Source organism: Alcanivorax sp. VBW004, assembly GCF_009718865.1.
Classification (GTDB): domain Bacteria; phylum Pseudomonadota; class Gammaproteobacteria; order Pseudomonadales; family Alcanivoracaceae; genus Alcanivorax.
Genome location: NZ_WNHC01000001.1, coordinates 2402176 through 2632861, shown reverse-complemented (window position 1 = coordinate 2632861; position 230686 = coordinate 2402176). Strand labels below are relative to the sequence as shown.

General features: G+C 57.8%; 203 protein-coding genes (2 of these 203 running past the window's edge). 69 read left to right on the top strand and 134 right to left on the bottom strand.

Features of this window, described 5'->3' with window-relative positions:
• The 28 genes from F1529_RS11925 to rpsB form a co-directional block, all read right to left on the bottom strand.
• Positions 1-614: the 5' portion of a DUF368 domain-containing protein gene (locus F1529_RS11925; protein WP_155135002.1), read on the bottom strand. The gene continues 301 nt to the left of window position 1, outside the view; the window shows 614 of its 915 coding nt (coding positions 1-614); it begins with the start codon at positions 612-614; its stop codon lies off the left edge, out of view.
• 260 nt (positions 615-874) lie between these two features.
• Positions 875-1537 (bottom strand): protein-L-isoaspartate(D-aspartate) O-methyltransferase, encoded by a 663-nt coding sequence (locus tag F1529_RS11920; RefSeq protein WP_007149852.1) that lies wholly within the window; start codon positions 1535-1537, stop codon positions 875-877.
• 25 nt (positions 1538-1562) lie between these two features.
• Positions 1563-2618: a tRNA pseudouridine(13) synthase TruD gene (gene truD, locus F1529_RS11915; RefSeq protein WP_232211661.1), complete on the bottom strand. Its 1056-nt coding sequence runs from the start codon at positions 2616-2618 to the stop codon at positions 1563-1565.
• Entirely contained in the window at positions 2615-3097 is a 483-nt protein-coding gene (gene ispF, locus F1529_RS11910) for a 2-C-methyl-D-erythritol 2,4-cyclodiphosphate synthase (protein WP_370457012.1), read from the bottom strand. The genes truD and ispF overlap by 4 nt, the downstream gene beginning before the upstream one ends.
• A complete protein-coding gene (ispD, locus tag F1529_RS11905; protein ID WP_370457011.1) occupies positions 3091-3813 on the bottom strand; it encodes a 2-C-methyl-D-erythritol 4-phosphate cytidylyltransferase in 723 nt (240 codons plus the stop codon). Before ispD ends, ispF begins: the two co-directional genes overlap by 7 nt.
• Positions 3810-4178: a septum formation initiator family protein gene (locus F1529_RS11900; RefSeq protein ID WP_007148986.1), complete on the bottom strand. Its 369-nt coding sequence runs from the start codon at positions 4176-4178 to the stop codon at positions 3810-3812. The genes ispD and F1529_RS11900 overlap by 4 nt, the downstream gene beginning before the upstream one ends.
• A gap of 3 nt (positions 4179-4181) precedes the next feature.
• Positions 4182-5474, bottom strand: a complete 1293-nt coding sequence (gene eno / locus F1529_RS11895) for a phosphopyruvate hydratase (protein ID WP_155135000.1) — start codon at positions 5472-5474, stop codon at positions 4182-4184.
• A gap of 23 nt (positions 5475-5497) precedes the next feature.
• Positions 5498-6346: a 3-deoxy-8-phosphooctulonate synthase gene (gene kdsA, locus F1529_RS11890; protein ID WP_296028828.1), complete on the bottom strand. Its 849-nt coding sequence runs from the start codon at positions 6344-6346 to the stop codon at positions 5498-5500.
• Positions 6339-7985: a CTP synthase gene (locus F1529_RS11885; protein ID WP_155134997.1), complete on the bottom strand. Its 1647-nt coding sequence runs from the start codon at positions 7983-7985 to the stop codon at positions 6339-6341. Before F1529_RS11885 ends, kdsA begins: the two co-directional genes overlap by 8 nt.
• Before the next feature lie 385 nt (positions 7986-8370).
• Positions 8371-10272: an ATP-dependent DNA helicase RecQ gene (locus F1529_RS11880; protein ID WP_155134992.1), complete on the bottom strand. Its 1902-nt coding sequence runs from the start codon at positions 10270-10272 to the stop codon at positions 8371-8373.
• Positions 10273-10436: 164 nt separating this feature from the next.
• Complete coding sequence (gene tilS, locus F1529_RS11875) at positions 10437-11738, bottom strand: tRNA lysidine(34) synthetase TilS (protein ID WP_155134988.1); 1302 nt, start codon at positions 11736-11738, stop codon at positions 10437-10439.
• 2 nt (positions 11739-11740) lie between these two features.
• Positions 11741-12712 (bottom strand): acetyl-CoA carboxylase carboxyltransferase subunit alpha, encoded by a 972-nt coding sequence (locus F1529_RS11870; protein WP_007148665.1) that lies wholly within the window; start codon positions 12710-12712, stop codon positions 11741-11743.
• Between the two features lie 357 nt (positions 12713-13069).
• On the bottom strand, positions 13070-16570 hold the full coding sequence (dnaE, locus tag F1529_RS11865) for a DNA polymerase III subunit alpha (RefSeq protein ID WP_155134985.1): 3501 nt from the start codon (positions 16568-16570) through the stop codon (positions 13070-13072).
• On the bottom strand, positions 16567-17229 hold the full coding sequence (gene rnhB / locus F1529_RS11860; protein ID WP_007151478.1) for a ribonuclease HII: 663 nt from the start codon (positions 17227-17229) through the stop codon (positions 16567-16569). The genes dnaE and rnhB overlap by 4 nt, the downstream gene beginning before the upstream one ends.
• Positions 17229-18380 (bottom strand): lipid-A-disaccharide synthase, encoded by a 1152-nt coding sequence (lpxB, locus tag F1529_RS11855; protein WP_155134982.1) that lies wholly within the window; start codon positions 18378-18380, stop codon positions 17229-17231. The genes rnhB and lpxB overlap by 1 nt, the downstream gene beginning before the upstream one ends.
• Before the next feature lies 1 nt (position 18381).
• Positions 18382-19149, bottom strand: a complete 768-nt coding sequence (lpxA, locus tag F1529_RS11850; protein ID WP_155134979.1) for an acyl-ACP--UDP-N-acetylglucosamine O-acyltransferase — start codon at positions 19147-19149, stop codon at positions 18382-18384.
• Positions 19150-19222: 73 nt separating this feature from the next.
• The gene (gene fabZ / locus F1529_RS11845; RefSeq protein WP_007151339.1) at positions 19223-19663 is read right to left on the bottom strand and encodes a 3-hydroxyacyl-ACP dehydratase FabZ; all 441 of its coding nucleotides are present in this window, start codon (positions 19661-19663) and stop codon (positions 19223-19225) included.
• Positions 19664-19699: 36 nt separating this feature from the next.
• Positions 19700-20710 (bottom strand): UDP-3-O-(3-hydroxymyristoyl)glucosamine N-acyltransferase, encoded by a 1011-nt coding sequence (lpxD, locus tag F1529_RS11840; protein ID WP_155134976.1) that lies wholly within the window; start codon positions 20708-20710, stop codon positions 19700-19702.
• A complete protein-coding gene (locus tag F1529_RS11835; protein WP_155134973.1) occupies positions 20710-21207 on the bottom strand; it encodes an OmpH family outer membrane protein in 498 nt (165 codons plus the stop codon). Before F1529_RS11835 ends, lpxD begins: the two co-directional genes overlap by 1 nt.
• Positions 21208-21217: 10 nt before the next feature.
• The gene (gene bamA, locus F1529_RS11830) at positions 21218-23581 is read right to left on the bottom strand and encodes an outer membrane protein assembly factor BamA (RefSeq protein ID WP_007150474.1); all 2364 of its coding nucleotides are present in this window, start codon (positions 23579-23581) and stop codon (positions 21218-21220) included.
• The gene (gene rseP / locus F1529_RS11825) at positions 23578-24885 is read right to left on the bottom strand and encodes an RIP metalloprotease RseP (protein WP_155134970.1); all 1308 of its coding nucleotides are present in this window, start codon (positions 24883-24885) and stop codon (positions 23578-23580) included. The genes bamA and rseP overlap by 4 nt, the downstream gene beginning before the upstream one ends.
• The gene (ispC, locus tag F1529_RS11820; protein WP_370457010.1) at positions 24879-26093 is read right to left on the bottom strand and encodes a 1-deoxy-D-xylulose-5-phosphate reductoisomerase; all 1215 of its coding nucleotides are present in this window, start codon (positions 26091-26093) and stop codon (positions 24879-24881) included. The genes rseP and ispC overlap by 7 nt, the downstream gene beginning before the upstream one ends.
• Positions 26090-26914 carry a phosphatidate cytidylyltransferase gene (locus F1529_RS11815; protein ID WP_155134967.1) on the bottom strand — a complete coding sequence of 275 codons (825 nt, stop codon included), beginning with the start codon at positions 26912-26914 and terminating at the stop codon, positions 26090-26092. Before F1529_RS11815 ends, ispC begins: the two co-directional genes overlap by 4 nt.
• Positions 26914-27696 carry a polyprenyl diphosphate synthase gene (gene uppS / locus F1529_RS11810; RefSeq protein ID WP_155134963.1) on the bottom strand — a complete coding sequence of 261 codons (783 nt, stop codon included), beginning with the start codon at positions 27694-27696 and terminating at the stop codon, positions 26914-26916. Before uppS ends, F1529_RS11815 begins: the two co-directional genes overlap by 1 nt.
• A 77-nt stretch (positions 27697-27773) precedes the next feature.
• Positions 27774-28331, bottom strand: coding sequence for a ribosome recycling factor (gene frr, locus F1529_RS11805; protein WP_007148710.1), 558 nt, complete (start codon positions 28329-28331; stop codon positions 27774-27776).
• A gap of 37 nt (positions 28332-28368) precedes the next feature.
• On the bottom strand, positions 28369-29106 hold the full coding sequence (gene pyrH / locus F1529_RS11800) for a UMP kinase (protein WP_039925879.1): 738 nt from the start codon (positions 29104-29106) through the stop codon (positions 28369-28371).
• A 241-nt stretch (positions 29107-29347) separates the two neighbouring features.
• Entirely contained in the window at positions 29348-30226 is an 879-nt protein-coding gene (gene tsf, locus F1529_RS11795) for a translation elongation factor Ts (RefSeq protein ID WP_155134957.1), read from the bottom strand.
• 66 nt (positions 30227-30292) lie between these two features.
• The gene (gene rpsB, locus F1529_RS11790; protein ID WP_039925878.1) at positions 30293-31051 is read right to left on the bottom strand and encodes a 30S ribosomal protein S2; all 759 of its coding nucleotides are present in this window, start codon (positions 31049-31051) and stop codon (positions 30293-30295) included.
• 298 nt (positions 31052-31349) lie between these two features.
• On the opposite strand from rpsB, the gene map reads away from it, so the two are divergent.
• The 11 genes from map to ccoM all read left to right on the top strand — a co-directional run bounded on the left by map (position 31350) and on the right by ccoM (position 44183).
• Positions 31350-32144, top strand: a complete 795-nt coding sequence (map, locus tag F1529_RS11785) for a type I methionyl aminopeptidase (protein ID WP_063520657.1) — start codon at positions 31350-31352, stop codon at positions 32142-32144.
• Positions 32145-34817 (top strand): [protein-PII] uridylyltransferase, encoded by a 2673-nt coding sequence (locus F1529_RS11780; protein ID WP_339343996.1) that lies wholly within the window; start codon positions 32145-32147, stop codon positions 34815-34817.
• 4 nt (positions 34818-34821) lie between these two features.
• Complete coding sequence (gene dapC, locus F1529_RS11775) at positions 34822-36003, top strand: succinyldiaminopimelate transaminase (protein WP_155134955.1); 1182 nt, start codon at positions 34822-34824, stop codon at positions 36001-36003.
• Between the two features lie 96 nt (positions 36004-36099).
• Positions 36100-36447, top strand: coding sequence for an ArsC family reductase (locus F1529_RS11770; protein ID WP_155134952.1), 348 nt, complete (start codon positions 36100-36102; stop codon positions 36445-36447).
• Positions 36448-36537: 90 nt separating this feature from the next.
• A complete protein-coding gene (dapD, locus tag F1529_RS11765; RefSeq protein ID WP_007150597.1) occupies positions 36538-37572 on the top strand; it encodes a 2,3,4,5-tetrahydropyridine-2,6-dicarboxylate N-succinyltransferase in 1035 nt (344 codons plus the stop codon).
• Positions 37573-37733: 161 nt separating this feature from the next.
• Positions 37734-38867 carry a succinyl-diaminopimelate desuccinylase gene (gene dapE, locus F1529_RS11760; protein WP_155134950.1) on the top strand — a complete coding sequence of 378 codons (1134 nt, stop codon included), beginning with the start codon at positions 37734-37736 and terminating at the stop codon, positions 38865-38867.
• A 145-nt stretch (positions 38868-39012) separates the two neighbouring features.
• Complete coding sequence (locus F1529_RS11755; RefSeq protein WP_155134947.1) at positions 39013-39213, top strand: DUF1656 domain-containing protein; 201 nt, start codon at positions 39013-39015, stop codon at positions 39211-39213.
• 18 nt (positions 39214-39231) lie between these two features.
• Positions 39232-40110 (top strand): HlyD family secretion protein, encoded by an 879-nt coding sequence (locus tag F1529_RS11750; protein WP_155134944.1) that lies wholly within the window; start codon positions 39232-39234, stop codon positions 40108-40110.
• Positions 40111-40120: 10 nt separating this feature from the next.
• Positions 40121-42217 carry an FUSC family protein gene (locus F1529_RS11745; protein WP_155134941.1) on the top strand — a complete coding sequence of 699 codons (2097 nt, stop codon included), beginning with the start codon at positions 40121-40123 and terminating at the stop codon, positions 42215-42217.
• Between the two features lie 133 nt (positions 42218-42350).
• Positions 42351-43952 carry an aldehyde dehydrogenase family protein gene (locus F1529_RS11740; RefSeq protein ID WP_007150917.1) on the top strand — a complete coding sequence of 534 codons (1602 nt, stop codon included), beginning with the start codon at positions 42351-42353 and terminating at the stop codon, positions 43950-43952.
• Positions 43953-44054: 102 nt separating this feature from the next.
• Entirely contained in the window at positions 44055-44183 is a 129-nt protein-coding gene (gene ccoM / locus F1529_RS17710; protein WP_255342850.1) for a cytochrome c oxidase subunit CcoM, read from the top strand.
• 53 nt (positions 44184-44236) lie between these two features.
• Here ccoM and F1529_RS11735 read toward each other — a convergent pair whose 3' ends face one another.
• Together F1529_RS11735 and F1529_RS11730 are read right to left on the bottom strand one after the other, a co-directional pair.
• A complete protein-coding gene (locus F1529_RS11735; RefSeq protein WP_007148588.1) occupies positions 44237-44554 on the bottom strand; it encodes a hypothetical protein in 318 nt (105 codons plus the stop codon).
• Between the two features lie 24 nt (positions 44555-44578).
• Entirely contained in the window at positions 44579-45445 is an 867-nt protein-coding gene (locus F1529_RS11730) for a Dyp-type peroxidase (protein ID WP_370457009.1), read from the bottom strand.
• Positions 45446-45638: 193 nt separating this feature from the next.
• Here F1529_RS11730 and plsB point away from each other — a divergent pair, with 193 nt between their 5' ends.
• Positions 45639-48140, top strand: a complete 2502-nt coding sequence (gene plsB, locus F1529_RS11725) for a glycerol-3-phosphate 1-O-acyltransferase PlsB (RefSeq protein ID WP_155134936.1) — start codon at positions 45639-45641, stop codon at positions 48138-48140.
• Positions 48141-48216: 76 nt separating this feature from the next.
• On the opposite strand, the gene F1529_RS11720 is transcribed toward plsB, so the two are convergent.
• The 5 genes from F1529_RS11720 to F1529_RS11700 form a co-directional block, all read right to left on the bottom strand.
• Positions 48217-48960 carry a class I SAM-dependent methyltransferase gene (locus F1529_RS11720; protein ID WP_155134933.1) on the bottom strand — a complete coding sequence of 248 codons (744 nt, stop codon included), beginning with the start codon at positions 48958-48960 and terminating at the stop codon, positions 48217-48219.
• Positions 48957-49754: an undecaprenyl-diphosphate phosphatase gene (locus tag F1529_RS11715; protein ID WP_155134930.1), complete on the bottom strand. Its 798-nt coding sequence runs from the start codon at positions 49752-49754 to the stop codon at positions 48957-48959. Before F1529_RS11715 ends, F1529_RS11720 begins: the two co-directional genes overlap by 4 nt.
• A 117-nt stretch (positions 49755-49871) precedes the next feature.
• Positions 49872-50306, bottom strand: coding sequence for a thioesterase family protein (locus tag F1529_RS11710; RefSeq protein WP_082872234.1), 435 nt, complete (start codon positions 50304-50306; stop codon positions 49872-49874).
• The gene (gene tsaB, locus F1529_RS11705; RefSeq protein WP_155134927.1) at positions 50303-50977 is read right to left on the bottom strand and encodes a tRNA (adenosine(37)-N6)-threonylcarbamoyltransferase complex dimerization subunit type 1 TsaB; all 675 of its coding nucleotides are present in this window, start codon (positions 50975-50977) and stop codon (positions 50303-50305) included. Before tsaB ends, F1529_RS11710 begins: the two co-directional genes overlap by 4 nt.
• Positions 50974-52923 carry an ATP-dependent DNA helicase gene (locus tag F1529_RS11700; protein WP_290516777.1) on the bottom strand — a complete coding sequence of 650 codons (1950 nt, stop codon included), beginning with the start codon at positions 52921-52923 and terminating at the stop codon, positions 50974-50976. The genes tsaB and F1529_RS11700 overlap by 4 nt, the downstream gene beginning before the upstream one ends.
• A 129-nt stretch (positions 52924-53052) precedes the next feature.
• On the opposite strand from F1529_RS11700, the gene F1529_RS11695 reads away from it, so the two are divergent.
• Positions 53053-53598, top strand: coding sequence for a molybdenum cofactor guanylyltransferase (locus F1529_RS11695; RefSeq protein ID WP_155134921.1), 546 nt, complete (start codon positions 53053-53055; stop codon positions 53596-53598).
• 118 nt (positions 53599-53716) lie between these two features.
• Here F1529_RS11695 and F1529_RS11690 read toward each other — a convergent pair whose 3' ends face one another.
• From F1529_RS11690 to F1529_RS11675, 4 genes are all read right to left on the bottom strand, one after another.
• Positions 53717-54103 (bottom strand): SCP2 sterol-binding domain-containing protein, encoded by a 387-nt coding sequence (locus F1529_RS11690; RefSeq protein ID WP_007150082.1) that lies wholly within the window; start codon positions 54101-54103, stop codon positions 53717-53719.
• Positions 54104-54328: 225 nt separating this feature from the next.
• Entirely contained in the window at positions 54329-55615 is a 1287-nt protein-coding gene (locus F1529_RS11685) for an ammonium transporter (protein ID WP_007149892.1), read from the bottom strand.
• 11 nt (positions 55616-55626) lie between these two features.
• A complete protein-coding gene (locus tag F1529_RS11680; protein WP_007149270.1) occupies positions 55627-55965 on the bottom strand; it encodes a P-II family nitrogen regulator in 339 nt (112 codons plus the stop codon).
• A gap of 358 nt (positions 55966-56323) precedes the next feature.
• Entirely contained in the window at positions 56324-57193 is an 870-nt protein-coding gene (locus F1529_RS11675) for a tetratricopeptide repeat protein (RefSeq protein WP_155134918.1), read from the bottom strand.
• A 209-nt stretch (positions 57194-57402) separates the two neighbouring features.
• On the opposite strand from F1529_RS11675, the gene F1529_RS11670 reads away from it, so the two are divergent.
• The 4 genes from F1529_RS11670 to minE all read left to right on the top strand — a co-directional run bounded on the left by F1529_RS11670 (position 57403) and on the right by minE (position 62033).
• Positions 57403-59859: an acyl-CoA dehydrogenase gene (locus F1529_RS11670; protein WP_155134915.1), complete on the top strand. Its 2457-nt coding sequence runs from the start codon at positions 57403-57405 to the stop codon at positions 59857-59859.
• Between the two features lie 338 nt (positions 59860-60197).
• Entirely contained in the window at positions 60198-60929 is a 732-nt protein-coding gene (gene minC, locus F1529_RS11665) for a septum site-determining protein MinC (RefSeq protein ID WP_155134912.1), read from the top strand.
• 33 nt (positions 60930-60962) lie between these two features.
• Positions 60963-61778 carry a septum site-determining protein MinD gene (minD, locus tag F1529_RS11660; RefSeq protein WP_039925873.1) on the top strand — a complete coding sequence of 272 codons (816 nt, stop codon included), beginning with the start codon at positions 60963-60965 and terminating at the stop codon, positions 61776-61778.
• Positions 61779-61781: 3 nt separating this feature from the next.
• Positions 61782-62033, top strand: coding sequence for a cell division topological specificity factor MinE (gene minE, locus F1529_RS11655; RefSeq protein WP_007150134.1), 252 nt, complete (start codon positions 61782-61784; stop codon positions 62031-62033).
• 101 nt (positions 62034-62134) lie between these two features.
• Here the strand turns inward: minE and F1529_RS11650 are convergent, their stop codons facing one another.
• Entirely contained in the window at positions 62135-62443 is a 309-nt protein-coding gene (locus tag F1529_RS11650) for an antibiotic biosynthesis monooxygenase (RefSeq protein WP_155134909.1), read from the bottom strand.
• Positions 62443-63204, bottom strand: a complete 762-nt coding sequence (locus tag F1529_RS11645) for a zinc-dependent peptidase (RefSeq protein ID WP_007151037.1) — start codon at positions 63202-63204, stop codon at positions 62443-62445. Before F1529_RS11645 ends, F1529_RS11650 begins: the two co-directional genes overlap by 1 nt.
• 140 nt (positions 63205-63344) lie before the next feature.
• Between F1529_RS11645 and F1529_RS11640 the strand changes: the two genes are divergently transcribed.
• The 3 genes from F1529_RS11640 to F1529_RS11630 all read left to right on the top strand — a co-directional run bounded on the left by F1529_RS11640 (position 63345) and on the right by F1529_RS11630 (position 66289).
• Complete coding sequence (locus tag F1529_RS11640; RefSeq protein ID WP_370457008.1) at positions 63345-64310, top strand: DMT family transporter; 966 nt, start codon at positions 63345-63347, stop codon at positions 64308-64310.
• Between the two features lie 11 nt (positions 64311-64321).
• Positions 64322-64936, top strand: coding sequence for a hypothetical protein (locus F1529_RS11635; protein WP_007148775.1), 615 nt, complete (start codon positions 64322-64324; stop codon positions 64934-64936).
• Between the two features lie 171 nt (positions 64937-65107).
• Positions 65108-66289, top strand: a complete 1182-nt coding sequence (locus F1529_RS11630) for a tol-pal system YbgF family protein (protein WP_155134906.1) — start codon at positions 65108-65110, stop codon at positions 66287-66289.
• Between the two features lie 61 nt (positions 66290-66350).
• Here the strand turns inward: F1529_RS11630 and F1529_RS11625 are convergent, their stop codons facing one another.
• Complete coding sequence (locus F1529_RS11625; protein ID WP_007149309.1) at positions 66351-66617, bottom strand: acyl-CoA-binding protein; 267 nt, start codon at positions 66615-66617, stop codon at positions 66351-66353.
• A gap of 130 nt (positions 66618-66747) precedes the next feature.
• Between F1529_RS11625 and F1529_RS11620 the strand changes: the two genes are divergently transcribed.
• Positions 66748-67974, top strand: a complete 1227-nt coding sequence (locus F1529_RS11620) for a GAF domain-containing protein (protein WP_155134903.1) — start codon at positions 66748-66750, stop codon at positions 67972-67974.
• Positions 67975-67991: 17 nt separating this feature from the next.
• On the opposite strand, the gene F1529_RS11615 is transcribed toward F1529_RS11620, so the two are convergent.
• Complete coding sequence (locus F1529_RS11615; RefSeq protein WP_155134900.1) at positions 67992-68636, bottom strand: 1-acyl-sn-glycerol-3-phosphate acyltransferase; 645 nt, start codon at positions 68634-68636, stop codon at positions 67992-67994.
• Positions 68633-69418, bottom strand: coding sequence for an acyl-CoA thioesterase II (locus F1529_RS11610; RefSeq protein WP_007150412.1), 786 nt, complete (start codon positions 69416-69418; stop codon positions 68633-68635). The genes F1529_RS11615 and F1529_RS11610 overlap by 4 nt, the downstream gene beginning before the upstream one ends.
• Before the next feature lie 208 nt (positions 69419-69626).
• On the opposite strand from F1529_RS11610, the gene F1529_RS11605 reads away from it, so the two are divergent.
• Entirely contained in the window at positions 69627-71684 is a 2058-nt protein-coding gene (locus F1529_RS11605; RefSeq protein WP_155134897.1) for an LTA synthase family protein, read from the top strand.
• A gap of 93 nt (positions 71685-71777) precedes the next feature.
• Here the strand turns inward: F1529_RS11605 and F1529_RS11600 are convergent, their stop codons facing one another.
• The 3 genes from F1529_RS11600 to F1529_RS11590 form a co-directional block, all read right to left on the bottom strand.
• Positions 71778-72554 carry an SDR family oxidoreductase gene (locus F1529_RS11600; RefSeq protein ID WP_155134893.1) on the bottom strand — a complete coding sequence of 259 codons (777 nt, stop codon included), beginning with the start codon at positions 72552-72554 and terminating at the stop codon, positions 71778-71780.
• Positions 72555-72943: 389 nt separating this feature from the next.
• Positions 72944-73873, bottom strand: a complete 930-nt coding sequence (locus F1529_RS11595; protein WP_007148550.1) for an electron transfer flavoprotein subunit alpha/FixB family protein — start codon at positions 73871-73873, stop codon at positions 72944-72946.
• Positions 73873-74622 (bottom strand): electron transfer flavoprotein subunit beta/FixA family protein, encoded by a 750-nt coding sequence (locus F1529_RS11590; RefSeq protein ID WP_007149354.1) that lies wholly within the window; start codon positions 74620-74622, stop codon positions 73873-73875. Before F1529_RS11590 ends, F1529_RS11595 begins: the two co-directional genes overlap by 1 nt.
• Positions 74623-75086: 464 nt before the next feature.
• Between F1529_RS11590 and F1529_RS11585 the strand changes: the two genes are divergently transcribed.
• Both F1529_RS11585 and ltrA read left to right on the top strand, forming a co-directional pair.
• A complete protein-coding gene (locus F1529_RS11585) occupies positions 75087-76742 on the top strand; it encodes an electron transfer flavoprotein-ubiquinone oxidoreductase (protein WP_039925869.1) in 1656 nt (551 codons plus the stop codon).
• A gap of 1405 nt (positions 76743-78147) precedes the next feature.
• On the top strand, positions 78148-79860 hold the full coding sequence (gene ltrA / locus F1529_RS11580) for a group II intron reverse transcriptase/maturase (RefSeq protein WP_155134890.1): 1713 nt from the start codon (positions 78148-78150) through the stop codon (positions 79858-79860).
• A 185-nt stretch (positions 79861-80045) separates the two neighbouring features.
• Here ltrA and F1529_RS11575 read toward each other — a convergent pair whose 3' ends face one another.
• The gene (locus F1529_RS11575; RefSeq protein WP_063521714.1) at positions 80046-80249 is read right to left on the bottom strand and encodes a hypothetical protein; all 204 of its coding nucleotides are present in this window, start codon (positions 80247-80249) and stop codon (positions 80046-80048) included.
• Positions 80250-80378: 129 nt separating this feature from the next.
• On the opposite strand from F1529_RS11575, the gene F1529_RS11570 reads away from it, so the two are divergent.
• Positions 80379-81263 carry a LysR substrate-binding domain-containing protein gene (locus tag F1529_RS11570; protein WP_007149636.1) on the top strand — a complete coding sequence of 295 codons (885 nt, stop codon included), beginning with the start codon at positions 80379-80381 and terminating at the stop codon, positions 81261-81263.
• Positions 81264-81397: 134 nt separating this feature from the next.
• Positions 81398-82282, top strand: a complete 885-nt coding sequence (locus F1529_RS11565; RefSeq protein ID WP_155134887.1) for an oxygenase MpaB family protein — start codon at positions 81398-81400, stop codon at positions 82280-82282.
• A 63-nt stretch (positions 82283-82345) separates the two neighbouring features.
• On the opposite strand, the gene F1529_RS11560 is transcribed toward F1529_RS11565, so the two are convergent.
• Positions 82346-83071, bottom strand: coding sequence for a pseudouridine synthase (locus F1529_RS11560; protein WP_155137350.1), 726 nt, complete (start codon positions 83069-83071; stop codon positions 82346-82348).
• A 201-nt stretch (positions 83072-83272) separates the two neighbouring features.
• Here F1529_RS11560 and F1529_RS11555 point away from each other — a divergent pair, with 201 nt between their 5' ends.
• From F1529_RS11555 to F1529_RS17540, 3 genes are read left to right on the top strand one after another with little or no spacing between them, the layout of a single operon-like run.
• Entirely contained in the window at positions 83273-85420 is a 2148-nt protein-coding gene (locus tag F1529_RS11555; protein ID WP_155134884.1) for a TonB-dependent siderophore receptor, read from the top strand.
• Positions 85421-85460: 40 nt separating this feature from the next.
• Positions 85461-86570: a PepSY domain-containing protein gene (locus F1529_RS11550; protein ID WP_155134881.1), complete on the top strand. Its 1110-nt coding sequence runs from the start codon at positions 85461-85463 to the stop codon at positions 86568-86570.
• The gene (locus F1529_RS17540; protein WP_196220449.1) at positions 86570-86728 is read left to right on the top strand and encodes a hypothetical protein; all 159 of its coding nucleotides are present in this window, start codon (positions 86570-86572) and stop codon (positions 86726-86728) included. Before F1529_RS11550 ends, F1529_RS17540 begins: the two co-directional genes overlap by 1 nt.
• A 210-nt stretch (positions 86729-86938) precedes the next feature.
• Here F1529_RS17540 and F1529_RS11545 read toward each other — a convergent pair whose 3' ends face one another.
• The 13 genes from F1529_RS11545 to F1529_RS11485 all read right to left on the bottom strand — a co-directional run bounded on the left by F1529_RS11545 (position 86939) and on the right by F1529_RS11485 (position 98392).
• Entirely contained in the window at positions 86939-88402 is a 1464-nt protein-coding gene (locus F1529_RS11545; protein ID WP_155134878.1) for a hypothetical protein, read from the bottom strand.
• Positions 88403-88772: 370 nt separating this feature from the next.
• Positions 88773-89861, bottom strand: coding sequence for a DUF1214 domain-containing protein (locus F1529_RS11540; protein ID WP_155134874.1), 1089 nt, complete (start codon positions 89859-89861; stop codon positions 88773-88775).
• Between the two features lie 127 nt (positions 89862-89988).
• Entirely contained in the window at positions 89989-90399 is a 411-nt protein-coding gene (locus F1529_RS11535; protein WP_155134871.1) for a GFA family protein, read from the bottom strand.
• Between the two features lie 15 nt (positions 90400-90414).
• Positions 90415-91026 (bottom strand): DUF1287 domain-containing protein, encoded by a 612-nt coding sequence (locus F1529_RS11530; protein WP_039925864.1) that lies wholly within the window; start codon positions 91024-91026, stop codon positions 90415-90417.
• A 51-nt stretch (positions 91027-91077) separates the two neighbouring features.
• A complete protein-coding gene (locus F1529_RS11525) occupies positions 91078-91689 on the bottom strand; it encodes a hypothetical protein (RefSeq protein ID WP_155134867.1) in 612 nt (203 codons plus the stop codon).
• Between the two features lie 114 nt (positions 91690-91803).
• Entirely contained in the window at positions 91804-92418 is a 615-nt protein-coding gene (locus F1529_RS11520) for a trans-aconitate 2-methyltransferase (RefSeq protein WP_155134864.1), read from the bottom strand.
• Positions 92419-92424: 6 nt separating this feature from the next.
• Positions 92425-92823, bottom strand: coding sequence for a hypothetical protein (locus F1529_RS11515; RefSeq protein ID WP_155134861.1), 399 nt, complete (start codon positions 92821-92823; stop codon positions 92425-92427).
• Between the two features lie 73 nt (positions 92824-92896).
• Positions 92897-93679, bottom strand: a complete 783-nt coding sequence (locus F1529_RS11510) for a hypothetical protein (RefSeq protein ID WP_155134858.1) — start codon at positions 93677-93679, stop codon at positions 92897-92899.
• Between the two features lie 75 nt (positions 93680-93754).
• On the bottom strand, positions 93755-94630 hold the full coding sequence (locus F1529_RS11505; protein ID WP_155134855.1) for a toll/interleukin-1 receptor domain-containing protein: 876 nt from the start codon (positions 94628-94630) through the stop codon (positions 93755-93757).
• 99 nt (positions 94631-94729) lie between these two features.
• Positions 94730-95347: a hypothetical protein gene (locus F1529_RS11500; protein WP_155134853.1), complete on the bottom strand. Its 618-nt coding sequence runs from the start codon at positions 95345-95347 to the stop codon at positions 94730-94732.
• 85 nt (positions 95348-95432) lie between these two features.
• Positions 95433-95924: a hypothetical protein gene (locus F1529_RS11495; RefSeq protein ID WP_155134851.1), complete on the bottom strand. Its 492-nt coding sequence runs from the start codon at positions 95922-95924 to the stop codon at positions 95433-95435.
• Positions 95925-96332: 408 nt separating this feature from the next.
• Positions 96333-97865 (bottom strand): bifunctional GNAT family N-acetyltransferase/carbon-nitrogen hydrolase family protein, encoded by a 1533-nt coding sequence (locus tag F1529_RS11490; protein WP_007149923.1) that lies wholly within the window; start codon positions 97863-97865, stop codon positions 96333-96335.
• Positions 97866-98017: 152 nt separating this feature from the next.
• A complete protein-coding gene (locus F1529_RS11485) occupies positions 98018-98392 on the bottom strand; it encodes a hypothetical protein (protein ID WP_155134848.1) in 375 nt (124 codons plus the stop codon).
• Between the two features lie 34 nt (positions 98393-98426).
• Here F1529_RS11485 and cobB point away from each other — a divergent pair, with 34 nt between their 5' ends.
• The gene (gene cobB / locus F1529_RS11480; RefSeq protein ID WP_155134845.1) at positions 98427-99143 is read left to right on the top strand and encodes a Sir2 family NAD+-dependent deacetylase; all 717 of its coding nucleotides are present in this window, start codon (positions 98427-98429) and stop codon (positions 99141-99143) included.
• Between the two features lie 309 nt (positions 99144-99452).
• A complete protein-coding gene (locus F1529_RS11475; protein ID WP_155134842.1) occupies positions 99453-100526 on the top strand; it encodes a 3-deoxy-7-phosphoheptulonate synthase in 1074 nt (357 codons plus the stop codon).
• Between the two features lie 190 nt (positions 100527-100716).
• On the opposite strand, the gene F1529_RS11470 is transcribed toward F1529_RS11475, so the two are convergent.
• Both F1529_RS11470 and F1529_RS11465 read right to left on the bottom strand, forming a co-directional pair.
• Positions 100717-104004 (bottom strand): hypothetical protein, encoded by a 3288-nt coding sequence (locus tag F1529_RS11470; protein ID WP_230457777.1) that lies wholly within the window; start codon positions 104002-104004, stop codon positions 100717-100719.
• Positions 104005-104192: 188 nt separating this feature from the next.
• Positions 104193-105212 carry an alpha/beta hydrolase gene (locus F1529_RS11465; protein WP_007150954.1) on the bottom strand — a complete coding sequence of 340 codons (1020 nt, stop codon included), beginning with the start codon at positions 105210-105212 and terminating at the stop codon, positions 104193-104195.
• A gap of 109 nt (positions 105213-105321) precedes the next feature.
• Between F1529_RS11465 and F1529_RS11460 the strand changes: the two genes are divergently transcribed.
• Positions 105322-106152, top strand: a complete 831-nt coding sequence (locus tag F1529_RS11460; protein WP_155134836.1) for an ion transporter — start codon at positions 105322-105324, stop codon at positions 106150-106152.
• Between the two features lie 364 nt (positions 106153-106516).
• Here F1529_RS11460 and F1529_RS11455 read toward each other — a convergent pair whose 3' ends face one another.
• From F1529_RS11455 to nirB, 5 genes are all read right to left on the bottom strand, one after another.
• On the bottom strand, positions 106517-107368 hold the full coding sequence (locus F1529_RS11455; RefSeq protein ID WP_155134833.1) for a peroxiredoxin: 852 nt from the start codon (positions 107366-107368) through the stop codon (positions 106517-106519).
• Between the two features lie 78 nt (positions 107369-107446).
• On the bottom strand, positions 107447-110107 hold the full coding sequence (locus F1529_RS11450; RefSeq protein ID WP_370457007.1) for a molybdopterin-dependent oxidoreductase: 2661 nt from the start codon (positions 110105-110107) through the stop codon (positions 107447-107449).
• Complete coding sequence (locus tag F1529_RS11445) at positions 110104-111357, bottom strand: NAD(P)/FAD-dependent oxidoreductase (RefSeq protein ID WP_155134830.1); 1254 nt, start codon at positions 111355-111357, stop codon at positions 110104-110106. Before F1529_RS11445 ends, F1529_RS11450 begins: the two co-directional genes overlap by 4 nt.
• A gap of 25 nt (positions 111358-111382) precedes the next feature.
• On the bottom strand, positions 111383-111727 hold the full coding sequence (gene nirD, locus F1529_RS11440) for a nitrite reductase small subunit NirD (protein ID WP_063519742.1): 345 nt from the start codon (positions 111725-111727) through the stop codon (positions 111383-111385).
• A gap of 3 nt (positions 111728-111730) precedes the next feature.
• On the bottom strand, positions 111731-114262 hold the full coding sequence (gene nirB, locus F1529_RS11435; RefSeq protein WP_155134827.1) for a nitrite reductase large subunit NirB: 2532 nt from the start codon (positions 114260-114262) through the stop codon (positions 111731-111733).
• Between the two features lie 323 nt (positions 114263-114585).
• Here nirB and F1529_RS11430 point away from each other — a divergent pair, with 323 nt between their 5' ends.
• The 3 genes from F1529_RS11430 (at position 114586) to F1529_RS11420 (ending at position 119605) form a co-directional block, all read left to right on the top strand.
• Positions 114586-116058, top strand: a complete 1473-nt coding sequence (locus tag F1529_RS11430; RefSeq protein ID WP_155134824.1) for a NarK family nitrate/nitrite MFS transporter — start codon at positions 114586-114588, stop codon at positions 116056-116058.
• A gap of 274 nt (positions 116059-116332) precedes the next feature.
• Positions 116333-117802: a NarK family nitrate/nitrite MFS transporter gene (locus tag F1529_RS11425; RefSeq protein WP_155134821.1), complete on the top strand. Its 1470-nt coding sequence runs from the start codon at positions 116333-116335 to the stop codon at positions 117800-117802.
• A 96-nt stretch (positions 117803-117898) separates the two neighbouring features.
• Positions 117899-119605: a bifunctional protein-serine/threonine kinase/phosphatase gene (locus F1529_RS11420; protein WP_155134818.1), complete on the top strand. Its 1707-nt coding sequence runs from the start codon at positions 117899-117901 to the stop codon at positions 119603-119605.
• 67 nt (positions 119606-119672) lie between these two features.
• Here the strand turns inward: F1529_RS11420 and F1529_RS11415 are convergent, their stop codons facing one another.
• On the bottom strand, positions 119673-120227 hold the full coding sequence (locus tag F1529_RS11415) for a DUF1285 domain-containing protein (RefSeq protein ID WP_155134815.1): 555 nt from the start codon (positions 120225-120227) through the stop codon (positions 119673-119675).
• Positions 120224-120859 (bottom strand): TetR/AcrR family transcriptional regulator, encoded by a 636-nt coding sequence (locus F1529_RS11410; protein ID WP_007149564.1) that lies wholly within the window; start codon positions 120857-120859, stop codon positions 120224-120226. Before F1529_RS11410 ends, F1529_RS11415 begins: the two co-directional genes overlap by 4 nt.
• Before the next feature lie 216 nt (positions 120860-121075).
• Between F1529_RS11410 and F1529_RS11405 the strand changes: the two genes are divergently transcribed.
• Positions 121076-122209 (top strand): aminotransferase class V-fold PLP-dependent enzyme, encoded by a 1134-nt coding sequence (locus tag F1529_RS11405; protein WP_155134812.1) that lies wholly within the window; start codon positions 121076-121078, stop codon positions 122207-122209.
• A gap of 48 nt (positions 122210-122257) precedes the next feature.
• Positions 122258-123100: a hypothetical protein gene (locus F1529_RS11400; RefSeq protein WP_039925853.1), complete on the top strand. Its 843-nt coding sequence runs from the start codon at positions 122258-122260 to the stop codon at positions 123098-123100.
• On the opposite strand, the gene F1529_RS11395 is transcribed toward F1529_RS11400, so the two are convergent.
• The 15 genes from F1529_RS11395 to F1529_RS11325 form a co-directional block, all read right to left on the bottom strand.
• The gene (locus tag F1529_RS11395; RefSeq protein WP_155134809.1) at positions 123065-124717 is read right to left on the bottom strand and encodes a trypsin-like serine protease; all 1653 of its coding nucleotides are present in this window, start codon (positions 124715-124717) and stop codon (positions 123065-123067) included. The genes F1529_RS11400 and F1529_RS11395 overlap by 36 nt on opposite strands.
• A gap of 259 nt (positions 124718-124976) precedes the next feature.
• Entirely contained in the window at positions 124977-126323 is a 1347-nt protein-coding gene (locus F1529_RS11390; protein WP_155134806.1) for a DNA recombination protein RmuC, read from the bottom strand.
• Positions 126320-127111 (bottom strand): TatD family hydrolase, encoded by a 792-nt coding sequence (locus F1529_RS11385; RefSeq protein WP_370457006.1) that lies wholly within the window; start codon positions 127109-127111, stop codon positions 126320-126322. Before F1529_RS11385 ends, F1529_RS11390 begins: the two co-directional genes overlap by 4 nt.
• A 243-nt stretch (positions 127112-127354) precedes the next feature.
• Positions 127355-127702: a PilZ domain-containing protein gene (locus F1529_RS11380; RefSeq protein WP_007148593.1), complete on the bottom strand. Its 348-nt coding sequence runs from the start codon at positions 127700-127702 to the stop codon at positions 127355-127357.
• 42 nt (positions 127703-127744) lie between these two features.
• Complete coding sequence (locus F1529_RS11375) at positions 127745-128752, bottom strand: DNA polymerase III subunit delta' (RefSeq protein WP_155134800.1); 1008 nt, start codon at positions 128750-128752, stop codon at positions 127745-127747.
• Positions 128743-129369 carry a dTMP kinase gene (gene tmk / locus F1529_RS11370; RefSeq protein WP_007150121.1) on the bottom strand — a complete coding sequence of 209 codons (627 nt, stop codon included), beginning with the start codon at positions 129367-129369 and terminating at the stop codon, positions 128743-128745. The genes F1529_RS11375 and tmk overlap by 10 nt, the downstream gene beginning before the upstream one ends.
• Positions 129366-130424 (bottom strand): endolytic transglycosylase MltG, encoded by a 1059-nt coding sequence (gene mltG, locus F1529_RS11365; protein WP_155134796.1) that lies wholly within the window; start codon positions 130422-130424, stop codon positions 129366-129368. The genes tmk and mltG overlap by 4 nt, the downstream gene beginning before the upstream one ends.
• A gap of 10 nt (positions 130425-130434) precedes the next feature.
• Positions 130435-131247, bottom strand: a complete 813-nt coding sequence (gene pabC, locus F1529_RS11360; RefSeq protein WP_155134793.1) for an aminodeoxychorismate lyase — start codon at positions 131245-131247, stop codon at positions 130435-130437.
• Complete coding sequence (gene fabF / locus F1529_RS11355; protein ID WP_083787436.1) at positions 131247-132485, bottom strand: beta-ketoacyl-ACP synthase II; 1239 nt, start codon at positions 132483-132485, stop codon at positions 131247-131249. Before fabF ends, pabC begins: the two co-directional genes overlap by 1 nt.
• Positions 132486-132672: 187 nt before the next feature.
• A complete protein-coding gene (gene acpP / locus F1529_RS11350) occupies positions 132673-132906 on the bottom strand; it encodes an acyl carrier protein (RefSeq protein WP_007149764.1) in 234 nt (77 codons plus the stop codon).
• A 186-nt stretch (positions 132907-133092) separates the two neighbouring features.
• Entirely contained in the window at positions 133093-133824 is a 732-nt protein-coding gene (gene fabG / locus F1529_RS11345; RefSeq protein WP_039925844.1) for a 3-oxoacyl-ACP reductase FabG, read from the bottom strand.
• Positions 133825-133826: 2 nt separating this feature from the next.
• Positions 133827-134756 (bottom strand): ACP S-malonyltransferase, encoded by a 930-nt coding sequence (gene fabD / locus F1529_RS11340; RefSeq protein ID WP_155134790.1) that lies wholly within the window; start codon positions 134754-134756, stop codon positions 133827-133829.
• Positions 134757-134872: 116 nt separating this feature from the next.
• Positions 134873-135889, bottom strand: coding sequence for a phosphate acyltransferase PlsX (plsX, locus tag F1529_RS11335; RefSeq protein WP_155134787.1), 1017 nt, complete (start codon positions 135887-135889; stop codon positions 134873-134875).
• Positions 135890-136100: 211 nt separating this feature from the next.
• The gene (gene rpmF, locus F1529_RS11330) at positions 136101-136289 is read right to left on the bottom strand and encodes a 50S ribosomal protein L32 (RefSeq protein WP_007151009.1); all 189 of its coding nucleotides are present in this window, start codon (positions 136287-136289) and stop codon (positions 136101-136103) included.
• A gap of 33 nt (positions 136290-136322) precedes the next feature.
• Complete coding sequence (locus F1529_RS11325) at positions 136323-136838, bottom strand: DUF177 domain-containing protein (RefSeq protein WP_007150431.1); 516 nt, start codon at positions 136836-136838, stop codon at positions 136323-136325.
• A 136-nt stretch (positions 136839-136974) separates the two neighbouring features.
• Here F1529_RS11325 and F1529_RS11320 point away from each other — a divergent pair, with 136 nt between their 5' ends.
• Positions 136975-137568 (top strand): nucleoside triphosphate pyrophosphatase, encoded by a 594-nt coding sequence (locus F1529_RS11320; protein WP_155134784.1) that lies wholly within the window; start codon positions 136975-136977, stop codon positions 137566-137568.
• A 110-nt stretch (positions 137569-137678) separates the two neighbouring features.
• Here F1529_RS11320 and sppA read toward each other — a convergent pair whose 3' ends face one another.
• The 3 genes from sppA to F1529_RS11305 are packed head-to-tail and all read right to left on the bottom strand — an operon-like array spanning position 137679 to position 140295.
• Positions 137679-138653, bottom strand: coding sequence for a signal peptide peptidase SppA (gene sppA, locus F1529_RS11315; protein WP_007150095.1), 975 nt, complete (start codon positions 138651-138653; stop codon positions 137679-137681).
• 2 nt (positions 138654-138655) lie between these two features.
• Complete coding sequence (locus F1529_RS11310) at positions 138656-139345, bottom strand: HAD-IA family hydrolase (protein WP_155134781.1); 690 nt, start codon at positions 139343-139345, stop codon at positions 138656-138658.
• Complete coding sequence (locus F1529_RS11305) at positions 139342-140295, bottom strand: RluA family pseudouridine synthase (RefSeq protein WP_007150845.1); 954 nt, start codon at positions 140293-140295, stop codon at positions 139342-139344. Before F1529_RS11305 ends, F1529_RS11310 begins: the two co-directional genes overlap by 4 nt.
• A gap of 618 nt (positions 140296-140913) precedes the next feature.
• Between F1529_RS11305 and rne the strand changes: the two genes are divergently transcribed.
• Positions 140914-144171: a ribonuclease E gene (gene rne / locus F1529_RS11300; protein ID WP_155134778.1), complete on the top strand. Its 3258-nt coding sequence runs from the start codon at positions 140914-140916 to the stop codon at positions 144169-144171.
• Positions 144172-144519: 348 nt separating this feature from the next.
• On the opposite strand, the gene murB is transcribed toward rne, so the two are convergent.
• From murB to F1529_RS11260, 8 genes are all read right to left on the bottom strand, one after another.
• A complete protein-coding gene (gene murB / locus F1529_RS11295) occupies positions 144520-145563 on the bottom strand; it encodes a UDP-N-acetylmuramate dehydrogenase (protein ID WP_370457005.1) in 1044 nt (347 codons plus the stop codon).
• Positions 145560-146033 (bottom strand): low molecular weight protein-tyrosine-phosphatase, encoded by a 474-nt coding sequence (locus F1529_RS11290; RefSeq protein WP_083787435.1) that lies wholly within the window; start codon positions 146031-146033, stop codon positions 145560-145562. Before F1529_RS11290 ends, murB begins: the two co-directional genes overlap by 4 nt.
• Positions 146033-146788 (bottom strand): 3-deoxy-manno-octulosonate cytidylyltransferase, encoded by a 756-nt coding sequence (gene kdsB, locus F1529_RS11285; RefSeq protein ID WP_155134775.1) that lies wholly within the window; start codon positions 146786-146788, stop codon positions 146033-146035. The genes F1529_RS11290 and kdsB overlap by 1 nt, the downstream gene beginning before the upstream one ends.
• A 175-nt stretch (positions 146789-146963) precedes the next feature.
• Complete coding sequence (gene lpxK, locus F1529_RS11280) at positions 146964-147959, bottom strand: tetraacyldisaccharide 4'-kinase (protein WP_007150611.1); 996 nt, start codon at positions 147957-147959, stop codon at positions 146964-146966.
• A 9-nt stretch (positions 147960-147968) separates the two neighbouring features.
• Positions 147969-149717, bottom strand: coding sequence for a lipid A export permease/ATP-binding protein MsbA (gene msbA / locus F1529_RS11275; RefSeq protein WP_155134771.1), 1749 nt, complete (start codon positions 149715-149717; stop codon positions 147969-147971).
• On the bottom strand, positions 149714-150139 hold the full coding sequence (locus tag F1529_RS11270; protein ID WP_007150916.1) for a biopolymer transporter ExbD: 426 nt from the start codon (positions 150137-150139) through the stop codon (positions 149714-149716). Before F1529_RS11270 ends, msbA begins: the two co-directional genes overlap by 4 nt.
• On the bottom strand, positions 150136-150765 hold the full coding sequence (locus tag F1529_RS11265; RefSeq protein WP_039925832.1) for a MotA/TolQ/ExbB proton channel family protein: 630 nt from the start codon (positions 150763-150765) through the stop codon (positions 150136-150138). The genes F1529_RS11270 and F1529_RS11265 overlap by 4 nt, the downstream gene beginning before the upstream one ends.
• Before the next feature lie 30 nt (positions 150766-150795).
• Entirely contained in the window at positions 150796-153024 is a 2229-nt protein-coding gene (locus F1529_RS11260; protein WP_230457775.1) for a DNA internalization-related competence protein ComEC/Rec2, read from the bottom strand.
• A 332-nt stretch (positions 153025-153356) separates the two neighbouring features.
• Between F1529_RS11260 and F1529_RS11255 the strand changes: the two genes are divergently transcribed.
• Positions 153357-153959: a DUF2062 domain-containing protein gene (locus F1529_RS11255; RefSeq protein WP_039925826.1), complete on the top strand. Its 603-nt coding sequence runs from the start codon at positions 153357-153359 to the stop codon at positions 153957-153959.
• On the opposite strand, the gene lolD is transcribed toward F1529_RS11255, so the two are convergent.
• Together lolD and F1529_RS11245 are read right to left on the bottom strand one after the other, a co-directional pair.
• Positions 153942-154628 carry a lipoprotein-releasing ABC transporter ATP-binding protein LolD gene (lolD, locus tag F1529_RS11250; protein ID WP_007149563.1) on the bottom strand — a complete coding sequence of 229 codons (687 nt, stop codon included), beginning with the start codon at positions 154626-154628 and terminating at the stop codon, positions 153942-153944. The two genes, F1529_RS11255 and lolD, sit on opposite strands and share 18 nt — an antisense overlap.
• A complete protein-coding gene (locus tag F1529_RS11245; RefSeq protein ID WP_155134769.1) occupies positions 154621-155856 on the bottom strand; it encodes a lipoprotein-releasing ABC transporter permease subunit in 1236 nt (411 codons plus the stop codon). The genes lolD and F1529_RS11245 overlap by 8 nt, the downstream gene beginning before the upstream one ends.
• 181 nt (positions 155857-156037) lie before the next feature.
• On the opposite strand from F1529_RS11245, the gene F1529_RS11240 reads away from it, so the two are divergent.
• From F1529_RS11240 to F1529_RS11230, 3 genes are read left to right on the top strand one after another with little or no spacing between them, the layout of a single operon-like run.
• The gene (locus F1529_RS11240; protein WP_155134767.1) at positions 156038-157051 is read left to right on the top strand and encodes a hypothetical protein; all 1014 of its coding nucleotides are present in this window, start codon (positions 156038-156040) and stop codon (positions 157049-157051) included.
• Between the two features lie 41 nt (positions 157052-157092).
• Positions 157093-158100 carry an agmatine deiminase family protein gene (locus F1529_RS11235; protein ID WP_155134764.1) on the top strand — a complete coding sequence of 336 codons (1008 nt, stop codon included), beginning with the start codon at positions 157093-157095 and terminating at the stop codon, positions 158098-158100.
• A 59-nt stretch (positions 158101-158159) separates the two neighbouring features.
• Positions 158160-159053 carry a carbon-nitrogen hydrolase gene (locus F1529_RS11230; protein WP_155134761.1) on the top strand — a complete coding sequence of 298 codons (894 nt, stop codon included), beginning with the start codon at positions 158160-158162 and terminating at the stop codon, positions 159051-159053.
• A 338-nt stretch (positions 159054-159391) separates the two neighbouring features.
• On the opposite strand, the gene F1529_RS11225 is transcribed toward F1529_RS11230, so the two are convergent.
• Positions 159392-160303: a LysR family transcriptional regulator gene (locus F1529_RS11225; protein ID WP_155134759.1), complete on the bottom strand. Its 912-nt coding sequence runs from the start codon at positions 160301-160303 to the stop codon at positions 159392-159394.
• 158 nt (positions 160304-160461) lie between these two features.
• On the opposite strand from F1529_RS11225, the gene F1529_RS11220 reads away from it, so the two are divergent.
• Entirely contained in the window at positions 160462-161802 is a 1341-nt protein-coding gene (locus F1529_RS11220; RefSeq protein ID WP_155134756.1) for an OmpP1/FadL family transporter, read from the top strand.
• A 12-nt stretch (positions 161803-161814) separates the two neighbouring features.
• A complete protein-coding gene (locus tag F1529_RS11215; protein WP_155134753.1) occupies positions 161815-165126 on the top strand; it encodes an Ig-like domain-containing protein in 3312 nt (1103 codons plus the stop codon).
• A 358-nt stretch (positions 165127-165484) separates the two neighbouring features.
• Here F1529_RS11215 and F1529_RS11210 read toward each other — a convergent pair whose 3' ends face one another.
• From F1529_RS11210 to F1529_RS11195, 4 genes are all read right to left on the bottom strand, one after another.
• Positions 165485-166072, bottom strand: coding sequence for a hypothetical protein (locus F1529_RS11210; RefSeq protein ID WP_155134750.1), 588 nt, complete (start codon positions 166070-166072; stop codon positions 165485-165487).
• A gap of 408 nt (positions 166073-166480) precedes the next feature.
• The gene (locus tag F1529_RS11205) at positions 166481-167281 is read right to left on the bottom strand and encodes a polysaccharide deacetylase family protein (protein WP_155134748.1); all 801 of its coding nucleotides are present in this window, start codon (positions 167279-167281) and stop codon (positions 166481-166483) included.
• On the bottom strand, positions 167271-168449 hold the full coding sequence (locus tag F1529_RS11200) for a glycosyltransferase (protein ID WP_155134745.1): 1179 nt from the start codon (positions 168447-168449) through the stop codon (positions 167271-167273). Before F1529_RS11200 ends, F1529_RS11205 begins: the two co-directional genes overlap by 11 nt.
• Before the next feature lie 303 nt (positions 168450-168752).
• On the bottom strand, positions 168753-169922 hold the full coding sequence (locus F1529_RS11195; RefSeq protein ID WP_155134742.1) for a sulfotransferase: 1170 nt from the start codon (positions 169920-169922) through the stop codon (positions 168753-168755).
• 120 nt (positions 169923-170042) lie between these two features.
• Between F1529_RS11195 and F1529_RS11190 the strand changes: the two genes are divergently transcribed.
• Positions 170043-170846 carry a glycerophosphodiester phosphodiesterase gene (locus tag F1529_RS11190; protein ID WP_155134739.1) on the top strand — a complete coding sequence of 268 codons (804 nt, stop codon included), beginning with the start codon at positions 170043-170045 and terminating at the stop codon, positions 170844-170846.
• Here the strand turns inward: F1529_RS11190 and F1529_RS11185 are convergent.
• Positions 170810-171979: a patatin-like phospholipase family protein gene (locus tag F1529_RS11185; protein ID WP_155134736.1), complete on the bottom strand. Its 1170-nt coding sequence runs from the start codon at positions 171977-171979 to the stop codon at positions 170810-170812. The genes F1529_RS11190 and F1529_RS11185 overlap by 37 nt on opposite strands.
• A 130-nt stretch (positions 171980-172109) precedes the next feature.
• Between F1529_RS11185 and F1529_RS11180 the strand changes: the two genes are divergently transcribed.
• Entirely contained in the window at positions 172110-173234 is a 1125-nt protein-coding gene (locus F1529_RS11180; protein ID WP_155134733.1) for a GNAT family N-acetyltransferase/peptidase C39 family protein, read from the top strand.
• A 198-nt stretch (positions 173235-173432) separates the two neighbouring features.
• Here F1529_RS11180 and nqrM read toward each other — a convergent pair whose 3' ends face one another.
• The 11 genes from nqrM to F1529_RS11125 all read right to left on the bottom strand — a co-directional run bounded on the left by nqrM (position 173433) and on the right by F1529_RS11125 (position 184235).
• Entirely contained in the window at positions 173433-173669 is a 237-nt protein-coding gene (gene nqrM / locus F1529_RS11175; protein WP_007151334.1) for a (Na+)-NQR maturation NqrM, read from the bottom strand.
• Between the two features lies 1 nt (position 173670).
• Positions 173671-174681 (bottom strand): FAD:protein FMN transferase, encoded by a 1011-nt coding sequence (locus F1529_RS11170; RefSeq protein ID WP_155134730.1) that lies wholly within the window; start codon positions 174679-174681, stop codon positions 173671-173673.
• A 199-nt stretch (positions 174682-174880) separates the two neighbouring features.
• Positions 174881-176110: an NADH:ubiquinone reductase (Na(+)-transporting) subunit F gene (gene nqrF, locus F1529_RS11165; protein WP_007150714.1), complete on the bottom strand. Its 1230-nt coding sequence runs from the start codon at positions 176108-176110 to the stop codon at positions 174881-174883.
• 15 nt (positions 176111-176125) lie between these two features.
• Positions 176126-176746, bottom strand: a complete 621-nt coding sequence (gene nqrE / locus F1529_RS11160; protein ID WP_007150757.1) for an NADH:ubiquinone reductase (Na(+)-transporting) subunit E — start codon at positions 176744-176746, stop codon at positions 176126-176128.
• A 12-nt stretch (positions 176747-176758) separates the two neighbouring features.
• Positions 176759-177424, bottom strand: coding sequence for an NADH:ubiquinone reductase (Na(+)-transporting) subunit D (locus F1529_RS11155; RefSeq protein WP_007148629.1), 666 nt, complete (start codon positions 177422-177424; stop codon positions 176759-176761).
• Complete coding sequence (locus F1529_RS11150; protein WP_155134727.1) at positions 177424-178254, bottom strand: Na(+)-translocating NADH-quinone reductase subunit C; 831 nt, start codon at positions 178252-178254, stop codon at positions 177424-177426. The genes F1529_RS11155 and F1529_RS11150 overlap by 1 nt, the downstream gene beginning before the upstream one ends.
• Complete coding sequence (locus F1529_RS11145) at positions 178254-179513, bottom strand: NADH:ubiquinone reductase (Na(+)-transporting) subunit B (RefSeq protein ID WP_155134725.1); 1260 nt, start codon at positions 179511-179513, stop codon at positions 178254-178256. The genes F1529_RS11150 and F1529_RS11145 overlap by 1 nt, the downstream gene beginning before the upstream one ends.
• Positions 179514-179515: 2 nt before the next feature.
• Positions 179516-180862 (bottom strand): Na(+)-translocating NADH-quinone reductase subunit A, encoded by a 1347-nt coding sequence (locus tag F1529_RS11140; RefSeq protein WP_155134723.1) that lies wholly within the window; start codon positions 180860-180862, stop codon positions 179516-179518.
• Between the two features lie 267 nt (positions 180863-181129).
• Complete coding sequence (locus F1529_RS11135) at positions 181130-182569, bottom strand: glyceraldehyde-3-phosphate dehydrogenase (protein WP_370457004.1); 1440 nt, start codon at positions 182567-182569, stop codon at positions 181130-181132.
• A 194-nt stretch (positions 182570-182763) separates the two neighbouring features.
• Positions 182764-183360, bottom strand: a complete 597-nt coding sequence (locus F1529_RS11130; RefSeq protein WP_155134720.1) for a uracil-DNA glycosylase family protein — start codon at positions 183358-183360, stop codon at positions 182764-182766.
• Positions 183357-184235, bottom strand: a complete 879-nt coding sequence (locus F1529_RS11125; RefSeq protein WP_007149630.1) for an acyl-CoA thioesterase II — start codon at positions 184233-184235, stop codon at positions 183357-183359. Before F1529_RS11125 ends, F1529_RS11130 begins: the two co-directional genes overlap by 4 nt.
• A 195-nt stretch (positions 184236-184430) precedes the next feature.
• Here F1529_RS11125 and F1529_RS17730 point away from each other — a divergent pair, with 195 nt between their 5' ends.
• From F1529_RS17730 to F1529_RS11095, 6 genes are read left to right on the top strand one after another with little or no spacing between them, the layout of a single operon-like run.
• Positions 184431-185702 (top strand): collagen-like protein, encoded by a 1272-nt coding sequence (locus F1529_RS17730; protein ID WP_155134717.1) that lies wholly within the window; start codon positions 184431-184433, stop codon positions 185700-185702.
• Positions 185702-186475, top strand: coding sequence for a PQQ-binding-like beta-propeller repeat protein (locus F1529_RS11115; RefSeq protein ID WP_155134714.1), 774 nt, complete (start codon positions 185702-185704; stop codon positions 186473-186475). The genes F1529_RS17730 and F1529_RS11115 overlap by 1 nt, the downstream gene beginning before the upstream one ends.
• A 7-nt stretch (positions 186476-186482) precedes the next feature.
• The gene (locus tag F1529_RS11110) at positions 186483-186902 is read left to right on the top strand and encodes a phage tail protein (protein WP_155134711.1); all 420 of its coding nucleotides are present in this window, start codon (positions 186483-186485) and stop codon (positions 186900-186902) included.
• A 12-nt stretch (positions 186903-186914) separates the two neighbouring features.
• A complete protein-coding gene (locus F1529_RS11105; protein ID WP_155134708.1) occupies positions 186915-187319 on the top strand; it encodes a phage tail protein in 405 nt (134 codons plus the stop codon).
• 8 nt (positions 187320-187327) lie between these two features.
• Entirely contained in the window at positions 187328-187744 is a 417-nt protein-coding gene (locus F1529_RS11100) for a phage tail protein (protein WP_155134705.1), read from the top strand.
• The gene (locus F1529_RS11095) at positions 187744-188217 is read left to right on the top strand and encodes a GNAT family N-acetyltransferase (RefSeq protein ID WP_155134701.1); all 474 of its coding nucleotides are present in this window, start codon (positions 187744-187746) and stop codon (positions 188215-188217) included. The genes F1529_RS11100 and F1529_RS11095 overlap by 1 nt, the downstream gene beginning before the upstream one ends.
• Here the strand turns inward: F1529_RS11095 and F1529_RS11090 are convergent.
• The gene (locus F1529_RS11090; protein WP_155134698.1) at positions 188192-188479 is read right to left on the bottom strand and encodes a hypothetical protein; all 288 of its coding nucleotides are present in this window, start codon (positions 188477-188479) and stop codon (positions 188192-188194) included. The two genes, F1529_RS11095 and F1529_RS11090, sit on opposite strands and share 26 nt — an antisense overlap.
• Positions 188480-188587: 108 nt before the next feature.
• Between F1529_RS11090 and mfd the strand changes: the two genes are divergently transcribed.
• Together mfd and F1529_RS11080 are read left to right on the top strand one after the other, a co-directional pair.
• A complete protein-coding gene (gene mfd / locus F1529_RS11085; protein ID WP_155134695.1) occupies positions 188588-192067 on the top strand; it encodes a transcription-repair coupling factor in 3480 nt (1159 codons plus the stop codon).
• A 158-nt stretch (positions 192068-192225) separates the two neighbouring features.
• Positions 192226-192822, top strand: coding sequence for a peptidoglycan binding protein CsiV (locus tag F1529_RS11080; RefSeq protein WP_155134692.1), 597 nt, complete (start codon positions 192226-192228; stop codon positions 192820-192822).
• A 5-nt stretch (positions 192823-192827) separates the two neighbouring features.
• On the opposite strand, the gene F1529_RS11075 is transcribed toward F1529_RS11080, so the two are convergent.
• The 4 genes from F1529_RS11075 to F1529_RS11060 form a co-directional block, all read right to left on the bottom strand.
• Complete coding sequence (locus F1529_RS11075; RefSeq protein ID WP_007148798.1) at positions 192828-194549, bottom strand: alpha/beta hydrolase; 1722 nt, start codon at positions 194547-194549, stop codon at positions 192828-192830.
• 150 nt (positions 194550-194699) lie between these two features.
• The gene (locus F1529_RS11070; RefSeq protein ID WP_155134690.1) at positions 194700-195440 is read right to left on the bottom strand and encodes an enhanced serine sensitivity protein SseB C-terminal domain-containing protein; all 741 of its coding nucleotides are present in this window, start codon (positions 195438-195440) and stop codon (positions 194700-194702) included.
• Positions 195441-195542: 102 nt separating this feature from the next.
• On the bottom strand, positions 195543-196970 hold the full coding sequence (locus F1529_RS11065) for a PDZ domain-containing protein (RefSeq protein WP_155134686.1): 1428 nt from the start codon (positions 196968-196970) through the stop codon (positions 195543-195545).
• A gap of 81 nt (positions 196971-197051) precedes the next feature.
• A complete protein-coding gene (locus F1529_RS11060) occupies positions 197052-197969 on the bottom strand; it encodes an oxidoreductase (protein WP_155134684.1) in 918 nt (305 codons plus the stop codon).
• Between the two features lie 199 nt (positions 197970-198168).
• Here F1529_RS11060 and F1529_RS11055 point away from each other — a divergent pair, with 199 nt between their 5' ends.
• On the top strand, positions 198169-198585 hold the full coding sequence (locus tag F1529_RS11055) for a thioesterase family protein (protein ID WP_007148830.1): 417 nt from the start codon (positions 198169-198171) through the stop codon (positions 198583-198585).
• Positions 198586-198609: 24 nt separating this feature from the next.
• On the opposite strand, the gene F1529_RS11050 is transcribed toward F1529_RS11055, so the two are convergent.
• Positions 198610-199587: an alpha/beta fold hydrolase gene (locus F1529_RS11050; RefSeq protein ID WP_230457774.1), complete on the bottom strand. Its 978-nt coding sequence runs from the start codon at positions 199585-199587 to the stop codon at positions 198610-198612.
• 371 nt (positions 199588-199958) lie between these two features.
• On the opposite strand from F1529_RS11050, the gene F1529_RS11045 reads away from it, so the two are divergent.
• A complete protein-coding gene (locus F1529_RS11045) occupies positions 199959-201176 on the top strand; it encodes a site-specific integrase (RefSeq protein WP_155134681.1) in 1218 nt (405 codons plus the stop codon).
• A 185-nt stretch (positions 201177-201361) separates the two neighbouring features.
• On the opposite strand, the gene F1529_RS11040 is transcribed toward F1529_RS11045, so the two are convergent.
• From F1529_RS11040 to F1529_RS11025, 4 genes are all read right to left on the bottom strand, one after another.
• On the bottom strand, positions 201362-202594 hold the full coding sequence (locus F1529_RS11040) for an NAD(P)/FAD-dependent oxidoreductase (RefSeq protein ID WP_007149013.1): 1233 nt from the start codon (positions 202592-202594) through the stop codon (positions 201362-201364).
• A gap of 102 nt (positions 202595-202696) precedes the next feature.
• Positions 202697-204352: a GMC family oxidoreductase gene (locus F1529_RS11035; RefSeq protein ID WP_007149730.1), complete on the bottom strand. Its 1656-nt coding sequence runs from the start codon at positions 204350-204352 to the stop codon at positions 202697-202699.
• Positions 204352-205764, bottom strand: coding sequence for a cytochrome P450 (locus F1529_RS11030; RefSeq protein WP_039926512.1), 1413 nt, complete (start codon positions 205762-205764; stop codon positions 204352-204354). The genes F1529_RS11035 and F1529_RS11030 overlap by 1 nt, the downstream gene beginning before the upstream one ends.
• A gap of 14 nt (positions 205765-205778) precedes the next feature.
• Positions 205779-206099 (bottom strand): 2Fe-2S iron-sulfur cluster-binding protein, encoded by a 321-nt coding sequence (locus tag F1529_RS11025; protein WP_007151505.1) that lies wholly within the window; start codon positions 206097-206099, stop codon positions 205779-205781.
• Positions 206100-206221: 122 nt separating this feature from the next.
• On the opposite strand from F1529_RS11025, the gene F1529_RS11020 reads away from it, so the two are divergent.
• Positions 206222-207265 (top strand): AraC family transcriptional regulator, encoded by a 1044-nt coding sequence (locus F1529_RS11020; protein WP_007150482.1) that lies wholly within the window; start codon positions 206222-206224, stop codon positions 207263-207265.
• A 69-nt stretch (positions 207266-207334) separates the two neighbouring features.
• Here F1529_RS11020 and F1529_RS11015 read toward each other — a convergent pair whose 3' ends face one another.
• Positions 207335-207940 carry a TetR/AcrR family transcriptional regulator gene (locus F1529_RS11015; RefSeq protein WP_007151233.1) on the bottom strand — a complete coding sequence of 202 codons (606 nt, stop codon included), beginning with the start codon at positions 207938-207940 and terminating at the stop codon, positions 207335-207337.
• A 181-nt stretch (positions 207941-208121) separates the two neighbouring features.
• Between F1529_RS11015 and F1529_RS11010 the strand changes: the two genes are divergently transcribed.
• The 10 genes from F1529_RS11010 (at position 208122) to F1529_RS10965 (ending at position 221780) form a co-directional block, all read left to right on the top strand.
• Positions 208122-209066 (top strand): metal-dependent hydrolase, encoded by a 945-nt coding sequence (locus F1529_RS11010; RefSeq protein ID WP_008930237.1) that lies wholly within the window; start codon positions 208122-208124, stop codon positions 209064-209066.
• Positions 209063-209890, top strand: a complete 828-nt coding sequence (locus F1529_RS11005; protein ID WP_008930238.1) for an SDR family oxidoreductase — start codon at positions 209063-209065, stop codon at positions 209888-209890. Before F1529_RS11010 ends, F1529_RS11005 begins: the two co-directional genes overlap by 4 nt.
• Before the next feature lie 86 nt (positions 209891-209976).
• Complete coding sequence (locus tag F1529_RS11000; protein WP_230457773.1) at positions 209977-210888, top strand: alpha/beta hydrolase; 912 nt, start codon at positions 209977-209979, stop codon at positions 210886-210888.
• On the top strand, positions 210885-212528 hold the full coding sequence (locus F1529_RS10995) for an NAD(P)/FAD-dependent oxidoreductase (protein ID WP_007149384.1): 1644 nt from the start codon (positions 210885-210887) through the stop codon (positions 212526-212528). The genes F1529_RS11000 and F1529_RS10995 overlap by 4 nt, the downstream gene beginning before the upstream one ends.
• Before the next feature lie 334 nt (positions 212529-212862).
• Positions 212863-214224 carry an OmpP1/FadL family transporter gene (locus F1529_RS10990; protein ID WP_063509526.1) on the top strand — a complete coding sequence of 454 codons (1362 nt, stop codon included), beginning with the start codon at positions 212863-212865 and terminating at the stop codon, positions 214222-214224.
• A 34-nt stretch (positions 214225-214258) separates the two neighbouring features.
• Positions 214259-217339: an Ig-like domain-containing protein gene (locus F1529_RS10985; RefSeq protein WP_008930242.1), complete on the top strand. Its 3081-nt coding sequence runs from the start codon at positions 214259-214261 to the stop codon at positions 217337-217339.
• A gap of 161 nt (positions 217340-217500) precedes the next feature.
• Positions 217501-218469, top strand: coding sequence for an alpha/beta hydrolase (locus F1529_RS10980; protein ID WP_363969278.1), 969 nt, complete (start codon positions 217501-217503; stop codon positions 218467-218469).
• Entirely contained in the window at positions 218466-219977 is a 1512-nt protein-coding gene (locus F1529_RS10975) for an NAD(P)/FAD-dependent oxidoreductase (protein ID WP_008930244.1), read from the top strand. Before F1529_RS10980 ends, F1529_RS10975 begins: the two co-directional genes overlap by 4 nt.
• 10 nt (positions 219978-219987) lie before the next feature.
• Complete coding sequence (locus F1529_RS10970; RefSeq protein ID WP_007150445.1) at positions 219988-220854, top strand: SDR family oxidoreductase; 867 nt, start codon at positions 219988-219990, stop codon at positions 220852-220854.
• Positions 220855-220895: 41 nt separating this feature from the next.
• Entirely contained in the window at positions 220896-221780 is an 885-nt protein-coding gene (locus F1529_RS10965; RefSeq protein ID WP_007149555.1) for a metal-dependent hydrolase, read from the top strand.
• Positions 221781-221926: 146 nt separating this feature from the next.
• Here F1529_RS10965 and F1529_RS10960 read toward each other — a convergent pair whose 3' ends face one another.
• The 7 genes from F1529_RS10960 to F1529_RS10930 are packed head-to-tail and all read right to left on the bottom strand — an operon-like array spanning position 221927 to position 230281.
• Complete coding sequence (locus F1529_RS10960; RefSeq protein ID WP_007150726.1) at positions 221927-223528, bottom strand: GMC family oxidoreductase; 1602 nt, start codon at positions 223526-223528, stop codon at positions 221927-221929.
• A complete protein-coding gene (locus F1529_RS10955; RefSeq protein WP_008930247.1) occupies positions 223515-224630 on the bottom strand; it encodes an acyl-CoA dehydrogenase family protein in 1116 nt (371 codons plus the stop codon). Before F1529_RS10955 ends, F1529_RS10960 begins: the two co-directional genes overlap by 14 nt.
• Before the next feature lie 8 nt (positions 224631-224638).
• Positions 224639-225799, bottom strand: coding sequence for an acyl-CoA dehydrogenase family protein (locus F1529_RS10950; RefSeq protein WP_007150215.1), 1161 nt, complete (start codon positions 225797-225799; stop codon positions 224639-224641).
• Positions 225800-225846: 47 nt separating this feature from the next.
• The gene (locus F1529_RS10945) at positions 225847-227397 is read right to left on the bottom strand and encodes a long-chain-fatty-acid--CoA ligase (protein WP_008930249.1); all 1551 of its coding nucleotides are present in this window, start codon (positions 227395-227397) and stop codon (positions 225847-225849) included.
• Between the two features lie 58 nt (positions 227398-227455).
• Positions 227456-228436 carry a PaaI family thioesterase gene (locus F1529_RS10940; RefSeq protein ID WP_230457772.1) on the bottom strand — a complete coding sequence of 327 codons (981 nt, stop codon included), beginning with the start codon at positions 228434-228436 and terminating at the stop codon, positions 227456-227458.
• A complete protein-coding gene (locus F1529_RS10935) occupies positions 228411-229412 on the bottom strand; it encodes a BtrH N-terminal domain-containing protein (RefSeq protein WP_007150864.1) in 1002 nt (333 codons plus the stop codon). Before F1529_RS10935 ends, F1529_RS10940 begins: the two co-directional genes overlap by 26 nt.
• Positions 229412-230281, bottom strand: a complete 870-nt coding sequence (locus F1529_RS10930) for a metal-dependent hydrolase (protein WP_155134678.1) — start codon at positions 230279-230281, stop codon at positions 229412-229414. Before F1529_RS10930 ends, F1529_RS10935 begins: the two co-directional genes overlap by 1 nt.
• Positions 230282-230578: 297 nt before the next feature.
• Between F1529_RS10930 and F1529_RS10925 the strand changes: the two genes are divergently transcribed.
• A protein-coding gene (locus F1529_RS10925; protein WP_007150199.1) for a TRAP transporter large permease subunit crosses the window boundary here: on the top strand, positions 230579-230686 show its start. 2220 nt of this gene lie beyond the right edge of the window; the window shows 108 of its 2328 coding nt (coding positions 1-108); its start codon is at positions 230579-230581; its stop codon lies off the right edge, out of view.

The following is a 230686-nucleotide window of genomic DNA, read 5'->3' as shown; positions in this document are numbered from 1 at the left end:
GCGCATCCCGACAGAAATGCCAGCAGCAAGCCAAACTCAGCCTGCTTCACAGCTTCCAGCACAGGCTGGTACATGCCCAGTAAAAGAAGGATAAAACTGCCGGAGATGCCCGGCAGGATCATTGCGCAGATGGCCAGCATGCCACTGAAGAAAAACACCAATGCACCGCTACCGGCTGCCGACAGTGCCGGGGCCAGGCCGATGGCCACGGCCACGCCGGTGCCCAACAAAAAGGCACCTACCTGCACCGGGCCTCGCTGCTGCAAGGGTTTCAAGATCAGAATAATGCTGGCGAGAATCAAGCCACTAAAAAAGGCCCATACCGGCACCGGATGGGTATCCAGTAACCAGGTGATTAGCCGTGCCAGCACGGCAATGCTGGTGAAGATGCCGGCCAGCAAGGTGAACAGAAACGTGAGGTTGGCCTGTTGCCAGGCGGCAACGAATCCCTGTTGACGCCATACAGTGAGTAGTCGCGGGGTAATGCCGCCCAGGGTGTTGATCAGTTCTTCATAGATACCGGTGATCAGGGCCAGGGTGCCACCGGAAACGCCGGGCACCACATCAGCGGCTCCCATGGCCATGCCGCGAAAAAAAATACCGGGTCGAATCATGTTTGCGCCTCAGGCATCGCGCTGCACGCAACAACGCGATTTCGGGATGAGTGTTTGTGCACGCTGGAGTACGCGCTTCTCTAATCAGCAGAACCATTTAGACCGGGAAGCAAGCTACCACTTTCACGTTGCAACACGAGCTTGGGATTGTCTTGCCCCACTACCGAATTTCGCCCTTCAAACTGTTGTGGTGCGCGGGCAGAGCTTATTCGCTAGAACCAATTCTGATCGCGCCTTGTAGCTTGTAGCTTGAAGCTGCCTTATCGCAGCACCCCACGCTGGAACGGTACGAAACGTACCGGGTCCAGGGTCTGGGTATGAAATTGATCACCCTCACGGTCGACCACGGTGAGAATCTGCTGGCGATCACCGCCAACCGGCATCACCAGGCGGCCGCCGTCTGCCAGTTGAGACAACAAATCGTCAGGAATATCCGCACGGGCGCACGCCGCGAGAATACCATCGAACGGCGCTTCAGCCTTCCAGCCAAAACCGCCATCCGCATGCTTGAGCTGCACCTTGGCCAGCCCCAGCTGCAACAGGCGCTTGCGGGCCTGATCCTGCAGGGGACGAATGCGTTCCACCGAATACAGCTCATCACAAAATGGCGCCAACACCGAGGTTTGATAACCGCAACCAGTGCCAATTTCCAGCACCTTGCGTGGCTTCCCGTTGGCAATCAGCAGCTCGGTCATGCGGGCAACCACCCAGGGCTGGGAAATGGTTTGCCCATGACCGATCGGCAAGGCGGTATCATCATAGGCCTGATGCGCCAGGGCTTCTTCGATAAACAGGTGTCGTGGTGTATTGCGGATAGCGTCCAGTACGCGCTCGTCCTGAATACCGGCGTCACGCAGACGCTGCACTAACCGATCCCGGGTTCGCGCAGACGTCATGCCGATGCCGCTGAGTTGGATATCCATCTGTGTTCGTTTGCCTCAATGCGAGTCAATCAGCCGGTGAACTGATCAACTCTGCCATTACTGTCGTGGCAAAAGCGCCTGTGGGTAGCGTAAACGCCAGCTCCAGGCAGTCTTCCCCTTCCCGTTCCGGGTCTGTATGCCAGACCCACTGCAAGTCCCGTACCGGCAGCCTCGTGCTACGGCGGGCTTCTTCTACCTTGATCTGGCGCAGGCCCTCAATCACCGGGGCATGGGGCGCCAGTATCTGCTGCTCCAGTTTATTACAGGGGCCAGATGATGCCATGCCGGGCAGGCCGGGCAAAGGGGCGGTGGGGTGCACTTCCCCGCTCGCAACCCGTTCCACCGCATCGCAATCATCATCGGCCATAAATAATCCGCGGCTGCCTTCCGGTTGCAAAATATCGCCGGCCAGCACTCTGTTCCAGCAATCGCGACGTACCCGTTCAGCCAATACCTGATTGAACAGATTGCTGCGCACGGCGGACAACCACATGCCCCGCAGCGCTTTCTTGCGTGGTGCTTCCCCGCCCAGTAACCATTCGGTGCCACGCACCAGATTCCCGGCCCCCCGACCAAAACGCTGTTCGCCAAAATAATTCGGCACGCCTTCCGCCATGATGGTGTGCAGCTGGGTCTCCAGTGCTTCCCGGTCGCCCTGAAAAGCCGTGACGCGCAACCGAAAGTCATTGGCACGGTGGGTACCACGGTTGAGTTTGCGACGGTGACGACCGGCTTGCAGCACCGTCAGCCCTTCGGGCCAATCGAACTCCGGATCGTCCTTGCCCGGCAAATGCAGGCTGAACCATTGCCGGGTCACCGCGTGTTTATCTTTCAGGCCACTGTAGCCCACCGACAAGCGATGAACGCGAGCCTGCTTGGCAAGGAGCATGGCCACGTCTTCGGTATTCCAGCCGGTTTTTTCAATTTCCAGCCAGAGGTGTTCACCCTGGCCTTCCGGTGTCACGTGCATCTGTTCTGCGACGTAAAAATCGTCTGGCCGGGCCTTCAATACGCCCTGACACACCGGACCACCGTGGGCGCAGGGCAAGCCTTGATGAGTCATTTCGGACACGGCACTCACTGGCTCTCCAGCAACACCACGGCCTGCACCGCTATGCCTTCCTTGCGACCGGTAAAACCCAGTTTTTCCGTGGTCGTCGCCTTGACTGATACCTGGCCCGGATCACACTGCAGCAATTCGGCGATGCGCTCACGCATGCCGGCAATGTGCGGCGCCAGCTTGGGTGCCTGACAGATCACCGTCAGGTCCGCGTTGCCCAGCCGCCATCCCGCATCCAGAATCGACCCATAGATGGCACTCAGCAACTGGCCGGAATCAGCACCTTGCCATTGCGGGTCGGTGTCTGGGAAATAGTGGCCAATGTCCCCCAGCGCCAAGGCGCCAAGCAAGGCATCGGATAATGCATGCAACGCCACATCGCCATCGGAATGCGCCTTGAGCCCGTGGCTGTGGGGAATGGCAATACCGCCGAGCATGACATGATCGCCCTCATCGAAGGCATGAACGTCAAACCCCTGACCAATACGCACGCTCACCACGGTTCTCCTTCGCTGCTGTCATCACCCTGCTGCCGGCTCAGATAAAAGCGGGCCAGTGGCAGATCGTCGGGGACGGTTATCTTGATATTGTCGCTGTGACCGGCGACCAGCCCAGGCTGCCACCCGTCACGCTCCATGGCAGAGGCTTCATCGGTAATGGTGGCCAGGTCACCCTGTAGTGCAGCCAGCAGCGCCTGCGCCGGGAAGAGCTGGGGAGTCAGGGCCCGCCAGATATGCGCCCGGTCCAGCGTGGCCGCAATGTGCGTTTCCTCTACGGCCTGCTTGATGGTATCCACCACCGGCAAGGCGAGAATGGCACCCTGGGGGCCGGTTTGGTCCAGCAGACTCTGAATATCCGAGAGCCGGATCAGCGGGCGGGCCATGTCGTGCACCAGCACCCAGGCGTCGGCACCGCCCTCGTCCCGCACTGCCGCAACACCGTTGCGTACCGAATCAGCCCGGGTGTCGCCGCCGGGCACCGTCTGGATGCGCGGGTGCCGGGATACCGCCAACGTGGGCCACCAGGGGTCGTCAGCGGACACCGCCACCACCACTTTGTGGATCGGCGCGAACGAGAGCAATCGATTCAGGGTGTGTTCGGCCAGGGTTTGGCCGGCCAGGGAAAGATACTGCTTGGGAAAACCCGCGCCCATCCTGCTCCCCACCCCGGCAGCGGGAACCACGGCATACAGCGGGCCGGAAATAACAGGATTCACTCGGTGCCCCGGGGCTGTTCAAGAATCAGGAAAAACGTTTCCCCCTTGCGAACCATACCCAGGTCCTTGCGTGCGATTTCTTCCACGGCTTCCGTGCCTTGCTTCAGGTCATTCACATCGGCGGCCATCAGGCGATTGCGTTCTGCCAGCTTGGCATTGCTTTCCTTCAGCACGGCCACGTCCTTTTTCAGCGCGGCCACATGCCGAAGGCTGCCTTCACCAAACCACAACCGGACCTGCAGGCCCAAAAACAGCAGCGCCAGCAACGCCAGGGCGACTTGCCGGGCGGGTGACAGTTTCAGTGTCATCCGCTCGGCATTGCCCTTGCTGTTGCCGGCGCTGGATTTTGCCTTGGGGGCTGGCATCGCTTAGCCGAGCAGCTTGAACTCTTTACGGCCATGGTAAGCCGCACGGCCCAGTTCCTGCTCGATGCGAATCAAACGGTTGTACTTGGCAACACGGTCGGAGCGGCACAGGGAGCCGGTTTTGATCTGGCCCGCCGCCGTCGCCACGGCCAGATCAGCAATGGTGGTGTCCGCCGTTTCACCACTACGGTGGGAAATGACCGCAGTGTAACCGGCATCCTTGGCCATCTTGATGGCGTCCAGCGTCTCGGTGAGAGAACCGATCTGGTTGAACTTGATCAGAATGGAGTTGGCCACGTTCTCGTCGATACCGCGCTGAAGAATCTTGGTGTTGGTCACAAACAGATCATCGCCTACCAACTGGATTTTCTTGCCCAGTTTTTCGGTGAGGATTTTCCAGCCATCCCAGTCGGATTCGTCCATGCCATCTTCAATGGAAATGATCGGGTAACGGTCGCACAGCTCTGCCAGGTAGTCGGCAAATTCTTCGGAGCTCATGCTGCGGTCTTCACCGGCCAGCACGTACTTGCCATCCTTGTAGAATTCGCTGGCGGCGCAATCCAGCGCCAGGGTCACATCATCACCGGCCTTGTAACCGGCAATCTCGATGGCTTCCATGATGGCTTCCAGTGCCGCTTCATTGCTGGGCAGGTTCGGCGCAAAGCCGCCCTCATCACCAACCGCGGTGTTCAGGCCACGTTTCTTCAGCACCCCTTTCAACGCATGGAAGATTTCCGCCCCGTAGCGAATGGCTTCCGCCACAGTGGGCGCGCCCACCGGCTGGATCATGAATTCCTGAATATCCACGTTGTTATCGGCGTGCTCACCACCGTTGATGATGTTCATCATCGGCACGGGCAGGGAGTATTCGTTATCGTCGTCCTGCAGGTCGGAAATATACTCGTACAGGGGTTTACCCTGATCCACCGCCGCCGCCTTGGCCGCCGCCAGGGACACAGCCAGAATCGCATTGGCCCCCAGGTTCGCCTTGTTCTCGGTGCCATCGGCATCCAGCATGGCCTGGTCCAGCGCCTTCTGGTCGGAAGCGTCTTTGCCCACCAGCAATTCACGGATAGCGGAATTCACATTGCCTACCGCCTTGGTGACGCCTTTACCCAGGTAACGGGACTTGTCACCGTCACGCAGTTCCAGCGCTTCGCGGGAACCGGTGGAGGCGCCGCTGGGCGCACAGGCACTGCCACTGGCACCGGATTCGAGAACCACATCGGCTTCGATGGTCGGGTTGCCACGGGAATCCAGAATTTCGCGGGCCTTGATATCAACGATCTTGGACATGTCGATCAATCTCCAAACTCTAATCAGTTATTTTCGAAGGCAGGCAGTGCCTTGATGGTATTATCCAGGGTTTGCATCTGTGCTAGGAATGGCTCCAGACGATCCAGTCTCAGGGCGCAGGGGCCATCGCATTTAGCATTATCCGGGTCCGGGTGAGCTTCCAGGAACAGCCCGGCGATGCCTTGGCTGATGCCGGCGCGACCCAATTCTGCCACCTGGGCACGACGGCCGTCAGCGCTATCGGCCCGGCCACCGGGTTTCTGCAAGGCATGGGTCACGTCGAAAAACACCGGGTAGTTGAATTGCTTCATGATGCCGAAGCCAAGCATGTCCACCACCAGGTTGTTGTAACCAAAGCTGGAACCGCGCTCGCAAAGAATCAGCTGATCGTTACCGGCATCCTCACATTTGTGCAGAATGTGCGACATTTCGTGGGGCGCCAGAAACTGGGGCTTCTTGATATTGATGATGGCCCCGGTTTTTGCCATGGCCACCACCAGGTCCGTCTGCCGTGCCAGAAAGGCGGGCAGCTGGATGATATCCGCCACTTCCGCCACCGGAGCCGCCTGGTAAGGCTCGTGCACGTCGGTGATCACCGGGCAGTTGAAGGTCTTCTTCACTTCTTCAAAGATTTTCAGGCCTTCGTCCAGACCCGGTCCCCGGTAGGAGCTCAATGAAGACCGGTTTGCCTTGTCGAAACTGGCCTTGAATACCCAGGGCATGTTCAGCTTGCTGGTCACTTCCGCATAGGCTTCCGCCACCTGCATAGCCATGTCCCGGGATTCCAGCACATTCATGCCGCCGAACAAGGCCATGGGCTTGTCGTTGGCGAATTCCAGCCCGTTCAGGGCAATGGTCTTCTGGTTACTCACGGATCACGCCTCCTTGTGCCTGCTGTTCCGCCAAAGCGGCTTCCACATAGCCTTTGAACAAACCGTGACCGTCACGGGGGGTGGAGGTGAATTCCGGGTGGAACTGGCAGGCCACAAACCACGGATGGTCGCCCACTTCGATCACTTCCACCAATTCACCGTCCACGGAACGGCCGACGATCTTCAAGCCTGCCGCTTCCAGCTGCGGCAGGTAGTTGTTGTTTACCTCATAGCGGTGGCGATGGCGCTCCACGATACGTGTGCTGCCATAGCACTGGGCCGCGCGGCTGCCGTCTTCAAGCACACACTCCTGGCCACCCAGGCGCATGGTACCACCCAGGTCGGAGTCCGCAGAGCGTTGCTCTTTCTGACCATCTTCGGTGATCCATTCGGTGATCAGCCCCACCACCGGGTCCGGCGTGTTCGGGTTCAGCTCCGAGGAATGGGCTTGTTCGATGCCTGCCACGTGGCGGGCATACTCGATCACCGCCAGCTGCATACCCAGACAGATACCCAGATACGGCACCTTGTTCTCGCGGGCATAACGGATCGCAGCGATCTTGCCTTCGGTACCCCGGTCACCAAAACCACCGGGCACCAGAATGGCATCCAGGCTTTCCAGCACACCGGTGCCGTCACGCTCGATATCTTCCGCATCCAGATAGAGGATATTGACCTTGGCGCGGTTGCTGATACCCGCATGGATCAGAGCTTCGTTAAGTGACTTGTAGGCATCGACCAGTTCGATGTACTTGCCCACCATACCGATGGTCACTTCGTTTTCCGGGTTCAGCTGTGCTTCGACCACACGATCCCATTCGCCAAGGTCCGGTTCGGGCAGATCCAGGCCAAACTTTTCCACCACGATGGCGTCCAGGCCCTGCTCGTGCATGCCACGGGGCACCTGGTAAATGGTCTTGCAGTCCGGGGAGGAAATCACCGCCCGGGCTTCCACATTGGTAAATAGGGCAATTTTTTCCCGGGCGCTCTGCGGAATCGGGTCATCCGCACGGCACACCAGAATATCCGGCTGCAAGCCGATGGAACGCAGCTCTTTCACGGAGTGCTGGGTCGGCTTGGTTTTGATTTCCCCGGCGGTGGCGATGTACGGCACCAGCGTCAGGTGCACCAGCAGGGACTGGCTGGAGCCCAGTTCCACGCGCATCTGTCGGGCCGCTTCCAGGAAAGGCAGCGATTCGATATCACCCGCAGTACCACCAATTTCCACGATGGCCACATCCGCATCGCCCGCCCCTTCGCGGATCTTCAGCTTGATCTCATCGGTGATATGGGGGATCACCTGGACGGTGGCGCCCAGGTATTCGCCGCGGCGCTCTTTATCCAGCACATGCTGATAGACACGGCCGGTGGTAAAGCTGTTCCGGCGGTTCAGGCGGGTGCGAATAAAACGCTCGTAATGACCCAGATCCAGGTCGGTTTCGGCGCCATCGTCGGTCACAAACACCTCACCGTGCTGGTAAGGGCTCATGGTGCCAGGATCCACATTAATGTAGGGATCCATTTTAATCAGGGTGACGTTGAGGCCGCGGGCTTCCAACAGAGTGGCCAGGGACGCGGAGGTAATCCCCTTCCCCAGAGACGACACCACACCGCCGGTGACAAAGATGAAACGAGACATGCACTCACCAGATCGCTAGTGGGTTGATAGCACCATCGTCAGTGTGTACTGGCCCCCATAAAAAAAACACCCTGCACGTTACAGACGGGCAAGGAGCTTTCGTGAATCGGGTTGGCCAGCTTCGCAAGAGACGATTGAACACCTGAAAATTCAGGAGCTTGCGCTACATCAGGACGGGAGAAAATGTTAACAGAAGCCGCCCCGCGCCTCAATCGGAATCGCTCCCGAGAGCGTAAAAAGGTGGTGATACCCACATCGGCTACGCCGAATTACGCACTGCCTGTTTAAATGGCTGGCCAAGCGACTGAGAGAGCAACAGGGTTCAGGGGCCGACTCACTTCTTGCGCCCCGCCGAGCGCAGGAGGCAGGAAGCCCGAGGCCAGCCTCAGGGCTTCTCGCATGCCGCCAGCACATCGGCAAAAGGCGCGTCGATCAGCGATGCAAACGCGGAATGCCGGCCAAGACGGGCACGGCTGGCTCGGGGGCTGCTGATACCACAAAGAAAGCGCGCCAGTTGCCGGGGCGTGGCCAGCGCCCCATGCCCTTCCTGTCTCACTGCCTGAATCACCGCCGCATCAGGTACACGGCGATGGCGTGCCGTCATGGGCCAATGTTCGCCCTTGCAATGACTGCACTGCCCACAGGGTTCAGGCAAGCGTTCGCCAAAATAGCTCACCAGGGCCTGCTGATAACAGCCCTTGCCCTCGGCCCAGTCACAGACTTGCTGCAACCGCTGGATATCCCGTTGTTCGCGCACGCGAAACTGTTCTGCCATTCTGGCGGTCAACGCCTGTGGTTCCTGGGGGCGCTGCAACATCCGGTATCCCTGGCGCACCCCGGCCACACGCAGCTCAATCATTCCCTGTTGTTCCAGATAGCCCAGCGCCTTGAGGATGCGAAGCCGGTCAACCTGCAGCTCTGCGGCAGCATCAATGGGCTTCAGGGTTACCCAGATGCGCCCTTGTTTCCCGGTCGCGAAAACCCGCTGCAGGAAATCCGCCCGGTCGTCATTGAATTGACTGATCACGTCATCTTGGGACGTCAGGAAAGCCAGCTTGTACTCCGTATAAAATGGCGCCGTGGCGCGAACCACCCCTTCCAGCTCCAGATAGGTCAGCAGTGTATTGATCACCAGAGGACGAACATCGAATTGTCCGGACAACTCATGCACCGACAGGTCGAACTGCTCGGGCTGGGCCACCAGCCAGTCGATCAATCCGGCCAGCGACGTATTGTCCGGGGTGTCCCCGTAACTGAAATTCTCCAGTACGGTCAGATCGTCCGAACCGGCCAGCAATACACACTCGGAGGGTTTGCCATCCCGCCCTGCCCGGCCGATTTCCTGCATGTAATTTTCCAGGGACTTGGGCAGGTTATAGTGATAAATAGCGCGAATATCGGCCTTGTCGATGCCCATGCCAAACGCGATGGTGGCAACGACAATATTCCCCTGCCCGGCCATGAAGGTTTCCTGCACCCGGTGGCGCTCCTCATCCTTGAGCCCCGCATGGTATGCCTGTGCCGGCAGCCCCTGCGCCTGCAGGAACCCGGCTACCTGTTCGGCGGTTTTCTGCAAAGTGACATAAACGATGGCCGGCTCTGACGGTCGGGACTGCAATGCCGCCAGCAATGCCTGATCCCGTTCGGAGGCATTGTGGGGCCGGATACTCAGCGCCAGATTGGGGCGGAAAAAGCCGGTCTGAACATGATCTTCCCGGGCAATGGAAAAACTGTCGCGGATCTGCTCTGCCACCTGGGGCGTGGCCGTCGCGGTCAGTGCCAACACCCTGCCCACATTGAGATCGCTGGCAAGCTGCGCCAGCTTCAGATAATCCGGGCGAAAGTTATGCCCCCACTCAGAAACACAGTGCGCTTCATCCACCGCCATCATGCTGATCGACAGCCGCTTCAAACGCGCCAGAAACCGCTCATTGGCCAGGCGCTCCGGCGCCACGTACAGCAGCTTGATACTGCCGTCATCCAGCCCCCGGTAGATACCCTGCAATTGCTCTGCATCCACGCTGGAATCCAGCCGCGCGGCAGCAATACCCAGCCGGTGAAGCTGATCCACCTGGTCTTTCATCAATGCAATCAGCGGCGACACCACCAGGGTCACACCACTGAACATCAACGCCGGCAATTGGTAACACAGGCTTTTACCGCCGCCAGTGGGAAACACCGCCAGCGCCGAACGCCCAGCCAGCAATGCGTCGATAACCGCCTGCTGCCCGGGGCGAAAGGCCTGAAGCTGAAAGGTCTGCTGCAAGTGTTGCTGAAGGGCCTGCATGGCACTCCCTTTTTTCGGCTGTAGGGTTGAATACGCAAGGGGTTCGGGATCAGTCAGCGCAAGTTTGGCAGAGGCGGAATACTGAAACGAGCAGGTGCGTCGTATTTTACTGTGCGCCAGAACGGACAGCCGCCCGGTGTCTGTAGCTCATGCGGGAGTGCTTGCTAGCGAGGTGCTTCGTTTGAAGGCAGCAAATACCAGCGCTCACTGTTGTCGCCCTCTTCACCATCAGCCAACCCCACCAGCGGCACACTCACCACCTCCCCATCACGGAGCAACAACGGCCACTGACGCCGCTGCCAGGGCGGCACGCCCGCCGCGCGCCAGAGTTCCTTGATCTGTTGATGCAATCCATTGCGGCGCACGACCAGAGAGCCGGACAATGCCCTGAGCTGCAGATTGCCCGGTGGACGAAGCACCCAAATATCTCCCTCAGCACCTTGCTTTGACCAATGCCAGTGGGGCAAGGCCGGCGGCGGCGCCCCTTCCGGCCAGAGCACATCGCCCTGCCAGGGCTGAAAGGCCTCACGTGAAGCCAGATACAATGCCCCACGGTACAAGCGTGCCGCGTATCCACCCCACTCCACCCGCGCCTGGCTATCCCCCGCAGCCAGGTGCAGCACCCGCAACTGTTCAAGCACCGCGGCACTGGGCGCGGTGGCCCGGTTTTGCTGCAGCCACCAGCGCAGCACATTGCGCTGCCGCGCCAGGGACAAATCGGCCAAATCGGTCAGAGGAAAAGACGCCCCGGCCACGCCAAGTCTGTCTGCATCCTGTACCGCGATTTCATGGAGCAGCTCACCGGCTTCCGCCATATGATCCGCCGCCCGGGCAAGCGTGCCATCGGCACCGGGCCAGCGATCGCGTAGTGCCGGAAAAATAGTGTGGCGCAGATAATTACGGCGCAGGGACTGATCCTGATTGCTGGGATCTTCGCGCCAGTTCAGCGATAACGCCGCCCCCCAGCTCTCCAGCGTATGCCGGCCAACCCCCAACAACGGCCGCCACAGGGCCACACCTTGTTGCCGACTGTGCTCACGCATGGCCGACAGCCCCTGCACACCCGCTCCACGCAGCAGCCGGAACAGCAGGGTTTCCGCCTGGTCATTGCGATGGTGGGCCATCACCAGCGTCGCGCCCTGGGCGCGGGCCAGCGGCAATAGCACACTATAACGGGCATCACGGGCGCCAGCTTCCAGCCCGTTGGCCATGTCGACAGCCACCTTTTCGATGGCTAGCGGGATACCTTGCTGATCCGCCAGCGCCTGGCAAAAGCGTGCCCAGCCCTGGCTATCGGCCTGCAATTGATGGTCAATATGAACAGCGGAGAGGCGCGGGCCCAGACCCGCTTTTACCAAGAGGTGAAGCAACAGGCAGGAGTCCAGACCGCCACTGAGGGCCAGCAGCAGAGGCCCGTCGGGGGCCTGTTCAGCCAGCGACTGGCTGAACCCGGCAGCATCGGACATGGTTATTCGTCAGCGGGATCGCTGACCACGTTGCCGTAACTCATCAGGCGCTCGTAACGGCGGTCGATCAGCGCATCCATTTCCATGGCACGCAGCGATTCCAGCTGGGTTTCCAGCGCCTTGCGAACGGCATCCGCGGCCTGGTCGTGATCGCGGTGAGCGCCGCCCAGCGGCTCCTTGATCACCTGGTCCACGATGCCGAGCTCGTGCAGGCGGCCGGCGGTCAGGCCCATGGCTTCTGCCGCTTCCGGCGCCTTGTCGGCACTGCGCCAGAGAATCGAGGCGCAGCCTTCCGGGGAAATCACCGAATAGGTAGAGAATTCCAGCATCTGCAAATGATCGCAGACGCCGATGGCCAGTGCCCCACCGGAACCACCCTCGCCAATGACCGTGGCGATAATCGGCGTCTTCAGCTGGGACATGACACGCAGGTTGCGGGCGATGGCTTCCGACTGACCACGCTCTTCCGCATCAATACCCGGGAAAGCACCCGGGGTATCGATAAAGGTGAGTACCGGCAGCTTGAAGCGCTCGGCCATTTCCATCAGGCGCAGCGCCTTGCGGTAGCCCTCCGGTTTCGGCATACCGAAGTTACGGCGCACCTTCTCTTTCACTTCACGGCCTTTCTGGTGGCCAATCACCATTACAGGCTGGCCCGCCAGGCGCGTCATGCCGCCGATAATGGCCGGGTCGTCGGCAAAGGCACGGTCCCCATGCAGCTCATCGAAATCGGTAAAGATCCGCTTGATGTAGTCCAGCATGTAGGGACGCTTGGGATGCCGGGACAGCTGGGAGATTTGCCAGGAGCTGAGGCCGCGAAAGATGCTTTCGGTGAGCGTAATGCTTTTTTCCTGCAGCTTGGCCACTTCCTCGGAAATGTTCACCTCGCTGCCACTGCCCACCAAACGCAATTCCTCGATTTTCGCTTCCAGGTCGGCAATCGGTTGTTCAAATTCGAGGAAATTGGGATTCATATTCTGAGCCTGTTCAAGGTGTTATCAGCATGCGCCCGGACCAGAATGGCCGTTCCCTGGCGCCAATACGGCAGAAACGCTACGCCGGCGACCCCCGAACGCAACCTGCCCATAAAAGAATGCAACAAGTGTAGCCGCAACCCAATGACAACGTCGAGACATGGCCGACATGGCTAGGTTGCAAACTGTTTCAAAGGGAGACGCTGCACGCATCACGCTTCACGCGACAACGCGGGAGAGCATCGAGCGCAAAGAGTGGCCCTGCCGCCGCGTCCAGGCGTTTGAATCGCGGAACCCGGCACCTCGGTCACAACGCACCTTTCTCGTGTTGAAGCGTGCTGCGTGTTGCCTGCAGCGCTAGTACTCCATCCGCACTGCGTTTTCACCAAAGCGTACCCGCAGCTCCTCCACCAGTGACTCGTGGGGGCTGATTTTCCATTCATCGCCCAGCCAGAAACTGGCCGCGGCAATGTTGTGGTCCAGATCCAGCAGCACCGGCGTGTTGCCCCCCTGGTACGGCGACAGCATCTGCTGGAGCTGCTGGGGCAAGTCATCCGCCACTGGCACCGCCACCCGCAAACGGCGGGCAAAGGTTTCCCGGGCCTGGCGCATATCCATGATTTCATCGGCGACTAGATTAAAGCCGCCGGTGTATTCGTCGTTGCGGACCCCGCCCTTGAAGATCAGCAGGGTATCCTTCTGCACCAACTCGCCGTATTCGGCAAAGGTCTTGCCGAAGACAGACACTTCCACCCGACCGGTCTTGTCATCCAGCGTGATGAACGCCATACGATCGCCACTGCGTTTGCTGCGGGTGATGCGCAGCGCCACCACCAGCCCGGCGATGGTGGCGGCCTCCCCTTTGCCGGTGGGCTGCAGGGAATTGATTCGGGCGGTCACGAACTGCCGCACTTCTTTTTCATACTGGTCGATGGGGTGGCCGGTCAAAAACAGGCCCAGGGTGTCACGCTCGCCATTAAGACGGGTTTCGTCGTTCCAGGCGCGGGCCGGCTTCCATTCCACCGCCGTGGCCGGACTGTCATCCACGGCCCCGAACATATCCATGATGCCGGCCGCTTCGTTGCGGGCATCCTGATCTGCAGCAGCAATGGCGTCCGGCAAAGTGGCCAGCAACTGCGCGCGGTCGTGGAAACTGCTTTTCGGCCCCAGCTTGTCCAGCACCCCGGCGCGCACCATGGCTTCCAGGGAACGACGGTTGATTTTTTTCAGGTCAATGCGACGACAGAAATCAAACAGGTCCTTGAACTCACCGCCATCTGCCCGCGCCGATACGATGGCATCGATGGGGCCTTCACCCAGCCCCTTGATGGCACCCAACCCATAGACGATGTCGCCCTCCGGGTTCACCGTAAAGCGATAACCACAGGAATTCACATCCGGCGGCAGTACCTGCAACCCCATGGTTTTGCATTCATCAATGAAGGTCACCACCTTGTCGGTGTTCTGCATATCCGCAGAAATGGTGGCGGCCATGAATTCCGCCGGGTAGTGAACCTTGAGCCAGGCGGTCTGGTAGGCAACCAGTGCATAGGCAGCGGAGTGAGATTTGTTGAACCCGTAGCCCGCGAACTTTTCCACCAGGTCGAAGATCTTCATGGCCAGGTCCGGGTCCACACCCTTACCTTTAGCCCCTTCTTCGAAGATCGCCCGCTGCTTGGCCATTTCTTCAGGCTTTTTCTTGCCCATGGCCCGGCGCAGCATGTCAGCGCCGCCCAGCGTGTAACCGGCCAGCTCCTGGGCAATCTGCATCACCTGCTCCTGATACAGGATAACCCCGTAGGAGGGTTTCAGGATCGGCTCCAGCCACTCGTGCTGGTATTGCGGATCCGGGTAGGCCAGCGGTTCGCGACCGTGCTTACGGTTCACGAAGTTATCAACCATGCCGGATTCCAGCGGCCCCGGACGATACAGGGCCACCAGCGCGATAATGTCTTCGAATACGTCGGGCTGGAGCTTTTTGATCAGCTCCTTCATGCCCTGACTTTCCAGCTGGAACACCGCCGTGGTATCGCCCCGCTTGAGCAGGTCGAAACTGGGGCCGTCGTCCAGCGGAATGTGGTCAATAACCAGATCGTCCAGCCCTTCACGGCCGCGCTTCACGTTGGCGGCTTTTACGGCCCAATCAATGATGGTCAGGGTTTTCAGGCCGAGAAAGTCAAACTTCACCAGGCCGGCGGATTCCACATCGTCCTTGTCGTACTGCGTTACCAGGTTGGTACCGTCTTCTTCACAGTACAGCGGCGCGAAGTCCGTCAGCTTGCCCGGGGCGATCACCACGCCCCCGGCGTGCTTGCCCACGTTCCGGGTCAGGCCTTCCAGTTTGAAGGCCATCTCCATGATTTCGTTGGCAGCGTCCTTGTCGGAATTTTCATCGCTTTCCAGGAATTCACGCAGGGTTTCTTCCTGCTCCAGCGCCTTGGTCAGCGTCATGCCCGGAATACCTGGGATCATCTTGGACAACCGATCGGCGAGACCGTAGGGCTTGCCCTGCACCCGCGCCACGTCGCGCACCACCGCCTTGGCGGCCATGGTGCCGAACGTAATGATCTGGCTCACCGCATCACGGCCGTACTTGTCTGCCACGTAGTTGATCACGCGGTCGCGTTTTTCCATGCAGAAGTCGACGTCAAAGTCGGGCATGGAGACCCGTTCCGGGTTAAGGAAACGTTCGAACAGCAGATCGTAGCCGATGGGATCCAGGTCGGTAATCTTCATGGCGTAGGCCACCAGGGAACCGGCACCGGAGCCCCGACCCGGGCCCACGGGAACTTCGTTGTCCTTGCCCCACTGAATAAAGTCGGCAACGATCAGGAAGTAACCGGGAAAGCCCATCTGGTTGATGATATCCAGCTCGAACCGCAGCCGGTCATCGTAATCCTTACGCTTTATGGCGTACTCGGGATCATCCTTATCCAGCAACACCTTGAGACGCTCTTCGAGACCGTCACTGGAGACTTTTTCAAAGTATTGCTCGATGGTCATGCCGTCCGGAATCGGGAAATCCGGCAGGAAGTTTTCCCCCAGGCGAATGTCCAGCGTACAGCGGCGGGCGATCTCCACCGTATTTTCAAGCGCTTCGGGCAAGTCGGCAAACAGCTCCGCCATTTCTTCGGCGGACTTCAGGTATTGCTCTTCGGAGTACTTCTTCGGACGACGCGGATCGTCCAGGGTGTTGCCGTCGTGGATACACACCCGTGATTCGTGAGCTTCGAAATCTTCCCGGCGCAGAAAGCGTACATCGTTGGTTGCCACCACAGGCAGCCCCAGCTGCCCCGCCAGCGCAACACTGGCATGCAAGCAATCTTCGTCGCCCGGGCGCGAGGTACGTTGCACTTCCAGATAGAAACGGTCGCCGTACACAGAGGCCAGCCAGCTCGCATATTGCTGCGCCAGCTCGTACTTTTCTGCCAGTAGCAGTTGTCCCACTTCGCCCTGGGAGGCCGCAGAAAGCACGATCAGGCCTTCGTTAAGTTCTGCTACCCATTCCGGCTTCACCAGCGCCCGGCCACGATCCTGGTTGGTCTGCCAGGCACGGCTAATCAGCAACGTCAGGTTCTGATAGCCCGCTTCGTTGAGCACCAGAAACGACAGGCAAGCGGGCTCCTCTATGTGTGTGCCCTGCACCCACAGGTCGGCGCCCATCAGCGGCTTGATACCCGCATTCATGGCATTTTGATAAAACTTGATCAGCGCAAACAGGTTTGAATCGTCGGTAACGGCCACCGCCGGAATCTGCTGGTTTACACAGGTCTTGATCAGTTCCTTGACCCGCACCACTCCATCGACCAGTGAATAGTCGGTATGCAAGCGCAGGTGGACAAAACGGGGATCACTCAAAACAGGTTCCCTTGTGCAATTGCTGCGGCGACCGGGCCAAAGGAGCGGCGATGCTCGGCCAGGGCGCCATGTTGTTCCAGGGCCGCCATGTGCACCGCTGTCGGGTAGCCTTTGTGGCGGTCGAAGCCATATTGGGGGTAACGGGCATGCAAGGCATGCATTTCGCGATCCCGGGCCACTTTGGCAAGGATCGACGCGGCGGAAATGGCCGGCACCCTGCCGTCACCCTTTACCACCGCTTGCGACGGGCACGGCAACGCTGGCACCCGATTGCCATCAACAAGCACGGCTTGCGCCGCCATGGGTAAACCGGCGACCGCCCGCTGCATGGCCAGCATGGTGGCATGCAGGATATTCAACTCATCGATTTCCGCCGGTTCGGCCCGCCCCAGCGCCCAGCCCAGAGCATGAGACTTGATCTCAGCTTCTAGCGCCAACCGTTTCTTTTCACTGATTTTTTTGGAATCAGCCAAGCCAGCAATGGGGTGTTGAGGGTCGAGAACAACGGCGGCTGTTACTACCGCGCCCACCAACGGCCCGCGGCCCACTTCGTCCACCCCCGCCACAAGCATGCCAGGCTGCCAGGCAAAGGCGGACGGAATGAAAGGGTCAGCCAGGGCATATTCCGCAAAGGGATCGCATGATTGCGATGGTGCCATCAGGCCTCCAGCAGTTTAGCAACGGCGGCTGCCGCTTTCTCGCTGGCGCCACCACGAAGCTGTTGATGTACGTCCTGGAACCGGGCTTTCAGGGCCTGGGCCTGCTCAGGTTGATCGAACCAGCGACGCACGGCGGCAACGATCGCATCCGTGGTCAGTCCTTCCTGAATCAGTTCGGGGACCATTTCCTGCCGACATAACAGATTCGGCAGTGAGACAAATTCGCTCTTTATCAAACCGCTGACGATGGCATAGGTCACCGCGCCAACCCGATAGCCTACCACCATGGGTTTGGTCAGCAACAAGCCTTCCAGCGTAGCGGTGCCGGATGCCATAAGCACCACATCAGCGGCGGCCATTACCGTACGGCTCTGGCCATCCACCAGCGATACGGGTAAATCAGGCTGGGCGTCCAGCAGTGCCTGGATTTGCTCACGGCGAGCATTGTTGGCCGCAGGAATCACGAAATGCAGCGCCGGATCCTGCTGATTCAACACCACCATGGCCTCCAGAAAGGCGGGCATCAACTGCCCCACTTCTCCACCGCGGCTACCCGGCAGCACAGCCAGAATACGCGCCTGCGCATCCAGGCCCAATGCCTTGCGGGCACCCGGCACATCCGTCTCCAGAGGAATTCGGTCGGCAAGCGGGTGCCCCACAAAGGCCACCGGCACCTGGTGCTGCTCATAGAACCGGGCTTCGAACGGCAACAGGGTCAGCATCAGATCAATGCTTTTCTTGATGCCCTTGATGCGCCCCTGCCGCCAGGCCCAGACCGACGGACTCACATAGTGCACGGTTTTCAGGCCGCGATCGTGGAGCCGCCGGGCGATGGGCAAAGTGAAATCCGGGGAATCAATCCCGATGACCACATCCGGTTTCTGTTCCAGCAGGAAGCGGACCAGGGATTTACGCAGACGCAGCAATTCGGGCAGATGGGAAAGCACTTCGGTGATTCCCATCACCGACAGTTTTTCCATGGGGAACAAGCTGGTGAGCCCCGCCTCGGCCATCTCTTCGCCCCCGACACCGATAAACCGGGCTCCGGGATAACGGGCGACAAGGGCCTGCATCAGGCCCGCGCCGAGAATATCCCCGGAAGCTTCCCCGGCAATCAGCGCGACCAGCGGTGCGTCCTTGCGCTGTGCCATGTCAGCGGGTGATACCGCGCTCGGACGCTTTCAGGGAATCGATGAAGATTTGCAGCGCATCCGACGGTTCCATGGCTTCCAGTTCGGCCAGAGCCTGTTCCAGCGTGAGCCCCTGGCGGTAGACCACCTTATAGGCCTGACGCAGGCTGCTGACTACCTCCTTGGACCAGCCACGACGGCGCATGCCTTCAAAGTTCATGCTGCGCGCGCTGGCCGGGTTGCCGGACACCATCACGTAAGCCGGAATATCTTTCAGCACCAGCGAACAACCGGAGGTCATGGCGTAGGAGCCAATCTTGCAGAACTGGTGCACACCGGTCATGCCGCCGAGAATCACGCCATTGCCCACATGGGCATGGCCCGCCACCGAGGCATTGTTGGCAAAAATACAGTCATCGCCAATCATGCAGTCGTGCGCCACATGCACATAAGCCATCAGCAAGTTACGACTACCGATTTTAGTCAGGGAGTTATCCTGAATGGTACCGCGATGAATGGTGACCGATTCACGGATAACATTGTCGTCGCCAATTTCCAGACGAGTCGGTTCCCCGTTGTACTTCTTGTCCTGGCAGTCCTCGCCGACGGACGCGAACTGGAAGATGTGGTTATTGCGACCAATGGTTGTCGGCCCTTTGATGACCACATGGGACGCCACTACGGTGCCCGCACCGATTTTCACGTCGGGGCCAATAATGGAGTACGGGCCCACCTGCACATCCTCTGCAAGCTCCGCGGCCGGATCAATAAGGGCGGTCGGATGAATCATGGACTTGTCACTTTTATTTTGATGATGAAGGCAGGCAGTATACGCCAGCTAATCACTGGCGTACGGGCGGGGATCAGACTTTTTGCTCAGCCACGAGCATCTCTGCACTCGCAACGGTTTTCCCGTCTACCTGCGCCTCACAGGTGAATTTCAGAATATTGCGCTTTACCACCACATACTCGGCGAACAGGTGCAGAGTATCCCCCGGGATCACCCGGCGTTTGAAACGCGCCTTGTCTGTCCCTACCAGCAGGTAAATATAGCCGTCAGAGGGTTTCTTTTTTTCCGTCACAAAACCCAGAATGCCTGCAGCCTGCGCCATCGCTTCTACGATCAGCACGCCGGGCATGATGGGCTCATCAGGAAAATGGCCGTTGAAGAACGGCTCGTTGATCGTCACATTTTTCAACGCTTCGATCCGTTTTCCGGGCTCAATATTCAGCACCCGGTCAATCAGCAAAAAAGGGTAACGATGGGGCAGGTATTCCCTGACCTCTTGGATATCCATCATCATGTGTTCCACACAGGCAAGTACCGCAAATCGCGGAAATTAGTCGCTTAAACGCTCAAGCTTGCGCACACGGCGGGCCAGATCATCCAGATTCCGGAAACGCGCCACGTTCCTACGATAGCGGGATTGGCTATCCACAGGCAACGCAGAGCCATAGGTACCCGGTTCCTTGATAGAGCTGGAGACCAGTGACATGGCCAGGATTTGCACCTTGTCACACACCTCGATGTGGCCAGCAATACCGGCGGCTCCGCCAATCAGGCAGAAAGAGCCGATTTTGGCTGAACCCGCGATGCCAGCCTTCCCGGCGATAGCAGTATGATCACCAATGACAACGTTGTGAGCGACCTGGATCTGATTATCCAGAATCACGCCATTGCCAATAATGGTATCGTCGATTGCACCACGGTCCACTGTGGTACCGGCGCCAATTTCTACATCGGCACCAATGGTGACACCGCCGACCTGATGAAGCTTGGTCCAGCCCGCGCCATTAAAGGCGAACCCGAAACCATCGCCACCGATCACGCAATTGGCGTGTATGATAGTGCGCGGACCCAGTGTGACACCATGGTAAATTGTAACATTTGGCCAAATTCGGCACTGATCACCGATAACGGAACCGGCGCCGACCACGCTGTTGGCCATGATCACGGCACCCTCTCCCACCGTCACATTCGCTTCCACCACCGCATTTGGACCAATGGAAGCTGAATCGGCAATCCGGGCTGTCGCATCAATCACCGCAGCAGGATGCACACCCGCTTGCGGTTGCGGCGCAACCTCAAAAAAGGCACTGGCCTTGGCAAAGGCAAGGTACGGGTCTTTAACGATCAGGGCCGCCACCGGACAGTATGCCCGCTGGGATTCAGGGATCAGCACCGCCCCCGCACCGGTCTGTTCCAGAAACGACCGATAGCGAGGATTGGCAAGAAAGGTAAGCTGGCTGGATGACGCGGACTGGATCGTACCCAGACCGTCCACCACGTGGCTGGCCTCTCCGACCAGCTCCGCATCCAGCTTTTCTGCAAGCGCTCCGAGAGTCAGCATTATTTCATGCTGTTCAGTTGTTTGCCCACAGCCTCGGTAATGTCCAGATCAGGCTTGGCGTACATCACCGCCTGGGCATTGAGTACCACATCCAGCTTTTCACGCTTGGCCACGGCTTCCATGGCGGTTTTCAGTTTCGGCTGCATTTCTTCCAGAATCTCACGCTGCGCTTCATTGGCACGCTTTTGCAGCTTGCGCTGCAGGCTCTGGATTTCAATCATCTTCTGCTGACCTTGCGTCTTCAGCGTGTCCTGTTGATCCGCTGACATGGTCATGGCTTCTTTCTGCAGTTTTTGCTGCAGCTTCTGCACATCATTCTGCAGAGAGTTGAGCTTTTGCTCATCGGCAGACAGCTCATTTTCCAGTGATGACATTTTTGCCTTCACGTTATCCGACGATTGCAGTGCAGCAATCGGATCGAGAACCCCAATGGTGCCATCGGCCATCGCCAGAGCCGGAAGAAGAAGAGTCAGTGCTACCAGTGTTTTTTTCATCATTATTAAACTCCTAAAAAGTCTGTCCCAGAGAAAATTGGAATACTTCCGTGTCATCGCCAGGCTGGTCGTTCAGTGCCTTGGCGAGGTTGAAGCTGAGCGGCCCGATGGCCGTCAACCAGGTCAGCCCGATACCGGCAGAGGTGCGAATATCCTGCGGCTCAAAGTCCGCAAAAATATCATCCCGCTCGGTTTCAAACACGTTCCCCGCATCCACGAACAGGAAGGTTCTCACGCTTCGCGACTCCGGCGCAAAGGGCGTCGGGAAAATCAGCTCCATACTCGCTTCTGTCAGGAAGTTGCCGCCGATGGGATCCGGGCTTGGATCCGTGGTGCCATTGAGGAAATAGCTCAGGCCTTCAGAGCGTGGTCCCAGGGAACGGGACTCGTAGCCACGCACAGAGCCGATACCGCCTGAATAATAGTTTTCGAAGAACGGCAGCACCGTGTCGTCACCATAGCCATCACCGTAGGCCACATCAGCACGGGTGCGCAGCGTCCAGCGTTGGGTAATGGGGAAATACTTCTGCCCGGTCCAGTTCAGCTTGTAGAAGCCGTAATCGGACCCCGGCACCGCCACTTCAAATCCAAGGGTACTCGACCAACCGCGATCAGGCAGAATGCCCCGGTTCAGGGTGCTGGTCTGCAGGGACGCATTGGCCTTGTATTCATTGAACTTGGTGCCTTCTTGGATCAGGAAGTTGGCAATATCCACGGCCACGAAATCACCGGTGGTAATGTCGGTTTTCTCGTAGGTGGCACCGAAGCTCAGGCGAGAATATTCCGAGATGGGATAACCAAACGTCACCGAGCCACCCAGACGATCCGCCGCGTAGGACGCTACTGTAGTTTCATCGAAATCAATTTCAGAATAAAACAGGCTGAAGCCCCGGCTTACCCCGTCCAGGGTGTAATACGGGTTGTAATGCGAAAAGCTGTAGGAGTCGCGGATATCAGACCGGCTCAGCGCAAAGGACACCCGGTTACCACTACCGCGCCAGTTATTCTGGGTCACGTTGGCACCGAAGATGAAACCGGAGGCATCGGAGAAACCCACGTTGGCACCGATGGAACCGGAAGGCTGCTCTTCAACCTTGTAATTCACATCCACCAGGTCATCCGCATTGGGTACTCGCGGGGTGTCCGCCTCTACCACGCTGAAGTAACCGAGCCGCTGCAGACGCTGGCGAGACAAGTCCACCAATGAGGTGTTTGCCGGGGCCTGTTCGAACTGACGCAATTCACGGCGCAGCACTTCGTCATCAGTCTTGGCATTGCCGCTGAAGTTGATCCGGCGAACATAGACCTTGCGGCCCGGGTCCACGTAGAAAGTCACATCGACGGTGTTGTCTTCATCATTGGCATTATGCTCACGGCCATTCACTTCCGCGAAAGTGTAACCTTCATTGCCAAGACGGCGTTTGATCAAATCGTTGGTATAGGTCACCAGTTGCTGACTGAACACCTGGCCTTTTTTCACGATCAGCAAAGGCCGCAATTGATCCTCTTTTACCACCAGGTCACCGGCCAGGTTTACTTCATTCACGGTGTACTGTTCGCCTTCGGCCACATTCACCGTGATAAATACACTGCGCCGGTCCGGTGTCACGGATACCTGAGTGGACTCGATGGAAAAGTTGATATAACCGCGATCCAGGTAATAGGAACGCAACCGCTCCAGGTCACCGCCCAGTTTTTCCCGGGAATACTTGTCATCACCTTTGATGAACGACCAGAAACCGGAAGAATGCAGTTCGAAATCTTCCAGCAAGGCTTCATCGTCAAACAACTGGTTGCCAACGATGTTGATGTTGCGAATTCTGGCGGCTTTGCCTTCATAGATTTCGATTTTCAGGGCCACCCGGTTACGCGGCAGCGCCACCGATTCGGTCTTGATGTCTGCCCCGTAGCGGCCCTGGCTGACGTACTGACGCTCCAGCTCGCCGGCAATCGCCTGCAAGGTAGAGCGCTGGAACACTTCGCCTTCAGCCAACCCGGCTTCGGTCAGGCCCTTGCGCAGATTTTCTTCATCAATAGATTTGTTACCGGACAAGTCGATGCGCGCGATGCTTGGTCGCTCGGCAACGATAACCACCAGGTCATCACCGTCACGGCCCAGCTGCACATCCTCGAAATTGCCGGTGGCAAACAGGCGCTGCACCGCATCGACTACCTGATCACGGTTAACCGTGTCACCGGCCTGAATCGGCAGGGAGGCATAGACCCGTTCCACTGGCAGACGCTGGAGCCCTTCTACGCGAATATCGTGGACCTTGAACGGTAGCTGTGTGTCCGCATTTAGCAGCGGCGCTGCCAACAGGCAAAAAACCGCTAGCAGGCCCTTCAGGGGGCTGCTCAGAATGTCCCCAAATCTCATGAAAACTGCTTCACCAAGTCGTTGTAAATGGCCAATAACATGAAGCTGACCACGAGCGTCAGCCCAACACCTTGTGCGGCCATCAAGAACCGCTCAGGTAAACTGCGACCGCGAATCATTTCAATGATTCCAAAGAAAATCCAGCCGCCGTCAAGCATTGGTACGGGAAGAAGGTTAATCACCCCCAGCGTGATGCTGAGGTAAGCCAGCAATGCCAGGAAGCTGGCAATGCCTATGGACGCACTTTCACCGGCCACCTGGGCAATGGTGATAGGGCCGCCCAGGTTATCGAGAGAGAGCTTGCCGGTCACCAGTTTCACCAGGCTCGCGCCCACCACGTTGACCTGCTCGGCAAAGCGGCTGCCGGCCGCACCGACAGCGCCCAGCACACCAAATTCCTGCTGGTAAACGCCCCCCAGCCCCACGCCGATACGGCCAAAGGACTCACCGTTTTCGGTCACCGTGGCAGGCTCCACCTGGAGCGTCTCGATGCGCGTTCCGCGGAGTACGCCGACAGTCAGGGCCTCACCCGGTGCTACCATGATACTTTCTTGCCACTGGGACCAACTGAATACCGGCTCAGCGTTCAGGGTAAGCACCTGATCACCACCGGTCAGGCCGGCCTGCTCTGCCGGACTGTCCGCCTGGACCTCACCAATAACCACGGCCTGATTGAGCCCCAGAGCTTCCAGGGGCGGCTTGTCCAGATCTGCGGACCAGGGCGAGGTATCCAGCTCACGAACCGTGGTGCCACCCCCTGCCTGCTCTACGGTGATCGCCAGGGTATCCGGCTCGCCCAGATGCAGGATCAATTCGTTATAGAAGGCGCGCCAGCCTTTGAGCTCGGTGCTGCCCACCGCAACGATGCGGTCCCCAGGCACAAAACCTGCCTGCTCGGCGACCGAATCCGGCGTCACCGGGCCCACCACTGCCTCCAGGCCGCGTTGGCCATAGCCAAACATCAATACCCAGTAAATCAGCATGGCGAGAATAAAGTTGAATACCGGGCCCGCCGCATAGGTAATCACACGCTGCCAGGCCGGCTTGCCGGAAAATTCGCCCGGCGCACCGTCCGCCGTCTCATCTTCACGGACATCCAGTGGTTTCACGTAGCCACCCAGAGGGATCGCGCTGATCACCCACTCAGTGCCTTTCTTGTCAGTGAAACGCAGGATTTTCGGGCCAAAGCCCACAGAAAAGGTCAGAACACGGACGCCAAAGGCGCGCATGGCAAGAAAGTGGCCCCATTCATGGAAAGCCACAATGATCACAATCGTGACGACGAATGCCAGCAACGTCAGCATCCACGCTCCTTAATCCAGCGGCAGGCAACCTGCCGCGCCTGGCGATCAATCTCCATGACCGCATCCACATCCCGGCAGGCTGGCGCATCCTGTTGCTCCAGGGTTCGCGCCACCACATCCGCAATGCCCATAAAATCGAGCTGACCGCTTAGAAAAGCCGCCACAGCCTCTTCATTGGCCGCATTGAGCACCGCCGTTGCGGTCCCGCCGGCGGCCATGGCATCACGCGCCAGGCCCAGGCAGGGAAACCGTTTCAGATCCGGCAATTCAAAATCCAACCCGGCCAACGCCGCAAAATCCAGCCGCTTGGCCCCGGATTCCACCCGCTCCGGCCATGACAGACCGCAGGCGATGGGGGTACGCATATCCGGCGTTCCCATCTGCGCCAGTACCGAGCCATCCCGATAAGCGACCATGGAGTGAATCACACTCTGGGGGTGCACCACCACATCCACCATGGCGGGCGGCACATCGAACAACCAGCAAGCCTCGATAAACTCCAGCCCCTTGTTCATCAAGGTGGCGGAGTCCACAGAAATCTTCGGCCCCATATCCCAGTTGGGATGTTTAATGGCCTGTTCCGGGGTGACCGCTTGTAACTGTTCTGCGCTGAACTCCCGGAAAGGGCCACCCGATGCGGTCAACAACAGACGCTCCACGCCAGCGTTGACCCCTTCGGTGGGCAGGCATTGAAAAATGGCGTTGTGCTCTGAATCCAGCGGCAACAAGGTTGCCCCGTGACGCTTTACCGCATCCATAAACAAGGAACCGGTCACCACCAGCGCTTCCTTGTTAGCCAGCAGCACTCGCTTGCCCGCTTCCACCGCCGCCAGAGTTGGACGCACTCCCGCCGCGCCGACAATACCCGCCACCACGGTATCGGCATCCGGGTGAGCAGCCAGTTCACAGAGGGATTCAGGGCCAGCCAGAACCTCTACCTGTGACCCGACCTTACCAAGATGGTTCCGGAGCGCCGTGGCGGCGGCAGGGTCCGCCATGGCGGCATAACGTGGATGTACCGTTTCGCAGAGTCGCGCCATGGCCTGCCACTGGGTACCAGCGGTAACCGCAAACACCTCGTAGCGCTCCGGGTGACGCACCACCACATCCAGGGTTTGCTGGCCGATGCTGCCCGTGGCACCCAGCAGCGTCAGACGCTGCCTGCCAGCACGAGCAGCACGCAGGGAATCACTTGCAGAGGGTGTCACAAACTGCCTCCCGGCAGGGCAAACCAGTTGAACCCGGCCAGAGCGATGGGCATGGCAGCGGTAACACTGTCGATGCGGTCCAGCATGCCGCCGTGACCAGGCAAGATGGTGCCACTATCCTTGAAGCCGCGCTCACGCTTCACCATGCTTTCAAACAGATCGCCCAGGGCAGACGCCAGCACAGTGAACAAGGCCACCAGCATCAGCGGCCACAACTGGGCGTCCAGCAGGCCGGCAGCGTACACGCCTGCCACCACCGCCAACGCCAGAGCCACCCCGCCCAACAGCCCTTCGATAGTCTTGCCCGGGCTCACCAGCGGGGCCAGCTTGTGTTTGCCAAAGGTACGGCCGGCAAAATACGCACCGGTATCCGCCGCCCACACCCACAGAAGGATAAACATCAGCGCCCAGGGGCCCGCCAGGCCCAGGGCTCCATTGCTCTGTAATTGCACAATGGCCGCCCAGGACGGCACCAGCAACAACAGCCCCACCAGCGCCATCAGCGCAGGGCGGTACCAGGCGCGAGCATTGCCCGGGTAGCCCACCACCAACACCAACGCCAACAACCACCACACGGGAATGGCATTCAATAGCCAGGCGGGCTGGAAATACTCCGCTGCGGCCATCACCACAGCCAGTGCCGCCACCCAGGCCAATCGCACAGTCAGGCTGACCTTGCCCATCATTGCCGCCCATTCCCAGCCGGCGAGGATAAAGAACACCCCGGCCACGATGGCAAACGGCAGGCGATCCAGCCCGAAAACGGCGCCCAGCACGATTGGCAGCAGCACCAGCGCGGTAATCACGCGCAGCTTTAACATTATTGTTCTCCACTCAAGCTGGTCACTTCCTCACCGGAGCGACCAAAGCGTCGCTGGCGGCCAGCAAAATCCTGTAACGCTGCATCAAAGGCGTCAGCGTCAAAATCTGGCCACAACAACGGTGAGAAATACAGTTCACTGTAAGCCAGTTGCCACAACAAAAAGTTGCTTATTCTTTGATCACCACCGGTACGGATCAGCAAATCCGGCGGCGGCAAATCCGCCATGGACAGATGCGGCGCCATGGACTCCGCGCTGATCTGCTCCGGCTGTATCTCACCGGCGACCACTTTTTCCGCCATTATCCGGGCGGCGTGGGCAATATCCCACTGCCCGCCATAATTCACCGCGATCACCACAGTCATGCGGTTATTGGCACCGGTTAACGACTCCGCCTCGGCCATACCGTCCTGCAAGTCCGCAGCGAACGCGGAGCGGTCACCAATAAAAAGGATGCGTACACCGTGCCCGTGCAGTTCTTCAACCCGGCCACCCAATGCCTTCAGGAACAAGGCCATCAGGTGATCTACCTCAGCCTGGGGCCGGCGCCAGTTTTCCGAGCTGAACGCAAAAAGCGTCAACGCCTCAATGCCCTGGTGGGCGGCCTGGCGAATGATCGCCTGCACCGTTGCCTCACCGGCACGATGCCCTTCCTCTCCCGGCAAGCCCTGCTTACGGGCCCAACGGTTGTTACCGTCCATGATGATCGCCACATGGCGGGGCACACTGCCCTGATGGGAATCGAGATCGGGGGCGCTGGAATGCGGTTGATTGTCGGCCATACTGCATCCGCCAATAATAAAAACGGGCTGACGCGCAGCCCGAAATGTCAGTCAGATCACCGTTTCGCCAGCAGCGATTAAACGGTCATCAATTCCTCTTCTTTCTCTTTCAGAACACTCTCCACTTGCGCCACCATCTTGTCGGTAAGCTGCTGGATCTGTTCTTCGCCGCGGCGCTGCTCATCTTCGGAAATTTCTTTTTCCTTGAGCAGTTCTTTCAAGTCGCCATTGGCATCACGACGCACGTTGCGCACGGACACGCGGGCTTTCTCTGCCTCTGCCCGCACCACCTTGACCAGGTCCCGACGGGTTTCTTCAGTCAGCGGCGGCAGCGGCAAACGAATCAGGGTGCCGGAGGTGGACGGGTTAAGGCCCAGATCAGACATCATGATGGCGCGTTCAATCTGCGGAATCAGCGACTTGTCGAACGGCGAAATCGTCAGCGTTCTGCCCTCTTCCACCGAGATATTGCCCATCTGGTTGAGCGGCGTTTCTGCGCCGTAATACTCGATGGTAATATTGTCCAGCAGGCTCGGATGCGCCCGACCGGTACGCACCCGTTTCATGGCTGTATCCAGCGCCTCAAGACTCTTTTTCATGCGACTTTGCGCATCATTGCGAATATCGTCAATCACCGTTATTCCTCGCTCTATCAGCGGCTATCGCCAACGCTTACTGCGCGGCTTCCACCAGGGTACCTTCACTACCGCCCAACATCAGGTTGAGCAGGGCACCCTTCTTGTTCATATCAAAAACACGCAACGGCATGGCATGGTCACGGCACAGACAAATGGCCGTCAGATCCATGACACCCAGTTTTTTATCCAGCACTTCATCATAGGTCAAGGTGTCATACTTGACCGCATCCGGATTTTTCACCGGATCGTCATTATAGACCCCATCCACCTTGGTCGCCTTCAATACCACATCGGCACTGATTTCAATGCCGCGCAAGCAGGCGGCAGAATCGGTGGTAAAGAAGGGGTTGCCGGTACCGGCACAGAAGATCACCACTTCACCGTTTTTCAGGTGGCGGTTGGCATTGCGATGGTCATAGTGCTCGACCACGCCGCTCATGGGGATCGCCGACATCAAGCGGGTGCGGATATTGGAACGCTCCAGGGCATCGCGCAGGGCCAGGCCGTTCATTACTGTCGCCAGCATGCCCATATGGTCCCCGGCGACCCGGTCCAGGCCCGCGCTCTGCAACGCGGCACCACGGAACAGATTACCACCGCCAACAACCAGGCCGACCTGAACACCGATGCCAACCAGTTGGCCGATTTCCAGGGAAATGGCATCCAGTACCTTCGGGTCAATACCGAACCCCTCTTCACCCGCCAGCGCCTCACCACTCAGCTTGAGCAGAATACGGTTATAGCGCGGTGAGCGCTCCTTGTTCGTCGGCATGTCTTTCTCTCCACCACTCATACGAAACCGCCACCCATGAATAACCCGCCATCGTCATCATTTTTACCGGCCCAGGCCGGCCTTTCACTGCATTCAAACGCACGAGCCTGTGCTGCATAGCACAGTACCGCCCCGCACGATGGTTGCAAGCGCTTTTCACTTTCTGCCGTTCAACAGGCGAAAAAAACGCCCTGCTAGTCAAGCCAGCAAGGCGCCCTTTTACACATCGAACTCGCGAGCCTTAGCCTTTAGCCGCAGCTTCCACTTCGGCAGCGAAATCGACTTCTTCTTTCTCGATACCTTCGCCGACAACCAGACGCTCGAAAGCGACGACTTCAGCACCGGCCGCTTTAACCAGCGCACCGACAGTGGTATTCGGATCTTTCACGAACGGCTGGTCCAGCAAGCTCACTTCTTTCAGGAACTTGTTGATACGGCCGCCGAGCATTTTCTCAACGATCTCAGCCGGCTTGCCTTCCATATCAGGCTGGGCACGGATGATCTCTTTCTCTTTTTCCAGCACTTCAGCAGGAACCTGATCGCCACTGATGACCATCGGGTTAACCGCAGCCACGTGCATGGCAACATCTTTACCCAGCTCGGCATCGCCACCTTTCAGGGCAACGAGAACACCGATACGGCCGCCGTGAACGTAAGCGCCAATGGCACCTTCCGCTTCCAGCTTGGCAGCACGACGGATCTGGATGTTTTCACCGATTTTCTGAACCAGTGCCTGACGGGCCTGTTCAACGGTCGCACCGTCGTCCAGAGTCAGCTCGCCAATCTTGGCGGCGTCGGTTTCACCTGCAGCCAAAGCAGCGCCAGCCACTTTGTCGCAGAAGCCCAGGAAGTTTTCATCGCGGGCAACGAAATCGGTTTCGGAGTTGATTTCTACCATCACGCTAACGGTGTTTGCGTCGTTGGTAGCAATCACCACACCGCCTTCAGCAGCGGTGCGGCCGGCTTTCTTGGCCGCTTTGGCCTGGCCGGATTTACGCATATCGTCGATGGCTTTTTCGATATCGCCATCTGCTTCAACCAGCGCCTTCTTGCACTCCATCATGCCAAGACCGGTACGCTCACGAAGCTCTTTAACCATTGCAGCAGTAACAGCAGCCATGATTATCCTCTTAACTTTGGTATGTTTCGGTAAAGCGGGCGAGCCAGCGGCTCGCCCACCGATAGATTAACCTTCGGCTTTTTCGCCCTGGGCTTCATCTGCTACCTCGACGAACTCGCTCTCGCCACCGGTCTGGTTCTGGGCGTACTGCTTGCCTTCCAGAATCACGTCAGCTGCGGCTTTCACATACAGCTGAATGGCGCGGATTGCGTCGTCGTTGCCGGGAATGACGTAATCAACGCCGTCCGGGTTGGAGTTGGTATCAACCACTGCAACAACCGGGATCCCCAGCTTGCGAGCTTCCTGCAGCGCAATGTCTTCGTGATCTACGTCGATCACGAACAGTGCGTCAGGCAGGCCGCCCATGTCCTTGATACCACCGATGGAACGCTCGAGCTTGTCCATCTCGCGCTTACGCATCAGGGCTTCTTTCTTGGTCAGCTTGTCAAAAGTGCCATCCTGGAACTGGGCTTCCAGCTCACGATAACGCTTGATGGACTGACGAATGGTTTTCCAGTTGGTGAGCATGCCGCCCAACCAACGGTGATCCACATAGGGCATACCGCAACGCTGAGCTTCTTCGCTCACCGCTTTCTGCGCCGCACGCTTGGTACCAACAAACAGGATCTTGTTGTTGCTGGCAGCCAGCTTGTTCAGGAACGCCATGGCGTCGTTGAACAGGGGCAGGGTCTGCTCCAGGTTGATGATGTGAATCTTGTTGCGGGCGCCGAAGATGTAAGCATTCATCTTCGGGTTCCAGTAACGGGTTTGGTGACCGAAGTGCACGCCCGCTTTCAGCATATCGCGCATAGTTACGCTAGACATTGTTAGTACTCCACTTTGGGTTAGGCCTCCACGCCCCCGCATAAACCCAACCAGATCGGTCCAACTTACAGACCAGAAGGCACCCAGGGCTATGTGACGGGGCATGTGTGATTTCCTTCCCCACTCATCGGCGGTTACAATGCGACACCGTCGTCTGTTGACCGACGCAGAGCGGGAAAGCGCGCGCTTTATACCACAGCCGCCCCTCACAGGCAACGCAAAGGTGCCTACCCGGCCCAAAATGCTTTGCCCAAGCCCCGCCCAACTCACTGAAAAAGCAGGAGTTTCCCCAAGTCCCATGAATGTCGTCATTAAAACCCCCGAGCAAATCGAGCAAATGCGTGAAGCGGGCAAGCTGGCCGCCGAAGTCCTGGAAATGATCGGCGAGTACGTCAAGCCGGGGGTCACCACTGAGGAACTGGACCGCATCTGCCACGACCATATCGTCAACAAGCAGCAAGCGATTCCTGCCCCTCTGGGCTATGGCGGCGCCCCCGGTCGCATGCCCTTCCCCAAATCGGTATGCACCTCGGTGAACCATGTGGTCTGCCACGGCATCCCCAGCGACCGCAAGGCCCTGAAAACCGGCGATATCGTCAACATCGATGTCACCGTCATCAAGAACGGCTGGCATGGCGACACCTCGAAGATGTTTTACGTGGGCGAGCCCTCTGTGTTGGCCCGCCGACTGGTGGAAACCACCCGTGAATGCATGTTGGCCGGTATCCGCATGGTCCGGCCCGGCATACAGCTTGGCGACATTGGTCATCGAATTCAGAAAATGGCCGAGGGCGAACGCTTCTCTGTGGTGCGGGAATACTGCGGCCACGGTATCGGCGAAGGCTTCCACGAAGAGCCCCAGGTGGTGCACTACGGCAAACCTGGCACAGGTCTTGAATTGCAGGAAGGCATGGTGTTCACCATCGAGCCCATGATCAACGCCGGCAAAGCCGCCAATAAACTGCTGCCCGACGCCTGGACCGTGGTCACTAAAGACCGCAAGTTGTCCGCCCAGTGGGAACACACCATCGCCGTCACTGCCGATGGTTACGAAGTCCTCACTGCCCGCAGCGAAGAAACGGACCTTTATTAAGTGTCATTGCTACCCGCAATATCTCAGGACTCCCTGCTCGACGCTCTGCAGGAAAGCGCCCAACCCGGCCAATACGCCCGACAATATCTGGCTCAGGGGCAAGAACGCCTGAACCAGGCGTTTGAAGCCACCAACATTACCGAGCTGGTCCAGGCCCGGGCGACCATGGTGGATCAGGTGATGATTGCCGCCTGGTCCCTGTTTGGCCTGGCCGAACGGGATGATGTAGCGCTGGTTGCCGTGGGCGGCTACGGCCGCGGGGAATTGCATCCCTGCTCCGATGTGGATCTGCTGGTGCTGCTCGCCGACACCCCGGAACAGGCGTTGTGCGACAGCCTTGAGCGATTCGTGGCCTTTTTGTGGGATATGGGCCTGGAAATCGGCCATGCGGTGCGCACCCTGGACGAGTGCGTGGAGCTGGCGCGGGAAGACATCACCGTGGCCACCAACATCATGGAAGCGCGCACCCTGGCGGGAAACGACATCCTGCGCGGGCAGCTGGAAGACCGCACCGGCCCGGAACACATGTGGGACTCCGCCGCCTTTTTCGCCGCCAAGTGGGAAGAACAAACCGCTCGCCACAAGCGTTTCAATGACACCGAATACAATCTCGAACCCGACCTGAAAAACGCCCCGGGTGGCCTGCGCGATGTGCAGATGATCGCCTGGGTCGCCAAACGCCACTTCAATGCCGACAGCCTGGAAGCCCTGGTCAACGACGGTTTCCTTACCCCGGAAGAATACGGCGTGCTGCGCAAGTGCCTGGACTACCTCTGGGAAGTGCGCTGGCAGCTGCATGTGCAGACCGAACGTAACGAAAACCGTCTGCTATTCGATCACCAACGGCAATTGGCTAGCCGGCTGGGCCACGAAGACACCAGTGCCAACCTGGGGGTCGAGCACTTCATGAAGGGCTTCTACCGAGTCGCCCTTGCCCTGTCCGTGCTCAACGAAATGCTGCTGCAGCTATTTGATGAAGTCATTCTGCGCAGCGACACCCAGGAGCAAGTGCGGCCACTCAACCGCCGCTTCCAGGTACGCAACGATTACCTGGAAATCAGCAGCCCGGATGTCTTTGAGCAACACCCCAGCGCCCTGCTGGAAGCCTTTGTGCTGATGGCCCAGAACCCGGACCTGAAAGGCATTCGCGCCTCCACCGTCCGTGCGCTGATCTACAATCGCCGCCAGATCGACGACGCCTTCCGCAATAATCCGGTCAACACAGACCTGTTCATGCAGCTGCTGCGCAGCCCCCATGCCCTGTTCTCCCAGCTGCGCCGCATGAAACGCTACGGCATCCTTGGCAAGTACCTGCCGGAATTCGGCGGCATCATCGGCATGATGCAGTACGACCTCTTCCATATTTACACTGTAGACGCCCACACCCTGCTGGTGATCAAGAACATGCGCCGGCTGCGCTACGAAGACCTGCGCGAAGAATTCCCGTTGGCCAGCGAAGTGTTCTATCGTCTGCCCAAGCCCGAGTTGCTGTACGCCTCCGGCCTCTATCACGATATCGCCAAAGGCCGTGGTGGCGACCATTCCGAACTCGGCGCGGACGATGCCATCGCCTTCTGCCAACGCCACGGACTCACCGCCTGGGATGGCAAGCTGGTGGCCTGGCTGGTGCGCAATCACCTGACCATGAGCGTGACGGCCCAGCGCAAGGATATTTCCGACCCGGACGTGGTCTACGATTTTGCCCGCAAGGTGGGCGATCTGGTGCACCTGGATTATCTCTACGTGCTCACCGTGGCGGATATCAATGCCACCAACCCTACCCTGTGGAATTCCTGGCGCGCCTCCCTGTTACGCCAGCTATACACCGAAACCAAGCGCGCCCTGCGTCGCGGCCTCAACAACCCGGTGGAAAAACAGGACTGGATCGACGAAACCCGCGACGCCGCCCTGCGCCTCCTCACGGACCGGGACCACGATGGCCCCGAAATCGAAGCCCTGTGGGCCAACATCGGCGATGAATACTTCCTGCGCGAAACCCCGCGGGACATCTCCTGGCACACCGAAGCCCTGCTCGACCGGGAAGACCCGGACGATCCACTGGTACTGATTCGTGAATCCAGCCAGAGCGTACTGGCCGGAGGGTCGCAGATCTTCATCTACACCCCGGACACCCGCAATCTGTTCAGCGCCACCGTGAACGCCCTGGACAGCCTCGGGCTGACCATTATGGACGCGCGCATTATTACCAGCGTGGACGGCTTCAGCCTGGATACCTACATCGTGCTGGACGAACACGGCACGCCCATCGGCGAGGACTGGGCGCGCATCGAGCAAATCCGCAAGACGCTCACCGAAACCCTGAAATACCCGGACCGTTACGCCACCACCGTGAGCCGCCGCATGCCCCGGCGCAACAAGCACTTTGATGTACCCACCCAGGTGGTGATCAGCAACGACATCGTCAACGATCGTACTGCGGTGGACATTCAAACCCTGGACCGCCCCGGTCTGTTGGCTCATATCGGGCGTATCTTCATGCGCTTCGAGATCCTGGTGCAAAATGCCCGTATTGCCACCCTGGGCGAACGCGCCGAAGACGTATTCTTCATTACCGACCTTGATGGCGAACCGGTTTCCGACCCGACTTTGTGCCAGGAACTGCAGCAAACCCTCAAGCAAGAACTCGACGACAAGAACAACGGAAACACCTGACCCTATGAACCCAGATCTGGAACGGTTGCATCCCTACCCGTTTGAAAAACTGAAGACCCTGTTCAGCGGCTTGCCCCAATCGGACAAGTCGCCCATTGCCCTGTCCATCGGCGAACCCAAACACCCGTCGCCGGATTTTGTGCAGCAGGTATTAAAAGACAGCACCGCGCGGCTATCCAACTACCCGACCACCGCCGGCATCCCAGAATTGAGTGAGGCCATCGGCCAGTGGCTCAAGCGCCGCTTTCACCTGCAAAGCATCGACCCGGCCAGCCAGGTCTTACCGGTAAACGGCACCCGGGAAGCCCTGTTTTCCTTTACCCAGGCAGTGGTGGACCGTCAGCGCCAGCCGCTGGTGCTGATGCCCAACCCTTTCTACCAGATTTACGAAGGCGCCACGCTGTTGGCCGGTGGCGAGCCCATGTACCTGCCTTGCACCGATGCCACAGGCTTGCAGCCGGACTTCGATGCGGTCAGTGAAGACACCTGGACTCGTACCCAGCTGCTGTTCATCTGCACCCCCGGCAACCCCACCGGGGCCACGCTCAGCAAGGCCCAGCTCAAGGCCCTGATTCAGCTGGCGGATAAGTACGACTTTGTCATCGCCTCGGACGAGTGCTATTCGGAAATCTACCGCGACAAACCTCCCGCCGGGCTGCTGGAAGCCTGCGCCGAGATGGGCCGTCACGACTACCGCCGTTGCGTAGTCTTCCACTCCCTGTCCAAGCGCTCCAATCTGCCCGGCCTGCGCTCCGGTTTTGCCGCCGGCGACAGCGAAGTGCTGCAACGGTTTCTGCGTTACCGCACCTATCACGGTTGTGCCATGCCCGTTCATCACCAGCTGGCCAGCATCGCCGCCTGGAATGACGAAAAGCATGTACAAACCAACCGGGCACTGTATCGGGAAAAATTCGACGCGGTACTGGACATTCTTGGCGGCCCCCTTAAGGTATCCGCCCCGGCAGCGGGCTTCTATCTGTGGCCTAAAACGCCCATCAGTGACGAAGCCTTCGCCCAGCGTTTGCAGGCCGAGCACAACGTCACCGTGTTACCCGGCCGCTATTTATCACGCACCATCAATGGTAAAAATCCGGGGGAAAACCGGATACGCATGGCACTGGTGGCCCCGCTGGAGGAATGTATTGAAGGTGCCCAGCGGATCAAGGCACTGCTGGATGCCCTCTAACACATTCGCAGGAGCGTCGCTGGCGGCGCGATAGCCTGGATCAGGTAATCGCGCCGCCAGCGACGCTCCTACGGAAAAGTTTTAACAGGAACAGACATGGAACTGACCCTCTTCGGTATCAAGAACTGCGATACCATGAAGAAAGCCATGAAATGGCTGGATGACAATGGCGTGGCTTACCACTTTCACGATTACAAGAAAGAGGGTGTGCCGGAACAGCGGTTACGTCAGTGGCTGGAAGCGCTGGGCTGGGAAACCGTGATCAACAAACGCGGCACCACCTGGCGCAAACTGGACGACGTGGTCAAGGAGTCCATGAACACGGAGAAATCCGTCAATCTGGCCATGGAAAATTCGTCCGTTATCAAGCGCCCGATTTTGCAAAGCAACGATTTCATTCTCGCCGGCTTCAAGGCCGACGAGTGGGAAAATACATTGAAATAACGCCGGACGCCCAACGCCGGATGCCCGACATTACCCGATCAACGTCCGGCTTCTGGTAGCAAGGCCTCCAGCTCGACGTCAGGAGACAACATGAGCAATTTTTTCGCCATCGCACTGGGTTGCGGCACCAAGAACCGTAACGATAACTGGCTCGAAGTCTTTTACCCGGACCCGGCTCTTAACCCGGACGACAAGCTGATCGAGGTGATTCGCGACGAGCTGGATTACCAGGGTGGCAACGCAGCCATGGAGCTGACCCATCGCCAGGTTCAGCATATTGCCCGCGAGTGGCGTGAAGCCGGTTTCGAGCACGAAGCCAGCTATGCCGTAGCGTTTCAGGAGTCCGATCGCCCGGTGGTGCTGACCGTTCTGGAAACGGACGCCGAGCCTGCCACCACCCCGGAAGCCTATCTCAAGCTGCACCTGATCTCGCACCGTCTGGTGAAACCCCACGGCGTTAACCTGTCCGGCATGTTCCCGCTGCTGCCCAACGTGGCCTGGACCAACGAAGGTGCCGTGGACCTGGAAGAGCTGCCCGAGCGTCAACTGCTGGCCCGCCTGAACGGCAAGGTGCTGGAAGTGAACAGCGTGGACAAGTTCCCCAAGATGACCGACTACGTGGTACCCGCCGGTGTGCGGATCGCCGATACGTCACGGGTTCGCCTGGGCGCTTATGTGGGTGAAGGCACCACCATCATGCACGAAGGCTTCATCAACTTTAACGCCGGCACTGAAGGCCCGGGCATGATCGAAGGCCGCATCTCCGCTGGCGTGTTTGTGGGCAAAGGCTCCGACATCGGCGGTGGCGCGTCCACCATGGGCACCCTGTCTGGCGGCGGCAACATCATCATTTCCCTGGGCGAAGGCTGTCTGCTGGGCGCCAATGCCGGCACCGGCATTCCGCTGGGCGATCGCTGCACCATCGAAGCCGGCCTGTACATCACCTCCGGCTCCAAGGTGCAACTGCTGGACGACAAGGGCGAAATCGCCAACACCGTAAAAGCTCGCGACCTGGCTGGCCAGTCCGACCTGCTGTTCCGTCGTGACACCCTCAGCGGTGCCGTGCAGTGCCTCACCAACAAGAGCGCCATTGCCCTGAACGAAGAGCTGCATAAGCATAACTAACGCAACACGCGGCACGCTTCACGCAACACGCCGGCGTGTCCGCATAATCTCTGTAGGAGCACCTCTCGAGGTGCGAACCAGCCACCGGGGTTCTCCCAAACCGGTTCGCACCTCGAGAGGTGCTCCTACAGCGGCTTCGAATCACCGATACTGGAATACCCATGTCCCGCACTCTCGATTACACCAAGGAACTCATCCGCCGCGCTTCCGTTACTCCGGAAGATGAAGGCTGTCAGGACTGGATGATCGAAAAGCTCGAAGCGCTGGGATTCGAATGTGAAACCCTGTGGTTCGAAGAAGTGCGAAACCTGTGGGCCCGTCGCGGCAAGCAGGGGCCGGTATTCGCTTTCGCCGGCCATACCGATGTGGTGCCCACCGGCGACGTCGCCGCCTGGAAATACGATCCGTTCACCCCCACCGAGGAAGGTGACCTGCTGTACGGGCGCGGGACCGCCGACATGAAAGGCTCCATCGCCGCCATGATGGTGGCAATGGAAGACTTTATCGCCGCCCACCCGGACCATAACGGCAGCCTGGCTTTTCTGATCACCGCCGATGAAGAGGGGCCATCCGTCAACGGCACCGTCAAGGTGGTGGAGCACCTGCAGGCTCGCCAGGAACACATGGATTACTGCCTGGTGGGCGAACCGTCATCCACCAACACTGTCGGTGACGTTATCAAGAATGGTCGCCGGGGTTCGCTGGGCGCCAGGCTCACCGTAAAAGGCATCCAGGGCCACGTGGCCTACCCGCACCTGGCCCGCAACCCGGTGCACGATGTGGCCCCTGCACTGGCGGAACTGGCAACCACCGAGTGGGATCAGGGTAACGATTTTTTCCCGGCCACCAGTTTCCAGATTTCCAACATCAATGGCGGCACCGGTGCCACCAACGTGATTCCCGGCACCTGCGAAATCATTTTCAATTTCCGTTTCTCCACCGAACTCACTGACGCCATTCTTCGCGAGCGTACGGAAGCCATCTTTGACAAACATGGCCTGGACTATGATTTGAAATGGACCCTGTCCGGCCAGCCGTTTCTCACCGACCGCGGCGCCCTGGTGGACGCGGCCGTCAGTGCCATCCGCGATGTCACCGAGCTGGACACCGAACTGTCCACCGCCGGCGGCACCAGCGATGGCCGCTTTATCGCCCCCACCGGCACGCAGGTGGTGGAGCTGGGCCCCACCAACGCCACCATCCACAAGGTGGACGAGCACACCAGCATCAGCGAACTGGACACCCTGACGCAGATCTATCAGCGGCTGCTCCAGCACCTGATGACCTCCGCGTAATATTCCCCGCACTCCTGAACTAACAACACGCCTGCCTGAATGCCCTGACCAAAAACGTGGGCGTATCAGGCAGGCGCAGCACCCTGCTACAAATTCAGGCAAACTGCCCCTACTATGAAAGCTCCAACACGGATCGGGAGGCACCATGTGGCTGCATGAAATCCCCGTGGGCGGCATGCTGTTCAGCCCCATGGTGTTACTGGTGCTGCTGGCACTGGTACTCACCCTGGTGTCTCACCTGCTGCTCAGACAGCTGGGCTGGCATCGCCAGATCTGGAAAGGCGCCTGGTTCTACCTTTCCCTGTTCGTCTGTTTTGTTGCACTTTCACTGCGGCTATTAAGCTGACTGACACAAGGACGCGCCATGCGACAATCGCTTCGAATTCTGGTCACCGTCGTTCTGGTCATCCTGGCCCTGATCGCCGGGAACTGGGTATGGAACTACTACCTCTACGCGCCCTGGACCCGGGACGGCAAAGTGCGGGCTGAAATCATCACCCTGTCCCCGGATGTCTCCGGCTGGGTCCGTGAACTCAACATTGAAGACAACCAGAGCGTCAGCCGGGGCGACCCACTGTTCAGCATCGACGACACTCGCTATCAGGCCGCACTGGCCAAGGCCGACGCGCAGCTACTCTACCAGCAGGAAGCCCTGCGGCTTGCCCAGCACCAGTACCAGCGCCGCCAGGAACTGCACCGCAGCAGCAATAACAGCATCAGCAAGGAAGCCCTGGAAAGCGCCAGCATTCAGGCTCAACTGGCCAAGGCCAATGTGGCGCTGGCCAAGGCCGAACGGGACAGTGCCAACATCAATCTTGAGCGCACCCGCATCCATGCCCCGGCGGACGGCACCATCGTCAACCTGACCCTGCAGCAAGGGAATTTTGTCAATCAGGGCAGCCCGGTGGTTTCCATGGTCAAAGCCGACAGCTTCTATGTCACCGGCTATTTCGAGGAAACCAAATTGCCACTGGTACACGTGGGTCAGGATGCCTCCGTGATTCTCATGAATGGCTCGCGCACCCTGCAAGGCAAGGTCACCAGCGTGGGTCAGGCCATCGCCAATGCCAACACCCAGACCGACCGGCAGTTGCTCCCGCAGGTGCAGCAGACCTTCAACTGGGTCAGGCTGGCGCAACGCATTCCCGTGCACATCGAGCTGGAATCCGTTCCCGACGACATCCTGCTGGCCGCCGGCATGACCGCCACCGTGCGCCTGCACGACGCACCTGCCGCGAAATGATTGGCCTGCCATGACTTTGCCACCGCGCCTGGCCGTCATTCTCACCCCGGAGCGCCATTCCGTGCTCTTTGCGCTCAAGGGCATTATTGCCATGGGCCTGGCACTCTACCTGTCCATGCTCATGCAACTCGAGCGGCCCTACTGGGCCCTCATTTCCGCTGTATTTCTGCAGGTCCGGCCGGAGACCGGCCTGGTGATTGAAAAGGGTCTGTGCCAGATCGGCGGCACCCTGGTAGGCGGCGCCATGGGCCTGCTGATCCTGGCCACCTTGCTACCCTATCCGTTCATGGCATTACTGGCGCTAACCCTGTGGATCGGTCTCAATGCGGCGGCTTCTGCCTGGGTGCGGCAAGCCAATTTCATTTATGGCTTTGCCATGGCGGGTATCACCGCGACGCTGATTGTGGTGATCTCCATCGCCAACCCCACCACGACGTCCAGTGTTGGCATTTTTCATGTGGCCAATGCCCGGGTCAGCGAAATCATTGTCGGCGCAGTCTGCGCAACCCTGGTCAGTAACCTGCTGTGGCCCGCCCGTGTCAGCCACCTGCTACAAAAGCACGCCCGTGGCGCCCTCAACCAGACCCTTGCCTACCTGGAACTGGAGCTCAACCCGGCAGGCACCCATGCCCAGCGCCACATTCAGGTAGACACCCTGCTGCAAAGCATTTTCCCGCTGAGTGATGACAGCAGCGCCGTCCTCTACGAAGGCGCCCAGGGCCCGGGCCGGGCCCGCGCCGCCACCGTCATCTGCCACAAGACCCTGTCGCTGATCGCCCGCATCCGGGTCATCGGCCGTCTGATGCGTAACCACAGTGATTTGCTGACCCCCGCCCTGCAGGACATGCTCGAATCGCTGCGCCAGTCCTTCAAACGCATGCGCGAAACCCAGTCCGCCGAAGACGCCATGGAAGAAGTACAGCGCCTGCGCCAGCAACTACGCACCGCCAGCGGTGAACAGGACGATGATGCCTCCCCGTTGCAACGACGCTTTTTCCAGGTCGCCCTGAACCTGACCGCCGATATTATTCTCGCCCTGGAAGCCAACCGTGCCCTGCACTTCAGCAGGGAAATGCAACTGCGCCCACAGGGCCTGAAACCCTACCGAGACCTGCAGATTGCCGCCGCCGTAGGGGTTCGCAGCGCCCTGGTATTCATGATTGCCGCCGGGTTGTGGATCGGCACAGCCAGCCCCATGGCCATCATGTTGATGATCATGCCGGTGATCTTCACCATCCTTTTTGCCCGCCTGCCCGAACCGGATGTGGTGCTGCGCAGGGCCACCATCACCTCGGTGCTGGCAGCCCCCGTCGCCCTGTTTTTCACCCTGCCCCTGCTGGCCCTGAGCAACGGTGATTTTCCGCTACTGATCCTGATCCTTGGCGCACCGCTGTTCGTGGCGCTACTGGCCATCAGCAATCCGACCACCCTGGCCTATGGGCTTGGCTTCTGCACCCCATACATCATCCTGGTCCAACCCGGCAACGCCATGGATTTTGATGTGGCCCGCGTGGCCAGCAACGGCCTGGCCATTACCGGTGGCATCTTTATCGCCTACATGATGTTCCGCCTGATTACGCCTCCCAATGGCCCAGGCCTGCGCAGGCGCCTGATTCGCGATACCGCCGACGACCTGGCAATGATTGGCCATCATCGCCACCGCATTAATGAAGAAGGCTTCAACGCCCGCATGGCAGATCGCCTTCGCTGGCTCACTATCTGTGACAAGGCCCTGCCCGAGGAACGGCGTCACTTCACCGACCTGGGACTGACCGGTCTCAACCTGGGCCAGGTTTCCTTATGGGTACAAGGGCGTATCAATACCCAGTCGTCCCCCGCATTACAGGACAGCGCAGCACAATGGCAGCAGTCCCTGGCGGATGCCTACCAGGCCTGCGCCCGGGGGCATTGCGATGACCGTTTTCGCGCCGACTCCGAACGCCTGAAAACCGCCATGGCCGAGGCCGGCAACATGGAGCAGCGGAACCAGGAACTGATTGCCGGGGCAGTGGAGCGCATCGCCCTGACCTTCGAGCGAATGGCCGCGCGCCTCGCCGGGACCGCAGAGCTGGATGCCCCAGCAGCGAATACGCCAGGAGCCCGCTAGCCGGAGCGCCCTAAATTCCTGTCGACAGGCCCTAGCCAGCGTGTTTACTCTATGTTTCTCTAACCCTCTTTTCACTATCCCGAATAGCCTGCGCGCCGCCCATGGCGGCCTGCCGTGATGGAGTCCCCTTCACATGACTGCACAAGAAAAGCTGACCGCCAACGTGGTGGTCGATACCAACCCCGCCACTGGCACCGCCGTCGCCGAGCTGAGCGAAACCAACCTTGAAGCCTTGCCACAAATGCTGGCAAAGGCCCGCGAGGCGCAAGCCATCTGGGCGGCCAAATCCTTCAAGGAACGGGCCCGCCATATTCAGATGATGCGCAGCTACATTGTCGATCGAGCGGATGATCTGGCGCGCACTGTCAGCGAGAGCAACGGCAAAACCCTCACCGATGCCCTGGCCACCGAAGTGCTGCCCTGTGCCCTGGCCTGCAAGTGGTATGCGAAAAACGCCGAGCATTACCTGAAAGAGCGTAACCGCCCTGCTGGCAGCATCCTGTTCTTCAACAAGCGCACCCACATGCTGCGCGTGCCACTGGGCGTGGTGGGCATCATCAGCCCCTGGAACTACCCCTTGTCGATTCCCTTCGGCGAAATCGTCATGGCCCTGATGGCCGGCAATGGCGTGATGCTGAAAGTGGCCGCCGCCACCCCGGCAGTGGGCCGCGCCATCGAACAAATCGTCGCGGCCGGCGAACTTCCTGAAGGCCTGTTCCAGCACATTGTCGGCTCTGGCTCTAAAGTGGCCACCGGCTTTTTCGATAACGGCATCGACAAGCTGTTCTTCACCGGCTCGGTACCTGCGGGCAAAACGTTGATGGCTCAGGCCGCGCAAACGCTGACACCTGTGTCCCTGGAGCTGGGCGGCAATGACCCCATGCTGGTGCTGGAAGACGCGGATCTGGAGCGTGCCACCAACGGCGCCGCCTGGGGCGGCTACCAGAATGCCGGGCAAAGCTGTGGCGGTGTGGAACGCGTCTATGTGGTGGATGCGGTGTACGACCAATTCGTGGACCTGTTGGCCAAGAAGACTCGCCAACTGCGCCACGGCATCGGCTGCAGCGGTTTCGATGTGGATATCGGCAGCCTGACCACGGCCGGTCAGCTGCGCACCGTGCAGCAGCACGTGGAAGATGCGTTAGCCAAAGGCGCCCGCATCGAAGCCCAGTCACGCCCGGTGGGCAATGTGGAAAACGGCTTCTTCTTCCCCGCCACCCTGCTCACCCAGGTCACCGACGACATGCTCACCATGTGCGATGAAACCTTCGGGCCGTTGATCGCAGTACAACGTGTGGCCAATGAAGAAGAAGCCATTCGCAAGGCCAACGATTCCAATCTGGCGCTGACCTCTTCAGTCTGGACCAAAGACAACAAGCGCGGGCGCGCCATTGCCGCCCGGTTGCAATCCGGGGTTACCACCGTAAACGATCATCTTTACAGCCACGGCCTGTCCGAAACCCCCTGGGGTGGCTGGAAGGAATCCGGCATTGGCCGCACCCATGGCCCGGAAGGGCTGGAAGAAATGACGCAGGCGAAAGTGGTGAACTGGGATATTCTGCCGTCCAAACGCAATATCTTCTGGTACCCGTTTGACGAAGCCACCTACAACGGCATCAAGAACGCCCTGCTGTTCGTTTTCCCGTCCAGCGTTGGCCAGTGGCTCGGCGCCTCATTGAAGCTCACGCCCTTCCTGGTGAAGAAAATGTTCACCGGCTGGAAAACCGGCGACTAGGGCTGTGTTGCTACCGGGTTCCGGTGGCAAATATTGACCTGCATCATCACTATCCTCCCTGAACCTGTCATGCTACCGAGACAGGCTCTGGGAGGATTTTTTATGTATATGGACAGCGTGGTTCTGGCAGGAATCGCCGTGATTGCCGGCATTCTGGTCTTCGCCGGGTGTTTTGCCCTGTTTATCTGGCTGGACTCCGGCGACGACGACACCCAGAACGGGAAAGACTGACACCAAGCACCCTGCTCGCCATCCTCTTTCGCTTTGTAGCGCTCAGCAGGGATTCAGCAGGGATAGTCTGGCGATTGCAGGCAGCGTTCGCGCAACTGCTCCGGTGTGCTTGCCGAGGGTTCCTGCCGGCGATTGCCATCCTGGCAGATGACTTCAAGCTCCCCTTTCTCCGGTGACGCCCGCTCAATGGTATACCCCACGCCTCCACAGGCCCGTTGCGCCGCGTTGAGACACTCGCTCCATTGCGGGCAAAACACACCAAACTGCCCCGGATAGGACTGCACCACCTGGGTGCCACCGGTTTCACATCCTGCCAACAGCATCAGCAAACAAGCCAACCAAGGGATACTGAAAACGCTGCTGGTCTTCATGGCAATACCCCAATGCAGGCCGGATCAGAGCGCATCCAGCCAGTCCTGGGACGGGGCATACCACCAGGAGCCCATCACCGGCCGGGTAAATTCCAGCAACCGGTCTTTCACTGAGTCATCCGCAATGCCATACATGCGTCGCAGCAGAAAATCATAACGGTCCAGCTCGCAACAAAATGCCAGGAAATACAGGCCATGCTGGCCGCTATCACCGTAAGGGACCGACCGCCGCCACATTTTCTGGGCCACACCGTCCCGGTCGACATCGACGCGTCCTACGTGGGCATCCGCGGGCATGCGCTCATCATCGAACTCCACGGCGTCTTCCTTGGTCCGGCCAAACACATTCTCCTGCTCACTGACCGGTAACTGGTTGAACTTGCCCAGGTCATGAATCCATTTCTGGGTCAGCACCCAACTACCGCCCGCACCGGGGTGCGGCTCAGCGATAAAGGCCGCCTGTTCCGCCTTTTCCCCGGTGGGGTTGCCGATGCCATCCACAAAACCGGTCAAATCGCGCATGTCGTGGTACACAAAGGCGGTTAGCTCAAGCTGGGTGGCGAGCAGGTCACCCACCGCTTGGCGTACCTGCATGGTGGTATCGAACAGGTCTCCCGCCTCCCGGGCCTGCACCCACACCCACAAATCCCCCTGGGTGGCCGGAATGTGCCCCTCCAAAGAAAAAGGGGGAAAACTGAAGCGGGAATCAAAGCACGCCCAGAGATCCGGCCCGAAACCCAGTAAAACCGGGGTCTTCTCACTCTTCAGCGCAACCAGATCACGCAGAGCCTGGCGCAGTGACTCGGTCTTGTGGCCACTGCCAAGACTGAACTCGAAAAACACATGATGGGCATAACTGCGGTCAAAAATACCGGATTGCGGTGTCGACACCGGAGGCTCCTTCACTCTGTCCATGGCGGGGAATAATTCCCACAATTATAGCAGGTCGAATCAGCGCCGGCCCCTGCCATACGCCCGTTATCGTCCAGTCGCAGCAATTTTGAAACAAATTGAAATATCCGCTGGTGTTCCGGACTCAGGGCTTTCGATACACTTGGCTCACATTCGTTAACTGTATCCGACTATGACACCTTGGCTTGGCCTGGATCGACTAGGTTTCTTCCTCATACGCGTATTTTTACGCCTGTGCACCCGCGCCAATGCGCTCCCTTCTGATCCCAAGGAACTGCAGCTTGCTGCCAACACCCCGGTGGTCTATGTACTCAGCGACCGCTCTGCTGCCGATGCGGCCGTGGCCGACCAGACCGCCCGCCAGCTGGGACTCTCTTCAGCCCTGCGCGGCCTGACGCTGGGAAAGACACACCTCAATCACAGTTATTTTCAGCTTTACCGCCGCCAACTGGGTAACCGCCGTCAGCGCCGGGCGGTGTCCCCTCCCCGGTTGGAGAAGCTGGTTGCGGCCCTGCGCGCCAACCCGGAAGCCGATGTACAGCTTGTGCCTGTCTCCGTGTTCTGGGGCCGTCGCCCGGAAAAAGAAAACTCCATGTGGCGTATCCTGTTTTCAGATAACTGGTCCCCCGCTGGCTTCATCAAAAAATTCTTCATTATTCTTACCCAGGGCCGGCAGCTGTACGTCCAGTTCAGCCGCCCCATGTCCCTGCGCACCCTGGTTGACCAGTGTCAGAAAGACGACCAGGCAGTACGCAAGGCATCACGCATTCTGCGGGTACATTTTCGCCGCCAGCAGGAAGCGGCCATCGGGCCTGATCTGTCCCACCGCCGTACCCTCACCAACACTGTGGTGGATTCCATTCCCGTGCGTGATGTCATCCGTGCGGAAGCCAAGCGCCAGGATGTCAGCGAAGAAAAGCTGGAGGCAAAAGCACGCAGCTATGTGATGGAAATTGCGGCGGATTATTCGCACACCGTAATCCGCTTCCTGGAGCTGTTGCTGAACTGGGTGTGGAACCGTTTATACGGCGGGATTCGTCTGTACAACATGGACAACCTGACCAAGGTGGCCGGCGATCACGAAATTATCTACGTGCCCTGCCACCGCAGCCACATCGATTACCTGTTGCTGTCCTTCGTGATGTTTCGCAATGGCCTGGTGCCGCCGCACATTGCCGCCGGCATCAATTTGAACCTGCCCATTGTCGGTACCATTCTGCGACGCGGGGGCGCCTTCTTCATGCGTCGCAGCTTCCGTGACAACCCTTTGTATGCCGCCGTGTTCAGCGAATATCTGCACACCATTACAGCGCGCGGCTTTTCCATCGAATATTTCGTGGAGGGCGGCCGCAGCCGCAGTGGTCGCATGCTCAAGCCGCGCACCGGCATGCTGGCCATGACCGTACGCAGCTTCCTGCGTGATTCGCGCAAGCCCATCGCCTTTGTGCCCGTCTATGTGGGCTACGAAAAAGTCATCGAAGCCGGTTCTTACATCGGTGAACTGCATGGCAAGAAAAAGCAGAAGGAATCCGTCGGCGGACTCATGAAGTCCCTGGCAGTCCTGCGCAGCCACTTTGGTCAGGTGCATCTGAATTTTGGCGAACCGATCAAACTGGTGGACTACCTGGATCAGCACAATCCGAAATGGCGCAACGAAACCGTGGCTTCCGGTGACAATCCCCCCTGGTTCAAGCATGTGGTGGAAGAGCTCGGGCAGGAAGTGGTGGAATCCATCAACGCCGCCGCCGTGGCCAACCCGATTAACCTGCTCAGCCTGGCATTGTTGGCCTCGCCCAAGCACACCATGGACATTGCCCAGCTTCGCCAGCAGCTGGACCTGTATATTTCCCTGCTCAAGCAGGCGCCTTACAGCGACAGCGCTGCGCTGGCCACCGACGATGCCAACGCCATCATCGAATATGGGCTGGAGCACGATTTTCTGGACCGGATCGAGCACAAACTCGGCGACGTAGTAACCACCGATGAGAAAACCGCGCTGCAGATGGCCTACGTGCGTAACAACAGCCTGCATCTGTTCATTCTTCCCGGTCTGATTTGCTCGCTGGTGATGAATGCGCGCTCCATCAGCATGGAGGTACTGCAAAGCATGGTGCGCCTGCTTTACCCCTTCCTGCGTAACGAGTATTTCCTGCACTGGCAGGACGACGAGGAGCTGGCTGCTGCGGTAAACAACATCGTCACCGTGCTGCAACAGGAGCAACTGATCGGCCGGGAGAATGACTGCCTGCATGGCGCTGCGATTCATACCCATGAATCCGACATGCTCGACCATCTTGGCCAGACGGTAATGCCCTCTTTGGAGCGTTACTACCTGACCATCCGGCTGCTGGTGCAATACGGCTCCGGCATGCTTACTGCTGAACAGTTGAGCGAGCTGGCTCACCAGACTGCCCAGCGGCTTTCATTGCTCTATGAATTCAACTCCCCCGAGTTCTTCGACAAGGTTGTACTGAAGAACTTTATCGCCCAGCTTTATTCCACTGGCCTGGTGACACCTGATGACAGCGGCGCCCTGGAGTTCGGCGAAAAACTGGAAGCGCTGGATGACGAAGCCAATCGCATCCTCAGCCCGGATATCAGTGACGCGATTCAGCGCGTCACTCGAGTCACCAACCTGGGGAATCTGGTCACCGCTTCGTCAAACGCGTCTTGAGGATCGCCGGCCGCCTCGGCCGGTGCCATTCACACAAGACACCGGCTATCGAGCAGAAAAGCGATTGAGAGGCTCCCTAGGGACAGGTATAGATATCGAAGCGTACCGCCTTGCCCTTTTGGCTAAAGGACGGCGTGACACCCGCCAGGTAACCCGCCTTGGCGGGCCGTTTTACCACCACGCGGGCAGGCTCAAGGGCACGAGCCCAGGCCAGCATCAGTCGCTCTTCCTCAGCGTCGGGATACGCACAGAGACGCTGTAACCACTGCAAATCTTTCTTCACCGCCGCGCTTTTTTCCCGGGCAGGAAACATGGGATCCAGGTACACCGCGTGCAAGTCACAAGCCTCGCGGGTTCGGCTGTCCTCACAAGCGAGTAATTGCATGTTGGCTGCTAGGCCAGCAGGTGCCCGTTGCAGGCCATCTGCAAGCATGGCGTGCAGTACAGGCGAGCGTTCGGCCAGCAGTACCGAAAACCCCGCTTGCGCCATAAGTGCCGCATCACGCCCCAGTCCCGCAGTGGCATCCAGTACGCGAATACGCTCTTCTTTGGGCTTGCCCAACGCTTTGATCAACCGTTCATGACGCACCCGCTCCGGGGTTAACCGGTAGCCCTGTTTGCCTTCGCAAAAACTGACCGTGAGCGGCGTTTCCTTGCCCTGGGGTCGCCACAGCGCCAGGCACTCATGGTGCCAGCCAAGCACCAGTTCCAGCTCGGCGGCACAGGCCTGAGCTTCGTTTTCCACGGCCCTACCGGGCAGCCCTTCAGGGCAACCCGGCAACAGCCCCAGCACAGTATCCAGAGACGCGTTCGGTGTCATGCCAGCCAGAATAACAGGGCCACACCCAATACCAGCCGGTAGACTACGAACGGCAGCATGCCAATGCGCTCCAGCAGGCGGATGAAGAACACAATGGTCAGGTAGGCTGTCACCGCGCTGACCAATACGCCCAGCGCCATCATTCCCCAATCCACGGCTATCTGTTGTTCGATCAGGTCTTTGGTTTTCAACAAACCCGCGCCCAGGATCACCGGAATGGACAGCAAAAAGGAAAAGCGGGCCGCGTCTTCCCGGCGATACCCCAACGCCAGTGCGGCGGTAATGGTAATGCCGCTGCGCGAGGTCCCGGGGATGAGTGCCAAGGCCTGGGCCAAACCGATGAAAACAGCACCGGCGATGCCCAATCGGGCCAGCGAAAATTCGCGTTTCCCGAACGCATCCGATGCCCATAACAGGGCGCCGAATACCAACGTAGTGATGGCAATCACCAGCGCCGAGCGCAGTTCCTGCTCAATAAAATCATCACCAAGAAAACCGAACACCACAGCCGGAATGGTGGCCAGCACCACCAGCAACCCCAGCTTCAGGTCATCATTCATTCGCCGCTGCTGCACCGCCACGCCAGCGCCCCCCACCATGGCCACCAGGTCGCGGCGGTAATACAGCATCACCGCCAGCAAGGTGCCCAAATGCACCGCCACATCAAATGCCAGGCCCTGATCGGGCCAGCCCAGAATCTGTGATGGAAGAATCAAATGGGCGGAACTGGAGATAGGGAGAAACTCGGTGAGCCCTTGTATCAGAGCAAGAACCAGAGCCTGAAACCAATCCATGGAATGTCCTTGTTGAATGAAACGTCAGTGACGAGTGACGAGAAGCGAGTTTCGAGGAGCGAAAATCAAAACCCGGTTGGTTTTTCGAAACTCGCTTCTCGTCACTCGTAACGCTTTCTATTCGTCAGCGGTAATTTGATAGCCCTTCAGGAACTCCGGGGGCATGCGACGCGGCTTGCCCGAATCCAGCGCCACACACACCCAGCGGGTACGTCCGCGCAACAAGGTCAGGCCGTCGGATTCACGCACAATCTGGTAACGGCGAGTAATACTGATTCGTTCATCATTGTGAACAATCCAGGTGCCGATTTTCAGGTTTTCACCCTCAAAGGCCGGCGCCAGATAATCCACTTCGGTGTGGCGCGCCACCATGCCCCGGTTGAGCTTCTGATACAGGTCCCAGCCCAATCCCAGTTCGGTGGTGTGATGCCAGGCGATCTGCTCCATAAAGCGCAGGTATTCGGTGTTGTTCACATGCCCCATCACATCAATGGCTTCGGCTGGTACGGTCACCGTTAGCTCATGCACATTGGGAAGGTCCCAGTTGATCATCGTACAGCTCCCTGAATCACTTGGTCTCGCAAATAGACTGGCTGCGCCTGTTCCGCACTGACACCCTCTCCGCGTTCGAATGCTGATAATGCCAGCTGGGCCACCGCTTTCGCATGGGGGTGGGCGTCAATAACGCAGCGGCTTGCGCCATAGGCCGCCACCAGCGCATCCTGATAGACCAGCCCGGAACCGATAATCATCCAGTCCGCCGACGGTAGATCCGGCAAGGCATCGGGGTTAAACAGGCCATCGTTGAGAACGGCACTGGCTGCACCGCCCTCACACTCATAGGCGCCGAGGTACACCTCGCCCATACGTGCGTCGAAACAGGCAATCACATGGGAATGCGCCTGTATCGCCTGCGCACTGAGTGCGCAGGCCGCCAGGGTGGAAATCCCCACCACCGGCAGGTCCGCCGAAAACGCCAGACCCTGAGTCACCGCCGCAGCCACGCGCACGCCCGTGAACGCGCCCGGGCCATGGCCGAACGCAATGCCATCAAGATCCTTCAACCGGACCCCGGCATCGGCCAGCAGCCCTTCGACCATTGGCAGCACCAGCTCGGTCTGTCGCCGTGGCGCGTGTTCAAAGCGTTCGATCACATTGCCATCGTCCAGCAACGCCACCGAGCAGGTTTCGCCTGCGGTTTCCAGTGCGAGTATGCGCGTCATGATTCCATCTTTTCCGCTTCCAGGCCCTGCCGGGCCAGATAATCAAAAAACCGTTGCACCACGTCCAGCTTACGGGTGCGGGTCATGTTGGGCAGGCTGTTGACGAACAACTTGCCATAACTGCGCGTTAACAGTCGCGGGTCCGCCACCACCAGTAAACCGGTGTCTTTCGGATCACGAATCAGCCGCCCGGCTCCCTGACGCAAGGCCAGCACCGCCTGGGGAAGTTGGTAATCGCGGAACGCATTACCGCCGTTGCGGTTAATGTGTTCGATACGCGCGGCGGCCACAGGGTCACCGGGGGAGCCAAACGGCAGTTTATCAATGATCACACAGCTAAGGGCTTCACCGCGGACATCAATGCCCTCCCAGAAGCTGCTGGTGCCCAGCAATACTGCATTGCCCTTCTCCCGGAAGGCCTCCAGCAGCTCACGCCGACCGGACTCGCCCTGCACCAGCAAAGGGAAATCAATTTTCTGGCGCAGGATGCCGGCGGCTTCGCGTAATGCTCTGTGACTCGTAAACAGGAAAAAAGTGCGGCCCTTGGCTGCATTAATGACCGGCACCATGGCGTTGGTGAGTTGTGCGGTGTACTCGCGGTCGTTGGGCGCCGGCAGGCCTTCCGGGGCATAGAAGACCGCCTGGCGTTTGAAATCGAAGGGGCTTTCCAGACGCAGGGTGCGAGCAGAGTCCAGCCCCAGGCGGTGTTGAATATGTTCAAAGCGTCCGCCCACTGACAGGGTGGCGGAGGTAAGAATCCAGCTACAAGGATGACGTTCACGCTGGGCGCGCAACTGCGCGGCCACAGACAACGGCGTGCTGTGCAACACTACGGAACGTTTGAACGTCTCAAACCAGTACACCCGGTTGGGCTGGCCGCCTTTCAGGTAGGCCGCCAGACAATCCACCTGCTCACTGGCCCGCCGGGAACAGGCGTCCATACCTCTGCTCGCCTTGGCCAGCGGTCCGAGGAAGGCATCCAGCTCCTGCAAGGCCTGCAGCAGGGTTTCCCCGGCTTCAACCACCGCCTTGTTATCAGCCACTTCCGTCCAGGGCTCACGGCGCTCACCGTCACCCAGGCTCAAACGCAAGTCCATGCCCCCTTTATCCACCGCGGCGACCAGGCGATTCAGCTCTGCCAGATCGGCAGCGGTATGCCCGGCTTCCGACAGACTGTCGCGGCCTAGCTCCTGAATCTGCCGGGTGCTCAGGGTGTCCGCAAAAAACGCCGCGGCAATTTCGGGCAGTTGATGCGCCTCATCGAAAATCACCGTGTTGGCGGTGGGCAGTAATTCAGAAGCCGCACCATTGCCACGCAATGCCGCATCCGCAAAGAACAGATGATGATTCACCACCACCAGGTCGGCTTCCTGGGCCTCCTTGCGCGCCTTCATCAGTGGGCATTCGTTATAGCGGGGGCACTCCGTCCCCAGACAATTGTCCGCGGTACTGGTCACCCAGGGCCATACCGGTGCATCTTCCGGGATCTGTTGCAGCTCGGCGATATCACCGGTGCGGGTACGCCCGGCCCAGTGCGCCACAATCTGCATCTGCCCCACGGTTTCACGGGTGAGAAAACGGGCGTCTTCCTGATGCAATTCCAGCCGGTACGGGCATAGGTAATTGGCACGCCCTTTTAACAGCGCCACTTTTCTCGGCAGGTTCAGGGCTTTCTTGACCATGGGCAGGTCTTTGAAGAACAGCTGGTCCTGCAAGCTCTTGGTGCCGGTGGACACCAACGTCGGGCCTTCAGACAGCAGTGCAGGCACCAGGTAAGCCAGCGTCTTGCCGGTGCCGGTTTCCGCTTCCACCAGCAAGGTGGCACCACTGCCAATCACGTCTTCCACCGCGTCAGCCATTTCCAGCTGCGGTTCACGCGGCTGGTAGCCAGGCAGGAGCGGCGCAAAGCGCGCTAAATCGGTAAGATGATTACGGGCGGTAGTCACATAATGTCCCTGAAACGTGTCTGCACTCGGGGCTGGTAAAACACAAGCTGTCAGCATCGCCCAACGCGCGCGCAGAGCATAGCCGATTCGCCCCCGGAACCCAACGCGAGAGCACGACGAGAAGGCAATATGGTCGACTATACCTTAATCATTCTGGCCGGCGGGCAGGGGCAACGCATGGGCGGTGCCGACAAGGGACTGGTGGAGGTGGATGGCAAGCCACTGGTCGCTCACCTGCTCGATAATCTACTCCCCCGCCCCACCCGCATAGTAATCAGTGCCAATCGCAATACTGACCGCTATCAAGCCTGGGCCGATCAGGTGGTCGCGGATCGGCGCGACGGTTTTCTTGGACCACTGGCCGGGTTGGAAGCCGCTTTGGGGGAAGCCCACGGCCTGTGCCTGTGCCTGCCCTGTGACCTGCTGACCCTGCCCACAGCCATGACTCAGGATTTGTTGGCGGCGGCGTCAATGGAGCATATTTGCGTTGCCCACGATCCGCTACGCCGACAACCGCTATGCATGGCCTTCTATGCCGAGCCTTGGCAAGACTCGCTCAGAGATTATCTGGATGCGGGCAAGCGCAGTGCGCACGGCTGGCTGGATCAGGTATGCGTTCAGCCGGTGGCCGTGGCCACGCCATTGCAGAACCTGAATCACACACATGACGCGTAACACACTCCACACTCCACGCCCCACGCCCCACGCTACAGGCAGGGATGCTGCGTGTGACGTCGCCTAAAACAACAATGCCCGCACAAGGCGGGCATTGTCATGGAACGAAAACGCGGTATTACGCGGTCACGTCCTGGATCTGCTTCATCAGGGCAACCTGATCAGCAGAAGGCTGTGCGGTTTGCAGAGCCATCAGCTTGCTCATGTCGCCTTCAATGCGGATCTGGCCGCTCATGAAGCCTTGCATGCCTGCAGACTGGTCACCTTCGATGAAGATGCGCTTGGCCAGGTCGGCCGGCAGGATCATGGTAGTCGGAGCGTCAGCGTGATGACCTTCTTCGATCATGCCGCCCACCAGAGCCAGCTCTTTGTCGCCACCGTCAGCATTAACAGTGATGTTGATTACCAGGTCAGCCAGTGCTGCCGGCGCTTCAACATTACCCGCGCCATCACGGATTTCTTTTACTTTTGCAAACCACTCGTCAGACAGAAATTCCAGGCTCATTCTTGTTTCTCCTTAAACCTATCGATATGACTTCGACGCCCCCTTTCACAGGGCTGGCACAGGCTTTATTGCTGCTAGCCAATTCAAACGAGCGTTCGAAACTTACCCGTACCTTATAGAAAGGCTCAGAGGGTGGCAATAGCCGCAGATGTGTCCTTATAGGACAAAAAAGCCCGGCAAAATGCCGGGCTTTTCGAGCGCCTTAAATCAGCTTCAAACAGACAATCAGAGGTCGTAGCCACGCTCTTCATGCAGGGCGATATCCAGCCCCTGTGTCTCTTCGTCGCCGGTCACACGCAATGGTGCAAACAGGCCTATCAGCTTGAGCAATACCCAGGTTACCAGTGCGGTATAGACAAAGGTGGCCACCACGCCCAGTGCCTGGACGCCCAGCTGATCCAGCATGGTGTACTCCGGCTTGGCAAAGCCGTAACCGGAGAACAGGCCCAGTTCCGTGGAAGCAAACACACCGGCAAGCAAGGTACCCAGGATGCCGCCAATGCCGTGGACCGGGAAAACGTCCAGGGAATCGTCAATCTTCAGCTTGTGCTTGACGAAAATCACCATGTAGAAGCAGATGACACCAGCGGACAGGCCAATCACCAGCGCCGCAGCCGGGCTGACAAAGCCGGATGCCGGGGTAATCGTGCCCAGGCCCGCCACCATGCCGGTAGCAATGCCCAGCGCGGAGGGTTTACCGAATTTTTTCCATTCCATGGCCATCCAGGCCAGCGAACCGGCGGCCGCAGAAATGTGTGTCACCAGCATGGCCATGGCCGCATCGCCATTGGCCGCCAGGGCCGAACCCCCATTGAACCCGAACCAGCCCACCCACAGCATGCCGGCACCGGTAACGGTCATGGTCATGTTGTGCGGCATCATGCCCTGGGTGGGGAAACCTTTACGGTTACCCAGCACCACAGCCGCCACCAGCGCTGCCACACCAGCAGTGATGTGAACCACGGTACCACCGGCAAAGTCATACAGCCCCAGGTCAGCCAGCCAGCCGCCGCCCCAGACCCAGTGACACACCGGGATATACACCCCCAGCAGCCAGAGTACGGAAAACGCCAGCATCGGCCCGAAGCGCATGCGCTCGGCAAAAGCACCGACGATCAGGGCTGGCGTAATGATGGCAAAGGTCATCTGGAACAGCCCGTGCAGGCTTTTCGGCAAGGTGCCTTCCAGCGTCTCCCGGGTAATCCCGGAAAAGAACACATGGTCCAGGCCACCGATCCAGGCATTCATGCTGCCGCCGTCGGAAAACGCCAGGGAATAACCGCAAATCAGCCACACCAGCGACACGGCACAGGTAATGGCGAAACACTGCATCAAAACAGACAGAATGTTCTTGGCGCGCACCAGGCCGCCGTAGAACAGGCTCAAGCCCGGCAGCGTCATGAACAGCACCAGCGCGGTGGCGGTGAGAATCCAGGCACTGTCACCGGTATCCAGGCCATCGGCCAGCGCCAGCGAAGGCAACATCAACAATACAGCTATCAATTTTTTCATCGTCGGGCCCCTTAAATGGCTTCGCTGCCGGTTTCACCGGTACGGATGCGGATCACCTGCTCCAGGTCAGTCACGAAAATCTTGCCGTCACCGATCTTGCCGGTGCCGGCCGCTTTCATGATTGCCTCGATCGCCTGGTCCAGCTGCTCTTCACGGACCGCCAGCTCCAGCTTCACCTTGGGAACAAAATCCACCACGTACTCCGCCCCCCGATACAGTTCGGTGTGCCCTTTCTGGCGCCCAAACCCCTTTACTTCGGTAATCGTCATGCCCTGCACCCCGACCTGGGCCAGCGCATCGCGCACTTCTTCGGCCTTAAACGGCTTGACCACCGCAGTCAGCATTTTCATTCGGTATCTCCTCGTCCTCATGCACCAACACAACACGTGCCGGAAGTTTGCACCGACAAGGGGCATTCAAGAATCAGGCCACAAAATAGTGCACGCTATTTCAATCAGTTAGCGCTGAATAAAATTCATGTCGCACCACAAAAGAACACTGCACTTTATTGGCGCACCATGGATGAACACTATTAGCATCAAAGTGGCGCAGACATCCCGCCTTACACAGGGAGAAAAAGCGAATCACGCACCAAAAAACAGCGGGCGAGCAGCGGCCCGGCAATCGCCGTCAGCACGGAAAAGCAGGCAGGATAGACACGGGCAACGGGGACACCCGCTGCCCGCGGGGAGGAAGTTGGAGGCAGGCTCAGTAGAGGTAGTTGAACATCTTGCGGCGATATTCACTGGCTAAAGGGTCGCCTTTGGGAAGGCATTCAAACACTTCCAGCAGCGCACTGCGGGCCACCCCGTCGCGAAAATCGCGATAATCACGCAACAGCGTCAGCAGCGACTCAAGCCCGGTTTCAAACTGGCCCGCCGCGGCGGCCTGCAAGCCGTAGGCATAAAGATCTTCCGGGGTGGGCTTGTCGGCGATACGGGCGGACAGCTCCGCCAGACTCTGCCCGGTCCCTTCCAGCTTTTCCAGCAACGCGAAACGTGCCCGGAACGGGCGTAACGGTTCCGCATCTTCTGTCACTTCCGCCAGCACCGACTGGGCATCATCCAGGCGCCCTTCCCCCAACAGCAACTCCACCAGCAGGGCACGAATGGCATGCTTGTCCGGGCTTTGCTCCAAGGTCTGGCGTAATGCCCCTTCCGCCTGCTCCGTGTGGCCCGCCTCAATGGCCATGCGCACCTGCTCGATAAAGCCTTCTTCCTGCTGTTGTTGTGCTGCTTCAGGGTCGACTACCGGTGCCAGCCACTGGCGCAGCGCGCCTTCCGTCTGGGCGCCATCCAGCTCACTGACCAATTGCCCCTGGTACACCAGTTTCAGGCTGGGCAGGCTGCGCACACCAAACTGGCTGGCCAGCATTTGCTGCTCATCTGCATTCACTTTCGCCAGCAGCACCTTGCCCTGATATTCATTGACCAGCCGCTCCAGGATCGGCGCCATTTGCAAACAGGGCTGGCACCAGCTGGCCCAGAAATCCACGATCACCGGGATTTGCTGGGATTGCTCAAGAATTTGCTGAATATTCTGCTCGGTGGCTTCAATGATAGGGCTGTTCGGCTGCAACGCTATGCTCCTGAAAACGCATTCAAAGTGGCGCCAAGTGTAAGGCATCATCCAGATTAAATCCGGTTAAATCCTGTGCAACTTATGCCATCTGCGCGTTAGACTGAAAGACAGGTGTGCGGTTTGAAGTTCATGGCGACAGTTTCACGCCCTCTCCATGGCGGCACCCGCATGCTGGAAGGTATTCCACCCAGGCAAAGGAGATCACCATGCTTAGCCTATTGGCTATTGTGTTGTTAATTGCCACGCTGATGACCCTCTTCTATCAGCAAATCAGCCGAGGCATTGGCAGTGCCGTTTTCGTCATTGTGTGGCTGCTCTGCGGCTTCCTCGCTTCCTGGCTGTTCCATCCCATTTCCCTGATTCTGCTCGCCGCCGGCGTTACCGTGCTTAACCACGTAGACCTGCGCCAGAAGTTCATCACCAAACCGGTCTACAACGCGCTGGGCAAAGTCATGCCTGCCATTGGCGATACCGAACGCGAAGCCATCGAGGCGGGCACCACCTGGTTCGAAGCCGACCTGTTCTCCGGCCGACCGGACTGGGAAAAATTCGCCCACATTCAATTCACCACGCTCACCGATGACGAACAGTCCTTCATTGATAACGAAGTGGTGCAATTGTGCGACATGCTTGATGAGTGGCAGATCTTCCACGAACTGCGAGACCTGCCCGAAGAGGTCTGGGACTTCCTCAAGCACAAGGGCTTCTTCAGCCTGATCATTCCCACTGAGTACGGCGGCAAGGCGTTCTCGCCCTATGCGCAAAGCCGCATCATGAGCAAGATTGCCACCCGCTCGCTCACCGCCGCCGTCACCGCCATGGTGCCCAACTCTCTCGGCCCAGGCGAACTGCTGGCGGAATACGGCACCCAGGAGCAGAAAGACCGCTGGTTGCCCGGCCTTGCCAAGGGTGACGAGATTCCCTGCTTTGGCCTTACCGGGCCGGAAGCCGGTTCCGATGCCGGCGCCATTCCCGATACCGGCGTTATCTGCAAAGGCAAGATCGACGGCAAGGAAGTGCTGGGCATGCGCCTGAACTTCGCCAAGCGCTGGATCACCCTGGCCCCGGTGGCCACGGTGGTCGGCCTTGCCTTCAAACTTTATGACCCGGAAAAACTGCTCGGTGATGAGGAAGAACTGGGCATTACCTGCGCACTGATTCCCGCCGATACCAAAGGCGTGGAAATCGGCCGCCGGCACTACCCCGGTTCCCCGTTCATGAACGGCCCCATCAATGGCAAGGATGTGTTCGTGCCTCTCGATGCCATCATCGGCGGCCCGGATATGGCCGGCAAAGGCTGGCGCATGCTGATTGAATGTCTCGGTGCCGGCCGCGGCGTCTCCCTGCCCGCGCTGGCCACCGCCAGTGGCGAAATGGGCTACCGCATGACCGGTGCCTTCGGTCGCATTCGTCGCCAGTTCAATACGGCAGTCGGCGAATTCGAGGGCGTACAGGAAGCGTCCGCCGATGTGGCGGCACTGGCCTACACCCTGGAAGCCTACCGCCATCTGGTGACCCGTTCGCTGGAAGACGGAGCACCGTCCGTGGTTACCGCCATGGCCAAATACCATGCCACCGAAATGATGCGTGAGCTGATCAACCACGGCATGGATATCGCCGGTGGTCGCGGCATTCAGCTGGGCCCACGTAACTTCCTGGCCCTGCCCTATCAGTCCACCCCCATTGCCATCACCGTGGAAGGGGCCAACATCCTCACCCGCTCACTGATGATCTTCGGGCAGGGGGCCATGCGCTGTCATCCGTTCCTCTATGACGAACTGCAAGCCATCCAGGCGGAAGACAAGAAGCAGGGGCTACAGGACTTCGATGACCTGTTCTTCTCCCACGCGGGCCATACGCTGGGCAATATCAGCAGTGCCATCGTGCAGGCCCTGGCGGGCCCCTACCTGTCTGATGCCCCCGGCAATTCCGATGCGTTCAGTGCGCCCTGGTATCGTCTGGTCAGCCGCTACAGTGCAGTACTGGCCAGCGTCTCGGACATGGCCCTGGCGCTGCTGGGCGGCGACCTGAAGCGGCGCGAACTGCTGTCTGCCCGCCTGGGTGATGTGCACAGCCAGCTGCTGATTGCCTGCGCCATTCTCAAGTACCACGCCACCCTGCCCCGCGACGAGGCCAACGATGCCCATGCGCACTATGCGCTGCGGCTGGCCTTCAGCCGGGCCCACGACTCCCTGGAAGCGTTCTCGCGCAACTTCGGTTTCTTCGGCATCGGTCACGTGCTCAAGCGCCTGTTCTTCCCGCTGGGTCGCCCCTGCAAGGCGCAGGCACCCAGCGACGATCAGATACGCACTCTGGGGCAGATGATCATGGAACCCAGCTCGGTGCGTGATGCGCTGGCGGAACCCGCCTATATCTCCCAGGATCCGGAGGATTCCATCGGCCGCGTGGAAGCCACGTTCAACAAGCTGCTGGAAGTGGAGCCCGGCTTCCTGGCGTATCTGAAAGCGGAAGGCAAAGGTCAGCTGGAAGGCAAGACCGTGCTGGAGAAACTGCAGGATGCGGCCCGCAAGGGCATCATCAACGAGAGCCAGGTAGACGCCATCAACGAGTACGACGCCATGCGTTACGACTGCCTGCTCACCGACGCCTTCGACAAGGACCTGAAAGAAGTGAAGGTCCACGCCGAACGGCCAATGATGTAAACCACCGGGGCGGGATGGTGTTCACCATTCCGCCCTTCCCTGCTTTTCCTCTCCCACCTGCTGTCTCCCTGCCCCCTGCGTGCGCCCAATGTTTGCGATGCACAAACATTAACCAGTACTCATTTTCACAAAAAGGCAACGCTGCCGTTTTCACCCAAAACGCTGCTTTTTCCAGCAGTTAATCCCCTGCCCGCTCCATCTCACAGAGATTTAACATTCAGATCACCCTTTTGGCGCTTTTACGCATGGTCGCTTTCGTCTAGTCTTGCCCAAATTACGCCCCACTGGGCCCGGAGCGCCTTTTTGCCTCCCTTTGCCCCTCGGACAACAGGTCAGCAATGACAGCAGTCGTCGAAGAAAAAACCGCAATCGAATTCAAGGGCCGCATGCTGATGATGACGGTCCTCCAGTTGAAAAATCTGGATGCCAATGTCCTCCACCAGCAGGTGAGCCAGCGCCTGGAAGACGCCGCCCAGTGGCTACAGCAAGCCCCCGTGGTAATCGATGTGAGCCCGGAGCTGGATAGCGATCCAGTGGCGCTGATGGCCGCTGTGGATACGCTGCGCAGCTTGGGGGTCAATCTGGTTGCCCTCGCCCGCAGCGAGAACATTGATGCGGACACAGCAAGCATGCTGGGTCTGGGCACGTTGAGCCTAGCCGGCGGCCGTGATGTACCCCGCCGCGCCGAACCCGCACCGGCCACGGACGATGGTGCTGCGGACAGCAAGCCCGCTGCGCAGCAGGTTGAAACCATGGTCATCGACCAGCCAGTACGCTCCGGTCAGCAGGTCTACAGCCGTGGCGACCTGATCGTGCTCGCCCCGGTGAGCACCGGCGCGGAAATCATGGCCGACGGCAACATTCATGTGTACAGCAACCTGCGCGGTCGCGCCCTGGCCGGGGTTCGCGGCGATACCAGCGCACGTATTTTTTGCCAGCAACTGAATGCCGAACTGGTATCCATTGCCGGCCATTATCGGGTGGCCGAAGACCTGCCCGAGTCATACCGTAACCGGCCCGTGCATCTATACATGCAGGGCGAAGCGATGCATTTTACCGCGCTGAACTAGCGTGCATGAAACATGGAAGGTAAGGAGAAGAGCGTGACGAAGATCGTGGTCGTGACATCCGGCAAGGGTGGCGTCGGCAAAACCACCACCAGTGCAGCGCTGGCCACAGGCCTTGCCCTGCGCGGTTTTAAAACCACTGTGATTGATTTTGATGTAGGCCTGCGCAACCTGGACCTGATCATGGGGTGCGAACGCCGTGTGGTCTATGATCTGGTCAACGTGATCAGTGGCGATGCCAACATCAAGCAAGCGCTGATCAAGGACAAGAAGGTGGACAACCTGTTCATCCTCCCCGCCTCCCAGACCCGCGACAAGGACGCCCTCACCATTGAAGGCGTGGAAGGCGTGCTCAACGCCCTGCGTGATGACATGCAGATGGACTACATTATCTGCGACAGCCCCGCCGGTATCGAAAAAGGCGCCCTCATGGCCGCCTACTTCGCCGACGAGGCCGTGGTCGTCACCAACCCGGAAGTCTCCAGTGTACGGGACTCCGATCGCATCATCGGCATTCTGGCCAGCAAGACCCGCCACGCCGAACTGGGCGACGGGGACATCCCCTCCCGCCTGCTGCTGACCCGCTACTCCCCAGAACGGGTAGAGAACGGACAGATGCTATCGGTTGAAGACGTGCAGGAAATTCTCGCCATTGAACTGCTTGGCGTGGTCCCGGAATCCCAGGCGGTGCTCAATGCCAGTAACTCCGGCAGCCCGGTCATCCTGGATACGGATTCCGATGCCGGCCAGGCCTACAGCGATGCCGTTGCCCGATTCCTGGGTGACCAGCTGCCGCACCGCTTTCTTACCACTAACAAGAAAGGTCTATTCGGCCGTCTGTTTGGAGGCTAACGGATGAGCATCTTCAGTTATCTGCTTCCTAAAAGGCAGAACACGGCATCTGTGGCAAAAGAACGCCTGCAGATCATTGTCGCCCGCGAACGCTCCACCCGCGGTGGCCCGGATTACCTGCCGCAGCTTCAGGAAGAACTGCTGCAAGTGGTGCGCAAATATGTCCCTGTGGACCAGGACGCCGTGAACGTCCAGATGGACCGGGAATCCGGCTGTGAAATTCTCGAACTGAATATCACCCTGCCGGAAGCCTGATTCCATGGCGATCGCCCCTGTTGCTGGCAACCGCTACAGCGCAGGGGCGAGCTCTATCGCCCTGTCTCATCTCACTTCTGGCAAACCCAACTGCCCCCTTCTCACTGCGGTAACACCTGCCACTCCGGCTCGTCGTACTCACCGATCACGCTGACCTCAACCACTTTGGCGTGCTTTTCCAGAATCGCCTTGACCCTGGCGCTGCGGCTGTCGTCCTTGGCATCGCGGTGTGCTTTGCTCTCCCAATGGGCGATGGCCAGTACTGTGTCCGGGTAGCCAATCTTTCGGTGTAAATAAGTGCCTTTTGCTCCTTCGCTTTGCTGAATGATTTCACTGGCTTCCACCCATCCTCGGGCATATTCCTCCACGCTAAAGCCCGGTTTGACGCGCACCTCAAAAATAAATTTCATCATCGCTCTCCCTGTCGATAAAACTGTGCCAACAGGCGGTACAGAGCCGGCCAGTCCTTGTAGAGCTGATCCGGCCCTTCGAAAAAGGCTTCACTGCACACCGCAAAAAACTCACCCGGACCGGTCAACGCATAAGCATCCACCGGCATGGGCCGGTGGTGCTGATAATCGCTCAGCAACTCTTCCCAGCACGCGGTGAAGGTTTCATGCCATTGTTTCGGGTTCATCCCGGTATGCAACGGCGGCCTGCCGTTGGCGCCATTGCGGCGCATATCCAGTTTGTGGGACATCTCGTGAATCACCACATTGCTGGCCCGGTTTTCCGGCGCGCAGGCATCACAGATCGCGTCCCAGGACAGAATTACCGGTCCCTGATGCCAGGCCTCGCCAGCCAGCACCGGCCCCTGGGCATGGACCACACCGTCTTCGCTCAGGTGCGGCCGATTGGGAATAAAGGCGCCTTCATACAAAATCACCGTGTACCAACCGTCATACCAATCCAGCCCCAGGTACAGAATGGGCACACAGGCCATGGTCGCCACTTTCAGGCACATGGCATCGGTGTAAGCGAACCCACCGCCCGAGGCGATGCTTTTTCGGGCCAGAAAACGCAGCGAGAGATCAAACAGCGCATCCCGCTCTTCACCTGCAAACCGGGCCATTAACGGCCAGTCCGACACAGCGGCCTCCCACTCCTGCCGGGTATATCCCATCTTCCTGACCCGGCGAGCGTCCCGCCAGTTCTTCCAGGCTGCAAACATGCACTGCCCTCACGTGATTGCTTGGTCGTATTGTGATTACCGGTGTCTACTTTGACCATGATCGCGGCGTTTCACCAGTCGTTACCGCCCGGTACGGCTGTGCTACCATCGCCGCCTGTCTCTGCTGCGAATAGTGTTCAGTGTCTATCCACCAAGCTCATAAAGCTGACCTACTGCTTCTGGTGGTCACGCTTCTGGCTGCCATCAGCTGGATGTTCTCCAAAGAAGCCGTGCTGGCCATGCCTCCCCTGCTATTCATGTCGCTGCGTTTCCTGCTGGCCGCAAGCCTGCTGGCCATGGCGGCGCATCGCCAGCTGCGCCGCCTGAGCGGCCAGCAACTGCTCCGTTGTGTCCGGGTCGGTACTGTTTTCGGCATCGCCATGAGCTGCTGGGTAATGGGGCTGGCCATGGGCGAGCACGTGGGGGAAGGCGCCTTTCTGACCAGCCTGGGAGTGGTGCTGGTGCCAGTGATAGGCCGGTTGATCTTTGCCGAGCCGGTGCCTGGCAGTACCTGGCTGGCACTGCCGGTGGCCGCTGCGGGGCTGGCCCTGCTGTCCCTGGATCAGGGGCTGCACCTGGAAGCCGGGCAGTTATTTTTTGTGGCCGCCGCCACCATTTTTGCGCTCTATTTCAATCTCAATACCCGCGCCGCCAACACCCTCTCCACGCAGGGCATGAATGGCGAATGTATTGAACACCCACGCGTCCCTGCCCTGGCGCTGACCACGGTAGTGCTCGCCGTGGTGGGCGTACTAACCGGGGTGTTGTCCGCCATTTTTGAACCCTGGCAAAGTGCCGCGGCCAACGCCACACCCATACTGGCCCTGTGGGTGGTACTCAGTGCCACGGTAGGCACTGCCCTGCGTTTTCTGGTACAAACCTATGCGCAAAGCCTGTCACTGCACAGCCATGGTGTTGTCATTATGGTGCTGGAACCCATGTGGACCGCACTGATGGCAGCCGCCTGGTTCGGTGAACAGATGACACTGCTGCAACTGGCAGGCTGCGCGCTGATCTTTCTGTCGCTTCTGGTCAATCGCTGGCGAGCTGTACGCAGCCTCCTCAAGGTTTTCCTGAGCCGGCTTTTTGTTTCAACCCCAAAGTAAAAGGAGTTCCAATGGGTGGAGAAATAGCGCAACTCATCACCATGACGCTACCGACCTTTCTGGTCGCCATCGCCGGCTTTGTACTGGCCGGCATTTTCATGCCAAAGGCACGGACCGCAGCCATTCTGGTATTGATCGCCTCGCTGCTCAGCCTGGTCCATATCGCCTATATGTGCCTGCAGCAATTCGTGCTGATAGAAATGCTGTATGACGACAAGATATCCGGCGATCTCTTTGCCCTGATCTCCAGCGGCATCTACAACGGGCTGTACCTGATCATCAGCGCATTGATGCTGGGTGCCGCCTTTAGCGGTCGCCATCAGCCTGTGACAAACGCCCCGCAAAACCCCGCCATCAACACCAACGCGGCGCCGCACCGTGGTGGGCTGGTACTGACACTTGGCCTGTTGGGGGTACTGCTTTTTGCCCCTGTCGGCATTGTCGCCTGGATCCTGGGCAACAAGGATTTAGCTGCCATGCGCCAGGGCAATATGGATAACAGCGGTGAAGGCATGACGCTGGCGGGCAAGGTGCTGGGCATTCTTGCCACGGTGATGTTCATCGTGGGGATCCTGGTGGTCATTGCTGCGGTTGCCATTGTCGCAACCAGCTATCGAGGATTCTGATCTCCATCCCCACAGCCCTGCTTCACAACACCCGTGAAGCGGGGAGCATTCCCTCTCCGGCAAGCCCCACCTGACGACTTTGTCTACTCCCGTGTGACCCAGTTCCTTCTCTCATTCGCCAGTTGGCGCACCATTTGGGCCCAATAATGCCAATAAAAAAAGACTGACATAATGATGGGACCGTTCTCACGTGCTGCTATCGCCAGCCTGACCCTGACATTGCTGCCCCTTGCCAGCATGGCCGACTCGGCTTGCCTGAGCGCAGCCCCCTTGGCTGCCTCATCCTCCTCACTGGCCATCAGCCAGGATGATGAACAGCTTCTGGACCTGCTGGGCCACCAGGCGACCACAACGCAAGCCCGTACACTGCTTGCCTATAACCAGCATGCCAGCAGCATCAACAAACCGATTCTGGGTAATTACGCGCGCCTGCGGCTGGCCGCACTGGCCCTGAAAGACGGCGATACCGCCTTTGCCCGCCAGCAACTCAGCGAAGTGGAGCAAAACAGCCCCGCTGCTGTCGATGCCGCCTTCCTGCTGGCAGAGAGCTATCGGCGCGACGGTGACGAGGAACGGGCCCGGGCCTGGTTTATCCGTATTGCCGCGCGCTTCCCGGGCAACCCCCGGGCAGTATCCGGCCTGGTACTGGCCGGCGATGACTGGCGCAATCAGGGCGCCGATGCGCTGGCCCTGCCGGTGTACAACCTGGCGCTGACCAAGGCGGCGGAGAACCTCAATGCCCTGGATCAACTTTCCAGCCAGCCGGAGCAGCTCTACCGCACCCTGACCAACACCGTTGCGGGCAACAGCACCACGGTGATGGACCAACTGGTACTGGCCATGGTTCGTGATAACGACAGCCAGGTGCTCACCGCCACCCGCCAGTTAATAGCGGCGCACCATCAACAGAAGTGTCTGGATCGCCGGGAAACCGATCTGCACAACGCCATCCAGCATGCCACCGCCAGAGACCTGACCAACGGCGCCTTTCGCACCGCCGCAAAACGCGAAAAAACTGCCACCGAACAGGAAATTGCAGACCTGCAACGTATCCTGCAAAACGCCCCGGATGCCGACGAACTAAACGCGCAGCTGGTCGATGCACAGGAACGGCTGGAGCGGCTGAATGCCCGACTCAATAAGCTCGGCGGCACCGCGCTGCCTGCGGCACTGCAGCAACGCAAAGACCAGCTGGCACGGGAAAAACAGCAGGTGGAATCGAATCTGACCGACGCACGGCGCCGGGTGCGCGAAGCGCTGCAAGCGCAGCTTCCGGAACTGGAAACGTTCTACCGGAATCTGGCGGGGGAAGCGCAACTGGGCAAGGCCCAGCTGCTGCAGAAAAAATCCTGAAGGGAACGCCTGATGCGGGATGCCTGAACCACGATGACCATGGTCACAGGCTCCCACACCCTCACCCCTTGTGGCTTTTCAACAAGGCGTCCACCTTGTCGATGTATTTCTGCTTGGCCTCGTCTGCCCCCAATCCTTTCAGCTTGGCCCAGGCGTCATACTTGGCGCGCCCCACCATATCCAGCATTCCCGGGCGCTTGCCGGTCACATCTCCGGTGCTTCCCTGCTTGAAGTGCGCATAGAGAAACAGCAGATCATCATTGGACGGTTTGCTGTCGAGAGTTTTGACATCTTTCTGGGCTTGTTCAAATCGGGCAGTATCGGTCATGATGTTTCCTGTCGATGTGATCATTGTTGTATAAGGCTCGGGCCTTAATTTCTGCAGGAAATAGTGCGCTGTGATCGCGGATGAATCAACATACCAACACAACCAAAACGAAGAATAACCAGGTTACGCCATGAGCGACGCAGGGCAATCCCAGGCCAGCCAGAGTCTTGACCAGCAGCAGGAAGGCATTCTTCGCAATGCCCTCAATACTTTTCTGGTGCAATTCGACCGTGCCCTGGAACGGCGATACGGCGAGCACGCACATCAACGCGCGCGGGATCTGATCAACCGCTCCGTTTACCTGCTGATGGGGCTGTACCTGTTGGTCGTGCTACCGGTCATTATGCTGGTCAAAACGCCGGAAATGGCCGCCTGGCGAAGCTACGGCGTTTACCCCATCGCCGTCGCCCTGATTGGGCTGTGGTGCTGCACCCGGCTGAGCTGGCTGCGCCCCCACGCCATTGGTGTCATGTATCTGGCGCTGGGCCTGTCCCTGTCCGGTACCGTTTTAGGGGCGATCCGCTTCGATGGCAGTTTCCCCGGGCAGATTTCCTCGTTTGAAACCATTTATCTGCTCATTATTGGCTTCTCAATTCTGCGTCTGCCGCCCCGGCAGACGTTGATCGCCTGCATCCTGGCCGCCGTGGCGGCCTTCGCAATCAGCCTGCTTATGCGCCTGGAGCTTCCGTTGCTGCTGGTGTCCCTTTCGTTCGGTATCCCGCTGATCATCTGCACCCTGAACGGCTATATCCTGGATATCAGTGCACGGCGCAATTTTGCCAACAACCTGTTGCTGGCCCATGAATCCGAGCAACTGAAGCACTGGCGGGAGCAGGCAGAGAAAGATACCCGTCGGCAGCAACAGCTCAATACGTTCATGGAGCAAATCGCCGGCAACCTGACTCCCACACAGCTACTGGAACGGGTGCTGGGTTATCTGGTTCAGCAAGTGAATGCGCAGGTAGGCGCGGCCTACACGCTGGAAGAGGACACCTTGGTACGCCAGGCCAGCTGGGCACTGAACGACTCAGCTCAACGCCGCGACACCCTGCCCGCGGACGAAGGCCTGCTCGGCGCCGCGCTAAACCAGCGGCTGCTGATGCAGCAACATCACGTACCACAGGATTATCTGGATCTGGAAACGGGCCAGGGGAAACGGCCACCGGGTGCCGTGCTGCTATGGCCCCTGATACAGGGAGACCACCCCCTGGGCATCATTGAGATCGCCAATACCCAGGGCTTTGATCAGGAACAACAAACGCTGATCAACGAGCTGCATCGCCCTCTCGCCTTTGCGCTGCAATCCGCGCAACGGCGCCAGCAATTCCTGGATCAGGCCGCCGGCACCCGCGCCTAACCGGCTTTGCGGCTGCGTCAGTCAATACCTCGTGCGGCCTTGGCCGCTTTCAGCGGGGCGGACAGCAGCGCCGGCTTACGCGGCACAATATCCGCCAGCGATGCCACCATCCGGGCCATGTCCGCATCCATATCCCCGGTAGGCAGGAAACAATCGACAATGCGCACCTGCCGGCGCCGATAGCAAAAGCCCAACACCACAATCGGCACCGCCATCTGCTCGGCAATACGGTAAAACCCGGTTTTCCACCGCTTGGCACCAGTACGGGTGCCCTCCGGGGCGAGCCCCAGCCAGAACGGCGTCTCGCGCATTACCGCCGTGGTCTGATCCACCACATCCCGAGCGCTGTCACGGTTCACCGGAATGCCTCCCAGCCAGTACATGAGCCGGCCCAGACGCCCTTCAAACAAGGTGTGTTTGCCCATGAAGCGCACCTGCACCCGTAGCGACTGGATGGCACTGATGCCGATCAGCCCGTCAATGTTCGAGGTATGCGGTGCGACCGCCAGAACCACACGGGGCGTATTGGGCAAGCGGCCAACAATGCGCCAGCCCATGGCCCCCAGTATCAATTTGCCCAACCCCGCCAGCAGCCAGTGGCCGCGACGGGGTACCTGATCCCCCAGTGTTCGCGCTGTCAGCGGTGCCAGTTCCGATTTCATGCAAATACCGTAAAAGTCTGTCGACTCAGTGCCACGGCCTTCCCGGCCGCGTCCCAGATCACCGCCTGGCTTTGGCCATAGCCGTCACTGCACTGGTCCGTGTTTACCCGATATTGCCACAAAGTATCCGCCGGTCGAGACTCTGGATCATCCAGCAATTCCATGGTCCAGGTCAGAGAGCTGGCCGGTGCCGGACCTTTAAGCAGTGGCAGCACCGAAGGCGGCCAGGTATCTACCAGGGCAATCAGCGCCGCCGTACTCATGGTTTCCGGGGGTACGGCAAAGCCCATGTAACCCCCGAAATCCGGCGCTGCGCTGGCGCTGAACGGTGGCATGCCCTCCGCATAGCGGATATCAAAATGGGACAGGAAATCCGGCGTCAGCCCCTTGATAAACGGTAGCGCGATGCTTTGTTCCGCCCCTTTCAAACCTGGCGCAGACGGCCCTTCCACCACCACTTTGGACTCCCGGCCCACACCGAAGCTGGCCAGCATAACCGCGACCACCTGCTCCCCCTGGCGAGCGGACACCATCGCCTGCATCACCGATTTCCCTTCCCGTAACACCGTCGCTTCCAATGCAACCTCACCGGGCGATGCCGGCGCCACAAAAGACAGAGAGAAACTGCGCAAGAATCGCCCAGTCGCCACTGTCTTTTGCAGATGGTCAAACAACACTGCACCGACCAGCCCGCCAAACAGCGCCCGGCCCTGCCCCCAGCCTTCAGGGAAGGAGGCACTGCCCTTGCCATCCACCGTGGCCAAAATTTCATCGAATGTCATGATCTCTCACTTTTTGCATGCCTGAAAATAGCGGCCCTTTATTTACCATCCCCGCCAGATCGGTAAAAGTCATTATCCCGAAACGGCGCCATAACCAACAAGAGTGCGCATAAAACAAGCGGAAATAGTGTTTTCCCCATGCGCTTGGCGCCCCTTGCCGGTAGCATAGGCGCCTCTTTTTCAGTTTCGCCAGTACGGAGATAAACGCATGACCTGGTTGAAATCCCGACGCCTTCAGTACCTGTTGGCCATCACTGCTCTCTTTTTCTCGCTGATGGTTGTACTGCGCGCCGTGTTTTATTTCGGCTTTTCCCCTTTGTCCGGTGACAGTGACATCGCCACCGACACCATTCTCACCGCCTGGGGCATTGGCCTTCGCTTTGACTTGCGCCTGGCCCTGCTGCTGATGCTCCCGCTGGCGGCCCTGGCCTACCTGCCCTGGCTGAACCTGCTACGCAGCAGCATTGCCCGCTTTGTGGGTCATGCCTACCTGCTGCTGGCCCTGTTGCTGGTGGTGCTCACCTATATTCTCGATTTTGGCCACTACGCCTACCTGGGCGACCGGCTCAATGTCACCGCGTTACGTTTCCTGGAAGACACCGCTATTTCCACCCAGATGGTCTGGGAAAGCTACCCCGTTATCTGGATTACCCTGGGCTGGCTGCTCACCACCGCGCTCACCTTCTGGGCCGCCCTGTGGATTGAGAAAACCTTGCTCGGCCGTCCGCAAACCCGCATTGCCAAAAGCCAGGCCACACTCGGCTTTTTCGTCTGTTTCGCACTGTTCTTCTTTGCAATTCTGGGTCGGGTCAGCGACATCAATATTCTTAACCCGATCCCGCTGCGCTGGAGCGAAGCCTTCGCCACCGGCAACAAAGCGGTAGGATCGCTGGGGCTAAACCCGGTGCTGTACTTCTACGACACCACCCTCATCCCTGCCTCCCCCTACGACAAGGACGCGGTGAAAGAGTATTACCCCGTCATGGCGGATTATCTGGGCATTCCGGCAGAGCAGCGCCAGGAGCTCAACTTCGACCGTGTTGTGGATGTGCAGTCCCACAAACTGAATTACGACCAATCGCCGAACGTGGTATTCGTGATGCTGGAGTCCCTCGGCGCCAGCCGTGTCGGCGCCTACGGCACCCCGTTCAACCCCACCCCGCATCTGGACCAGATTGCCGACGACGGCTGGCTCTTCAAACACTTCTACGTACCGGTTACCGGCACCGCCAAAACCATCTGGGCCACCTTCACAGGCATTCCTGATGTGGCGCCTACGGAAAGCGCCAGCCGTAACCCTCTCACCAGCCATCAACGCATGGTGCTGAATGAATTCAAGGGCTACCGCAAATTCTACTTTGTCGGCGGCAACGCCGGCTGGGCAAACATCGACGGGCTGATTAAGCAGAGCATTGACGGGATTGAGCTGTACGAGGAAGGTGACTGGAAAGCGCCCAACGTAGACGTATGGGGCATTTCCGACCTGGAGCTATTCCGCGAGTCCAACCAGATTCTCGACGACCTGCCCAACGATCAACCTTTCTTTGCCTTTATCCAGACCGCCGGCAATCACCGCCCCTTCACGATCCCCGAAAAGAACGGGGATTTCGAAGTGCGCGATATGCCGGAAGAAGAGCTGAGAGAGCACGGGTTCCGCAACCCCGCCCAATACAACGCCGTGCGTCTGCTGGATTACAACGTGGGCGAATACATGAAAATGGCACGCGCCAGTGACTATTTCGACAACACGATTTTTGTATTCTTCGGCGACCACAACAATCGCATTACCACCATCCCCCACATGCCACCGGCCATGGAAAAACTGGGGCTGGAGAGCAATCACGTGCCACACATGATTTATGCACCGGCTTACCTGAAACCCCGCGTTATTGAACAATCAATGGGGCTAACCGATGTGATGCCCACCATCGCCGGCATGCTGGGCCTGACCTACCGCAACACTACCCTGGGCCGGGACATTCAGAGTCCCGCGCCAGAAGGCGACCGCGCCAGTTTTGTGGTCATGCAGGAAGGGCCGCGTCCGGTGTATGGCGCCCTGACCAAGGATTACTTCGTGCGCATGAATCACGATGGCAGCAATGCCACCCTCCACGACCTGCACAGCGACGACCCGGAAACCGACCGCGCCGAGCAGCACCCAGACGTGTTTGAAAAACTCTATGACCTGGCCCGCGGACAATACGAAACCGCGCGCTACATGTTCTACGACAACGTGGACAACAAAGAAGACAAAGCGCAGCAATAGGAATTGAAGCAACGCTTGATGTCTGACGCCACAAGCTCGACAACAACAGGTGATCCTGGCGCCTGTTGTTGTCAGCGTCAGAGGCTGTTTTTTCTAGTCATGCCGGCCCATCACCGACCCCGCCAGCCGGGTGACCCAAACCCCGGGCAAGAATCGTGTTACCGCGACCATCAGCTTATACATGGCACCGGGTACCACCACCGCTTTCCCCGCCATTAGTCCCTGCAAACCTGCAGCGGCTACCCGATCCGCCGGCATCATCGCCTTTTCCAGATCCTGATCCATTTTTTCACGGGCCAGAGACGAAAACTCGGTACGCGTGCCACCCGGACAGAGCGCCGTCACCACCACACCAGACGATTTCAACTCTTCGTGGAGCGCTCGACTCAAGTGCAGCACTGCAGCCTTGCTGGCCGCATAGGTCGCCATACCGGGAATAGGAAACCAGGCGGACACTGAGCTAACATTCAGCACCCAGCCCTGCCCGCGCTGAACCATGGGAGCAGTAAAAGATTGTGTCAGCGCCAGCAGGCTGCGCACGTTCACATCCACCATGCCCAGCTGATCGACCGGGGACAGTGACAACAAGGGTTTCTGGAAGCCGAAGCCGGCATTGTTGATCAGAATGTCTACCTGCCTGCCCAGCACCAGCGTCTGTTTATACACCGCATCAGCGGCTTGCGGATCAGCAAGATCAGCGGTAATCACGTCCACAGTGACAGTGCTCAACTCCCTGGCCAGCGCATCCAGCCGTTCAGTGCGACGCGCCACCAGAATCAGATTGCAGCCGGCCGCTGCCAGCTGGCGTGCCATTTCTGCGCCAATACCACTGGAGGCGCCGGTAATTAACGCGGTTTTTCCTGAAAACATTTTTTGCTCCAGCTTTCAGCCGTGAATACCCTGACCAGGTTCAAGGCACCTGTAGGAACGTAGCGTAGCGGAGTAACGCCCGCCAGGGCGGCCCGCAGGGTGAGCGCAGCGAATAATTCCCTTCCAGGGGACGAATCGAGCGATAGCGAAGCGACCGAAGGGAGTGATTTCCAATTCCTGAGGGACAGAGAACGTTTGTGATATCTGAACCGTTTTCCTCGCTGTCGCTCGGTTCGTCCCTCAAGAGGAACTCCTACAGCGGCTTCGTAGAAATGCCAAAACCTGGAACTTTTCGCATTTCCGAATCAAATCGAGCGTAGCTCTTGTACCCCAAAAACAAAAAACCCGGCACAAGGCCGGGTTTTTCTGGTGCTTAACTGCGAGCTGTTTTACAGCTTGCCGTCCAGCTCCGGTACAGCTTCGAACAGGTCAGCCACCAGGCCGTAGTCCGCCACCTGGAAGATGGGGGCTTCTTCGTCCTTGTTGATAGCAACGATGACCTTGGAGTCTTTCATGCCGGCCAGATGCTGAATGGCACCGGAGATGCCCACAGCAACGTACAGGTTCGGCGCAACGATTTTACCGGTCTGACCGACCTGCATATCGTTGGGTACGAAGCCTGCGTCAACGGCAGCACGGGATGCACCCACGCCAGCGCCCAGCTTGTCAGCCAGCTTGTACAGGATTTCGAAGTTGTCACCGTTACCCATGCCACGACCACCGGAGATCACGATCTCGGCAGAAGTCAGCTCAGGACGGTCAGACTTGGCCAGCTCTTCGCCCACGAAGGAGGAAATGCCCGCGTCTTTTGCAACGTCGATGTTTTCAACAGAAGCAGAACCGCCTTCTGCTGCAACGCCGTCGAAAGAAGTACCACGCACGGTGATCACTTTCTTGGCATCGCCACACTTAACGGTAGCAATAGCGTTACCGGCGTAGATCGGACGCTTGAAGGTGTCCGCATCAATTACGTCGGAGATCTCGGAGATCTGGGCCACGTCCAGCAGAGCCGCCGCGCGGGGCGCGAAGTTCTTGCCGGTGGTGGTAGCAGCCGCCAGGATGTGGCTGTAATCCGCACCCACTTCAGCAACCAGGTCACCAATGTTTTCAGCCAGCTGATGCTCGTAGGCATCATTGTCTGCGCACAGTACCTTGGAAACGCCATCAACCTTGGCCGCTTCTTCAGCAACAGCACCACAGCCTTTACCGGCTACCAGTACAGTGATGTCGCCGCCGATTTCTTTGGCAGCAGCAACCACACTCAGGGTAACTTTGTTGAGCGCGGCGTTATCGTGTTCGGCGTAAACTAATACACTCATCAGATCACCTTCGCTTCGTTCTTCAGTTTCTCGACCAGCTCGTCAACGGAGCCAACGATAATGCCAGCCTGACGCTCGGCCGGTGCTTCCACTTTCTCGGTGGTTACACGCGGAGTCAGGTCAACGCCCAGATCAGCTGCGGTCTTGGTGTCCAGCGGCTTTTTCTTGGCTTTCATGATGTTCGGCAGAGACGCGTAACGCGGCTCGTTGAGGCGCAGGTCAGTGGTAACCACTGCCGGCAGGCTCAGCTCAACAGTCTGCAGGCCACCGTCGATTTCACGGGTCACCTTCACTTTACCGTCAGCCACATTCACTTCAGAAGCGAAGGTACCCTGCGGCATGCCAGCCAGCGCAGCCAGCATCTGGCCAGTCTGGTTGTTGTCGCCATCGATAGCCTGCTTGCCCAGAATAACCAGCTCAGGCTTCTCTTCATCAACAATGGCTTTCAGCGCTTTGGCGATGCCCAGCGGCTGAACGTCTTCGTCGGTTTCGACCAGGATGGAGCGGTCAGCGCCCAGAGCCATGGCAGTACGCAGCTGTTCCTGAGCGGTCTTGGGGCCGATGGAAACGGCAACGATTTCGGTAACTACACCCTTTTCTTTCAGACGCACCGCTTCTTCTACAGCGATTTCACAAAAGGGATTCATGGCCATTTTAACATTGGCGAGATCAACACCAGTGTTGTCAGCCTTCACGCGAACCTTGACGTTGTAATCAACGACTCGCTTGATGGGTACAAGAACCTTCATAGGATCCTCGGAATGTTCCATTGGGTGACTTGTAGAAGGAGGCGACATGACGCCGTTGCCGGGTCCACCCCCGCGAAAGAGCCGCTATCTTGAACGCTCGCCCACAACAGGTCAATAGGCCGAAAATCTGTAAGCAGATGATTTTGCTGCAAATAGACCACACAAAGTGTCCACTTTTTGTGACCTGTCGGTCGGCGATTTTCTTGTAAATCAACCATCTAGCAAGAGATAATCCAAACACTTGTTTGAAAGTGCCCTGCGCCGGTTCAAATGTTGACACAAGTTCGCGTCCGCAGGGTCAACCCCAGTAGTGGTGTGGTTTCTTCTATCTCTATATACTCCGCGCCACCCCAAGGCTGGTCTCGGTTGGCCACTGAGAAAGGTTTTCTGTTACCACTAATGTCAGAACATCTTTCTCAGTGGCTCCCGGGCCAAACACGCAATCGATAGCGAGGAGACAGGCTGTGGAACGCGAATCTATGGAAGTCGATGTAGTCATCGTCGGCGCCGGTCCTTCCGGTCTGGCAACTGCCTGCCGTCTGGGTCAGATCGCCCAGGAAACCGGTCAGGAAATCAGTGTTGTTGTGGTAGAGAAAGGCTCCGAAGTGGGCGCCCATATCCTTTCCGGTGCGGTGCTTGAGCCGCGCGCCCTGAATGAACTGTTCCCCAACTGGCAGGAACTGGGCGCCCCGGTGAACACCAAGGTCACCGGCGACGATATCTTCTTCCTCACCGGCCCGGAAAAGGCACAGAAAGTGCCCAACATGTTCGTCCCCAAAACCATGCACAACGAAGGGAACTACATTATTTCCCTGGGTAACCTGTGCCGCTGGCTGGGCGAGCAGGCCGAAGGCCTGGGCATCGAAGTCTTCCCCGGCTTCGCCGCTACCGAAGTGCTGTACAACGAAGACGGGTCTGTTAAAGGCATCGCCACCGGCGATTCCGGCATCGGCCATGACGGCGAGCACAAGCCCAGCTACACCCCGGGCATGGAACTGCACGCCAAGTACACCATCTTTTCCGAAGGCTGCCGTGGCCATCTGGGCAAGCAGCTGCAGGAAAAATACAACCTGCGCGAAGGCACCGACCCCCAGCACTACGGTATCGGTATCAAGGAACTGTGGGACATCGATCCCGCCAAGCACCAGGAAGGCCTGGTCGTTCACACCGCAGGCTGGCCGCTGACTGAATCCGGCTCTCCGGGTGGTGCTTTCCTGTACCACATTGAAAACAACCAGGTTGCCCTGGGTCTGATCACCGACCTGGCCTACTCCAACCCGCACGTTTCTCCATTCGATGAGATGCAGCGCTGGAAGACCAACCCGGAAATCAAGAAGCATCTGGAAGGCGGCAAGCGTGTCTCTTACGGCGCCCGTGCCATCGTCAAGGGCGGCCTGCAGTCTCTGCCCAAGATGACCATTCCCGGTGGCCTGCTGGTTGGCGACAACGCCGGCACGCTGAACTTCGCCAAGATCAAAGGCACCCACACGGCCATGAAGTCCGGCATGATCGCTGCCGAAGTACTGGCTGAAGCACTGAAAGCCGGCCGCGGCAGCGACGAGCTGACCGAATACAAGGATGCCTTTGAGAAGAGCTGGGTGTACGAAGAGCTGCACGCGCAGCGCAACTTCGGCCCGGCCCAGCACAAGTTCGGTAACCTGATCGGTTCCGCTTTTGCCTTTGTCGACCTGAACCTGTTCAACGGCAAGCTGCCCTTCACCATGCGCGATACCACCCCGGATCACGCTACCCTGAAGCCGGCTGACCAGAGCAAGAAAATTGACTACCCGAAACCGGACGGCAAGATCACCTTCGCCAAGCTGGACAGCGTGTTCCTGTCCAACACCAACCACGAAGAAGATCAGCCCTGTCACCTGACGCTAAAAGATCCGAGCGTGCCGCTTGAGGTTAACCTGCCCAAGTGGGACGAGCCGGCCCAGCGTTACTGCCCGGCGGGCGTGTACGAAGTGGTGGAAGACGAAAACACCGGCGAAAATCGTTTCCAGATCAACGCCCAGAACTGTGTCCACTGCAAAACCTGTGACATCAAGGACCCGACCCAGAACATCAACTGGGTGGCTCCGGAAGGCACCGGCGGCCCGAATTACCCGAACATGTAAGTGCGACGTGAGTCGCCTTAGTTAGCGTATGGAGTGTTGTCCTGCGGCCGCTAACCCCTTGTTCTGCAAGGGCTAATCTCTTCGGAGATGCCGCTCCCTAAACAGCGTATCCCAAGGCCGCAGGCTAGGAACAGCCTGTGGCCACAAGCCATGAGCTGTTCCTGTGTCTAACGCCCAGGGGCAGTTCCAGAGGCTCCCCGCCTCTTCATACCCGCCTGGCGGGGAGGTGCTTGCGCCTCCCCGTTATGGCACTCTTTTGAGTGTTAGAGCCAAAAGAGGAGGGTCGAACATGAACTGGTCATCGTTCTTTATTCTCTCGCTGTTCCATATCGGAATGGTCCTGTTCATCCTTGCCAACATGTATGTGCGTTGGTACGAACGGCAGGAGAAGGAGAAGCAAGAAAAGTAGCCCGTTTATAGACGTCCCCTCTTCGCGTGGGCCTGTTCAGCAGGTTCGCCACGTGCTCTATTCCCTACTCATCACGAGAAAGTGTGATCGGTTCTTTCATCCTGAAAGACCGGGAAATCTGTATGACAAAGGAGCCCCCGCTCGTCGTTATATCTGGCGATGTCCGGGGTAAACCCACCCTACTCCTGCGTCATTAAACGCTCGACAACGCAGCGCTAACACGTGCGCGAAGTCTTGCGCGTCATTGTCTCGTATCGACACCCGACTGGGTTTGGAATGTCGGTAAGTGAGACCCGTTGTGCAGCCAACGGTAGCCTAGGGGTACTGCATCTCTGGTAACGGAGTTGTGGGAAGCGCCCTGACAATGTAGCCCCCGTTTACGGGCCTGAATGCCGCGAGGCAGACAGTGGAGGATGTGAGTAATCCGCATCCAAGGCGCTAGGCTGGGAGGTATGGTTAACGCAAGTGAACTGTTGATAAACGTCGTTATCGGGATTGAGCCTAGGATTGCTAGCAGGCTCTGGCCAAAAGGCATGTGGTTGGTTGTGGCGCTTTACATTCGCCCCACGCTGCCATCAAACCACCGGCGGAAAGACAGGACCTAACCCTTTCATGTGACACGTAAGGTACACGGTAAGCCCGTATCTCCGCCCCGCTGATATATAGCGGGGCAGGCTCGACGCAAGAAGAGCTGTTGGGGGTGCGGGTACAGGAGAGTGGAGAAAGCGAAGGCCGCGCTGTAATGGCGAGGATACCGGGATTAAACGTGCCCGGCAGCGAAAGCTGTGCCCACTTCCACTTGGTCTTTTATCGCGAGAAGACCAGCTGAAACCCGTCCCGAAATAGGCGGCCAAATGAGAAAGGTGTGCCTCGCGGCCCACCCTATCGGGTCTTTCATTTTCGGGTAAACATGTCGCCAGGAGTGCGGACTTTAGTGTACGTACTCCTGACCGAGTCGTACGTCCGTGCGCCTGTGACAATTCACAGGAAAATAGCATGAAAGAGCACGACTCGGTAAACCGCGACGTGTCTGCATTTTCCGGCATACCTGACCACTGGCACCAGATTGACTGGCGCCGGGTGGAACGGAATGTCCGGGGTATGCAGGCCCGCATCGCGAAGGCAACGAGGGAAGGCAGATGGCGTGAGGTGAAAGCCTTGCAACGGATGCTGACCCGCTCGTTTTCCGCCAAAGCATTGGCGGTGAGACGGGTGACGGAGAACCGGGGCAAGCGGACGGCAGGTGTCGACCGCGAACTCTGGAGTACACCGCAAAGCAAGTGGGACGGCATCAGCCGTCTGAAGCAGCGAGGATACAAGGCGCGGCCACTACGGCGCGTCTATATCCCCAAGGCCAATGGGAAGAAACGCCCTCTGGGCATTCCCACCATGACAGATCGCGCCATGCAGGCGCTATATCTGTTGGCTTTGCAGCCGGTCGCTGAAACCTCGGGTGATCCGAACTCTTACGGGTTCCGGATCAATCGCTCGACGGCGGACGCGATCTGCCAGTGCCACCAAGGGCTGGGCAAGCCAGGTTCCGCTCAATGGGTGCTTGATGCAGACATTGAGGGGTGCTTCGACCACATCAGTCATGACTGGCTGATCGCTAATATCCCCATGGACAAGGGGATGCTGCGCAAGTGGCTGAAAGCCGGGGTCGTTGACTTTGGAACGCTGAAAGCCACGACGGAAGGAACGCCGCAGGGGGGCATTATCTCCCCCACGCTGGCAAATATGGCATTGGACGGGCTGGAACCGCTGCTCGCTGAACACTTCGGTGAGAAGCGCAGCAAGAAAGCCCGGAGGTTCAAGGTATACATGGTGCGATACGCGGATGACTTTGTGATTACCGGCAACTCGAAAGAGGTGCTGGAGGAGCAAGTCTTACCCTTAGTCAGGCAGTTCCTCGCTCAGCGAGGACTGTGCCTATCCGAGGAGAAAACCCGTGTCCGCCATATCACCGAGGGCTTTGATTTTCTTGGTTGGCATGCCCGCAAGTTCGGCGGCAAACTGCTGATAAAACCGTCACAGAAGAACGTGAAGGCCTTTTACAGCAAGACCAAGAGCATCATCAGTGCCAACAAATCCGCCAAGACGGGGAACCTGATTGGACAGCTAAACCCGGTAATTCGTGGGTGGACGCAGTACCATCACCATCAGGTAGCCAGCGAGGTGTTCTCAAGCATGGATGCTCTGATTTTCAGGGCACTATGGCGCTGGGCAAGGCGACGACATCCAAAGAAGGGAGCCAACTGGGTACGGAAGCGATATTTCCACCCCATCGGTAACCGGACGTGGACATTTGCCGCGCCCGTCAAGGATGAGAAAAGCGGTGAAGACAGGCTGCTTTCTTTGCGTTACGCCAGTGACGTGAAGATCAAGCGGCATCAGAAGGTGAAAGCGGAATTTAACCCGTTCGACCCTGCTTGGGAATTGTATGGCGAAACCCTGCGACAAAAGCGTCTGATTCAGGCGCGAGGCTTCAACCGTCAATGGGTAAGGCTGTACGAAGAACAGGCTGGCCGCTGCGCACTATGCCAGCAGCCACTGGGCGAGGAAACCGGATGGCACGACCACCATATCGTGTACCGCTCTCTGGGCGGCCCGGACATCCTAGCTAACCGGGTGCTCTTGCACCCGGTCTGTCACAACAGGGTCCATGCCCTGAATCTCTCTGTCTCGAAACCGGCTCCTTCGGGGGCTTAGAAAAGGCTTGAGCCGTATGCGGGGAAACTCGCACGTACGGTTCTTAGGGGGCTGGGGCGCAGTAATGCGCCCCGGCTACCCGACTTCCCGTCACGGCTTCCGTGTCACAAACAAAAAAGGCGCCTTTTCAGGCGCCTTTTTTGTTATGGCCGGACTGTCAAACCCTGACAGCCCGGCAAAAAGGGTCAGGCCAGAGGTCTCTGCAGACGCTGGATAACCCGGGCACGCTGCTGCGCACGGTTCTTGCGCAGGCGGTACCAGGCCAGACGAATGCGATAATCAAGGGCATCCATCATCGCCAGCGGAGGCATGGCCGGCATGTGCAGGTCCGGTTTGCGGGACTGAATCCGTACCGGGGCTTCAAGTGTCTGGGTTTCGTTGTGCTTCATGGTCTCCTCCCTGTCTGATGACAATATGGAGTGGCTGGGCTGTGATTGGCCTCCATAATGCAATCAGGTTTATCATCAGTAAATCGAAAAGAACTGCACCTATCGTTCAATTTTTCTGAAAGGTTAACCATGCCACCCAACACCCCTCTCCAGCCCCTGCTGGATACGGAAATCCTGCGCAGTTTCGTGGCCATTGCTGAAACCGAGAGCTTCACCCAGGCCGCCAACGAAGTGTTCCGCACCCCCTCTGCGTTGAGCATGCAAATCAAGCGCCTGGAGGAACAGGTTGGCCAACGGCTATTTCTCCGCGAAGCCCGGCGAGTCAGCCTGACCGCCGAAGGGGAAGCCATGCTCGGTTACGCCCGGCGGCTACTGAAACTGAACCAGGAGGCGATCAGCCACTTCACCGCCCCGGAGCTGGAAGGCACCGTACGGTTGGGCACCCCGGATGATATCGGCACCCGCATTCTGCCCCAGGTGCTGACCCAGTTTTCCCGCTCCCACCCTGCGGTGCAGGTGAATGTGATTGTCGGTCGCAGCGCCGACATGTTGCAGCAACTGGATGCCGGCAAACTGGACCTGATTATGGTGACCACGGGCAAACAGGCGCGGCCGGCACGGGGGGAAGTGGTGCATAGCGAGCCGCTGGTATGGGCAGGCGCCCAGAGTGGTATCGCGGTCACCCAGAATCCTCTGCCCCTGGCTTTGGCCAGCCAGGGCTGCCCCTGGCGCAAAATGGCGCTGGAAGCGCTGGACCACAGCCAGCATCGCTACCGGGTCGCCTATACCAGCGAACATTGTGCCGGCCAGGAAGCTGCCATGCAGGCAGATCTGGCCATTGGCCCCTTCCCCCTCAGCCTGATCCAGCCACCCTTGCAGCAACTGGGTGACGAATACGCCCTCCCCGAACTGGGCGATTATCAGATCGCCATGCTTTACCGTGGGGAAGAAGGGTCAGCCACCCACGTACTCGCCGGTCATGTACGGGCGGTCTTCCGGGCACTGCGGTTATAGTGGGCCACAACGCATGCCGAGAAACGATACAAATAATTAATTTTGTCTCATTGTTTAATGAATACATCCTCGTTAGCATAAATTGAAACGAGCGTATGACCGGCTTAGCCGCCGGCTTTCGAGGATGAACAACAATGACCGCACAAGCCTCTGCTTTCGACAAAAAAAACCGGCTTGAGAACCAATGGCCGCCCCCCCTCAGCGCCAAAGAGCTGGACCGCACATTCCCCGGCATTCTGGACAGCACCGTCATGTTGTCTGCCGGCGCCAATATCATCATGCAACTGGCCCTCCCCGCCGTCGGTTACGGCGTTGCCGAGAGCCGGGTGAAAAGTGGCTCCGTTTTGCACCGCCCGTTCAAACGCACCCGCACCACCTTTACCTATCTGGCCGTGGCCATGATGGGCACCAACGAGGAAAAACTGGCCTATCGCAAGGCCGTCAACGGGGCGCACAGGCAGGTCTATTCCACCGACAGCTCGCCGGTGGAGTACAACGCTTTCGATCCCGAATTGCAGATGTGGGTGGCCGCCTGCCTGTATTGGGGCTTTGTGGATACCTACCAGAAAGTTAACCGGACGCTGAGCCACGCGGAGCAGGAAGCGTTCTACCGGTTATCTCACCCGCTCGGCACCACCTTGCAGGTGCGCCAGGACATGTGGCCAAAGGACCTGGACGGCTTTGAGGCGTACTGGCAAAACGGCCTGAAGCACCTGAGCATTGATGAGCGTGTGCGGGATTTTCTGATGATCATCGCCGACCTGAAATTTCTCAACCCGGTCAGCCAGTTCCTGTTCGGCCGCTTCAACCGCTTCATCACCACCGGCTTTCTTCCTCAAGAACTGCGCGATCAGATGCAGCTGGAATGGAACGACGACAAGCAGCGCAAATTTGAACGCTTTGTGCGGATGGCTGGCCGCATCAGCCGCCTCTTTCCTAGCCCTATTCGCCAGGCCGCTTATCTGCTGCCGCTCTGGGACTTCCGTCGCCGGCTGAAAAAAGGCAAACCGCTGATTTAAGGTTATCGCGGACGCGCGTAAACCTGTCGCACTGTGCCGGAGGCTAGCGCCGGCGGCCTGACGCTAAGCCCGGGAGGACAATCCCGCGATACCGGCCACCTCCCCAGGCAGCAGGTCACGGCTCTCCCCTGGGGCCAGGCTTTCATCCAGAACCAGATGACCAATAGCCAGACGGTGCAACGTCAGCACCTTGTTATCGAAACGTCCGAACATTCTCTTGATCTGGTGATAGCGGCCTTCGCACAGCCAGACATCCGCCTCGTAAGCACTGCGAATCCTGAGCGTCGCCGGGCGTGTCTTGATGCCCTCGAATGCGAACCACATGCCTTCGGAAAATGCGGTCACATACGCCTCCGTCAAAGGCTGCTCCACCGTCACCCGATAGTGCTTGCGAACCTGACTCTGCGGCTGACTCAGCTGCCGGGACCAGACGCCATCATTGGTCAACAACACCAGGCCGGTGCTGTTGAAATCCAACCTGCCGGCCAGATGCAAACCCCGGGGCTGTGACGCAGGCAACAAATCCATCACGGTGGTGTGCTGATCGTCACTGGTGGCACTGACCACGCCGGCGGGCTTATTCACCATCAGGTAACGCGGCGCTTCACTTTGCAGTGGTTGACCGTCCAGCTCTACCCGATCAAACGGGCCGATTCGCTGCTGGCGATCCCGTACCGGCACGCCATTTACCCGCACCCGCCCCGCAGCCAGCACTGGTCGCAGCCCGCTGCGGCTGACTTGCAGAACCTGGCTGAGAAAACGATCGAGACGGTGGTGGCGGCTTGGCATCGGCACAGTTTACCTGCCGGCCATTCAAACCGTGATAGCTAAATGCTATTTAGCCATTAGAAAAAGACTATTATGAAAAGAGAATACAAACAGTTCCCATTAGCAGTCATAATTTTACCAAGAGCACCCAGGATAACGCTTTGCTCCACTGCCGCTGGGCCGTTATCCAAATGCTCACTCCGCTGTCACTACAGGATTGCCATGTCGACCTTTCCCTATCGCCTGACCGCACTGACACTCGCCTGTTTCACCGCCTCTTTTGCCCATGCAGCCGAGGAACAGAGCCATGTGCTTGAAACCGTAAAAGTACAAAGCAGTGCCGACGCCTCCAAGGAAGGTCTTAGTGAAGCGTACGCCGGTGGCCAGGTGGCCGAAGGCGGTTCTCTGGGGATCCTTGGCAAGCAGGGTAGCCTGGAAACCCCTTACAATTTCACCAACTACACAGAACTGCTGATCGAAGACCAGCAAGCGGAGAGTGTCGGTGATGTGCTGCTGAATGATCCGGCGGTCCGTGTTGCCCGCGGCTTCGGCAACTTCCAGCAAGTCTATCTGGTGCGCGGCCTGCCGGTGTACTCCGACGACATGAGCTACAACGGCCTGTATGGCCTGCTCCCTCGCCAATACCTGTCTTCGGAGTTCATTCAGCGCGTTCAGGTATTCCGCGGTGCTAATGCGTTCCTGAACGGCGCAGCGCCCGGCGGCAGTGGGCTAGGTGGTGCAATCAACGTACTGCCCAAGCGCGCCCCCAATTATGCGGTGAATCAGTTTACCCTCGGCGTGGAGAGCGGCGGCCAGGGTTACGGTGCTGTGGATCTGGCGCGCCGTAGTGACGACGGCCGTGCCGGCATCCGTATCAACGCCGCCCGCCGCGATGGCGACACCGCTGTGGATGGCGAGAACCAGAAAATATCCATGTCACATATCGGTGTGGATTTCCGCGAAGAGAATCTGCGTCTCTCCGCCGATCTGGGCTTCCAGAAATTCAGCATGGATGCATCCATGCCCAGCATTACCTTTGCCTCCGGCGTGCCAATCCAGAAAACCCCGGATGCCGACAAGAGCATCGCCCAACCCTGGACTTACTCCAACTCTGAAGACCTGTTTGGCACCCTGCGCGCCGAGTATGACTTTGCGGATAACGTCACCGCCTGGCTTGCTGCCGGCGCGCGCCGAGGCGAAGAGGAAGCCATCTTCGCCAACCCCACCGTCAACAACACCGCCGGCGATTACACTGCAAACAGCTTCGAGAACACCCGCGAAGACACCGTTATCACAGGTGAAGCAGGGGTCCGCTGGGATATCGCTACAGGGCCGGTGAAGCACACACTGAGTCTGTCTAGCGCCAGCTATGAACTGGACTCCAAAAACGCCTATATCTTTGGCTTTGGCGTTACCGGCAATATCTATAACCCAATGACCGCCCCTATGCCGGCACCGGGGTTAATCGGTGGTGAACTGAACGATCCCAAAACCACCATCAAAACCCAGATGCGCAGCGTCGCACTGGCTGACCAGCTTGCCATGCTGGACGATAAACTACTGGTGACGCTCGGTGCCCGCTACCAGGAAATCGAAGACACCAGCTACGACTACAACACCGGTGATCGAGGCAACAAGTATGAAGACAACGATGTGACTCCGTCCGTTGGTGTGCTGTACCGCCTCACCGATTCCGTCTCCCTCTACACCAATTACATCGAAGGCCTGGTGGCTGGCGGTAACGCTCCCGCCAACAACAACAGCCAGCCGGTGGCTAACGCCGGGGAAACCATTGCTCCCTTCACCACCGAACAGACCGAACTGGGTATGAAGTTCGATGCCGGCACCCTGGGCGGTAGCGTTTCCCTGTTCCAGAGCAAGAAGCCCATCACCGGTTTCGACGGCAACAACAAGTTTGAAATCGTAGACGACCAGACAAACAACGGCCTGGAATTGATGGCCTACGGCAAGCCACTGGACAGCCTGACGGTGCTCGGCGGTGTCAGCCTGCTGGATACCGACGTGGATGGTGAAGACGCCATCGGCTCCCCGGACACCCAGGCCAACCTGAATGTGGACTGGGCTGTCCCCGGCACGGAAGGCCTGTCCCTGGACGGCCGCGTGATTTACACCAGTTCCCAGTATGCGAATGCCGCCAACACCCAGAAAATACCGGACTGGACCCGCCTGGATCTCGGTGCCCGCTATCTGATCCCGGTCGGAGACGCTAAGATGCTGACCCTGCGCGCCCGGGTAGAGAATGTGGCAGATGCGGACTACTGGGCTTCCGCCGGCGGCTTCCCCGGCTCCAGCTACCTGACCGTAGGCGCTCCGCGTACCGTTATGCTATCTGGCACCTACGAATTCTGATCCCAGGGAAACGCCCCGGCCTGTGCCGGGGCAATCTTTTATGAAACAAAGCACGTTCCGAATCTGGTCCTCCCTGCACACCTGGACCAGCCTGATCAGCACCGCTTTCCTGTTAATGCTTTGCATCACCGGACTGCCGCTGATCTTTCATGATGAACTCGACAGCGTTCTCCACAGTGACCACTGGCAACCCGCCAACCCTGACGGTGCGCTGCTGAGTCTGGACGATATTCTCGAGCAGGCGGCGCAGCACCGCCCTGGTGAAGTCCCGCTGTACATGAGCTTCGATATCGACCGCCCGGTTATCAACGTCACCAGTGGTCCCGCGCCGGACTCCCCCGGCCGCGACATGACCATGGCATCTTTCGATCGAACCAGCGGCGAGCCGGTACCCGGTCACGATGGCTTCGACATCATGGAATTCCTGCTGCAACTGCACACCGACATGTTCCTGGGCTTACCCGGCATGCTGTTCCTGGGCGCCATGGGCCTGCTGCTGATCATCGCCATTGTGTCCGGCGTTGTGCTCTACGCGCCCTTCATGCGCAAACTGGAATTCGGCGCCTTGCGCACCCAGCGCGCCAAACGCATCAAGTGGCTGGATTACCACAACCTGCTGGGCATCGTGACCGTCGCCTGGCTCACCGTGGTGGGCCTCACCGGAGTGGTGAACAGCCTTGCGGACCCTATCACCACTACCTGGCGAACCCAGGCACTGGCCGACCTGACTGCCGGCTACCAGGGCGACACCGTTCCCACCCCGGCTGAGATGGCCTCGCTGGATGATGCTGTCAAGCAGGCAGTGGAAGCAGCGCCAGACATGACCCTGCAATTCGTGGCCTTCCCCGGTGGCTCCTGGTCCACCAACTATCACTACGCCATTTTCCTGCACGGCAACACGCCGTTGACTTCGCACATCACCACACCGGTACTGATTGATGCGCGCACCGGCGAGTTTGCCGGCATGCGGGAGATGCCCTGGTACAACAAGGCACTCGCCCTTTCCGGCCCGCTACATTTTGGGGATTACGGCGGATTACCGCTGAAGATTCTCTGGTTTGTGCTGGACCTGTTTACCATTGTGGTGCTGATGACCGGCCTGTACCTGTGGTGGGTGCGGCGACGTAACAGCAACGCTGGGGGTGCATGATGAGCCGAACCTTTGCCCTTCCGCTGTTCATCGGTATCACCAGTATCGTGGGGCTGCTGGCCGCCCTGCTCGGCGAGGGTGTCTACGACGCGGTGTCGTGGTTGGGCCTGGGCATCCCGGTGGCCGCCGTGATTTACGCCTACGCCAAACGACACTGACCCACGCCATAACAGACGACTGTAGGAGCCCCACTTGAGGAGCGAACAGCGACGGAGAGGATCGAAACTCGTCTCACCACAGAGCAAAAGGCACAAAGACAATTAATCGTTCTACCCTGTGATCTCCATTCCCTCTATGAGAATTGGCAAATGTCTTTTCAGGGTTGGATTTCGCCCCTCAAGTGAGGCTCCTACAGAAAAGAAAAGCCATTAGAAGCGCACGGTAACGGCCGAAATAAACGCATCGCGAGTACCAATAAATCCATCGTATTCCAGCATCACCGATAGCCGCGGCGTTACGTCCCAGTTGGCTCCCGCCACCAGATTCCAGCGATCAGAATTACTCTGATCCACCTTGTAATCCAGCACCTGATCGGTACCCGGAATCGCCAGGCTACCGGCTGCCACCGTCCGCACATCCAGATAGTTACCGCCGGCAAACACCGTCAACCGCCCGGCCCGGTTTAATGCAAAGCCGCGCCCCACCCGCGGACTGACGGTCAAGGCACGCCCTTCCAGCGTGGTCTTGTCGGAATCGGTCCAGGTCACGTTAAACGGCACCAATAAAAACCAGTCCCGCCACCCGGAGGCCACCACGCCCCCGGCACCGTAATTCATCGGGCTAAGGTCCACATCAATGGGGAAACGCACCTGCTTGCCTTCAAACAGATAGCACACCGGCGGCCTGATGGCGCCGGTGCAATCCTTGCCGGTCTGAGCCAGCAGAATATCGCCATCCAGTTGAATATCCAGATCCAGATCCCCGTTTACCTGCCCGAAGGTGCCATACAGATTCAGGAACGGCAGCACCCAGGCGTCCACCTTGATCTGCTCGGTAATCAAGTCACTGTCGGCACCAAAGGACACGAACCGGAACGGCCGGGTGCCATTGCCATTAAAGCCCACTTCCAGGTTTTCAATCCGCATATCCTGGCGTACATCTGCCCGCAGCACGCCAATCCCGAAAGGCATAGGCAAATCATAGCCACGGGCCACCGCCTGCTTGCCCAGAAATGGCAGCGGGTGGTTCCAGTAACGGGGAACATCGTCGCCGCTACTGTCGAGCGCTGAGCGACGGTTGGGATAGTTATACTGGGACAGACCGGTGTTGGTCAGACGATGGTTCACCCGCACCTGACTGATATCCATGCTGGCCCCGGCTGACACCCCGGATTCGCTGGCAGTGAACAGCTCAATACCCGCATTGGCGGAGCCCAACTGCTCATCACTGTTGCCCACATTGGAACTTGCATTGGAGCGTAACAGCCACTTGCCCCGTGTGATCTGGTCGATCACAGCCGGGTCGCTAATCACCGCCACAAAGCGCTCCGCCCGCGCACCAATCCCCAGCCCCATGCGAACGGAATGAATATCCAGGTAGGTATGCGTGTCATCGCGCTGGTCGTGTAATACCGCCACCGACGTGCCACCCCCCAGGGGGCCCAGAAGCAAAACATCGGTGGTGCCGACAATGTAGCCCGGGGCTGCATCCAGTTTTTGTTGCAGCTCCGGCATCTCGACAGAGAACTGTTGCAGCGCCTTGTCGGTTTTCCAGTCAACCTGTTCGCGCACGGCATCCACATCAGCCACCGGCGTCCCCACACAGCCGCACAGCAATCCCATCACCCCAATTAACAGGAATACCTGTTTCACCAGAACAAACCACTGCCCCATTGACCGCTTCCCTTGTGAAGGACTTTTCTAACGCACCCTTGTGGCGTAATCGCGTTTACCGCAGTTTCATACCACGCCCACTGGATGGTGGACGGTTTCAGCGCCACTGTCACGTCGCAGACACAATGCGACAGGCAAGCACGGCTCAGTTGCTGCTGAACGGCGTAAACGCCGGGCCGCTTGCAGCACACTTCGCAGTGAAAGCCACCAAGGCAAAAATGTTTGGGGGTGGAAATGACGCTGAGGACACCACACAGGCAATCGGCGAATGAGGGACCGGGGTTGGCGGCAGGCTCTCCTTCCATGAATTCATGGCGCATCTGCCGCAAGACTTTCGGGCAGCGCGCCCGAAAGTCTCACAGGAAGGCAATCAGGGCTGAGTCGGTTCCGGCAAAGTGTATTCTCCCGAAATGACGGACTCCGCCGGCAGGTACACACGCAAATTGATCCAGAACGTTTCCGTTGGAATGATCAACTCATTGTCATGGCTGCCGTATTCCGACTCCGGCACGTAGTACAGATCAAAGCTCTTGCCATCCTCGTTGAGGGTAATTTCCTTGTTGCTAATGGTAGAACCCTTGTCCGTGTGCAAGTACTGGTCATCGCCATAAATTGTGATGGAATAAAACCCCAGGTCCGGGTCTGCCATACCAGGCACCGGATAGGTCGCTTTTAGTGCCTTGCCCTGCCCAGCCTGATAGGACGCCGTAAGGTAAACGGCTTCCTTGTCTGGCAGCAGCCCGGTGGCAATGGAAATGCCGCGATTTCTGTCTTCCTGGGACACCGGGTGTTCAAGCGTGCCCATCGTACCCATCACCCCTTCTTTCCCGGCAATGGCCACATACTTGGCATGCACTTTATTGAAATCATCCATGTTCCAGTTCGTGACTTTGAAAGGTTTGGGCTCATAGCCGTTGAGAAACTCGATTTTCAACTGATCCTGATAGCCATTGACCTTCTTCACATCACCCGGGCTGGAAGCGTCGACCTGGGTGCGGACATTGGCAACAAAAAAATCGCTGGTCTTGTCCGCCGGAATGACATACCGACCGGGACCATAGAAGGTTTTATAGGTCACATGATCATGGTTCCAGACATGCAGCGACTGATAGCGGCCATCTGTCTCCGGCAGGGTAATTGCCACGTCACCGCCACCATCGAGAATGGAGAAGGAATACAGGGTATCGCGGTTCATCATCGGCGCGGGCTGCTTGTCCAGCTCCATGATGGTGCGATGGTGATGCCATTGGGTGTTGCTCGCTCCCTGCACAAATTCCTTCTGCATGGCCAGGTCGGACATGGCCGTGGAATAATTCGCATCAGTCACCGCGACAGTATCCGCCACGGTTTTTTTCTCAACGCCAGCGCTTTTATCCACCGGTTCTTGTGCTTTCCCGGGCTCTTCCGAGCAAGCTCCGAGCATTATCGCCAAACCGACTACGATCCATTGTTTCATCATTATCAATGTCCTTATCGCTGAAGATGTAGGCAGATCCTAGCACAGCGTTTCACCGTAACCCGCGAGCCAGTACACACTGCCGCTACCCTGGAATGTTGACCATATCTCAGCCCCGGGAGGACCACAATCAGGGCTGCTTATCGAAGGTTTTCACCCCTTCCGGAATCTTGAACCAATCCTGTTTTTCGCTGATCCAGATATGTGCCTGCGGCTCAAGAATGCTGGTATCCGCCAGATTGGCTGGTTTGAGCTTGATACTGTCTGGCTCATCCGGGTTAACGTGATAAATGCGATTACCGCAGGTGGGACAGAACATTGCCGCACTGGTATTACCACTGTCAGCAGTACGCAGCCATTCGCGCATTTCACCGTGAAACACGATGTCTTTGGCGTGTACAACAGCGGTAAGGCTGAATGCACTGGTGGACAGCTTCTGGCAGGCCTTGCAATGGCAGGCCAGCACCTTCTGGGGTTCAGCCAATAACTGGTAGGTCACCGCACCGCACTGGCAAGCACCGTCGATTGGATAGATCGCCATCTCTCCCTCCTTCGCTTATTCAGAATGATCGCCCGCAGGCTCATACCGATAATGCCCGGTGATGCGGTAGTCGAACAACATGTCTTCCAGACGAGGCCCCGCACCAATGTTATGCACGACCTTCGGAGTGCCCGTGTTCGCCGCCAGCTTGTCGGTAACAATGCCAATATGAGGCAAATTCCCGGGTAACATCCAGGTCACCAAATCTCCGGGCTTATAATCCGACGGAGTCTGGCTTATCGGCAATGACTTGCCATGGCGGGCAAAGAAAGCCTGCAAGTTCGGCACCCGGCGGTGATCGATATTGCGATCGGTGGAACTTAGCCCCCAGATCCGTTTGGACGGATAAGCCGCGAAGTTGGCTGCCATATCCTCATGAACCAAAACCTGAAGATCCACGCCCAGAGTACGGTAAGCGCGAATCACCACATCGGTGCAGACACCGATATTCGCCGGCACATCACCATTGGGGTAATCCAACCGATAGTAGGCGCCGTTGTAGCTAACCTGATGTTGCGTACGCTCAAGCGCCGCCGACACCAGATCCTGTTGAAAAGCGTTTGCTTGCACAACGCCTGACAACAGCCCCAAAAGTAACGCTAACCCGCATCCCAGGCGTTGTGACATACCCCTACCCCGCTCGCTTTCCAATCATTCAGATCCATTATCCGACCGCCATCAGGGAAGTCTGTTCCGGTAAGCCCGCAGGATGTCGTCCACCCGCTCTGCATGATCCATATCAACACGGAGGAAAAACGGAACAACCCAATCGCAACCGGCAAGCTGACAATGCCGCTTCCAGTCACCAAACGTATCGATACTGTCCAGCGTCAGAGCCACCGAACCGCCCCGCTCGGCAAACCCTCCACCAATGCTTTCTCCCAACACCAACCATTTGTCATCGCAGAAGGGCCGTATGGAAACGGTATACACATGATGCCGCTGATCCTGCTCGGTGGGTGCACGGTTCTCCATGCCCAGGGTCAAGGTCGCCGCCTTCAAATCCGCAAAATCCACTGCTTCAGACCACTTCAGCAGTGCCGGCACGTCCAGCGACGCTTCCTGCTCCCACACATTTTGGCCATCCCACATCTGGGTTTTATCCAGGGCCGTCCAGCTCAGCGCCCCGGGGGTGACGTCACAGGCTCGCAGCTTGAGAGGAAACGCCAGAAACCACAGCGGTGTATCCGCGACCCGGGCAGAGGGAAACTGGCGAAAACGGCCATCGTCGAACTCGATGATCAGCTTGAACGATTCCAGTGGCACCACACGTTTGATCGACAGCGGCATTAACGTCTCCCGGCTTACTGGCGGGCCGCCAGCGTCACGATGTTAAGACAGTAGAACATGCTCATCGCATACATCCCTGAGCGCCAGCAACCGGCACACTGCCGAAGGAGAAAATCAGTCAACAGATGCCTCAGGCTTTTGCACAATCATGTAGGTATGAAGCTCGGGATACTGGTCATACTCCAGATGCCGGCACACACCGCCAAGCCGGGATACCAGCGCCAGGAATCCGTTAACCCCCAGTGAGGAGTAATACATTTCCGGCCCCATGAAATCATCCCGGTGATCTCCCGGTTCATCGCTACCGCCAAACGAGAAGATCAACACCCCGCCCGCTTTCAGGCTGTTCACCAGCCGGGTGATAACATTTTCCTGTTCCGAGAGAGGCACATGCCAGATGCTGTCCCACGCCGTGATAAAAGCATAATCAGCAGGGCTGTCCCACTGGCAGATATCCTGATGATGGAACGTCACATCCGGGTGGCGATCGCGGGCCAGCCTCAGCATCTTCGCCGAAATATCCACGCCTTCCGGCGTAAACCCTTGCTCCAGCAGCAAATCGATAAACCGGCCCGTACACCCACACCCCACATCCAGCGCCCGGCCCTTGCGGCGGACAAACTGCAGCGCCCGCTTGTGCGCCTCAACGCCATTCTGGCGATTGAACTTCTCGCTTTCCCACAGGTGGGTCAGGGTGTCGTACTTCTTGCCGGTTTCGGTGGGCTCCATGGGCAGTCAACCCTTGGAGCGCTGCGAAAGGAACACCCAACCAAAGAACAGCATAAAGGCCAGATCGTTGAGCCCATAGATGCTGTAAAACACCCCGGCAAACAGATCCTGCTCATACACCGCGCCAAGGCTATGGTTCGACATCCACAGCCCCCACACCACCAAATACACCAGCTTCTCCACGGCAAACGCCGCCGCCAGCCAGCGGATATTGCCCTGGATAAACACCGCCCCCAGATAGGCCAGCCCCCACACCATGATCATCAGCAGCCCGAAGTTGGACATGACCACCGGATCGGCCTGATTGATAGCGTCGTTGGTGAAGGCACGGGAGAAAAGCAGGACGCCGCCGATATTCATCAAGGCGGCGGCGATAAAACCGTTTTTGATCAGGTTGGGGGGCATTGTCTCTCCTCAGGGTTTAAGGCACGGGGCAAGACCTAACCCCAGGTCATAGCGCGTCGACTCCAGCGGTTTGTTAACCTCTTCCTTTCACGCCAAGGTCCGCCAGTATCCGCCACATCGCCGAGCCGTACTGGCGATGCAGCTCTGAAAACTCCTCCGGGTCCGAAACAGTTCCTGAGATGAGCCGATCCAGTTCAAAAGCCGCTTTCATGTAACGGTCAGCAAAGGCAAATATATCGTTATATGTCAGGCCCAAGCTCACGACATCAAACGGTGCAGGATCTTTCCCTAACGCGGACATCTCAAGATGCGCGTGGTACTTGTCTCGGAACGTCTTCAGTTTCTTTGAAACAGAATTCGCCCCCATCTCTGAAACAGCCTCGCTCACCTCATCCCATCCTTTATCAAAAGATGCTTCGAAGTCATTGCGCTGGCTTTCCTGCATTTCAGCCAACATGTCAGCCGCAAGCGCTTTTGGCAGATCACCGATACCATCCGCATTCTCGTACCACTTGTCTGGGATTCTTCTGAACTGCTCGCGAAGCGCCCCATGGACCTGCGGCTCGGAAGCTTTTCGGAACAAATTAGTTAGACTGCCCGACCTCCTGTCCTGATCCAAAAAAAGACGGGCAAGATCACGCACCAGATCCTGAGCAAACCACGGGACAAGATGATTGTAGGCTTGCGCACCGAAGGTATTGCGAAACTTTTTCCCTAGCACAACCTTAACCTCTTCATCTTCCAGAAGCGGCTCAAGGATGTGCCTTCGCTCATCCATGACGCGCACGGCCTGCACCAAAGTCTTCGAATATCCTTCGAGCTGCTCCAATCTCTGCTTTAGCTCGCTTGCTTTCATGGAACTACCTGCATTCCTTTTTCATCAGCTAAAGCACCTGCAACATGGGCGTTAGGGGCGTACACGACATTGCCCCTACATTCCATAATACTTTGAACTAAAACCAACTGATATTGGCCCGCCGTTATACACACACATGACTGTTACCTTTAATTTTTTCCGATGATCGTAGTACGTGTGACAGTGGATTTTAGATCGGACCAGCTCAAGCTCGCTGGGATTAATGCTCAGTGCTCCCAGCATCGGTTCGGGATCAAATTCTTGATCCTGATTGAACGGTGCAGTTTGCTTAATATCAACTTCGATGAAGCTAACAAAGCTTCCCTCTCTTTCCAAAAACATTCGACATTCATCATTCTCAACGATGATGTTGCCAACTTTATTGCGCTCGCCACCAACGATTTTTAACACCTCATCAACATTCATACCCATATACTGGAACGGACGATGAAACGGCGCTGAAAGCATGGGCAAATTGATCTGAGACGCTCGATCCAGCGCCTCACCGAGCGTGGACCCCATACGACTGGAATCTAAGGCAGACCGATTGAAAACCACACCAATACTTTCTACAAGCCTCTTCAGTCCCTCGGGGTATTTCTGTTCATCCGTAAAGTCAGCATAGAACTTTCCCAGCAGAAATCCCGGAAGCTCCACTGGCTTATACAAGACAGGCAAGACCTTTACTTCGCGGCCTGATATTTCTTGATTCATAGCCACGTCTAACTCTCTCTGCACCCAAGGGGACGAAATCGAGTTGGGAGAAAGGACTGCGGCGACATAATCCACGCTGTCCAGACCCTGACGGATCTTCTCAATAAGAGACTGCCCGACTTTAATTTCAGCCTCATCAAGCCAATAGCGTATGCCATGTGCTTCTAGATCAGCCGCTAGCCTCCGAACGAACGGCTTGTCGGCATGGGTGTGGCTAAGAAAGATACACTTGCTCAATTTTCACCCCTTAGCATGGTCCTGGGGTCAGGTCTCCCATTTCCCAGACTGTAGGATTAATGGAAATTGAGAAACCTGACCTCATTGTTTTGCGTTATATTAATCACCGATCTTAAGCTCGGCTCTCATCTGGTTTATTATTTCATCTTTGAGACTTTTCACTCTCTCACCGAGTACTTTCATTTCTTTGGCAATCGGCGCTTCGAAATCGGGAGTCTCCAATGCCACCGGCATCTCGCACAGCCACTTGGAGGACATTTCAAGAATCTTTTGGTGGAGCTGTTCAAACTCAGACGTCAGGTGAAAAAGCCTGTCTGAGCCCAGAATTTTAAGCGTTGTAATTTCTTCGGTTGCCTTCCTGTGGGACTCTTGAATCTGGTGCGGGAATCGCCCCATCTCATCTTGGAACTTGATGATAGCCTCAGGTGAATCTCCAGCCTCTAGCAACTTTTCAAACGCGTTCCGCAAAGTTACTTTTGAGAACTGTTCATAATCGACGCCAACGCCCTTTGCTGCATCTTCGAATTTTCGGAAGTATGCAGAATACACTTTTGTCCTAATTTCTAAGATTTTATCTTCTCGCTCTCTCTTTGCCTTAAGGATGTGTAGCAAGATTGGGGCAATCACCGAAGCGAGAATAACGCCTATAGCTGGCACCACTATTTTAGGGTCCAACCAAGCAGCTAATGCCGTTGCTTCTGTGACTTCTACATCCACGACTAACTCCTAAAGCTAACGATCGCCATAAGCGGCCGAGTGAAACGAGGCCCAGCGCACGAAGTGCGCGCACTTAATGGCTTGGTTATGCACGCATTTCCTCAAATACTATGTCTTGAATCCTTCTGAGCTCTTCGGCTTTAGCGAACAGGAAATCGTCGTATTTATCTCCGACTGTAGCCCCAATCCCACCAAGGGCGTGGTCCACAACACGCGCAATATTATTACCTTCGCTGTCGGGAGAAACCCGCCATTTTTCGATTTTCGCGCCAATTCCTGGGTTCAGTGATTTGATAATCGTTTCGGTATACTGAAGGTTTCGTGATAGCAGCCCGAGCTTTTCCCTTCTCTCTTCCGACGAGACTTCTTTCGCTGTCGCATGAACATCTGCAAACGTTGTTATAAATAACTGAATGTTTTTAAGTAGACTATCTCCCTTGAGAAGCTCCTCCCTTGTCTTTGCCAGAGACTGCTGTAGCTTAAATGCTAGAAAAGCAGCAATTGCTGCCGCAATTGTGGCAACTCCTGAAAGCACAGCAGCCACTGCTGAAATCCAATTTGGTTCAACCTCTGACATCACACTCTCTCCAGTCATACCTATGCTGCATAATAGGTATTAGGAAGCCCGCCCAAATATCCAATGAACATGCCAGCTTCCTATCACATTTATCAAATTCATATACCGACCGATAAAACCAGAAATCTCAACGAGTTACAACGACGCCCTTTCCGGGCGGCTGTGATATGAGGAAGGCCTCGTTTCCTGATCAAGCGGTGGGGAGCAGGTTTTCTTTCGGATGTTTGGGGAGGTTGTCTAGCACGGATGCGCTTTTTGCGGTTTTTTTTGCGCCTCAAGCGGCGTATTCGCTTCGCTCACCCTCCGGGCCGCACTACGTGCGTTACTTCGCTACGCTTCGTTCCTACAGTACGCCCGGGACATGGGAGCAAAGGCGGGCAAGGCCGGACGGCCCTGCCCTGGTGGGATTCAGTCTTTGTTTTTCCAATCCAGACTATAAAGATCATCCCGACGATCCCGCAGGTTGGTCACCGACCCTTCCCGGTGCAGCAGTTTCAGTTTTTCCAGGTCCACATCCGCAAACATCAGCATTTCGGTATTGGGAACCGACTCACTGATGATGGCATCGTGGGGGAAATAGAAGTCGCTGGGGGAAAACACCGAGGACTGGGCGTACTGGATGTCCACGGCATCCACCCGTGGCAAGTTGCCCACGGAGCCGGAGATGGCCACGTAGCATTCGTTTTCGATGGCGCGGGCCTGGGCGCAGTGGCGTACGCGCAGGTAGCCGTTCTTGGTGTCGGTCCAGAACGGGACGAACAGGATATCCATTTTTTCGTCAGCGAGAATCCGGCCCAGCTCGGGGAATTCCACGTCGTAGCAAATCAAGATACCCACCCTACCCGCATCAGTATCAAACACCTGCAACTTGTCACCGCCCTGAATAACCCAGTCACGGCGTTCGTGGGGGGTGATGTGGATCTTGTACTGGGATTCCACCGAACCATCGCGGCGCATCAGGTAGGCCACGTTGTAGACCTTGTCATCTTCGATCACCGGCATGGAGCCGCCGACGATGTTGATGTTGTAGCTCACCGCCATGTCCGCCAACGCATCGCGGACTTCTTCGGTGAAGCTGGCCAGGAAACGCACTGCTTCCACGGAGTTCAATTCCGGGCGCAGGCCCATGAGCGGGGCGCTGAAGAATTCCGGCAGCACCGCGAAATCGGCACGATAATCGGACAGCGCATCGATAAAGAATTCCACCTGATTGAGCAGGTCCTGCACGTCACGGGCGGCGCGCATGCGGCGCTGGACTACCCCCACACGCACTACGGTACGGCGCGGCCATTCGGCGTCGTCATCTTCCGGTTCGTAGAGGATGTTGTCCCATTCCAGCAGGGTGGCGTAGCCGTGGGAGTCTTCGTCTTCCGGCAAGTACGCTTTCATCAAACGCTTCACGTCGAAGCCATTGGAAAGCTGGAACGACAGAATCGGGTCGTAAATGGCGCGGGATTCCACCTGCTCGATGTACTCGGTAACCTTCATCTGGTCAGCGTAATTGGTGAACCCCGGCAGGCGCCCCCCGGCCAGAATGGCGCGCAGGTTTTCTTCCCGGCACAGCTCTTTGCGGGCTTCGTAAAGACGACGCCCCAACCGGTAGCCGCGGTACTCCTTGTCCACAAACACGTCCAAGCCGTACAGGGCATCCCCCTTCTTGTCGTGGGAGCGCACCTTGTCGTCGGTGATCAGGTCTTCGTAGCGGTGCGGGTTGGAGAAACGGTCGTATTTGACCTTGATGGTCAGCGCCGTGGCCACCAGCTCGCCATTGTCTTCGATCACCAGCTGCCCATCCTGAAAAATGCGGATCAGGGTCTTGATGGTGTCTTCCGGCCAGGCCCCACCAATATCGTGATAGACCTGATTCATAAGACGCGCCAACGCCGGGTAATCGTCTTCGGTGAGCGTACGCAAACGCAGGCGGGTTGTTTCTTCGGCCATAAAAAACTCCGTTTTTCGCTGCACGCGTCACGCTCAACGCAACAACGCGATACAGGTCTATTCATCTCTTCAATGCCGCAGCCGCGCTTCAATGCTGCAGGTTACGACGATTTTTGCATTTCCGTGTTGCGTGCCGCGTGTTGCTTCTCTATTTAGGCATTCAGTGGCGGGAAGGTAATCAACCAGCTCATTTCCTGATTCTGCAACGCATGCATGCCACTGGGATAGAGCGCCACCCCATCGGGGCGAATAAAAAGCACGCCCCCTTCATTCAGGCCAACAAAGCCGGATTGATGCTCGCGGACAAAACCGCACACCTCGCTCCACTGCGGCTGCAATGAAGGTGGAATGGTTTCGTAGCCGATGACACCATTGGCCAGAGGGTCATCGATGGCAACCCGGTCGCGATACAGGCCCACCGCGTCTTCGCCGACCAGCAGCACCATGCCCTGATGAAAGTGGAGCAGGGTCACGTTACCGCGCGGTGGCAGGCTGAGGTTTTCCTGTTGGTCGATAATGGTGTCCATAGAATCTGAAACCTTACGTAATACGGGCGGATAAATGGCTGAAAACATTGTAATACTTACCGGCGCCGGAATCTCTGCGGAATCCGGGATCAAGACCTTCCGCGCCGCCGACGGACTGTGGGAAAACCACCGGGTAGAAGATGTGGCCACCCCGGAAGCCTTCCTGCGCAATCCCCTGCTGGTGCAGAACTTCTACAACCAGCGCCGCCAACAGCTGCTCACACCGGCCATTCAGCCCAATGCGGCCCACCGGGCACTGGCCAAGTTAGAGAAAGCCTTCCCGGCGGGCAAGGTACTGCTGGTGACCCAGAACATCGACGACCTCCACGAACGGGCTGGCAGCCGTAATCTGATCCACATGCACGGCGAACTGCTCAAGGGCCGCTGCCAAACCAGCGGCGGCCTGGTGGACCTGGACCACGACCTGACCGTCAACCTGCCCTGCCCGCTCTGCGGCGGCAAAGGCTGCCTGCGCCCCCATGTGGTGTGGTTCGGGGAAATGCCCCTGCAGATGGAGACCATCTACCGCACCTTGTCCCAGTGTGACCGCTTTATCAGCATCGGCACCAGCGGCAACGTGTACCCGGCCGCCGGCTTTGTGGAAGAGGCCAACCGCCATGGTGCGCACACCGTGGAACTGAATCTGGAGCCTTCCCAGCGGCTCACCGCCTTCGCTGAGCACCAGCATGGACTGGCCAGCGAACTGGTGCCGGCCTATGTGGAAGCGTTGATTGAAGGACTAAGCTGCTAGCTACGAGCTTCTAGCTGCGAGGAACACCCGTTTCTTAAATAACCTGTCAGGTATGCGGATTCGGTCGGAACGCGGGCACTGACTATTCGTACCCCAGGACCACCTCGCGCCTGGTAGCTAGCAGCTCGTAGCTAATAGCTGGCTTTTCCTTCATTGCCCCACCCTATGGCGCAGACAGGCCCCTTGATATTTCTATAACCGGCTGATTCCGCTAGACTGCTGGACCTCTACAAAGGGAGTGTCAGCCAGAGCCCGCCGCGCAAGAACGGGGCACGGGGCCTCCAGCAACTACAGGTAGCAAAGCACATCATGACCGACAAGCAGGTAGACGACCTTAACATTGCCTCGCAGGACGTACTGATTACGCCCAACGCGCTGAAGGAAAAATTGCCTCTCAGCGATAACGCCCGCCAGACTGTTATCAGCGGCCGCGAGACCATCCGTAATATTCTGGACCGCAAGGACCATCGCCTGTTCGTGGTGATTGGCCCCTGCTCTATCCACGATACGGACGCCGCCATGGAATACGCCGCCCGGCTGAAGAAGCTGGCCGACGAGGTGAGCGACACCATCTACCTGGTGCTGCGTGTCTACTTTGAGAAGCCGCGTACCACTGTGGGCTGGAAAGGGCTGATCAACGACCCTTACATGAACGATTCCTTCAAGGTGGAAGACGGCCTGCATATTGCCCGCAAGCTGCTGCTGGATGTGGCCGAGCTGGGCCTGCCTGCCGCCACCGAGGCGCTGGACCCGACCACCCCGCAGTACCTGCAGGACTTGATCGCCTGGAACGCCATTGGCGCGCGCACCACCGAGAGCCAGACGCACCGGGAAATGTCTTCCGGCCTGTCCAGCCCGGTGGGTTTCAAGAACGGTACCGATGGCAGCCTGGATGTGGCCGTAAACGCCATGCTCAGCGTAAAGCACCCACACCGTTTCCTGGGCATCGACCCGGAAGGCCGCGTGGCGCTGACCACCACCAAGGGCAACCAGTATGGTCATGTTGTGTTGCGTGGCGGTGGCGGCAAGCCGAACTACGATTCCGTATCCGTGGCGCTGGCTGAACAGGCGCTGGAGAAAGCCGGTGTCTCCACCAACATCATGGTGGATTGTTCCCACGCCAACTCCAACAAGGACCCGGGCCTGCAACCGCTGGTGATGGAAAACATCGCCAACCAGATTCTGGAAGGCAACGACTCCATCCTCGGCCTGATGGTGGAATCGCACCTGAAATTCGGCAACCAGAAGATCCCGCCAAATCTGGACGACCTGGAATACGGCGTGTCCATCACTGACGGCTGTATCGCCTGGGACACCACCGAAGAAGCCATTCGCAGCATGGCCGACAAACTGCGCGAGGTGCTGCCGAAACGGCAGAACTAATCGCCCCGTTGCTGACAAAAAAGCCGCCTTCAGGGCGGCTTTTTTGTGGGCGTTCCCCTATAAGGGCTCACTGCAGGTATAACCCACTTCGCTTGCAGACAAATCCCCAGCGCAAAAACGCTTCTTCGCTAAGCCGCACAAAAAAAGCCCGGCAATTGCCGGGCTTCTTCAAACGGTTAGCAGGGCTAACTTAGCCGCCGAACAAACCGGCCAGGCCAGAACCTCCCTCCAGCAAACACTCGAATGCCAGCGTCGGGCTAAGGCCACCCGCTGCTGCATCAGGGCAGATTCCATCAAGGATCGGATCAAGCGGCGTGCCGTCACCGCCAGCGCCACCACTGATGGCTTCCATGAAACACGCCGCAGGGTCCACGTTGCCGTCGGCAGACTCTTCTGAACAAATCTGGTCGGTCAGCGGATTGGAGCCCGAGATTGCATCCTGAATGTCTCCGAAAGCAGAACCGGCTTCAATCAGACAGTCGAAAGGCGTCGTCGGCCCCAGATCCGCTTCGGAAGCATCCGGGCAGAACTGACCCAGTACTGGCGCCAGCGGGTTGCCATCGGCACCCGGCAGGCCACCACCACCCGGAGCAAAACCACCAGCGGCTTCTTCGAAACAGGCAGCCGGATCAATCGGGCTATCTGCTGAGGCTTCCGGACACAATTGCTCGGTCAGCGGGTTGCTGCCCAACAGCAGGTCCTGCACGTCACCAAAGTTACCACCCGCTTCGGTCAGGCAATCCAGCGGAGTGGTCGGGCCCAGATCTGCCTCGGAGGTGTCCGGGCAGAATTGTGCCAGTACCGGCTCCAGCGGGTTGCCATCGGCACCCGGCAGCTCACCACCGCCTGGCGCAAGACCACCGGCCGCTTCCATAAAGCAGGCAGCCGGATCAATCGGACTATCTGCAGAGGCTTCCGGACACAGTTGCTCGGTCAGCGGGTTGCTGCCCAGCAGCAGGTCCTGCACATCGCCAAAGTTACCGCCCGCTTCGGTCAGGCAATCCAGCGGAGTGGTCGGCCCCAGATCTGCTTCGGAGGTGTCCGGGCAGAATTGTGCCAGTACCGGCTCCAGCGGGTTGCCATCGGCACCCGGCAGCTCACCACCGCCTGGCGCAAGACCACCGGCCGCTTCCATGAAACAGGCAGCCGGATCAATCGGAGCATCCGCAGAGGCTTCTGGACACAGCTGTTCGGTCAGCGGATTGCTGCCCAGCAGCAGGTCCTGCACGTCGCCAAAGTTGCCACCAGCTTCAGTCAGACAATCGATCGGCGTGGTCGGGCCCAAATCTGCTTCGGAGGTGTCCGGGCAGAATTGTGCCAGTACCGGTTCCAGCGGGTTGCCATCGGCACCCGGCAGCTCACCACCGCCCGGTGCAAGACCACCGGCCGCTTCCATGAAACAGGCAGCCGGATCAATCGGAGCATCCGCAGACGCCTCCGGGCACAGTTGCTCGGTCAGCGGGTTGCTACCCAACAGCAGGTCCTGTACGTCCTGGAAGTTGCCACCGGCTTCCGCCAGGCAATCTACCGGGGTGGTCGGGCCGACTTCGTTTTCAGCGGTTTCCGGGCAGAACTGTTCCAGCACCGGCGCCAGCGGGTTGTCACCGCCGCCACCGGGCAGACCGCCTGCACCACCGGCAGCCTCTTCAAAGCAGGCAGCCGGATCAACCGTGCCGTCAGCAGACTCTTCCGGGCACAGCGCCTCGGTCAGCGGGTTGGAACCAGAGATCAGATCCTGAACGTCGCCAAAGGCGGAACCGGCTTCGGTCAGACAGTCGATGGGCGTGGTCGGGCCCACTTCGCCTGCAGCGGTTTCCGGACAGAACGGCTCCAGCACCGGTGCCAGCGGGTTATCACCGCCACCACCAGGCAAGCCGCCTGCTCCACCGGCCGCTTCTTCAAAGCAGGCTGCCGGATCGATAGGCGTGGTCTGGGCCGCTTCCGGGCACAGATTTTCCGTCAGCGGGTTCGGACCGAGCAGCAGATCCTGCACGTCCTGGAAGTTGCCACCGGCTTCCGCCAGGCAATCTACCGGGGTGGTCGGGCTGACTTCGTTTTCAGCGGTTTCCGGGCAGAACTGTTCCAGCACTGGCGCCAGCGGGTTGTCACCGCCACCGCCGGGCAGACCGCCAGCACCACCGGCCGCTTCTTCGAAGCAGGCTGCCGGGTCAATCGGCGTGGTCTGAGCCGCTTCCGGGCACAGGTTTTCCGTCAGCGGGTTCGGGCCCAGCAACAGGTCCTGAACGTCACCAAACGCAGAACCGGCTTCAGTCAGACAGTCGATGGGCGTGGTCGGGCCCACTTCACCTGCAGCGGTTTCAGGACAGAACTGTTCCAGTACTGGCGCCAGCGGGTTATCGCCACCACCGCCACCGGGCAGTCCGCCACCGCCAACTTCCATGAAGCAGGCTGCTGGATCAATCGGCGTGGTCTGGGCCGCTTCCGGACACAGGTTCTCGGTCAGCGGGTTCGGGCCCAGCAGCAAGTCCTGCACATCTTCGAAATCACCGCCCGCTTCCGCCAGACAGTCCACAGGGGTTGTCGGGCCGATCGGTGCGGCAGCGGTATCCGGACAGAATTGTTCCAGTACCGGCGCAAACGGGTTGCTGCCATCGCCACCGCCCGGGTCGCCGGGGAAACCACCAATACCCATGGTCGCTTCGGCGAAGCAATCCGGCGGGTTCACTCGGCCATCCGCCGCATCCTGAGGACAGATCTGTTCTGTCAGCGGATTGGGCGCGGTGATCATGTCGATGATGGTGATATAGACACGGCTGGCTTCATCCAGACACGCGGTTGGAGAGGCCGGGTTGGGCGCAATCGAGCCGGTTTCCGGGCAAAGCTGCTCGGCAATCGGGTCTGCGGCGCCATCGCCACCGTCACCACCACCGGGCAAATTGCCACCAGCAGCGGCTTCTGCGAAGCAGTTGGCCGGGTCAACGTTACCGTCCAGGGATTCTTCCGGGCAGATCGCCTCGGTAATCGGGTTGGAACCGCCCAGCAGATCGCCTGCGTTCTGAAGATTGCCCGCCGCTTCCTGCAAACAAGCCGCAGCAAAGGTGCCGGACTGCTCGAAGAACCCGGTCAGGGCAGCCTGCGGATCTTCCTGCAGCATGGCCGGATCAAACAGGCCGGCAGGATCAAAGGCCACCGCCGCATCCGGGCAGAACTGCTGGACAATCATGTCCTGTGACAGCTCGAAACCGGTGTCGTCTTCCGACCCTTCTTCACCTTCAGTCAAACACTCACCGGGATCCATGGATCCCCCTTCACCGGCGTCGCCAGACGCATCCGGACACAAGGCATCGGTGAGCTCATTCTGTTCGTCGATGATCTCTGCGATTTCCGGTGGTAGCGCGCGCGTGGCAGCGTCCGAGGTGTTGGAAGCTGGCGCTGAACTGCTGCCTCCCCCACCACAGGCTGCCAGCATTGCCGCAAGGGCGCTGCTGCCGACCAGAAGTTTGAATTGATTAGCCAAGATGAACCCCTCCATCATATCTTTGTCGTTATGGCCCCCAGAACAGGAGCTGGTATCAACGACTATGGAAGGGATGTGCAATCTGCTGTAGAGCAAGGAGGTTGGTAGACTGTTAACAAGCGTAGCCAGCGTTACCCATTAGTGTCTGAACAAGGCTCAAGACAACTTTTTGATTACAGTCTGCGGAATTACCCCTTGGCAGAGCGCCAGGAATTGCCTCCGGCAATCTGCGCACGGGCCCGTACATGGGCAGCCTCATCACTGTGGCCTAGCCTGGCATTTACAAATACGCCAATCTCGCGCAGTGCCATACTGGCCTCGGGCAACCAGGCGGCCAGGGCATGGAACACATGGGGCATCTGCTCCCAAACCTGCAGCGTATGCTCTACCCCCGCCCGCTCGGCCTGGTCCGCCACCCGCACCGCATCACTGTAAAGCACCTCGGTACTGCCCACCTGAATCAGCAATGGTGGCAACCCGGTGTAATCGGCAAACACGGGGGACAGCAAGGGCGCAGCAGCATCCTGGCCCCGGCTGTAGGACTTGGCCACAAAGCGCAATGCACCAAGCGGGATCAACGGATCGCTTTCTGCGTTGCGATGAATGCTTTCTCCACTGCAGGTGAGATCGCCCCAGGGGCTGATCAGCACAGCCGCAGCAGGTAACGGCAGATTCAGTTCACGCAATCGCAGCAAGGTGACCAGGGAAAGATTACCACCAGCGGAATCCCCCGCCAGCACGATATGCTCCGGCCGGTAACCGGTATCCAGCAACGCCTTGTAAGCGCGCACCGCATCTTCCAGGGGTGCAGGGTAGGCCCAGTCCGGGGGCTGGCGATAATCCAGCGCCAGCACTTTGGCGCGACACTCGCGGCTGAGTCGCCAGGTCACCGCCCGATGGGAACGGGGCGATCCGAAAAAATAGGCACCGCCGTGAAAATACAGCACCACCCGATTACTGCGCACGTTGCGCCCGGCAATCAGCCACTCACCGGGGACGCCCCCCATATGAGCGCGGGCAATATGCACTGACGAAGGCACTGGTAAAGCCAGGGTAACGGCATCAAACCCCAGTTGAGAGAATTTCATGAAACGGCGGCTAAAACGGATACGGCTGACCACCGGTTTGACCACACCCTTGATGGTCCGGGTGATCACTTTTCCTTGCCAGCTCCGGGCCGGATAATGTTTCTTGTTGTTGTCTGCCATGCTTTTGGCCGTCCCACAATGGAGACTTGAGCCTAAGTGGTCATCCCGGCTTGAACAAGCCACAATAAGTCACACTTTGTTCATCCACGGTCAAGGATTCAACCCGCGTATGGAAACCCTGCGGCAACGCTGGCAACACATTATTTTCGGCACCGACACCCCCGCCGGGCAGTTATTCGACATCATTCTGATTGTGGCAATTCTGGGCAGTGTTATTGCCGTGATGCTCGACAGTGTGTCCAGCCTGCACGAAGAATACGGTATCGCGCTGTACGCCGCCGAATGGTTCTTCACCATTCTGTTTACGATTGAATACACCATCCGGCTGTGGGTCAGCGAACGGCCGCTCCGTTATGCACGCAGCTTTTTTGGCGTTGTGGATCTGTTGTCGATTATCCCCACCTACTTGAGCCTGCTGATCCCCGGCTCCAATTACCTGCTCACCATCCGGGCCTTGCGCGTACTGCGCGTATTCCGGGTGATGAAACTGGCCAAGTTCATGGGCGAGGCCAACCAGTTGGGTATTGCCTTGATCCGCACCCGACGCAAGATCGCCGTGTTCATGTTTTCCGTGTTCGTGGTGATTATTATTTTCGGCAGCCTGATGTATGTGGTGGAAGGCCCCGAGAATGGTTTTTCCAGTATTCCCCAGAGCATTTACTGGGCTATTGTGACGATCACCACGGTTGGCTATGGGGATATTTCACCGCAGACAGGCCTGGGGAAACTTATCGCCTCACTGGCCATGATCACCGGTTATGCGATTATTGCCGTGCCCACCGGGATTGTGACCGCCGAAATTTCCGCCGCCCGCGTGAGCATGCGCTATGAGCGTGAATGCCCAGGATGCCACCGCCATTCCCACGAGCCCGATGCCCGCTTTTGCCTGCAATGCGGTGAAGAATTACCGAAGCTTTCCCTGAAAGGACCGGATGGTTAAAGACAACGGCAGATTTCTAGCTTCTAGCTTCTAGCTTCTAGCTTGGATCGTCCTGCGGACGATGCCGTGCTGTGCACGGTTCGCGCCCCAAGCGGCGCTCCTACAGTAACTTGTTACTGTGGGAGCTTGCCTGCAAGCAATTAACCTTCGACCGCCGCTACATCGCTTGCAGGCATACCCGAAGGGCACAGAGAGTCCCTGCAGCGGCTTCGTAGAAAAGCAGATGCTGAGGAACTTTTCCGCCTTTCTTTATCGAAGCGAGCGTAGCTCGTAGCTCGTAGCTCGTAGCTCGTAGCTCGTAGCTCGTAGCTCGTAGCTCGTAGCTCGTAGCTCGTAGCTCGTAGCTCGTAGCTCGCCCCTGCTTTTAACTGTCAATCAGGCCCTTCTCGCGCAACACCTGAATAAACAGATCAGGCTCCGGGCGGACCCGGTAATTGTCTGTCAGGTGTTGATACACCAGCCGACCTTCGGCATCGACGATAAATACCGTTGGCATGACCGTATCGCTGTCGTAACCCAGCGCTTCCAACCCGGCCGGGGTACCGCCGGCATCCATAATGCCCAGGGCTCGCGCCGCCTGGTTGTTATCATCACGCAGGTACTCGAAGTCCACCTGAAATTGCTTCGCCAGGTCCGCAGACTGGCTATGGGATTGCGGGCTGATCAATGCCACCCGAACCCCCTGGGCCTGCAGTGACTGATATTGCGCTGCCACTTCACGAATCTGTGCCATGCACAACGGGCACCAGTTGCCGCGGAAGAACAGCATCACCATTGGCTGGCCCGCATAATCCGCCACGGTTACCGGCTTGCCCTCCAGGTTCGTGAAGGTGACGGCCGGCAACGGTTCACCCAGTGCCACATTCGCCTCGCGAGTGCCGTAGCGGCTATACCAGCGGATATAAGCGTGCACCCCAAGCAGGTTGAGAATCGCCAGGCTAACCATCACCACACAGGCCTGCCCGGCCAATGCCAGGCTGATGACCGCCAGCGTACCCAGCAAGGTCGGCCAAAATACCGTTGGCAAATTCTCGCTGGTGCGAGCCGGTTTCCATACGAACAGATAACTGAAGAATCCCACCGAGGGGACACAGGTCAGCAGCAATACCGCCCACGGCCAGCCGCCGCCGGTAAACAGTTGCCAGAGCGCCATGCCGGTGGTGAACACCGCCAGGGAAATAAACGTGGAGATAAACAGTGATTTAAGGCTTTTCATCGTCGTTCCCGTTTCGAATCAGTGGATAAGATGCGAAACGGGAACCCGCGTTACAAGCAAAATGATGCCAGAGGGAAATCAGCTGGTGCAGGTTTCCAGCAAGCCCCGCAGCTCCGGAATACAGGAGCCACAATTGGTGCCCGCCTGGCAGCCTTTGCCAATGGCTTCCACGGAATCCGCGCCCTCTTCCACCACACCCTCGATGGTTTTCTGACGGACCTGGAAACAACTGCAAATCACTGGCCCCAGATCCGGGCCGGCATCCGCCGGTTGCCCGGCCAGGATCGCCATGTGCTGGATGTCCGCCTCCACAGCAAAGCAGTCTGCCAGCCAATCCACGTCGCACACCGGCAGGGTTTCACCAATGGCCAGCCAGGCCAGCAAGCGGCCGTCCTTGTCCAGCGCCGCGCGCCGGTAATGCCCCGTGGCGGGATCGTTCAGCGCCAGCCACTGCGCCGCCTGCGGCAACCAGTCGTGGAGCTGTTGTTCGGTTAGGTCCGCATCGCCGGCCAGCCGATAGCGTTGTACCTGGCCCGCCTGCAAAAATGCATCGACGGGAACTCGGGCCCAGTACTCCACAGCGGGTGGGGACGCCGCCGTGAACAACCAGCCATGCCAGCGGGGTTGCCAGTCGCTGACATTCACCGGCGTATGCTTGAACGCCGGCTGACCGGAATGCGGATCCAGACGTGCCGGCACCAGGGCATCCACCCGGGCGCGGCGAGAAAACTGATCGGTCCAGTGCATGGGCATAAACGCGGTGCCGGGGCGCTGCCCGGTATCGCGGGTGACCCGCACCAACGCATCACCGACACGGCTGGTCAGGCGCACGAAGCCGCCCTCCTGCAGCCGGTAACGCTCAATATCCTGGGGATGCAACGCCGCAAAGGGCTCACTGAGGTGGGCAAACAGGCGCCCGGCACGGCCGGTGCGCGTCATGGTGTGCCACTGGTCCCGAATCCGCCCGCTGTTGAGAATAATCGGGAAGGCATCACCGATCTGGCGCACGGGTGGATTTTCACAGCTCACAAAACGGGCCCGGCCACTGGGGGTAGAAAACTGGCCGTCGGCATAGCAGCGAGGGTCGCCGTTCAGCGGCCACTGCTGTGGCTGCCACTGGGCATATTGGTCGGCGCTCAGATCCGCGGCTCCGGTCAAATCCAGCCGCTTGCCAAATTGACCAGCCACCGCGGTGAGCGCCGAGTACTCGGCAAAAATGTCGTGTTCATGCTGGTAGGGAAAGGCGTCGGCAAAGCCCATGCGTTGAGCCACTTCGGTAATAATCCACCAGTCTGCTTTCGCTTGCCCGGGAGCTGGCACAAATGGCCGCTGGCGCGATACGCATCGCTCGGAGTTGGTGACCATGCCGGATTTCTCGCCCCAGCCCAGGGCCGGCAAGCGAATATCCGCGCAGGCAAGCGTGTCACCGCTGGCCACGCAGTCGGACACCACCACGGTGTCGCAGGCCATCAATGCCTGGCGCACCTTGTCCGCTTCCGGGAGGGAATCCACCGGGTTGGTGGCCATGATCCACACGGCTTTGACCTCGCCGCTGGAAACTGCCTCGAACAACTCAACCGCTGTAAGACCATTTTTTGTGGCCAATGCCGGCGCCTGCCAGAAGTCCGCCACGGCGGCGTGGTGCGCCGGGTTGTCGATATCCAGATGCACCGCCAGCTGATTGGCCAGCCCACCTACTTCCCGGCCCCCCATGGCGTTGGGTTGCCCGGTGATGGAAAACGGGCTGGCACCGGGCTTGCCGACACGGCCGGTGGCCAGGTGGGCATTGATAATGGCATTGCCCTGGTCAGACCCATTGCGGGCCTGATTCACGCCCTGGGAAAACACGGTAACCGTGCGCTCGCAGGCCGCGAACCAGTGGTAAAACGTGGTCAGGTCCACCTTGCTCACGCCCATCTTCGCGGCCAGTGCCTCCCAATCGTTGCCCTGGCTGCGGGCAGTTTCCAGGGTCGCCTGAAAGCCTTCGGTGTGGGCGTCGATGTAGGCCTGGTCCAGCGCCTTGTTGTCGTCCAGCCAGGTGAGCAGGCCATTGAACAGCGGCACGTCCTGCCCCGGGCGAATGGCCAGGTGAAGATCGGCCAGGTCACAGGTAGCCGTGCGGCGAGGATCAATCACCACCACTTTCATGTCCGGGCGCGCCTGTTTGGCGGCCACGATGCGCTGGTACACGATGGGATGCGCCCAGGCGGTATTGGACCCGGTGAGGATAACCAGATCCGCCAGCTCCAGATCTTCGTAGCAGCCGGGCACCACGTCTTCACCAAACGCCCGCTTGTGGGCGACCACGGCGCTGCTCATGCACAGGCGGGAATTGGTATCGATATTGGCGCTGCCGATGTAGCCCTTCATCAGCTTGTTGGCCACGTAATAATCTTCTGTCAGCAGCTGGCCGGAAACGTAGAACGCCACCGCATCCGGGCCGTGCTCGTCGACGATGCGGCGGAACCGCCCTGCCACTTCATCCAGCGCCTGGTCCCAGGACACCACCTCGCCATCCACTTCCGGATTCAGCAGGCGGTCCTGATCGCCCAGGGTTTCCAGTACCGATGAACCTTTGACGCAGAGCCGCCCGGCATTGGCCGGGTGCTGCGTGTCCCCTTTCAGGGTTACGCCGTCGGTGCGGATACCACAACCCACGCCGCAGTACGGGCAGGTCGTACAGGTAGATAACGGGGCGTTCTTTGGCTCCGTTTCCTGGATCTTCGCTTCAACACTCACGCAGCGACTTCCTCCGAATGCTCATCACTGTCGCCGGGGCGTTTGCAGAAAGCCTCCCCCAGCAACAGGGTTTCACGCAGCGCGCTGATGTCTGCCTTTTCCTTCCACAGTTTTTCAAAAAACGGGGCGTCAGACACATCGCCGTACAACACCATGCCAACCACACGGTTATCGCGAATCTGTACACGCCGGTAGCTGCCGGGCAGATTCAGCTGCAGGGTTTCTCCCTGGTCTTTTCCCTTGTCCCGGTTACCGAGAAAATCGCCACAGGACACCAGATCGATACCGGAAATTTTTAATCGTGTGGCGGAATCCGCGTACAGATAACGGCGATGGCCCAGCTCGGCCAGGTGGCTGGCACAGACCGCCGCTTGCTCGTACAGCGGCGCCACCAGGCCGAAGGTGCGCTCGCGGTGTTCCACACACTCACCAATGGCATAGATGGCCGGATCAAAGGTCTGCAGGGTGTCGTCTACCCGCACTCCCTGATTCACGGTCAGCCCGGCACTGGCGGCCAGCTCGGCTCGCGGCACAATGCCCACCGCCTGCACCACATAATCCGCCGGCAACCGCTGACCATCGGCAAGGTGAACGGCCGCAACCGCGCCCTGGCCGTTGTCTTCGATGGACTGGGTACGCGCCTGCATGACGAACTTCAGCCCGCGGGCCTCCAGGTCCTGTTGCAGGCGGTGCCCTGCGCTTTCATCCAGCTGCTGGTTGAGAAGATGGCCGCGACTGTGGACCAGAGTCACGTCGTGCCCCTGCTTCACCAGCGCATCAGCGGCTTCTAGCCCCAAAAAACCGCCGCCCACGACCACCACCCGGGCAGCCGAAAGCGACAACAACCGTCGCACGTCGTAGAGATCCCGAAAACTGACAACGCCATCCAGGGTGACGCCTTCCACCGGCAATTGACGCGGCGCGGCTCCCGTGGCCAGCAACAGCCGGTCATAATCGAGCAGGTGCCCGGCGGCGGTTTCCACCTGCCGCCGGCGGCGATGAATGGCCACCACCGGGGTGCCGGTAATCAAGCGAATATTGCGATCCCGATACCACTGGTGGGGATGAGTGGTAATGGTTTTCTCATCGGTGCCACCACCCAACAGCGGCGACAACATGACGCGGTTATAGCCGGCGAAGGGCTCATCCCCCACCACCGTGATCTGATACAGATCCGGTGCCAGGCGGGTCAGCTCTTCCAGCAGACGGCAAGCCGCCATGCCATTACCCACTACAACCAGTCGTTTCATGCGCGCATCGCCCTGTCGATTTGTTTCAGGCCGGGGTGGCCAGTTCGATCACATCACCTTGCACACGCACCGGGTACACGGTCAGCTTGACGCTGTCGTCTTCGATGCATTGCCCGGTTTCCAGATCAAAGTGCTGCTTGTACAGCGGTGAGGCGACAACACGCTTGTCACCCAATGAGCCCAGCAGCCCCCGGCTGAGCACGTTGGCATGGCTAAACGGGTCCATGTTGTCCAACGCATAGAAATTGCCATCACGGGTGCGGAACAATGCCGCCTGCCCAGAGGGCAGACGCACGCCCACTCCAGTGCCCGGCAACACGTCGTCAACGCTGCAGATTGCTTTCCATTCCACGGTCACTGCGCTGTTCATGGCTTACGCCTCCTCGACCAGTTCGATGCGTTCATGCTCGTAGGCGGGACGACGCTGGCCGCGCTCACGCACGTAGGCCAGGTTGTCATCCGCTTCGGCGGTCTCATTGATGAAGTGGTTAAAGCGTTTCACCGCTTCCGGATCCTCGATGGTGGACTTCCACTCGCACTGATAGGTCTCGATCACGTGCTGCATCTGCGCTTCGAGTTCGTCGCCCATGCCCAGGGAGTCGTTCAGGATCACGTCTTTCAGGTAGTCCAGTCCGCCTTCCAGGTTTTCCAGCCAGACGCTGGTGCGCTGCAGGCGGTCCGCCGTTTTGATGTAGAACATCAGGAAACGGTCGATGGTCTTGATCAGCTGCTCATCGGTGAGATCCGACGCGAACAGATCCGCATGGCGCGGACGCATGCCGCCGTTACCACACACATACAGGTTCCAGCCTTTCTCGGTAGCGATCACGCCCACGTCTTTGCTTTGCGCTTCGGCACACTCTCGGGTACAACCACTCACCGCCATCTTGATCTTGTGCGGGCTGCGCAAGCCTTTATAGCGATCCTCTACCTGGATGGCGGTGCCCACGGAGTCTTTCACCCCGTAGCGACACCAGGTGGAGCCCACACAGGATTTCACCGTGCGCAGGGATTTACCGTAGGCGTGCCCGGTTTCAAAACCGGCATCCACCAGGATTTTCCAGATTTCCGGCAACTGCTCGACACGGGCACCGAACAAGTCCACCCGCTGACCGCCGGTGATCTTGGTATAAAGATCGTATTGCTTGGCCACTTCCCCCAGCACGATCAGTTTGTCCGGGGTAATTTCACCGCCGGCCACACGGGGCACGATGGAATAGGTGCCGTCGCGCTGCATGTTGCCCAGGAAGTAGTCGTTGGTGTCCTGCAGCCCGGCATGGGGTTTGTTGAGCACCCAGTCGTTCCAGCAGGAAGCCAGCACATTGGCCACGGTCGGCTTACAGATGTCACAGCCGTCACCGCTACCGTGTTTTTCCAGCAGCTCGTCAAAGGTGGTGATCTGCCCGACGCGTACCAGGTGATAGATTTCCTGACGGGAATACGCGAAGTGTTCGCAAATGTGGTTGTTCACTTCCACACCGCGTTTTTCCAGCTCGCTGTCCAGCACCTGCTTCACCAGCGCGGAACAACCGCCACAGGTAGCCGATGCCTTGGTGCAGGCTTTCAGGTCGCCCACGGTCTGGGCGCCAGCGTCGATGGCGGCACACAAATCGCCTTTGGAAACGTTATTACAGGAACAGATCTGCGCTGTGTCAGGCAGCGCATCGGCGCCCAGCAGCGGCGCACCATCAGACATGGGCGCCACCAACGCAGACGGGTCACCGGGCAGGTCCATTTCGTTTAGGCAAAGCTGCAACAGGTTGCCGTAATCTGCGGCATCCCCTACCAGCACAGCGCCCAGCAGTTTCTTGCCACACTCACTGATTACCGCTTTCTTATAGACACCGGCGGTCTGGTCCATGAACACGGTGCTGCGACAACCGGGCGTGTTGCCGTGGGCATCACCAATGGACGCCACGTCCACGCCCATCAGTTTCAGCTTGGTGCTCATGTCCGCACCGGCAAATTGCTGTTCGGCTTTGCCCATCAGGTGTTCAGCAGCCACTTCGGCCATCTGGTAACCCGGCGCCACCAGACCAAAGATGCGACCTTCCCACAACGCCACTTCGCCAATGGCATAGATGTGCTCATCGGAGGTGACACAATGGTTGTTGACCACGATGCCGCCGCGTTCGCCAATGGCCAGCTCGCAGGCCCGGCCCAGTTCGTCCTGGGGACGAATGCCCGCAGAGAAGACAATCACATCGGTTTCCAGATGCTTGTCGTCACCGAAATTCATGCGGTGTGTGCAGTGTTCACCATCCACGATGTCCTGGGTGCCGGTGCTGGTGTGTACGGTGACACCCAGTTCCTGAATCTTGTCTTTCAGCAAACCGCCACCAAAATCATCCACCTGCACGGCCATCAGGCGCGGGGCGAATTCCACCACGTGGGTCTCCAGGCCCAGATCGTGAAGCGCCTTGGCCGCTTCCAGGCCCAGCAGGCCGCCACCGACAACCGTGCCCACCTTGCCGGTTTTACTGGCGGCAATCATGGCATCCAGGTCGTCGATGGTGCGGTACACAAAGCAGTTATCGCGATCATTACCGGGGATCGGCGGCACGAACGGATAGGAACCGGTGGCCAGAACCACCTTGTCATAAGGCAGGGTCTCACCGGTGTTGGTGGTGACCGTTTTAGCGGCCCGATCAATCGCGTCCACCTTGGTATTCAGTTTCAGCGTAATGTCGTGCTCTTCAAAAAAGCCTTCCGGCACCAGCGACAGGTCGTCGGCGGTCTTGCCGGAAAAGTAGCTGGTCAGCCCTACGCGGTCATAGGCCGGCAGCGGCTCGGCACACAGTACCGTAATATCAAAGTGCTCCCGGCCACCCTGGGCCACCAGAGACTCCAGATAACGTTGTCCGACCATCCCGTGGCCGATCAGAAGAAGTTGTTGCTTTGCCATAAGGCTCACCCTCGCGGTGCGTAACTGACACCCGCACTACAGCAATCCCTATGCCAACTTTATAACTCTATGTAATTTATGGATTTATTCTCTTTTTTTCCGAATAACCACAAAAAACCTGCTTTCTTTTAATGCGCCAGTGCACGAGATGAATGCACTTTTATGTGCACCGATATGAACCACAATCGCGCTCTCCCTTTGCGCACAGCCGGTGCATTTCCCTCGCAACAACACCGCTTACCCAAGACAAATCAAACAGTTAACTGGCTGGCACAGGAGTTGCTCGCAACCCCCACCGTTAATCGCCCATGCATGGAGTAGTCATGAGCGCAGATAGACTCAATCTTCTGAATTTTTCATTGCCACGAATCCGCCTTCTCCATTTAAGTTGGGTGGCGTTCTTTATCAGTTTCGCCCTGTGGTTTTCCCACGCCCCCTTAATGGGGCACCTGCGCGACGTCTTCGACCTGACCGGCGAACAGGTTAAGGCACTACTGATTCTGAACGTGGCCCTGACGATTCCGGCACGCGTGGTGATTGGTTCCCTGGTGGACCGGTTTGGCCCGCGGCGGGTTTTCTCCACCCTGCTAATGAGTGCGGCTCTGCCCTGTTGGGCTTTTGCCTTGTCCAACAGCTTTGAGCAGCTGGCGATCAGCCGCTTGCTACTGGGTTTTGTGGGCGCCAGTTTCGTGGTCGGCATTCGCCTGATCAGTGAATGGTTTCCCGCCCGGGAGGTGGGCCTGGCTGAAGGTATTTATGCCGGCTGGGGGAACTTCGGTGCCTTTGCCTCTTACGTCACACTTCCCTCTCTGGCCCTGTTTTTTGGTGGCGAAGACGGTTGGCGCTGGGCGGTGGCCAGCACCGGCTTTATGTCCTTCCTGTACGGGCTGTTCTTTATGTGGCGCGCGCGCAATACCCCCGCCGGCGCTTCCTATTTCAAACCGAAAAAAGCCAGTGCGCTGGAAGTCAGCAACCGGCGTGACCTGTTCTTCTATATTGGCGCCAGCCTGCCGTTGTACATCGCGTTGTACATTATTGTGTGGCGGCTGGGCCCGGCAGGATTCCGCTTGTACGACAACAACACCCAGGCCATTTTCATCGTCGCTGTCAGTTTGCTGGCCGCCATTCAGTTATCACAGATATGGCAGGTCAATCGCGAACGCTGGCAGCAAAGCGCCCCGGAACAAGACAGCTATCCCTTCAAGCAGGTGGCCATTCTCAACCTGTCCTACTTCATTACGTTCGGCTCGGAACTGGCAGTGAATTCCATGCTGCCGTTGTTCTTCCTCGACACGTTCAGCGAAGTCACTCCGGTTACCGCCGGCTTGCTGGCGTCCGCCTTTGCCTTCACCAATTTAGTGGCGCGCCCCGGTGGCGGCTGGCTTTCTGACCGCATTGGCCGCAAGAAATCCCTGACTATTCTGTTTTGCGGTTTGTTGATGGGTTTTGTGCTGCTCAGCCAGATCAACAGCGGCTGGCCTGTGCTGCTCGCCATGGCGGCCACCATGGTCTGCTCCTGCTTTATTCAGGGCGGCGGCGGTGCCATTTTCGCCACTGTGCCGCTGATCAAACGCCGCCTTACCGGGCAAATCTCCGGCATGGTCGGCGCCTACGGCAACGCCGGCGCCGTGGTCTTTCTCACCGCCCTGACGTTTGTGGATGCCAGTACCTTCTTCCTGGTAATCGCCGCCTGTGCCACCGCCGTACTGGTTGCCGTCCAGTTTCTGGACGAACCCAAGGGACACATTGCAGAGGTGGATGAAGATGGCCGCGTTCAGCTAATCGAAGTGAGCTGAATGGCCCCACATGCGCGCGCTTCATCGCGCCTCTCATCCATCATCCACCCACAGGACCGGGGCTCTATCCCGGTTCTGTGGGTGGGGGGCAATGCCCCAATCACGAACACTTTTCGTGCACCACCCTACAGCTTGTCGTTTCACCAACAGGCACCCTGCTTGCTGAAAACGCACAAGAAAACAAAATTAATTCATTAAAATCATAACGTTACAAACTGGCACGCAGATTGCTTTATCCACACTTGTCATCAATGCTTCCGTGTATGGAGATACCATGAGCGCCGACAAGCTGAACCTGCTGAATTTTTCCGCGCCACGCATCCGGCTGTTGCACCTGAGCTGGCTCGCTTTCTTTATTACCTTTGTCGTGTGGTTCTCCCACGCGCCCTTAATGGGCCACCTGCGCGAAGCCTTCGATCTAAGTGCAGAACAGATCAAGGCGCTGTTGATTCTTAACGTGGCATTGACGATTCCTGCCCGCGTCGTGATTGGTTCGCTGGTGGATCGCTTTGGCCCACGGCGGGTGTTCGGCCTGTTGCTGATACTCGCCGCGTTTCCCTGCTGGGCCTTTGCCCTGTCGACCAGCTTCGAGCAACTGGCGGTCACCCGCCTGCTGATGGGTTTTGTGGGGGCTGGCTTCGTGGTCGGCATCCGCCTGATCAGTGAATGGTTTCCGGCCCGGGAAGTGGGCCTGGCCGAAGGGATCTATGGCGGCTGGGGCAACTTCGGCTCTGCCGCTGCGGCCATTACGCTTCCTACCGTGGCGCTGCTGTTCGGCGGGGACAATGGCTGGCGCTGGGCAATTGCCAGCACCGGTGCACTGGCGATGGCTTACGGTGTTTTCTTCCTGTGGCGGGCTCGCAACACCCCGGCGGGCGCCTCCTATTTCAAACCCAAAAAAGCCAGTGCACTGGAAGTCAGCAGCCGCAAGGACCTGTTTTTCTACCTGCTGATGAGCCTGCCGCTGTATATCGCGCTGCTGGTGATTGTATGGCGCCTGGGCCCCAGTAATCTGGATCTGTTCGGTACCACCACGCAAATCATGCTGGCTGCGCTGATCGTCAGCCTGGCGGTCGTGCAGCTGGGGCAGGCCTGGCGCGTTAACCATGAACGCCTGAAAACCGGCGTCGAGGAACACGACCGCTACAGCTTCAAGCAAGTGGCCATTCTTGATCTGGCCTACATGGTGACCTTTGGTTCAGAACTGGCCGTGGTCTCCATGCTGCCGCTGTTCTTCACCGACACCTTCAGCCTGTCTGCAGTGACCGCCGGCCTGCTCGCGTCTGGCTACGCCTTTATGAACCTGGTCGCACGACCGGGTGGCGGCTGGGTCTCTGACAAGTTTGGCCGCAAGAAATCCCTGGCGATCATGCTGTGTGGCCTGATGGTGGGCTACGGAATGATGAGCCAGATTGCTGGCAGCTGGCCCATCGCGCTGGCCGTGATCGCCACCATGTGCTGCTCGTTCTTCGTGCAGGCCGGTGAAGGCGCCGTGTTTGCCACCGTGCCTCTGATCAAACGCCGCCTCACCGGACAGATTGCCGGCATGGTCGGCGCCTACGGCAATGCCGGTGCGGTGATCTTCCTGACCGTGCTCACGTTCGTCGATCCATCCACGTTCTTCCTGGTGATTGCCGCCAGCGCGGCAGTGTCTCTGGCTGCGGTTCAGTTCCTGGACGAACCCAAGGGTCACATTGCGGAAATTGATGACGACGGCAATGTTCAGCTGATTGAGGTGGGATAACGTTTTCCCTCCGAAGTAGCTACCAGGCCGGCAGGGATGCCGGCCCACTCCATAGATAAACAAGAACCGCTCGTTAACGGCACAGGAGCCACCACGATGGATGCGTCCACCGCCCCGGCAAACATGGCAGCCCCCCCGGTCGAACCGGATCTGCACCCACGGGTGCGTATCGGCCAATTCAGTGACAGCGGCCCCAAGCTGCATAATCAGGACGCCCTGGCCATGCAGATACCGGAAGGCTCGCTGATGCGCACCAAGGGCATTGTGGCGGCACTGGCCGATGGCCTGTCCAGTGCGGGCGCGGCCCGGGAAGCGGCGGAATCCTGTGTGCTCGGTTTTATCAGCGATTACTACGCCACCCCGGCACTATGGAGCGTGCCCCGCTCTGCCCAGCGGGTGCTGGAAGCCCTGAACCGCTGGCTCTGCCGACAAACCCTGGCCGGGGAAAGTCATCTGTGCACACTGTCCCTGTTGATTTTGCGTTCACGCACCGCCCACATCTTTCAGGTGGGCGACTCCCGTGTCTGGCGCCTGCGCAACAACAAGCTGGAATGCCTGACCCGGGATCACAGCCGCATGATCGGCGAGAATCGACAGGTACTGACCCGCGTTATGGGCGGTGACACACGTCTGGATGTGGATTACAGCAACAGCGATCTGCAAGTGGGCGATGTCTATCTGCTAACCAGCGATGGCGTGCACGGCTTTCTCACTCGCTCACGCATGCAGGGTATTTTGCGTGGCGCCAACCAGCCGGAACTGGCGGCGCAAACCCTTGTGGAAGCGGCGCTGGCCAACGGCAGTGATGACAACCTCAGCTGCCAGGTACTGCACGTGGAAGGCTTGCCCGATGCCAGTGCCGATGAAACCCTGAAACAGCGTGGCAACCTGCCGCTTCCCCCGCCACTGTCTGCCGGTATCCGTATCGACGGCTTTACCGTGAAACGGGAGCTCTATGCCAGTGTGCGCAGCCACTTGTATCTGGTGGAAGACAACGACGGCAAACAATCGGTATTGAAAACGCCATCGGTGAATCTGGAAGATGACCGCGATGCCCTGGAGCGTTTCGTCATGGAAGGTTGGGTGGGTAATCGGTTACGCAACCCGCATTTACTCCATGCTCTGCCCGTGCCCGACAACCCCTCGTGTTTGTACCAGCACCTGGAATTTATCGACGGTGTGACCTTGAAGCAGTGGTTAAAGGAACACCCGGATGCACCGGTTGAAGAAAAACTGTATCTGGCCGATCAATTACTCAATGGCGTGCGGGCCCTGCACCGTGCCGATGTGATTCACGGGGACCTGAAACCGGACAACATCATGGTGGATACCGAGGGGCTGGTCCGCATCGTGGATTTTGGCAGCTGCCATTGCCGCGGCATGGAACAGCACACCGCCAGCATTCCGTTAGGGACCCGGCACTACAGTGCGCCGGAACTGGTGGAAGGCGAAGCGCCCAGTGAGCAGAGCGACCTGTTCTCCACCGCCGTCATTATTCATGAAATGCTCACCGGCGCCCTGCCCTGGCAAGGCCGTTATGAAAAATCGGTGCACCGTCCGCTTCCTCCCCTGCAAGGCCACAATGCGTTTATTCCGCTCTGGATCAACAACGTCTTGCAGTTAGCCCTGCAACGGCAACCGAAATTGCGGTTTACCGATGCGGCAGAATTTCGCGACGCACTGCGCCGCCCGGTACGCAGCAATAAACCGGTAGCGGACAGTAATATTTGGCAATTACGGATGTGGAAAGGCGCGGTGGTGGTCTTGGCCGTGTTGCTGCTTATCAGCGTTACGCTACGCTGACGCAACCAGAAAAGGCCAAGCACTTGTCGGGTTAGGCACCCGACAAGTGCTATAAGAAAGTCAGCGGTTAGTCCGCCAGACTACCAAGAGAGAACGTTTCGCCGTTGCTATGCACTTGCAGGGTATCACCCTGCTGCTCGGCCCAATCGACCAGCTGGTAAAACGCCGAGCGCCCGATCAGCGCATTGAGATTATCTCGCACACACAGGTACGGGGAAGGCTCGCCGGTTTCGCTGTCAGTGTTCACCCAGAGGGGATGGCCTGCGCCGGCAACCACATGGCTGCCCACATTGGTGGTAAATATCAGTTTCGTGGTTCCGCCTTCTTCCACCTGCTGTACTTCCGTGGCCACAAAGGGCGCATCGTCCACCTGAATGCGCAGTTTCTCCACGGGTGTAATCAGGAAATAGTCATCGTTTTCGCGCAACAGAATGGTGGAAAACAACGCCACCATTCTTTCCCGTTCAATGGGCGACTCTTGATAAAACCAGGTGCCGTCGCGGGCAATGCGCATATCAATATCCGCATGGCGTTCCGGTTTCCACTGATGCACCGGCGGCAGGCCGGTTTCATCGCCGGCGGCTTTTTCCAGTAGTGCCAGCAGTTCATCGGCCTGTTTCATCGTGGCCCCCGCTGGCCCTTGTTCCCCATGCGAATACCGATTTCGATCAGGAAATCCAGAAAGTCATCCTTGTCGTCGATTTGCTTCTGGTAAAACGGCGATTCCATCAACGCCACGGCGCCGTGGGCAAATGCCCAAGCGGAGCAGATGTGATACATCGGCGGCACGTCTTCCAGTGACCCTTCTTCCATGCGGGCTTTCACGATATCCGTGAGCCGCGCAAAATTGGCCTCACGGATGCTGTGCAGCTTGGCCACCAGTTCAGGCAGGGCATGGTCCTTGATGACCTTGTTTTCCAGCCGATCAAACAACTGATAGCGCTTGGGATCGGAAATCCGGAAACGGAAATATTCCCGCGCCAAGCGTTCCTTGTTATCCGCATCGGAAATTTGCTGGAACACGCCGGCCAGGTCTTCCTCATAGCGCAGCATCAGCAGCAGGTAGATTTCGTTCTTGGTTTCGAAATGCTTGTAGATAGTACCTTTGCCAATACCCACCCGGTCCGCAATCATTTCCACGGTTACCCGGTCTTCGCCTTCTTCCAGAAAAAGGGCCAGAGCCGCATCGAGAATCTCACGCTCGCGCTGACGAAACTCCTGAGCCTTGCGTGTGGCTTTTTCCAGATCACCCATCTATTTCTCCTTGCGCCCGGGTATGCGGGCCTAAAGCCGACTGAACAGTCGCAATTCTAACGCATTCCCTTTTTATACGCATATCGGATAGCAAACCGCGGCATTTCCGGCAGCGTCTCGCCAATACCTGTTCATGGAAACCTAGGGCCGGTTAGCATAGCGTCATGGTTTTCCGCCACGCATTCCGCTCAACCCAGCGCACGGAGGCAACACAACATGGCCAACTCTGACGGGAGCCCCCCGGACCTCGCCACCGAATTTGCCCAGCAGGACGGCCTGCTTTACCTCAACCATGCGGCCGTCGCCCCCTGGCCCCAACGTACCCAGGACGCGGTAACCGAGTTCGCCCGCCAGAACGTATTTATTGGCGCGCGGGATTATCCACACTGGTTGAAAGTCGAGCAGCAGCTGCGTGAGCGTCTGGCCTGGTTGGTGGGAGGCGTCAGCAGCGAGGAAATCGCCTTGCTCAAGAACACTTCCGAAGGTCTGTCTGTCATTGCCCAGGGCCTGGAGTGGCAGGCTGGTGATCAGATTATCATCAGTGATCAGGAATTCCCGTCCAACCGCATTCCCTGGCAAGCCCTGGCCAAGCAGGGCGTGGAAGTGATCGAGGTCAATCTGGAGGGCGACAACCCGGAGCAGGATGTCATTGACGCCATGGGGCCACGCACCCGCCTAGTGTCTCTCTCCGCTGTCCAGTACGGCACGGGGCTGCTAATGGACATGGCCCCCATCGGCGCCGCCTGCCGTGCCCAGGGCACACTCTTCTGTGTGGACGCCATCCAGATTCTCGGCGCGCTGCCGTTCTCTGCAGAGCAGGTAAACGCAGATTTTGTGGTGGCCGACGGCCACAAATGGATGCTCGGCCCGGAAGGGCTTGCCCTGTTCTATTGCCGCCGCGCGGTGCAGGATCAATTGATTCTGCGTCAGCATGGCTGGCATATGGTGGCCGATCCGGGCAATTACACCCGCAAGGACTGGCAGCCCGCGGCCACCGCCAAACGCTTTGAATGCGGGAGCCCGAACATGCTCGGCGCCCATGCCCTGAATGCCTCCCTGTCACTGCTGCAGGACACGGGCATGGACGCCGTGGCCGATGCCCTGCAACAACGGGTGCAACGGCTGATCGAAGGGCTGAACGACAAAGGCGCCATCCTACTCAGTGCCCCGGCCCCGCAACGGCGGGCAGGGATTGTCACGTTCCGCCTGCCCGAAGAAGTCCCGGGCGACACCTTCCAGCGCCTGAAAAAAGGCGGCGTAGTGTGCGCAGAACGCGGCGGTGGCGTGCGCTTTTCGCCACACTTCTACACTGCCGATTCGGTCATCGACCAGGCTTTGGAGCTGCTGTAAGCTCCTGAACCTCATACGCGCCTCGTTATGGATACCGGAGCCTCACAGATGAACCGACAGCTGGCCTTCTATCAATGGATTTGCCGCCGTTTGCAGCGGGATGAGCAGTTCAGCGGCCAGCCCAGTGCAGACCTGGAAAGCCTGCGCACGGTGCTGAAATCCTGTGACGTGCTGTTGGTAGCTGGGCACAGCAGCGTAGACCGCACCTTCAAGGTCATCGGCGATAGCCGCTACGCCCGCGCGGTGCTTTATATTGGCCGCCTGCACGACGTGGCCGACCCGGCCCTGCGCGCCCTGTTGGCGGACTACACCCCCTGCGAACCGGATACCCAGCTGGTGATCGATGCCCGCCTGGAACGGGGGCTGATTGTGGAACCGCTGTCCGCGCTGGAAGGTCGCCAGATTCGCGTCTGCCGGGCACAGGGGCTGAGCGACAATGAAGCCCAGGATGTTCTCCGCTACGCCATCAGCCGGATTGGCGCCGGGGGCGCCCAGTCCTGGGGCGCACTGGCCATGATGACCCTGCTTCCCTGGCGCTGGCTGCCCCTGCGCTGGCGCACCGGCCTGTTCCGACGCTGGGCCGGTGAATTGATCAAGGCGCTTAGTGGCACCGTCGTCGCCGATGCCTTCAGCTTTGTGCAATTCCCGGTAATGCCGCTGGTGAAGGAAAGCGAACCCGCCGCCCGCTTGCTCCGGCTGCAACCCAGAGCCATTACTGCTGCGGACTTCGACCACTCGCCCTACTTCGAGATTATCAAGGCGCCCTTCCAGCTGGATGCCATCCCCAAGGGGATTGATGCCCTGCCCTGGAAGGGCAATCAGGGTGCGCTGGCGCCGGAACGTCAGCGCCACCTGTCACTGGTGGAGCCGCCGAACGGACACCACGGCTAGCAGCGCCAGCAGCCACCAGGACAAACTGCCCCCGCCACCGCCGCCATCACTCCCGCCACTGGCAGTACCGCCAGTGGACGCACTGTTGCGCGCCTGGGCCGGATGGGTGCTCGCCGAGCTATCATTCGCCGGGTAATCCCCGTTATCGGTCCACACCTGTACAACCAGGCTGTCGTCACCCTGACCATCCAGAATCAGTTGCTGGGACGCCACCTCACCGGGCGACATATCGCCAAGCCCGCATTGCACCAGGCCGCCCCCGGCACAGTTCTCAGGCAGTGACACCGGGCTCCACCCGGACGGCAAGGTAAAGCCGACCCGCACCCGCGCCGCCGCTTGGTGAGTCGCCGCATTGGTCACCTGGGCGTTGACCCGCACCAGGTCATCATTGCCCCGCTGCGTGGTCAGGCTGAGCACCACATCCGGCTCATTGCTGAATACCAGCTTGAAACTCTCCCCCAGGCTGGCGAAATAATCGTGGGACACACTGCTGATCGGCTCGACGCGAACTTCATCCACCCAGCGGCCACTGGCACTGAGGCCAACGCTATAAGTCGAGGTCTCCTGCCCCAGCGCCAAGTCCGCACTGCCACGGCAGTCTGTATAGCCACTGTTCTTCACACAGGTCAGCCCGGGAACACGGACCGTAAGCCCGTTCTTGTGGGTGATTCGCAGGCCCACGTTATTGGCCCGGGTCTGCTGGCTGGTGTTGGCGATGGCGGTGCGCAACGTGGCGGAAGTCCCCGGGCTGCTATAGGTGTCAGCGGTGCTGCCGGTGAGCGCCAGATCCACCAGGCTGCCCGAGGTGGTTTGTTCCAACCAGGTCAGATAACGGTCCACACGGGTATAGACTGCAGGCACGCCGGCGGTGGCGCACTGTTCATGGCCGTAGCTGGTAATACCAACCAGCCATTGCTGCCCCGGCTCGCCATACACCAAAGGCCCGCCGCTATCACCACGACAGGAATCCTGGGCGACACCCTGGGGATTCATTTCACCCGCACAGATCTGGTTACCGCTCAGGTTGCTCCACTGGCTGGCGCAATAGCCGCTGGACACATAATCCACACGGGCTTCGCGCAGGGAGTCGGACAGGCCATTGCCGCTGGGAGACGTGGACCCCCAGCCCATTATCAGCAGGGCCTCGTCGCTGCTGCCCCGGGTCAGCGCAGACACGGTCTGCGCTTTGGCCAGATCCAGTGGCCTGGCAGTACTGTCCGAGGCCAATTGCAACAGCGCCAGATCGTTGTGGAAAGTGACAGCACGATAACCCGGGTGTACCCGCACCGAAGAGACCGCCAGGCGTTCCGCCGGGTTGGCCGCCGTCCGATCCAGGCTCCCCAGGGCCACAAACAGTTGCCCCGCCTGCAAGGTGGTACCACTGGAGGTCACCACGCAGTGCGCCGCCGTCAGCACCCAGCCGGGTGCGATCAGGGTGCCACCACAGAGTGTGGCGCCATAGGCAGGATTTCCGGATCGACTGATTTCCACTTCGGCCATCCACGGCCGGATTGTTGCTACGTCCTGTCCCCCGATGATCCGAGGTTGAGCGTCAAGCGCCGATACCGTTTGAGCCAGACCCATCCCCAGCATCAGGGCGAACATCAAACGATACATAAGATTACCTTTCGTTAGCATTACGTTACGGAGCGCATACTAACTAAGGTTTTCGGCGTAATCCTGTGACCCAGTTCTGATATTACAATGGTGGCACATTCGTACCTGAAGATGCTGAAAAATGACCACCAAGTTCAGTCATTTTTCGCCAACTTTTGCCACTTTTAGCGACAGAATTCATCAAATTGCAAGCAATTACACTGCATCAAAACCCTCTAAAATTTACTGCTTATTACGGTAAACATTTTACGTTTTGATGTTACTCTTTCGTCCCTGACTGATCCGTCACTGTTGCCCCGTCATCATGTTCATCGCCAGGTTCCGGTAACGCCCTGCGCGCTTTTGCACCCAGATCTTTCAGTTGCTGGGCCTGACGGTAGAGGTTGCCGCGGCCGCTGCTGAGGCGTTTGAAGGTGGTGTCCCATGCCACCTGGGCCTTGCCAATTTTGTCTCCCAGGTCGTCCATGGACTCCCCGATCAGTGACACCTGATCGCAGATTTTCCCCGCACGATCGGCAATATCCAGGGCATTGCGGTTCTGATATTCATAGCGCCAGATATTCTGGATCGTGCGCAGGGTCACCAACAGCGTAGTCGGGCTAACCAGCACAATGTTGCGGGCAAAGGCATCCGTATAGAGGCTGGAATCCTGCTCCATGGCTACCATGAAGGCGCCTTCGATAGGAATAAAGAGCAGCACAAAATCCAGGCTGCGGATCCCTTCCAGGCCACTGTAATCCTTGGTATCCAGCCCCTTGATGTGGCTTCGCAGTGAGGTCAGGTGATCACGTAATGCCTGTTCGCGCTCCTCTGACGTAGACGCCGAAGACAGCCGCTCATAGGCAACCAGAGACACTTTCGCATCAATCACCACATCCTTGTTTTCCGGCAGGTGAACGATGGCATCGGGCAGGCGACGCTGGCCGCTCTCGTCCTTCAGGGTGACCTGGGTTTCGTATTCACGGCCCCGGGTCAGGCCGGAAGACTCCAGCACCCGCTCCAGAATCATTTCACCCCAGTTACCCTGGGTCTTGGCCTGCCCTTTCAGCGCATCGGTCAGGTTGCGGGCATCTTCGTGCATCTGCTGGTTCAGGCTTTTCAGGTGGCCCAGCTGTTCGATCAGGGACGCCTGGGCGCGGGTCTCGTCACTGTGAATCTGGTCTACCCGGCGCCGGAAGTCCGCCAGCTGCTCACGAAACGGCTTGAGCATGCCGTCGAGGCCTTGTTGGTGCTGCTCCTGCAGTTGCTTGCCGCGCTGATCGAGCACCTTCCCTGAGAGGTTTTCAAACTCCTGTTTCAGCTGGTTGCGGCTTTGCTCGGAGAAGGCCAGCTTTTCCTGCTGCCCGGCCAGCCGCTCTTCCAGACGCGCTTTCTCTGCCCCCAACTGCTGCAACTGCGCATCGGTGTCGCGCTGTCGCTGCTGCTGCCCTTCCAGTTGCTGTTTTAGCAGGGGCACCTGGGCCAACGGCTCGCTCAGTGCCTGTTTCTCGGCCATCAATGCCGCCTCGCGGGCCGCCGCCCGGCGCCGCTCGATCAGCACCGCCAACAGTGCCGCCACGGCACCACCACATAGCGCTGCCAGCGCCACCATTGCATACAGATTCATGCCTGCGCCTTGTTAAACAGGGAGAAGAAATTATCCGCGGTGGCCTTGGCCAGCTCCGTCACACTGACACCCTGAAGCTCGGCCACGCATTCAGCCACATGCGCCACATAACGCGGTTCATTGGGCTTGCCACGGAACGGCACCGGCGCCAGCCAGGGCGCGTCGGTTTCAATCAACAGCCGCTCCAGCGGCAGCTGCTTCACGGTGTCACGCAGGGCCTGGGCATTGCGGAAGGTCACGATGCCGGAAATGGAAATATAGAAGCCCAACTCAATAGCCTGCAAGGCCATGTCCAGGTCTTCGGTGAAACAGTGCAGCACCCCGCGCACCTGGCCAGCGCCATGCTCACGCAACAACGCTAGCGTGTCTTCCTTGGCGCCACGGGTATGCACGACTGACGGCAAGCCAGTTTCCCGGGCCGCCTGAATATGGGCCACGAAATAGCGTTGTTGCCACTCCCGCTCTTCCTTGGCATAGAAGTAATCCAGCCCGGTCTCGCCAATGGCCACCACCTTGGGGTGCGCAGCCCGCTCCACCAGCTCGGAGGATTGCGGCTCACGGGATTCCTTGTAGAGCGGATGTACGCCAACGCTGGCAAACACGTTCTCATATTGCTCGGCCAGTGCCTGCACCTGCGGGAAGCTTTCCAGATCCACACCAATACACAGCATATGGCTGACCCCCGCCTGCGCCGTGGCCGCCATCATCGCCTCGAAATCGCCACCATGGGCGTCAAGATTCAGGCGATCCAAATGGCAATGGGAATCCACAAAAGGGGTAGCAGTCACAACAGGCTCCAACGTTAAAAACGCTGATATTGTAGAGGAGATAGGCAACATGCGACACGCCGCACGTGGCCACGCTTGATGCCGGACGCGGGATGTTAAACGCAAAAGCGGCAATACCTTGGGGTATTGCCGCTTTAAAACTGAATAACGCGACGCTGGGGTTTAGCTTCTAGCTTCTAGCTTCTAGCTTCTAGCTTCTAGCTTCTAGCTTCCGGCATCCGGCATCCGGCATCCGGCATTTTATTACATCGTATGCGTCGGTCGATCCGACTCCAGCGAGCCTGCCAGGTGGTTTTCAATGGTGACACGGGCGGTGTCATCCTGGTCGGAGAACTGCACGCCGATACCAGCACTACGGTTGCCTTGAGCGCCTTTGGGCGTAATCCAGATCACCTTGCCCGCCACCGGAATCTTGTCGGCTTCGTCCATGATATTGAGCAGCAGGAAGATTTCTTCTCCCAGCTTGTATTGCTTTTCGGTGGGAATAAACAGGCCACCATTGGTAATGAACGGCATGTAGGCCGAGTACAGCACCGCCTTGTCTTTGATGGAAAGCGACAGAATGCCACTACGACCGCCGGGCATTTTCATGAGCGAGCCTCTTACGAAATTATTATTAATCTTTGATAAAGGTTAGTGCGCTGCCGCCGCAGCGTCAACGCCCACCAGCACCAGCAACCACTGCTCGTACAGCAATTCCTTGTTGGGGTTGGCCCCAGACAGCAAGGCACGGCGGCCTTCCAGCACCCGCTGGGCGGCCCGCAACAAACGCGCCGGAGGCACCGCCTTGCTGAGTCGATCCAGCAGTGGAGCCAGGGATGCATCGGCGCTCTGCTGGCCGGAGAAGCGCTGATGCAGACAGCGTGACAACCAGCCATAAATCACCCCGGCCATTTCAGTGGGGTCATGCTTGGCGAGCACTGGCGACGCTTGCGCCACCGACTGCCGCCCTTCCGCCACACTGACCAGGGTATCGAGCAAACGGGCCCGGTCGGCAAACCAGTCCGCCTGCTCCAGTGCCAGCGCCTGGAGTGGTGCGCCCTGGGCGGCATCCAGTAACGAAGCGGCGCTCTCGCCCACCTGGCTCTGCAACCACTGCAGCGCCTGCTCCTGCTCCGGTAACGGCAAGGTGCGCTGCTGGCAACGGCTGCGAATGGTGGGCAACAACAGCGTCGGCTGATCGCAGACCAGCAGCAACAGGGTCTGCGCGCCCGGCTCTTCCAGGGTTTTCAGCAAGGCATTCTGGGCATTGCGGTTGAGGGCTTCCGCCGGATAGATAATGGCAACCCGATAGCCACTGTACTGCGCCGTGCGGGTGGCAAACCCCACCAGCTTGCGGACCTGATCAATCTTGATGGTTTTGCTTTTTTCTTCCGGGCTGAGGCGGTGCAGATCGGGGTGGGTGCCGGCGGTGCTGAGCTGGCACCCCTGACAGTGGCCACAGGGCAGCCCTGCGGAAGGTTTCTCGCAAAGCAGGGTCTGAGCCAGGGATTCGGCCAAGCGCAGCTTGCCGATGCCTTTGGCACCGGTCAGCAACAGCGCATGGGGCAACCGCCCCTGCGCGTGCTGGTCAAGCAGTTGCGCCATGGCATCGCCATGCCAGGGGCACGGTGCCTGAACTTTTGCGCCGGTTACGGCCATGCCAGCATCTCCTCGACTATCGCGCCCAGCTGTTGCTGTACCGACCCCAACGGCTGCCCCGCATCCACGGTGCGGAACCGGCTGGGCTCCTGGGCTGCACGGGCCAGATAACACTGGCGGATACGTTCAAAAAAAGCCCGGTCTTCCTGTTCGATGCGATCCAGAGCGGCACGTTTGCCGGCACGTGCCATGCCCACCTCTACCGGCACATCAAACAGTACGGTCATGTCCGGGCGGGTGTCGCGAATAACCAGGCTTTCCAGGTCGGCAATGGCTGCACTGTCCAGCCCTCGCCCTGCCCCCTGGTAAGCCCAGGTGGCGTCCACAAAACGATCACACAGCACCCATTCGCCACGGGCCAGTGCCGGGCGGATCTTCTGCTCCAGGTGCTGCGCGCGGGCGGCGAACACCAGCAGCAACTCCGTATCATCCGCCATAGGCTCATCACCGGGCGCCAACAGTACACCACGAATCGATTCCGCCAAGGCGGTGCCACCGGGTTCGCGGCTCACTGTCACCGTCTTGCCGGCGGCTCTGAGAGCGTCGGCCAGCCATTCCAGATTGCTGCTTTTGCCGGCGCCCTCGCCGCCTTCCAAGGTGATGAAACGGCCGCTCATTGCCCGCCTCCGGGTGAAGAACGGTAGCCTTCGCGGCGTTGCAGCTGATACTCACGCACGGCTTTGCGGTGCTGAGCCAGGGTTTTGGAAAAGGAATGGCTGCCATCACCCCGCGCCACGAAATACAGGGACTCGGTTTTTCCCGGATTCACTGCCGCCAGGATCGCTTCCCGGCCGGGCATGGCGATCGGCGTGGGCGGCAACCCCCGAATCACATAAGTGTTGTACGGAGTCGCACGGCGCAGATCGGAGCGACGTATATTGCCCTTGTAGTCCTCCCCCATTCCGTAGATCACCGTCGGGTCGGTTTGCAGGCGCATGCCCTTGTTCAAACGATTGGTAAACACCCCGGCAATTTCCGGACGCTCTTTCGGCACACCGGTTTCCCTTTCCACAATGGACGCCATAATCAGCGCCTCGTATGGCGTGTCGTAAGGCAGATCCTTGGCCCGCTGCTGCCAGGCTTCATCAAGGATGTTTTCCTGACGCGCCAGCGCCCGGGCCAAGATGGTCAGATCTGCAGTGCCGCGGGTATAAAAATAGGTTTCCGGCGCGAACCAGCCTTCCGGGTGGCGGTCCGGGCGACCCAGTTCCGTCATCACCTGTTCATCTGTCAGCCCTTCCAGTCGGTGCTCAAGCGTTTCCAGAGAGGCCAACCGGGCACGCAGCTCCCGGAAGTTCCAACCTTCCACCAGAGTCAGGCTGCGTTGCAGCACATCGCCCCGGTCCATTTTCTCCAGCAGGGACAACAGCGAATCACCGGGCTTGAGTTGATACTCGCCCACATGCATGCGGCCATCCATGCCGGTGAAAGCAGAATAAAGGCGCGCGCCGACACGACGGAAGCGAGCTTCCAGGCCCTTACCCAGGATGCCCTCATCATTGAGGTTGTACAGCACCCGGCTTAAACCGGCGCCCCGGGGCACCTCCACCGTTAATGTTTCAGAAACCGGTAATGGGCGGTGTAGATAACTGCTGACCCAGGCCCCCGCCACAGGTACAGCGACTACCAGCAAGACAACCAGCAGTCCAAAAATACGGATTTTTTTTCGCATAGTGCGGTTATTAGCCCTTCAGTGAGCCGGCCAAAAAGGTTTCTGTCGACTGTTGCAGTTCCCGGACCGATGCCAGCACCGGCCAATGCCATTGCGCCAGTTTACGCACCGGGAGCACGCCGACAATACTGTTACACAGAAACAGCCCGTCAGCAGTGCGCAGCTGTGACAGCGGCCGCAGATCGCAAATCACCTTTTCGCCCCGTTGTTTCAACGTGTCGAAAAGGTGGCTTCGCATAACGCCGGACACGCCCGCTCCAGCGGCAGCCAGATCAGGCATCCACCAGTGATCGGCGAACCGGGCAAAAAGATTCATGGAGGTGGCTTCCAACGGCTGCCTGCGGGTACTGAGCAACAACCCTTCGTCCCACCCCTGCCGCGCCACTTCGCGGCGAGCCATCACCTGGGGAAGCCGGTTCAGGTGCTTGAATCCTGCCAACGGCTCAGAATACAGCGGCGTCTGGCAGAGCCCCAGCGCCAGGCCTTCGCGGCGAAGCCGTTCAGACCAGGCTGGCAGCTCCCCACTTTGCCACAACACCGTGGGTTTTGCCGATGCAGGCGGCAAATAGCCACGGCCACCAACGCCGCGCGTGACCGTCAACTTGACCACGCCAGCCTCGCCGCCGAGAACGGCGATCCCTTCATTCAAAGCAGCATCGAGTCGGGATTGATCGGGTAACGCAATATCCAGCGCGTGCAGCCCGGCCACCATGCGCGCACGGTGGCGCGACCACAGGGGCGCTTCGCCGGAGGCAGCCACGCGCACGGTTTCAAAAACACCGTCGCCGTAGGCGAGACCGCGGTCACGGGGATTCAGTGGCATTACACCTTCTTGAACAGCAGGGTCCCGTTAGTACCACCGAAACCGAACGAGTTGGATAACGCGTACTGGATGGTGCGTTCCTGCGCCTGGTTCGCCACGAAGTTCAGATCACAGCCTTCGTCCGGGTTATCCAGATTGATGGTAGGCGGCGCCACCGAATCACGCATGGCGAGAATGGAAAAAATCGCTTCCACGGCCCCCGCCGCCCCCAGCAGGTGCCCAACCATGGATTTGGTGGAGCTCACAGCCAGATTATAGGCATGATCGCCAAACAGGGTTTTCACCGCCATGGCTTCTGCCACATCGCCCATCTGGGTGGAGGTGCCGTGGGCATTGATGTAATCCACCTGTTCCGGCTCGACCCCTGCATTTCGCAGGGCATTACGCATGGCGCGCATGGCGCCGTCGCCGCCCTCTGCCGGGGAGGTGATGTGATAGGCATCATCACTCATGCCAAATCCGGCCAGCTCCGCATAAATCGTGGCACCACGGGCCTTGGCGTGCTCGTACTCTTCCAGCACCACCGCGCCGGCACCATCGGCCAGCACGAAGCCATCACGGTCCTTGTCCCAGGGGCGGCTGGCGGCTTGCGGGTCATCGTTGCGGGTGGATAGCGCGCGGGCAGCGGCGAAACCACCCAGCCCCAGCGGCGAAGAGCCTTTCTCGGCACCGCCGGCAACCATCACATCCGCCTGCCCCAGCACAATTTGCTGGGCAGCAAAACCAATGTTATGGGTTCCGGTGGTGCAGGCCGTTACTGTGGCAAAGTTGGGCCCTTTCATGCCGTACATGATCGCCAGATTACCCGCGATCATGTTGATGATGGTGCCAGGCACAAAAAACGGCGACAGCTTGCGGGGGCCGGAATCGAGCAGTTTGCGGTGATTGTCTTCGATATTGGTAAGGCCACCGATACCAGAGCCAATCGCCGCCCCCACACGCTCGGCATCTTCCTTTTCCATATCCAGGCCGGCATCACGCACCGCCTGAATGGCCGCCACCAGCCCGTATTGCACGAAGACGTCCATCTTGCGGGCATCTTTGGGAGGCAGATACTCGGAAATATCAAAATCAGGCACCAGGCCGGCAAAACGGGTAGCAAAAGGCTCCGTATCAAAGTGCTCGATGTTACGAATGCCACTCTTGCCCGCCTTGATACCTTCCCAGGTAGAAGCCACATCGACTCCCAGCGGCGTGAGCATTCCCAACCCTGTAATAACGACTCGACGTGACGTCACCCGATACCTCCCAATCCATTATTTTGGCGCCATTTAACGGCCTTAATGCGACAAGATTACTACAAGCGGCCCGGTAACAGGTCGCCGTAATGTAAGAAAACGTCACTTGTCGCCACAAATATTCTGGCCACAAAAAAGCCGCAAGCTCATTGAACCTGCGGCTTTTTTGTTATTCGAACAACCGAACTCAGCTGTGCGCTTTGATGTAATCCACAGCGGACTGGACGGTGCTGATTTTCTCAGCTTCTTCGTCCGGAATTTCGGTTTCAAATTCTTCTTCCAGGGCCATCACCAGCTCAACGGTGTCCAGGGAGTCTGCACCCAGATCTTCAACGAAGGACGCTTCTGATTTTACGTCTTCCGGCTTAACACCCAGTTGCTCAACGATGATTTTGTTTACGCGTTCTTCGATGCTGCTCATGATCGTATTACTCTCCTGATTAATGGTGTGCTAGCACCTGTCAGCGGCTATTCTAGGTGAACGCTGTTTGCGCTTGCAAGCCGACTGGACCGATGCCTTCCCTTGAAGTTTTTCCAAATATTTTCTTCTGCGAAAACAGTCAATTAGCCAGCTTTCCCAGAAACGTTCGGATGCCCATTTTTTGAGCTACCCGGTAAACATGCCCCCATTGACGTGCAAAGTGGTTCCGGTTACATAACCACCGCCATCACTGGCCAGCCAGGCGACTGCACTGGCAATCTCCGCCGGCTGCCCCAAACGCCCCAGGGGAATCCCCTGCAAAAGCGCCTCTTTCTGGGCTTCCGGCAAAGCCTCTGTCATATCCGTCTGAATAAAGCCCGGTGCAACAGAATTCACTGTGATATTACGTGAGCCAAGCTCGCGGGCCAACGCCCGTGAGAAACCTTCTACACCGCCTTTGGCGGCCGCATAGTTGGCTTGCCCGGCGTTGCCCATGGTACCGACCACCGAACTGATATTGATGATCCGGCCCCAACGCGCCTTGGTCATGCCTTTCAAGCATGCCTTGCTAACGCGATAAAGGGAATTCAGGTTGGTATTGATGACATCTTCCCACTCATCCTCCTTCATCCGGAGCATGATGTTGTCGCGGGTAATGCCGGCGTTATTCACCAGCACCAGAGGGGCACCAAATTCATCGTTGATGCTTTTGAGGGTCTCGTCCACTGACGCCTTGTCGGCCACGTTGAGCATTTTGCCCGCACCGTTTTCACCCAGCGCATCGCCAATGGCAGCCGCACCTTTTTCCGTGGTGGCTGTGCCAACAACAAAGAAGCCGTCAGCAATCAGCTGCTCAGCAATTGCCCGGCCAATGCCCCGGCTCGCGCCAGTAACCAACGCCACTCGTCTCTCTGACATTCTTATTCTCCTTGCAGAGCCGCCGTGAAAGCGGCTTCTGTTTCCAGCGGGCGCGCCGCCATATCGCGATCAATGCGCTTTACCAGTCCAGACAGCACCTTGCCCGGGCCACACTCGTAGAGATGCCCCACGCCCTGTTCTTTCAGCGCCTGAATGGTTTCCACCCAACGCACCGGCGAATAAAGCTGGCGAATCAACGCATCGCGGATTTTCTCCGGATCCGTTTCCATGGCCACATCCACATTGTTGATAACCGGCATTTCCGCCGCGTGAAAACGTGTGCTGTTCAAGGTATCGGCCAGTTGCTCCGCCGCCGGTTTCATCAGCGCACAGTGGGAAGGCACGCTCACCGGCAGCGCCATGGCGCGTTTCGCTCCGGCCTCTTTACAGGCCGCAATCGCGCGCTCGACCGCGTCCACGGAACCGGCAATCACTACCTGTCCGGGCGCATTGAAGTTGACTGCCTCGACCACACCACCTTGCGCTGCTTGCGCACAGGCAGAACGAACCTGCTCATCATCCAGGCCCAGGATCGCGGCCATGCTGCCTTCACCTTGCCCCACCGCCTTCTGCATCAGCTGGCCACGGGTGCGGACCAACCGCACGGCGTCGCCCAGATTAATGACACCGGCACAGGTCAGCGCGCTGTATTCACCCAGGCTATGCCCGGCCAGTACATTCGGCCGCGGACCACCGCTTTGCTCCCACAGCCGCCACAAGGCAACGCCTGCGGTCAGCAGCAAGGGCTGGGTAATTTCGGTTTGGTTCAGTGCTTCTTTCGGTCCTTCCTGGGCCAACGCCCAGAGGTCCTGATCCAGTGCACCGGAGGCTTCCTGAAAGGTCTGCTTCACTGCCGGACGTTCGGCAAATTCACTCAGCATCCCCAGGCTCTGGGAGCCCTGACCGGGAAAAATAAAGGCTGTCTTCGACATTCAACATCCCCTTAAAAATAGGCAGGCCGCAGTATGCCGGCTTTCGCTTTCGCTGTCCGGTCGGGCCTGAAACAAAGTATGAACAGCATCGCGGCCAGCTGACCCCGACGCAGATTTCAGTCGGCGCTGGCCTGACTCAGTGCATCACTGATCAGTGAGGGCACATTGCGTCGCGCCTCCAGTTGAGCTACCTCCAACGCGCAGGCGAAGCCTTCCTTGCTGGTGCCACCATGGCTTTTCACCACCACCCCACGCAGGCCGACCAGGCTGGCGCCATTGTAGTGGTCCGGGTCCATGCGTTTTTTCAGGCCCACCAGAACCGGCAAGGCAAACAGGCCACACAATTTGCGCAACCAGGATTGCTTGATCTCTTCACGCAGCATGTTGCCGATCATTTTCGCCACGCCTTCCATGGTTTTCAGCGACACGTTGCCGACAAAACCATCACAGACCACCACATCCGCTTCGCCGGCAAAAATGCCATTCCCTTCCACAAAGCCCACATAGTTCAGGTCATCGGCTTCGCGTAACAGGCCCGCCGCTTCCTTGATCTGTTCGTTGCCCTTGATATCTTCCTCACCGATGTTGAGCAGCGCCACCCGGGGCTGCTCAACACCATCCACCGCACGCACAACCGCCTGCCCCATCAGGGCAAACTGCAGCAAATGAGCGGGCTCGGAATCCACATTGGCGCCCAGATCAAGCATGTGACAGTGGCCGCTGGCCGTGGGGATAGCCGTACAAATGGCAGGCCGGTCCACCCCTGGCAGGGTTTTCAGCACAAAGCGGCTCACCGCCATCAGGGCGCCGGTATTACCGGCACTGACCGCTGCCTGGGCGCGCCCTTCCTTGACCATATTGATAGCCACACGCATGGAGGAATCTTTTTTCTGCCGCAGGGCCACGGCAACCGGGTCGTCCATGGCCACCACTTGAGAGGCAGGCTGGACGGTAATACGGGGGTGGTCAGCGATGCTGGCCTGGGACAAGGCATCGGCCAGGGGTTCAGGCTGACCGACCAGAATGATGTGCATGTGCGCATGGCGAGACAGCATGGCTGCCACGGCGGGCACTGTTACGGACAAGCCGTGATCACCCCCCATGGCATCCACTGCTAGCGTCACAACCGGCATGGGCTGCTTCCTTTATTCAAATTTGGAGGCATTCTGACAAAAATCATTCGGCGGCGACATGTTCCCGCCTTCAATCACAAATCCACTTACAAAAAATCCTCCCGAAGGAGGATTTAAGTGTGCCACGAAAGCCTGGTCTTTACTGCACAGGGGCAGCACGAGACCAGGCCGGCACAAAAAACGGGAGCCGCAGCTCCCGTTTTCGCACAACTTATTCGTCGTCAGATTCACCCTGACTGATCACCTGACGGCCACGGTACATGCCGTCCGGAGAAATGTGGTGACGACGATGCACTTCACCAGTATTGGTGTCTTCAGTCAGCGCAGCAGCGGGCAGCGCGTCGTGAGAGCGGCGCATGCCGCGCTTGGAACGGGTTTTACGGTTCTTTTGAACAGCCATTTCGAGCTCCTCGGGCGTTTATTCAGCCTGAATTTACTTGCCTTGACCTTTTAATTTGGCCAGCACGGCAAAAGGATTATCCGCGTTTTCGTGTTTCTCAGGTTCACCGCGGTCCTGCGGTAAAGCTGTCGGGCAAGGGTCATGCAGAGCCACCAGTGGCATGGCCAGCAACAGCTCCTCTTCGATCAGATCGGTGAGAACCATGCGTTCTTCGCCAACCAACCAAGGGTCCAGTCGCCCCGGCAATGCCTTGGCCTGATCCTCATTCCACACCAGCGCCACGTCGATATGGGCGGTAACGGAATAACTCACGGGCTCCAGGCAGCGCTGACATGGCAGCACCAATACGGTGCTAACCTCGCCCTCGATACGCCGATGCCCCTCATCATCACGATCGAATGCCAGCGATATTGCTACTGGCTGGTCCAGACTTTCGCGGTATTCCTGCAGGCGAGGCAGGTCTCCAACGGTAAGCTGGCCTTCAACGATGCGACCTTGATCCGCATATTTGCGAGGATCGAGGAACTGTGGCAGTTGCCCTGAAAACATAAGCGCGCAATTCTAGGGCCGTGAGGCCCTGCTGTCAAAGTTAATGTGAGGCACTAAGCGCCTGAGTCAACAGGGTTTTTCGTGCGTCATGAAAAAATAATCCTTACACTTGCCCCCGCAACGCGCGGAGACCCCCATGACTGACCAGACACCTACCCTGTTACTCGCCTCTTCATCGCCGTTTCGGCGCCAGTTATTGGACAAGCTGAAGCTGGATTTTATCCACCAAAGTCCGGATATCGATGAATCCCGGCATGAGGATGAAAGCCCTACCGCCCTGGTAATGCGCCTGGCCCGGGAAAAAGCCCTGGCGCTGGCCGACCAGCATCCGGACACCCTGATTATCGGCTCCGATCAGGTCGCCGTGATCGGCGATCAGGTCCTGGGCAAGCCCGGCGACCGGGACACCGCCATTCGCCAGCTCAGCGCCGCCAGCGGTCAGCGGGTATCTTTTCTTACCGGCCTTTGCCTGCTCAATACCGCCACCGGCCGCAGCCAGGTGGCCTGTGACCCGTTTCATGTGCAGTTCCGCACCCTGAAACCGGCGCAGATTGAACGCTACGTAGATACCGAACAGCCACTGAACTGTGCCGGCAGCTTCAAATCCGAAGGGCTGGGCATTGTACTGTTCAAGGCACTGGAAGGACGCGACCCGAATACACTGGTGGGCCTGCCATTGATCGTGCTAACAGAATTTCTGGCCGCCGAAGGGCTTCAGCTGCCTATATAAAAGGAAAGAGGCGAGTTCCGAGCACTATCTCTTTCTCGGAACTCGCCTCTTCTAGCTTCTAGCTTCTAGCTTCTAGCTTCTCGTAGCTCGTAGCTCGTAGCTATATATGATCAACGAATCACCGGCGAGGCGCTCAGACCCAACTGGGCCGCCATGCCTTCACCAATGGACACACCAAAACGGCGAATAAACTCTTCCATGGGCGAACGGCTGGAGCTGTAATTCAGCATTTCTTCCTGACCGGCCACCTCACGGATCACCTGCCCCGGGCTCATCAGGCCGTCAATCAGCCCCAGATCCAGTGCCCGCTCACCGGTCCAGAACAAACCCGAGAACAGTTCCGGGTGGCTATCCACTTTCAGGCGATCGCCGCGCCCTTCTTTCACTGCAGTAATAAACTGCTGGTGAATATCATCCAGCATGGTCTGTACATGTTTGCGATGGGCGGGCTGAATCGGCGAGAACGGGTCCATCAGGTCCTTGTTTTCGCCGGCGGTGAGCACACGACGCTCCACACCCAACTTGTCGGCAGCCTGCTCCAGCCCGAACCCGGCCATGATTACACCGATGGAGCCGACGATACTGGCCGGATCTGCATAGATTTCATCCGCCGCGGAAGCGATAAAGTAGGCCCCGGAGGCGCCCACATCGGTAATGGCCGCATACACTTTCTTGTCCGGGTACTCGGCCCGCAGCCGCTTGATGGCGTTGTACACCTGGTTTGATTGCACCGGCGAGCCACCCGGGCTGTTGATCTTCAACAGTACGGCAGTGGTATTTTCTGCTTCAAACGCCCGCGTCAGGCCGGTAACGATCAAGTCTGCACTGGCATCCTGATCCGGCGCGATTACGCCGTTTACGTCAACAATCCCCACGTGCTCTTCCGCCATGGTCACCGCAGAACCGGTTTTGCCCGGAATCACCATCACCAATAGGGTAAACAGGTATATAAAGGTCAGCGCCTTGAAAAAGATGCCCCAACGGCGGGACTTGCGCTGTTCATCCTGGGCCTGACCCAGCAATTTCTCGATCAGCTTCCATTCCCGCTCATTCTGCGGGGGCTGGGAAGATGGCTGATTTTCCATAGTCACACACTCTCCATTACAAATTCAGACGCCGCCAAACCCACCAGCGGCAGCAAATGGTCCAATCGGTCTATCACCGCCAAAGGCTCGCACGGGAGCAATTGCTCAACCGGGTGGGCGCCATAACTCACGCCAATACGGTCCACCCCGGCAGCACGGGCCATTTCCAGATCGAATGTAGTATCGCCCACCACCACGGCCCGCTCTGGCGGCACAGCCATGGTCTCCAGCAACTCCAGCACCATGGCAGGATGCGGCTTGGACTGGCTTTCATCGGCACACCGGGAGGCATGAAAATAACGGTCCAGACAGGTATTCCCCCACACCCGCTGCAGCCCCTTGCGGCTCTTGCCAGTGGCCACCGCCAGCTTAAAGCCACTTTCGCGCAAGTGAGTCAGTACCTGTTCCGCCCCCGGATAAAGGGCGCTGGGGGTCTGCTCGGCGGCAATAAAGTGGAAAGCGTAACGATCACGCATGGCGACGATCCCTGCATCGTCCAGCTGTGGATAGAGCGTGGCGATGGCCTCCGGCAAACCCAGCCCGATGATACTGCATACCACCGGGTCAGCCAGGGAAGGCAGCTCCAGATCCAACGCCGCCAACTGCATGCAGCTGACAATGCGACCGGTGGAATCCATGACCGTGCCATCCCAGTCGAAAATCACCAGGTCATAAGGACGCGCATTATTCATCGCTGGCTCCTGAGGGCCGTCAGAATCGCCTCGTAATCGTCATCCAGTGGCGCGGTAACCGTCAGCCGCTTGCCCGTGTTCGGATGCACAAATACCAGGGTGCGGGCATGCAGACAAAGGCGGCGACGGCCAATTTCAGCCAACAACGCTTCTCCTTTGGCAATTCCGTATTTGTCATCCCCCAACAAGGGAAAACCGCCAAACTGGCTATGCACCCGAATCTGGTGGGTGCGACCGGTTTCCAGAGTGGCCTCCACCAATTGCGCCTGGGCAAACCGCTCGAGCAGACGATAATGAGTCACCGAGGGCTTGCCCTCACGGGAAACCCGCACGATACGCTCATTGCCATTCATCATTTTCAGCAAGGGCGCATCAAGAGTGCGCTCCTTGCCCTTGAAGCCCTGACACAGCAACCAGTAACGCTTCTCCACCTGGCCGCCCTGCATCAGGCGTTGCAGCTTGCGCAGAAACGAGCGCCGCCGGGCCACCATGATTAATCCACTGGTATCGCGGTCCAGCCGGTGCACCAGCTCCATTTCCTTTTCATCGGGATACATCACCCGCAGGGCCTCAATCAGCCCCAGGCTGACACCACTGCCACCATGCACCGCCAGGCCTGACGGCTTGTTGAAAATGAACAGCTGGTCATCCTCATAGACACAGGCCCGGCGCAAGCGCTCGGCCAACCCTTCGCTCACCGCCGGCGGCGCGGCGGATTCACTGGTACGAATGGGCGGAATACGCACCACATCACCACTGGCCAGGCGAGTGGTCTGCTTGGCGCGCCCCTTGTTAATGCGCACCTCACCGGAGCGAATAATCCGGTAAACACGGGATTTGGGCACCCCTTTAAGGTGGGTAAACAGGAAATTATCCAGGCGCTGACCGTGCCGGCCTTCATCAATGGTGACAAACGTCACCCGGTTCGCTGCGGGGGTATCTTCAGACATGGCGCGATTCTAAGCGTGATCGGCGGAAATGTCTGCATCTGGCGCGGGGAAGCTCAGCAATCTATCTGATTGATCCGGCTGGCCTTTTGTTGCTATAGTCAAGCGTCGACCTGAATAGGCAACGGCGACGCGCAGCGAACATTCGCCGTTCGGCCCTCTCCGGCTACAGCCGATGAAGACAGAGCCCGCCCCCAGGTCACAGAAAAAGCGTTAGGCCCACCTTCCACACGGGAAATACCCACACGGAACTGGGCACACGCTGCAGAAGACCCATTTACAGCGCCCGAAAAACGGGCCCTGAACATTAACGATGGTGGCCTGCAGCGCCGGTCAAACGACCTGGAAAACAGACAGACAAGAGTTTACACATTGCTGTGTGAGGATAACCACGGCAATCGCGTGAAGCATTACAGACTGGCCAACTGCCAGCATGATTACGCACTAAACATTGCACACAACTCGGAGAGCCGCTGACTCAGGCAACACGATCACCAAGGAAAGCGATCCACACGCCCAGCGTGCGCCCGACCCGTGACATGCCTGCCACAGCACTCCCCCTGGTCTGCTACCGGTTACACCCGGCCCTGCCCCATGCCACCACAAACTTGTGGTAGCACCATGAAACGTATGCTTATTAACGCCACTCATCCTGAAGAGGTTCGGGTGGCACTGGTCGACGGACAACGTCTGTATGACCTGGATATCGAACACCGCACACGGGAACAGAAAAAAGCCAACATCTACAAAGGCAAGATCACTCGGGTAGAACCTTCCCTGGAAGCCGCCTTTGTCGACTTTGGTGCCGAGCGCCATGGCTTTCTTCCCCTCAAGGAAATTTCCCGCCAGTACTTCCAGAAAGACCCCAAGGACATCCAGGGTCGCATCAACATCAAGGAAGTCATCAAGGAAGGTCAGGAAGTCATCGTTCAGGTGGCCAAGGAAGAGCGCGGCAATAAAGGCGCCGCCCTCACCACCTTTATCAGCCTGGCTGGCCGTTACCTGGTCCTGATGCCCAACAACCCCCGCGCCGGCGGCATCTCCCGCCGCATCGAAGGGGAAGAACGGGCGCAGCTGAAAGAAGCGCTTGGCGCCTTGACCATTCCCGACGAAATGGGCGTCATCGTGCGCACCGCCGGGCTGGGCCGCAGCGCTGAAGAGCTGCAGTGGGACCTGAACTATCTGCTGAAGCTGTGGACCTCCATCGATGAGGCTTCCCAGGACCGCAAGGCGCCTTTCCTGATCTATCAGGAATCCAACGTCATCATTCGTGCCATCCGTGATTACCTGCGCAAGGATATCGGCGAAGTCCTGATCGACTCCAAGAAAGTCTACGACGAAGCCCAGGGCTTTGTTCAACAGGTCATGCAGGACTTCCAGCACAAGATCAAACTGTACGACGACGAGACCCCGCTGTTCTCCCGTTTCCAGATTGAGTCGCAAATCGAAACCGCCTTCGAGCGGGAAGTGAAGCTGCCTTCCGGTGGCTCCATCGTGATCGATCCGACAGAAGCGCTGGTCTCCATCGACATCAACTCCTCCCGTGCCACCAAGGGTGCGGATATCGAAGAGACCGCCCTGCAGACCAACCTGGAAGCCGCAGAGGAAATTTCCCGACAGCTGCGCCTGCGGGATATCGGCGGCCTGATCGTGGTGGATTTCATCGACATGGGCCCGGCACGCAATCAGCGTGACGTGGAAAACCGCATGCGCGATGCGCTGGAAGCGGACCGCGCTCGCATCCAGCTGGGTCGCATCTCCCGCTTCGGCCTGCTGGAACTGTCCCGTCAGCGCCTGCGCCCCAGTCTTGGGGAAACCTCCAGCATTGTTTGCCCACGCTGCGATGGCCAGGGCCACATCCGTGACGTGAAATCCCTGGCGCTGAGCATCCTTCGTCTTATCGAAGAAGAAGTGATGAAAGAGCGCACCGGCGAGATCCAGGCACAGGTGCCGGTGGCCGTGGCCACCTACCTGCTCAATGAAAAGCGCGATCCCCTGCGTGCCATTGAGAAGAACCACAACGTCCGCGTGGTGATCATCCCCAACCAGAACCTGGACACGCCTCACTTCGAAGTGGAGCGCATCCGTGATGACCAGACCAGCACCCAGTTGAGCCATGAGATGGACCTGCTGGAAGGCAACAAGGATGCGGATATCGCCTCCGCCCAGGACACGGAAATCAAGACCCAGGAACCGGCCGTCAAACTGATGGCACCGGACACCGCCCCGCCGCCGCCCAAACCCGCGGCTGCCGCACCGACGCCACAGGTCCAAAACCTGGGTCTGCTGGCACGTCTGTTCTCCTGGCTCGCCCAGGTCTTTACCGCTGAGCCCAAGCCGGCCAAGGCAAAGAAAGAACAGCCCCAGCGCAAAGGCGATAACAAGCAGCGCCAGCAGCAGAACAGCCGTGGCGGCCGGGGTGGCAACTCCCGTAACCGTAACGACAACCGCAACAACGATAACCGCGGCAAGAACGACAACCGCAACAAACGTGATGGCGGCAAAGGTGGCGATAACGACAATCGCAATAACCGCAACAAACGTCAGAACGACAAGGACGGCGGTCGCAAGAATGACAACCGTCAGGCGGACAATCGCTCTTCCGACAATCGTGACAACCGTGGCGACAACAAGGACGACGGCAACCGTAACGAACGCCGTGGTCGCAACGACAACCGTCGCAACAACCGCAACAACGACAACCGTGGCGACGGTCGTAACGACAACAAGCCCGACAACAAGGCAAATGACGGCGGCAAGCCGCGCAACAACCGCAAGCCGGACAACGCTGCTGACAACGCCGAGAGCAAAGGTAGCGACAAGGGCCCGAAAGCCCCGCGCCGCACCGATGCCAAGGACGATCGTCCGCTACGCGAACGCCAGCGTCCTGGCAAAGGGGAAAACAATAGCGACGGCAAGAATGCGGTAGCTGAAGCCTCTGCGGACAAACCGCAGCGCAACAATGCGCCCAAACCGGCCCGTCCTCGCAACGACCAGCCCGCGCCCGTGGATGACGAAGGTCACCCGCCTGCCAAGCTGGTTCCGGCTCAGGAGCCGTCTGCGCAAGCGAAGGCCGACGATCAGGCTAAAAAAGAGGTAGCCGACAAGGCTGCTCAGGCCGAGCAACAGCCGGCGGCCAGCAAGCCACAAGTCGCAGCTGAACCGAAGCAGGAACAGACCGCTGCTCCGGCCCAGCCGCAGCAACCTGCTGCCGAGCAGCAATCTGCCGCCCAGGCCCCGGCCGCGCAAAACACCGCCGCACCGAAAGCCCAGGACGACAAGCCGGCCGCCGCTCAGCCGGCAACCAGCAACAGCGATACGGCTACCGCTGCTCCGGCGCAGGAAAAGCCGGAGGCCGATAGCCAGCCGCAGCAGCCCAAGGCTGACGCCCCGAAAACCGCCGATGCCGAAAAAGCGGCGCAACCCGCTCCACAAGCGGAAGCCGCCAAAGACGCTCCGACAGCGCCGGCAGCAGCTCAGCCAGAAGCGGCCAAACCAGCTGAGGCGCCAGCGCCGACCAAACCGGTAGAGGAAAAGCAGGCAGAGAAAGCGGTAGAGGCCGAGGCTCCCAAGGCAGAAGTCCCCGCCGCCGAGCCAGCAGCTCCAAGCCGGGCCAGCAATGATCCGCGCTCCCCGGGCTACAAACCGACCCCGGCAGCCCCGGCGCCAAAGGCGGAAGAAAAGCCCAAGCCGGCACCGGCCAGCAATGAGTTGCCCAGCCGTGCCACGGAAGTGAAAGCAGTCAAAGCCGAAGCCAAGCCCGCTGCTGCCGAGCAGGGCCGCGCCAGCAACGACCCACGCCAGCGCCGCCGTGAGCAGCTCGCTGCCCAGGAAGCGGCTGCCAAGGCGCAACAAGCGGAATCGTCCTCGGAAGACTGAGGACATTCCAGCCACAAAAAAGCCCGCTTCGTGCGGGCTTTTTTGTGGCTTATGGTTCTTCACGGATTAAAGCGAACAACACGCTTCTCGCCGTCTGAAGGGTTTATCGCGAATAAACGCTCGACGCCGGATGCCTGACGTAATCCCCCTTAGCCTGAACAGCTGTCGTTATTGCGGTATCTCTTTTGAGAGGTATTTTTGAGGGTTTCTTTGAGGGTTTCTTTGAGGAATTTTGTCAGGGCCATCATTCAGACAATAATCGGGTATTGCTCCAGCTACATGCTGAAATCAATTGTGGCCATGGGTCTCATGCACCCCATCCGTCTATGGGGGCTCTGGGGCTCCTGGCTATGGTAACAGCACCGGCTCCTGCTCCAACGACACACCAAACGTCGCCTGCACGTCAGCGCACACCGCTTCTGCCAACGCCACCACATCCGCACTGGTGGCACCGCCATGATTGACCAGCACCAGCGCCTGTTCGCTATGCATACCAACAGGGCCCAACCGCTTACCCTTCCAGCCGGCCTGCTCGATCAGCCACCCTGCTGCCAGTTTCACGCCATCCGCTTGTGCGTACGCCACCAAATCCGCAAAGCGCACCTTTAACGCATCACCCTGCTCTTTGGTTACGACCGGGTTTTTGAAAAAACTGCCCGCGTTAGCCAACACGGCAGGATCCGGCAGCTTACTCTGACGCACCGCAATCACATGCTCGCGAACCGCAGCGGGGGAAATATCCGCTTGCGACAAGTGGCCAAAGCGCGCCTTGAGCGGCCCATAGCTCACATTACACTGGGGTGTTTTATTCAGACGAAGCTCGATGCCGGTAATGATATAGCGGCCACGATCACCGCTTTTGAAACGACTGTCGCGGTAGGAAAATTCGCATTCATGGCCGGCAAAATGGTCTACCTGGGCGGTGACTACATCCATCACCGTCACCTGCTCCAGCACCTGGGACAACTCGACGCCATAGGCACCGATATTCTGAAAAGGTGCCGCCCCCGCCGTACCGGGAATCAAGGAAAGGTTTTCCAGCCCTTGCCAGCCCTGCTCAACGGTCCAGTCCACCAGATCATCCCAGTGCACGCCAGCACCGGCGGCCACCCAGACATGGGTGTCGTCTTCCTTCACCTGCGCCATGCCATCAATAGCCAGGCTCAGTGTCAGCCCCGGCAGATCAGAACGAATCACCAGGTTGCTGCCTTCACCGATCACGAAAAGCGGCTCTGCCGGATTACGCTCCGCCAGCACCTGTGACAATGCATCCAGCGTGGTCGGGCGGGCCAGACGATGGGCTCGTGCCGGCAGCCGCAGGGTATTGAGTGACGTCAGATCCGCATCACAGATCTGCTCGAACGAACCGGTCGGTGGCGCCGCCTGGCTCACAGTTGCTCCCGCACGCGGCTCAACAATCCTTCAGCGCCATCTTCAATCAAGTCCAGCACGGTATCGAATCCGTCTTCGCCGCCATAATAAGGGTCGGGCACTTCCCGCACCGAAGTGTGCTGTGCATAGTCCAGAAAACGGGCAAGAGTGCCCTGATACGATGCTGGTCGCATGGCCTTCAGATCCGCCAGGTTGGCGTCATCCATGGCCAGCACCCAATCAAAGTCCGCAAAATCCGCCGGGCTGACTTGCCGGGCGCGCAAGGACGCCATGGAATAGCCCCGCCGCAACGCCGCTTCCTGGGTACGGGGATCCGGCGCCTTGCCGATATGCCAATCGCCGGTTCCAACGCTATCAATACGAATACGATCTTCCAGGCCTGCAGCCTTCACCCGTTCACGAAAGACCACTTCAGCGGTGGGTGAACGGCAAATATTCCCCAGACAAACAAACAATACCGACACGCCCATCATTTGCCTCCCAGCTGCGCCCGCAGGCGATCAAGGTCCGCTTGGGTATCGACCCCACCGGGCACTGCCTCACAGGCAGGCTCCACGTGGATGGCCACGCCATTGGCCATGGCCCGTAGCTGCTCCAGAGATTCCAGCTTTTCCAGTGTGGCCGGCTGCCATTGCACATACTGATGCAAGAACGCTACCCGGTACGCGTAGATCCCGATATGCCGCCACCACTGCCCTGCGGACATATCCTGTTTGCCATCGGCAAAGGCATCACGGTGCCATGGCACCGGCGCCCGGGAAAAATACAGCGCCCTGCCCGAATCATCGAAAACCGCCTTCACCACATTGGGATTAAACAGGTCTTCCGCGCTTTCAATGGCTTCACACAGCGTTGCCATCTGGCAGTCCGGGTTCGCCGCCAGATTGTCCGCTACCTGATTGATCACCGCAGGAGGAATCAATGGCTCGTCACCCTGCACATTAACGATAATGTCATCGTCAGCCAGCGACAGTTTTGCAGCCACTTCCTGAAGACGATCCGTCCCGGAGGGGTGATCATCACGGGTCATGACCACCGGCACGGTATCACCCAGCACATCGGCAATGCGGGCATCGTCAGTGGCCACATAGACCTGATCAGCACCACTTTGCTGGCAGCGTTCCGCCACCCGCTCCACCATGGTTTTACCGGCAATGTCAGCCAACGGCTTGCCCGGCAAACGGGTAGACGCATACCGCGCCGGCACCACTACGTAAAAACTCATTCACTACCTCGAAAAAAATCAGGGCCGAAGTTGAAAGTGTAAAGTTCAAAGTTAAAACGCGAAAATGTTCAGCGCAGGTTTTGATAATTTTCCATTTCGCGCTGTTAGGTACGCGGGCACAGCCTTGGAGTCACTCCCGCTTTAGACGCGCTTTTCAACTTTGAACTTTAAACTTTCAACTCTCTTTGCCGTTCACTCCCAACGCCCGATCAATCATCTGATCCAGCAACCCGTCCGGCAAGCTCGCGGTCACCGGAAGAAACCACCAGTGGGGCTCGGCAAAGGGGGCACATTTCACCGCGTCCTTTTCTGTCATCAGGACAGGCAGCCCATCGGCAAAGGCCAGATCCGCCGGTTGATAGGCATGATGGTCGGGGAAAACGTGAGGCGTCGTGCTGAGCCCCAGAATACTGAGCAGATTAAAGAAGCGCTTGGGATTACCGATACCAGCGACCGCATGGACCTGGGGATGTTGGCGCAGGAAGTCGTCAGGGCTGAGAGTGCGGTCGTCGGCCAGGCATGTCATGCCTGACGGGCGCATGATCATGGGATAGGCACCGGTCCATCCCCCGCCAGTGCTGATGACAAAATCCACTTCCTTGAGCCTGGTGGCAGGCTCTCTTAATGGACCTTCCGGCAGGCAGCGGCCGTTACCCAGGCCACGCTGACCATCCACCACCACCACTTCGGCGCTGCGCGGCAGAGCATAATGTTGCAAGCCATCATCGCTGATCACCAGATCCGGCGCGTACTCGCGAATCGCCACGTCCAGCGCATTGCGCCGGTCCGGATCCAGCACCACAGGGGCGCCGGTACGGCGAGCTATCAACACCGGCTCATCCCCTACGTCCAGCGCATCACTGCTAGCGGACACATGCTGGGGATACTGTTCGGTTTTACCGCCAAAGCCGCGGGATACCACCGCCACTTTCAAGCCCCGGGAGCGCGCCGCTTCCACCAACGCAATCACCAATGGGGTTTTGCCTGTTCCCCCCACGGTGATATTGCCCACTACCAACACCGGGACGGGAGGGCTTGGGCGTTGCTTCCTGAATTGTTGCAGACGGCGCCGCGCCTCAAGAGACACCAGCGCAGACAGAGGCCGCAGTGGAACCAGCCAGGGGCTGCCCTTATACCAACCCTGTTGAATCCATTCGCTCAGTGACCCCATGTCGTCCGCTTACTCCTCGGAAAAATTCATCCGGTACATTTGCGTATAGAGCCCGTTCTTTTCCAGCAATTCCTGGTGCGAGCCCTGCTCGATCAATTGGCCCTGATCCAGCACCATAATGCGGTCCGCTTTTTCGATGGTAGACAAGCGATGGGCAATGACCAGGGTAGTGCGCCCTTCCATCACCTGCTCCAGGGCCTGCTGGATGTGGTGCTCAGACTCGCTATCCAGCGCACTGGTCGCTTCATCAAGAATCAGAATAGGCGCATCCTTGAGCAGCGCGCGGGCAATCGCTATCCGCTGCCGCTGGCCACCGGACAATTGCACACCATCCTGGCCCAGCAAGGTATCCAGGCCATGCTCAAGCTGTTCAATAAAGCGCCAGGCGTGGGCATCCTGTGCCGCTTTTATGATGGTGGCATCGTCCGCACTGCGTAGCTCACCGTAGGCAATGTTGTTTCGCACGCTGTCGTTAAACAGCACCACCCGCTGACTGACCATGGCAATCTGGTTCCTCAGCTCACCGAGCTGGTACTCCGGCAAGGGGACGCCGTCGAGAAGAATGCGCCCCTGATCCGGATCAAAAAAGCGTGGCAGCATGGCGCTGATGGTGCTTTTACCCGCACCAGAGCGGCCAACCAGCGCCACCGTCTCACCGGCCTTGATGGAAAAGTTAAGATGCCGCACCACCGGAGAGGCAGGGTCATAACCAAAAGTCACGCCCTGGAACTCGATATTACCGTCAGCCTTGGTAGCCACCGCATAGGTACCGGTATCCACTTCCTGCTCGGTGTCCAGCAATTCAAACAGGCTGGCCGCACCCGTTACGCCCCGCTGCACTTTCACGTTCACATCCGTGAGCTGCTTGAGCGGTTTCTGGATCATACCAGCGGCGGCAATGTAGGAGAGAAAGCCCCCCACGGTCAGGTCTTCACCCATCAAGTGAATATACAGATAGGTAATGGCCCCAATGCCCACCGCCACAAACAACTGCACGATGACCGTACTAGCAATCTTGCTGGCATTGAGCTTTACGTTCTGCTTGGCAAAACTGCGGCTGACATTGTGGAACCGGTCTGCTTCCTGTTTCTGCCCGCCAAAGATCTTAACCTCGCCACTGCCCTCAATGGCTTCACCCAGAAAATGGGTAATGTTCGCCATGGACGACTGAATCCGACGACTGATTTTCCGAAAACGTTTGCTGGTCACGTTCATAACCAGGGCAATCAACGGCGCCACGGCCACCAGAATCAGTGTCAGCTTCCAGTTCTGCCATAACAGAAAACCAAACAGGCCAATCACCGTGAGACCTTCGCGGATAATCACGATAATGGCATCGCTACCGGCACTGGTGACCTGCTGCGCATCAAAGATGATCTTCGACATGATGCGGCCAGACGCATTGCGGTGGTATTCCGACTGGGGCAATTTCAGCACATGGCCGAATACATCATTACGCAGCACATACACGATCTGCTGGGCCACCCAGTTCATGGAATAACTGCCCATGAACTGGCCCAGGCCCTGGAAAATCACCAACACCAATGGCGCGATCGACACGATCAGCACGCGCGCATCGGTCGGGTTGACGATGGTTTCCCCCAAGTAACCGGCCAGCTGTGCCGCCCCTGCCTGGGTCCCGGCATACAGGGCATAGCCAATAACGCTGATAATCAGCATGAACCAGTAAGGGCGGACGTAGCTCAGTAGCCGCTTGTAGGTAGGCCACACGTCCTCGGAGGAAAGGGGTTGAGTCATTTTGCCTCGTTGGGGGATTCGCGAGTGGTGAGCGACAGCTTAACAAAACCCAGCTGCCCGGCCACGTCATAAACACGCACGACAGCCTGATACGCCACATTGGCGTCCGCATAAATTTGCAACGGTTGATCCGTTTTATCCTGCCCAAGACGCAGCAACGCAGTACGCAGCGCATTGCTGTCACTGGCTGCCAACTTCTCGCCGTTCACCAGGTAATCGCCCGTGGAGGTAATCGTCACTTCAACTTGATCATCCACCTGAGCCTGCGGAGCGCCATCGGCTTCCGGCAAGGTGATCGACAACTGTGTCTTGTCATCAAACGTGGTCGATACCATGAAGAAAATCAGCAGCAGGAACACCACATCAATCAAGGGTGTCAGGTTAACGCTGATCTCCTCCTGGCTGGGCCGGGGAAATTTCACGCCTTCTCTCCCGGTTCTGCCTCACGATCACCGTGTACCAGATCCACCACATGAACGGCGCTTTGCTCCAGTTCCACGGTAATTTCTTCTACCCGGCGTACAAAGAACCGATGGAAGAAGATTGCCGGAATAGCAACCACCAGGCCCGCTGCAGTGGTCAGCAGTGCCTGGGAAATACCGCCAGCCAGCTGTGCCGCGTCACCGGTGCCGTGAATCATGATCGCCGCAAACACATCGATCATGCCGACCACGGTGCCCAGCAAGCCCAGCAGCGGAGTAATCGCCGCAATAGAGCCCAGAGTGCTGAGAAATTTCTCCAGTTCGTGCACCACACCGGTAGCACTCTCTTGAATGCTTTCTTTCATGATGTCACGACCATGGCGAGCATTGGCCAGGCCAGTCGCCAGGATGCGACCCAGCGGCGAGCTGTCGCGCAGCTTCACCAGATTGCCTTCATTAAGCAGGCCGCGCTTCAGCAGCGTCTGCACCTGGGGAACCGTATCCGCCGGCGCCAGTTTGCTGGGCCGCAGGGTCCAGAAACGTTCAACCACAATGGCCAGCGCCACCACTGAACAGATCAAGATCGGGAGCATCATCCAGCCCCCGGACTGCACAAGATCTTGCACCTTAACTTCTCCCCTTGCTCACAAATCGGGTTACCAAAAACGCCAGCGAGCCGGTCCATGCCAGGGCCGGGCATACGCTTGTCGCCATTTTGTTATAAGCCGGCCATTATCGACGCCCCCCTGTCGAAACACAATCATGCCATCCAGGTCCGTGCGCAGAACTGTGATGCCCGCGCTATCCAGCGTATTCAGCACCGGCGGATGAGGGTGGCGGAACCGGTTACGGTAGCCGGCACTGACCAGCGCAACATCGGGCTGCAGCTGACGCAGCAAGGCATCGCTGGTGCTCGATTTACTGCCATGGTGCCCCAGCACCAACAGATCCACGGGCGCCAACGCCCCAAGCAAACGGTATTCCTCCTGGAGGCCGATATCGCCAGGCAGCAGCGCAGAGGCAAAGACCCCATCCACATGCAGCACGCAGCTGGCGCCATTCCCTTCCCGACCTGATTCACGGGGCCACAGCACCGTGAAGGTCACGCCGTCCCAACGCCACTGATCACCGGCCTGGCATAATTGGCTACCTGGCACCCTGTGCGGCTCGCCACTGAGCAACAGGCCTGGTGCCGGCAAGTCAGTCAGCCCGCCGGCATGGTCATTGTCACCATGACTGATCACCGTGCGGTCTACCTGCTGCCCCGTCACCGACAGCCACGGCCTCATACTCTGGGCCGCCATGCTGCCACCGGGCCAGGACGGCCCGGCATCATAAATCAGCAAGTGTTCACGGGTACGTATTGCCAATGCCAGCCCCTGCCCCACATCAAAAGCCGTCAGTGACCACTCCCCCGGCGCCAGTGCTGCCGGCTTCTGCGTCAACCAGGGCAGCAGGAAAAACGGCAGCAAGCGTCGAGGAAACGGCAAAAAAGGCATCAGCAGCAACATCACCCCAACCATCAGGACAATACCTGCGGTCATGGACGGCAGCCTGAGCCATGACGGCACGCCCAGATTCGCCAGCCATGTCATGACCCACACGGAAAATTCCACCCCGGTCGCGGCAGCACCCAACAGCCAGGGCTGCTGGAACAGCGCCCCCAGCAATGCCGCGGGGATAACCAGCAAGGTGTAGAGCGGAACCAGAATCAGGTTTGCCAGCGGGGCGCTGGGTGTCCACTGCTGAAACAGCACGGCACCCGCCACGGCCATCACCACCGGCAGCAACAGCATCAACTGCCAGGGCGCATGACTGCGGGTCAACATGGCGATACAGGCGACCGCACCGAAGGACAGCCACAGGCTCGCTGACAACGCAGCCAGAGGCGTGATCAACAACACCACCAACAAGGCCATACCCAACGCGCGCCACAGCGAAACCGGCACTCGCCACCACTGGGCCAGTGCCACCACGATCAGCATTACCAGTGCACGCATGGTGGGCAGGCTGAAGCCCGCCAGTGCCGCATACCCCATGGCACCGAGCAGCCCCGGCAGCCAGGCAAGCTGCTGCAGCGAATATCGTCGCAGCGCAGGAATTACGCCTTGCAGCACTGGCGCAAGCAATGCCCTGCCCAGCCACCAGAACCACCCCGCCACAATGGCAATATGCAGCCCGGAAATGGCCAGCAGGTGAGCCCCGCCAGTGAGTTGAAAGGTACGCCAGAGAGACGACGGCAGCCCAGCACGGTCACCAACAACCAATGCCGGCAATACCGCTTTGCCGAAGGGAGAGCCAGACACTGATGCCGCCACCCGAGAGGACAGCGCCTCCCGCCAGGCATCCACGCCACCATGATTGACGATTATCGAAACACGCTCGAGCTTGCCACGGGCATCCACCCCGGCGGACAGATCGGCACGGGCACGGTCCGGACCAAACCGGTTATACACGCCACGCGGCACCTTCAGCTCTGCATCCAGAGCCACCCGGTCACCCGCGCTCAGCAACACCGAAGGCGCATAGCTATTGAGTACCACCCGGTGCGTGCCGGGCCATGCCTCACTGCCCCACACCGTCAGATGGATCTGCTGGCGAACCTGCCAGCGGCCGAAGCGAAACTCACGGCGGGTAACCGGAATATCCCGCACCTGCCCCTGCAGGCTGAGCACCGCCCGGTCCTGCTCCGCTGGCAGACGTTGTGCCAATCCCTGGTGCAGTTGCCAAACGCCGAAACCGTAACCCAGCACCAACCAGACGAGCCACAGGGAGCGGTAACGCCACACTCCCACCACTGCCACGGCAGAAAGCACCAGCAACGGCCATAACACACCCAGCCAGCAGCCAGCCACCATGGCCGCTGCCGTCAACCACATACGCATCCTTGCTCCGCGGTATTTTTTGAAACGACGACGTGAAAACGATTCAACAGACATCACAACATGACGATTCTGTTGACGAACCCAACAATCCCGAAAGCCGTCAGCGAAGGAGTATGCCTTTTTTATCGATGCGGGCATAATAGCGCCCGCGGGGAAACAGGAAGGGAGCACACACGCCCTTTTGCCCCACTTTTTTCGCGGTTAATCCCGGCACGAACGTACCGGGCATAGCAACGAACTGATAGAGTGCGTTCGTGGACGGCAAGATAACGCCAGCCAGAATGTACCGGGGCAGCCAGACGCTCCCGACCCCAGCCAGTAGATGCGAGTTCATGCCAAAACGGATATTCCGCAAATACCTGCCAACACCCGAACGCATTCGGCAGACCAAGTCGTTGAGCTTTCTCGGGGAGGTGTTGTCGGACCCCAACCTCTGGCACATCAACCGCCGCTCACTGGCGGGCGCGGCCTTTATCGGCATCTTCTCCGGTTTACTACCCATTCCCCTGCAGATGGGACTAGCCGCGTTACTGGCGGTACGTTTTCATTGCAACCTGCCACTGTCGGTGATGCTGGTCTGGATTTCCAACCCGGTCACCTATGTCCCCATTTTCTACTTCACCTACCGCATCGGCGCCTGGTTGTTGGGCATGCCGCCCCACAGTGGCGAAGGCATTACCGTGGCCTGGTTTGTGGAGCAGTTGATTCCCCTGTGGGTGGGCTCGTTGCTGTGCGCATTCCTGTTCGGTGGGCTGGCCTACCTGGCAGTGAAGGTCAGCTGGCGGCTGGCGGTGATTCGTAGCTGGAACCTGCGGGCACACCGGCGCGTCCGGGCGGAACGCCGGGAGGCCAGACAGGAAGCAAAGGAAAACGCCAAAGAAGAGGCAAAACGTGAGGCCGACGAGGCCCGCGACGACTCAAAGCCGCCGCAGTAACCCGTCGTGCAGCTCATATTGCTGCGGGCAGCGGGACGCAAACTCCCTATCGTGGGTCACGATCATGAACGCCGTGCCCAGATTCTCATTCAACTCGATCATTAGCGCCTGCACTTGTGCAGCGGTGCGCTCATCCAGATTCCCGGTGGGCTCATCAGCCATTACCAGTGCCGGCTCGGTCACCAGCGCACGGGCAATCGCCACCCGTTGACGCTCACCGCCGCTTAACGCCGAAGGCTTGTGCTTGAGACGAGGCCCCAACCCCACCCGCTCCAGAATCGCTGCGGCCCGGGCCTGACAATCCGCCGGCTTTTCGCCACGGATCAACAATGGCATGGCCACATTTTCCAGCGCGGTAAATTCCGGCAACAAATGATGAAACTGGTAAACGAACCCCAGGTAGCGGTTGCGCAGCCGCCCGGTTTCGCGGTCATTCAACGATGCCACCGAAGTGCCTGCGATAGAGACCGACCCGCGGGTAGCGTGATCCAGCCCGCCGAGCAGATTCAGCAAAGTCGACTTACCTGAACCGGACGCACCGATAATCGCCAGGATATCGCCCTTGTGCACGGTCAGGTCCACACCCTTGAGCACTTCCAGTTCGTTATTGCCCTCTTCGTAGGCTTTCACCAACGTTTGCGCATGCAGGACAGGCGTCGAATCATTCATAACGCAGCGCCTCCGCAGGTTGTACCCGGCTAGCGCGCCAGGAAGGATACAGGGTGGCAGAGAAACTAATGAACAGCGCGATCCCCACAATGGTGCCCACATCGGACCACTGCAGCTCGGACGGCAGATAATTCACAAAATAGGCATCAAACAAGCGGGTATTAAAGGTCTTCTCTACCCACTCGGCGATATTGCTCACATTGGTCGCCAGCAGTACCCCAAGCGCGGTCCCCAGTAAGGTGCCCGCCACCCCGATCAGCGTGCCCTGAACCATGAAAATGCGCATGATCGTGCCCGGTGACGCCCCCAGCGTGCGCAACACCGCAATGTTGCCGCGCTTCTCGGTCACCAGCATCACCTGGCTGGAAATGATATTGAAAGCCGCCACCGCCACAATGAAGCTGAGCAACAGCGTCATCATGGTCTTTTCCATCTTGATGGCCTGGAACAGGTTGCCATGGCTGCGGGTCCAGTCACTGGTGTAGTAATTCGGCCCCAGCTCCTGTTGCAGCGTCCACCCCAGATTGGAGGCACTGAACAGATCGTCCAGCTTCAGCCGCACCCCTTGCACGGTACCCGCCTGGCGAGCCAGTTTGGCGGCGTCCGCCATATTTACATAGGCATAAAGAGAGTCGACTTCCGCCCGCACCCGGAAAATTCCGGTGACCGTAAACCGTTTGAAACGGGGCATCACCCCGGCTGGCGAGATAGTGGCTTCCGGTAGCACCAGGGTCACCTTGTCACCCAGCTCCGCTCCCAAGCGCCGCGCCAGCCCATAGCCCAGCACCATATCAAACTCACCCGGCTCAAGGCTTTCCAGCTCGCCCTGATGCATGAAATCGCCGACGATGGACACCTTGCGCTCGGCATCAGGCTCAATGCCGTTGATCAGCGACCCGGCCACATTGCCACGATGGGTCAGCATGCCCTCCAGTTGCACGAACGGTGCCGCCGCCTGGATCTCGTCGTGATGATCCACCCGGTTGGCCAGCGCCTGCCAATCCTGCACCGGCTCACGGCCATGCACCGAGAGGTGCGTCACCATACCCAGAATGCGGGTCTGCAGCTCACGATCGAAGCCGTTCATGACAGATAGCACCGTGATCAGCACCGCTACGCCCAACATCAGGCCCAGCGCCGAAATCAGTGTAATCACCGAAATAAAACTGTTGCGGGCACGGGCGCCGGTATAGCGCAGCCCCACATAGAAGGATAGAGGTCGAAACATGCAGCGCATTTAACCCGAAACCCGGAGCAAATACTACGGCCATCACCGCCGGAAGCCGGCGCAAAGACCCCGGCACTCCGCTTTGTGATCGGCGTCAGCGTTCGCCTGCTAGCAAAATGGTTGAATAAGTTTACCTAACTTTCTAATATCGAAAGAAAATACAATCTCGCCGGGGGAAGAAATGAAGATAAAAATAATGACGTTGCTGGCCTCAGCAGCGCTGGCCATGCCCGCTGCCTCACTGGCGGCCGACGTTCCCCAACGCGGCATGTCCCAATCCCAGGTCCGCGCAGAATTCGGCGCCCCCAACCAGAGCAAGGGCCCGGTGGGCAGCCCCGCCATCACCCGCTGGTTCTACAACGGCTTCACCGTCTACTTCGAAAACAACACCGCCTTGCACACCGTCGTTGATCGACCGGCAAGTGCCGCACCGGATGTGGTCTCCGGCCAGCAGGTCGATACCCTGCCCCCCATCGAAGAAAAAACGGAAGAAAAAACCGCAGCGACCACCAACGCACCGACATCTTCAGCCAGCACCAGCGACAACAATGATCAGGGTGCGCCAGTATTCGATCCGGTTTCCGGCCGTTTTGTCAGCGAAGGCGACAACGACGCCACCCCGGCCAGCAGCCCGGCACAATCCACGCCTGCCGCTACCACACCAGGCCAGGCCACAACCCCTGCACCGGAAACGAAAACCGCAGCCACCACGGAAAGCGCCCCCGCCGCACCCGACACCGTCAAGCCAGCGAAAAAGACGGCTGAAACGGCCCCCGCCTCTGCAACCAAGGCAAGTACTCCTACCCAGACAACAGCCCCGGCCACTGACACCGCCGACGAAGGCGAATTCCGCTTTGACCCCGTCACCGGCCGCATCATCATCGCCGGCGAAGACACGCCCGAACAGGCTGCGCAGAAGAAAGCTGCCAGCGTAGAGCAAGAAGCCCGGCAGTCCGTTGACCAGGCCAGCGAAACGGCCAGTCAAGCGGTAGAAGACAGCCAGGCCAAAGCACAAAGCGCCGTTGATGACGCCAACAAGAAAGCACAGGCTGCCCAGGCTCAAGCCGAGCAAAACGTGGAAGAACACGTCGAGCAGGCAGAGCAGACCCAACAGGCCGCAGAGGACGCGGCGAACGACGTAAAAGACACGGCCGATGACGGCGGTTTCTATATTGACTGGGGTGCCCGCCAGTAGCACACTCGCGCGCATAGCCAACCCTGCGGACACTCTTCGCTATGCGCCAACTGCTTCCTGAATGGACTCCCCAATGGGGGGTCCTGCTCGCCTGGCCCGACGCCCATACCGATTGGGCCGATCACCTGGCCGACGCCGAAACCTGTTATCTGGATATCCTCGCGGCCCTGCTTGATCACGAGCATGTGCTGCTGGTGTGCCGTAACGCCCACACCCGTGAACATATTCACGCTCAGGTCGCTGCACGGGGCATCGACGCCCAGCACCTGCAGGTGGTTATCGCCGACTACAACGACACCTGGGCCCGGGATTTCGGCCCCATCGCCATTCGCAACGGCGAGCAGACACAGCTGCTGGACTACACCTTTACCGGCTGGGGCGGCAAGTTCGCCGCCGACAAGGACAACGCCCTCAACCAGCAACTGCCCTGGCAACTCCCCCTGGAAACCCACGCCCTGGTGCTGGAAGGCGGCGCCATCGATACCGATGGCCATGGCAACCTGCTGACCACCCGCCACTGCCTGCGCAACCCCAATCGCAACCCGGACCTCTCAGAAGCGGAACTGACCGAACAGCTGAAACAACAACTGGGCGTCAAAGACATCTGGTGGCTGGACCATGGCGAACTGGAAGGCGACGACACCGACGCCCACGTGGACACCCTGGCCCGCTTCGTGGACGAGAAAACCCTGGCCTATGTGCAATGCCAGGATACCCGCGACAGCCACTACCCCGGTCTCGCCGCCATGGAACAGGAACTGCAGCGCCTGGCAGCTCAGCATAATTTGACCCTGGTACCGCTGGCGCTGCCCTCTGCCCAATATTGCCGCGAGGGAGAACGCCTGCCGGCCACCTATGCCAACTTTCTGATCACCAACAAGAAAATTCTGGTGCCGATTTATGGCTGCGACACCGACCAGCAAGCACTGGATGCGTTGCAGTCCGTATCCGGCGCTCGCACGGTGGTGGCCGTCAACTGCCGGGTACTGATCGAACAGCACGGCAGCCTGCACTGTGTCACCATGCAATTGCCGCAAGGCGCCCTTTAAGCCTGTTAACAACCCGGTCAAAACTGAGCCTGGCCTGTCCCAGCACAAGGAAAATGCCCATGCGTGTTGCCGTTATCCAGCAAACAAACACCGCCGATCTGCAAGCCAACCTGGATCATTCCCTGGCGCAGGTGCGCGAGGCCGCCGCCCAGGGCGCGGAGCTGGTGCTACTGCAGGAATTACACCGCAGCCTGTATTTCTGTCAGACCGAGGACACCAGCGTCTTTGATCTGGCCGAATCCATCCCCGGCCCCAGCACCGAAACCCTGGGTGCACTGGCCAAAGAGCTGAGCATCGTCATCGTCGGTAGCCTGTTTGAAAAGCGCGCCACCGGCCTCTACCACAACACCGCCGTGGTGCTGGAAAAAGACGGCAGCCTGGCCGGCATCTACCGCAAGATGCACATCCCGGATGACCCGGGCTTCTATGAAAAATTCTATTTCACCCCCGGCGATGCAGACTTCAACGATGGCCGCAGCGGCTTCAGCCCCATCGAAACCAGCGTGGGCAAGCTGGGCCTGCTGGTGTGCTGGGACCAATGGTACCCGGAGGCCGCCCGCCTGATGGCACTGGCCGGCGCAGACCTGTTGCTCTACCCCACCGCCATCGGCTGGGACCGCACCGATGAACAGGACGAGCAACAGCGCCAGCTGGACGCCTGGATCACCATTCAGCGCGCCCATGCCGTGGCTAACGGTTTACCGGTGCTGGTCGCCAACCGCACCGGCTTTGAACAAAGCCCGGCCGACGACAGCGGCATTCAATTCTGGGGAAACAGCTTTATCTGTGGGCCACAGGGCGAATTCCTGGCCCAGGCCGACAGCGACAACGAGCAGGTGCTGCTGGCCGACGTGGACCTGCAACGCAGCGAATCCGTACGCCGCATCTGGCCCTACCTGCGCGACCGGCGCGTAGACGCCTATGGTGACTTGCGCAAACGCTACCGGGACTAGCAGGCTGCCAGGGAACCTCTGAAGAACGCCTTGCATGCTCAGCGCGGCCTGGGCGTGTTGGCGCACTGGGCACGGCAGCTCGCTTCCCTGACCACAGAGCGCGCGGAAACCGCCCAACAATAATACACGCGCCCCTTTACCTCCTTGTCAGGCAGGTAAATCGCGCCATTGAGAATGGATTTCACAATAACCAGAGCGGGGAAATGACGAAAATCGTGCGGGGAAAGCAGCAATTATTCTTTTTTGAGGGCTAAAAATAGCGATTCTGTCTCGCAAAAGAGCGAAAGCGCCATCAAAAAAATAAAACTTATATTCAGGAAAAAACGCCCGTCAGACGATCAATGTTCCCCCTTTCCTGCGGGTACTTTCTCAAAAAGAAAGTCCATAAAAACCCGCGTCTTCGCCGGTAAACACTTCCTTTCCGGGTAAACCAAATAAAAATCCAGATCCGGCGGGCGATAATTCGGCAGCACTTCCACCAGGCGTCCATCATCAAGGTAAGGCTGAATATCCCAGGCACTTTTCAACGCGATACCCATACCGTCCACAGCCCATTGCAATAACACTTCACTATGATCGGTATGCAGCCTGCCGTGCACCTTGACCGCATGCCGGTCCCCCTGGTCATCGTACAGCGGCCAGAAGTCCTTGAACGACGCATGGCAATCCAGAATCAGGCACTCATGGTCGCGTAAATCCTCCGGAGTTTTCAGCGCAGGGTGCGTGGCCAGATATTGCGGCGAAGCGATCAAGTGGCAGCGGTTGTCCATCAGCTTTCTGGCCACCAGAGAAGAGTCTTCTGGCTGCCCAATGGCAATCGCCACATCCAGCCCCTCACTCACGAAATCATAGGGTCTGTCGCCCAGAAACAGTTGCACCGGCACCTCTGGAAAGCGGGCAATAAACTCTTTCACAAGCACCGCAATACGGTTGCGCCCCAACCCCATGGTGGACCACACGCGCAAGGTGCCGTGGGGCCCCTTGGCAAGCTGCACCACCGCCTCGGCCGTGTCCTCCAGGTCGCCCATCAAACTGTCCAGCCGCTCAAACAGGGCGCGCCCTTCATCGGTCACCTTCATCGCCCGGGCATTACGGTTGACCAACCGCACCCCTAGCTCTTGTTCCAGGTGGCGTAAGCGCTGGCTGATGGTCGCTGGCGACATCCCTAATACCCGCGCCGCATCGGTCATCTTCCCCGCTTTGACCAACTGCACAAACACGCTGAATTCCTTTATCAGCTTTACCGTCATTTTTATTCCTAAAAGTAGTTTTTATTTTTTTCGGTTTTTAAAAGGTGCACCCAAGTCCTAGTCTGAAGCTCGTTCATAAGCCCTATACATAAACGTAAAAAGTCTCACGAACAACCACTAACCAACAAAAACAGATACCAACAACAGGGAAACGTGATATGAAAATGCCATCTTTCCGGCACGCCGGTTTGACTTCGCTTGCTTTTATCGCCCTCACCCCAACCGCCATGGCCAATATGGGCAATATTGGTACTAACTACGGTGTATTACCGGGGGATGTGGCCAGTGCCCAGGCACTCTCGCTCTTCAACAGCGATGTATCCGCCACCTATTACAACCCGGCCTATCTGGCCCATGACGAGCGCGGGGAGCTGACACTGGGGCTGCTACATGCCGATCACGATCTGCGCATCAGCAGCCAGGGAGGCGCAGCACCGCTGGGCCGCAGCAGCGACGTGATTCAGGACACGCCCGCCCAACAAACACTCATCGGAATGAAAACGAACCTCAGCTCCCTGACCAAAAGCGAGCATCCCATTTATTTTGGTTTTATCGCGGGGGTAGAAAAATACGGCGAAGAGATGCTGGCGTTTAACTCCAGCACCTCCAACAGCGGGCAATATTTCAGTTACGGCCGCCAGCCGCTGTTCCTGAACCTGGGGGGCGCCACCGAAGTCCTGCGTGGCATCGACGTGGGGCTGACTGCCCGCGTCACCTTGCACGCGGACGCCGAGCTGTACGCTTATACGGACCTGCAGGGCAACACCAGCCTGGAAAGCCTCAATGTCAGCGCCAAGCCTTCCATACGCCCGATTTTCGGGATGAACGTGAACTGGGCCGAAACCTTCTGCGGCGGCGGCGACTGCCTGTTTGACGGTATCGAGACCGCCCTCTCCTTCCGCGGCCATTCCAATACCGAAACCAAAGTCGAAGCCACCACCATTATTCCCGGCACCATTCCTTCCCCCGGCCTCAACCTGGCCATCGCCACCCTGGATGCTTACCAGCCGGATATCACCTCCCTGGGCATGCTGTACCGCAGCGACCGCTGGCGCCTCGGGCTCACCCTGGAATACCAGGCCTGGTCCGATCTCAGTGATGAATTCGAAAGTGACACCATCAAGGACCAGGCAAACCTGAACTTCCAGGATGTGCTGATCCCGCGCCTGGGGGGCGAATTCCGGGTGAATGACATGCTCACCCTCACCGGCGGCGTCGCCTTCCAGGAGTCTCCCCTGGAAGGCAAACGCAGCCTGGATGTGAACTACCTGGATGCGGACCGCACCCTCATCGGCCTTGGCGCCACCTTGGAACTGCGTGATCCGCCTGTTCTGGCTTACCCGCTATCGCTGTCTTTCGGCTACCAGTACCAGATGATCGACGAGCGGGACTTCGAACTCACCTCCACCGATCCCATGGTGCCAGTGAATCCCTATGAAACCGTCACCACCGAAGGGGACGTCAGTGTCTTCTCCGGCTCCATGACCATGAAATTTTAATCGGAGGCTATAATGAAAAAAACGCTAGCAACCCTCACCTCCGCCGTGCTGCTCGCCGCCTGCGGCGGCGAAGACAGCGGCAGCACTAACACCGACACCTGGAACGCCGGCAGCCAATCGCTGGTGTACAGCTACCCGGCCAAAGGGCAAACCGAGATTGCCACACCTGCGCCGGTGATCCTGCGCTTCACCAGTGCAGTGAACAGCAGCAGCGCACAAAGCCATATCACCCTGCACGAGGGCAATCGCAACGGCGCCAGCCTGAGCTACACCCTGCGCGAAATCGATAACGGCCGCGGCCTCGTGCTCACCCCCGATACCCGGCTGGCACCACTGTCGCGCTACACCGTCGTCGTCGATGGCCTGCCGCTAGTGGATGGCGATACCGACAGCCATGTTTTCAGCTTTACCACCCGCGCCCTGGAAGAAGGACCACGCAGCCAGGTACTGGCAAGCAGCGACTTTGCGCTAAGCCGCCTGGTGCCCGACGGGCAAGCGCTACCGGTCATGGACTTCTCCACACTCCGGCTGCAGTTCTCCCAGCCGCTGGACCCGGCCAGCGTTCAATACGGCAACGACAGCACCGACACCCTCACCCTGAGCGGCCCCGGCGGTGAGCCGGTCGAAGCCCGAGTACTGGTAGACGGCCCCTACCTCACCCTCGACCCAACCAGTGACCTGACACCGGGCCAAAACTACACCCTGACCCTGGCGAGCGGGTTGGCCAGCACCGCAGGCAATGCACTGGCTGCCGACAGCTACACCCTGACCCCCAAAGACTCCCGCCCCCGCGAAGTCATGGTCCAAAAAGTCAGTGACTCGGCCAACCGCGCCTTGCTGTCGCCACTCACCGGCCTGCCGATTAACGAGGTGCCCATTAACGCCACACTGCTGGGCGACGACAATGCCACACAACAAGGGGGAGACGTTCACGCTGAACTGGCCTTCGTGCCCAACTACCCGGAAGTCACCCCCTTCACCGTGCCCCGCAGCACCGTTCTCGCCGGCAGCAGTATCGATGTGAATATTGGCGGCGAAGTCCCCGCCGGTTTCAGCACCGGTGCGGTTAACGTGCACTTCCTGTCCGATGCCAGCGGTTACCTGCTACCTAACCCCTACACACAGCGGGCCGATGCGCCCCGGCAGGTGCGCCTGTTCATGGATGTGGCCATGTCCACCGAAGACCCCACCGCCAACGGCGGCGTCACCCAGGACATTCTGCATATCGAACTGGTAGGCACCGCCCTGGTAGTCGACGGCATCATGACCATTGATGCGGTCAGCATGGTAGAGCCGAATATCCTTGGCCTGGAGAGGGGTTACGGCACCCTGAGCTTCCACATGGAAGCCTACCGGGACCAACTGAACCCGCCAGAACAGGTGGCAGATACCACGCCCCCGGAGTTGCAAAGCTGGCAACCGGGGGGAAACGGCACTCTGCAAAAGCCTGACGCCCCCGTCATCCTCAATTTCAGTGAGCCACTCAATAGCGACACTCTCGACGGCAATATTACTCTGCTCGAAAATGGCAGTGAAATTGACAGCCAGTGGTATCAGGATGGAGCTGCTGTGGTGATCAAACCGGATACGCCATTGCAACGCGACAATGACCAGATGTCTTTCAGCTATGAAGTGCAACTGGGGACAGAAATCACCGACCTGGCTGGCAATTTATTGGTTCCACCTTCACTGACTCCTTTCAAGCTGACCCAAATCGTACAACAGCGGACCAACCCATTTACCGGGATGTCAGAACCAGTGGAACAACGCTCCCCCATTGTTCTGGCCACAATCCCGGGATTTCCTTGTGCTCTGGACCCGGCCACCCGTGACCTTGCCAACAATGATGCGGGTCGTTGTCTAGGCGGTTTTCCCGGTATTGATACGGGTAGCGCCTATGATATCAAACCCGAAGACGATCACATCCCTGTTACTCAATTGTCAGCCAACCGTCCAATCGTCGTTGAGTTTTCCCGGCCCATCGACCCACAATCCGTCGTGCTGGGCAGCAGCTTTATCGTGGAGGAAATCAACCAAAGCGGCGCTACACTTGCCAGCGTCGACGGAGATATAAGACTGGAGGGCCAACGCCTCTCTTTCTGGCCGGAGTCTCCCTGGCAGCCCGGCTCACTATATCGTTACACCCTGGGTTCCAATGGCGACAGCATGTCTGCGCAGGCACAGTGCGATGGCAGTGAATCCATCTGTGATATGAATGGGCTCCCACTGCAAACCAATGTGCTGGGCAGCGTTGATATCATACCGGTAGAGGACCCTCAGCCTGGATCCTTGTTTCCTCCCGAACGAGAGTATCAGGTCATCAAAAGTGCCATTGCCAGCAACGGAGGTGGCCCTGCAATGGTTCAGTATTTCAGGGGGGGCAGCAGTACTGAAGACGTGTTGCAGATATTGAGCAATCAACCCAGCTACGACAGCAATGCCAACTTTGTCCACGATATCAACGAAGTTGTATCAGATGGTCCGGATTTTTTTGCCATCCCCCTTTACACCGACTATCAATACCCGTTTGAAGAACCGTCCGCTGCCGGGCAACCTCTGGACCCTGAGGCAGATCAGGAACTGGATCCCAATGGTGTCCTCCCGCCCCCCAACAGCGCCAAGCTGTTATCGCGCCGCTTCAACGGCAATACACCACTGGAACAACCAGTACCCGTAATCAATGGCGCCAATGTGGGTTGCGGATACGCGGAAGCCGTCCCCTATGACCCGCCATTCGATTTCTTTGTCTATGGTGTTCCCATGGAATGCCCCGAACAAAAATTCACCTATCTCACCGGAGCCCTCGCGGCGGAGGTAACGCAGGAATATGTGGACGGTCAAGGCCTAAAAGTCAAAATCTGGCCGGGACAGATCATGAGTACCGGCCTGAAAATACGCCAGCGACTCCTGAACGTTAGCAATTTGATCAAAGCATATAGTGGAGCTCAATTGCTGAGGATGCGTTATGAAGAAGACGAGAACGGAGATCGCACACAACCCATTACCGGATGGATTCATGAAGTCGATGGTAAGCCATACTTATCAGCAACAGTTGATCTCTACATGGAAGGGCTCGAGCTAAAGGAAGCACTGAACATTGCGGACCCGACCCATAATCTGCTGAGCTATCCGATCACCATGAACCTCTCGGGCGAAGTGAAGTTTCTGGCCGATGGTCGCATGGTCATTGAGCAATATAATCTTGAGCCTGTCGATGTCGATATTCGTGTCCAAGTCTTTGATGGTTCATACGCGGGCTCAATTTTGCTGACTATCCCTGCTCATGGGAACTATCTTCAATACGTATCCGACCCTATTAAATAGTAGATCGGAAGGAAAGGCTCACCGTGGGTTTGCAGGGATCGGGGAGTGCGGCTATTGATAAAGCTGTTTTTAGCCAAGCTGAATAATATGGACATTCTTGCCATGATCCCATGGCAAGAATGCCTGGGGAGGCCCCACTCCCTTCCTTCGCATTTCCCGCCTTTCTGATTCCGAGGAGCAGGTCAAATTCATTCCAGATACAAACATATGCGGGATCAAGATAAAGCTTTAAGTAATAGCAAAAAAGTGTTGTCTAGCCTCCCTTCCGCAATAGATCAACCCATTTCCATAAAATGTGCAATGACCCAAAAAAAAGAGGGAGCCAAGCTCCCTCTTTTTTACCGCTATGTCTGTCTTCTTACCAGACGTTAATGTCATCCCCGGGATGGCTGATATTCTGCAGCGTGCCATTCACCGTACAATTTCCGATAGCCGCATTGAAGGTAAATTCTGACTCATCCAGGTAGGAGCTGACTCCATTGCTGAATGTGGCCGGAACCGGTGTTGTGCTACCACCGCAGGCCCCGAGAGGACCGGTGACATCCACGTTACTGAATTGCAGAGATACCGGGTCGACAAAATTCGGCGAGTCTGTCGGAGCATCACTGTTATCGGCCACAGCAGTCCAGTTGGTACTGAAATTCAGCACAACAGCAGAGCACAAACCGCCACCAGTAACGTTACCACCCGTTACTTCAATGATGGCTCCTGTATGGTTGGGATAGGTTCCAGCCGGGTAATAATCCACATTACCATCCAGCTCTAAAGTACAGTTGACCGGAATACCATATTGGGTCAACGCGCTCGCGCCACGAAATGTGGCACTCACAGGGGTAGAGCTCACCACAGCACCGGAGTTGTCACGGATTTCTGCGGCCATGGCGTTGCTGCTCAGCACCATCGCTGAACTTACTGCGACAAAGATCATTGTTTTCTTCAGTTTCATTGGATTCTCCATTGATATCTTTATTGATAAAATCACGGAGGAGTTATCCCTCCCTCAATCTTTGCCGATACTGTCAAGAACCTTTTTTGTCCTTATCGACATCACCACAATGGACAAAACAACAGAAAATCAATACAACAAAAATACAAAAGCTAACATCCAAAAATATAAACCATGAGAAATCATGTTATTTCATGCATTTATCTTATTTATAGGGAAATACTTTTTTATAAAAGCTGAGTTTACTTATTTTTCACAAAATTCCTGAACTCAGCTTTTGATTTATATGTATTTCATCACTCTGAAAGTCCGCTAATATGGACGATGAAAATTTCGTGTGCCATATCATATCTGTTGCGCCATATCTGTAATGTACCGTGGCGAAAGACCGAGTACGTCACAGTACGCTTACCCGCCCTTCTGGCGGGTTTTTTTTGGATATTTGAAGGATATTAAAGTGGTAGTGGACAGCAGACTAAGACTACCTGGATCGACTTTGACGTTCGTCAGTACCTGGGGATAAGCCACAGCCTTCGTCACCGCTTTTATCAACGGCGTAATTTCACCGGCAAGCCGCAACTCAAAATCGTCCGGATGCAGCCCGATGCGTATCGGTGTTCCAGAGCGGCGGGACTGGCTGATATTAATGGCATTGAAAAAGCGTAACGTCCAGGCGCGAAACGCGGTGTCCGCTTCAAAACCTGCCAACGGCAGCCGGGTGAAGGTGTGTTTGTGGGTATCGTGAACACCAGACAAGGTTTCCACATACCGAAACGGCAACCCGGCAAGCTGTGCCGGGGTCAACGCGCCCAATGCCCACGCCGGCGGCACGTATAATGGCGACGGAGTCAGGCCGTTACGGATAAACCAGCGATAACAGTCCCACACCAGCCGCTGAATGCCATCGCCGGAGAACGACAGATGCTCCGCCACATCCCGTGACAACAGTGCGCTGTGCAAGCGGTGATAAAGCGTCATGGGTGGCTGACAACGGTGAGACCAGCCATGGCCGGCCAACGGATGCCCCGCCTCCTGCAGAGCCCGCAACCAATCCAGGTCATCGGCCTGCCAGTCTTTACCGGGAACGACCAGCAAGGTCACCGCTTGGGCGGGCAGCTTCAGCCGCGCCAGCATGGCGGTGACACGCGTGCGGGTCTCGGGCATCACATCGTGAATCGAAACCAGTGCGGTTAATGGCTCAGAGCGCATTGCGGATATAACTGCTGCTCAGGCGGCGCAGCAATGCCAGGGTAGGAGAAGGCAGCGCCGGGTTTGGGTTGGGTGCCAGCGTGGCACAGTGGGCCAGCACCGCCGTCCACTGCGTCACCGCATGGTCGTTCATGGATAATGCGGCCTGGCGGGCCTGGCCGGCCTTAAGCGAGCGCGTCACCGGGCTGAGTGATTGCAGGCGATCAAGGGTATCGAACAGGCTTTCCCCTTCGTCCATGATCCACAGGCCGTTGGCCAATGCCGGCCATTCATTGATGCCGCAGGCCGGCGTGGTAATCACCAGCCGCTCCCGCGCCATGGCTTCCAGCGCTACCGTACCAAAGGCTTCCACCGATGAGGGCAACACCAGCACCTGACAGCGATCCAGCATGCTGACTACTTGCTCTCGGGTACACCAGCCGTGGAAATGCAGGTTACCCTGCTCACCGCAGGCTTTTTCCACCTTGCCGCGTAGCGGGCCGTCGCCGGCAATTTCAAACTGCAAATCCGGGCGACGGGACGCCAGCGCGAGGAAGGATTCAATGTTCTTTTCCGCCGCCAGCCGGCCCACATAACAGACCCGCTGCACGGTATTGTCCAGCTCGACCACTGGCGTATGCACGAATTCGCGGGCCAACGGTGTGCCCACCAGCTGTGGATTGCGCGCCCCCGCTCCCCTGGCCTGGGCGATCATCGATTCGCAGATGGTAGCGGCGGTTTCGCTGCCCTGAAACAGGGTGCGGTTCACCCAGTTGAGAAAGCCGCCAGCCAATCGCGCCAGCCGCTTCCCCCAATACAACTCCACCAGACGGTTGTAATCTGTCTGGAAGGTAACGCACACCGGAATCCCCCATTTCTTGGCGATCCAGTAGCCGATCATGGAGAAAATACCGGGCCCCGGAATGACGATCACATCCGGTTTCATTTCCCAGACCAGCGCGCTGAGCTCGCGCACTTTTGGAAAAAACAGCCGCTGGGTGGGGTCGCCGGGAATCGGGATGGATGCGCCTTGGCAGGGATGAGGATCCTGCATGCAGGGCTGCACCAGTTCCACTTGCGCCACCTGATCTTTCAGATGCGAGGCCAGGTCCTGGAAGTAGGCGCCGACGCCATTCCGCCCCTTGATCGCATCCACCACAAACAGTATGCGTAGCTCTTTGGTATCCATGGCCGGCAGTATCCCGACCGCTCATGTCGATAATGTGACAGGGTGGTCACGCCATGACGGTGTAATTGCGACAATATGTAACGAACCCCGAACTCGCCGTAAGAGCGTCGCTGGCCGCGCGATTCCGTGACATCTACAACGACGCTGTAGGAGCGCCGCTTGAGGCGCGAATCTGCTTGCCTCATCAGCTGCGAGTCACGAGAAGCGTGTAACGAAAATCGAAACCCGCGAATGGATTTTTGCTTTTCGAAACTCGCTTCTAGCAACTCGAAACTATTTTGGTTCGCGCCTCAAGCGGCGCTCCTACAGCGGTTTTTCATCAGTGTTGGGGAGCGGGTATCCAAAACGTTCATAGACCCAGCCGAAGACATCAACCAGCTCATGGGGACTGATGCCCAGTTCGTCCGAGCTGTAATGATGGCCGCTACGGTACTGTTTGGCCTTGCGATCCTGCTCCTGCAGACGCTCACAAAATTGCGTGTCGGGCTGCCAGCCAAACCGCTGGTAAAAACCCAGTACGGTCTCGCCAGGAGCAGATGCCAGGGTTTCCATCACCGACAGCGCCTGGCGCTGTTCCGGCATCTGCTCTACCACCTCCAGCAGGTGTCGATAGTAGTATTCCAGCATTGCCAGAAACCCTTCACGCCAGTAGCCGGTGGTGTCGCGACCATCGAACAGGCGCGCTCCTATAAGGATGGAATTCACCTGCGATGGCACCGCTGCAGAGGGGCTGCGCAGGCAGCCGATAAATCGGGCATCCGGAAAGGCGTCGGCCAGGGTTTCCATCCACGGGGTAAACGACGGGTTCTTCGATAGCAGGATTTTTTCCGGGCCGTGGAAGTAAAGGTGGCGCTGAATAAAACGACGGTAAGCGCGCATCAATCGCTGCTTTTCTTCCGGGCGGCCATCGCGATCCAGAAACGTCAGCTGCCACAGGGCAGGAACAGGCACAGCGAGCACCAGCAGAAAGCAGCCCCACACCGGGATCAGTCCCAGATAATCCTCTTCCGGATCCAGCAGCCCGGTCTTGTGCACCCCGTCCAGCCCACCCAACAAACGCCTTTCCGCCCAAAACAGAAGCCGCGCACCCGGGCGGCCGATCACTTTGTCCAAGCGAGCAACACCGGTCCAGAAATAGCGCTGGGTAATCGAGGGGGCAAACAACAGCTCCCATAGGGCCGTGGTGGTAAAGCGTTCATCCATGGCCAGCAGGCGATGCAGGAAGGTGGTACCGCTGCGGGGCACGCCTACCACAAAAAGCGGCTCACGCACCTGGACGCGACGAAAATCAGAAAACAGCAGATAATCCAGCCCCAGGCCGATGCCATTAATACCCTGCACCAGCAGGAATACCGGCCAGAACAGCAGCATTACCAGCAGCCGCTGCAACGATAATCCGCGCAGTTGGCCCTGGTAACCGGGGAACCAGCTGGCGGCAAACAGTGCGGTATAACGTTTCAACAGCGTTGGCATGATCAGGCTCGAAGGGAAGAAACGTTGAAACAATAAAACAGTTTCAAGTCACAAAAATGACAACACTGCCTCTTGTGTCCTGGTCACAGCGCTGTCATCTTTCTCGCAAAGAATTGCGCTATGACACTGCCAATGACCGACCTGACGAACCCTTCTGCCTACCCTGCTCTGGTAGGCCACCGTGGCGCCCGCGGCGAAGCGCCGGAGAACACGCTGGCCAGCTTTCAAGTGGCAATAGAAGCCGGTGTAACGGAAATGGAACTGGACGTGCGGCTATCTTCCGATGGCCAATTGATCGTGCTGCACGACAGCGACGTCACCCGCACCACCGGTGTCCGTGGCAATGTGCGCCAGTACACCCGCGCCCAGCTCGGCGTCATGGACGCCCGCCGCAACACCCCCGGCTGGCACAGCCCCACCGGCATTCCATCACTGCAGGAAGTGGTTGAACTCTGCGGCCCGGATATGCGTTTTCAGTTCGAGGTGAAAGGGGCAGACCGTACCGTCCTCCACCAGCTGGCTCATCACTTGACGCACATGATCCATGATCAGCAGCTGCAATCACGGGTGGTGATCACGTCCAGCCACACCGGCTTTCTACGCATGATCGGCACCATGGCCCCGGATATCGAACGGGGTTACGTGTGCCAGCATCGTTACCTGCAACCCACTCGCCGCGCCAAAGGGCTGGGCTGCAGCTGGGTGATCGCACATTACTCGCTGGTAGGCCCGGCGTTGATGCGCCGGGCCAAACGGCGAGGCTTGAAAGTGTCCGTGTGGACGGTGAACGACCTGACCGAAGCCGAACGGCTGGCCAAACTGAAAGTCCACAGCATCATCACTGACTTCCCCACCAGCTTTGTCAGCCACTTCCGCCGCAAACACCGTTACGGCTCTTCGGAAGCCGCCTCCATTAACGGCTGATCGTTAAGAAACGCCATGATCTCCTCTTTACGGGCCATGGCGTCCTTGCGCCCCATCTCGATCAAGGCATTGGTGAAGCCGGGCTCAAACAGCAGATAACTTATGGCACTGGCCCCGGGGGAACGGGTCGCCCCGGAACTGCGCAGGAAGAATCGCAAGGTCCGGGGCAGTTCACGAATATGCTCCGCCGCAATTTCATCAATGGGCCGCGAGGGGTAGATTTTCAGCACATCCACTTCTCGCAGTTTGATACCGTGCTTTCTGCGAGTGCGCTCGCCCAAAGCAGACAGGGTGTGATTGATTCGTTCAAGCCGCTCCACGTCCCCTTCCAGCGTATCCACGAATACACTGTTCAAAACATGCCCCAACACCTGTGCCATGGAAGGATAACCACTGAGCCGACGCTGATGCCCGGCACTGACATTGCCGGAGACACCGATCACCAGTAAGCGCGTGGCGCCCAGATGCAGGGCCGGGCTCAACGGTGCCAGCTGACGCAGTGCCCCATCGCCGTAGTAGGCACCATCCACATTGCTGGCGGGGAACAGGATAGGAATCGCCGCGGACCCCAATAAATGCTCCACGCCAATGCGCGAACGCTTGCCCTTGCGGCGCGCCCGGATCCATTCGGGCAGTTCATCTGCGCCCTGAAAAAAGCTCACCGACTCGCCACTGGCATAGGCAGAGGCCGTAATCGCCAATGCCCGCAGGTGCCCCTGATCCAGACTCTCCTGGATACGGCGAAAATTAATCACCAGCGACAGCAACCGCTGCAGTGGCGTGTTATCAAGAAGGGAGCTGCGCTCCGGGGTTTTGCCCGTGGCCACGCCGGAGAAAAACCAGCGCATCACACCACGCAGGCAGGCGTACAGGTCCGTACGGTAGACCTGTTCAGCGGTAATGTTCGACCAAACCCGTTCCAGCCCTCGCACCGCAGCGCGGTAGTTGCCCGCATTGGCTGACAGCGCCGCCGCATTGATCGCCCCCGCCGAGGTGCCGCAGATGATCGGAAACGGGTTGGGAGCACCGCGCGGCACCATCTCCGCAATCGCCGCCAGGACACCGACCTGGTAGGCGCCACGCGCCCCGCCGCCGGACAATATCAATCCTCTCACCGGATCCTGCTTGTGCATCGATACCCTCCCTGTTGGTTGTAGTCAGTATGCCGCGCTGACCGCCAGGCCACCACCGCCCGGCGCATGAATAATGCTGGCGGGACAATGCGCGCTGCCTTATTCTGAACGCTCTCAAGGACACAGGATTATGTGCGCTTTCTCCCTCCGCCCTGCTCTTCCCGACGATCTGGATGCACTCACCGCGCTGGAACAGCGTTGCTTTTCATCCGATCGCCTGTCCCGTCGCAGTTTTCGTAAATGGCTTAAACGCCAGCACGCCGGCTTGATCGTTGCCCTGGATGAACAACAGCAACTGGCTGGCTATGCGCTGGTGTTGTTGCAGCCCGGTACGCGCCTTGCCCGGCTTTACTCCATTGCAGTCGATCCTCAACAACGGGGCAAAAAACTCGGCGAGCGTTTACTGGACGCCGCCGAAGACTATGCGCACCAGCAGCGGCGTCTGTTCCTGCGCCTGGAAGTGCGCAGGGATAACGCCGCGGCCATCGCGCTGTATGAACGCCTGGGCTACCGCCTGTTTGCCCAGACGGCGGACTATTACGAGGATCACGAAGACGCCCTGCGTTACCAGAAACGGCTGCACTATCAGCCCGGCAACCCGCCCGCCAATCAACGCGGCAACCCTGCTCCTCAACACTTGCCCTGGGTCCAGCAGACCACCCCGTTCACCTGTGGCCCCGCCTGCCTGCTGATGGCCCTGGCCGCGCTGAAACAGCAAACGCCCACGACCACAGAAGAACTGTTGCTGTGGCGCGAAGCCACCACCATTTTCATGACCGCAGGCCATGGCGGCTGCCATCCGCTGGGGCTGGCACTGGCCGCCCGGCAACGAGGCCTCAACGCCCGCGTCTGGTGTAACCAGACCGGCCCCCTGTTTGTGGATTCAGTGCGTGGTAGTGATAAAAAAACGGTAATTACCACTGTGCACGATCACTTTGTCAGTGAATGTGCGCAGCAAGGAATCCCTGTCCACTACGAAGATTTTGGCGCCAATGAGGTGGACAAGGCCATTACCGCCGGCAGTATCGTACTGGTGCTGATCAGCACCTGGCGGCTGGATGGCCGCAAGGCTCCACACTGGGTCGCCATCAGCGGCAGCGACGAAGAATGCTTCTACATTCATGACCCGGACCCCGGTGAAGATCAGGTACCTATGGACTGCCAGCATGTGCCCATCACACGGGAAAAGTTTGATCAGATGCGACAATACGGGCAGGCAAAGCTGCGCACGGCGGTGATATTGAGCCGCCCCTGAATAACGCCTTGCGAGCATCACAAGAAAACCGTTTCGAGAACCGAGTTTCGAGTCGCGAAAACCTGACACTTCCGCTCTTTGAGATTTTGCTTTTCGAAACTCGCGACTGCTGTTATCCCGCCGCCAGCGACGCGCCTACGGGTCGTTCAGGCACAAAAAAGCCCGCACGGGGCGGGCTTCTTGTGGCCGGGCGCGGGCTTACATCTTCATCACGTCTTTACCCAGGGTGGCCGCTTTTTCGCTGTTCACCTTGCGGGCATTTTCTTCACATTCGTCGTCGTTACCGCCGCAGATTTCACAGTCCTGTTTCATGCCCAGTGAGGCCAGGCCACCACAGGAGCCTTTGACCGGCTTGTTGGAAAGAATCACGCCCACAGCCATGCCGGCGAAAAGCAGGCCTATGAAAACTACTGCTGCCACAATGGTCATGAACATGTTACTTACCCTCCACAATTGCATCGAAGGCGGGAGTTGATAACTCTTCCACGCCCTTATTGGTTCTGACAATAAAAAAGACTGCCAGTTCATGGTCTTTGGCGAAAGCCATTCCTTCATCCGGGCCCAGCACCGTCATGGCGGTGGCCAGACCGTCAGCCATCATGGCACTTTTGTGCAAAACGGACACCGAGGCCAACTGATGCTCCACCGGGTAACCGGTACGGGGATCAATCGTATGGGAATACAAGCGGCCTTCCGACTCAAAGAAGTTCCGGTAATCGCCACTGGTGGCCACGGCCATATTCTTGAGGTCTACCACCTGCTCCACCTCGCGGACGCCCGCAATCGGGCGTTCTACCGCAACCCGCCAGGGTTGTTTATAAGGCTTGCTGCCCTTGCCCAGCAGTTCTCCGCCGACTTCTACCAGGTAGTTATTCACACCATGGCTATCCAGTAAGGCCGCCACCTTATCCACCGCAAAACCTTTCGCAATGGATGACAGATCCACATACACGCCGCCGGGCTGCAGCAGTTGCTGCTCGCTGAGCAGCAGTTTCTGCCAGCCAACCCGCTCCTTCGCTGTCTCGACTTCGCTGGCCTCTGGTGGCTCAAACCGGTCCGGGTCCGGTCCGAAGCCCCACAGGTTAACCAGCGGCCCCACCGTCACGTCATAGGCGCCGCCGGTTTGTTCCGACAGAGAGAACGCGGCCAGCAGCACCTTTACGGTATCCGCGGGAAGGTTCATCAGGGTCCCCGGCTCGGCGTCGTTGAAACGGCTCAGGGAGGAATCCGGGCGGTAGGTGCTCATCTCCGCGTTCACCTGCTCCAGCGCCGCTTCGATATCCCCTTTCAACGCTTCCACGCCTTCATCCGGGGTGCCGGTGTATTTGACGCTCCAGGTCGTCCCCATTGTGGGGCCACTGAGTACCGACAGGCGATTCTTGCTGTCATCACAGCCCGTCAGCAGCAGCGCCAGGGAGACAATCAGCAGAGGAAGAATGCGAGGCATTGTCATGTTCCGGTGGTTAGCAGGAGCGAGCTCAAAGGTTAAAGTTCAAACGCGCGCTGCCCAGGCACCACGCTGACACGGCTATAGCCACGACGAGCAATTTCGCAGGGAAATGCACAAGATCACCGCTTACCTTTTCAACTTTAAACTTTGAACTTTCAACTTAAAGAAACGCCGGCCCGAAGGCCGGCGTCTGGAATTATCCGCCGAAGTCATCCAGCAGGATATTTTCCGGTTCCACACCAAGATCTTCGAGCATCTTGATTACCGAGGCGTTCATCATCGGCGGACCACACATGTAGTACTCGCAGTCCTCAGGGGCCGGATGGTCCTTCAGGTACTGTTCGAACAACACGTTATGGATAAAGCCGGTAAGGCCGTCCCAGTTGTCTTCGGGCTGCGGATCCGACAGGGCCAGATGCCACTCGAAGTTATCGTTCTCGTCCGCGAGCAGATCGTACTCTTCATTGTAGAAGCACTCACGCACACTCCGCGCACCGTACCAGAAGCTGATCTTGCGCTTGGAATCCAACCGTTTGAGCTGATCAAAGATATGGCTACGCATGGGCGCCATACCCGCGCCACCACCGATGAAGACCATTTCCGCATCGGTTTTCTTGGCGAAGAACTCACCGAAGGGTCCGAATACGGTGATCTTGTCACCCGGTTTCAGGTTGAAGACGTAGGAGCTCATGATCCCTGGCTGAATATCCTTGGACCCGGGAGGCGGCGTCGCGATACGGATATTGAACTTCAGGATGCCCTTCTCTTCCGGGTAGTTGGCCATGGAATAGGCGCGAATCACTTCTTCGTTGTTCTTGGTGTTCAAGTCGAAGAATTTGAAACGTTCCCAGTCACCGCGGTATTCCTCGTCGATGTCAAAGTCGGAAAACTTCACATCAAACGGCGGCGCTTCCAGCTGCACATAACCACCCGCGCGGAAATCCACGTTTTCGCCTTCCGGCAATTTCAGCGTCAGCTCTTTAATGAAAGTGGCAACGTTATTATTGGCAATAACCTCGCACTCCCACTTCTTCACGCCGAAGAATTCTTCCGGCACCTGGATCTTCATGTCCTGCTTCACGTTGACCTGGCAGCTCAGGCGCCAGCCATCGCGAATCTGCCCTTTGGTGAAGTGGCCTTCTTCGGTGGGAAGAATGTCTCCCCCACCGTCGAGTACCTGGCAGCGACACTGCGCACAGGTACCACCGCCACCACAGGCTGAAGACAGGAAAATCCCCTGGTCTGCCAGGGTGCCCAGCAGCTTGCCGCCGGCGGGCGCATCAATGCCTTTTTCGGCATCGTCGTTAATATCGATGTGTACGTTACCGGTTGCCACCAGACGGGAACGGGCAGCAAGAATCACCGCCACCAGCGCCAGCACAATAGCAGTGAACATGACGACACCGAGAATAATCTCAACACTCATGATTCAACTCTCCCCTTACAGCTGCACGCCGGAAAATGACATGAAGCCCAGTGACATCAGACCCACGGTAATGAAAGTGATGCCCAGACCTTTCAGACCATCCGGTACGTCGCTGTACTTGAGCTTTTCGCGGATACCCGCCAGCAATGTAATCGCCAGCGCCCACCCGGTGCCGGCACCCACGCCGTATACCATGGACTCACCCAGGGTGTAGTCACGCTCCACCATGAACAGGGAAGCACCCAGAATGGCGCAGTTCACGGTAATCAGCGGCAGGAAGATACCCAGCGCGTTGTAGAGGCTCGGCACATACTTGTCCAGGGTCATCTCCAGAATCTGCACCAGCGCGGCGATAACGCCAATGTAGCTGAGCAGCCCCAGGAAACGCAGATCCAGCTCGGCCAGCGCCGGTACACCGGTCCAGGCCAGCGCCCCTTCATCAAGCAGGTAGGTTAGCAGCAGGTTGTTCACCGGCACGGTGATGGTCAGTACCACCACCACGGCAATCCCCAGGCCAATAGCAGTCGAGATCTTCTTGGATACGGCAATAAACGTACACATGCCCAGGAAGAAGGCCAGCGCCATGTTTTCAACAAAGACGGCGCGGACGAACAGGCTCAGATAATGTTCAAACATTCCTCGTCTCCGTTAAAACGCGTCGCTGACACGGGTGTGTGGCTTCATCTTGAAGTCGTCCGGCTCTACCTGCTCCGGCTTCCACGCGCGGATGGCCCAGATGAACAACCCGATCAGGAAGAAAGCGCTCGGCGGCAGCAGCATCATGCCGTTGGTCATATACCAGCCACCCTCGGACACCTTGGGCAGAATTTGATGACCGAACAGGCTACCGGCACCCAGCAACTCACGGGTAAAGCCGAGACCCAGCAGGATCGCGGAGTAGCCCAGGCCATTGCCCACACCATCCAGGAAGGACGGAATCGGCGGATTCTTCATGGCGAAGGCTTCCGCACGGCCCATCACGATACAGTTGGTAATGATCAACCCCACGAACACCGACAGCTGTTTGGAAATGCTGTAGGCGTACGCTTTCAGGAACTGATCCACCACGATTACCAGCGACGCAATAATGGTCATCTGCACGATGATCCGGATGCTGGAAGGAATGCTGTTGCGAATCGAGCTTACGAAGAAGTTCGAGAACGCGGTTACTGCGGTCAATGCGATACACATGGTGACCGTAGTACTCAGGTTGCTGGTTACCGCCAGCGCGGAACAGATACCCAGGATCTGTAGCGCGATGGGGTTGTTGTCGAAAATCGGACCTAACAGAATGTCCTTGGTTTTCTCCGCCATTACGCGTCTCCTTCCGGCTGCTCGCTGGATTCAACGGCATCCGTGACTTCTGCCACATCACCGCCACCTTGCCGCATACGCTTCAGGTAGGGGCCAAAGCCGTTCTCGCCGACCCAGAAGCGAAGCAGGTTGCTGACACCCTTGCTGGTCAGGGTAGCGCCGGCCAGGCCGTCCACCTTGTGTTCAGCATTCGGGGTGTTGCTTTCCACCGTACCCTTGATGACCTGGATTTCCACCTCGCCCTGATCACCGTACAGCTTCTTGCCTTCCCAAAGGGCCTTCCATTTGGGGTTATCCACTTCACCGCCCAGGCCCGGGGTTTCGCCGTGCTCATAGAAACCCAGACCGGCCACGGTGTTGGCGTCCGGCTCCAGCGCCAGGAAACCGTAAAGCGTGGACCACAGGCCATAGCCGTGAACCGGCAGGATGATACGGCTCAGTTCGCCATTATCACCACGGGCCAGGTATACCTCGGCCACCTCCGCCTGGTTCTTGATACCGGCGATGTCCACGTCGCCACTAAGGCGCTCGGACTGGGCCGGGTCCTTGGCGGCGGTACGCTGATCGTAGCTTTCCGGCATTTCGACATAGTCACCGCTGTCGATGTCGACAAACTTGCGCTCGATGGACTTGAACTGCTCGTTCACGTCCTGGCTAGCGTCGTACATGCCGGCGGCAAGCAGGATGTTCATGCGCTTGTCGATCAGCTTGTTTTCGTTCTGCACCGGGCGCAGGCTCACGGCGGCGGTAGCAACCACCACACCGCAGACCACACACACCAGGAAGGCAACCAGCAGGGTCTTGCCGACGCTTTCATTTTTTCCAGCCATTACACTTCTCCCCCGGTACGACGCAGACGACGGCGAATGTTTGACTGAGTGACAAAGTAGTCAATCAGCGGCGCACACAGGTTACCGAACAGGATTGCCAGCATGATGCCTTCCGGGAAGGCCGGGTTGATTACCCGGATCAGGACGGTCATCACACCAATCAGGGCACCGAAGATGTATTTACCGGTGTTGGTCATGGACGCAGACACCGGATCGGTGGCCATGAAGATCATGCCGAAGGCGAAACCGCCCACGCTCAGGTGCCAGTACCACGGCATGCCGAACATGGCATTGGTCTCGGACCCAATCACGTTGAACAGCGCAGACATGCCCACCATGCCCAGGAACACGCCCAGCACAATGCGCCAGGAAGCGATCTTGGTCATCAACAGGGCCGCGCCACCGATCAGGATAGCCAGAGTGGACGTCTCACCGATACTGCCCTGAATGTTACCCAGGAAGGTATTCATCCAGCTCAGGCTCGCGGTGGCCGCTGCCGCGCCTTCAGTCAGGGCGTTACCGGTCAGGCCAGCCGCGTAGTTCAGGCTGCCAGAGGCGGCCAGAGACAGGGAGGTAGCGCCGGAGAAGTTGTCCACGGCGGTCCAGACTGCATCACCGGACATCTGCGCCGGGTAGGCAAAGTACAGGAACGCACGGCCAACCAGTGCCGGGTTGAGGAAGTTCTTGCCGGTTCCCCCGAACACTTCCTTGCCGATAACGACACCAAAGGAAATCCCCAAAAAGACCTGCCACAACGGAATGGACGGCGGCAGGATCAGGGTGAACAGAATACCGGTCACGAAGAAGCCTTCGTTCACCTCATGGCCGCGCTTCCACGCGAACAGGCCTTCCCAGATGAAACCACCCAGGTAGACGGTAATCAGAATGGGAATGTAGTAGATCGCACCATGCAGCACGTTGGCCCAGATACTGGCCGGATCAAACCCGGTCAGCGCCGCCACCAGATCACTGCGCCAGCCCGCCAGCGGACTGGCACCGAGCTCGGCAATCTGCAGGTTGGCCTGATAACCGGTGTTCCACAGACCGAACAGGATCGCCGGGAAGGTGCAGAACCACACCGTCATCATGATCCGCTTCAGATCGAGACCATCACGCACGTGGGCCGCGGAACGGGTTACCGAATCCGGGGTGTAGAGCATGGTGTCGAACATTTCGTAGAAGGTGTAATACTTCTCGAATTTGCCACCCTCATGGAAATGGGGGGACACTTTGTCATCCAGAAACTTTCTCATACCCATGCTCAGCCCTCCGCCTCAATCGTGGTCAGGTTGTCGCGCAGAATCGGACCGTATTCATACTTGCCCGGGCACACGAAGGTGCACAGGGACAGGTCTTCTTCCAGCAACTCCAGGGCACCGAGGGCCGTGGCGCTGTCGGTATCACCAACGATCAATGCGCGCAGCAGCTGCGTCGGCAGAATGTCCAGCGGCATCACTTCTTCATAGGCCCCCACCGGCACCATGGCACGCTCGGAGCCGTTGGTGGTGGTGGTGAAGTTGAAGCGCTTGCCCGGCATCAGCTTGGACAGGTAGATGTTCATTACCGAAAAACGGTTGGTGCCGGGTGAGATGTAACCCAGCAGCTCACGTTCATGGCCTTCACGCAGGGCCGTCAGCTGGCTGGTGGTACGGCTCAACCAGGCCACCGGGCCACGGGCGTTGTGACCGTTCAGCACAGAGCCGGAGATCAGGCGGTTATCGCCACTTTTCAGCTCGCCCTGAACGAAATCGTCCACGCTGGCGCCAACACGGGTGCGCAGAGCACGCGGTGTTTTTGCCTGCGGGCCGGTCAGCGCAACCACACGGGCGGAGCTGATCTTGCCGTCAGTGAACAGGTTGCCAATGGCAATCACGTCCTGATATCCCACGGACCAGACGGTTTTGTGCAGGCCCACCGGATCCAGGTGGTGAATGTGGGTGCCCACATTGCCAGCCGGATGCTTGCCCGCAAACGCCTCTTCACGCACCTGGCCACCGGCAAAGCTCGGCAAGTCCGTGTTCGGACCACGACACACCCATACCGGGCCGTCCGTCAGGCGGCTCAGCACCACCAGACCATTGCGGAAGGCCTGCTCGTTTTCCTTGATCACCACCGCCGGGTCCAGCGCCAGGGGGTTGGTGTCGAGAATGGAAACGAAAAGGGAATTGGGAGTACTGCCGGGTGTCGGCACCTTGCCGAACGGGCGGGTACGCAGCAGGGTCCACTCACCGGAATCCACCAGCTGTTGCTGTACCGCTTCGCGGTCCAGGGAAGCCAGCTGATCGGCATTGTGAGAGGCAAAGGTGACTTCATCTTCCTGGTCTGCCACTTCAATCACCACGGATTGAAGCACGCGCTTGTGACCACGATTGATCGCAATCACCTTACCGGCAGCAGGAGCGGTGTATTTCACACCCTCGGTTTTCTTGTCCGTGAAGATCAGCTGGCCTTTCTTGACCACGTCTCCCTCGCGGACTTCCATAGTGGGTTTCATCCCCACATAGTCACCGCCGAGCACGGCAACAGAACGAACCTGATGACCTTCCTCAATCGTCTGGCGCGGTGCACCAGCGATGGGCAGATCAAGGCCCTTCCTGATTTTAATCATAGTTTCTCGCCCACGTTGCGTGTTGCTGAAGTCGAGGCACACCCCCAGATCGCCCTGAAAAGCAGGGAATTACCGGGGATGTTCGCAAATTCCGGAATATGCAATGGATGCCGACAAAAACCCGGCGGGCACATTATAAAGTCGTACCTGCCTGTTCGCCAGCACCGTCAGACCCGCCTTTTGTCGCATGGAACCATCTTGGTGCGACAAAAAAACGGGAAATGCACCGAAAAAAAGCCCGCAGGGCGGGCTTCTTCATTCCGGGGTTCAGTCCTTTGGATACGCCGGGAATTCCACCCCGGAGATCTGCTGCAGGATGCGAAGCACCTGGCAGCTGTAGCCGAACTCGTTGTCATACCACACATACAGCACGCAGTGGCGGCCATTCACGATGGTCGCTTCCGCGTCAATCACGGAGGCGTGACGAGAGCCGACGAAATCCGTAGACACCGCATCCGGGCTGCTTACGAAATCCACCTGGCGCTGCAACGGAGAATGCAGGCTCACCCAACGCAGGTAATCGTTGAGCTCTTCCAGAGTGGTTTCCTTGCCCAGAGTCAGGTTCAGGATCGCCATGGACACGTTCGGGGTTGGAACGCGGATGGAGTTACCGGTCAGCTTACCGTCCAGATTCGGCAATACCTTGGTGGCAGCAGTGGCCGCACCGGTTTCGGTCAGCACCATGTTCAGGGGTGCAGAACGACCACGACGGGGACCTTTGTGGAAGTTATCCAGCAGGTTCTGGTCGTTGGTGTAGGAGTGCACGGTTTCCACGTGGCCAAACTCGATGCCGAACTTGTCTTCCAGCGCTTTCAGCGGCGGAACGATGGCATTGGTGGTACAGCTGGCAGCAGAAATGATCTTGTCGCTGTCCTGGATCAGATCATTGTTCACGCCGTGAACGATGTTCTTCATGTTGCCCTTGCCCGGCGCAGTCAGCATCACACGGGAGACGCCGTTGCACTGCAGGTGCTGGGACAGGCCTTCTTCATCGCGCCACTTGCCGGTGTTGTCGATTACCACGGCATTGCTGATGCCGTAATCGGTGTAATCGATGGACGACGGGTCGCTGGAGTAGATCACCTGGATGAAATTGCCATTGGCGATGATCGCATTCTCTTCTTCGTCCACGGCAATGGTGCCGGCGAACGGGCCGTGAACGGAGTCACGACGCAGCAGGCTGGCGCGCTTCTGCAGGTCACCCTTGCCAGACTCGCGCACTACAATAGCCTTCAGGCGCAGGCCATCGCCGGAGCCGGCTTTTTCGATCAGCAGGCGGGCCAAAATACGGCCGATACGACCGAAGCCGTACAGCACCACATCGGTACGCTCAGGCATGCCAACCTTGCTGCTCACCGCTTCTGCCAGCTCTTCGCGCACGTAGTCTTCAATAGACAGGCCGCGATTGTCCTTTTTGTACTCCACCGCCAGTTTACCGACATCAATCCGGCAAGGGCCGAGATCCGACTTCGCCACTTCCTGAAGAATCGGGAAGGTATCGACCACAGACAGCTCGGAATCTTCGACCTGCTTGACGAAACGGTGGCTCTTCAGAATCTGGATAACAGACTTGTTGACCAGGGAACGGCTGTACACGGTCGTGGTAACGTTCTTTTCACGATGCAGGCGGCCGATCATGGGGATCATGGCTTCTGCAATTTCTTCGCGATTTTTCCAGCGTCCGAAATGGTCTTCCAGTTTGCTCACGGAGATGGCCCTCTCAGTTTGGGTTCAGGCGGCGGAAAGCGGCGTCATTGCCCTGCTTCCCGGCCCACCTGCGGTGGTGGAGTTCGGGGCGCGCATAATAGCGCCAAAAAGCCGCATTATCCACCCGGGTTACGGGGATATTGCGCGCCATGATTCGGCCCTGGCCGAAACAAACCGCCAGTGCATCAGCCTTATCATCCCGCAGGCGGTGCCTGCAAAGCGGTGGCAACCTGTTCGCGCAGCACCGGCACCACTTCCTCATCAAACCAGGGCCGCTGGCGCAGCCACAGGCGATTGCGGGGGCTGGGATGGGGCAACGGGAAAAACCCCGCCTCCAGCGCCCGGGCAAAATGCCGCACATTGTCGGCGAGCGTTTTACCCGGCTGCGGCAGGTAGTAACGCTGGGCGTACTGCCCCACCAGCAACGTCAGACGCCGGTTCGGCAGCTCCGCCAGCAGCGGCCCATGCCATTGCGGCGCGCATTCCGGGCGCGGCGGCAGATCGCCGCCTTTCCCGCGCCCCGGGTAACACAGCCCCATGGGCACAATCGCCACCTGGTCCGCGTCGTAGAACGTTTCAGGGCCGATCTGCAGCCAGTCGCGCAACCGTTCACCGGACGGATCATTCCAGGGGATACCGGTTTCATGAACACGCGTCCCCGGCGCCTGCCCCACGATCAACAGCCGGGCGCCCTCCCCGGCCTGCACCACTGGCCGCGGCCCCAGAGGCAGGTGCGGCTCACACAGCCGGCAAGCGCGCACCTCTTCCAGCAGGTCGATCAGCTGTGTCATTCCGCCGGGCTGTCAGAGGGGTGCAAACGCATCAGCCCTTCCTGGGCCACCGACGCCACCAGCGTGCCGTCCTGACGGTAGATGGAACCGAAGTTCAGGCCACGGGAGCCGCCTGCGAAAGGACTATCACTGCGATACAGCAGCCATTCATCAATGCGGAAGTCATCATGGAACCACATGGCATGGTCGATACTGGCGCACTGCACATTCGGCTGCCAGAAATTCATCCCGTGGGGCAGCATGGCGGTGCCCATCAGGCCGAAGTCCGAACAGTAGGCCAGTAGTGCCCGCTGGGTCATGGAGTCGGCCTCGACCCGATCCACCACCCGGAACCAGACTTCGCGGATCGGCGGTTTGGGCTCAGAGGAGATGGAATCCTGCGGCGTTACCGGGCGAAATTCCACCGGACGTTCGGTCAGAAAATCCTGCCGGTACTGCTCAGGCAAACGATCCACCAGCTTCCTGCGAATCGCCTCATCGTTTTCCAGCCCCTCCGGGCCCGGCACGTCCGGCATCGGCGCCTGGTGGCAAACGCCTTCCTCGGCCACCTGGTAGGACACCGCCAGAGAAAAAATCGGCCGGCCATGCTGGATCGCGTTCACCCGGCGTGTGGTGAAACTCTTGCCGTCACGGATACGGTCCACGTCATAGACAATCGGTATATTGAAGTCTCCCGGACGCAGAAAATAAGCATGCAGCGAATGCACAGGGCGACTTTCATCCACCGTCCGCGATGCCGCCAGCAGCGCCTGCCCGGCCACCAGCCCCCCAAACACGCTGCGCTGGCCATTGGCCTCGCTCTGCCCGCGAAACAAATTGTTCTCCAACTGTTCCAGGTCAAACAGACCCATCAGCTCCTGAACCGGTGCTTTCATAGCCAATCCTCAGCGCAATAAAACCCATGGTCGCCATACTACCTGCAACGAAAAAGAATTTTGAGATTGACGACATACTGGAAAGTAGGCAGGCGCAATAGCGGATACAGCTTGTTTGTTTAACAAAGAAATGCCTAATATGTCTTCAACGACTAAAGAAGGCCCGACCTTCTGCATCTCCTGGGGGACAATCTGATGCTTCAATCACTTCGCTATTGCCTGGCGGCAATAGGGGTTTTCTGCGCGCTTGCCACAACGTCTGCCCACGCAGACGTACCTTCCCGCCTGGTAGTTCAGGGATATCTCACCGACCTTAGTAGCCAGCGCCCTTTGCACGGCACCTTTGATGTGGTGGTCACTCTTTACGATATGTCCGGGCGAACCACGGAATATCAAACCGCTGGCGGCACGGCCACCGATCCCCAGGGGCTCGGCGCAGTACTGTGGACTGAAACCCAGGTAATCACCGCCGAAGACGGCCGCTATAGCGTGGTTCTCGGCGCCGAACCACACAATTCCTTGCCCGACGATTTGCTCGGCAGCGATCAGGTAGAACTGGGTCTGGCCATCGATGGCGACAGCGAAATGACGCCACGCCTTGCGGTCACCACCGGTAGCGTCCCCTACGCCTTGCAGGCGCGTGAAGCCGAACAGGTCACCGGTGATATTGAACCGCTCTCCCTGAGCATTGGCGGGCAACTGCTGATTAATGAAAACGGCGAATGGGTTGGCCCGGATAGCGGATTGATTGGTCCAAAAGGCGATGCCGGTGACGCGGGGCCTGCTGGTGCTGACGGCGTTGATGGCGCACAAGGAGCTGTAGGACCTGTAGGCCCCGCTGGAGCTGACGGTGCCCAAGGGCCTGTCGGTCCTCAAGGCCCCACCGGTGCTGACGGCGTCCAAGGGCCTGTCGGTCCTGTAGGTCCCACCGGTGCTGTCGGCGCCCAAGGGCCTGTCGGTCCTGTAGGTCCCACCGGTGCTGTCGGCGCCCAAGGGCCTGCCGGTCCTGTAGGCCCCACCGGTGCTGACGGCGCCCAAGGGCCTGTCGGTCCTCAAGGCCCCACAGGTGCTGACGGCGCCCAAGGGCCTGTCGGTCCTCAAGGCATGCAAGGCCTCATGGGCCCCTCCGGCACTCCCGGCATGATGGGACCTCCCGGCCCGATTGGGCCTCCCGGTACACCTGGCACCACCGGCCCACAAGGCCCGATGGGCCCCACTGGCATGACCGGCCCCGCGGGATCATTCAGCACCAGCAATGTGACTCAGAAACCCTGCAACAACGCATCGAGCTGTACATGCAACAGCGGCGTAGTGCTTTCCGGTGGCGTTGATTGCCCCCAGTCCGCCTACATCATTAGCAGCTACCCTAGTACAACCAGCACCTGGAGCGGTACTTGCGAAAGCTGGAATACTGGCCAGCCCGTTAATCCAGACGTCATCACCATTACTTGCGCAACGGCCAACTGATGGCCATCACCCGACGGCAGTTCATCGCTGCAGGTGGCGCGGCCGGGGTGCTGTTAAGCACCCCTCTGCTTGCGGGTGCCACTGCCACCCGCGTCGAACTGGTCAATGGCGCCCGCGCCATTGCCCTGGGTGACAACCAGCGACTGCAGGTCAGCGATCATGGTCGCCAGGCCCTGTGGCAACGTAATGGCAGCATTAAGAGCCTCACTACCGGCGCAGCCTACGAAACCCGTATTGTGGCCGCCGCCCTGGATGGCGACAACCTTGTCCTTCTGGATCGCGGCCAGCGCCAGCTCCGCTGGTTCCGGCCCGACGGTTCACAGGCGCGCCAAATCGACCTGACCGAGCTGTTGGAGCCTGCTGACTTTGTCCTTCATGGCGAACACGCGCTGATTGCAGACGTACACGGCCACCGCCTGATGCGCCTGAATCTGCGCACGGGGGCGAACCAGTGGGTGGAAAGCGATCGCCCCCTGAATGGCCCTGCCTCACTGGCCAAGACCGGGGATCGCATCAGCCTGCTCACTCTCGGTGACCGGCGGCTGCATCACTTCACTCTGACCGGCCACAGCCTGGGAAGTGAAGTGAGCGCCATGAACATGCCCAGCGGGCTGACCGCGGTCAACGACCAGTTACTGGTCCTGGACCGGTGCCAGAAACAGCTCTGCTGGGCAGATCGTTCCAGCCCGCTGCTGGCACTCCCCCAAACCGGCGCTCAGCAGCTGGCTCACTTGAGCTGGCAACCGGGCAGTAACCTGCTGATCAGCGTATGAGGCCACTATGAGCGATCCCTTTGTCGCCGAAATCCGCATCTTTGCGGGTAATTTTGCTCCGCGTAACTGGGCATTCTGTAATGGGCAACTGCTACAGATCAGCCAGAACACCGCCCTGTTCGCCCTCATCGGCAACATTTATGGCGGCGATGCCCGTACCACAATGGCCTTGCCCAACCTGCAAGGCCGGGCACCCGCGCACCCCGGTCAGGGCCCCGGACTGCCGTCATACAGACTGGGCCAAGTTGTGCAAAATAGCGCGTCGACCGTAAAGGTTGTGCAGGGCATCACGCCTGACCGCAATCTCGGCAGCAGCCAAACCACCCGCACCATTGCCGCCAAAGTACCCGCTGGCGATCAACGCCACCCATATCTGGGGCTGAATTTCATTATTGCCCTGCAAGGGCAATTCCCATCCAGAAGCTAGGAGCCTCCACTGATGAGCGAACCCTTTCTCGCTGAAATCCGCATGATCGGCTTCAACTTTGCCCCCCGGGGCTGGGCCTTTTGCGATGGGCAGATATTGCCAATCAATCAGAATCAATCCCTGTACTCTCTACTGGGCACCATCTACGGCGGCGACGGCAGAACCAGCTTTGCGCTTCCGGAACTGCGCGGTCGCACTCCGATGCATCCCGGCACGGGTAACATCAACCAAGGCGACAAAGGAGGCAGCCCGAGCGGACCTGCCGACGACGGAGAAACCTTGGACAGCCTGACCCTGGATCGCAATCTAGGCAGCACGCTGAACACCACCTCCGTTGCCACCCAAGGCGCGCAGATGGATTCCATCGCGCTAAACTTTGTCATCGCCCAGCAAGGGCTTTTCCCCAGCAGAAGCTAGAGGCTCTTATGTCAGAACCCTTTCTAGGCGAAATTCGCATGTTTGCCGGCAATTTTGCCCCGCGAAGCTGGGCATTCTGTGATGGCCAGCTGTTAGCGATATCGCAGAACAGCGCGCTGTTTTCCCTCTTCGGCACCATTTACGGTGGCGATGGCAGAACCACTTTCGGTTTACCGGATTGCCGTGGACGCTCCCCGGTACACGCGGGCACGGGCCCGGGGCTCGCGCCAGTTCGTCTTGGCTCAAAAAGCGGCAGCAATACCAGTGGTGCGGTTGCGGCTACCACCAGCGTCAGCATTGATCGCGGCCTGGGGAAAACACAACAGACCTGGGATGCACTTCCGGTGGGGGCAGAACCGGCCACATCACAATTGTTTGTGAATTTCATTGTGGCCGAGTTCGGCATTTACCCTTCGCCTTCGTAATGCACAACTACCGTTTACGCCCGGCCAGTGACAGCGACACACCGGTGTTACTGGCCATCTACACCAGCACCCGTCAGGAAGAAGTGGCGCAGACCGGCTGGCCCCAGGCGCAGCAGGATGACTTTCTGGCCCTGCAGGCCAAGGCGCAGCACGAACACTATCTTCAGCATTACCCGGAAGCGGAACGGCACCTGATCGAATTAAACGGGGAGACCGCCGGGCGGCTGTATGTCTCGGACTGGGAACAGGAAATTCGCATTGTGGACATCGCCCTGCTGCCCGCCTTTCGCGGTACAGGGCTGGGATCACAAATTCTCTCCACCCTGCAATCACGGGCTCGCCAGTCCGGCAAGCCCGTGACCATTCACGTGGAAACCAACAACCCGGCGCGGCGACTCTATCTTCGGCTGGGCTTTGAGGAGCAGGAAGACAAGGGCGTCTACCTGCTTATGCGCTGGCAAGCTGGCGATTGAACACCGCCTCGAAATGGTAGGTGCCATCGCTGGCGCCCAGCGGCCCCACCGGCACCAGAAACACGGACTCCTCACCCAGCGTCTCGTTGCGCATAACGACCGCGCCTTGCTCCAGTTGTAACTGGCCCGCGAACAGCAGGGAAAAGCACTCCCAGCCCTCGGGAGACACCGGCACATTCACTTCTGCCAGCGTCAAACTATCGCCATTTTCCAGCGCGAACGCCTGCCCTTCACAATCTTTCCATTGTTGTAATGTGATCATGCCACCTCCCCAAATGATGCCCGCAGTGTAGACGGCGCTGACGGCACCGTCACCCTTGGCTACAATACGCCGCCTGATATCTCACCGAATGCGCAGGAACGGGTCTCGATGAAGCTACTCCCCGACAGCAACCTCTTTCCCAGCGGGCGAGAGCACTACAAAGACTGGGCCGGACTCAATGCCGGCAGCATGGCCGCAGTACTGGCCGAGCTGGCCCGCAGCGAAGACCACCTGTTCGTGATCCTGGCGCCCAACAGCAGCCGCGCCCAGCAGCTCACCGACTCCCTGAGCTTCTATCTGGCCGGCAGCGACACGCCGGTGATGCTGTTCCCGGACTGGGAAACCCTGCCCTACGACCTGTTCAGCCCCCACCAGGACATCATCAGTGACCGCATTCAGGTGCTGCACCAGCTGCCCACCACCCACAAGGGCATTCTGGTGGTGCCGGTCAATACGCTGATGCAGCGCCTGGCGCCGCCGATCCACATCACCTGCAACAGCTTCCTGCTCAAGGTGGGCGATCGTTTCGACATGGAAGCCACCCGCAGCCGGCTGGTCGCCAGCGGCTACCGGCAGCGCGACAACGTGTACGAGCACGGCGAGTTTGCCGTGCGCGGGGCGATCATGGATATCTACCCCATGGGCGCCGAGCAGCCATTCCGTATCGAACTGTTCGACGATGAAATCGAATCCCTGCGCCTGTTTGAAGCGGAAAGCCAGCGCTCCACCGGCAAAGTGGAGGACATCACCCTGCTGCCTGCGGCGGAATTCCCTCTCAGCGCCGAAGGCATCGCCCGCTTCCGCAGCAACTTCCGCGATACCTTTGACGTGGATACCCGTCACGTTCCTCTCTATCAGGATGTAACGGACGGCCTGGCAGCCCCCGGCCTGGAATATTATCTGCCGCTGTTTTTCGAACAAATGGCCACCCTGTTCGATTACCTGCCCGACGATGTGCGGCTGGTAGAACTGGCCGACTGCCAGAACGCCATCGAACACTTCTGGCAGGATGTGGAACAACGCCACGAATCCCGCCGCCACGATATTCACCGCCCGATTCTGGCTCCCTGGCAATTGTTCCTGCGCCCGGACGAACTGAACGCGGCCCTGAAACAGCACCCCCGCGCGCGTCAGGCCCCTAGCGATGCGCCCAGCGTGGACCAGGCCATTCACTTTGATGTGGCGCCCATGCCCGCGCTCACCGCCGATGTGCGCGCCAATAATCCGCTTGCCCTGCTGCATACGTTTTCCGACGCGCACCCGGACACCCACATCCTGATCTGTGCGGAAACCGCCGGGCGCCGGGAAGCGCTGCTGGAACTGATGCAGAAAATTCAGATCCAGCCAGCCATGAAAGACAACTGGCCAGACTTCATCGCCAACCCGGCGCGCTGGAGCCTGACCCGAGGGGAGCTGGACGCCGGTTTCTACGCCCCGGAACACGCCTTGTTAGTGGTCACCGAAAACGACCTGTACGGCGAACGGGTGCTGCAACGTCGGCGCCGTAAATCCAGCAGCGACGATGGCGCCGCCGAACAGGCATTCCGCTCGTTGGGGGAAATGACCGTGGGCTCCCCGGTGGTCCATCTGGAGCACGGCGTGGGCCGCTATCTCGGCCTCACCCACATGGAAGTGCACCGCCAGCAACACGAATTCCTGCTACTGGAATATGCCGGCGGTGACAAACTCTATGTGCCGGTCTCCTCCCTGCATCTGATCAGCCGTTATGGTGGCGGCGACACCGCGCCACTGAACCGCCTGGGCACCGAGCAATGGACCAAGGCCCGCCAGAAAGCCGCGGAAAAAATCCATGACGTGGCCGCCGAACTGCTTAACACCTATGCCCGCCGCGAGGCTCGCGAAGGCCGCCAGTTCGATGTGGACCTGAACGACTACGATCGCTTCAGCGCCGCCTTTCCCTTCGAGGAGACCCCGGACCAGCAGGCCGCCATTGCGTCTGTGGTCGCCGACATGCAATCCAGCCAGCCCATGGACCGGCTGGTCTGCGGTGACGTGGGCTTCGGCAAGACCGAGGTGGCCATGCGCGCCGCCTTCGTGGCCGTGGAAAACCAGACCCAGGTTGCGGTACTGGTACCCACCACCCTGCTCGCCCAACAGCATTACGAATCCTTCACTGACCGTTTCGCCGACTGGCCCGTAAACATCGAAGTGCTGTCGCGCTTTCGCAGCGCCAAGGAAAAGACCCAGGTGTTGCAACGGCTCAAGGAAGGCAAAGTGGATATTCTGGTGGGCACCCACCAGCTGCTCCAGGAAACCGTGGCCTTCGACAATCTGGGCCTGATTATTGTCGACGAAGAACACCGCTTCGGGGTGCGCCACAAGGAACGTCTGAAACAAATGCGCGCCGAGTGTGACATTCTCACCCTCACCGCCACCCCGATTCCGCGTACCCTGAACATGGCCATGAGCGGCATGCGTGATATTTCCATCATCGCCACACCGCCGCAAAAACGCCTGTCGGTGAAGACCTTTGTGCAGCAGCACAACGATACCGCCATCAAGGAAGCGCTGCTGCGTGAACTGTTGCGCGGCGGGCAGGTGTATTACCTGCACAACGATATCGACACCATGGAGAAAACCGCAGCGGACATTCGCAAGCTGGTCCCTGATGCCCGCGTTGGCATTGCCCACGGGCAGATGCGCGAACGAGAACTGGAAGCGGTGATGAGTGACTTCTATCACCGTCGTTTCAACGTGCTGGTAAGCACCACCATCATCGAAACCGGCATCGATGTGCCCAGCGCCAACACCATCATCATCGATCGCGCCGACAAGCTCGGCCTGGCCCAGCTTCACCAGCTTCGTGGCCGGGTGGGTCGCAGCCACCACCAGGCCTACGCCTACCTGATTACCCCCAGCCCCAAGGTCATGACCAAGGACGCCATCAAACGGCTGGAAGCCATCGAGCAAGCCACCGACCTGGGCGCCGGCTTTATGCTCGCCAGCCAGGACATGGAAATCCGCGGCGCCGGTGAACTGCTCGGTGAAGAGCAGCACGGCAACATCGAAACCATCGGTTTCAGCCTCTACATGGAAATGCTGGAGCAAGCAGTGGAAGCGCTGAAACGCGGCGAGCAACCGGATGTGGAAAAACCCCTCAGCGGCGGCCCGGAACTGAACCTGCGTATTCCCGCACTGATCCCGGAAGACTACCTGCCCGATGTGTTCGGCCGTCTCACGCTCTACAAGCGCATCGCTGGCTGTAAAACCCGTGCGGGACTGAAAGAACTGCAAGTGGAAATGATCGACCGCTTTGGCCTGCTGCCGGAGCCGGTGAAAAACCTGTTCGCCGTGACCGAACTACGCCAGCAGGCAGAGCGGCTGGGCATTATTCGCCTGGACGCCCACGCCACCGGCGGCAAGCTGGAATTCGGTGAGCGCACCCCGGTGGATCCGCTCACCATCGTCAAGCTGGTCCAGTCCGGCCCCAACCGCTTCAAGCTGGAAGGCGCCAACGCCCTGCGTTTTGTGGAAGACAGCGAAACCCCGGAAGAACGTATTCAAGTGGTGCAGGAACTGCTCACGCGCCTCGCGGCCCAAAGTATCCAGACAGGCGCCGCAGGCTGAATACCCCTTCAGCCTGCGTGTCTGAGAGCGGGTCAAACCGCACTCTTGTCACAAAAACCGTGCCGATCGCCCCATCGCCCGTGAGCAATCCAGGCTGATTGGGGTATAGTCGGCCCCAAAATCAACGCCTGGTCGGCAGGCGGCACAAGGAGTGTTCAATGCATCGCGCTTTACTGTTGGTTGTTCTGGTTCTGTTGGGCAACACCGCTATCGCACAAAGATGGTACAAAGTGGAAGTGCTGGTGTTTGCTCAAAACAATGCCAGCAGTGAAGAAATCTGGGCGGCCGGCCTGCAGCCTCACTATGCATCACAGGCCGTGCCCATTGGCCAGCCAGAAACCAGTGAAGTGGCCGACCCGGATGCCGTTGCCCGGGGCGCCTGGCAGCCGCTGTCCCAGGACGACGAAGTGCTTGGCTATATGCTGGAACGCATGGAAGGCACCGGTGACTACCGCGAGCTGTATCATGCCGCCTGGGAGCAACCCATCGGCAGCAAGGCGGAAACCTTGCCGGTCTATGTACGCGGCGGGCAGACACTGCCCACCGAAGACGGCGAAATACCGGAACTGGAAGGCACCCTGCAGTTCAGCAAATCCCGCTATCTCCATGTAACACCTCAAATCTGGTTTAACACGGAAAGTAACGGCGAGCGCCTCTACGTGGACATCGACGAGAAGCGCCGCCTGGCGGGCCACCAGGTGTACTATTTCGACCATGCCCTGTTCGGCATGCTGGTTCGCGTTACGCGGGCCTGAACACGTCAGGCCGATGCTGGGGCATCCAGTTCCAGCAGCTCGGTCAAAAAATCCTGCCACAGATCGTAGACCATAAAGTGCCCCTGTTCGGGGAAACTACGAAACTGCACGTTCGGTAAATCTGCGGCAAGGTGGCGCGCGCCCTCAATGGAAATAATGCCATCGGTTTCGCCGTGCCACTGCAGGATCGGTACGGTAATCTGCTTGAGATCCACTCCCAGGGGTTTGAGATGGTTCAGGTACTCTTCCATCATGATGCGTGCCCCCTGGAAATGGCCTCGGCGAGTCCGCTTGATGGTCCGCGCCAGCAAATCAGGATTGTTGAACACCGCTTGGTCCGACGCTGACATGCCCCGCGCCAGCATCTTGTAGAAGCGTTCCGGGGCCTTCTGTACCCCACGCACCCCCAGCCGTCCTACCAACATGAACAGGCGAGGATCGCGGCGGGAAATCTGCAGGCTCATCCGGTGAATGGGCTCCAGCTTGTCCAGCTCAAGATGCTCGCCCGCCAGCGTCGTGCCCAGCAGGCCTAACCGATCGAACAGGTCCGGATAGTCCGCCGCGGCACACAGTGCATAAGGGCCACCGCCACAATACGCCGCCATGGGCGGTTTTCGGATATGCAGGTGTTCACACAACGCCCGGATATCCCGGCCAAGATCCTTGAACTGGTAATTCGGCTTATAGGTGGAAATGCCATAACCGGGCCGGACGATCAGAATCATTCGCAGGCCGCGCTCACGGTACCAGTCTTCAAACACGGTATGATCAGGCATCGAGGCGCCCTGATTCTCCAGCGTCAGTACCGGCCTGCCCTTGGGATCACCGTATTCGTACCAGCTCAACACTCGCCCATCAGCAAGGGTCAGGGTGTATTCTTCGTCGTCATCCTGCAGTCGGGGCAAACGGGCAGCCTGTACCAGCGCATGTCCCATGGCATGGCTGACCAACTGCACCTGGCTGGTGGCGCTGAGCTTTCCCATGACCGATTTCAGCTGGCTACGGGCAGTGCTGATCTTGATGTTCAGCAATTGCGCACTCTGTTGGAGATTCCCAACCTTGCAGAGTAGATGTAGCAGCCGGGATTCTGCTTCGGTGATATTGAAAACCGAACGCAACATTTCTGGCGATGGCGTCACCACACTGTGCCCCGCCAGCACCCAGACGATGGTGCGCACCTGGGCGATCGCCCCGGGCGCATCCGATTTTTGCACCGGCAGGCACAACAGTGAGATACCGTCCTGGGGTGAGGTGAGCAGCTGCGTGTCTCGCCCTTCCGCGAGCCGGTTTACCCGCTCAAGAGCCTGTTTCAGCTCCCTGTCTGCGATGCTCAAGGTACCGTTTACGCGCAGCTGGACGGGGCCCTCGGCCAGTACCTGCTGCGCCACCGGATTGGATTCCAGCACCTGCAATTGCTCACCCAGCATCAGCATGGGCCAGGGCATCTGGTTGTACATGGCATTGAGCACATTGGTGCGGTCTTCCAGCGCATGCATGTACGAGCTGGAGCGTACCGCTCGCTCAAGGTGCGCTATCAGGCCTTCCACTTCTGCACTACGCGGTGCCGGGCCAGGCACCAGGGCCGATTCTGCCGTGCTCTTTTTGCCGGGCGAGCCATCTTCCGACTCCGTCCAGCCGGCAATGGTATCCAGCAACTCGACCCAGTCCCCCGGGGATAGCGCGGTTTCATAGATCTTGCCGATCAACGCATCATTGTCGTTTTTCAAAGCCGTTCCCGATTCCGTTAGCCATGAAATAGCATAGGCAGGGACCTGGGAGGCGGCAACCGGAAGGAGATGAAAAGGGAATCCTGAAGCGTGGGAGGGACTAGTTGCAGACAGCAGGCCCCACCCCCGCTAAACGGCGCTCATTATCGCTTAGCCTTTTTCATAAAACGCCCCGCTCTTCTTCATGTACTCGCCGATACCTGTTCCATCAACGATCACGAAATCAACCGCTTGCCCATCCGGGGCGGTATCCACCACCACCGAGCCTGCTTCAGACATGGCACCCTCCAGGTCCAGGCCTTCAAAACCCACCACCAACGTCGGCGTCTCCGAGACCTCAGGATCATGCATCAGGCACAGGTAGGCCGCTTTCACACCAGGGTGGCCAGCCAACAGCTGCCGCAATGCGTCCATCATGGCTGTGGGGTACTGCGCTGGCTGCCCCAGCATCACCCGCGTTTCTTTCTCCACTACCCGGGTTGCGGCTTTCTGGTTCATGCCGGTATCCAGCAAGGCCTCGATTTCATGGGGAACGAATTCCTTACCGTGATCCGATTTCGGGTTGAGGAACAGCGTGGCTCCACGCGTCAGCTCAAACAGGCTACGGGCAGGCAGCGACAGGTAAGACGTCTCGTCATCAATGGCCCGCTGCAGCGCTTCCAGATGGGAAAAAAACGGGATCACGGGGGTCCCATCGGCCTTCTCCCAATTCACCAGCGATACATTAGCCCCGGCGGGGATGGTGTGGTGGCCATGCGCGTTCAGGTCGGGCTGGTCCGTATGACCGATCACGAATACATCCGCCTTCATCAGTGCCCGGTAAAAGGCCGGCCGTTGCGCCGGTTCCTGTGCAGCACGTTCCAGTGCCTGCACCAGTGGGATGTCTGTCATATCGTCTCTTTACCTTGCCGTTTTTTTGCTTCTTCGAATGAAATGCCGCCCCACCGGCCTGTCCGCTATTGTGGCGCGATCAGGATTCAAAATCGGCATTCTCTACATACCGGGACACTGGAATTTCTTTCTCACCACGGCGCGACATCCCATGGCAGCAAAGGAGCCCAGCCGATCACAGCCTTCCAGGGCAACGGCGAGCTTGGTGCACTCCACCGCCGTATCGGTGAGGGTATCCTGAGCGGGAGGTGATGGGGCCGTTGCCACTGATGAGCGCGCCGCGACATTGCGGTGTTGCGCTGCATGCTCCAGTGCCGCAAGCAATGTTTCACTCATACCAAGAAACAATAATAAATCACGATTTTCCGCGGTCAGCTCGGGATAGCGAAAGGACGGATGGCTATCGATGATACCCTGTAACTCGCCCATGCTCGCACCCGCCTTTTCCTGCTTCAAAAGCGCACCCACCGTCGCACTCTCATCAGGCCCAACCTCCAGTACGGCATAGTTACCCGGAAAAATATCACCGCAGGCACGGCACGCTCGCCGATACGCCTGGTATACTGCAACAGGGTCGGCAGCTTTTGCATGAATCCCAAGCACGCGTTTATCCACCTCTTTACGATTAGCGGATAAATCATAGATGGAGGAATAGGCGATGTAGCCTGACAGCGTGTTGGTTTTTATCGCCCGTTCATACGCCGCCGCTTCCTGCTTGTTCAACCTTTCCCTCAGTGCTTTTGCCTGCGACAGGAAAGCCGGGTCCGCCACTTCATTGATGTAATCCGCCAGCCCGCTTTGTGTTGGCGTTCGTTGAATGGCCTTCCAAAGAAGGGTTTTCGAGGCCGTGAGCTTGCCGGTTTTCACCAGGGCGTGGTTTGCAGGAATGATATGGGGCGCAAAAGTGATCGTCTGCGGCTCGCCATTGCGCTTCAGCCTGAATGTCACCGTATCGCCGAAACGGGCCGTCTGGATATCAGCGACCAGAGACACCATGTCTCCAGGCCTCTTGCCATTATAAGCCAGAACCCGGTCACCCGCCTGGAAACCCGCCAGGTATGCCGGAGAATTGTAGACCACACTTTTAATAGCAACCTGTGTTTCACCGGTATGGTCGAGGACGTCCTCAAACCCGATCCCCATGAACGGCCGCTCCCCACGAATCGCAAATGCCTTATCGTAGCGACCAATGGCCATGTCCGCTTCCAGCTCCGAATACACCGAGATCTGCACGCCCTTGTCATAGAGGCTCACGAATCGCAGACCGGTGGCAGGAACAAAGACCTTCACCGGGCCCTGCCATCCACCGTTTATCATTTCTCCCTCTAACACCGTGCCATTGGGCCTGGTGAGAGTCGCCGGGCCCGTGACGGTGTGATTGTCCGCGACGTAGTGACTCTCGTCCGTTTTCAGCACACTGCCATCTTGCAAAGTAAATTCCAGAGCCATCGCCTGTGGCGCACACCATACCCCCCACAAAGCCAAACCCATCGTTGCAGCCCGACGCAACCGACCCATATAGGTCCCCACAATGTATCCCCCTTTCAGACATCACCGCCCACATGCCTGCTGGCACGCCCTTCAATCGTAACGGCTTATGCCGCGCGCTCTTCAATGCCCCTGTGTATTCAGGTAGCGAACCCCCGTGAGCCGTTCGGACTCGTCCCATAACCGTTGCGCCAGGCCTTCGTTATCCGTGATTTTTCGGGCAAAGGCCGGTGCAGGGTAGCCCCGCAGCTCGAGAACTTTTCCATCCGGGCCGTAATAACCTCCGGAGACCACCTCATCACTGGTGGCCGCCATCACCCCCGGCAGGCAGCCCATCTCGGCTGGCTGGGCCATAACCTTGTTGAACAGACCGCCGCCGGGAATGGTGTCCTGCAGATGGGTCGCCGAATAGCCGGGATGGGCTGCCATAACCTGAATGTTTGAGCCGCGTTTGCGCAAACGGCGGTGCAGATCCTTGGCAAAAATCAGGTTGGCCAGCTTGCTCTGGCAATAGAAAGGCCAACGGGAATAACGCTTTTCCGCATTGAGATTCCCCCACATGATCTTTCCGCTACGGTGCGCCAGGCTGGAGATCTGGACGATGCGCGGGGCCGGCGCCGCTTCCAGCAGATCCAGCAAGGGGCCGGTAAGCGCGAAGTGCCCGAGATGATTGGTACCAAACTGTATTTCAAAGCCATCCTGGGTGCGCTGTAGCGGCGGCGCCATCAAGCCCGCGTTGTTGAGCAGAATATCCAGCTTGCTGATACGCTCTTTCAGCGCCACAACAAACGCCTTTACCGATGCCAGATCGGCCAGATCCAGCGGCATGACAATCAACCTGGCGTCCGAAGTCTGCTCTCTGACCTGCTCCACCGCCGCTTCCGCCTTGGCCGTGTTTCGGCATGCCAGGATCACCTCTGCGCCGTTGGCGGCAAACAGCTTCACCGCTTCCAGGCCAATACCACTGTTGGCACCGGTGACCAGTATGGTCTTGCCGGCAAGGTCAGGAATATGCGCTGGGCGCCAGCTGGATTTGGCCATGGATCCTCCTTGGATAATGGATAGTCGGCACTATTGTTCGCCGTAGCCATAACGGTAGCACGCTCCCGTTGAGCCAATTAGTCAGGCTGATCCCAGGCAACCGGGCGCAGCAAAGGCCTTTTCTTAAAATGTAATTTCGCATACAGGGATGGCACTTGCTAAAATAAGCGCCCTCCCCACTCCACCGGAGCTTCTTCCCATGGCGCGCGTCAAACTCGATTTGCCCGAGCAGTTTCTCTATACCCATACCATCAACGTGCGCATGACCGACCTGAATACCGGCAAACATGTGGGCAATGATCAGATGATTTCGCTGCTTTCCGAAGCTCGCTACCGATTCTTCTGCGATATCGATTACAGCCAGGAGCGCATTGTGGTGACCGACCTGGTAGCCAGCTATCGTGCGGAGAGCTTTGCGCAGGACGATTTGCAGTTTGAAGTGGGGCTGATGGATTTCAACAAGTACGGGGCAGACCTGATTTTTCGGGTAACCAAACAGCCCAGTGGGCAACTGGTGGTCTTGGCCAAGCAGGGCTTCGTGTTTTTTGATCACCAAAATCACGGCGTGATGCCCGTACCCGAGGACTTCAAGGCAAAGTTCCCCGGTATTGCCTAAGCACGTGACCAGCCCCGCGGGCGGTTACCCGTTTTCCGTAGCCGCCGGCAATTCCAGCAACTCGCTGAGAAAATCCTCCCAGACGGCATAAATCATGAAGCGCCCCATTCCTGCAAAGCTTCGGAATTTCACACCGGGGATCTCGGACGCCAAACCGCGGGCGCTGCCAATAGAGATAATGCGGTCATCTTCACCGTGCCAGTGAATCACAGGAATGGTGATGTCACCCAGATCCACTTTCCAGGGAAACTGCAGACGCAGGTATTCATCGATAAGGATCTTTGCCCCCTGAAAATGGCTCCGCCGCATACACTTGATCAACCGACTCAGTAAATCCGGATTGCCGAGAACGTCCTGATCGTGCTGACAGAGAGACTTGGCCAGTTTGGCAAAGTACTTTTCCGGTGCATGTTGCACGCCGCGTAACCCGAGCCTGCCCATCAACACAAACAGACGCGGGTCACGACGAAAAAGCTGCAAGAACATTTTGTGCAAGCGGTCCAGCTTATCCAGTTCGAAGTGCTCGATGGGAACCGTGCTGGCAAGAATACCCAGCCGCTCAAAAATTTCCGGATGCGTAGCTGCTGCGCACAGGGCATAGGGACCACCACCACAATACGCGGCCATCGGCGGGCGCTGAATTTTCAGGTGCTGACAGAGGGCCAGAATATCGTCAGCAAAATCCCGAAATTCAAAGTTCTTCTTGTAGGTAGAAATGCCATATCCGGGGCGTACGATCATGATCATGCGCAAACCTTTTTCCCGGTACCAGCCATCAAAAAACGTATGGTCGGGCACCGCAGCCCCCAGGTTATCCAGCGTCAGTACCGGGCGCCCATTAGGATCACCATACTCGTACCAGCTGAGTACCCGGCCGTCGGGTAACGTCAGTGTAAATTCACGCTCAGTTTGCACCTGCGGCAACCGGGCGGCTTGCACCAGGGCATGCCCCATGGCCTGGCTGACCAATTGCACCTGGCTGCTGGCGTTAAGTTTGCTCATGGTGGACTTGAGCTGAGTACGCGCCGTGTGCACGCTGATATTGAGTAGCTCGGCACTCAGATTCAGAATATCGAGTAAAATCCAGGGAAGTCCATAATTGTATTTAATATATTGTTTTTTAAAGGATTAAATGCGATCTCCAGTCCATGGAAATCCACTGTCATCCACCCCTATCCAGACAAAAGTGGTGGGCAAAGTGGTGGGCAAAAACGTGACTTTTTCCTCCCTGACACCTATATTGACCTGAAATGGTGGGCAGCTCTCAAGGGGCTGCCTGCAAACCATTGATGACAGAGAATTTTTCTCTTCAATCAACAAACAAAAAGTGGTGGGCAGCCTGTTTTTATAGGCTCAAACGCCACAAGGTCAAAATGAGCAAACTCACCGCCACTCAGATCAAGTCCCTGGCAAAGCAGGCCCCCAAGAAACACACCGATGGCGGCGGCCTCTATTTCTGTGTACGCAAGTCCGGCATGCCCTACTGGATGCTACGCTACAGCGCCCAGGGCAAGCGCCACGAAATCACCTTGGGTCAATACCCACAGATGTCCCTGGGTGACGCCCGGGAAGCCGCTGTGCTAACCAAGCAAGGCATTCGAACGGGCACCGACCCACTCCAGGAAAGGGCCAAAGTTGTCCAGCCCAACATCCGCACCGTCAAAGACCTCTTCCAGGACTGGCATGAAACCGATCTGTCCCGGCGCCTGAAACACCCCAACATCCCCAAGCGCATCTATCAGAAAGAAATTCACCCTGTGATCGGCCTCTACCCAATTGCCGACGTCACCCCAAGGGATATCCGGGCCGTCCTGCAGCGCGTCCAGCGCAGCAACCGCCCCACCATCGCCAATGACACCCTGATGTACATGAAGCAGCTGTTTCGTCATGGCATCAAACTGGACCTGTGCCAGAACAACCCGGCCAGCCCATTCACAGTCAGCGACGCCGGCGGCGTCGAAGCCAGCCGGGAGCGCACCCTGACGCTGGAAGAAATCGAACATGTCTTTGGGGTCTTCCGTGAACACATCAGCAGCTTTGGTCGAGACAACTATCGGGCCTGCTGCTTGTTCCTGGTGCTAGGCGTTAGAAAAAGCGAGCTATGCGAAGCCCGCTGGGAAGAATTCGATCTGGAAGCCGGAATCTGGGATCTCTCCAAAGAGCGCAGCAAGACTGGCGCAGCGATCACCATCCCTCTGCCAACCCAAGCCATTGAGTGGCTAAAAGTACAGCAAGGCCATGCCTGCGGCTCCCCCTATGTGTTCCCTGCCAGGCGCGCCAGCAAACGCCCCCACATGGGCCCTGACACCCTGAACCGCGCCATTTCCAAGCTATTTGGCCGAGAGGCTGGCCGGAAGATGCAGCCACCCAACAAAATGGGCGACCTGGAGCACTTCACCATCCACGACCTCCGACGCACCTTCCGCAGCCTCGCGGCTGCGGAAGGCGTGCCGAGTCATGTGGCGGAACGGTGTTTGAATCACAAGTTGAAGGGAGTTGAGGGGATTTATGATCGGTATGATTATTTCGAGGAGCGGAAAATAGCTCACCAGCGAGTAGCCAACGCCATAGAAGCCTTAACACACCTATGATGCACAGGTGTGTTTGCGGCTGTTTTTACTGCTTTGGATAAGGGATATAAGGCTAGCTACACCATAAGCTATACAAAAACCGTGGTTTCAGCTGGATGGACATGGACACTCTTGGACGAAAGTACGACCTTCATTGACACACCTCGTCATTAAGACCGGTTACAGATAACAATTAGTTCCGTACTTCAGATTAAAGACTTCAGTTCAAAATTCAGATCACGCAATGCTTTAGCGCTGATGCTTTTGCGTTGCTGCACCAGCTTCTTACCCACCATGAAAGCAATAGGCAGATTGACTGCATCAACAGCAATGACACACCCCTCGCATAGATAGAAAACTGCAAATTCCTTGTCAGTGATGTTGCCACGTAGTACGCGCTGGTCATGATTTTGCGACAACCCTACCATCTGCAGGCGAACGTCATACTGGTTCGACCAGAACCAGGGGGCGCTATCGTAGGGCTTCTCCTCGCCCATAAGAGTCGCCGCCGCCGTACGCGCTTGATCCACAGCGTTAGCCACAGATTCAAGGCGCTGCCTCTTGTCGAAGAATAGATTCCGGTGGCGGGTACAATCGCCGATTGCCAAGATGTCAGGATCATCGGTGCGAGTAAATTCATCGACGACAATGCCGTCATCACAGAGCAGGCCAGCATGCTCAGCCAAGACCGTTTCCGGTATTACACCAATTGAGACAAGCACGATATCCGCTGGCACCTTGCCCCCACCGGACAAGGTCACGCCAGAGACGTGCCCCTGACCATCTGATTCAAAACCGGTTACAGCCGTCTCCAAGCGTACATCAACGCCGGCCCTCGCATGTTTGGCGTAGAAAAATTCGGACATCTCTGGCCCCGTAACACGCTGCATCAGACGCTCAGCAGCTTCCAGGACGGTAACATTAACACCTTGCTTGGTCGCACTGGCTGCCACTTCAAGTCCGATATAACCGCCCCCCACGATGACTAGGCGTTTGCCGGGTGCTAGCTCACTACGCAGGGCATCCGTGTCCGCGATATCATGCAAATAATGAATGCCTTTCAAATCTGAGCCCGGCGCGTTAAGGCGGCGGACATGTGAGCCAGTGGCCAAGACCAGTCGGTCGTACTGTAAGGTGCTTTGATCTGACAAAATGAGGTTTTTGTCGTCTCTGTTAATCTGTTCTACGCGCACGCCGAGCCGTAATTGCTGTCCCGCATTCTCGTAAACCGAAGGCGGTTTAAGGTATAACGATGCCTGATCAACCTCCCCCGCAAGGTAATTCTTTGACAAGGGCGGCCGCTGGTAGGGAGGGTGTGGTTCTTCGCTAACCAAAATCACTTCATTTGGGTATTTTTTTTGCAGCAAGGCGGTCAGAAGTGTTCCCGCTGCGTGTCCACCACCAATGATGACGGTGGTCTCTTTCTTTTTTTTGGTCATAACTTGTCTCTTTCTATGCGCCTTGGAACCGAGTTATCCATAAGCCAAAAACTTAGTGAAGAACAAGAAACTGTAATATCCAGCGAGCTAGGCACATGATGCCTAACCGCCTGCCATCGCGGCGTCCTCAAGAATCATCGCAGCCCCTTTCTCACCGATCATGGTCACCGGCTGATTAGTATTCCCACCAACCAGCGTTGGCATGATGGAAGCATCAACCACCCGCAACGATTGCAAACCGTGCACGCGAAGTCGGGAATCCACCACAGCCATCGGATCTCTCCCCATCTTGCAGGTGCCGACCGGGTGATATGCCGATTCGCCGCTGCGACGCACCCACTCGGCGAGATCTACGTCCTCCTGTATGGACTGGCTTGGTGAAATCTCTACGTCCTGGTGCACATAAAATGCACGCTGCGACAAGATCTTACGAACAAGCTTTACCCCACGAACGAGCTGCTCGACATCGGCAGGCTCAGCCATATAGTTGGGATCAATCAACGGGGCCGCCAGCGGATCGGCACTGTTTAAACCAATACGGCCACGGGACAAAGGCCTGAGCCCATAGAGCATCACTATGTAGCCATAACCGCTCATTGCGGTTTTCATGTCTCGCCCGTGATCGGCGTACAGCATTGGCCCGAAGTGTAGTTGCAGATCAGGTATCGCCAGCTCTGGCCGGGAGCAGATGAACCCACCAGCTTCAGCCCCGTTGCTCGACAGCACACCTCGACGACCGCTCAGGTATTGCAGTAAGGCCCACGCGCCCTTCAGCCAGTAGCTCGGATGCATCGAGATACTCTGACGGCTGCGAGCCCTGACCCGGACAAAAACATCGATATGGTCCTGAAGATTGCGACCCACACCCGCCAGTGCATGACGTAGCTCAATGCCATGTCGAGCAAGTTCCTCGCGGGGACCGATGCCTGACAACATAAGCAGTTGCGGCGAGTTAAACGCACCACCGCAGAGGATAACCTCACGCCCTGCACGAGCTCGCACCAGACCCTTTGCGCTGCGATACTCGACACCAATAGCGCGAGTGCCATCAAACAACACCCGAGTAACATGTGCATCACTACGAACGTTCAGGTTCGAACGCCCCGTCGCTGGATCAAGATAAGCACGCGCATTACTAAAACGCGAGCCGTCCTTCTGGTAAGTATAGTAATAGCCCACCCCCTCCTGTTCGGGGCCGTTGAAATCCCGATTGCGTCGATGCCCCGCCTGTACTCCCGCCTCGACAAACGCCGCACTCAACGGGTTGGTATAACGTCGCTCCGCCACATTGAGAGGGCCATCCTTACCATGGAATACTGCCGTACCCGGCACCGTCTCAGGCTCGTAATGTTCTGACTTACGAAAATACGGCAGCACCTCGGCGTATGACCAACCGTGACACCCCTGCCGTGCCCACTCGTCGTAATCCCTGGCGTGACCACGGATATAGACCTGGGCGTTAATCCCGCTCGAACCGCCAAGCATCTTGCCCCGCGGCTGGAACAACGAACGACCGTACATGTGACGCTGTGGCTCGGTATAGAACTGCCAGTTGAAACGGCGACTGAACATCAACTGCAAAAATCCCAGCGGCGTGTTGACGAAAGGGTTGCGGCGACTCTCCGGCCCGGCTTCGAGTAGCAACACCGAATAGAGGCCACTCTCGGACAAACGATTGGCTACCGCGCACCCTGCCGAGCCAGCGCCCACAACGATATAGTCGAATTCTTCAGTCGCCAGCCCGGTCAAACTTTTCATTAATTTTTTGCCGTCAGTTTGACCATCAACTTCGAATAACCGCGCACGAAGTTGGACTGTACACGCTCCGGCTCGCCAACCACTTCGATATTTTCGAAGCGCTTGAGCAGTTCTTCCCACAAAATGCGCAATTGCAGTTCGGCCAGGCGGTTACCCATACAACGATGAATACCGTAGCCAAAAGAAATATGGTTCCGTGCGTCCTTGCGATCAATAATGAGTTGATCGGGGTTGTCAAACTTGCGTTCGTCTCGATTACCTGAGGCATACCACATTAACACCCGGTCCCCTTTCTTGATGGTCTGGCCACGAAGTTCTACGTCCTGTGTCGCGACCCTGCGCATGTTGGCCAGTGGAGTTTGCCAACGAATGATTTCCGAAACCATGTTCGGAATCAGGTCCGGATTAGCCTTCAGCTTGGTGAACTCCTCGGGGAATTGATTCAAGGCCAAGACACCACCGCTCATGGAATTCCTTGTGGTGTCATTGCCGCCAACGATGAGCAGAGCCAGATTCCCGATAAACTCCATCGGCCGATTGATCAGGTCTTTTGTGTCGTCGTTGCTCTGCAACATATTGATCAAGTCAAAACCGGGTTCTTCGCCGGCTGCACGACGTGCCTCCTTGTCTCGCCACAGCCTTGAGAACGCCCTCGCCATGTCTGCCGCATCGTCAAACATGACATCTGGGTCGGTAAATTCGCCACCCGTGGCAGATGCCGCACCGGACAAGCGATCAGACCATTCAACGAGTTTATGGCGGTCTTCATAAGGGAAATCCAGCAGTGTAGCCAGCATGCGGCCAGTCAGCTCTTTGGATACTGCAGGCACCCAGTTGAAGGGTTTATCCAGCGGCAGGCTGTCTAGCACTTCGGCTGCTCGGGACCGGATTAAACCTTCCATTTCCTTAAGGTTTTTTGGCGCTACCACACCCTGCACCGCCCGACGTTGCACATCATGCTTGGGCGGATCCATGGCGATAAACATTTCCACCGATAGTCCGTCCGGTGGATCACCCAGAATAATTTGCGGTTCAGAGGAGAACAGTTCGTGACTCTTGTCCACGAACAAAATATCTTCATAGCGAGTTATCGACCAGAAAGGCCCGAATGGACTCTTCTTCTGGTAGTGTACCGGAGCTTCATCTCGCAGCCGCTTAAAATAGGCCCGCCACTGATCTTGTCGATACAAAAAAGGGTTGCTGGTGTCGATATCTTCGAGTGCCAAGGTGTTGACATCAGGCAAGGAGGTTTCGACGAATTCCATTTGTGTGGATCGAGAACCCACTGTCTTTCTCTTCGCCTTCATCAGCATTTTCATCGTTTTAATCTGAAAATGCATCGGCACCACTTTGGACGAGGCGTTGAATACTTTTGTCTGAAACGCATTGCTTGATCTTGTTTTTGTTGACATAGCATTCTCCCTGTTTACATCTGGAATTCAGGCAAATGCACGGTCATACCGTCCATCGCCTCAGTAATTTCTACCTGACACCCCAGGCGCGAGGTTCTCGCCCGCTCCGGGGTCATGGACAACATCTGTTCTTCTGCGTCACCAACCCTTCCGGTCTTGCCGAACCACTCATCGGGAACAATCATGTGACAGGTACCACAGGCGCATTCGCCGCCGCAGTCACCGTCAATACCTGGAACGGCGTTATCAACGGCGATTTGCATTAGCGTAGAACCCACCCCGAACTCCGTAACATGCTCGGTGTCGTCATGTTCAATAAAGATAATTTTTCCCACAGCGTGTCTCCTAGCATTTATATCTACCTTGAAGATTGGCTATGTGTCGGAACACCGACGAGGACATTTCTTGACAGACCGGGGACATTTAAAGACAGTTACCGCATTCCGAGGAATCGCTGATGGCAATAACGACGCTCAAACAGGGTTTGAAAAACGTGGATGCGGATATCCCGTCGAACTACTCACGCCTTATCGCCCGAGAACTTGGCTTGAGTGTACGAGAACTCCCTAGCCTCTTGCGCAACACGGGTGTAGATGTCGAACAATTACTCAAAGATGAAAGCTTGCTCACTGCAACCCAGCAGATTCAGATCTTGCGTAATGCTTTAGATTTATCCGGCAAACCAGAGTTCGGGTTACGGCTGGGCAGGCGTCTCACCCCCGCAACCCATGGGGTGATGGGATTTGTTGCTAACAGCAGCCCCGACCTTTATACCGCGCTGCAAGCCGTTCACACTTTCCTGCCTACCCGGGCGAGCTTTATTCAAGTGGACTTGCAGCGGGCTGAGGACTACCTGGAATGCGTTGTAAACTTCCAAGTACCGATGGAAAATGATGTGGAGCGCTGCCTGGAAGATACTGTGATCAAGGCTTTTTTCGAAATCGGCGAGTTCATCGTAGGCCGCCCTCTATATGAATCTGAAGTCCACTTCCCTCATCCAGCTCCCGTCTACCAGGGCATGTACCGTGAGTATTTACCAGGCAAGGTTTACTTTAACTCCGATCACTTCAAGCTAAAATTGGCAATGGGGTTGTGTCGAAAACCGAACGCATCGGCCAATCATGAAAGCTATCATCTAGCCTTTCAGCAGTGCGAATCCATGCTTGCGCGTCTTCAGAGTCCTGAACCGGACTATCGGACTCGGTTACAGAAAATGATGCTGTCCCGGCCACCCGGAACACTTAGTGAAGAAGAGGCGGCTGCCTCTCTCTTTATAAGCAAGCGCACCCTGGCACGGAAACTCAAAAATGAGAACAGCAGTTTCAGGAAGATTCGCGAGGAGGTACTATCGAAGCAAGCAGTAAGCTATTTGTGCAATAGCCAGCTGTCCGTCGAAGCCACCGCCACACTGTTGAATTATCACGACACGGCGAGCTTCAGACGGGCATTTAAACGCTGGTTTGGTCAGACACCCGATCAATACAGGCAGCATGCAGGTTAGTGTTTATAAACAGACTGCACTCACAATCAGCAGCGAGTACGGCCATCAGTTCTCACTGAATAGCAACGTCTACCGCTTGAGCACACCATCCTTAATTACCGTCCACACAAAATCTCCGACATCCTTCACCGTATATCGCCCCCCCTCATTGAACCACGTTGCTACCCAGTTCAACGCGCCCAGCCCGATAAGACGCAAAAGATCACGATCCACATCAGCACGAATCAGGCCCTGAGAGGACAAAGATTGCAACATGGCAGACCAAAGAAGCTCGTATTTGTCTCGTAGATCAATCATTTCCTGGCGGGACTCACCATGCAAGGAGCGCCATTCAAAAAGGAGGACATAGACCATATCCGACCCACCAACCAGCAACTCAAGGTGAGCATTGATCCCCTGACGCAACTGCTCAAGCGGCTCACTTTCCCCCCGAATGGCCTCAGACAAGGCCGTAGACGCTTGCTCAAGCGCAAGGCGCATCAAGTCGACCAGAATGCTTTCCTTGGAGGGGTAACGGTAATGCAAGCTGCCAGGCAGCATGCCACAAGCCTCGGCGATTTCTTTAACGGTGGTTTTATCGAACCCCTTTTGACGAAATAGACGAGCTGCAGCACCGAGCACAAACACTCGATCCGCCTCCGCCACCGGCGTTACCTGATTTTTCTTTCTTCCCACAAGGCACTCCCATGCTGTAAGCCTTTGATTCTAGCATTCCTTTTAAAGTCGGCCCAGCCTTCCTGGCCGATGGCACTATTCGATCTATACAGATAAAAACACGCTGTCTACCTTATAATCTTGAATTTGGTTGGTCATACAAATAAAGTCCAATGAATGCACTTTACTTGGGAGCGATCCAATGGCTCTGGCAAACCGCAAGATTGGTTACGACGAGGTTGTAACCCGTGACATTCACTTTCCCATGAACATCGAAAACGTGGCTCGCCACTGGTTTCGCAACGACCCGTGGTCCACTCACTGGATGAATGCCATTCTCGCCGCCGTCCCCGACGGTGAACGCTGGGTGATGAATTCTGCAAGACGGCAGCTTGGCAAGCTTGACGATCCAGAAGTGCTGAACGCAGCTAAAGAATTCATTCGCCAGGAGCGCATTCATGCTCGTGAGCACGATGAAATGAACGCCATCGGCGTGCAACACGGGGTTCCCATCGACAAGGTTGAAGGCGTGTTCAAGCTGATCCGTAAGCAACTCCAACACCGCCTCAGTGACGATATGCAGAGCTCCATCGCAGCGGCGTTTGAACATTTCACGGCCATTATTTCCTCGGTACTGCTTGAGCACCCGGAGCTGTTTGACGAAACCCACCCGGATTTGCGTGCCATGCTCTACTGGCACTTTGTCGAAGAAACCGAGCACAAGAGCGTCAGTTATGACGTCTTCGTCGATGCCAGTGGTGGTGGCTACCGCAGTTACCGACTGCGTATCAGTGGCATGCTACTGGCCATTGCCCTGGGCTTCCCCATTATGATCGGCAACCAGACCTATCTGCTCTACAAGGATCGTCAAATTCTGAATTTGTGGTCCGCCGCCAAAATGACCAAAGTCCTGTTCTGGCGTCCCGGCATTCTTTCCAAGGTACTCGCTGGCGTGCCCCCCTATTTCTCCCCCACTTTCCACCCGTGGGATGACGATAACCGTGATGTAATCCGGATCTGGAAACGCGCCTACGAAAGAACTGGCGACCCTCATAAGGCCTATCAAGCGCTCAGAGACCACCGAGCCAACAATGTACACGGTACATTCGAAACGCCACAACCTGAACCCGCATGGGGGCAGGCATGAAAAAGAAACCCTTGCACCCGTCAACTCAGGCGGCAGCTGTCATCACCGGGGCGGGTAGCGGCATCGGTCGTAGCTTTGCTTACGAAGTTGCCCGTCGAGGCGGTTCGGTACTGTGTGTCGATATCAATGAAGAGCGCGCCGAACAGGTGGCGATCAGCCTGCGAGCACTCGGTACTCACGCGGTAGCCCTGGGGTGTGATGTCGGCGATGAAAAACAGATGGCATACCTGGCGGAAAATGCCGAGCCTTTGCTCGGCAGGCCGGTAACCCTGGTAATCAACAACGCCGGCGTCGGCCTCGGTGGCCCAATCGGCGAGGTGTCACTTGAAGATTGGCACTGGTGCATGAACGTCAATCTATGGGGGGTTATTCACGGCTGCCATTATTTTGCCCCTCAGCTTCGCGATCTGGGCTATGGAGGCATCATCAATGTGGCCTCTGCTGCCGCATTCGGGTCCGCCCCGGAAATGGCCGCCTACAACGTCACCAAGGCGGGGGTGCTGGCCCTGTCCGAAACGCTGTCTTCTGAACTGACCGGTACCGGCGTAAAAATCACGGCCCTGTGCCCAACCGTGGTCCCGACCAATATCGTCGAGAATGGGCGCCTGCCTGAACGTCGCCGTGACTTTGCCCGTTCAGCGATGACCCGCTATGCCCTCACCAACGCCGACCAGGTGGCCCGACAGACCCTCAGTGCCCTTGATCGAGGTGAGCTTTACATGCTGCCACAAATTGACGGCCGGCTTGCCTGGCGGTTGAAACGCCTGACGCCACGACTATACGCCCGCGCGATTGGCGAAGCTTACAGAATGCTGGCTGATTAAACCGCATTAGTGGAAACGAAACACGCAAGGAATTCAATATGGCCTCCATTCCTACAACAATTTTGAAGCTACTTTTTCGCGCCGGCATGAAGCGTGATATACGCGACCCGGACAAACTGGTAAGACATCTTCGCAGGGTGATGAACGCGCCTTTGGCCCCCTCTCTGCTGCCACGCGGAGTGCGACTCAAGCGAGGCAAGGTTGCAGGAATAGCTGGCCACTGGCTAGGCACCGCAGACCCACAAATCACCATACTCTACCTGCATGGTGGCGCCTTCATCGGCGGGCGGCTTGATACCTATCACCACTTTTGTGGCCGTTTGGCTCACGCCCTGAATGCGCGGGTCTTTCTTCCGGATTACCGACTAGCCCCTGAGCACCCCTTCCCGGCAGCAACGGATGACGCCTTTAATGTGTATCGTGAACTGATCGCAGACCCTCGCCCTGTGGTCATTGCGGGAGACTCTGCGGGAGGCAACCTGACGTTAGTCACATTGCTGCGTGCCCGTGATCAGCTGCTGAAAATGCCGGCTTGCGCCCTCGCCATTTCGCCGGCATCGGATGCGCGAGGCACCCTGATGTCCAGACAGGCGAATAGCGACAGCGATACCATGCTTTCCCATGGCATGATTGAGGTGGCAACGGATATCTATCTGGCCGGCGCGGACCCCGCTCACCCGTATGCCTCACCAATCACCGCGGATTTCACCGGCTTGCCCCCTCTACTTTTCACTGTCAGTAGCGAAGAGTGTCTGCGCGACGATACCCATGCAGCAGCACAATGCGCGCGAGATGCGGGGGTGCCCGTGCAGGTTCTGGAGCGCGATGATATGCCGCACGTGTGGCCCGTATTCACCTTTTTGCTACCAGAGGCAAAGCAGGACTTCCCTACCATCGTCCGAATTCTGGGAAAGTATCTGACCAGCAATAACGTCGGCAAAGCCCCATCCCAAACGGTCAATGCTAGCGATAGCGCCATAGTTGAGGTTGCATCATGAATATGGCTGCTGTTGCAATCCATAACCCTCGTCCCAGCGTTACTCCTGATCATGAAGTCATTATCATCGGCGCGGGAATTTCTGGAATTGGTGCGGCAATCCAGCTGCGTGCCGATGGCATCAAAGATATCTTGATCCTTGAGCGAAGCAAGGATGTGGGAGGAACCTGGCGCGACAACCGTTATCCGGGAATCGCTGTCGACATTACCTCGTTTACCTATTCATTTTCCTTCGAACAAAACGCAAATTGGTCTCGCGTTTTTGCGCCGGGAAACGAGCTTTACCAGTATACAAGACAGGTAACAAGCAAGTATGGCATCTACCCACTGATTCGCTTTGGTGTCGAAGTCGCTAGCGCCCGTTTTGATCTCGACAGCCATGTCTGGTTGATCGATCTTACGGATGGCAGGCGACTTAGTGCACGCCATATTGTCTCGGCCTGTGGCGGTTTGATATCACCCAAGATGCCAGATATTGAAGGGCTTGATACGTTCCAGGGCAATGTCATTCACACTGCACGCTGGCCAGATGACCTTGATCTTAGTGACAAGCGAGTAGCGGTAATAGGCACTGGCGCCACTGCAGTGCAACTGATTCCGAAAATTGCCCGCCAGGCTCGTCAACTTGACGTCTACCAGCGCACCCCCATCTGGGTGCTGAAGAAGCCGGATCAGACTCTGCCTGGCTGGCTCAAGGTATTGTTCCGAACCGTACCGGGCTTGCAACGCAGCCTTCGCGGCGCTACCGACACCGTCAGCGAAACCCTGATGGTGCTTTCCGCAATATATTACCGGCAGGCCCCTTGGCTGGTTCGCATGTGTGAAAAGGCGGGCATAAACAACCTGCGCGAACAGCTGCCCAACCGCCAGGACCTGTGGCAAGCACTGACACCGAAATACGGCTTCGGGTGCAAAAGGCCAACGTTTTCCAACGACTATTTCCGAACCTTTGCCCGAAACAACGTTGAGCTTGTCACGACCCCGATCAAGCGTATTACGTCCCGCGGCATCACCACCCAGGACGGCCGCTCACGGCGTATCGATACCTTGATCCTCGCCACCGGTTACAAAACCTTCGAGAAAGGAAATATTCCCTCGTTCGACGTCATCGGCAGCAACAACATCAATTTGGGCGATTTCTGGCATGACTACCGTTACCAGGCCTATGAAGGGTTGACCATTCCGGGCTACCCGAACTTTTACATCATGCTCGGTCCCTATGCCCTTATCGGCACCTCTTACTTCAAGATGGTCGAAGGGAATGCCATCCACCTCTCTCGCTGTATTCGCGAAGCCAACCGACGTGGAGCCAGCCAAGTGGAAATACGTCAGTCCGTCCATGACGCGTATTTCCGCAATATCCAGAAACGCCAGCAAAACACCGTGTTCCTTAACCACAACTGCGCGCTGTCGAACAGTTATTACTTCGACCATCATGGTGACGCGCCAATGCTGCGGCCCTCTACCTCTCTGGAAATGCTGTGGCGAGCCAAGCATTTACCGATGGATCACTACCGATTCAGTGTACTGGCCGGGCACACTCCCAGCAGACACGACGGCGGGAGACAAGCCTGTGAGCCACATCCCCAGCTGCCAGAGAAGGGCATTCCGGCAAAACAAACAGATAACAATTCTCAGTGACTGTGCCAGAGAAAGTGTGGAGCCTGCTTGTACATGTCACGCCAGCAGAGCTCTCCAGATCCAGTTGACCGTGCGCTTTAGCGCTGCCCAGGAGGCGTTATACCACTCGATAACCCATGCCTGGTCAGCAACAGAACACGGCATCTCGTCATAGACGACGGCTGGGCGTCACGCATTAATGTGTGACATTACCGGAGCGCCAGAGCACAACGTCATTACAGTCATGGACACAGACAGCTAAGCCTGAGACCAATATTGGTTGTTTAACCAAACAAACAGAAAATCAGAACAACTCACCATCTATAACCAGAACAGCCCCCTTTAGGAGCCTGAAATGTCTGCAAAAAAAACAAAACGGTTACCTCTCCTTTTCTTCACGTGCACTACAGCATTGCTCTCACCCGGCTTGGCCATTGGCGGTGCTGGCGACGGAGCGAGCACTTATGGGCTAGGCCCGATGAATGCCGGCACTGCCTTGGCATTCAGTCCTTTTGCATCCAACAGCTGGTCGGTGTACTACAACCCGGCCGCCATGGCCCGCTCCCCGGAGGGCGAACTGGGAGTCATTGTGCAGTATGGCGACCAGGAATTACGTGCTAAATCACTGGGAGGAACAGACCCTTTGGAGCGAGAGAATGATATCCTCTCTGACACCAGTTCCGAACTATTATTAATCGGCTTCAAAAGCCGCGTCGCCGGCATTTCCAGCATCGACAAGCCCATTTACTTTGGCCTGAACGTGGGTGTAGACCAATACACATCCAACCTATTGCCCTATCAGGCCAATACCAGCCAGAAAGGGCAGTTTCTACGCTATGAATCTCAGCCACTTTATCTCGCCTTTGGTGGCGCTATCAGCAACGTCCTGAGGGGCGTTGACGTCGGCGCATCAGCACGTCTTACCCTCCAGGCCAAAGCCAACCTGGAAGCAGTTTCAGACCTTGGCGGCAACACAGACTCTGAAAAACTTTCCCTGGAAGCCTCTCCATCCCTATCACCGGCACTAGGTATCAATATCCGCTCTGGAGAAATGTTTTGCGGTACAAGCGAGTGCATGCCTTTTGGAATGGATAAGATGGAGCTGGCTCTTTTCTGGCGGGGGGAAAGTAGCTATGAGGTATCCGTGGATGCCAATGTGGTTGTGCCGGGAGTTATCCCTGAACCAGGCCTGAGCCTAGCGCTTAGTACAATTGATACCTATCAACCTGAAGTTCTCGGCGCAGCCATTTTGCTTCCCGTTGGCAAATTCGAATTGACGGCAGGCATTGAGCAGCACAATTGGTCTGCGCTTGAAAGCGAGTTTGCCGACGATACTATTCGCGATCAGGCTAATCTAGCGTTTGACGACATCACCATTCCCCGAATTGGCGTTAGCTATCAGTGGTCGGAGTCCATGAAACTCTTTGCCGGCGCAGCCCTGGAGGACTCACCTTTAAAATCCAGCCGATCCCAGGACGTTAACTATCTTGACACCGATAAAAAGGTTTTCGGTCTGGGTGCCAGCTACCGTCTGTCCAGCGCGCCAATAATAGATATGCCATTAGAACTCTCCTTCGCTTACCAGTATCAAATGCTGGATGAAGCTGATTTCGAATTGACCTCCATCAACTCTTCCACCGATCCAGCCCCTTATGAAACGGTAAGGGCTGATGGTGAAATAAACGTATTTTCTTCCTCCCTGTCGCTAAAGTTTTAACAACAGGCATGCGATTAATACCAGGAGAAGAGCAATGAATAATAACCCCATCACAATCCACCAGTTTCTGATTAGTCTGGCGGTCGCCATAGCAGCCCTTCTGACCGGGTGCGGTGGCGATCAGGGCGATGTAAGCAATCCCTGGAGCACACCAGAGACATTAATTTTTTCTTACCCTTATCCTGGCCAGACCGAGGTTCCAGCTACCGCGCCAGTAATCCTGCGATTTTCCTCTGCACTTGAGCAAGAGGTTATTGATGACATTGACTCACGCCTACAGCTGGTCAGTGATACTGATGGGAATACCGTCATGGTTGACTATCAGGTGGTAGACAATGGCAGAGGCCTGGCCCTGTATCCTCAATCGCGGCTGGCTCCGGCGGAAGCGTACCATCTGGTTGTCAACGATGATGGCCTTGGAGCCATTGATGATAACTCCGTGGCCCGCGTTCGGTTTCGGACTGCAGGCAGTCAAGCCGGCGCATCGCAAACCATGGGAAGCGGCTCTTTCACCCTGCTTTCAGCCACTCCTCTAGACCAACCGTCATTGCTAGAGCCGATTGATGATGCCAGCCATCCCAACGACATGAGCACCTTCAGGATGTCGTTTAACCAAACGGTTGATCCGACCAGCACAGCATATGGCGAAACCGGATCGGTTCAACTTCGTGACAACCTCGGCAAGTTGGTTCCCGCATCGCTATTTTTGCAGGGTCGTTACCTGACACTGGATCCTGACCAGGATCTGAAACCTGTGGAACACACACTAACGATTGCTGGGCTGCGGGCCCAGACTACCGGTGAACAGTTGCCGGAGTACAATCGGACTTTTGTTCCGGAAGCCACTCTTCCCCGTGCTACATCCGTTCTAAAAGTTGGCAGTCTTGGAGCTGAGCAACCTGGACTAGTGTCAACTTTAACCGGCAACCCGATCAATCAGGTGCCAGTACAATCCTTTGTGCTGGGAGATGAATCATTTACCGGGTTGAGCGGGGATCTAGCTGCAGATCTGGCTTTTGCTCCCAACTTTCCTAATGCCGTTCCACTGCGAGTACCCGCTGGTTCCGTACTCCGAGGCACCCCCGTGGACGTCAATATACTGGGCGAAATACCGTCCGGGCTGGAAACCGGTGAAGTCACCATCACGATACTCAGCGACGCTAATGGGTATCTGATCCCTAATCCATTCAGTGATTCCCCATCGGTTCCCCGCTATGCCCTGCTTAATATGGACGCAGCAATGACTGCAGCAGGTCAAGAGCCCAATGCGGCTCTCAGCCAGAACCTGCTTAATGTGCAGGTAGCGGGTTTAGCCGTTGTAAAGGATGGTGTACTAGTACTGGATGCGGTCAGTGTGGTTGAACCTGATGTACTGGGCCTGGAGAAGGCATCCGGTCTGCTCTCATTCCGCATGGAGGCCTATCAAAACCAGCGCCAAGCGCCTGCCCCAAGCCAAGACACTCGACCCTTGCAGCTTCAGTCTTGGGCACCGGGAGAAACGTTCCAACCCAATGCAAGGCCTGGTGACCCCGTTATCCTGAACTTCAACAAACCATTAGACCCAGCTTCGGTGTTCCTTGACGGTGCCGTACAGGTTTCTGTTGATGATGTAGTAAAGACGTACCCAATACGTCACGATGGAGCCACGATCATCATCGGAGGAGATATCCTTCAACACGGAAAAGACGTCGAGCTCACCCTCACCAGCCTGCTCCGAGATACGCAGGGAAACCCGCTCAACCAGGACCAGACACTCAACATCCGCCTACCGGACTTCGTGCTTCCCAATGGCAGCACCAATGAGCTACGTGCACCACTTGTCGCTGCTGTTTTTCCCGGTTACCCCTGTGCGTTAACCGATGTCGATCTTACCGGCGAAAGAGAGACTTGGCGCAATGGCCGATGTGTAGGAGGTAAAAATAGCGACCCGCTCTATCCTGTACCGAATATGTTCAAGGATTTTAGTATTCGAGTCATCTTTAGCCGCAGTATCGACGGCGACACGGTTAATGATCAGACTTTTGTTGTTGAACACTTCGATACCGTTAATAACGTATGGCAACCCGTCAATGGTCGCCATAAAGTACTTTCACAGCGAATCGAATTTTTACCGAACAGTCCCTGGCGGGTTGGTGACCTTTACCGTTATACCCTGCACTCCGAGGAAGGAGCGCCGAACTGTGGAGTCAACGCCATATGTTCAAATGATGGAGCCCCTCTGCAAACACGGCAAATTTCTCAGTCCAGCTCCACAGCGCCTGGCCTTAGACAAGGAGGTCCGGACCTGACCAATCACTTTGTGGTAACAGGAGAAGAGGACAGGATTACCCGCGTATCATTACGGTCACTACCTGTAGCGGATGTCAACGCGAACCTCAGTCTCGATGACAATGAGCAAGGTGCGGTACCCGATGGTAACGGCGGTGCCATTGCCGATGCCAACTACCTACAGCTTAGGCTAAAAAACAAATCGGGAGTAATAACCCATGCCAACATTGGCTGTGGTATAGGCGACGATTGCCCGGAAAAGAAATTTGCCTTTGTCGGGTCAGGCGCCTTGCAAGCCGGGGTAAGCCAGTATGAGCCGGATGTCACCATCAACCGACGCCTCATCGACAGCGACCCAATGACATCAAATGAAGTCACCGGCGCCGTCATTGCCAAAGTCTTCCCTACCGTTCTCTCAACGACCAGTGTCTTTCTGGAAGCTCGCGCACTGGGATTAATCACAATACCGCTGGACACCGGTCCTCTGGTACTTCGATTGGGATACGAAAACAATCAACCCATTACGGGCTATATCACCGAAACCCCGGATGGCCCCTGGTTCAGTACTACGTTTGATCTCATGGTGGATGCACCAGAGTTAGAACCACGGCTAATTATAGAACTCGGGCATGACATCCGCAGCAAAGTAATTACCGGAGTCACCCTCGAAGGCCCCCTGCGCTTTGTCGATGATGGTCGTCTGATTCTCAAAGTCCGTAACCCCGACCCTCTCATCATACCGGCCAACATTGATCTCTTGGGAATCGGCTTGGCGGGTGTTGAGCTGGAAGTCCCCCCCCTCGGCGTAGATCTGACCTTTACCTTTTTGCCGGTAAAAGATTTTTAATATATTCCCCTTGTGCTAACGCACTTTCATGCCCCCTTTATGGGGGCTTTTTTCTGTCCTCACCGTATGCCACACCGCTGAATGATCATCAATATCGTCAAATAGGACTTTTCTTTGTGTAGAAGAAACGCTAATATTTGGTTGTTTGGCCAAATAAATAAATGCCTATAATGATGCATCCTCACGACAGCCTCGCAAGCCTTGCCTACAGCGATTCAAAGCACTCACCGGAATCTGGCAGGGATATACAGTTCCCGGGAAACGGCGGGTTGGTTCTTAGTGCAACCCAGTTCGGGGACCCGAAGTCACCGCAGGTGCTTTTGCTGCATGGCGGCGGACAGACCCGTCATGCCTGGGCGCACACGGCAACAGCTCTGGCCAGATCAGGGTACTGCGCTACCTGCATTGATGCCCGCGGTCATGGTCAAAGCCAGTGGTGCCCTGAAGGGGATTACAGCGGCACCGCGCTGGTATCAGACCTCCGCGCCATCATCCAATCACTTCCCACATCACCTTATATCGTGGGAGCGTCAATGGGCGGACTGACGGCCATGCTTACCCTTGGGGAGGAGCCCCCCTTGCCCTGTCGAGGTCTGGTACTGGTGGATGTGGCCCCACGGCTTGAGACCAAAGGCGTTCGCCGGGTGATTGAGTTCATGCGCCGCCACCCTGACGGTTTCGACTCTCTGGATCAGGTTCAGGATGCCGTGGCTGCCTATAACCCAACACGAAAAGCACCATCAAGCTCACAGGGCTTGCGAAAAAACCTCCGCCAGGACGCTAATGGCCGTCTCCATTGGCACTGGGATCCTGCGTTTCTTGATCATGCGGTAATCCCTGAAGCAAATGAAGGCATGTTCGGCCGAGCGCGACTCAATCTTGCAGCAAGCAAACTCAAATTACCGATATTACTCATCCGCGGCCATCACAGTGATGTACTCAGCGAAGCAGGAGCCCAGGAATTATTAGCCCTCGTGCCACATGCCAAGTACCGAGTAATCCATCAAGCAGGTCATATGGTAGCGGGTGACCGCAACAGTATTTTTACCGGAGCAGTGCTGGACTTTCTTCAGCACCTTGACCCGCAAGGAAATCACATACGCTCCACCGATCGGAGACTTACACCATGAAACATAAACACCTCGACGTGCTGATCATTGGCGCGGGCCTTTCCGGCGTCGGTGCGGCTTGTCACCTAAGCCGCAAGTGCCCAGATCTACGCTATGGCATCCTTGAGCGACGCAAGCGCGTTGGTGGCACCTGGGATTTATTTCGCTATCCCGGCATCCGTTCGGACTCCGATATGTTCACACTCGGCTATAACTTTCGGCCTTGGACAGACACCAAGATGCTTGCCGATGGCCCCTCTATTCGCAATTACATCGAAGAAACCGCTGAGCATCATCAGGTCCACAAGAAAATTCATTTTGGCCTGAAAGTCACTGCCGAGGACTGGAGCAGCGAATTCAATCGCTGGACGGTTACCGCGTTGAACGAGGAAACCGGTGAAGAAGAAGTTTTCACCGCTGGGTTTGTCCTCAACTGTACCGGTTATTATAACTATGACGCCGGCTACACACCGAAAATTCCTGGAATCAATCGCTTTGGCGGCGACGTAATTCACCCGCAGCACTGGCCAGATAACTACGACTATACGGGTAAGCGAGTTGTCGTGATCGGCAGCGGCGCCACCGCCGTAACACTGGTGCCCGCGATGACCGACCGCGCTGCGCATGTCACCATGTTACAGCGCTCCCCTACTTATGTTGCCTCCGTCCCTGAGCAAGATCTCATCTCGAAAAACCTGCGCCGAGTACTGCCAGAAATGCTTGTTTACCGCATGGCGCGCACACGCAATATCCTGCTGCAGAGAACCGTATTTAACCTATCGATTCGTAAGCCCAAAGCGATCCGCAGATTACTGCTGGCCGCTGCTCGCAAACAACTGGGGCCTGATATCGACATGAAGCATTTTCAACCTCACTACAACCCATGGGAGGAACGAATGTGCGCAGTTCCCAAGGGGGATCTGTTCAAGGTGCTTCGTGAAGGCAAGGCTTCCGTGGTGACGGATCATATAAAAAATGTCACCAAAACCGGTATAAAACTGGAATCTGGGGATTGGATACCTGCCGATATTATCGTCACAGCTACCGGTCTGGATTTGCAAATGTTGGGCGGCGCAGAGCTACGTGTTGATGGTACGCACGTCAATCTCTCAAACACCATGATGTACAAAGGCTTAATGCTTGAAAAAGTGCCTAATATGGCACTGGTCTTTGGCTATACCAACGCGTCCTGGACCCTCAAGGCAGATATTGCCTCCGAATTTGTTTGTCGGCTTCTCAAGCATATGCGCAAGACAGGCGCAGAAAAGGTGACCCCTATCGACGAGGAAGGGTGTGGCTCTGATGTCAACTTTCTCAACCTTCGATCTGGCTACATTCAACGTGCTGATGACCGCCTGCCACGCCAAGGCAACAAAGATCCTTGGCAAAACCTCAACGATTATCTTCACGACCTGCCGGCGCTTCGTTATGGAAAAATGAATGATGGCCACCTTAAATTCGAAACGACAAACCTACATAAAACGAAACGCAATCTCGTCCAAAAACTTCTGAGCAACACATCAATATAGAGGCGCAACGATGAAATCATTTTCAGGAAAAGTCGCGGCGATCACTGGCGCCGGGTCGGGCATCGGGCAAGCCACGGCGATTGCTCTAGCAAAAGAAGGTTGCCACTTAGCGATCTCTGATATCAGCGAAGAAAGCCTAGAGAAGACGGTCGAATTACTGGCAGGCTACGCCGTCAACATCAGCACTCATGTTGTTGATGTCAGCAACAAAAATGCGGTTTATCAATACGCGGAAGATACCGTATCAACACACGGAAAAGTAAATCTCATCATGAACAATGCCGGTGTGGGACTGGGTGAGACCGTCGAGAACATGAGCTATGAAAACTTTGAATGGCTGATGAATATCAATTTCTGGGGTGTCGTATACGGTACAAAGGCATTTCTTCCCCATCTCCAGAAAATAGGTGAAGGCCATATCGTCAATATCTCCAGCGTTTTCGGCATTATCGGTGTTCCAACCCAGTCAGCCTACAACGCCGCAAAATTTGCTGTTCGCGGATTTACAGAATCATTACGTGAAGAGCTGGATATCGCGGGCGGCCTTGTCAGCGCGACTTGCGTTCATCCAGGTGGAGTAAAGACTAACATCGCGCGTAATAGTCGCATGGGAGACATGGGCAGCATGAACATGGGCGACAAAGAAGAGATTGCCAGCATGTTCGAAAAAATTGCCATGACCACACCCGAAGCTGCCGCTAGAACCATCCTGAAAGGCGTGCGGAAAAACCGGCGAAGAGTTTTGGTAGGCGGTGACGCGGTCATGCTGGACACCACACAGAGACTGATACCCACAGGCTACCAACGCTTGCTTGAAATTATGTTTAAAAAACAGCAAAGCAGCAAAAATAAAAAAACGCATCAGGGCATGGCCTGACATTTTTCTCTTTAACTATCACATTATTGATTGGAGGCGATATGCGCTCGTCTAATACGGTAAAAAGCATTAAGAAACTCAGCGGCGCGCTGGTGGGCATTCCACCGCGTCATATCAATTTTCAATTTCCGGATTCCATTCCAAAGTATTTTTATGCTGGAAATGCCACAGCAACGACTTTCTTTGCCATGCTCTCCGGTTTTTTCCCACCTGGTGAACGCTATTTCATGGAGTCCGTTAGACACTTTCGTGGTCAGGTTAAGGACGAATCTCTACGGGCGGCCATATCGGGCTTCATGGGGCAGGAGGCCATTCACGGACGAGAGCACGACAGGCTGAACCAGATTCTCGCCGAGTACGGCTATGACATGCAGTCGCCAGATCGGTTTGTCAAAATTGGCTTGGCCATACTAGAGAAGTTGCCGCCGAGCACTCGGCTAGCCGCCACCACGTTTATGGAGCACTTTACTGCGCTTCTCGCCGAGCAGCTACTTGAAGACGAGAATTTTGTACGCCAGGCAGACCCTGAAATGCTCAAAATATGGCAGTGGCATGCGCTCGAAGAGCTGGAACACAAATCTGTTGCCTACGACGTATATGAGCTTATTGGTAACAGCCGTACAGAGCGCGTGGCTGCAGCCCTCGCCTCGATGGTCGTCTTGCTGCCGATGCTGGGCATCACCTGGAGCTGGATGCTTGTCAAAGACGGCCAGCTCGGCAACATCAGCGATAATGTTAAAGGTCTGAATATTTTGCTAGGTCGTAACGGGTTTGTATCGCAAATCCTTTCGCGCCTTCCTGAGTTCATTCAGCCGGATTTCCACCCTGATCAACATGACACCAAAGGGCTGGAAAAACTGTGGCGTGAGAAGTTGTTCGCTGAAGGTGGCCAACTGCATGAGCTGTATAGCAATCCGGCGGCATAATAATGCTCAAGGGGGTTTAGGGAACCTCTGAATAGTTGACGACTCTGTCACCACCGTTTGCTAAAAGACACACAAAAAAATGCCGGAATTGCTTCCATGCAACTCCGGCATTACACCTTTTATCATAGCTTTTCTCTAGCCGATCTTTATTGCGCATCCTCTAGAATGAATTGTGCCGCTCGCTCGCCAATCATCATACATGGCGCGTTCGTATTACCACTGATCAACAGTGGCATGATCGAGGCATCGGCGACACGCAACCCCTTCACACCGTTTACCCGCAGACGGACATCCACCACCGCTTTTTCATCACTACCCATTCGGCAAGTGCCGACGGGATGGTAGATTGTTTCAGCGCGCTGGCGAATATCCGCGTCAATCTGGTCATCACTCTCCACGCTGGAAGCCGGTTCGTCATCACCGCCAAAAGCAGAGCTGAAAGAATGACTGTGAAACACTTTTCTGGCTAGTTTCACGCCTTCACGGAGCACAAGAATATCGTCAGGATGAGAAAGATAGTTTGGGTCTATCAAAGGCGCAGCAAATGGATCGCTATTGGCCAATCGAATCTGTCCTCGACTCTTAGGCCTGAGTTGGCACACATGAATCGTACAACCAAACCCAGGCGTCAACTGACGTCCATGATCTCGAAGATAAGCCGGTAAAAAGTGTAGCTGAGCATCCGGACGATCCGGCTCGCTGAGCAGGCTGACAAAAGCCCCTGCTTCCGCCGCGTTACTGGCAAGAAAGCCGCGCCGATGACGAAAATACTGGTAGAAGGCACTAATCAGCCGAGGTATAAAAAACGGTGACATGCCGATTGATTGACGGCTTTTGTCCTTGATCATGACGGTCATATCAAGGTGATCTTGAAGGTTCTCCCCAACTTCCGGCGAGTCTTGCAAACAGGTGATGCCGATTTTCGATAGGTGCTCTCGCTCTCCAATACCCGACAACATCAGCAACTGAGGGCTATTGATCGCCCCACCGGACAGGATGACTTCTTTGTTCGTACGAATGACCGATTGAGCACCATCACTATCACAAATTTCGACGCCAATCGCCCTGCCGCAATCCAGTAACACCTTGGTTACCTGCACATCCGTCATGATGTGCAGGTTATCGCGGCCACGTGCAGGATCCAGGAAAGCACGCGCGGCACTCCATCGGCGCCCTTCTTTTTGTGTTACCTGAAACCGGCCAAAGCCTTTCTGTTCCGGCCCGTTAAAATCATCGTTTCGGGTATAACCCAGCTCTTCACCGGACTTAATAAACAGCGGGGTTAACGGGTTAACATCCCTGACTCGGGTAACATTCAGTGGCCCACCCACACCATGCCAATTGTCAGCGGAGTATTGTTCATTGTTTTCATGTGCATTGAATACCGGCTGCACATCTTTCCACGCCCACCCTGTTGCGCCTTGCGCTGCCCAGTCATCATAGTCTTGTTGTTGGCCTCGAATGTAGACCATGGCATTGATTGAGCTGCTGCCCCCCAGTGTTTTTCCTCGCGGCCAGTAGAGGCGCCTTTTATTAAGGTGACTCTGTGGCGCGGTGTCGTAGCCCCAGTTTCGCTTTCCTTGTTTAATTAGACCGATGAGTCCAAACGGAATATTAATAAAACCGCTATTATCGTGGGGGCCGGCCTCAATAAGACAAACGGAATACTTGCCGCACTCGCTTAACCGGTTGGCAAGAACACAGCCCGAAGAGCCCGCCCCTACGACGATAAAATCAAACGACTTCATTTTGCTTCTCCCCCGCCTGAATAAACCGTGACATGTGGTGCTCTCGGTCGCCATGACTCAATGATGCATGTGTCACCAGACGGAAGTAATGGCCAATGTTCAGCTCTTCCGTAACACCAACGCCACCATGGATCTGGATACCTTGCTGAGTGATACCAACGGCCCGGTTTGCGTAGTAAGCCTTTGCCGCCGCTGTCGCGCGCCCGCGCTCACAGACGTTTGCGCTCTCTCCTTTTACTGACACCATCAAGAGCATGGATTCCAGCTGCTGGAGATCAATAAACGCATCAACAAGGTAGTGCTGGATTACCTGAAAACTGCCAATCGTTGTACCAAACTGTTTACGCGTTCGAGCGTATTCCAGAGTGGCCTGATACACCTCTCGGCAGGCGCCGTACATACGTGCGCAGTCCAATGCGCACAGATAATCGAACCAGGCAGAAACCGCTTGCTTTGCCGCATCACCACGACACAAAACCATTTCGTCTGTGATGAGCACATCATCAAGCGTCAAACTGGCAGCACGGCTTCCATCGAGCAGTCGATATCTTTCAACGTCACAGGCGTCGAAAGGTAGCGCGACAATGGCCAACTCATCACCAGACATAGCGGAGACGAGCACGGCGTCTGCAACGCCACCATCAGACACAACGTGCTTCTGCCCGGAAAGTCGTTCTCCGTTTAGCCTCAAGGAAGGGTTCAGCACGTGATAACCGGCATGCCGGTCATAAAGACCGCAAGCCACACGTGCCTCACCAGAAATAATGCGATCAAGCAACGCCAAGGATGTTGGCGTATTGGCGAACTCCAATAACTTGCCGGGGGAAACAATTAAATCGACAAAAGGGTCAAGACAAAGCGCGGCTCCTAACTCCTGAACAATGGCGCACACGTCAAGCAATGAGCCGCCATACCCTCCAACAGATTCAGCAAACGGAAGGCCAAACCAACCCAAATCATTCATGGCCTGCCAGCGATTCGCTTCAAGGTGATTACTCTCATTCAACTGTGCAATGTAGCTGTCAAATGAATAGTTGTCTTTAAGATAACGGCGCGCGGTATCCGCAATCATGGTGGTATTTTCGGGTAACTTGAAATCCATTTTTCACCTCACAATCCGAGCAACATCTTCGCCAACACGTTTTTCTGGATCTCGTTAGATCCACCATAGATGGTGCACGCACGCAGGAAGTTATAGCGGCGACTGGCCTGATTAAAAATTTGCTCCCCAATGGGCTCCTCGTTATCCCATGGCAAAGACATCAAACCTCCGATTTCCACCATCGCTTGGGAAACCCTTTGCTGTAGTTCCGTGCCTTTGATTTTCAGTCCTGACGATTCTGGGCCGAACGGCTTGCCTTCATCTGTGGCAGCAACGGTGCGAAAGTTGGTGTATTCCAGTGCCATAAGATCGACTTCCAAGCCAGCCAACCGACGCACCGCCAACTGCTTATCTGTTTCCGTTGGTAGCGCATCGATAGCACTTTTAAGGCGATTGATTTCGTAGTGAATATCCGCCACACCGGCAATGGTGGTGCGTTCGTGGGTAAGAAGAAACTTGGCAATGGTCCACCCCATTCCTTCTTGACCCACCAAATTTTCCACAGGCACTTTCACGTCGGTAAAATAGACTTCGTTAAGGTGATGATGCCCATCAATTGAATAAATCGGCCGTACTTCAAGCCCGGGGGTTTTCATATCGATCAGCAGGAATGAAATACCCTGCTGCTGTTTCACGGTGCTATCCGTTCGCACCAAGCAAAACATCATGTCTGCCCAATGGGCCTGTGTCGTCCAGATTTTTTGACCATTAACCAAATAATGGTCGCCATTACGCGTGGCTCGCGTTTTTAACGAGGCCAGATCTGAGCCCGCATTGGGCTCAGAATAACCTTGGCACCATAGCGTTTCGCCACGCTGAATGCCGGGCAACCACCGTTCCTTCTGTGCTTCAGAACCAAAGGTATATAACACCGGCCCAACCATGGCCACACCAAAAGGACTTGTTGGCGGAGCCCCTGCCGAGGCGCGTTCCTGATCGAAAATATACCGCTGGGTTGCACTCCACCCTGGGCCACCAAATTGTTCTGGCCAAGTAGACGTGAGCCAACCTTGACTGCCCAGCAAACGCTCCCATCGTTGCTGCATATTCTTGTCTGGCATCGCTCCTCGGGCAGTACAGCGCCGAATATCATCAGGCACATTTTCCTTCATCCACTGCCGGATACTCTTACGAAATTCTTTTTCGTCATTACTGAAATCCAGATTCATGGAAGCCTCCAAGCCAATAAATTTCGCAATACAAGGTCATCGATTACTCAATTAACCTGTTTACCGTTGCTCTCCCAAAAGGGGGCTCGCAGTTCGTTTTTCAGCACCTTACCTGCCCCACTCACCGGCAACGACTCTGCCTTAAAATCAACGCTACGAGGCACTTTGTAACCTGCAATTCTTTCACGGCAATGTTCGATAATCTCTGCCTCACTGGCGTGCTCTCCTTCACGCAGCACCACGATTGCATGCACAGCTTCACCCCAGCGTTCATCGGGAATACCAATTACCGCGCACTCCTGTACCTCAGGATGGCTATAAATGGCACCTTCAACTTCAACAGAGAAAATATTTTCTCCACCGCTAATTACCATGTCCTTGGCTCGATCAACGATGAAGACAAATCCATCCTCGTCCATGTAGCCAAGGTCGCCGGTATGTAGCCAACCATTGCGCAAGGTATCAGCGGTTGTTGATTCCATTCCCCAGTAACCCAACATGACGTTTGGTCCCCGCGCACATATTTCGCCAACCGTACCTTGAGATACCACCTGATCATTTTCATCAAGCACCACCACCTCCACACCCAGTGCTGCGCGACCGGCGCTACGTAATTTTTCTCCGCCGGGAATGTGATGTTCTGGCCCGAGTGAGGTAATGATTGGGGAGGCTTCGGTCTGGCCATAGCCCTGAGCAAATGACACTGTCGGCATTTGTTCCATAGCACTAATCAATACCGCCTCTGGCATTGGCGAGGCGCCATACAGCATGCGTTTTATGCTGCTGACATCGTAATTGGCGATGCGCCCAGATGAGGCTAGAAGATTGACCATGGTCGGCACCAACAGGGTGTTCGTGACTTTCTCCTGCTCAATGAAAGCCAGCACTTCATCAACATCAAAGCGAGGAACAATGCCATGTGTCCCCGCAGCCAGTGTCACGGCAAACGTGCTGGCCATATCAGCCAAGTGGAACATGGGCCCGGCATGCATATATATGGTGTCACTGTCATAGCCCATCTCGGCAACCACGTTCAGGGCATTGAATACCAGGTTGTCATGACTCAGCATCACGCCTTTTGACCGCCCAGTGGTACCACCGGTATAAAACAGCCCCGCCAGATCGTCACCGCCAGCATTGGCGTCACGGATTCGACCGGCGTTGGCGACAAGGGATTCATAATCAATACACCCTTGTGGACACTCACCCTCACCCATGAAGACAACATGCTTGATAGACTCAAGCTGTGGCTGTAGGGATGGCAGCAATGCTGCAAAGGTGTCATCAACGAAAAGCACTTTAGAACCTGAGTCATTCAAGGTATAGGCGATTTCAGGTGGTGCGAGCCGAATATTGACGGGATTCACTGCCGCACCGGCCCACGGCACTGCATAGAAATACTCCAGGTAGCGATCGCTGTTTAATGCCAGTATGGCAACCCTGTCACCCGCATTGATGCCCAGACTTAGCAACCCGTTAGCAAGGCATGCGATACGGTCTTCAAACTCTCGCCAGGTTTGCCGCCGACCAGCAAAAACGGTAGCCGTACCTTGGCCGTTTAATTGAACCGCACGGCGCAAAGTCTGTGAAATATACATAACAGAACTCCTCTATTGAGGCAGAAAAGGAAGGGGGGAGGGTTGTTTATAGATTGGATTAGCTGGAAGCGAAGGCTCTCTTATAAATGAAGCGACCTCGGGAAACCTGGGCGCCATCAAGAAACACATCCACAACAACCACAATGAAGCGCTTTCCTTCACGAATAATGTTCGGCTTGGCCACCAACGTACCCGCAAAGGCCGGGCGCAAATAATCCAGAGTCATACTTGAACATACTGGCTTATTTTGTTCAGTCTGATTCGCTGTTAAGTGCGCGCCAGCAACAAGCTCCGCGAAGCTTGCGATAATACCGCCATGAAAAGTCTTGATCAGAGGGTTGCCAATGTGCTGCTCGCGAAACGGCATTTTATAGGTTGCTTCGCCGTTATCGTCCGAAGCCGTCATACCAAGAAATTTTTCGTATGGTGATACATCGCCGACCACAGTAGAGAGAGCGGTTACCCTTTCTGTTTCGAAGCTGATGATTCCTTCATCATCGATTGTTTTTTTCTTGGAGGGGGCTCTCTTATTGCTAGGATTCACAGATTGATCAAAGGACGGGCCTGCCGTTCCTATCGCAAAACTGCCTGATACCGACGCCAGCAAATTGCCGCCATCACGCCCAAATGCCTCTCCACGGACATAGGCAATATTTTCTTCAACTGCAAAACAGGTGACATTACATGCCACCCCTTCGCCAGCCTCGGGGTTAGCGATGAAATCAACGCGCAAGTCAATTGTCGCAATTGGGCGCATGTCGCCGAGGCGCACAAAAATCGCCAAACCACATGCCGTATCAAGCAAGGTAGCGATGGCTCCCCGATGAAGCTTTCCCTGTTGATCACAAACCTCTTCCACACAAGGCATGCTCATTACCGCGCCATCTTTGGTAATGTCATCCATTGCGATACCAAAAACCCTGAACAACGGATGCCCTGAACCAAAAAAAGCCTTTGCGGCAAGCAGTTCTCTCGGGAGTGATGTCTCAGCTGTCATAGTTAGCAACTTTTTATCAGAATGTTGAAGCGGCATCCGCATACCGGGTCTCTGCAACACGCACAGATTCAATGGCGTCCGTTATTGCCTCTTCAGGGAATGTTTCACTTTCGGACCCCTTTCGCAGACAATCAGCCAGAGCGGACCATGCCGCAGCACTCGTTCGCATCAACTCGACCAAGCCTGCCTCATGTATTTCAGGAACAATTTCACTCGCTTCATCGAGAAATTCTGAATACATCGCTCTAAAGCCGCTGCCCCCCGTTCCACGCTTCTCGATCACTTGATAGGCGAAACGGAGCAACCATTGCCATTTATCCACTGCCTTCCAGCGAGGAAGTTCCTGGATCCAAGTTGTTAGCGCTTGAATACCGTGATTCCTGCTTCCTTGCAGGAGATTATCTGCATTCTTCACAATCGCACTGCGCACGTTCTCGGCAGACACCTGAACCGAAACACTTTCGGGTGCGAACAATGAACCATGATGGATAAAGGGTGGCGACAAGGAGAATCTGGCTTCAACCAACTTGTCACGAGGCACCTCTAAAAGCCCTGGGCGCTCGGTATCGCTAACGAGCATCGTCTCGCCCTTCTCGGCTCGCTGCCAGGCGACGATGGCGTGACCGGGGAAATGTGTACTGCTCTTGAAATAAGGAAGGTAAAAAATATCAGTTAAGAGAAGCGCAGGCCGCCCCGCATCAAGATGGGCATCCAGCGCATCGGCGGCAGCACATTTATCTTGCCAAGTTTCCCAGCGAAACGGCACGCCCAGTGTAGAGAACACCGTTTCCTCAAATCCCATTGAACGGACATGGACAATAAACGGGGTGTCCGTGCCTGGTATTTCCACATAAGTAATACCAAGCCCGGCACCGAGACCGAAGCAGAAAGCTTCAGTTAAATTAAGCCCATGAAACTCCAGAAGATCCCTGATAGCTGAACTTCCACAGTGGCGTCCGGGCCTATGAGTGTGCCGAAAATCAAAGGCACCGGGGTTACCCTGATCGTTGGTCTGCATCAGGCTGCCTCTCTCACAGGATCCGGACCATAAATGGTCTCCGATGCCTGCATTGGATCACCATGAGCCTCATACTCTGCCAACCAGGCGGCAACCTTCTCAGGCATACCGGTGTCCCAAGGGTGAAACCCGGGACGAAACCAGGCAAGAAAATCAGGCAACATTCCTGTGAGAATACCTTTTCGCCCATAAAGTTTGTTCAAACCCTTCAGAATCACACCGGGCTGGCGCGTGACACCATCAAGCTTGAGCATATTCCAGAATACCGGTGCCACGACCAAATGAACCATCAGTGTCGCAACCACCAGCGCCGAGGCACGAGTCAGGTAGCCCCCCCCAGCCGCTCCCTGATAAAGATCATAGGCCACAGCCTTGTGCTCTACTTCTTCAACCCCGTGCCAAAGAAATAGAGCCCTCATTACCGGGTCGGCCTCGCGGAACATGTCGCTTTTCTCGCTGACCATTGTTTCGCCCAAGGTTGCCGTAAAGTGCTCAAACGCCGCAGTCATGGCGAGCTGATACTTCTTCGGCAAGTACTTTTGTGTGGTGCGAATAAACGTCCTTAAATTCGTAGTGACCTTATCTACATCCACGCCCTGGCTGGCCATCACATCGTTGAAACGATCATGGACAATGCCGTGCTGACCTTCCTGGCGAATAAAGTGACGAATGTCCTCGATCAGCTGATCATCTGTCACCTGATCCTTGAAGTTACGCACTGACTGGATAAAGAAGCGCTCTCCCTCCGGGAAATGTACCGAGAGGGCGTCAAAAAAGCGGGTCAGCACGGGATCACCGCCATTCCAGTGCCGCGGCACTGATGAGACATCAAAAGCAACTTTACGTGGCTGGATTGGCAAAGAAGTCATAATTCCTCCAATGAAACAGGTTGTCTTTAGGTTGACATCCTTCGATGTTATTTGGTCAACTGACCAAATGTCAACCAGAACAAACCTACAAAGCGGCAAAACCACGTAAGTTTCATGCTTATAACTTTCGAAGTAGTGATTCGACCATGAAAGATGCGCTAAATATCAGCGCTATGGGCCGATCAAAAGCCAAGAAGTGAGAATCACCACATTTTACGAAATATTCAGAATTCCCTTAAACATTCGGTTCGACCCTGTCGTTTGTAACCGATAAATTTATAGAGCAAGGAAGTACCGATGAATATTGCCAGTTTGAGCATGGCACAGCGATCTGCGGGAGAATGGCTTTCCTCCTTGCCAACCATAATCCTGCTATTGCTCACTATTTTTCTAGCCTCTGGCGAA

Bases quoted from the DNA above. Each gene is read 5' to 3' on its own strand.
- F1529_RS11230 (WP_155134761.1), top strand. From the start codon at position 158,160: ATGCGTGTTGCCGTTATCCAGCAAACAAACACCGCCGATCTGCAAGCC.
- F1529_RS11590 (WP_007149354.1), bottom strand. From the start codon at position 74,622: ATGAAGGTTCTTGTACCCATCAAGCGAGTCGTTGATTACAACGTCAAG.
- plsX (WP_155134787.1), bottom strand. From the start codon at position 135,889: ATGCCGGTTGTGACGCTAGCAGTGGATGCCATGGGGGGTGATCACGGC.
- F1529_RS11225 (WP_155134759.1), bottom strand. From the start codon at position 160,303: ATGACGGTAAAGCTGATAAAGGAATTCAGCGTGTTTGTGCAGTTGGTC.
- F1529_RS11290 (WP_083787435.1), bottom strand. From the start codon at position 146,033: ATGGGCGTGTCGGTATTGTTTGTTTGTCTGGGGAATATTTGCCGTTCA.
- F1529_RS10980 (WP_363969278.1), top strand. From the start codon at position 217,501: ATGCCTATAATGATGCATCCTCACGACAGCCTCGCAAGCCTTGCCTAC.
- F1529_RS11570 (WP_007149636.1), top strand. From the start codon at position 80,379: ATGCCACCCAACACCCCTCTCCAGCCCCTGCTGGATACGGAAATCCTG.
- F1529_RS11815 (WP_155134967.1), bottom strand. From the start codon at position 26,914: ATGTTAAAGCTGCGCGTGATTACCGCGCTGGTGCTGCTGCCAATCGTG.
- cobB (WP_155134845.1), top strand. From the start codon at position 98,427: ATGGCTGAAAACATTGTAATACTTACCGGCGCCGGAATCTCTGCGGAA.
- F1529_RS10975 (WP_008930244.1), top strand. From the start codon at position 218,466: ATGAAACATAAACACCTCGACGTGCTGATCATTGGCGCGGGCCTTTCC.
- F1529_RS11720 (WP_155134933.1), bottom strand. From the start codon at position 48,960: ATGACACCGAACGCGTCTCTGGATACTGTGCTGGGGCTGTTGCCGGGT.
- F1529_RS11050 (WP_230457774.1), bottom strand. From the start codon at position 199,587: ATGAGCAAACTTAACGCCAGCAGCCAGGTGCAATTGGTCAGCCAGGCC.
- F1529_RS11000 (WP_230457773.1), top strand. From the start codon at position 209,977: ATGAAGCGTGATATACGCGACCCGGACAAACTGGTAAGACATCTTCGC.
- rseP (WP_155134970.1), bottom strand. From the start codon at position 24,885: ATGCTGACGTTGCTGGCATTCGTCGTCACGATTGTGATCATTGTGGCT.
- F1529_RS11615 (WP_155134900.1), bottom strand. From the start codon at position 68,636: ATGAAATCGGAACTGGCACCGCTGACAGCGCGAACACTGGGGGATCAG.
- F1529_RS11325 (WP_007150431.1), bottom strand. From the start codon at position 136,838: ATGTTTTCAGGGCAACTGCCACAGTTCCTCGATCCTCGCAAATATGCG.
- F1529_RS11630 (WP_155134906.1), top strand. From the start codon at position 65,108: ATGATGGGACCGTTCTCACGTGCTGCTATCGCCAGCCTGACCCTGACA.
- F1529_RS11520 (WP_155134864.1), bottom strand. From the start codon at position 92,418: ATGGAGCCCACCGAAACCGGCAAGAAGTACGACACCCTGACCCACCTG.
- F1529_RS11100 (WP_155134705.1), top strand. From the start codon at position 187,328: ATGTCAGAACCCTTTCTAGGCGAAATTCGCATGTTTGCCGGCAATTTT.
- F1529_RS11740 (WP_007150917.1), top strand. From the start codon at position 42,351: ATGACTGCACAAGAAAAGCTGACCGCCAACGTGGTGGTCGATACCAAC.
- F1529_RS11145 (WP_155134725.1), bottom strand. From the start codon at position 179,513: ATGGGTATGAGAAAGTTTCTGGATGACAAAGTGTCCCCCCATTTCCAT.
- F1529_RS11245 (WP_155134769.1), bottom strand. From the start codon at position 155,856: ATGTTTCGACCTCTATCCTTCTATGTGGGGCTGCGCTATACCGGCGCC.
- F1529_RS11055 (WP_007148830.1), top strand. From the start codon at position 198,169: ATGGCGCGCGTCAAACTCGATTTGCCCGAGCAGTTTCTCTATACCCAT.
- F1529_RS11410 (WP_007149564.1), bottom strand. From the start codon at position 120,859: ATGGGTGATCTGGAAAAAGCCACACGCAAGGCTCAGGAGTTTCGTCAG.
- map (WP_063520657.1), top strand. From the start codon at position 31,350: ATGAATGTCGTCATTAAAACCCCCGAGCAAATCGAGCAAATGCGTGAA.
- F1529_RS11375 (WP_155134800.1), bottom strand. From the start codon at position 128,752: ATGGCCGTAACCGGCGCAAAAGTTCAGGCACCGTGCCCCTGGCATGGC.
- F1529_RS11530 (WP_039925864.1), bottom strand. From the start codon at position 91,026: ATGTCACAACGCCTGGGATGCGGGTTAGCGTTACTTTTGGGGCTGTTG.
- F1529_RS11095 (WP_155134701.1), top strand. From the start codon at position 187,744: ATGCACAACTACCGTTTACGCCCGGCCAGTGACAGCGACACACCGGTG.
- F1529_RS11415 (WP_155134815.1), bottom strand. From the start codon at position 120,227: ATGAAACAGGCCGATGAACTGCTGGCACTACTGGAAAAAGCCGCCGGC.
- F1529_RS11595 (WP_007148550.1), bottom strand. From the start codon at position 73,873: ATGAGTGTATTAGTTTACGCCGAACACGATAACGCCGCGCTCAACAAA.
- F1529_RS11380 (WP_007148593.1), bottom strand. From the start codon at position 127,702: ATGAAAATGCCCGGCGGTCGTAGTGGCATTCTGTCGCTTTCCATCAAA.
- F1529_RS11200 (WP_155134745.1), bottom strand. From the start codon at position 168,449: ATGGATACCAAAGAGCTACGCATACTGTTTGTGGTGGATGCGATCAAG.
- F1529_RS11110 (WP_155134711.1), top strand. From the start codon at position 186,483: ATGAGCGATCCCTTTGTCGCCGAAATCCGCATCTTTGCGGGTAATTTT.
- F1529_RS11475 (WP_155134842.1), top strand. From the start codon at position 99,453: ATGACCGACAAGCAGGTAGACGACCTTAACATTGCCTCGCAGGACGTA.
- nirB (WP_155134827.1), bottom strand. From the start codon at position 114,262: ATGGCAAAGCAACAACTTCTTCTGATCGGCCACGGGATGGTCGGACAA.
- pabC (WP_155134793.1), bottom strand. From the start codon at position 131,247: ATGCCACTGAATCCCCGTGACCGCGGTCTCGCCTACGGCGACGGTGTT.
- F1529_RS11680 (WP_007149270.1), bottom strand. From the start codon at position 55,965: ATGAAAATGCTGACTGCGGTGGTCAAGCCGTTTAAGGCCGAAGAAGTG.
- F1529_RS11870 (WP_007148665.1), bottom strand. From the start codon at position 12,712: ATGAATCCCAATTTCCTCGAATTTGAACAACCGATTGCCGACCTGGAA.
- F1529_RS11645 (WP_007151037.1), bottom strand. From the start codon at position 63,204: ATGTTTGCAGCCTGGAAGAACTGGCGGGACGCTCGCCGGGTCAGGAAG.
- F1529_RS11255 (WP_039925826.1), top strand. From the start codon at position 153,357: ATGCCAAAACGGATATTCCGCAAATACCTGCCAACACCCGAACGCATT.
- F1529_RS11455 (WP_155134833.1), bottom strand. From the start codon at position 107,368: ATGAAAAGCCTTAAATCACTGTTTATCTCCACGTTTATTTCCCTGGCG.
- F1529_RS11495 (WP_155134851.1), bottom strand. From the start codon at position 95,924: ATGTCAGAGGTTGAACCAAATTGGATTTCAGCAGTGGCTGCTGTGCTT.
- F1529_RS10940 (WP_230457772.1), bottom strand. From the start codon at position 228,436: ATGCGGATGCCGCTTCAACATTCTGATAAAAAGTTGCTAACTATGACA.
- nirD (WP_063519742.1), bottom strand. From the start codon at position 111,727: ATGAACAGCGCAGTGACCGTGGAATGGAAAGCAATCTGCAGCGTTGAC.
- F1529_RS11835 (WP_155134973.1), bottom strand. From the start codon at position 21,207: ATGATGAAAAAAACACTGGTAGCACTGACTCTTCTTCTTCCGGCTCTG.
- F1529_RS11535 (WP_155134871.1), bottom strand. From the start codon at position 90,399: ATGGCGATCTATCCAATCGACGGTGCTTGCCAGTGCGGTGCGGTGACC.
- F1529_RS11465 (WP_007150954.1), bottom strand. From the start codon at position 105,212: ATGGCAGACAACAACAAGAAACATTATCCGGCCCGGAGCTGGCAAGGA.
- F1529_RS11565 (WP_155134887.1), top strand. From the start codon at position 81,398: ATGACCGCACAAGCCTCTGCTTTCGACAAAAAAAACCGGCTTGAGAAC.
- nqrE (WP_007150757.1), bottom strand. From the start codon at position 176,746: ATGTTTGAACATTATCTGAGCCTGTTCGTCCGCGCCGTCTTTGTTGAA.
- acpP (WP_007149764.1), bottom strand. From the start codon at position 132,906: ATGAGCAGCATCGAAGAACGCGTAAACAAAATCATCGTTGAGCAACTG.
- F1529_RS10970 (WP_007150445.1), top strand. From the start codon at position 219,988: ATGAAATCATTTTCAGGAAAAGTCGCGGCGATCACTGGCGCCGGGTCG.
- F1529_RS11205 (WP_155134748.1), bottom strand. From the start codon at position 167,281: ATGCGCTCTGAGCCATTAACCGCACTGGTTTCGATTCACGATGTGATG.
- F1529_RS11430 (WP_155134824.1), top strand. From the start codon at position 114,586: ATGAGCGCAGATAGACTCAATCTTCTGAATTTTTCATTGCCACGAATC.
- F1529_RS11260 (WP_230457775.1), bottom strand. From the start codon at position 153,024: ATGCGTATGTGGTTGACGGCAGCGGCCATGGTGGCTGGCTGCTGGCTG.
- F1529_RS11140 (WP_155134723.1), bottom strand. From the start codon at position 180,862: ATGATTAAAATCAGGAAGGGCCTTGATCTGCCCATCGCTGGTGCACCG.
- dapE (WP_155134950.1), top strand. From the start codon at position 37,734: ATGTCCCGCACTCTCGATTACACCAAGGAACTCATCCGCCGCGCTTCC.
- F1529_RS11105 (WP_155134708.1), top strand. From the start codon at position 186,915: ATGAGCGAACCCTTTCTCGCTGAAATCCGCATGATCGGCTTCAACTTT.
- F1529_RS11405 (WP_155134812.1), top strand. From the start codon at position 121,076: ATGGCCAACTCTGACGGGAGCCCCCCGGACCTCGCCACCGAATTTGCC.
- F1529_RS11215 (WP_155134753.1), top strand. From the start codon at position 161,815: ATGAAAAAAACGCTAGCAACCCTCACCTCCGCCGTGCTGCTCGCCGCC.
- plsB (WP_155134936.1), top strand. From the start codon at position 45,639: ATGACACCTTGGCTTGGCCTGGATCGACTAGGTTTCTTCCTCATACGC.
- F1529_RS11650 (WP_155134909.1), bottom strand. From the start codon at position 62,443: ATGAAATTTATTTTTGAGGTGCGCGTCAAACCGGGCTTTAGCGTGGAG.
- F1529_RS10985 (WP_008930242.1), top strand. From the start codon at position 214,259: ATGAATAATAACCCCATCACAATCCACCAGTTTCTGATTAGTCTGGCG.
- F1529_RS11060 (WP_155134684.1), bottom strand. From the start codon at position 197,969: ATGGCCAAATCCAGCTGGCGCCCAGCGCATATTCCTGACCTTGCCGGC.
- F1529_RS11240 (WP_155134767.1), top strand. From the start codon at position 156,038: ATGAAGATAAAAATAATGACGTTGCTGGCCTCAGCAGCGCTGGCCATG.
- rpmF (WP_007151009.1), bottom strand. From the start codon at position 136,289: ATGGCTGTTCAAAAGAACCGTAAAACCCGTTCCAAGCGCGGCATGCGC.
- fabG (WP_039925844.1), bottom strand. From the start codon at position 133,824: ATGTCAGAGAGACGAGTGGCGTTGGTTACTGGCGCGAGCCGGGGCATT.
- F1529_RS11550 (WP_155134881.1), top strand. From the start codon at position 85,461: ATGAAACAAAGCACGTTCCGAATCTGGTCCTCCCTGCACACCTGGACC.
- F1529_RS11540 (WP_155134874.1), bottom strand. From the start codon at position 89,861: ATGATGAAACAATGGATCGTAGTCGGTTTGGCGATAATGCTCGGAGCT.
- tilS (WP_155134988.1), bottom strand. From the start codon at position 11,738: ATGTCCGATGCTGCCGGGTTCAGCCAGTCGCTGGCTGAACAGGCCCCC.
- F1529_RS11130 (WP_155134720.1), bottom strand. From the start codon at position 183,360: ATGACACAGCTGATCGACCTGCTGGAAGAGGTGCGCGCTTGCCGGCTG.
- F1529_RS11575 (WP_063521714.1), bottom strand. From the start codon at position 80,249: ATGAAGCACAACGAAACCCAGACACTTGAAGCCCCGGTACGGATTCAG.
- rne (WP_155134778.1), top strand. From the start codon at position 140,914: ATGAAACGTATGCTTATTAACGCCACTCATCCTGAAGAGGTTCGGGTG.
- F1529_RS11605 (WP_155134897.1), top strand. From the start codon at position 69,627: ATGACCTGGTTGAAATCCCGACGCCTTCAGTACCTGTTGGCCATCACT.
- minE (WP_007150134.1), top strand. From the start codon at position 61,782: ATGAGCATCTTCAGTTATCTGCTTCCTAAAAGGCAGAACACGGCATCT.
- F1529_RS10935 (WP_007150864.1), bottom strand. From the start codon at position 229,412: ATGCAGACCAACGATCAGGGTAACCCCGGTGCCTTTGATTTTCGGCAC.
- F1529_RS11755 (WP_155134947.1), top strand. From the start codon at position 39,013: ATGTGGCTGCATGAAATCCCCGTGGGCGGCATGCTGTTCAGCCCCATG.
- F1529_RS17540 (WP_196220449.1), top strand. From the start codon at position 86,570: ATGAGCCGAACCTTTGCCCTTCCGCTGTTCATCGGTATCACCAGTATC.
- msbA (WP_155134771.1), bottom strand. From the start codon at position 149,717: ATGACTCAACCCCTTTCCTCCGAGGACGTGTGGCCTACCTACAAGCGG.
- F1529_RS11610 (WP_007150412.1), bottom strand. From the start codon at position 69,418: ATGACATTCGATGAAATTTTGGCCACGGTGGATGGCAAGGGCAGTGCC.
- F1529_RS11125 (WP_007149630.1), bottom strand. From the start codon at position 184,235: ATGAAAGCACCGGTTCAGGAGCTGATGGGTCTGTTTGACCTGGAACAG.
- F1529_RS11920 (WP_007149852.1), bottom strand. From the start codon at position 1,537: ATGGATATCCAACTCAGCGGCATCGGCATGACGTCTGCGCGAACCCGG.
- fabD (WP_155134790.1), bottom strand. From the start codon at position 134,756: ATGTCGAAGACAGCCTTTATTTTTCCCGGTCAGGGCTCCCAGAGCCTG.
- F1529_RS10945 (WP_008930249.1), bottom strand. From the start codon at position 227,397: ATGTATATTTCACAGACTTTGCGCCGTGCGGTTCAATTAAACGGCCAA.
- F1529_RS11170 (WP_155134730.1), bottom strand. From the start codon at position 174,681: ATGCCTCGCATTCTTCCTCTGCTGATTGTCTCCCTGGCGCTGCTGCTG.
- F1529_RS11635 (WP_007148775.1), top strand. From the start codon at position 64,322: ATGGGTGGAGAAATAGCGCAACTCATCACCATGACGCTACCGACCTTT.
- F1529_RS11310 (WP_155134781.1), bottom strand. From the start codon at position 139,345: ATGAATAATGCGCGTCCTTATGACCTGGTGATTTTCGACTGGGATGGC.
- mltG (WP_155134796.1), bottom strand. From the start codon at position 130,424: ATGCGAAAAAAAATCCGTATTTTTGGACTGCTGGTTGTCTTGCTGGTA.
- F1529_RS11510 (WP_155134858.1), bottom strand. From the start codon at position 93,679: ATGAAAGCAAGCGAGCTAAAGCAGAGATTGGAGCAGCTCGAAGGATAT.
- F1529_RS11525 (WP_155134867.1), bottom strand. From the start codon at position 91,689: ATGCCGCTGTCGATCAAACGTGTGGTGCCACTGGAATCGTTCAAGCTG.
- F1529_RS11180 (WP_155134733.1), top strand. From the start codon at position 172,110: ATGTGCGCTTTCTCCCTCCGCCCTGCTCTTCCCGACGATCTGGATGCA.
- F1529_RS11555 (WP_155134884.1), top strand. From the start codon at position 83,273: ATGTCGACCTTTCCCTATCGCCTGACCGCACTGACACTCGCCTGTTTC.
- F1529_RS11690 (WP_007150082.1), bottom strand. From the start codon at position 54,103: ATGAGCCTGGAATTTCTGTCTGACGAGTGGTTTGCAAAAGTAAAAGAA.
- F1529_RS11600 (WP_155134893.1), bottom strand. From the start codon at position 72,554: ATGTTTTCAGGAAAAACCGCGTTAATTACCGGCGCCTCCAGTGGTATT.
- F1529_RS11445 (WP_155134830.1), bottom strand. From the start codon at position 111,357: ATGAAACGACTGGTTGTAGTGGGTAATGGCATGGCGGCTTGCCGTCTG.
- mfd (WP_155134695.1), top strand. From the start codon at position 188,588: ATGAAGCTACTCCCCGACAGCAACCTCTTTCCCAGCGGGCGAGAGCAC.
- bamA (WP_007150474.1), bottom strand. From the start codon at position 23,581: ATGAGATTTGGGGACATTCTGAGCAGCCCCCTGAAGGGCCTGCTAGCG.
- F1529_RS10960 (WP_007150726.1), bottom strand. From the start codon at position 223,528: ATGAAGTCGTTTGATTTTATCGTCGTAGGGGCGGGCTCTTCGGGCTGT.
- F1529_RS10965 (WP_007149555.1), top strand. From the start codon at position 220,896: ATGCGCTCGTCTAATACGGTAAAAAGCATTAAGAAACTCAGCGGCGCG.
- lpxD (WP_155134976.1), bottom strand. From the start codon at position 20,710: ATGCTGACTCTCGGAGCGCTTGCAGAAAAGCTGGATGCGGAGCTGGTC.
- tsaB (WP_155134927.1), bottom strand. From the start codon at position 50,977: ATGACGCGCATACTCGCACTGGAAACCGCAGGCGAAACCTGCTCGGTG.
- F1529_RS11400 (WP_039925853.1), top strand. From the start codon at position 122,258: ATGAACCGACAGCTGGCCTTCTATCAATGGATTTGCCGCCGTTTGCAG.
- F1529_RS11195 (WP_155134742.1), bottom strand. From the start codon at position 169,922: ATGCCAACGCTGTTGAAACGTTATACCGCACTGTTTGCCGCCAGCTGG.
- lpxK (WP_007150611.1), bottom strand. From the start codon at position 147,959: ATGGGGTCACTGAGCGAATGGATTCAACAGGGTTGGTATAAGGGCAGC.
- F1529_RS11900 (WP_007148986.1), bottom strand. From the start codon at position 4,178: ATGCCAGCCCCCAAGGCAAAATCCAGCGCCGGCAACAGCAAGGGCAAT.
- F1529_RS11620 (WP_155134903.1), top strand. From the start codon at position 66,748: ATGAGCGACGCAGGGCAATCCCAGGCCAGCCAGAGTCTTGACCAGCAG.
- lolD (WP_007149563.1), bottom strand. From the start codon at position 154,628: ATGAATGATTCGACGCCTGTCCTGCATGCGCAAACGTTGGTGAAAGCC.
- rpsB (WP_039925878.1), bottom strand. From the start codon at position 31,051: ATGTCTAGCGTAACTATGCGCGATATGCTGAAAGCGGGCGTGCACTTC.
- F1529_RS11390 (WP_155134806.1), bottom strand. From the start codon at position 126,323: ATGAATCTGTATGCAATGGTGGCGCTGGCAGCGCTATGTGGTGGTGCC.
- F1529_RS11745 (WP_155134941.1), top strand. From the start codon at position 40,121: ATGACTTTGCCACCGCGCCTGGCCGTCATTCTCACCCCGGAGCGCCAT.
- F1529_RS11710 (WP_082872234.1), bottom strand. From the start codon at position 50,306: ATGATCAACTGGGACCTTCCCAATGTGCATGAGCTAACGGTGACCGTA.
- F1529_RS10950 (WP_007150215.1), bottom strand. From the start codon at position 225,799: ATGAATCTGGATTTCAGTAATGACGAAAAAGAATTTCGTAAGAGTATC.
- F1529_RS17730 (WP_155134717.1), top strand. From the start codon at position 184,431: ATGCTTCAATCACTTCGCTATTGCCTGGCGGCAATAGGGGTTTTCTGC.
- ccoM (WP_255342850.1), top strand. From the start codon at position 44,055: ATGTATATGGACAGCGTGGTTCTGGCAGGAATCGCCGTGATTGCCGGC.
- minC (WP_155134912.1), top strand. From the start codon at position 60,198: ATGACAGCAGTCGTCGAAGAAAAAACCGCAATCGAATTCAAGGGCCGC.
- F1529_RS11395 (WP_155134809.1), bottom strand. From the start codon at position 124,717: ATGTATCGTTTGATGTTCGCCCTGATGCTGGGGATGGGTCTGGCTCAA.
- F1529_RS11625 (WP_007149309.1), bottom strand. From the start codon at position 66,617: ATGACCGATACTGCCCGATTTGAACAAGCCCAGAAAGATGTCAAAACT.
- F1529_RS11420 (WP_155134818.1), top strand. From the start codon at position 117,899: ATGGATGCGTCCACCGCCCCGGCAAACATGGCAGCCCCCCCGGTCGAA.
- F1529_RS11220 (WP_155134756.1), top strand. From the start codon at position 160,462: ATGAAAATGCCATCTTTCCGGCACGCCGGTTTGACTTCGCTTGCTTTT.
- F1529_RS11235 (WP_155134764.1), top strand. From the start codon at position 157,093: ATGCGCCAACTGCTTCCTGAATGGACTCCCCAATGGGGGGTCCTGCTC.
- F1529_RS11210 (WP_155134750.1), bottom strand. From the start codon at position 166,072: ATGAAACTGAAGAAAACAATGATCTTTGTCGCAGTAAGTTCAGCGATG.
- F1529_RS11425 (WP_155134821.1), top strand. From the start codon at position 116,333: ATGAGCGCCGACAAGCTGAACCTGCTGAATTTTTCCGCGCCACGCATC.
- F1529_RS11485 (WP_155134848.1), bottom strand. From the start codon at position 98,392: ATGGACACCATTATCGACCAACAGGAAAACCTCAGCCTGCCACCGCGC.
- F1529_RS11545 (WP_155134878.1), bottom strand. From the start codon at position 88,402: ATGGGGCAGTGGTTTGTTCTGGTGAAACAGGTATTCCTGTTAATTGGG.
- F1529_RS11070 (WP_155134690.1), bottom strand. From the start codon at position 195,440: ATGACAGACATCCCACTGGTGCAGGCACTGGAACGTGCTGCACAGGAA.
- F1529_RS11320 (WP_155134784.1), top strand. From the start codon at position 136,975: ATGACTGACCAGACACCTACCCTGTTACTCGCCTCTTCATCGCCGTTT.
- F1529_RS11685 (WP_007149892.1), bottom strand. From the start codon at position 55,615: ATGAAAAAATTGATAGCTGTATTGTTGATGTTGCCTTCGCTGGCGCTG.
- F1529_RS11735 (WP_007148588.1), bottom strand. From the start codon at position 44,554: ATGAAGACCAGCAGCGTTTTCAGTATCCCTTGGTTGGCTTGTTTGCTG.
- eno (WP_155135000.1), bottom strand. From the start codon at position 5,474: ATGTCCAAGATCGTTGATATCAAGGCCCGCGAAATTCTGGATTCCCGT.
- F1529_RS11010 (WP_008930237.1), top strand. From the start codon at position 208,122: ATGGCTCTGGCAAACCGCAAGATTGGTTACGACGAGGTTGTAACCCGT.
- sppA (WP_007150095.1), bottom strand. From the start codon at position 138,653: ATGGAAAATCAGCCATCTTCCCAGCCCCCGCAGAATGAGCGGGAATGG.
- F1529_RS11770 (WP_155134952.1), top strand. From the start codon at position 36,100: ATGGAACTGACCCTCTTCGGTATCAAGAACTGCGATACCATGAAGAAA.
- dapD (WP_007150597.1), top strand. From the start codon at position 36,538: ATGAGCAATTTTTTCGCCATCGCACTGGGTTGCGGCACCAAGAACCGT.
- rnhB (WP_007151478.1), bottom strand. From the start codon at position 17,229: ATGGCACCATCGCAATCATGCGATCCCTTTGCGGAATATGCCCTGGCT.
- F1529_RS11020 (WP_007150482.1), top strand. From the start codon at position 206,222: ATGGCAATAACGACGCTCAAACAGGGTTTGAAAAACGTGGATGCGGAT.
- F1529_RS11090 (WP_155134698.1), bottom strand. From the start codon at position 188,479: ATGATCACATTACAACAATGGAAAGATTGTGAAGGGCAGGCGTTCGCG.
- F1529_RS11040 (WP_007149013.1), bottom strand. From the start codon at position 202,594: ATGACCAAAAAAAAGAAAGAGACCACCGTCATCATTGGTGGTGGACAC.
- ltrA (WP_155134890.1), top strand. From the start codon at position 78,148: ATGAAAGAGCACGACTCGGTAAACCGCGACGTGTCTGCATTTTCCGGC.
- lpxA (WP_155134979.1), bottom strand. From the start codon at position 19,149: ATGATTCATCCGACCGCCCTTATTGATCCGGCCGCGGAGCTTGCAGAG.
- nqrM (WP_007151334.1), bottom strand. From the start codon at position 173,669: ATGTTCATGACCATTGTGGCAGCAGTAGTTTTCATAGGCCTGCTTTTC.
- F1529_RS11045 (WP_155134681.1), top strand. From the start codon at position 199,959: ATGAGCAAACTCACCGCCACTCAGATCAAGTCCCTGGCAAAGCAGGCC.
- F1529_RS11560 (WP_155137350.1), bottom strand. From the start codon at position 83,071: ATGCCAAGCCGCCACCACCGTCTCGATCGTTTTCTCAGCCAGGTTCTG.
- F1529_RS11695 (WP_155134921.1), top strand. From the start codon at position 53,053: ATGGTCGACTATACCTTAATCATTCTGGCCGGCGGGCAGGGGCAACGC.
- kdsB (WP_155134775.1), bottom strand. From the start codon at position 146,788: ATGAGTTTTTACGTAGTGGTGCCGGCGCGGTATGCGTCTACCCGTTTG.
- nqrF (WP_007150714.1), bottom strand. From the start codon at position 176,110: ATGAGTGTTGAGATTATTCTCGGTGTCGTCATGTTCACTGCTATTGTG.
- tmk (WP_007150121.1), bottom strand. From the start codon at position 129,369: ATGAGCGGCCGTTTCATCACCTTGGAAGGCGGCGAGGGCGCCGGCAAA.
- F1529_RS11750 (WP_155134944.1), top strand. From the start codon at position 39,232: ATGCGACAATCGCTTCGAATTCTGGTCACCGTCGTTCTGGTCATCCTG.
- F1529_RS11490 (WP_007149923.1), bottom strand. From the start codon at position 97,865: ATGGCCGAAGAAACAACCCGCCTGCGTTTGCGTACGCTCACCGAAGAC.
- tsf (WP_155134957.1), bottom strand. From the start codon at position 30,226: ATGGCTGCTGTTACTGCTGCAATGGTTAAAGAGCTTCGTGAGCGTACC.
- F1529_RS11880 (WP_155134992.1), bottom strand. From the start codon at position 10,272: ATGCAGGCCCTTCAGCAACACTTGCAGCAGACCTTTCAGCTTCAGGCC.
- dapC (WP_155134955.1), top strand. From the start codon at position 34,822: ATGAACCCAGATCTGGAACGGTTGCATCCCTACCCGTTTGAAAAACTG.
- F1529_RS10990 (WP_063509526.1), top strand. From the start codon at position 212,863: ATGTCTGCAAAAAAAACAAAACGGTTACCTCTCCTTTTCTTCACGTGC.
- fabZ (WP_007151339.1), bottom strand. From the start codon at position 19,663: ATGATGATGGATATCCAAGAGGTCAGGGAATACCTGCCCCATCGTTAC.
- F1529_RS11885 (WP_155134997.1), bottom strand. From the start codon at position 7,985: ATGTCTCGTTTCATCTTTGTCACCGGCGGTGTGGTGTCGTCTCTGGGG.
- F1529_RS11305 (WP_007150845.1), bottom strand. From the start codon at position 140,295: ATGTCTGAAGATACCCCCGCAGCGAACCGGGTGACGTTTGTCACCATT.
- F1529_RS11030 (WP_039926512.1), bottom strand. From the start codon at position 205,764: ATGTCAACAAAAACAAGATCAAGCAATGCGTTTCAGACAAAAGTATTC.
- uppS (WP_155134963.1), bottom strand. From the start codon at position 27,696: ATGGCCGACAATCAACCGCATTCCAGCGCCCCCGATCTCGATTCCCAT.
- F1529_RS11005 (WP_008930238.1), top strand. From the start codon at position 209,063: ATGAAAAAGAAACCCTTGCACCCGTCAACTCAGGCGGCAGCTGTCATC.
- F1529_RS10955 (WP_008930247.1), bottom strand. From the start codon at position 224,630: ATGGATTTCAAGTTACCCGAAAATACCACCATGATTGCGGATACCGCG.
- F1529_RS11670 (WP_155134915.1), top strand. From the start codon at position 57,403: ATGCTTAGCCTATTGGCTATTGTGTTGTTAATTGCCACGCTGATGACC.
- F1529_RS11715 (WP_155134930.1), bottom strand. From the start codon at position 49,754: ATGGATTGGTTTCAGGCTCTGGTTCTTGCTCTGATACAAGGGCTCACC.
- pyrH (WP_039925879.1), bottom strand. From the start codon at position 29,106: ATGCCGACGAACAAGGAGCGCTCACCGCGCTATAACCGTATTCTGCTC.
- F1529_RS11115 (WP_155134714.1), top strand. From the start codon at position 185,702: ATGGCCATCACCCGACGGCAGTTCATCGCTGCAGGTGGCGCGGCCGGG.
- F1529_RS11460 (WP_155134836.1), top strand. From the start codon at position 105,322: ATGGAAACCCTGCGGCAACGCTGGCAACACATTATTTTCGGCACCGAC.
- F1529_RS11035 (WP_007149730.1), bottom strand. From the start codon at position 204,352: ATGAAAAGTTTGACCGGGCTGGCGACTGAAGAATTCGACTATATCGTT.
- lpxB (WP_155134982.1), bottom strand. From the start codon at position 18,380: ATGGCACAGCGCAAGGACGCACCGCTGGTCGCGCTGATTGCCGGGGAA.
- F1529_RS11185 (WP_155134736.1), bottom strand. From the start codon at position 171,979: ATGCACAAGCAGGATCCGGTGAGAGGATTGATATTGTCCGGCGGCGGG.
- F1529_RS11150 (WP_155134727.1), bottom strand. From the start codon at position 178,254: ATGGCTGGAAAAAATGAAAGCGTCGGCAAGACCCTGCTGGTTGCCTTC.
- F1529_RS11080 (WP_155134692.1), top strand. From the start codon at position 192,226: ATGCATCGCGCTTTACTGTTGGTTGTTCTGGTTCTGTTGGGCAACACC.
- F1529_RS10930 (WP_155134678.1), bottom strand. From the start codon at position 230,281: ATGACTTCTTTGCCAATCCAGCCACGTAAAGTTGCTTTTGATGTCTCA.
- F1529_RS11190 (WP_155134739.1), top strand. From the start codon at position 170,043: ATGACACTGCCAATGACCGACCTGACGAACCCTTCTGCCTACCCTGCT.
- F1529_RS11155 (WP_007148629.1), bottom strand. From the start codon at position 177,424: ATGGCGGAGAAAACCAAGGACATTCTGTTAGGTCCGATTTTCGACAAC.
- F1529_RS11515 (WP_155134861.1), bottom strand. From the start codon at position 92,823: ATGCCCCCCAACCTGATCAAAAACGGTTTTATCGCCGCCGCCTTGATG.
- F1529_RS10995 (WP_007149384.1), top strand. From the start codon at position 210,885: ATGAATATGGCTGCTGTTGCAATCCATAACCCTCGTCCCAGCGTTACT.